Origin of the sequence: Sphingomonas sp. Leaf407 (assembly GCF_001425385.1) — a bacterium.
In the GTDB taxonomy this organism is placed as follows: domain Bacteria; phylum Pseudomonadota; class Alphaproteobacteria; order Sphingomonadales; family Sphingomonadaceae; genus Sphingomonas.
On sequence record NZ_LMQO01000003.1, the window covers coordinates 110,449 to 337,655 of the forward strand.

Sequence of the window (227,207 nt, forward strand, 5' to 3'; positions counted from 1 at the left end):
GACAGATAGGTCGCGGCCTCGACCAGCCCGGTGCCGCCCAGCACCTGATCCTCCTTCAGATGCTGGGGCAGGATGGCGTATTTGATCGGGCCGAAGAAGGTCGAATGGATGCCGAGCAGCACGACCGCGCTCAGCATCATCACCACCCCGACCGTCGGATGGCCGCCGCGCGCGACGAGCATGCCCGCCGCGCCGTACAGCATGATGCCGATCTCCACCGTCTTGACGATGCGGATGATCTTCGCCTTGTCGTGATTGTCGGCGAGCTGTCCCGACAGCGCCGACAGGAGTACGAACGGCAGGATGGCAAGGCCGGTGGCCAGCGCGTTGAAATTCTGTTCGCTCGCCGGATCACCGAACAACTGGTAGGTCGCGAACAGCACCATGGCGTGCTTGTAGAGATTGTCGTTGAACGCGCCCAGAAACTGGGTGGCGAACAACGGCAGGAAACGGCGCTGCGTCAGCAGGCCCAGCGCATTGTTCATTCTGACTTCCTGGCCCGGAACGGGAGATCGCGCAGGCGGTGTAGCCGAGCGTGGGCCGCCGCTTCAATCGCCGATTATCGTGAGCCTTGCCCTTGGCGGGATTCCAAACAGGCTCTACAGCGTGGACCAGTGCTGACGCTTCCCAACATCCTGACGCTGTCGCGTATCTTTGCGGTGCCGCTGCTGGTCGCGCTGCTGTGGTGGCCGACGTGGCAGGCGGGCTATGCCATCGCCTTCGCGCTGTATTGCCTGATGGGTATCACCGATTATTTCGACGGCTATCTGGCGCGCGCGCAAGGGACGGTGTCGAAGCTCGGCGTGTTCCTCGATCCGATCGCCGACAAGATCATGGTCGCCGCCGTCATCCTGATGCTGGTCGGCACGCGCCACGATGTGGCGATCATCACCGGCATCCACCTGATCGCCGCGCTCGTCATCCTGCTGCGCGAAATCGCGGTGTCGGGGTTGCGCGAGTTCCTGGCCGGCATTCAGGTGTCGTTGCCGGTGTCGAAGCTCGCCAAGTGGAAGACGACACTGCAACTGGTGGCGTTGGGCGCGCTGATCCTTGCCGGGGCGGTGCCGCAGCATGGCTTCGTCCATGTCACCGGGCTGATCTGCCTGTGGGGCGCGGCGGCGCTGACCGCGATCACCGGCTGGGATTATCTGCGGGTCGGCCTGAAGCATATGGACAGTTGATGGCGATCGACGTGCTGTATTTCGCATGGGTCCGCGAATCGATCGGGACCGGGGCGGAACGGGTTGAGGTGCCGGATACGGTGACGAGCGTCGCCGGCCTGATCGACTGGCTTGCCGTCCGAAGCGAGGGCCACGCCACCGCCTTCGTCGACCGCGACCGGTTGCGCGCGGCGGTGGATCAAGTGTTCGTTAGCCTCGACACCCCGATCGCCGGTGCGCGCGAGGTCGCGATCTTTCCGCCGGTGACGGGCGGATGATCCGGGTGGTGGTGCAGGACGCACCAATCGACATCGCCGCCGAACATGCCGCCGCCGAAGCGCCGGACGTGGGTGCGGTCGCGACCTTCACCGGGCTGGTGCGCGGCGACGACGGCGTCACCGAACTGGCGCTGGAACATTATCCCGGCGCGACCGAGCGCGCGCTGGAAAACCTGTGTCATGAAGCGGTCGACCGCTGGAGCCTTGCCGGGGCGACGATCGTCCACCGCGTCGGGCCGATGGTGCCGGGCGACCGGGTGGTGTTCGTGGCGACGACCGCGCGGCATCGCGGGGCGGCGCTGGACGCCTGCGCGTTCCTGATCGACCGGCTCAAGACCGGGGTACCGTTCTGGAAGCGCGAACGGCGTGGCGGCGATGCGCGCTGGGTGGAGGCTCGCGCCGGCGATGATGCGGCGGCGGCGCGCTGGAACTGAAACGGGGCCGGCACAAGGCCGACCCCGTCGTGTACGCCAAAGCGTGAGATCTTAGCCGAGCTTGGGGGCCAGCACGCCGTTCACGACATGAACGACACCGTTCGACTGGTTGACGTCATATTGCGTGACATAGCTCTTGCCGCCGTTGACGTCGGTCAGCACCAGCGCGCCGTTTTCCAGCGTGGCCTTCAACGGCTGACCTTCGACCGTGGTCAGCGTGGCGGTGCCGCCGCCGGCTTCGATCTGCGACTTGAGCGCCGCCGAGTCGAGCTTGCCCGCGATGACGTGATAGGTCAGCAGCTTGATCAGCGATGGCTTCTGCTCGGGCTTGAGCAGCGTGTCGAGCGTGCCGGGAGCGAGGCGGCCGAACGCCTCGTCGGTCGGGGCGAACACGGTGAAGGGACCCGGACCCGACAGCGTCGCGGCCAGACCGGCGGCCTGCACCGCCTTTACCAGCGTGGTGAGGTTGCTCGCCTTCGACGCATTGGCGACGATCGTTGCGGTGGGCAGCATCGGCGCGCCGCCGACGATGACCGGTGCGGCATTGGCGGTGACGCCGGCGTCGACCTGCGCGCCGGTCTGGACCGTGCCGAGCGGCGTGCGGACCGTGGCGGTGGTGCCGGTGCGGGCACCCGTGGTCGCGGTGGTGCCGGGCTGGGCCGGCTGCGGCGTGGTCGTCTGGGCATGGGCGACGCCGGCCAGCGACAGGGCGAGGGCGGCAGTGGAAATCGAAGCGCGAATCATGGGAATCTCCCGTGGCTGCGTGGAAATGGACGCGGTGCGCCGATGGCACCGACGCGGGAAATACGGTTGGCTTGGCCGAACGGTTCCCTCGCGGTCCTGATCCAGATCAGCCGCGCGCGGCGGCGAGCACCTCGGCAAGCAGGCGAAAGTCGCGTTCGCGCGGCGAGGCGCGCCGCCATACCAGCGCGATCCGGCGCGAGGCATGGTTCGATTCGATCGGCCGCGCCGTCACCCCGGTATTGTCGAGGATACCGGCATCGATCGCCATTTGCGGCAACATGGTAGTGCCAAGCCCGTTGTCGATCATCTGCACGATGGTGTGGAGCGACGTGCCCATCATCATCGCCTGTCCCCGCGTTTCGGGGTGTTCGCAGGCGCGCAGCGCATGGTCCTTCAGGCAATGGCCGTCCTCGAGCAGCAGCAGCCGTTCGGGGTCAATATCCTCGGCGACCAGCGACCCGGCGGGCAGCGCCGGTTCCCCCTGCGGCACGGCCAGCAGCAGCCGGTCGTCGAACAGCGGGGCCACCTCCACCTCGCCGCAGCCATAGGGGAGGGCGAGCAGCACGCAATCGGTGCGGCCGTGGTGCAGCCCTTCGCACGCCGCCGCGCTCGGCTCCTCGCGCAGATAAAGTTTGAGATCGGGATAATCGGCGCGCAGGCGCGGCAGCAGGCGGGGCAGCAGGAACGGCGCGATCGTCGGGATCACGCTCATCCGCAGGTCGCCCGACAGCGGCCGGCCGGCGGCGCGCGCCATATCGGTCAGCTCCTCGGCCTCGCGCAGCACCTTGCGCGCCTTGTCAACGATGCTTTCGCCCAGCGGTGTGAAGCGCACGACGCGACGGGTGCGTTCGACCAGCGTGATGCCGATCAGCGTTTCCAGTTCGCGGATGCCCGCCGACAGCGTCGACTGGGTCACGAACGATGCCTCGGCGGCGCGTCCGAAATGGCCCGCATCGCGTAGCGCGACCAGATATTGAAGCTGTTTGAGCGTCGGCAGGTAGACGGACATGCCAGCCTATTTATCGGCTGCGTCGATCAATCCCAAGGGCAATTTCGATTGGAACGGTCCATGGCGGACCCTATATCGCATTGCAGCAATTCATTGTGCCGCAACGCACCACAACAAAAAGGCCACCCGATGCTGACCGTAGGCGATACGCTTCCCGACTTCACCGTTCCCGTCCAGCAGGGCACCGACGCGCTGCCCGCCGGCGAGACGCTCCGCCACGATGCGTTTCCCGGCAAGTGGAAGGTGCTGTTCTACTGGCCGAAGGACTTCACCTTCGTCTGCCCGACCGAGATCGTCGGCTATAGCGAGCTGAAGGACGATTTCGCCGATCGCGACGCCGTGCTGATCGGCGCGTCGACCGACACCGCGCACGTCCACCTCGCGTGGCGCAAGTCGGACCCCGACCTCGCGGCCGCCGACTTCCCGTGGATCGCCGACAATGGCGCGGTGCTGGCGAGCAAGCTCGGCATTCTCGACAAGAACGAGCATGTCGCGTTCCGCGCGACCTTCATCATCGATCCCGACAACGTCATCCAGGCGGTACAGGTCAACGGGCTGAATGTCGGCCGCAATCCGCAGGAGACGCTGCGCGTGCTCGACGCGCTCCAGACCGACGAACTGTGCCCGTGCAACTGGAACAAGGGCGACGACGTCCTCCAGGTCGCGGCCTGATTTTCGGCGGGGCGGGCCGAGGTCCGCCCCACTCTTCGACACCCCAGCGCAGACCCGGCCCTTGCGCCCGGTCGGCTGGGGTGTTGCGTATCTGACGGAGATTACTTCCATGTCGCTCAAGGAATTTGCGGGCAAGTTGCCCGACTTCGCCAAGGACATCCGCCTGAACGTCGGGTCACTGCTGAACGAGACGGTGCTCGATCCGCAGAAGAAGTTCGGGACGATGCTCGCCTGCGCCCATGCCACCGGCTACAAGCCGCTGGTGGATGCGGCCGAGGCGGAAGTCGCGGACAAGCTGTCGCCCGAGGCCGCCAATGCGGCGCGCGCGGCGGCGGCGGTGATGGCGATGAACAACGTCTATTACCGCTTCGTCCACCTCGCGACGAACAAGGAATATAGCAATCTTCCCGCCAAGTTGCGGATGAACGTCATCGCCGCGCCGGGGATCGAAAAGGTCGATTTCGAGCTGTTCAGCCTCGCGGTATCGGCGATCAACGGCTGCGGCATGTGCATCGACGCGCATGAGGATGTCCTGAAGAAGCACGGCGTGAAGGCCGAGGTCATTCAGGGCGCGGTACGGATCGGCGCGGTGTTGCAGGCGGTGGCGTCGGTCCACGCTGCGGTGGCGTAAGATCGGTTCACGCGGAGGCGCGGAGGGGTTGCGGCTAATGATCGTTCCGCACGCTCCTCAAAAAACGTCACCCCAGCGCAGGCTGGGGTCTTTCGCGGCTCTTGAATCGCGTTAGGCCATAGAGACCCCAGCCTGCGCTGGGGTGACGTTTGTTTGGACCAGTTCCTCTTACGCCAGCGCCTTGTACACGCTGTAGGCACTGGTGATCGTCAACACGATGCCGACGAGGATCAGCAGCGTGCGTGCCGGCACGCGCTTGGCGATGATCGCGCCGAACGGGGCCGCGAGGATGCCGCCGATCAGCAGGCCGCTGACCGCCGTGGTGAACGCGGCGACGCCGAGGTGGATCAGGAAGGTCAGCGATACCGACAGCGTCAGGAAGAATTCGACGGTGTTGACCGTGCCGATGGTGGTGCGCGGGGTCGATCCCTGCACCAGCAGGTTGGAGGTGACGACCGGCCCCCAGCCGCCGCCGCCCGCCGCGTCGAGGAACCCGCCGATCAGCCCCAGCGGGGCGATGACCTTGGGTTCCTTCGGGGTGGGCGGATGGCGCAGGCCGCGCCACAGCAGATACACGCCGATCAGCGCGAGATAGGTCATCACGAACGGCCGCGTCACCGATGCGTCGATCGTCGAGAGCAGATACGCCCCGGTCACGCCGCCGGCGATGCCAGGCAGGACCAGCCGCCAGAACAGCTTCCAGTTGACGTTCCGGTGTAGCGCGTGGCTGATCCCCGACACGCCGGTCGTGAAACATTCCACCAGATGGACGCTGGCCGAGGCGGTGGCGGGCGGCACGCCCAGCACGCTGATGAGCAGGGTCGAGGAAATCACGCCAAACGCCATGCCGAGCGCTCCATCGACGATCTGGGCGGCGAAACCGGCGGCGATGAATTCCGCAAGGCGCGCCCAGTCCAGGTTTTCGAGCATCCGGTGTCCTTCAATGTCGGCGTATGCGCGGCCCGTGATGACGGCAAATGGCAATTCCGACAAGATAGCTGGGGTTTGTTACGCCTACAGCATGGCTTGGCGACGGGCGGCAGCGCTCCTACATGACCCTGACGTGAGAAGGGGACTGCCCATGACGGCGCGGCTGTTGCGCTATCTCGATTCGATCAAGGCGCGCGATCCCGCGCCCCGGTCGCGGCTCGAGATTATGACCTATCCCGGCGTCTGGGCGCTCGTGTATCACAAGATCGCCCACCGGTTGTTCAAGCGGCGGTGGTATTTCGCGGCGCGCGCCGTCAACCACTGGTCGCGCTTCCTGACCGCGATCGACATCCATCCCGGCGCCACGATCGGGCGGCATTTCTTCATCGATCACGGCTTCGTCGTGATCGGCGAGACGGCGGAGATCGGCGACGACGTCACCATCTATCAGAATGTGACGCTCGGCGGGACCAGCCCCGACAACGGCGTCGCGGGCAAGCGCCATCCGACGATCAGCGACGGCGCGATCATCGGGTCGGGCGCGCAGGTGCTGGGACCGATCGTGATCGGGCCGCGCGCGCGCGTCGGCGCCAATGCGGTGGTGACGAAGGACGTGCCCGAGGCGACGACCGTCGTCGGCATCCCGGCACGTCCGACCGTGGTCGAGGGCGGGCAGGCCGGCAATCCGCGCTTCGTGCCCTATGGCACGCCGTGCCGCGAGATGTTCGATCCGCAGACCCAGCGGGTCGAACTGCTGCGCTGCGAACTCGAATCGCTGCGCAAGCGGCTCGACGAGGTACTCGCCGAACAACAGGACCGCCGCGACCGCGCCTGATGGGGACGATCACCCCCTTTCCCGCGCAGCGTGCGCCGGGTCAGGTCGGCTTCGAACGTGCCGAACTGACCCGCATCCTCGACCTGTATGGCCGGATGGTCGCTGCGGGACACTGGCGCGACTATGCGATCGATCTGGGCAAGGACGCGGCGGTGTTCAGCGCGTTCCGCCGGGCGACCGAACGCCCCGAGTTCCGCATTGAGAAGCGACCCGGCCTGCGTAACAAGCAGGGCATGTGGGCCCTCGTCGGCGAAGCGGGCGCGGTGGTGAAGCGCGGCCATGAGCTGGGACCGGTGCTGGCCCCGGTCGAGCGGCGGCTGATGAAACTGGTCGACGAATAAAAAACGGCCCCGGTCGCCCGGGGCCGTGAGTGGGGCTTCAAGAAACCGGAACGCTATGCCATCGCCACCGGCGGCAGGCGGTTGCCGAGGTCGCCGAGCAGCGACACCACGCCGCGCCGCATCGGCTGCCAGAACACCGAGAGCGTCAGCAGCGCCGATCCGATGACGAAGGCGGTGAACGCCGCCGACAATTCGACCGCGCCGGCCTGCTGGAACAGCGCGTAGAGCGCGTAGAGGACATAGGCGAGGCTGGAGACGAGCAGCGCGCGGCGATCGACCGCCAGCGCGACCACGCCGAACACCACGTAGAGCGCGATCACCACCACCGCCATCGGCAGGGTGACGGTCGGCCCGAACACGCCCAGCAACTGGAACAGCGAATGGGCGATCAGCGGTGCGGCGACGAGGTGCAGCCAGAAGGCGACGTCGCTGCGGCGGGTGCGGCGTTCGCGGTCGCTCATGTCCCAGCGCATCGCGGTCACGAACACGCCGATGCCGCCGATCAGCGTGACTGGATAGAAATTCTCGGCAAGCTGCGGAAAGGCCACGACGGCGAGCGCCGCGACGACCGCGACCAGCGCCGCTGCCCCCGCCGCGACGGTGATCGGCACCATGAAGCGTTTCCAGTGCGCCCATGCCGCGCCCGATGCGACCAGCGCGATGCCGGCGAAGATCGCCGCCGTCGCGCGCGGCGAGAGATTCTGCGGATCGGCTTCGATGACGATGCCGAACAGCGTGCCCGCGACCCCGCCGACGAAGGCGAGCAGCAGCAGGATGCTGGGCAGCGCCATCCGCCGCCGCGCGGTGAAATATTCGGCGAGGAACCACGCCGCCCCCGCAACGCCCAGCCCCCCGAGCGGTGTCAGGATCGAGCCGCCGATCCATGCCAGCGACACCAGCAGCAGCGCAAGCGCGACCGAGACGAAGATGTCGTTGAACCCGGTCAGCAGCCGGAAATGCTCTTCGTCCACCACCGGCGCGCGGCGCGCGGTGGCGACATGATCGCGCAACGCATCGGCCGCGGTCCGTGACAGCGCGCCCGCCTCCACCGCCGCATTCAGGTCACTCTCGCTGTACATGCCATTACCTCCCTGTATTGGGCGAGTATGACACTGGTGTATTGGTTGCGCAATACAGATTGGGTGCAGTTCGCAAGGAGATTTGGTTCAGCCGAGCTGCCGCAAAATGCTGAGCGCCTGTTCCGCGCCCGATCCGGGGACGATCTCGCCGTGCCGGTCGGTGATCGCCGCCCAATGCGCGGCGACGCCCTCGGCCGACAGCGTGTCGCCGCTCAGGCGGATACCGGGGGTAAGCGTGATATAGGCCGACTGGAACACCCCCGCGCCGGCACCCACCATCGCTCCGGCGGGAGCGTTTTCGGACACGAGAAAGACGGCGGCGGGAACCACGCTTTCCGGGGTCAGCGCAGCGAAGGCCTGCTCGGGCAGAATATCCTGCGTCATCCGCGTGCCGGCGGTGGGGGCGAGGGTGTTGACGCGAATGTCGTATTTCGCCCCCTCCAGATGCAGCGTCCTGGCGAGGCCGACGATGCCGAGTTTCGCCGCGCCATAATTCGCCTGCCCGAAATTGCCGAACAGGCCGCTGGACGAAGCGGTCATCAGGATACGGCCATAGCCTTGCGCGCGCATCGCGCCCCACACCGCGCGGGTGGCATTGGCGGTGCCGGTCAGGTGGACCGCGACGACCGCATCGAAATCGGCGGGGGTCATGTTGGCGAAGCTGCGGTCGCGCAGGATGCCGGCGTTGTTGATGAGGATGTCGATCCGCCCGAACCGGTCGAGCGCCAGCGCGGCCAGCGCCTCCATCGCGCCGATGTCGGTCACGCTGCCGTGATCGGCGAGCGCGGTGCCGCCGGCGGCCGCGATCTCGGCGACCACCGCGTCCGCCGCACCCGATCCACCGGCGCCGTCGCGTGCGCCGCCCGGATCGTTGACGATCACCCGCGCCCCCCGCCGTGCCAGTTCGAGCGCATAGGCGCGGCCGAGCCCACCGCCCGCTCCGGTGACGATGGCGACACGATCGGTGAACTGCATGGGGAGCACTCCGGTTGTTTTCCGCAACCTATCACTCTGCCCCCCCAACGAAAAGCGCCCCGCCGGTCGGGGCGGGGCGCTCTTGCATCGGCGAATGCCGCAGATGGGCTTACTTGCCGCCGGGGTTCCGGCAGCTATCGCGCACGGTGCGCGAACAGACCGGATAGCTGTCCTTGGGCGCCGGGGCGGGGGTCGCCATCGGCGGGGCGAACTGCACGTTGCCCGGTGCGGCCATCGGCTGGCCCGGCATCGGCTGGGCCATCGGCGTGCCCGGTGCCATGCCATCCGCCGGTGCAGGCGGCGGCGGCGGCGGCGTGATGCCATCGGCCGGCGGGGGCGGGGCCATCGGCGCGCCGGGCTGCATCGCCGGGTCCGGCGTTCCCGGCTGCATCGTGCTGTCGGGCGTGGTCGGGGGGGGCGGCGTGGTCTGGGCGAGGGCGGCGCTGCCGAGCAGCATGGCGGCCATGAAAGCGACGGTCTTCATCGGAAAAACTCCTTAGCGACTAGCTTCGTTGAGGCTGCGGTCCAAACGAGCAAAGTCGAAAAGGTTTCCCCTCAAGTTTTCATCCCGCCGCGTCGAGGGCATATCCCGCCGAACGCACGGTACGGATAATATCCGGCCGGTCGCCGACATTGATCGCTTTGCGTAACCGGCGAATATGTACGTCGACGGTACGCGACTCGATGTCGGAATCATGGCCCCACACCGCATCGAGCAGTCGTTCGCGCGAGAAAACCCAGCCGGGATGTTCGAGGAAGTGTTTGAGAAGGCGGAATTCCGTTGGCCCGAGCGGCACGACCTCACCGCCGCGACGGACGCGGTGGCCGACGGTGTCCATCTCGATGTCGGAATAGCTTAGCGCCTCGCCCGCCAGCGCCGGGCGAACGCGGCGCAGCACCGCGTTGACGCGCGCGACCAGCTCGCGCGGGGAAAACGGTTTGGTGACATAATCGTCGGCACCGGTTTCCAGACCACGGACCCGGTCCTCCTCCTCGCCGCGTGCCGTCAGCATGATGATCGGCACGTTCTGCGTCTCGGCCTGGCGGCGAAGCTGGCGGCACACCTCGATCCCCGACAGTCCTTCGACCATCCAGTCGAGCAGGACGATGTCGGGCGTCGCCTCGCGCGCGAGCAGCAGCGCTTCCTCGCCTTCGTGGGTGCGGACGACCTCGAAATCCTCGCGCTGGAAATGGAAGGCGATGAGTTCGGCCAGCGCCGCATCGTCTTCCAGCAGCAACATCCGTGCCTTGCCCATGATTATCCTGCTACCCCGAGGGTTTCGCGTTCCGCCAGCGTTTGACCGGTGGCGGCGAAATAGACCATTTCGGCGACGTTGGTCGCATGGTCGCCGATGCGTTCCAGATTCTTGGCGACGAAGAGCAGGTGCGCGACCTGGCTGATGGTCTTGGGATTTTCGACCATGTACGTCACCAGCACCCGGAAAATGCTGTTGTAATAATCGTCCAGCGCATTGTCGCGCTTGCAGATCTCGACCGCCGCCTGCGCGTCGCGCGCCGAAAAGGCGTTGAGCACGTCATGGACCATGTCGGCGGCGAGCTGCGCCATCGCCGGCAGGATCGACAGCGGTTCGATGCGTGGATCATGGGTGTCGCCATGGATCGAGGCAACGCGCTTGGCGATGTTCTTGGCATAGTCGCCGATGCGTTCGATCACCGCCGCGATCTTGAGCGCGGCCACCACCTCGCGCAGATCGTCGGCCATCGGCGCGCGCAGCGCGATGACGCGGACGACCAGCTTCTCGACCTCCGCCTCGATCGCGTCGATCGCCTTGTCCTTGGCGCGGACTTCCCTGGCGAGCGCGGGATCGTTGCGGGCGAGCGCCAGCATCGCGTCGCTGATCGCCTGTTCGGCCAGCCCGCCCATCTGCGAAATCAGCGCGCGCAGATGGCCGATGTCGCGGTCGAATGCCTTGACCGTGTGTTCGTGGCCTGTCGCCATATCGTTCCCCTCAACCATAACGCCCCGTGATATAGTCTTTTGTGCGCTCCTGGCGGGGGTTGGTAAAGATGTCGGACGTACGGCCGTATTCGACCAGCGTACCGAGATGGAAGAAGGCGGTCCGCTGCGACACGCGCGCCGCCTGCTGCATGTTGTGGGTAACGATCGCGATGGCGTAGCGGCCGCGCAGTTCGTGGATCAGCTCTTCGATCTTGGCGGTGGCGATCGGATCGAGCGCGCTGCATGGCTCGTCCATCAGGATCACTTCGGGATCGACCGCGATGGCGCGGGCGATGCACAGCCGCTGCTGCTGCCCGCCCGATAATGCGGTGCCGCTGTCGGTCAGCCGGTCCTTCACCTCGTTCCACAGCCCGGCGCGGGTCAGCGAGCGTTCGACGATGCCGTCCATCTCTGACTTGGGGCCAGCGAGGCCATGGATGCGCGGGCCATAGGCGACGTTTTCGTAGATCGATTTGGGGAAGGGGTTCGGCTTCTGGAACACCATGCCGACACGGGCGCGAAGCTGCACCACATCCATCGCCGGCGAGTAAATATCCTCGCCGTCCAGCCGGATGTCGCCGGTGACGCGGGCCGAGGCGACGGTGTCGTTCATCCGGTTCATCGTGCGCAGAAAGGTCGACTTGCCGCAGCCCGACGGACCGATGAAGGCGGTGACATGCTCCATGGCGATGTCGATCGACACGTCCTTGATCGCCTGTTTCTGGCCATAAAAGACGTCGACGCCGCGCGCCGACAGTTTCGGGACGACGTTGGAAAGATGGGTGTCGGTCATTACCAGCGGGTCTCGAAGCGATTGCGGAGATAGATGGCGAGCGCGTTCATCGCGAGGAGGAACGCGAGCAGCACGAGGATCGCGGCGCTGGTCTTCTCAACGAAACCACGGCTGACCTGATCGGACCACAGGAAAATTTGCACCGGCAGCACGGTCGCTGGATCCGCGAAGCCCTGCGGCGCCTGCGAAATGAAGGCGCGCATGCCGATCATCAGCAGCGGCGCGGTTTCGCCAAGCGCGCGCGCCATGCCGATGATCGTGCCGGTCAGGATGCCGGGCAGGGCCAGCGGCAGGACATGGTGGAACACCACCTGCACCTTCGACGCGCCGATGCCGAGCGCGGCGTCGCGGATCGACGGCGGCACCGCCTTGATCGCGTTGCGCCCGGCGATGACGATGACCGGCATAATCATCAACGCCAGCGTGAGCCCGCCGACGATCGGTGCCGAGCGCGGCAGATTGAGCGTACCGAGGAACACCGCGAGGCCGAGCAGGCCGAAGATGATCGAGGGCACCGCCGCCAGATTGTTGATCGATACCTCGATCAGATCGGTCCAGCGGTTCCGGGGCGCATATTCCTCAAGGTACAGTGCCGACAGCGTGCCGACCGGAAAGGCGATGAGCAGTGTGATAAGCATCGTCATCAGCGAGCCCTTGAGCGCGCCCCAGATGCCCACGGCCGTGGGATCGGTCGAATCGGCCGACCGGAAGAAATCGGTGTTGAAGCCGGTCGAGATCGCCTGTTCGCGTTCCAGCCGGGCGACCATCGCTTCGGCCTGCGGCGTGCCGTCGGCCTTCGCGGCTTCCTCTATATCAGGGGCGGCGGGGACGGCGATCGTCACCTTGCGCGACAGGATCGACGGATCGGCCTTGATCGCGTCGCGTACGGTCAGCCACGCGCTGTCGGAGATGACGCGGGTTTCCTCGCCGAAGGTCGCCGCCGCCGCGCTGTCGACGGCGTTCTCGACGCCGGCCCCGGCCAGCGCGAGATCGGCACCGCGCCCCTTTAATTGTGCCGGCTGAACCTCGATCCCCGCCGCCGGGAAATCGATCGGCAGTTGGACGAGCGTGCGCTGGAAGCCGCCCAAGCCACTCATCAACATGGTGACGAGCAGAAAGGCGAGGAATCCGCCCGACAGGACGACGGCGGCGAGGCCGAAGAAGCGGAAGCGGCGTTCGGCGGCATAGCGACGGCGGATGCGCTTCTGCATCACGCCGGTCTTCCAGTCGGTCGGCACGCGCTCTGGCGCGGCGTCGCGTTCGACGGCGGGGCTGCCGGCGACGAGGCTGGGGCTATTCATAGGCTTCCCGATACCGTTTGACGACGCGCAGCGCGACGACGTTCAGGAGGAAGGTGATCGCGAACAGCGTCAGGCCGAGCGCGAAGGCGGCGAGCGTCTTGGGACTGTCGAACTCCGCCTCGCCGGTCAGCAGGTCGACGATCTGCTTGGTGACGGTCGTCGTGCTTTCGAACGGGTTGAGCGTGATCGACGCCGCGCCCGAAGCGGCCATGACGACGATCATCGTCTCGCCGATCGCACGGCTGACCGCGAGCAGCACGCCCGCGACCACGCCCGGCAGCGCGGCGGGGAGCAGCACCTTCCCGATCGTCTCGCTGGTGGTCGCACCCATCGCGAGGCTGCCGTCGCGCATCGATTGCGGCACGGCGGCGATCGAATCATCGGCCATCGACGAGACGAACGGGATAATCATGACGCCCATGACCAGCCCGGCGGCGAGCGCGCTTTCCGAACTGGCGAACGGCATGCCGAGCATCACCGCCACGTCGCGGATCGCCGGGCCGACGGTCAGCGCCGCGAAATAGCCATAGACGACGGTCGGCACGCCCGCGAGGATCTCGAGGATCGGCTTCATCCACTTGCGCACCGCCGGTTTGGCATATTGCGTCAGGTAGATCGCGCTCATCAGCCCGAACGGGATGGCGACGATCATCGCGATCACCGCGCCGATGAAGAACGTGCCCCAGAACAGCGGCACCGCGCCCAATGTCGCGCCCGGATCGGACGCACGGATGACTTGCGGGCTCCAATGGGTGCCGAGCAGGAAGTCGGTGACGGGCACGATGCGGAAGAAGCGCACGCTTTCGACCACCAGTGACAGGAAGATGCCGAGCGTCGTCAGGATCGCGATCAGCGAGGCGACGAGCAGCGCCAGCATGACTGCACGCTCCACCTTGGTCCGCGCGCGGAAATCGGGGCGGATGCGGGTGAAGGCATAGGCCCCGCCGGCAAAGGCGAGCAGCAGCGCCAGCGCAGTGCCGATCCAGTCGTAGCGTGCCTGTGCCGCGCCATAGGCGGGGGCAAGGACTTCGGCCTGCGGATTGAACGCGCCATAGGCATCGCCGCTGGCCAGCGCGCGCGCTTCGGCGAGGATCGCCGCGCGTTCGAAGCCCGGACCGGGCAGGCCGGCGGCGGCGGGCGTCGCCAGCACGCTTTCGCGTACCAGCGCGGGCGATGTCAGGCTCCATGCGGCGAGGAAGACCAGCGCGGGCGCGGCGATCCAGATCGCCATGTGCCAGCCATGCTGGCCGGGCAGCGAATTGGGCCGCTGTGCCGCCGTCACCGGCTTGGCGAAGCGCGCGGCGCGGGCACGCGCGACCATCCAGCCGATGCCGCCGAACCCCAGGACGAGCAGGATCAGCGCGAAACCGTGCATCAGTGCAACCCCGCCGGATCGAGCGCGGTCTGGCTGGCGATCTCCGCCGCTGACTCGGCGCGGACCGCTTGCGGCGCGGCGATCATGCCCCTGCGCGTCAGCGGACCACCCGGGTTCCACGACCGGGCATAGGCGGCGAGGAAGTCGGTCATGCCGGGCACCGGTTTGATATGCGCCTTCTTCACATAGATGAACAGCGGCCGCGCGCCGGGATAGCTGCCGTCGGCGATGCTGTCGTAGGTCGGCGTGATGCCCTCGATCGGCACGCCGTGCAGCCGGCTCTTGTTTTCTTCCAGATAGGAATAGCCGAAGATGCCGACGGCGTTGGGATTGGTCGACAGGTTCTGCACGATCAGATTGTCGTTCTCGCCCTTGTCGACATAGGCCGCGTCGTCGCGGATGCGGGTGCAGATGTCGGCATAGCGATCCTTGTCGCTGTCTTTCAGCGCCTTGACCTGCGGCATCGCCGCCTCGCACGCCGGCACCATCACAAGTTCGACCAGCGCGTCGCGCGTGCCGCTGGTGGCCGGCGGGCCGAACACCTGGATGGGAATCGCGGGCAGCGTCGGATTCACGTCGCGCCACAGCCGGGCGATGTTGGGCTTGCCGAGCGGATTGGCCGACAGTGCCAGATAGACGTCACGCTTGGTCAGGCGCAGTTTCGGCCCGGCGTTGGATTCGGCCAGTGCCACACCGTCGACGCCGACCTGAACCTCCATGATGTCCTTCACGCCGTTTTTCAGGCAGGTTTCATATTCCGACTTCTTCAACCGGCGCGAGGCGTTGAGGATGTCGGGATGCTGTGGCCCCACCCCGGCGCAGAACAGGCTGGCCCCGGCGCCGGTGCCGGTGGATTCGATCACCGGCGCGCGCAGATTGGGGTTGGCGTTGACCAGTCCTTCGGCAACGGCGGTGGTGAAGGGATAGACGGTCGAAGAGCCGACGACCTTGATATGGTCGCGCGACGTTTGCGGCTCGCACGCGGCGAGCGCCAGCGCGAGCGCTACCATGGGCGCGATCCGGCGGTACATGCGACCTCGACTGTTGTGGGATACGCTCATTCGCATCGCTCGTGCGCCCTGTGTTACCGCGGGGTTACGGCTTGATGACAGTGGCGAGCGGCAGGCGGATGGTGACGGTGGTGCCGTCGCCGACCACGCTGCCAATATCCAGCCGCCCACGATGCCGCTCGACGATATGCTTGACGATGGCAAGGCCGAGCCCGGTGCCGCCCAGCGCCCGGCTTCGCCCTGAATCGACGCGATAAAAGCGTTCGGTCAGGCGGGGGAGGTGCTCGATCGCGACGCCCTCGCCATGATCGCGCACCACCAGCTCGGCCATCGTCGCACCTTCGCTGACGCGGATTTCGACCGGTGTGCCGGCACGGCCATATTTCATCGCGTTGCCGATGATGTTGTGCAGCAACTGCGACAATTGCGCGCGGTCGCCGATCACCGCGATTCCCGCCGCCGCGTCGCGCACTACGTCGCGACCGCGCGCCGGGTTGGTCGACGCCAGTTCTTCGCAGACCCGCTCCAGCATCGCCGAGAAGTCGACCGCCTGATCGGGCGGGCGGTATTTGTCGGCCTCGATCCGGCTCAGGGAGATCAGATCGTCGATCAGCCGCTGCATCCGCCGCGCTTCGTCGTTCATGACCTTGAGGAAGCGTTCGCGCACGCCCGGGTCCTCGCCCGCCTCGTCGCGCAGCGTTTCGATGAAGCCGAGCAGCGAGGCAAGCGGGGTGCGCAGTTCGTGGGAGGCGTTGGCGACGAAATCGACGCGCATCCGTTCGGTCGCGCGGTTGCCGGTGCGGTCGACGAGGTGGACGAGGCGGCGGCCCTCGCCGATCGGGCGCAGGCGCATCTCCCAGCTCTGGTCGCGCGCGCCGAGACCGACGAGGCTGACCGGTTCGGCATCGTCGCGCTCGCCGAACAGCCGTTCGGCGGCGGCGGGGTGGCGGATGGCGAGACGGACGTCGCCACCGACGATATGCGCCCCGAGCAGCGCGCGCGCGGCGGGGTTGGCGGCGACCACCGCGCCGCCGGCGACGATCAGGATCGGTTCGTCGACCGCATCGATCACGTCCTGCGTCGCGGTGGCGGCGTGGCCGCGCGAGGCGTCGGGCTGATCGGGGGTGGTGGTATCGTGCGCCTGCGACGCGGCGACCAGCACCGCGACGATCCCGCCGACCAGCATCACCGCGCTGGCATTCACGCCGGCCCCGAGCAGGAACCCCAGGGTGGCGACCGCAATCGTGATGCCGATCGCAAGCGGCAGGCGGGGGGCAAATCCATCCATTCACGTTCGATTAGGCGGAAGTTCCGGTTCGCGCCAGCCTTTGTCGGGCGGGGTGCCCCGTTGCCGGACGGGCGGGACATGGATTTGCGATTGCATGGGGACGGCGCTTCGGGGCACATGCTGGGCCATGGCCGACGATCCGCTTTCCCCGCCCGACAACAAGCCGGCGGGCACGGTCGCCCGCCGGACGCTGCTGATCGGGGCGGCGAGCGCCTCGGCGGTCGTGTCGATCCGGCCGGCGCTGGCGCAGACGCAGGTATCGGTGATGAACTGCGAGATCCCGGTGCCCGACAAGGCGCGCGCGGGCCGCTACATCGCCGCCGACGGATCGGTCGTGGCGCCCGGCACGCCCGGCGCGGTGCCGCCCGCCAACCGCCCGTTCACCGGCGAGGAAGTGCGCCGCGCCGGTCAGGGCATGAACCTGCCGGGTGCCGATGGCGAGCGCACGCGCGCCTACACCAACTATATCCGCCGCCTGCAATCGGGGACGAGCGGCTTCACCTGCTTCGCATCGATCCAGATGCCGCGCGGCTGACCGCGGTGCCGCGCTACCGCGCCCCGGCGGCGGACGCGCTGCGCATCGTGCCGCTCGACGATCTGAGCGCCGTCTATCACCGCGCATCGGGGCAGACGCATGTCGTCGCCCCGCCGGTGCCCGAGATGCTGGCGCTGCTCGCCGGACGGGCGATGACCGCAGGCGAGGTGCTGGCCGCGCTGGCGGTGGCCTACGACCTGCCCGATGGCGACGAGGCGGCGGTGGTCGCGCGGCTGGACGAACTGGTCGGAACCGGGCTGGTCGAACGGGTATGAGGCATGTCGCGCAGCTCCGCATCGGGCCGGTAGGCTTCCGCATCGGCAGCGACTGGCGGTTGCCGATCGATCAGGTGCGGGACCTGTACCGCGACTATCCCGCGCCCGAGGGCGGCATCGCCGATTTCACCGTGCGATTGTTCGCGGCGCGGCCGTGGCGGCGGGTGCTGCGCCCCTCGGTGATGATCGGCGGCGATTTCACCATTCCCGACGCCGCGCCGCTGCCGCTCGCGCAGGGGTTGCTGGCGGCGGAAATGGGGATGAATTTGCAGATGGCGCTGGGGCAGCGGCGCTATCTGTTGCTCCATGCCTCGGCGGTCGAGCGCGATGGCCGGGCGTTGCTGATGACCGGGGTGTCGGGGGCGGGCAAGTCGACGCTGGCGGCGCTGCTGATGACGCGCGATTGGCGGTTGATGGGCGACGAGTTCGTGCTGCTTGATCCCCTGAGCGGGCTGGTCCATGGCTTTCCCCGGCTGGTCAGTTTGAAGAACGCCGGCATCGACGTGCTAGAACGCGCCGCATCGGCTGCGCGGTTCGGACCGTTGCTGGCGGGCACGCCCAAGGGGGACATCCGCCATCTGGTGCCCGATGCGCCCGCGCTGGCGGCGATGGACGTGCCGGCCGTTCCCGCATTGTTGCTGTTCCCGACCTTCGGGGGGGCGAGCGAGGTGCGGCTGGTCGAGCCGGCCGAGACGTTCGTGCGGCTGACCCATGCCTCGACCAACTATGTCCAACTGGGCGAGCGCGGGTTCGACGCGCTGACCGCGCTGGTGCGCGGCGTTCCGGCACGCGCGATCGACTATCCCGATACCGACACCGCGATCAGGATGGTCGAGACATTGTGGACGGCGCTGGCATGAGTGGCGCGCTCGTCGCCCGCGTGCTGCGCGATCCGGCAAGCGCGCTGACGCTCGATCCTCTGGGGTGGAACGCGCTGATCGCGGCGGCGCGGGCCGAACAGTTGATCGGTAGTGTCGCGGTGCGGCTCGATGGCTTGCCGCTGCCGCCCGCCGCCGAACGGGTAATGGCGGATGCTCGCGCCTCCGCCGAGGTCGGACGGAGCGCGGCGCTGTGGGAGGCGGAGGCGGCGCGGCGGGTGCTCGCGCCGCTCGATCTGCCGATCGTGTTGCTCAAGGGCACGGCGTTCGTCGCCGCCGGGCTGGACGCCGGGCGGGGACGGTCGATCGGCGATCTTGACATATTGGTGCCGCGCGACGGGCTGGACCGGGTCGAGCGCGCGCTGCTGGCCGGGGGGTGGGAATGGGTCAAGCCCGATCCCTATGACGACGCCTATTACCGGCGGTGGATGCACGAACTGCCGCCGCTGGTCCATGCCGCGCGCGACAAGATGATCGACGTGCATCACACGATCCTGCCGCCGACCGCCCGGCCGACGCCCGATGCCGCCGCGCTGATCGCCGATGCGGTGCCGCTGGACAACGGGCTGTTCGTGCTGTCGCGCGAGGACATGGTGGTCCATGCCGCCGCGCACCTGCTGGCCGATGGCGATTTGCAGGGAGGCTTGCGCAACCTGTGGGACATCGACCGGCTGGTGCGCGAGTTTTCGGAGGGCGACGGGACGTTCGTGGCGCGATTGGGTTCGCGGGCGGCGCATCACGGCCTGTCGGCGGCGGTCGAACGGGCGATCCGGTTGGCGAAGCGCATCTACGCGACGCCGGTGGCCGGGTTCGATCCAAGGCCGTCCGACGCGCTGTTCGCCCGGCGGCTGCTGGCGCGCGACGGGTGGGGGCGGTTGCGGCACAAGGAAACCGAGTTCGGCTTCTATGTCCGCTCGCACTGGATGCGGATGCCACCGGCGATGCTCGTGCGCCATTTGTGGACCAAATGGCGACGGCGGTAATCCTACGTCATTCCGGCGAAGGCCGGAATCCATTGTGTCGGGTGCTGTCGATCCAGCCGAGCGGTCACCCCATCCATGGATTCCGGCCTTCGCCGGAATGACGGGAGAAGTTTACCGCCACATCCCCCTTGTGTCGTACACTTGCTTGCCGGCGCGGGCTTGCACCGGGACCGTTTTGAACACGCTATGGTCGACCAGCACGACGAGGATGTCGTTGGCGAGGCCCGTCTCCAGCGGCACCAGTCGTCCGGCGCCCAGCGCGCGGGGCAGGGTGTCGACGAACGGTTCGACCAGATCGATCCGGTCGCCATACGCCGCGATCAGCCCCTGCGCGACCTTCACCGCCGGGCTTTCGCGCAGGTCGTCGATGTCGGCCTTGAACGCGAGGCCGAGCAGCGTCGCGCGCGCGCTGGGCGCGGCATCGAGCATTGCCGAGGCGCGGGCGATCACATGATCGACCTTGCCGTCGTTCACCTCGCGCGCGGTGCGGATCAGCGGGGTTTCGTCGGGCGCGGCATCGACGATGAACCATGGGTCGACCGCGATGCAATGCCCGCCGACGCCGGGGCCGGGCTTCAGGATGTTGACGCGCGGGTGGCGGTTGGCGAGGTCGATCACGTCCCAGACGTTCAGTTCCATCCGGTCGCACACGATCGACAGTTCGTTGGCGAAGGCGATGGCGACATCGCGGCTGGTGTTTTCGACCAGCTTGACCATTTCGGCGGTGCGCGCGGTAGTGACGGTACACGCCCCCTCGACGAAGCGGCGGTAGAAATCGCAGGCGGCTTCGGCACAGGCCGGGGTGATCCCGCCGATCGAGCGTTCGTTCGACACCAGTTCGAGGATGATGCGGCCGGGCAGCACCCGTTCGGGGCAATAGGCGACATAGACATCGGGCGTTTCGGACAGGCCGGGCAGCGACAGGTCGGGGCGCAGGTCGGCGAGCAGGTCGCGGATCTGTTCGGTGGTGCCGACCGGCGAGGTCGATTCGAGGATCACGGTGTTGCCCGGACGCAGCACCGGCGCGATCGCGCGGGTGGCGTTCAGGACATAGGACAGGTCGGGCGCGTGGCCCGGCCCGAACGGCGTCGGCACGGCGATGACGAACACATCGGCGGGCGCGGGGGCGATGGCGGTCGCGAGGCGGCCGAGCAGCACCACGTCGCGCACCAGCGTGTCGAGATCGGCTTCCTCGATATGGATATGCCCGCGCGCCACCGTGTCGACGACATGCTGGCTGACGTCGATCCCGATCACCCGCGCGCCCGACCGGGCGACGACGGCGGCGGTCGGCAGGCCGATATAGCCCAGCCCCACGACGCAGACGTCGTAGGTGTCGGCGGCGGTGATGCGTTGTTCAAGCACAGAGGGTCTCCACGATGCGGGTCGACGCATGGCCGTCTCCGAAAGGATTGTGCGCGCGCGCCATCGCGGCATAGGCGGCGGGATCGTCGAGCAACGCGCCGACCTCCGCGACGATCCGGTCCTCGTCGGCGCCGATCAGCTTGGCGGTGCCGGCGATCACGCCTTCGGGGCGCTCGGTCGTCTCGCGCATCACCAGTACCGGCTTGCCGAGGCCCGGTGCCTCTTCCTGCACCCCGCCCGAATCGGTCAGGACGAGGTGGCACAGGTCGAGCAGGCGGACGAAATGCGGATAATCCTGCGGGCCGATCATCGCGACGCGCGGGTTTTGCCCGAGGATCGCATTCATCACGCCCGTCACCTGCGGATTGGGGTGGACCGGAAAGACGACACCGACATCCTCGCGCGCGGCGATGCGGGCGATGGCGCGGGCGATTGAGGCCATGCCCGGCCCGAAATTCTCACGGCGATGCGTCGTCACCAGCACCACGCGCTTGCCCGCGAAACGGGTGGCGAGATCGTCCAGTCCTTGCGTGCGCGCCGGATCGGCGGTCAGCCGGTCGCGCGCCATGTGCAGCGCGTCGATCACGGTGTTGCCGGTGACGTGGATGCGGTCGGCCGGCACGTTTTCGGCGCGCAATGCGTCAGCGGCGGTCTGCGTTGGCGCGAAGTGCAGGTCGGCGATCGATCCGACGATCTTGCGATTCACTTCCTCGGGCCATGGCTGGTAGATGTCGTGGCTGCGCAGGCCCGCCTCGACATGGGCGACCGGAATCTTGCGGTAATAGGCGGCGAGCGCGGCGACCATCGCGGTCGCGGTGTCGCCCTGCACGATCACCCGGTCGAACCGCCCGGCGTCGAACACCGGCCCCAACGTGTCGAGCAGCCGCGCGGTCAGCGTGTCGAGCGACTGGCCCGGAGTCATGATGTCCAGGTCGGTGTCGGGCACGATCCCGGCGAAGTCGAGCACCTGATCGAGCATCGCGCGGTGCTGCGCGGTCACGATCACCTGTACCGCGAAACGCGGGTCGGCGCGCATCGCGTGGATCAGCGGGAACAGCTTGATCGCTTCGGGCCGGGTGCCGAAGACGATCGCGACGCGGGATACGGGGTCGGGCATCGGGATCCTGGGGCTGGCCGGTTACACCTGCCGGCCTAGCCCCGAGGACTTAACAATTGATGGGCAAGGCAGCGACGGCGCGATCAGCCGTGATAGCGCGCCGCGACCTTGTCACGCGAGGCATTGGGGGCGATCCTCGCCTCGGCGGCCTCGAGCGCGTCCCAGTCGGCGATGTCGGGCAGCGAAGGGATGCACACCGCCTCGCCCAGTTCCAGCCCGCGCAACGACGCGACGACCAGATCGTCGGCCTCCATCACCCGTTCGGCCGGGAAATCGTCGACGCTGTGCCCGGCGACCGCATGGAAATCGGTGGCGGTGACGCCGGGGATCAGCAACTGGACGCGGATGCCGCTGTCCTTCGCCTCCACCTGCATCACCCGGGTGTAATAGGCGACATAGGCCTTGGTTGCGCCATAGCCGGCATAGGTCGGCAGCTTGGTGAACAGCGTGCCCGACCCGACGTTGATGATCGTGCCCTGACCGGCCCGCTTCATGCCCGCCATCGCCGCATCGGCCAACCGGCTGAACGCGACGACGTTCAGAAGCAGCATGTCGGTCATGTCCTCGCGGTCGCCCTCACCCACCTTGCCGAACGCGGCGAAGCCGGCGTTGTTGACGAACAGCCCGACGGGTTCGCCGCCCTGCAACCGTTCCTCGACCAGATCGAGGTCGTCGGGATCGGCCAGATCGGCGACCATCACCTCGATGTCGATCGAATGTTCGGCCGACAGTTCCTCGGCGATCGCGCGCAGCCGGTCCTCGCGACGCGCGACGAGGATCAGGTCGTGGCCGGTGCGCGCCAGATGATGCGCGAAGCTGAGGCCGATGCCGGACGATGCGCCGGTGATGAGGGCGGCAGGACGGGTCATGGTCGTTCCTTTGTTACGGCGTGGCGGCGGAGCGATCGGCGGTAGCGGCCGGTTCCCACGACCGCAGCCGTTCGAGCGTCGGGAGCAGATCCTCATAGCGGTCGATCACCGCGTCGGCGCGCAATTCCTCGACCGGCTGCATCAGGAAGCCGAACGACACCGCGATGCCGGGCACCCCGGCGTTACGCGCCGCATCGATATCGAAATGCGAATCGCCGACGAAGGCGGCCCGCCCGCCGCCCAGCCGTTCGATCATCGCATCGATCGGCGCTCGATTGGGCTTGGCCATGCCCGGCCCCAGCGTGTCGCCGCCGAGGATGCAGCCGAACCGGTCGGCGATGCCGAGTTCGCCGAGCAGCTTTTTCGCCAGTCGTTCCAGTTTGTTGGTGACGATCGCGACCTTCACGCCCTGCGCCGCGAGCGCGTCGAGCGCTGCCATCGCGCCGGGGAACGGGCGCGAATGCCGCGAAATGTTGTTTTCGTAATAGTCGAGCAACAGTCGGTAGCCCCGATCGAGCGCGGCGTCGTCATGGCCGCCGGTCGCCGCCATGCCCTGCGCCAGCATGTGGCGCGCGCCGCCGCCGATCATCGGGATCACCGCCTCGCGCGACAGCGGCGCTCGCCCGGCATCGGCCAGCGCATGGTTCACCGAATCGGTCAGGTCGCCGCTGGTATCGACGAACGTCCCGTCGAGATCGAAGCCGACAATATCGAATGAAATCTTGGTCATGTTGTCTGCTTTGCCGCTCGCGATATGGAATTGGCAAGGTTGCTGTGTCAGATGCTCGGCCATGGAACCGAACACCGTCGCCGCCATCGTCCTTGCTGCGGGCCAGGGCACGCGTATGAAGTCCGATCTGCACAAGGTGCTGCACCCCATCGCCGGGCGGCCGATGCTGCTGCATCTGCTGGACAGCGTCGCCGGCCTGTCGCCCGCGCACACCGCCGTCGTCGTCGGCGCGCGGCGCGAGCAGGTGGCGGCGGCGGTCGCGCCGCTGGGCGCGACGATCGTCGCGCAGGAGGAGCAACTGGGCACCGGTCATGCGGTGTTGCAGGCCGCGCCGGCGCTGGCGGGCTTCGAAGGCGACGTGATCGTCCTGTATGGCGACGTGCCGCTGGTCAGCGCCGAGACGATGCGGCGGATGCTCGACCGGCTGCACGGGGACGATGCGCCGGCGGTGGTCGTGCTTGGTTTCCGCCCGGCCGACCCCGGTGCCTATGGCCGGGTGATCGCCGACGATGCCGGGCGGATCGCACGGATGGTCGAATATAAGGACGCATCCGAAGCGGAACGCGCGGTGACGTTGTGCAATTCGGGGCTGATGGCGGTGCGCGCCGCCGATCTGTTCGGCCTGCTGGCACGGGTCGGCAACGACAATGCGGCGGGCGAATATTATCTGCCCGACATCGTCATGCTGGCGGCGGCCGACGGGCGCGGATCGGCGGTGATCGAAACCGGCGCTGTCGAGGTGGCGGGGGTCAACAGCCGCGCCGAACTCGCCGCGCTGGAGAGCGAGTGGCAGCGTGCCCGCCGCGCGCGGGCGATGGCGGAGGGCGCAACGCTGATCGCCCCCGACACCGTGTGGTTCGCGCACGACACGGTCATCGGGCGCGACGTGACGATCGAGCCGAACGTCGTGTTCGGTCCCGGCGTGACGATCGCCGACCATGTCATGATCCATGCGTTCAGCCATCTGGAGGGCGCGACCGTCGCCGCCCACGCCGATGTCGGCCCCTATGCGCGGCTGCGCCCCGGCGCGGTGCTGAAGGAAAAGAGCCGCGTCGGCAATTTCGTCGAGGTGAAGAACGCGGTGCTGGGGGAGGGGGCCAAGGCCAACCACCTGACCTATCTCGGCGATGCCAGCGTCGGCGCGGGGAGCAACATCGGCGCGGGGACGATCACCTGCAACTATGACGGCTTCTTCAAATACCGCACCGAGATCGGCAAGGGCGCGTTCATCGGATCGAACAGCGCGCTCGTCGCCCCGGTCACCATCGGCGCGGGGGCGATCGTCGCCGCCGGATCGGTCGTGACCCGCGACGTCGAGGCCGATGCACTCACGCTCGTCCGTGCCGAGCGCACCGATCGCCCCGGCTGGGCGGCGCGCTTCCGAGCCCAGCGCAAGGCGGCCAAGGCCGCCAAGACCGCGAAATAATCACCGACAGTCCCGGAGAATCACATGTGTGGCATCGTAGGAATCATCGGGACCGAAGCGGTGGCCGACCGGCTGCTCGACGGGCTCAAGCGGCTCGAATATCGCGGTTATGACTCGGCGGGCATCGCGACGATCGATGGCAGCGCGATCGAGCGGCGGCGCGCGTCGGGCAAGCTGAAGAACCTCGCGACCGAACTGGCGGCGCATCCGTTGCCGGGCGACGTCGGCATCGCACATACCCGCTGGGCGACGCATGGCGGTCCGACCACCAACAACGCCCATCCGCATGCCACCGATGAAGTCGCGGTGGTCCACAACGGCATCATCGAGAATTTCAAGCCGCTGCGCGAGGAACTGCAGGCGCGCGGCCGGGTGTTCACCAGCGAAACCGATACCGAGGTCGTCGCGCATCTGGTGAGCGAGCAGGTCGAGGCGGGCCTTGCTCCCTCCGATGCGGTGAAGGCGGTGTTGCCGCGCCTGCACGGCGCGTTCGCGCTCGCGATCCTGTTCCGCCAGCATCCCGACCTGCTGATCGGCGCGCGGCTGGGATCGCCGCTGGTCGTCGGCTATGGCGAGGGCGAGGTGTATCTCGGCTCCGACGCGCTGGCGCTGGCGCCGCTGACGCAGCGGATCGCGTATCTGGAGGAAGGCGACTGGGTCGTCTGCACCCGCGACGGCGCGCAGGTATACGACCGCGACAATGTGGCGGTCGAGCGGCCGGTCACGCTGTCGGGCGTCACCGGCGCGCTGATCGACAAGGGCAACCATCGCCATTTCATGCAGAAGGAGATCTACGAGCAGCCGATCGTCGTCGCGCAGACGCTGCGCGCCTATCTTCACCGGCTGGAGGGCAAGGTCACGCTGCCGATCCCCGATTTCGACCTGTCGGGCATCAAGCGCGTCACGATCGTCGCCTGCGGCACCAGCTTCTATGCCGGGATGGTCGCCAAATACTGGTTCGAGCAGTTCGCGCGGGTTCCCGTCGACCTCGATGTCGCCAGCGAGTTCCGCTATCGCACGCCGGTGATGGAGGATGGCGGGCTGATGATCGTCATCAGCCAGTCGGGCGAGACCGCCGATACGCTGGCGGCGCTGCGCCATGCCCGCGCCGAGGGGCAGGTGATCGCCGCCGTCGTCAACGTGCCGACCAGCACGATGGCGCGCGAGGCCGACCTGTTGCTGCCGACCCATGCCGGCCCCGAGATCGGCGTGGCGTCGACCAAGGCGTTCACCTGCCAGTTGGCGGTGCTGGCGGCGCTGGCGGCCAATCTGGCAAAGGCCAAGGGGCGGTTGAGCGAGGCGGAGGAGCGCGCGCTGGTGCGGCATCTGGCCGAGGCGCCGGCGGCGATCAACGGCGCGCTGGCGTATGACGAATCGATCGAGGCGATGGCGGGTGTTATCGCAGCGGCGCGCGACGTGCTGTATCTCGGGCGCGGCACCGATTATCCGCTGGCGCTGGAAGGCGCGCTCAAGCTCAAGGAAATCAGCTATATCCATGCCGAGGGCTATGCGGCGGGCGAGATGAAGCACGGGCCGATCGCGCTGATCGACGAGCATGTGCCGGTGATCGTCATCGCGCCGTCGGGGCCGCTGTTCGACAAGACCGTCAGCAACATGCAGGAAGTGCAGGCGCGCGGCGGCAAGGTGGTACTGATCTCCGACTATGACGGCATTCAGGCAGCCGGCGACAATTGCATCGCGACGATCACCATGCCCAAGGTCCACCCGCTGATCGCGCCGATCGTCTATGCGGTGCCGGTGCAGTTGCTCGCCTATCACGTCGCGGTCGCCAAGGGCACCGACGTCGACCAGCCGCGCAACCTCGCCAAGTCGGTGACGGTCGAATAGCGGGCGTCCTCTTCCCTGCGGCGCGGGGAGGATGGTTCGCGTACCCAAGCGCGTATCTTTTCGTTGCCGGCGGACCCCGCGCCGCCGCCCCCGGTTGTCGCCGCCATGACAGTCAGGGGAAATGCGATGAAACTCCGTATCCTGGGCGCGGCGGTGGCCGCGTTGTGCGCCACCGCCGCGTCCGCGCAGCAAGCGCCGAAACCCATTCCGGGGCTGAAGGCGCAGCCCGAGCCCTATGCGACGAAATCGGTGGTCAACCATCCGGTCACGATCGGCTGGCCCGAGGGGCGCAAGCCCGCCGCACCCGCCGGGTGGCAGGTGGTGAAGTTCGCCGGCGGCCTCGACTATCCGCGCCAGGCGTTGCTGCTGCCCAATGGCGACGTGCTGGTGTCGGAGGCAAGGACGCTGCCCAAGCTCGACGCCGACCCCGAAGTCGCGCGCGGGCAGGCGCTGTCGAAGACGACCGGGTTCAGCGCCAACCGCATCACCCTGTTGCGCGACGCCGACCGCGACGGCGTCGCCGAACAGCGGTTCGTGCTGCGCGACGGGCTGAACCAGCCGTTCGGGATGCAATATGCCAATGGCAAGCTGTACGTCGCCAACACCGATGGCGTGGTCGTGTTCCCCTATACGCCGGGTGACACGCGGATCACCGCCGCGCCGCGTACCCTCGTGACGCTGCCGGCGGGCGGATACAACAACCACTGGACGCGCAACCTGCTGCTCAGCCCCGATGCGCGCACGCTGTACATTTCGGTCGGGTCGGCGTCGAACGTCGGCGAACATGGCATGGACGAGGAAAAGCGCCGCGCCGCGATCCTCGCGATCGACCTGCCCAGCGGGCGCGAGCGGCTCTATGCCTCGGGCCTGCGCAATCCGGTGGGGATGGACTTCGTCCCCGGCACCGCGACGCTGTGGACGGCGGTGAACGAGCGCGACGAAATCGGCGACGACATCAGCCCCGACTATCTGGTCGGCGTGCGCGAGGGTGGCTTCTACGGCTGGCCCTACAGCTATTACGGCAAGCAGGACCCGCGCCACGCCAACGAGAAGCGCGAACTGCTCGCCACCACCTTGCTGCCCGACGTCGCGGTCGGGCCGCATGCCGCCGCGCTTGGCATCGCCTTCGCCAAGCAGGGGGCACCAACCGCCTATGTCGCGCGGCATGGATCGTGGAACCGCGCCGACTTCAGCGGCTATGACGTGCTGAGCGTTCCGTTCGCCAATGGTCGCCCGGCCGGCGATCCGCAGCCGTTCCTGACCGGCTTCATCGCCGACAAGGCCAAGGGCACGGTCCACGGCCGCCCGGTCAGCGTGCAGACCCGCGCCGATGGGGCGATCTTCGTGGTCGACGACGCGGGCGATACCATCTGGCTGGTCCGACGGACCGGCTGAGCTACTTCGCCGGGCGCAGCGTCGCCACGACCGGGAAATGGTCGGAGGCGTAGCGCCCGGCGCGGTTGTGGGTCACGACCCGCGCCGATAGCGGCGTGAAGTCGCGCACGAAGATATAGTCGATCCGCCGGTCCGCCGTGCCGGTGAAGCCGTGAAAGGTGCGCTCGGGTCCGTCACGGGTCGCCGCCCCGGTCCATGCGTCGCGCAGACTGGCGGCGAAGGCGGCATAAGCGGCGCTGTCGGGCGTCGCGTTCATGTCACCGGTGACGATCACGGGCAGTGTGCCGGCGATCGCCGGGATACGCGACAGCAGCAACTCGGCCGACCTGCGCCGCGCGTCGTCGTCGGTATCGCGGTGCGCGAAATGGGTGTCGAACAGCACGAAGCGGCGGGGTTTGCTTCCAAGTGTCTCGAACATGCCCCAGTTGACCATGCGCGGCAGGTCGACGCCCCAGCTACTGCTGCCGACCCGATCGGGCGTGTCCGATAGCCAGAAGTCGCCGCTTCGGACCAGCCGCAGCCGGTCGCTGCGGTAGAAGATGCCCATATGCTCGTCGGCATGCGCGCCGCGCCGGTCGCGTCCGAACCAGCGGAAGCGGGGCAGCGCGGCGACGATCGCATCGCCTTGCCGCTGATAGAGTTCCTGTGTGCCGATGAGGTCGGGATCCTGCGCGCGGATCATGTCGATCGCGATCGGCGCGCGCGTTTCCCACCGGTCGGGGCCGTCGTCGGGACTGGGATAGCGGATGTTGAAACTCATCACCGTCAGGTCGCGCGCATCGGCGGCGGGGGCGATCAGCGCGAGTGCCGGCAACAGGCACAGGGTCAGGCGGGTGAACACGAAGGAAGGCTCCGGGACAGGGGTCAGTCGCAGGTGATCCAGTCGACACCGGCGGCGGCGGTGGCATAGGCCGGATCGATCGGCCGGTCGGTGACGATCCGGTCGATGTCGGCGAAGGTGGCGACCGCGACCACGCTGGTCCGGTCGAATTTCGACGCATCGAGCGCCATGGTGACGAAGCGCGACTGGGCGATCATCTGTCGGCACAGCGCGCCTTCGCCGACGTGATAGTCGGTGAAGCCGCTGACGACATCGACCGATTCGGTCGACACGATCGCGGCGGCGGGCCGGAACTGCGCCAGATAGGCGCGCGCCGTTTCGTCGAAGAACGCGCGGTAGCGATCGTCCAGCTCGCCCGCCGCCAGATACAGCCGGTTGCCGCTGCGCCCGCCCAGCTCCGCCGCCACGTCGAGCGCGTTGGTGACGATGGTCAGGTCGCGCTTGCCCTTCAGTGCCTGCGCGACGTGGAACGCGGTCGAGCTGGCATCGAGATAGAGCGAATCGCCATCGGCCACCCCGCGCGCGATGGCGGCGGCGATGCGTTGCTTGGCGGCGGCATTGCGGTGGAGCCGCGCCTCGAACGGGCCTTCCTCGACCGACTTCGCCAGCCGGGCACCGCCATGGATGCGCTCGATCAGCCCGTCGCTCTCCAGCAGCCGCAGTTCGCGCCGGACCGTCTCGTCGGACACCGCCAGCACCTGCGCCAGCCCGTGGATGCCCATCGCATCGCCCTGCGCGAGCAGGTCGAGGATTTCCTGGCGGCGGTCGCGGCGCTTCATCATCGGTGTCCAGCATATCGCCTACATGGTCGAGCGCAACCGCCATGCGGCAATATCATCAATATATCATCGGCAATCCCTGCCATTCCCACAAATACCGATGGTATTTCTGTATACCAACGCCGTTTCGTCACAAAAACTACGCAAACGAGCGTTAGGCGCGCCATCCAACGGGGAACAGCCCCGGCATCCCAGACATAGTCCCGAGGGGGGAAATCCATGACGTCGTTCCAACCGTCGCCGGTACGCCGGCAGCGCGCCCATGCGCTTGTCCTGTCGACCGGCGTCGCCATCGCCGCGCTGACGCTGCCGGCCGTCGCCTTCGCGCAGGAGGCGTCGCCCGCCACCGCCGAGGCGAGCGCGCAGACCGCCAGCGAATCGCTGACCGACGACATCGTCGTCAACGGCCGTCGCCAGCGTAGCGCGCTGAACGAGGAACAGGCCGCGATCGGCACGATCGACATCGTGACCACCGGCGACGTCGCGATCCATTCGCAGACCGGCATCGCCGACCTCGCCAAGCAGATGCCCGGCATCTCGGTCAGCCGCGATCAGGGCCGCAACCAGAGCGCGACCGGCGAAGCCCAGTTCGTCACCATTCGCGGGTTCGACACCGGCTACAACGCCTATACCCTCGACGGCTTACGCCTGCCGCAGACGGCGGGCAGCAGCCGTGCGATCTCGCTCAACCTCTTCTCGCCGTTCGCGATCGGCGGGATCGCCGCCGACAAGACCCCAGGTGCCGCCAAGGATGCCGACAGCATCGCCGGCATCATCGACCTGCGCACCCCGACCGCGTTCGACTTCGCGCAGAGCTTCACCCGCGCCCGCGTGCTGGGCCAGGTTGCCGGCCTCGCGCTCGACCGCGAGCAGGAAGCGTTTGGTGGCGCGATCGGCATCGACGCCGCGCGGCGGTTCGGCACCGACGACCAGTTCGGTGTGTATCTGGCGGGCTATTTCGAGGAGCGCGGCAACGCCGCCGAATCGACGGCGGTGCAGAGCGATTACCAGACGACCAATTTCGATGTCGGCACCGCACGCGACAATCCCAACGCATTGTCGGCCAATGGCGTGCAGTGGAACTTCTACAATAACAAGATCAAGCGCTATGGCGCGACCGGATCGCTCGATTTCCGGAGCGAGGCGATCGAACTGTACGGCCGCGTGAATTATGCGACCTATCTGAACACCAATACGATGAACCAGACCGGCCTGCGCAACGAGACGACCAGCGGCCAGTCGAGCGGCAACCCGTTGCGGACGCTGCGCAACGGCAGCACGACCCGTGCCTATAACGCGGCGGGGATCTACAACCCGCAGGGTATCAATCCGGCCAGCTATTTCCGCACCGAGGATGTCGAGCAGGAACTGTTCTCGGCACAGGTCGGCGCGAAGACGCATTGGGACGGTTTCTTCGCGAACCTCGAAGGGGCCTATGCCGACGGGCGTTTCGATCAGCCGACCCGGATCGAGGCGGCGTTCCGCGGCATCGCGTACAACGGCGCGACCGGGAATACCGGTGCCGCGACCGAAGGCGTCAACGTCGACCTGTCGAACCGCAAGTCGCCGCGCCCGGTGCTGTCGAACGGCGCGATCGCCTATGTCTCCTCGCTCGACCGGCCGACGCAGCTCTATGTCCAGAGCGGCTATGACTATCTGAACGAGGTGAAGAAGACCGCCAAGGCCAGCATCGGCTGGGACGGCGACGGCTTCCTCGGCCATGTCGAGGTCGGCGGGCTGTACGAGGATTCGGACCGCAAGGGCCGCAACCTCGCGCCGGACAATACCCGCTATCGCTTCCTGACACCGTTGCAGTCGGGCACGGTGCAGGGACCGTCGATCAACCAGTATCTGGGGTACGTCCTGAAGGACTTCCTCGATTATTATCCCGCGCGGCCGCTGAAAGTGCTGTCGCGCGCGCAGCTCGACGCGCAGGTGCGCGACTATGTGCCGCTGATCCCGGTGTCGGCCACGACGATCAACCAGGGGCTGCTCGACGGCAACGAGAAGCGCAAGGCGCTCTATGCCACGGCCACGCTGAAACTCGGCGCGCTCGAAGTGATGCCGGGCGTGCGCTATGAGGACAATGGCTTCCGGGCGACCTATTATCTGAACGACGCCGACGGCGCGCGCTTCATCTCGGCCGGTCGTGATTACGACCATGTCGATCCCAGCGTGCTGGCGGCGTGGAAGCCGAACGACCGTATCGTGGTGCGCGGTGCCGCGCGGTCGAGCTATGCGCGGCCATCGTTCGACCTGATCGCCGGTCCGACGCGGATCACCCGCGATCCGGGCCGCAACAACGCGATCATCGCGATCAGCCAGCCCAATCCCGACCTGAAGCCGGTATCGGCATGGAGCTATGACGTCGGCGTCGAGTATTACGGCGGCGTCGGCCGTTATTTCCAGCTCGCCGGCTACTATAAGGATCTGTCGAACTTCGTCGTGAACACCGCGACGCGCACGGCGGGCGAAACGATCGACGGCATCACCTATACCCGCCCGATCAACGGCGGTGGCGGCAAGGCCAAAGGCGTGGAGGCATCGGGCCGCTTCACCGTCGGCGACATGGTCGGATCGGCCTTTCTCGGTAATTTCGGCGTGGGCGGCAACGTCACCTATCAGCAGACCGAGGCGTCCTATGTCATCCCGCTGAACGGCGTGCGCACCACGCGCACCAGCGCGCTGCCGCAGGCACCCGACCTGATCTACAATGCCGAGGTGTTCTATGCCGGCGGCGCGTTCCGCACCAACCTGTGGTACAATTACACCGGGAAGATCCTGGCGGCGGTGCAGGACAGCCAGCCCGACATCTATGTCCAGCCGGTGGGCGAGCTGAACTTCGGCGCGGCGTATGAAGTCACCGACAATCTGGAAATCGGCGTGTCGGCGCGTAACCTGCTCGACCAGCACAGCTATTGGGCGACCGTCGGCAAGAGCGAGCGCTATATCTCGAACGATCGCAACGGCGGCTATCTCAAGACCGGCCGGGTATTCCAGTTCAGCCTGACGATGAAGATGTAAGCCTGTGCGTCCTCCCGGCTCGCGCCGGGAGGACGCAACGAGAAGGAAGTTTCTTGATGCCGTTCCGCTCCGCCGTCGTACTCGGCGCCATGTTGGCGATTGCCCCATCGCCGGTCGCCGCCAAGGGCAGCACGATCGAGCGGGTCGTGCTGCTGATGCGGCACGGCGTCCGCGCGCCGATCGACGGCGAGGCACCCGCCGACACCCGCGTTGACGGTCGCTGGCCCGGCTGGCCAGTGGCGGCGGAGCATCTGACGCCGCATGGCGCGGCGGCGATCCGCCAGATCGGTCGCCATGACCGGCGCTGGCTGACGACGACCGGCTGCCCTGCGCCCGGCGACGTGCGCATCTGGACCAATACCGCCGAGCGGACGATCGCCACCGGCCGCGCCTATGCCGATGGCCTTGCCCCCGGTTGCGCGCTGCCGGTCGGGCATCTGACCGCGCCGCAGGTCGATCCGTTGTTCGAACCGTTGCGTGCCGGGGCCACCGCGTTCGATGCGGGGCAGGCGGTGGCGGCGATCACCGCCTATACCGGCGGGGTGAACGCGCTGACCGCGCGCCATGCCGGCGCGATCTGCGACCTCGACCGCGTGCTCGGCTGCGGTAGCCCCGCCGGATGCAGCACGCCCGGCCCGGCGACGCTCAAGCCCAGCGCGAACGGGCGGGGAATCGAGTTCACCGGCCCGATCCGCGCGACCTCGGGCACGGCGCAGGTGATCCTGCTGCAATATGCCGAGGGCATGCCGATCCGCGACGTCGGCTTCGGTCGCGCCGATGCCGCGACGATCCGCCGGATCGGCGCGCTCCACGCCGCGCTATTCGACGTGTTCACCCGCAGCCCGTATATGGCGGCGCATCAGGCCGGGCCGATCGGCGCGCATATGCTGGCGACGCTCGGGGCGTCTGATGGACCCAAGCTGGAGGCGCTGATCGGCCACGACACCAACGTCACCGCGCTGGGTGCGGCGCTTGGCGTCGATCTCGATGCGCCGGGGTTTGCGCGCAACGACGTGGCCCCGGGCGGGGCATTGGTGTTCACCCGCCGCCGCGACGCGCGCGGCAGCTTCGTGACATTGTCGTACCGGGTGCAGCCACTCAACATGATCCGCTCGGGCGGAGCAGTCGTCGTCGACCGGCCGTTGCCGATCCCCGGCTGCGCGAAGCGTTGTTCGGTCGAACGGTTCGACTCGCTGCTGCGCGCGAAGCTCGCCCCGGTGATCGCGCGGTGATAGCATCGGTGGCATGCCCTGCTATGCCCTCGCTGATGCCGCCCCCGATCTCGCCGCCGATGCGTGGGTCGCGCCGTCGGCCGATCTGATCGGCGCGGTCCGGCTGGGCGCGCAGGCCAGCGTGTGGTTCGGCGCGACGATCCGTGCCGACAATGGCCCGATCGTGGTCGGCGCGCGCAGCAACATCCAAGACGGCGCGGTGCTGCACGGCGACCCCGGCGCGCCGCTGACGGTAGGCGAGGATTGCACCATCGGCCACCGCGCGATCCTGCATGGCTGCACCATCGGCGACCGCGTGCTGATCGGCATGGGCGCGACGATCCTGAACCATGCGGTGATCGCCGACGATTGCGTGGTGGGGGCCGGCGCGCTGGTAACGGAGGGCAAGAGCTTTCCGCCCGGCAGCCTGATCGTAGGCAGCCCGGCGCGGGCGGTACGGACGCTGACCGACGAACAGCTTGCCGGGTTGAGGCTGTCGGCGGCGGTTTATGTGGCTAAGGCAAAACACTATCGCGACGTACTGAAAACCAACTGCTGAACATCAGGGAAGCGGAATCCACGGTATGAACAAAACGTACCGACTTATGCGGTAGCGGTCCAAACCAAGCTATCGCAGGGTCGAGCGCTGGCCGGTTGTCGACAGGACCGTATTGCCGCCCGCACAAATTATTCGTGGAGCAAAGTGGCTTGATGTATATCCCTCTCCTGAAATTCCGGGGGGAACAGATGCAAGCCGACCTACGCGATACCTATGGCAGACGCATACCCGCGCTTGATTCGATCCGGGGGATAGCGGCGTTGGCCGTCTGCATGCATCATATCGCCTATCTTTGGGCCGATATAGGACAAGTGCAGGGAGCTCAACTGAAGGCGCTTCGTGCATTCATCATGTGGGGGCACCCCGCAGTACTGGTATTTTTTGCGTTGAGCGGTTTTGTTCTGTTCGTATCGCATCGGCCCGATCAGCCGAAACCCTATGGTCGTTACTTGGTTGGCCGGATCTTTCGGATATATCCGGCGTACATTGCCGTCTATCTGGCGGTCTTAGCGTTGACGCTTCTTGTTTCGATGGATGCGGCTCAATGGACGGCATCATGGGCCAAGCAAGTTCCACCGCGTGCCGATCTATCAGCACCATCCATTTTTCGGACCGTTTCGTTGATATTCGCGGTCGAAGGCGACACGCGCTTTAATGTGGTGTCGTGGAGCCTGGTTCATGAGATGCGGTTCTCTCTTGTATTTCCGCTAATGGCGTTGCTGTTGTGCCGTTTCCCACGAAGTTTTGTTGGGCTGTCCGCAGTCATGTATGCAATATCGCTCGCGATATTGCCCGCGCTTGGGTTGAAGCCGGACTATCTGATCGCCGGGTATCTGGGTGCGGATATATTCATAACGCTGCATTATCTGCCCTGTTTCGGCGCTGGGATGTTGGCGGCCCTATTCGTGATGCGCAACCGTACGATCCGGGTGCCGACCACCGCAGTGGTCCTGCTACTGATCCTGTCGATGGCGGTACCGCGGTACGTTCATGATGACCTCGCGCTGGCAATCTGGGGCTCACTGATTATCATCGCCAGTATCGCGAACGCCCGTTTCGCGGCTGTGCTCGACGGGAAAATCTTGCAGTATCTCGGCCGGATTTCATACAGCTTGTATCTGGTTCATCTGCCGGTCGCGTGGTTGACCTTCTTTCTGCTCGACGATCGACTGCCATTGGCTGTCATCGCTATGGTCAGCCTTCTTGCTAGCGCGATCTTTGCGACGGTACTGGAACGCTGCGTGGAACGGACCGGGGTGCAGGTCGGAAAAGTCCTGCTGAAGCGACAGAACCCGCCGCGCGAGCGGGTGCAGGCGTAGGAATGGCGGGGGCATCACCGACGAGCCGCATAGGTTTGACGCTGTGACGCCCGGATCAAAAGTTGCGGCGGGGTATGGCGCCGTTTGAGCAAGCGACCTTGGAATTGTCCCGTCATAGCGGGCAGACCAAGACCATCAGCGTGGACCGGCCACCTAAAGCGTAACCCCCGACTTCCAGATGCCGATCGCGCGTTCGTCGTTCGTCTCGTTGCGCGCGGGTTCGCCCGAGGCGACCGCGACGATCCGGGCGATCAGCGCGTCGGCCGCCGCGTCCTGCCCGTCGTCGAGCACGGTGGCGGCGTCGAAATCGATCCAGCCCGACTTGCGCGTCGCCAGATCATGGTTGGTCGCGATCTTCATCGTCGGCACCGGCGAGCCGAGCGGCGTGCCGCGTCCGGTCGAGAACAGCGTGATCGTCGCCCCCGCCGCCGCCAGCGCGGTGGTCGACACCGCGTCGTTGCCCGGTGCATCGACCACCGACAGCCCTGAGCGGCGCACCGCCTCACCATAATCGAGCACGTCGCTCACCGGGGCGACGCCGCCTTTCTGCACCGCGCCCAACGACTTTTCCTCCAGCGTGGTGATGCCGCCCGCGATGTTGCCGGGGCTCGGGTTTTCCGACACCGGTTCGCCATGATCGAGGAAATAGCGTTTGAAGCGGTTCGTCACCTCGACCAGCCGGTCGAACACGCCCTCGTCGGTGCAGCGCGCCATCAGCAACCGCTCCGCGCCGAAGATTTCGGGGATTTCGGTCATCAGGACGGTGCCGCCGGCGGCGGCTACCCGGTCGGTCATCCGCCCGATCAGCGGGTTGGCGGTCAGGCCGCTCATCGAATCCGACCCACCGCACTTCACCCCCAGCCGCAGCGCCGACAGCGGCACCGGCTGGCGCTCGCACGCCGCCGCCTCGACCAGCGTATCGACCGCCGCCAGCCCATCGGCGAATTCGTCGCCGCTTGCCTGCGCGCGGACATGGGCGACCTTGGCGCGTACCGTGTCGGGCATCCGCGCCAGCATCGCGTCGAGCTGGTTCGATTCGCAGCCCAGCCCCAGCAGCAACACGCCCCCGGCATTGGGGTTGGCCGCCAGTGCCGCGAGGATCGCGCCGGTACGGTTGAGATCGTCACCCAGTTGCGAACAGCCGAACGGGTGGTTGAACGCATGGACGCCATCGATCCGCCCGGCATGGCGCGGCCCCGCCGCCTGCGCGATCCGCTCGCCCAGCCGGCCGACGCAGCCGACCGTCGGCAGTATCCAGATTTCGTTGCGGGTGGCGACGCTGCCATCGGCGCGGACATAGCCCATGAACTCCGGCTCGGCGCGCGCCGGCACCGCTTCGGCCGCGACCGGTTCGTAGCGATAGGCGTCCTCGCCGCTGAGCGCGGTGCGGACGTTATGGACATGGACATGTTCGCCGACCGCGATCGGTTGGCGGGCAAGGCCGATCGGCGCGCGATAGCGGCGCACCGGTGCTCCTTGCGCCACGGCGCGCACCGCGATCTTGTGCCCGGCGGGGATCGCGTCGCGGGCGGTCACGATAATATCGTCGACCGCCACCGCATTGCCCGCCTCGACCGAAGCGAGCAGGACGGCGACGTCGTCATCGCCATCGACCCGGACCGATCGGACGGGGGCAGGGCGGGAATCGGCGGTGGACAGGATTTCGAGCATGAGGCTGAAATAGTCTGTTGCCACCGTTGGCACAATGCCGCATCGGGCATCGGCAAAAGGAGAGTGTGATGCCTGCCCTGCTGCTCGACCCCGATCGCCTGTTCCCCGCCGATCCGACGACGCGGGGCCTCGCACGCGAACTCTACGCCGAAATCCGCGACCTGCCGATCGTCAGCCCGCACGGTCATACCGACCCGTCGTGGTTCGCGACCGACCGGCCGTGGCGCGATGCGACCGAGTTGCTGCTGTCGCCCGACCATTATATCTTCCGCATGCTCTACAGCCAGGGCGTTGCGCTGGACGACGTCGCGGTTCCGCGTCGCGACGGCAGCATCACCGCCGATCCGCGCGCGGCGTGGCGCGTGTTCGCCGCGCACCAGCATCTGTTCCGTGGCACGCCGTCGCGGTTGTGGCTCGACCATGTGTTCGGCGAGGTGTTCGGCTTTGACGAAGCGCTGACCACCGCCAATGCCGACACTTATTTCGACCGGATCGGCGACCTGCTCGCCAGCGACGCCTATCGCCCGCGCGCGTTGTTCGACCGGTTCGGCATCGAACTGATCGCGACGACCGAAGGCGCGGACGACCCGCTGCTCCACCACCGCGCCATTCGGGAAAGCGGCTGGGGCGGGCGTGTCGTCACCGCCTATCGCCCCGATGCGGTGATCGATTGCGAGCATGAGGCATTCCGCCCCGCGCTGCTCAAATTCGCCGATCTTACGGGCGAGGACGTCCACGACTGGCAGGGCTATCTGGCCGCGCATCGCAAGCGCCGGCAGGACTTCATCGCCGCCGGCGCGACCTCGACCGATCATGGCCATCCGACGGCACGTACCGCCAACCTGTCGACGACGCAGGCCGAGGCCTTGTTCGCCAAGGTGATCGGCGGCACCGCCAATGCCGCCGATGCCGAGCTGTTCCGCGCGCAGATGCTGACCGAAATGGCGCGCATGTCGATCGACGACGGGCTGGTGATGCAGATCCACCCCGGATCGTTCCGCAACCACAATCGCGGACTGTTCGACGCCTATGGCCGCGACAAGGGTGCCGACATCCCGACGCGGACCGATTATGTCGCGGCGTTGAAGCCGATGCTCGACGTGGTCGGCACCAGCACCGAACTGACGATCATCCTCTTCACCCTCGACGAAACGACCTATGCCCGCGAACTGGCCCCGCTGGCGGGCCATTATCCGTGTCTGCGGCTGGGGCCGGCATGGTGGTTCCACGACAGCCCGGAGGGCATGCGCCGTTTCCGCGAGATGACGACCGAGACGGCCGGTTTCTACAACACCGTCGGTTTCAACGACGATACGCGCGCCTTCCTGTCGATCCCGGCGCGGCACGACGTCGCCCGCCGCGTCGATTGCGCGTTCCTTGCCCGGCTGGTCGCCGAACACCGGCTGGCGCTCGACGAGGCGCATGCGGTCGCGCACGACCTGACCTATGCCCTCGTCAAACAGGCGTACAAGCTGTGAAACTGTCGAACGCCACGCTGGCGCAGGCCGCGCCGATGGTCGCGCGGCCGGACTATGACCGGACCGCATTGACGCCCGGCATCGTCCACATCGGTCCCGGCGCATTCCACCGCGCGCATCAGGCGGCCTATGTCGATGCGATCCTCAAGGCTGATCCGCGCTGGGCGATCAGCGCGGTCGCGCTGAACTCGACCAGTGTCGCCGAAGCGCTCGGGCCGCAGGACGGGCTCTACACGCTGGCGCTGCTCGACAGCGACATGCGGTTCCGCGTCATCGGATCGATCACCGAACTGCTGACCGCGCACCGCCGCGACGCGCTGCTCTCGCGGCTTGCCGCGCCGACGACGCGGCTGGTTACGACGACCGTGACCGAAAAGGGCTATCACCTGACCGGCGACGGCGCGCTCGACCTCGACGCGCCGGCGATCGTCCGCGAACTCGATGGGGCGGAGCCGTCGACGCTGTCGGGCTGGCTCGTTGCCGGCCTGGCGGCACGGCGGGCGAGCGGCGGGGGCGCGATCACGCTGCTGTCATGCGACAATCTGGCGGACAACGGTCATCGCTTCCGCCGGTCGGTGCGCGATCTCGCCGCCGCGCGCGATCCCGATCTGGCGATGTGGATCGACGACAACGTCCGCTTCCCCTGCGCGATGGTCGATTCGATCACCCCTGCGACCGACGATGCCCTGCGCGACACCGTCCGCGCCGCGACGGGCCTCGACGATGCGTGGCCGATCCAGCGCGAGGCGTTCGCGCAATGGGTGATCGAGGATGATTTCGCCGGCGACCGGCCGCCGTTCGACCTGGCCGGCGTCCAGTTCACCCGCGACGTGCGCGGTTTCGAGAATGCGAAGCTGCGGCTGCTGAACGGGGCGCATTCGACGCTCGCCTATGTCGGATTGCTGCTCGGCCTCGGCACGGTGCGCGACGCGATGCGCGACGCGGCGCTGGCCGGGTTCGTCGAGCGGCTGATGCGCGAGGATATTGCGCCATCGATCGTGCCGCCCGCCGAAATGGACCTGTCGGCCTATATCGCGGCGGTGCTCGGGCGGTTCGCCAATCCTGCGATCGCGCACCAACTGGCGCAGATCGCATGGGATGGATCGCAGAAGCTGCCCTATCGCCTGCTCGACACGGTGCGCGACGCCCGTGCCGCCGGGCGTGCCGTCACGCGGCTGGCGGTGCCGATCGCGGCGTGGTTCCGTTTCCTCGAATTGCGCAAGGCCAGCGGCGAGACGCTGGTCGATCCGCGCGCCGACGCGCTGCTCGCACGCGCCGGTGACGTCGATGCGTTGCTGGCGATGCGCGACATCTTCGGCGATCTGGGCGACGATACGGCGTTCGCCGATGCGGTACGGCAGGCGTATGCCGCGCTGGCACCGGGCGGGGACGTGCGCGGCGCGTTGATCTGATCGGAAACGAGCCGGGGCGGAGCGCCCCGGCTCGTCAATCCGTCAACATTATTCGACTGCATCGAAACGTCGCCCTAGCGACGGCTGGGATGACGTCTGTTCCAATGCGGATGGATCAGCCGTCAGAAGCTGCTCCAGTCGTCCTCGTCGGCCTTGATCGCCGTGTTGCCGCGCACCGGCCGGGCCACGCGCTTTGGCGGCGGCGGCGGCGCCATCGGCCGTGTCGCCCGCAGCGGGACGACCTGCGCGACGGGGGCTGTCGGGGCAGGGGCGTCGTCGACCACGAAGCGGCCGACCTGCGCGTCGAGCGTCGCGGTTTCGTCACCCAGCGCGCCGACCGCCGCGTTGATCTCCTCGATCATCGCCGCGTTCGACTGGGTCACGCTGTCCATCTCGCCGATCGCGGTGTTGATCTGCTGGATGGTCGCCGCCTGTTCCGACGCGCTGCCGGCGATGGCGGTGACGAAGGTCGCGATCTGGTTGATGTCGGTGGCGATGCCGCGCAGCGATTCGTCGGTCTGCCGGGCGAGGTCGACGCCGTTGCGCACCCGTCCGACCGTGGCGGTGATCCGCTGGTTGATGTCGCGCGCCGCATCGGCCGACCGTTCGGCCAGCGCGCGCACTTCGGACGCGACGACCGCGAAGCCCTTGCCGGCGTCGCCAGCGCGGGCCGCCTCGACCCCGGCGTTCAGCGCCAGCAGGTTGGTCTGGAACGACAGCCCGTCGATCAGCGAGATGATCTCCGCGATCTCGTTCGACGACCGTTCGATGTCGCCGATCGCGGCGACGGTGCGCCGGACGATCTCCTCGCTTTCCTTCACATCCTCGCGCGCCTTGCCGGCCACGTCCTGCGCGCTGCGGGCCTGCACCGCATTCTCGCGCACCGTGTCCGACATCTCGTTGATCGCGGCGGATGTTTCCTCAAGGCTCGCGGCCTGTTGCTCGGCACGGCGGGCGAGGTCGTCGGTCGCCGCCTGCATCTCGGCAGTGTTCTCGACGATGCCGCTGGTGCCGTCGCGCACGCTGGCGATCGCCTGGCCGAGCTGTGCGACCGATGCGTTGAAGTCGCGCTCCAGCGTGGCATAGGCCGGCGGGAAGCCGTGCAACCGCGCGCGCAGGTCGAAGGCGGAAAGGCGGGCGAGTGCCGCGCCGACCCGGTCGACGACCAGTTGCTGTTCGGCGTCGGCCTGCGCCTTGGCGACGGCGGCGTCGCGGAATACCAGCACCGCGCGCGACATCGCGCCGATCTCGTCGCCGCGCGTGGCATCGGCCACCGCGACGCCGTGATCGCCGGTGGCCAGTGCCTCCATCTCGTCGGTCAGTCGCACGATCGGCCGGGCGAGCGAGCGGGCCAGCAGGATCGACAGCACGATCGTCGCCGCGACCAGCGCGATGCCGCCGACCAGCAGCGTGAGCATGCCGGTGTGCATCGCCTCGGTACGGGCCAGGCGGACCTGCTGCATCGTCGCGCCCTGCGCATCGCGTACCGCGTGCAGCGGCGGGGTGACGGTATCCACCCAGAAGCGCACCGCCCATTCGTTGCGGCCGAGCAGCAGGCGCCGCCCCGCTTCGCGGTCGGTGCGGGCGAGCGCGATCACCGGATCGATCAACTGCCGCCGCCATTCGTCCATCCGCTGCCGGGTTTCGACGATGTCGCGCTGTGCCGTGGCGTCCCCCGCCAGCAACTGGCCGAGCGCGTCGGCGGCCTTGCGCTCGCGGTCGACCGCCTCGCGGTAATCAGCGATATTCTGCGGATCGCCGGCGATGATGAAGCCGCGCATCTGGCTGTTCTGCGCGAGCATCGCGGCTTCCATCGCCTGCGCCTCGCTATGGATGTCCTGTGCGCGGACGCTGTCGGCGCTGGTCGTCCCGATCCGGTCGAGCGCCCACCACAGGATGCCGATCATCAAAAGGACGCTGAGCGTCAGGACGCCGAACGCGCCGGCGATGCGCTTGCCGATGGGTAACGATTGCATTTGGATGGTGGCCCCCGGTGTAAAAACCCCTCGATTCTTCCCCGGCGTAGCGCGTCAATCTTCACAGCGGGTTAAACGGTCAGCCGCCGACACCGTCCATCCGCCGCAACAATCGCTGCCGCATCTCGTCCAGCGTCACCGCGTTCACCGCCGCCGGCGCGTCCGGCCCGGCGCGCAGCAGGTCGGCGATCGCCAACTGCATCTGCGTCACCCGGTCGACTTCCTGCAGGCTGGTCAGGTGGCGACGCAGCGTCACCTCGTCGCTGGCAAGATCATAGGCGAGGTCGGCCAGCCGCTGCGAGGCGAGCAGCAGTTCGTCGGCCATGGCCAGCGCCAGCGTGTCCCGCTCGCAGCGGGGGGCGGGGGGCGTTATCGCGAGCATAGTTTGAGCACCGCCTGCGCCAGCGCATCGCGCGCCACCGGTTGCGACACCATGCCGCGCGCGAGGACATGGCCGCCGCCCGCCGCCGGCGCGATGGTGTAGCCGCCCGCCGCCGTCATCGCCTTCACCCCGCCGCCACCGTCCTCGCTGCCGTCGATCAGCAGCGTGCCGACCACGTCGGTGCCAGCCGCCTTGGCGGCGGAGGCGAACAGCAGCGAGATCGACGGCCGCTCGCCCGCCACCGGATCGCGCGTGAGCAGTCTGACGCGCCCGTTCGGCCACGCATCGACGATCAGGTGATGATCGCCCGGCGGCGCGAAATAGAGCGTGCCCTGCTCGATCGCCATGCCATCGGCGGCGACCGTCACCCTGGGCGCGATCTGCTGTCCCAGCTTGGCGACCATGCTGTCGAGCAGGCCGGGCGCCAGATGCTGGACGATCAGCACCGGCGGGCAGTTCGCCGGAAAGGCGGTGAACATCTCGAACATCGCGGCGGTGCTCGACGCATCGCCGCCGACCACGACCAGCCGGCCGCTCCAGTCGATCGGCGCGACCTTCGTCACCGCGGCGGCCGGACGGACGGCCTTGAGCTCCATGTTGCGCGCCTGTTTGATCCGCTTGCCGAGCCGCGCGATGATCGCGTCCAGTTCGGCCGGCGCGGCGACGCGCGGCTTGGGAAAACAGTCGATCGCCCCCAGCCGCAGCGCCTCGATCGATTCGGACGCGCCGTCGGTGGTGCGGGTCGAGAACATGATGACCGGCATCGGCCGCCGCTCCATCACTTCGGCCAGATAGTCGATCCCGCTCATTCCCGGCATCTCGACGTCCAGCGTCATGACGTGGGGGCGTAAGCTCTCCATCATCTCGCGTGCCTCCGCTGCGCCGTCGGCCAGTCCGACGACCTCCACTCCGGCGATCCTCTCCAGCGCCCCGGCGATCAGGGCGCGCATGGTCAGTGAATCATCGACCACGATTACTTTGGTTGTTACGGGCACAGGCCGAACCTTCGGCGAAAGAGGAATGACGGGCTCAGGCGGCGTCCGCCATTGCCACCGGCTCGACCAGCCGGTCGAGTGCGAGCACCAGGATCATGCGGTCGTCGATCGTCGCCAGCCCTTCGAGGAAGCGCGACGCTTCGGTATCGCCCATGTCGGGAAGCGGTTGCATCGCTTCGGGCGCGACGGTGACGATGTCGTTCACCGCATCGACGATCACCCCCTGCAACTGCTGGCCGATGCGGACCACGATGATGACGTGGCGTGCGGTCGGATCGGTCGTGCCCCATCCCAGCCGGCAACGCAGGTCGAGTACCGGCAGCACCACCCCGCGCAGGTTCACCACGCCGCGCACATGCGCCGGCACGTTGGGCAGCGGCGTCGCCGGCGACCATGCGCGGATTTCGCGGATCGCCATGATGTCGACGCCGAGAATCTGCTCGCCGAGCTGGAAGGTGATGAGTTGACGGGACATGGCGGACCTCGCGGGGTTGGATCAGTGCAGCACGCGGCGGATCGCCGCGGCCAGCTTGTCGGGGTTGAACGGCTTGACGATCCATCCGGTCGCGCCGGCGGCACGCGCGCGCGCCTTCTTGTCGTCGGAGCTTTCGGTGGTCAGCACCAGGATGGGCAGGCTGCTGCGGCCCTGCCCACGCACCTCGGCGATCAGGCCGAAGCCGTCCATCCGCGGCATGTTGATGTCGGTGATGAGCAGATCGGGTTCGACCCCGCCCAGCGTTTCGAGCGCATGGACGCCATCCTCCGCCTCGATCACGCGATAGCCGAGATCGGTCAGCGCGATACGTAGCAGCATGCGCATACTGGGGGAATCATCAACGGTCATAATGGTCTTGTTCATTGTGCAACTCCCTGAATAGACATGGATCAGTTAAAAAATTCGACATCGCCGCCCAATGCCGCGATCGGTACGGCCGCGCGCACGGGACGCAGCGGCGCCATCACGTCGATCACCGACCGGCACCGGGCGAGGCCGAGCGCGGCGCGGAACTCGACCCGGCGGGCACAGGCGCCGCCGACGTCCTCGCCGACCAGCGGGATATTCTCGGCCCGCAGGAATTCGCGGGCGAAGGTGACGTTGGCCGCGCCGAAATCGCGAAATCCCTGCCGCATCATCGCCCCGCCGAAGATCCGCGCCTTCAGCCGGTGCCGCGCCGCGCCGACCGCCAGCATCGCGTTGATGAGCACCTCCATCGCATAGACGCCGTAGCGCTGCATCGACGCGGTGTCGGTCGCGCTGCCGTCAGCCAGCAGATAATGGTTGATGCCGCCGACCTGCGCGACCGGATCGTAGAAACATGCCGCCACGCAACTGCCGAGCACGGTCGTCAGCACCACGTCGGGCGCGCGGCTCACCTGCGTCTCGCCCTGCGCGACGGTGATGCGGCGGAACGGGAAATCGGGCGTGTTCATGCGGCGCATGCCGCCAGCAGGCGCGGACCGATGCGGCGCAGGGGAAGTTGTTCAACCACGGCACCGATCCGGTGCGCGACCGCCGGCATGCCATAGACGATACTGGTCGCCGCATCCTGTCCGATCGTCATCGCCCCCGCCATTCGCATCGTTCTCAACCCTTCGGCGCCATCGCCGCCCATCCCGGTCAGGATGGCTCCTGCCGCATCCGCGCCGGCGTGACGCGCGATCGAATGAAACAACCGGTCGACCGAGGGGCGGTGCCCGTTGGTCTTGTCCGCTTCGATCAGGCGACAGTGTCGCCGCTCGCCGTTGCCGCCGATCTCCAGATGCCGTTCGCCGCCCGGCGCCACATGGACCGTACCGACCGACAGGACCGCGCCGGCGCGCGCTTCGGCGACGGTCGGCGCGCACATCCGGTTCAGCCGCGCGGCGAAACTGGTGGTGAAGCTGGCGGGCATGTGCTGGACGATGACGGTCGGCGGGCAATTGGCCGGAAAACTTGATAGCAGTTCGATCAGCGCCTCGACGCCGCCGGTGGATGCGCCGATCGCGATCATCGCACCGCCACGCGGCGTATAGCCCTTGGTCGCGGTGCCGGGTGCGGCGGCACCGCGCGCCTGCGGCCGGGTGGCGGCGGCGGCGCGGACCAGTTCGGCCAGATCGACGCTGCCCGCCTGTCGCGTCTGCAACCCTGCCTTGTCGAAACAGTCGAATGCGCCCAGTTCCAGTGCGGCCAGCGTGGTATCGGCGCGTTCCGAGGTCAGCGATGACACCATCACCACCGGCATCGGCCGCAGCCGCATCAGCCGTTCGAGGAAATCGAGCCCGTTCATTCCCGGCATCTCGATGTCGAGCGTCACGACATCGGGGTCGAGCGCCTTGATCTGCGCGCGCGCCTCGTCGGCGCTGGCGGCGGTGCCGATCACCTCGATCGACGGATCGGCGGCGAGCCGCTGGCGGATCAGCGCCTGCATCGTGCGCGAATCGTCGATCACGAGGGTACGGACGGTCATGCCGCGACCTTCAGATAGGCGGTGCGCCCGACCAGTTCGAACCGGCGCGCGACCGGCCCGATCAGCCGTTCGGAATGGCCGATGTACAGCATGCCGCCGACCTCGAGATGATCGGCCAGCCGGCTGAGCAGCCGTTCCTTGGTCGGTTCGTCGAAATAGATCATGACGTTGCGGCACAGGATCGCGTCGAACCGCCGCCTGAGCGGCCAGTCGCCGAGCAGGTTGAGCGATTTGAACGCGATGGCGTCGCGCAGCAGCGGATCGACCGTCAGCATGTCGCCGCGCCCCTGCGTCCAGACGCTGCGCAGCGTCGCGGGCACATTGGCCAGCGCGTCGCGCGGATAGCTGCCGGCGCGGGCGGTCGCCAGCACGCTCGGCGATATGTCGGTGGCGAGCATGCGGAAGTCGCGGCGCAACAGGTGCGTGGCACCCGCCCGGTCCTCGCCCAGCGCGGCCATCAGCCAGCTATAGGGTTCCTCGCCAGAGGAGCAGGCCGACGACCACAGCCGGACCGGATCGCCGGCGGTCAGCCGCGCCGCCAGCGTCGGCCACAGCCGCTGTGCGAAATCCTCGAAATGATGCGGTTCGCGAAAAAAGCTGGTGTGGTTGGTCGTCAGCGCGTCGAGCGCGCGGGCGCGCTCGGCGGGATCGCGGCCGATCAGCGCGATATAGTCGCCGACGTTGGTCAGCCCGCAGGCACGCACGCGCGGCGCCAGTCGGCCATAGACGAGCTGCGCCTTGCCCTCGGGCAGCAGGATGCCGACCTCGGCATGGGCGATCGCGGCGATCGCCTCGTGATCGGCCTTGCAGAAGCCGAACTCGCGGGTGCGTGGCGCAGGCTGGGCGGCAGGGGCGTTCATGCGGCACGGGCCAGCGGCGCGCGGATGCCGGCGCGGCTGTGCGCGGTCAGCGCATCGACGTCGAGGATCAGCGCGACCCGCCCGTCGCCGAGGATCGTCGCCCCCGAAACGCCGTCGATCGCCCGGTAATTCGCCTCGAGGCTTTTGACGACCACCTGCCGCTGGTCCTGGATCGAATCGACCAGCAGCGCCGCCTGTCCCTGATCCCCCTCGACCACGATCAGCACCGCCTGTGTCGCGTCGCGCTCTGCCCCGCCGATGTCCAGATGCCGCGCGACCGGCAGCACCGGCACATAGGCGCCGCGCACGTCGAGCAGCGCGGCGTCGGGACCGAACCGGTTGAGCATCGCCTCGGTCGGGCGCAGGCTCTCGACGATCGCGCCCAGCGGGATGACGAAGGTCTGGCTGCCGACCGTCACGATCATCCCGTCGAGTACCGCCAGCGTCAGCGGCAGGCTGAGCGAGAAGCTGGAGCCATGGCCCTCGCGCGACTGGATGCCGATCCGCCCGCCCAGCGCTTGGATGTTGCGGCGGACCACGTCCATTCCCACGCCGCGCCCGGAGATGTTGGACACGGCGGCGGCGGTCGAAAAGCCCGGTGCGAAGATCAGATTGTCGATCTCGTCGTCGCTCAGTGCGGCGTCGGGCAGGACGATGCCGCGCTCGATCGCCTTGGCCAGCACCGCTCGCCGGTCGATGCCGCGTCCATCGTCGGTGACGGTGATGACGATCCGCCCCGAATGATGCGCGGCCGACAGCCGCACCAGCCCCTCGGCCGGCTTGCCGGCGGCGGTGCGCACGTCGGGCGTCTCCAGCCCATGGTCGACGGCATTGCGGATGAGGTGGGTCAGCGGCTCGCCGATGCGTTCGACCACGGTCTTGTCGACCTCGGTCATCTCGCCCTCGACCTCCAGCCGGACGCGCTTGCCCGTTTCGCCCTCCAGCTCGCGGATGATGCGCGGCACGCGGCTGAACACCGTCTTCATCGGCTGCGCGCGGATCGCCATCGTCGATTCCTGCAACTCGCGCGTCAGATGTTCGAGGTCGCTCAGTTCCGATATGTCGCCCAGACGGTGTTCGGTCAGGCGCTGCGCCAGCATCGCCTGGGTAATCACCAGTTCGCCGACCAGATTGACCAGCCGGTCGAGCCGGTCGAGGTCGACGCGGATCGTCTGACCGCCGGTCGCCACCGCCTTGGCCAGTGGTTCGTCGCTGACGACCGGCGGTGCGACCGCTTCCACGATGATGTCGGGTTCGGGGGTGGGCAGGGGTTCCGGATCGGCCAGCATCGCCAGCAGATCGTCGATGTCGGGATCGGCCGCCGCCACCGCCACCGCCGCCACCGCATCGGCGCGCGCCAGCGTCACCTCGCAGGCATCGACGAAATCGAACACCGCGCGGATGTCGTCCTCGTCCAGCGTGCCGGGCAACGCCACCTGCCAGCCGAGATACGGCGTCGCGGGATCGAGTTCAGCCAGTGCCGGCAGCGCCGACCGGTCGCAGGACAGGATCGTGCCGCCGAGCAGCGCCAGTTCGCGCAGCAGCAGCAGCGGTTCGGACCCATGGTCGAACGCGCCGGGCGTCGGCCGGCAGGTGAGCGACCAGTCCGCCACGACCGGTTCGGCCGGGGCCACATCGTCCAGCATCGCCATCAGATCGTCGAACCCGTCGTCGAACGCGGGCGCCGTCGGGGCTGGAGCCGGAGCCGGCGCATCGCCCTTCGCCGCCGCCGTCAGCCGCGCGAGCATCGCCGCGTCGTCGGGCAGGCGGCCGCCGTCGCGGGCCACCGCCACATGATCGGCAAGCACATCGAACGCGCGCATCGTCAGGTCGAGCAGGTCCGGCCCCAGCGACAGCGTGCCGTTGCGGATCAGGTCGAGCAGCGTTTCATATTCATGGGTATAGGCTTGCAGCCGCTCATGGCCGAACGCCCCTGCGCCTCCCTTGATCGAATGGACGCAGCGGAACACGGCGTTGATCGTTTCGGGATCGCGGTCCCCCTCGCGCAGCAGGGCGAAGTTCGCCTCCATGCCGGCGAGTCCTTCGTCGCATTCCTGAAAGAAAATCTGCTGGATGGCGTCGAGATCCACGGGCGCGCTCCGTTCAGGCGGCGAGAAGAGGGGAAAGACCGGCGAGCGCGGTCATGTCGGCCAGCGCGGGGCTGGGGGCGTCGATCGCGAACGCCACGCCGGCGGCCCGCGCCGCCGTTTCCGCCGCGATCAGCACCTGCAGACACGCCTGCCCGATCCGTTCGACCCCCGATCCGTCGAGCAGCAGCGGTTCGCCCGCCGACAGGCGCTCCACGAGCAGGTCGCGCAGCGCCGGGGCGGCGGCGGTATCGAGCACGGCGGACAGGGGAAGGGGGGTCATGCGATGCTCCCGGATCGAGGCGATCAGAATTCGGACCAGTCGTCACCGGCCACGGCGGCGCTGCCGATGCTGGTGGCGACGCTGCGGCGACGCGCGGTGCGGGCGATCTCGCGTCCCGCCTGCGCGGCGCGGGCCTGTAGCCGGTGGACGGCGGGCGCTTCCGGCGCGAGCGGTGCCCGATCGTCGAGTTTGAAGCGCGCTACCTGCACGGCCAGCGCATGGGCTTCTTCGGCAAGGCTGCGGGCGGCGGCGGTCGCTTCCTCGACCATCGCCGCATTCTGCTGCGTCACGCTGTCCATCGCGCCGACGGCGATGTTGACCTGTTGCAGCCCGTTCGCCTGATGCTCGGCGGCGGTGGCGATGGTCGCCACCAGCGTGCTGATCTCGCCGATGCGGCCGATGATCCGTTGCAGCGCGTCGCCGGTTTCGCTGACCAGCGCGACTCCAGTCGCCACCTGATCCGACGAGGCGGTGATGCGCGCCTTCACGTCCTTGGCGGCGTCGGCCGATCGCTGCGCCAGCGCCCGCACTTCGGACGCGACGACTGCGAAACCGCGACCGGCATCGCCGGCGCGTGCCGCCTCGACCCCGGCGTTCAGCGCCAGCAGATTGGTCTGGAACGCGATGCCGTCGATCACGCTGATGATCGCGCCGATCTCGGACGAGGCACGCTCGATTCCCTGCATCGCCGCCACCGCCCGGCGCACGACGTCGCCCGACTGTTCGGCTTCGCTGCGGGTGTCGCGGACGACGCTGTTGGTGCGCACGGCTCCGGCGGCGGTTTCGCGCACCGTCGAGGTGATTTCCTCCATCGCGGCGGCGGTCTGTTCCAGGTTCGCGGCCTGTTGCTCGGTGCGCTGCGACAGGTCGTCGGAGGCTTGGCGGACGTCGTCGGCACCGTTGTTGATGCCATAGCTGGCGGAACTGACCGCACGCAGCATGTCGGCGATCGATTCCATCGCCGCGTTGAAATCGATGCGGAGCCGGTCATAATCATTCGCGAATGGATCGATCACGCGGTGGGTGACATCGCCTGCCGCCAGCCGCGACAAGCCGTTGCCCAGCGCGGTGACGACCTGCTGCTGCGCGACGTTGGCGGCCCGAACCGCTTCGCCATGCGCCCGGAACACATCCATCGCTTGGGTCATCCGCCCGACGCAGTCGGTGTGGTCGGTGAACAGCACCGGCGAATCGAGGTCGCCCGCGGCCATCCCCTCCATGCGGACCACGGTGGTGACATAGGGATCGCAGACCAGCCGCTTGGCGGTCAGCATCACGACGGCGACCGCCGTCAGCGCGGCCAGCGCGATCCCGATCAGCACGCCCGGCGGATCGTCGCGCGACATCGCGATCCACGTCGTCCCGACCGGCACGGCGGCCAGCCCGACCATGACGACCAGCATCAGGTCGAACTTGCGACGGATCGGTGCCGTCGCCCGAAACCAGTGAAGCATCCTTCCATTCCCCCGCATCGGTCGCGCCGTGTTGCGCGTTGATGCTGATTAGGACGGCGCGGGATAAATACCGGTTAACGCAAACCGGATGGTATACCCGCCAAAGGTATGAACCAGTGGATCGGTGCGGAGCGGACCAATCGGCGTCCGGTCGGCGGAATCAGATGCTATCGCGCAGGCAGCACCGGCCTGGTTTCGCGCAGGCCGATCAGCACCGGCGCGACCGCCAGCGCCACCACTGCGATCATGATGCCCGGGACCATCGGCCATCCGGTCCGCTCCAGCAGCAATTGCGACACGAGCGGGGCCAGACCGCCGAACAGTGCGGTCGCGGCGGTCGCACCTAGCGCGAGGCCGCTGAGGCGACCTTCGCCGGGGAATTGTTCGGCGGTCGCCACCGCGCCGACCGCGCTCATCGCCCCGCCCAGTGCCGCGAGCACCAGCGCGCCGCCGAGCGCCAGCACCGGCCCGCCGCTCGCCATCACCGCGAACATCGTGGCGGGCAGCAGCGCGGCGGCGGCGCAGATGCCCAGCAGCACCGGCTTGCGCCCGATCCGGTCGGACAGGACGCCGACGAACGGCGTCACCGCGATCACCATCACCGCCGCGGCGGTCGACAGCCACAGCGCCGCGCCTTCGCCCATCGCGCCGACGCTGGTCAGAAAGGCGGGAACATAGACGATGCCGACATAATAGGTGATCGACCCCAGCGCCGAGATCGCGAAGCCGCGCAGGATGGCGGGGCGGTGGTGCGTCAGCACCTGTCGCAGCGGCGCATCGGGAATGGTACCGGCCGCGCGTTGCTGTTCGAACTCGGGTGATTCCTGCAACGTCGACCGGGCGAGCGCGACCGCGCCGGCCAGCCCCGCGCCGAGGAAGAACGGGATGCGCCAGCCCCATGCCGCCAGCGCCTCGGCACTCATCAGGCTGACCGTCGCCGCCGACACGCCGACCGCGAGCAGACCGCCGACCTCGCTCGCCGCCGAGGCGGACGAGGTGACGAGTCCGCGCCGGTCGGGGGCGGCCCCCTCGAACAGATAGGCGACGACCCCGGTATATTCGCCACCGACCGAGAAGGCCATGACACAGCGCAGCGCCAGCAACAGCCATCCCGCCGCCGGGCCGATCGTCTCGCGGGTGGGGAGCAGCGCGATGCCGAGCATCGCCACCGTCATCAGCGCCATCGACGCCAGCATCATCGCGCGGCGGCCGTGCCGGTCGCCGATCCGCCCGAACACGATCGCACCCAGCGGCCGCATCAGATAGGCGACGGCGAACCCGCCCAGCGTCAGCGCGAGCGACGCGGTGCCCCCGCCATAGAAAACGCGCGACAGCACCGTCGCGAGGTAGAGGTACAGCGTGAAATCATACCATTCGACCACGGTCGAAAAGGCGGCGATCGCCATCGAACGGCGCGGGATGCCATGGGTGGTCGACCGGCGGGACATGGCGGCTTCTCCAATGCGCCCGTGCCCCATGCGGCGATCATCCCTTCGATGCAAGTCGCGCCGGCCGGCGGACAATTCGTAAAATTGTAATCGTAATTGCGCCGGTTTGTCATCCTGTCCTCCTACCCGCCGCCGCCTGACGTCGCGCGGTTCGCGCGAGGGGGAGATTTCCGACCATGAAGACCATGTCCCGCGCGCTTGGCGCGACCTTGCCGTTCACGCTCGCCGCGCTGGCGGTGGCCGTACCGGCGCATGCGCAACAGGCGACCGAGGCCGCCACCGCCGATCAGGAGGGCGACGATATTGTCGTCACCGGCTCCTACGCCCGCAGCCTCGCCACCGCGACGCAGACCAAGCGGCAGGCGGCGTATGGCGTCGATTCGATCGCCTCGACCGACATCGGCAAATTCCCCGCGCAGAATGTCGCCGAGGCGCTGCAACTCGTCAGCGGCGTCGCGATCACCCGTCCGCGCGGCGAAGGGCTGTATGTCAGCGTGCGGGGGCTGGGGCCGCAGTTTCAGAACACGTTGTTGAACGGCCGGTCGGTCGCGCTGAACGACCTGATCGAGAATGGCGGCGCGCAGGGCCGCTCGTTCCGCTTCGAGATGCTGCCCGCCGAGTTCGTCGCGCGGATCGATGTGGTCAAGACACCGACCGCCGACATGACCGAAGGCGCGCTGGGTGGCAACATTGACGTCGCGACCTTCCGCCCGCTCGACATCGGCAACAAGACCACGCTGAACCTGCGCGGCACCTATACCGGGCAGACGCACCGCGTCCGCCCCAATGCCACGGTGCTGCACAGCGCGACCACCGCCGACGGCAGTTTCGGCGTGCTGGCGGGCGTGCAATACTGGGGCAAGGAAGTGCGCAACGACCGCTTCCTGAACTTCGGCTGGAACCTCAACCGGTTCAGTGGCGTGCTGGGCAACGGCTTCTACACGCCGACCCGCACCCGCCCGACGATCGAAACCGAGAAGCGCGACCGCGTGTCGGGGATCGTCTCCGCGCAGTGGCGGCCGGGCGCCGACCTCGAGACCACGCTCGACGTGATCGCGACGCGGCTGGACGTCGCCTATGACGAATATGGCATCGACATCTATCCCGACGACACCAGTGTCGCCGGCCATCGTCCGGTGCTGGTCGCCGGATCGCAGAAGATCGAGGGCAATACCGTCGCCGCCGCGACGATCAACGACGTGCGCTTCATGGCGTCGCGCGAATACAGCCTCAACCGCCACGACCTGCTGACCATCGGGTTGAAGCAGGCGTGGACCCCGGATCGCTGGCATGTGTCGGCCACCGCCAACTGGTCGGCGGCGCACAGCTTCCACCCCAGCTTCCGCGAGGGCACGGTGCGCAGCCGCGCGATGTTCTTCGCGCCGTTCAGCTACGACGCCTCGAGCGGGTACAAGGTGCTGCCGACGATCACCACGACGCGCAGCCTGACCGATCCGACCAATTTCGTCGTGCAGACGTTCAACATCGCGCCCAAGGACAGCAAGGACTGGGACGCCTATACCCGTATCGACGTCGCCCGCGACTTCGACGGGTTCGTCACCAAGCTGGCGGCGGGCGGCGAATATCACTGGCGCAAGCGCGACTATTTCCGCCGCGACTTCAACATCAACACGCTGACCGGCCAGCCGGTATCGGCGCTCGGCAACGGCGCGCTGCTGCCGCTGCCCTATGACGATTTCCTGAAGGACGTCGACGGCGACACGCCGCGTAACTGGCTGGTGCCCGACACCGGCACGTTCTTCGACCGGCTGTTCACCCCGGCCATCGCCGCCGCGCCGCTGACGGCGGGCGACCTGCGATCGTCGTTCGTGACGCGCGAGAAGATCACGGCGGGCTATATCCGCGCCGACTATGGCTTCCCGATCGGCGACGTCGCCGTCACCGGCAATATCGGCGCGCGCTATGTCCATACCGATCAGGTCGCGAACGGCACGCTGACGCTGGGGTCCACGCCGCGCGCGGTCAGCTTCCCCAGGACGTTCGACAACATCCTGCCGAGCGCCAACCTGCGCGCGGAAATCACGCCCACGCTGGTCGGCCGTCTGGCCGCCAGCCGGGTGCTGACCCGCCCCAACGTCACCGACAGCGCGCCGCGCATCACCGTGTCGACCGACGCCCCGACCGCCAGCGGCGGCAACCCCGAACTGAAGCCGTTCCTCGCGACGCAGTTCGACGGATCGCTCGAATGGTATTTCGCCCCCACCGGCGCGCTGACCGGCGCGGTGTTCTACAAGGCGATGGACGATTACATCACCGCGCAGAACGTCAACATCGACATTCCCGGCCGCGGCACCGTGCTGCTCAGCACACAGGTCAACGGCGGCGATGCCAAGGTGTACGGCTTGGAAGCGGCCTATAATCAGGTCTTCACCTTCCTTCCCGCGCCGTTCGACGGGCTGGGCGTGCAGGCGTCCTATACCCACACCTCGGTCAAGGCGAACTATACGGCGGGCGCGCGCGCGATCGTCGACCAGTTGATCGGCCTGTCGAAGAACAGCTTCAACCTCGTCGGCTTCTACGACAAGGGGCCGGTGTCGACCCGGCTGTCCTATGTCTGGCGCGACGCCTATCTGGCGGGCACCGGCAGCACGACGCAGGCACCCAATTATGTCGCGCCGTTCGGGTCGCTCGACGGCAACTTCTCGTACCGGCTGACGCCGCGTATCTTGGCGAGCATCGAGGCGATCAACATCGCCGGCGCGCGCGTGTACAGCTATCAGGACAGCAAGCTGCGGTTCGGCGAGATCAACTATTACGGGCGCACATTGCTGTTCGGCGTGCGGGCGGAGTTCTGATGCGCAAACTTCTGTTTCCGGTGTTGATGGGGGCGGCCGTCGCGGCCGCGCCCGCACCCCGTCCCACGATGGCCGATGTGCAGGTCGTCGGGTCGCACAACAGCTTCAAGGCGCGCATTCCGGCGTCGGTGCTGCGGACGATCCGCGCGCGCGACGCACGGATGGCCGATGCGCTCGATTATTATCATCCCTCGCTCACCGCGCAGCTCGACCGGGGCGTGCGGCAGTTGGAGATCGACATCTTCGCCGATCCGAAGGGTGGCCGCTATGCCGATCCCAAGGGTGAGGTGATCGCCCGCGCCGCCGGCGAGACGACCGGCTTCGACCGCGTGGCGATGCTGCGGCCGGGGTACAAGGTGTTCCACATCCCCGACGTCGATTACCTGAGCACCTGCCCGACGCTGGCCGGGTGTCTGGGCGAAGTGGCGGCATGGTCGCGCCGTCATCCGCGCCACCTGCCGATCATGCTGACGATCAACGCCGCCGACACGCCGTCGACCCGGCCGGAAATCGCCGCGCCGCTGCCGCTCGACGATGCGGCGCTGCTGGATGCGCTCGACGGCGAGATTCGCGCGGCGCTGGGCACGCGGTTGCTCACGCCCGACATGGTGCGCGGGGATGCGGCAACCTTGGCCGAAGCGGTGCGAACGCGCGGCTGGCCCTCGCTGGAGGCGGCACGCGGCAAGATTTACGTGCTGTTCGACGTCCGCACCGCGGTGTCCGACGTCTATCGTGCGGGTCATCGCTCGCTGAATGGCCGGGCGATGTTCGGCTGGTATCCGGCGGGTGATGCGGAAAGCGCGGTGCAGATCGTGCAGGACCCGCTGGTCGACGGCGCGCGCATCCGCGACTGGGTAAGGGCCGGGGTGATCGTGCGCACGCGGACCGATGCGAACACCGTGGAAGCGCGGGCGAACGATCATGCCAAGGCGAATGCGGCGGCGGCGAGCGGCGCGCAGGCGATCAGCACCGACTATTATCCCGGCGCACCCGATCCGCTGGGGCTGCGCTTCACCGTGACATTGCCCGGCGGCGCGATGGCGCGGTGCAATACGGTACGGGTCAGCGGGTGCCGCGCCAGGGACATCCGCGAGTAATCAGCATCCGCCGTACCCGTAAACCGGGTACGGCGGCCCTCGCTCATATCTTGACGCGCGCGCCGACCAGCAGCGTACGGCCGAAGTGATTGTTCTCGTAATTGCGGCGCGCATCGACGTCGACGAAGCGGCGACGATAGGCGTCGGTCAGGTTGGTGCCCTCGACCGACAGTTCGAGGAAATCGGTCAGCTTGTAGCGGATCGACGCATCGACGTTGGCGATCGAATCATAGCCCTCGAAGATGTTGCCGGTGCCCGACCCGGCATCGACATAGGGGCCGCGATAGGCGACCGAGGAGCGTGCGCTGAAGCGGGCGTCCTCGTAATAGAGCGTCGCGTTGAACTGGCGCTTCGACACATTGTAGAGCGTTTCAGTGCGCGTGACGGTGGGCAGCGTGCCGCCGGGCACCGTCGCCGGACCTTGCTGCGTATAGTCCGCCTCCGATCGCACGAACGTCGCGTTCACGATGCCGCCGAAGTTACGCAGCACGCCGGGCAGGAAGCGGAACGGCGCCTGAAGCGCGATCTCGATTCCTTCGAGCGATGCGCCGGCACCGTTGCCGGTCGTCGCGATCGTCCAGATGTCCTGCGCCTGCAACGCCGGGTTGAGCGCGGCAGGCGAGGAGGAGACGAGGACGTTCGGCGACAGGCCGGTTTCGGTAAAGGTGCCGCTGCGGCTGATCGCTACGGGGAAGCTGGCGATGTCCTTGCGGAACAGCGCAACCGAAAAGGCCGATTGCGGGGCGAAATACCATTCGGCCGCCAGATCGTAATTGGTCGCACGGAACGGTTCGAGGAACGGATTGCCGCTGGTCACGCGGAAGTTGAAGCCATCGGCCGATCCGCCCGGCGTCAGATTGCCGAGCGACGGGCGGGTAATGACCTTGGCGATCGCGCCGCGCAGGATGATGTCGGGCGTGGGATACAGCGCGACGTTCATCGAGGGCAGCCAGTCCTCGTAATCGCGCTTCACGGTGACGGCTACGCCGCTGTTGATGCCATAGGACGACTGGTCGGTGCGGACGTAGCGGATGCCGCCGTTCGCGGCATAGTCGAGGCCGAGGATCGTGCCCTTGGCATCGAACTGGAGATAGCCGCCCTTCGTTTCCTCGGTCACGCCGCGATTGTTGCCGACGTCGAGCGCCAGCGGGCGGTTGTAGAGCCCGGTGAACGCGGTCGCGGCATCGAGGTTGGGGATCAGCCACTGGGTCGTGGTGCCCGACGGTGCGTTCGATCCCTTGAGCGTAAACAGTTCCGACAGCGCGTTCGTCGCCTGAAAGCCATAGATGGTGCCCGGACCGAAGGCGGTGGTCGCCGAACAGGTGATCGTGCCGAGCACAAGATCGCGCCCGCCGTTGCCGCACACCGCCGTGTCGCGGGTGAAGGCGGTGATGTCATAGTCGTAGCGCCGCCACATGCCGCCGGCCTTGACCTGAAACCCCTCGGCCACGTCCCATTCGGTGCGCAGTTGCGCGGTCTTGAACTGGTTGACCACGTCGGACGGGCGATCGCGGATTTCGGCGAGCTGGAAATTGGCGGGATCGGTGACGCTGGTGCCGAAGGTCAGCACCGGGGCGTCCTTGTCGCTATAGTCGTAGCGATAGCCCTGCGCGTCGCGATCATCGAACACCAGCGTCGTTTCCACCGGCACACTGGCATCCGATTTCGAATAGCCGCCGAGCAGGGTGAAGCGGACCTTGTCCGACAGGTCCTGATCCCAGGTGCCGCCGATCTGGTAGAATTCGGTCTGCGACTGGCGGAAATAATGTTCGGTGCGGACCCACGCATCGTTCAGCGTGGCCGACACCATGTTGTTGCTGTCGTCATAGGTCGGGCCGACGACGTCGATCTGCCGCTCGTTCGAGCGCAGCAGCACCTCGCCCCATTTCTCGCGGCGATCGGCGCGGAAGCGCGAATACAGGCCGTCGATCGACACCTTGGTCGCATCGCCCGGCGACCATTGCACGCTGCCGGTGAGGCCCAGCCGCTCGCGGCTATGCGTCACCTCGCCATAGCGCGGGATGCGCGGGTGGAACGACAGCGCGGCCCGGTCGCACGCCGCGCCCGCGATATAGGTGCCGCCGCGATTGGGCGCGGTCCAGCAGCGGGTGCCGTCGACCGAATCGAACCGCGCCTGTGCCCAGCGGACGGTATTGTTACCGATCTCCTTGGTGACGGTATCCTGATAGGCGGCGGATACCGACACGCCGAAGGTGCCGTCGGGCGACTTCCACCCGATCAGCCCGGCGAAGCGCGGCCCGACCGTTTCGGACAGGTCGTTATAGTTGGCGACCGCCGATGCGGCGACGGTGAAGCCTGCCTTGCCGGCCAGCGGGTTGCCGGTGTTGAGATCGACGACCGCGCCCAGCGACCCTTCGTCGAGATCGGCCGAGGCAGTCTTGTGGACGACGATCGAACTGAACAGCTCGGATGCGAAGACGTTGAAATCGAACGACCGGTCGCGGTTGGCCGAGGCCCCGTCGCTCGACGTGGTGACGGTTTCGAGGCCGTTGACGCGGACGCGGGTGAACTGCGCCCCCAGACCCCGCACGGTGATCGCGCGGCCCTCGCCGCCGTCGCGCTGGATGGCGATGCCAGGGATGCGTTGCAGCGATTCGGCGAGATTCTGGTCGGGAAACTTGGCAATATCCTCGGCGACGATCGCGTCGACCGCGCCGACCGACTGGCGCTTCACGTTCAGCGCGGCGTTCAGCGACGCGCGAAAGCCGGTGACGATGATGTCTTCCTCGACATTGTCGCCTTCGGCGGGCTGGCTGGCACCCGGCTGTTCCGGCGCGTCCTGCGCCTGGGCGATGCCGGTAAAGGCGGTCAGTGCGGTCGCGGCGAGCAGCACCGCGAGCGTGCGTCGATGGTCGTGATAGCGCATGGTCAATCCTCTCCCTGCTGCGATGACACCGGGCGCATCGATGTGCCCGCAATATCGATCACCCTGCCGACGGGCACAGGCCATACCGCCTGTTTTGCCCGTGGGACGGTCCGCGACGGCCGTTGCCGCCGCAGATTGCCGGTTTTGCCTTTTTGGCTTGAGAAACCGGTGTCAAAGCGACATTGTGCGCTGACGACGAAGCTGTCAAGAACCGCTCGGAGAGGAATGAAGATGAACGGATTTGCCCGTCTGGTCCTGTGCGGCCTGTTGTCCGCCGCCATGGCCGCGCCGGTCGCAGTGGCGCAGGGGACGGCCGCGACGCCGGCCGACACCGCCTTTCCGGGGGCGCAGGGGTGGGCGGCGGTGACGCCCGGCGGCCGTGGCGGTCGCATCCTGCGCGTGACGACGTTGGCGGCCGATGGTCCCGGATCGTTCAAGGCCGCGCTGGAGGCGAAGGGACCACGCATCGTGGTGTTCGAGGTCGGCGGCGTGATCGATCTCGCCCGCACGACGATCACCATCAAGGAACCGTTCCTGACCATCGCCGGGCAGACCGCGCCATCGCCCGGCATCACGCTGATCCGCGGCGGCATCGACATTCGCGCGCACGACGTGATCGTCCGCCACCTCCGGGTCCGCCCCGGCCTCGACGGACAGGCCAAGCGCTCGGGCTGGGAGGTCGATGCGATGAACACCGTCGCCGCGACCAACGTCATCGTCGACCATTGCACCATGACATGGGCGCTCGACGAGAATCTCTCCGCCTCCGGTCCGCGCTTCGAAGGGGCGACGCCCGACGAGTGGCGCCGGAACACCAGCCACAACATCACCTTCAGCTACAATCTGCTGGCCGAGGGTCTGGCCGATGCCAGCCATCCCAAGGGCGAGCATAGCAAGGGGTCGCTGATCCACGACAATGCCAGCGGCATCCTGATCTGGCGCAACGTTTATGCCCATAATGTCGAGCGCAGCCCGCTGCTGAAGGGTGGCGTGCAGGCGGCGGTGGTCAACAACCTGATCTACGATCCTGCCAAGCGCGCGGTGCATTACAACCTGATGGCGCTCGAATGGGCGGGCCATGCCTATCAGGAGGGACAGTTGTCGGCGGTCGGCAACGTGATGCGCGGCGGCCCGTCGACCGACGAGCGGCTGCCGTTCCTGATGCTCGGCGGCGACGGCGACCTGCGTTACCACGGGCGCGACAATGTCGCGGTCGACCGGCATGGTGAACCGTTGCCGATGTTCGGGCGCTACGGCGTCACCCGCGCGAAGCTGATCGAGGTGAAGACCCCGCCGGTCTGGCCGACCGGCCTGCCGGTGCTGCCGTCGCAAGAGGTCGAGACGCATGTGCTGGCGAATGCCGGCGCGCGGCCGTGGGACCGGGATGCCGACGACATCCGCGTGCTGTTCTTCGTCGCCGAGGGGCGCGGCAAGGTGATCGACGACGAGCGCGAAGTGAGCGAATATCCCCATCCGGTGCAGACGTCCGCGCCGTTCGTCGACGCCGAATGGGATTTGACCACGATGGAACCGAAATCGGGCCGCTATCCGGGGCAGAAGGGAGCGGTGCAGGAATCGCTGTCGGCACGGGACCGGGCGATGCGCCAATGATCGCGCGGCCGATCGCGCGGCTGGTCGTCGCCGGCGCGCTGCTGTTCGGGGCGGTGCCGGCCGCCGCCGCCCCGCGCGTGCTGATCTTCCACCGCGCGACCGGCTTCGTCCACGACTCGATCCCGCAGGGCGTCGCGGCGGTTGAGGCGATGGCACGCGCGCAGGGGCTGGAACCGGTGGCGAGCGACGATCCGGCGGTGTTCGATACGCCGCTCACCGATGTCGCGGCGGTCGTATTGGTGTCGACCACCACCGACTCCAAACGACCCGAAAGCGAATGGTTCACCGGCACGCGGCGGACCGTGCTGCAACGCTATGTCGAGGACGGCGGCGGGGTGGTCGCGATCCATGCCGCTGCCGATTCGCATTATGGCTGGCCATGGTATGCCCGGCTGATCGGCGGTCGCTTCGCGCGGCATCCCCAGGGCACGCCCGAAGCGGCGGTGTCTCGCACCGCGCACCGCCACGCCGCGACCGCGACGCTGCCCAAGGCGTTCCGCATCGCCGACGAATGGTATTGGTTCGACGACCTGTCGCCCGATCTCGACCATCTGCTGACACTCGACCCGCAATCGATCGGTTCGAGCGAGGTGAATCCCAAACCGCTCGCGTGGGCGCACCGCGTCGGCAAGGGGCGGGTGTTCTATACCGGCCTTGGCCATCGCCGCGAAAGCTGGAGCGACGCGCGCGTGCTGGCGCATGTCGCGGGCGGTCTCGGCTGGGCCACGGGCCGCGCTAAGGCGCCGGCGATGGTGGTGATCGACGACGAGGGCACGCGCGTGCGTCAGCCGGTGCCGCACGGCAACATCGGCATGAGCACCGCATGGCGCATCACCGACAAAGTGCCCGGCCGCACCATGGAGTTCCGCCGCCGCAAGCTCGACCGGGGCGCGGCGATCGGCCTGCACCCCATCGCGCATGACGAGGTCTATCATGTCGTCTCGGGCGAGGGCGACGTGACCAGCGACGGCGTGACCCGGCGGGTGGGCGCGGGGACGACGGTGTATCTTTACGACGGCGCGGTCGTGGGCATCGCCCAGCGCGGCACCAAGCCGCTGGCGCTGATCGTCAGTTATCCGCTGGCGGAGGCGGTGGAGTAGGGCGGCGGCCGGATCTATTATTCCGCTACATCCGGTGCAGCGTTTGATCGAACATGCCGTCTTCCTTTGTCACCCCGGACTCGTTCCGGGGTGACGATGCTACCTGAGACTCACCCGTCGCCGATGGCTTCACCGCAAAGCACGAGCGCCGGGATTTGAAGGTCGCGATCCCGTCCGCCGGGAAAATCCGATACGCTGTACGGCGATCCGCCCTCGCGGATCAGCACATTGCAGATACCGCGCTGCCGAAGATCGCGGATCATCCGGACGGCATGGCCCAGGGTCGGGTCCGGCGCGAGGCTGACATAGGCGAGTCGGGGCAGGCCGGGGAATGGGCGTTCGGCATCCGGCCGTGGGTCCATGTCCCACCGGCCATCGACCAGCCGAGCCGCCGGCCGGCGGCTCGGTACGACCATGGCCAGCGAATCCAGCTCGATGTGGGTGGCCGGAGGCCCAGCCGGAGCCTGCCGGTGGAGCAGCCACAGTGCGTCGAAGGCCATGAGGACAGCGACACCCAGAATCAGGACGGACCGTAGACGCTGCATGCGATATTCTACCGCCTCACGTCCCCGGCTGAACATAGGGAAACTGCGCGAACAGTTCCCGTTCCCAACGGCGCGGATCGTCCACCACCCGGCTGACCCGGTCGAAGACCATCGTCGCGCGGCGGGGCAGGGTATGGCGCGGCCAGTCCACGCCGGGATTACCACTCCGCGCCAATGCGACGAACGCCGCCATCATCCGCGCCGATACCGCGCGCGCATCCGCGCCGGTGCCGCTGACCGATCCGGGGGCGTCGAGCGTGCCGAACACCAGCGGAATATCGTCGGTATGCGCCGCGCCGCCGGCGGGGCGCAGCGGCGAGGAATAATCGAGCTGATACACCCATGCCGGCACCCCGGCGGTGGCGCGCGCCTCCGCCTCGATCACCTGTCCCGGCCAGCTTCGCCCGGCGGTGCTGGCGGCATAGAGCAGGTCGGCGGGCGTCATCGCCGGGAAATGCTGGCGATATTGCGCGACCAGCCATTCGGGATGCACGTCGATGCGCAGTTGCGGTGCCAGCCGGGCGGCGATGTTGCTCCAGTCGATCCCGCGCAGCACCGGACCGTCGGGCGCGACGAACGCGCGGGTTTCCTCGCGCGTGTTGCCGAGGATCAGCGGGATATTCCTGCCGAGCGGATGCGCATCGGGCCAGAACGGGTGCCGCGTCAGCGACCGCATGTCGATCACCGGCCCCATATACACCCCGCCGCCAAGGATCGGGTCCTCTGCCGCCAGCGCATCGACCAGCCGTTCGACCGGCAGCGTCGCCGCTTGCGCCGGGGTCGCCTTCAGCCGGGCGAGGAACGCTTCGGCGCGACGGGTGGCGTTGATCGGGCCGGACCCCGTCACCTGCTGGCCGCTCATCGTCGCGGCGGCGTGGAACAGTCCTTTGGCGGCGGGCATCGCCATCAGCGTCGCGATCTTGGCCCCGCCGCCTGACTGGCCGAACACCATCACCCGCGCCGGATCGCCGCCGAAGCCCGCGATATTCTCGCGCACCCATCGCAGCGCCAGCACCAGATCGAGCTGGCCGACGTTGCCGCTGTCGGCAAAGCGCGGGTCCAGCCGGGCGAGATAGAGGTAGCCGAGCGCGTTCAGCCGGTGGTTGACCGTCACCACCACGACGTCGCCCGCCGCTGCCAGCCGGTCGCCGAACACCATCGGCTCGACGACCGTCCCGCCCGAATAGGCGCCGCCGTGGAAGTACACCATCACCGGCCGCCGCGCGCCCGGCCGCGCTTCAGGGGTCCAGACGTTCAGGAACAGGCAGTCCTCCGCCCGGTCGGGTCCTGTTCCGCGCTGCGGGCAGGTGGGGCCGAACGCGATCGCGCGCTGCACGTCATGCGACGCGATCGGCGCGCGGGGCGGCTGGAAGCGATAGGTGCCGGGGTCGACGCCGTAGCGGATGCCGCGAAAGACCGAGACGCTCCCTTCCCGCAGCCCCTGCCAGCGACCGCCGGGACCCCATGCTATCGGATCGGTCGCCCCTCGCGCCGCACCGGGCATGGCGGCCAGCACCGCGCCGCCCGCCAATATCGTGCGCCTGTCGATCTGCATCGTGCCTCTCCCGTCCGCCGCTGTACGCCGGTTGAGGGAAAGGTAATCGGTGTCATCGAACCGGGCAAGTCATGCGGCGGGCGGCGCGACCGAGGCGCGGCGGATCAGCGTCGAGACGAACATCGCTTCTTCCGAAGGCTCGCCGATCTCCTCGCCATCCTCGATCAGCTTGAGCGCCGCCGCCCGCGCCATCGTCGCGATCGGCCAGCGTACCGTCGTCAGTGGCGGCCATAGATGCGACGCGATCGAGGTATCGTCGAACCCGATGATCGACAAATCCTGCGGCACGTCCAGCCCGCGTTGCCGCGCGACATGCAGCGCGCCCGCCGCCATCTCGTCGTTCGACGAGAAGATCGCGGTCGGGCGCGGTGACAGATCGAGCAGGCGTTCGGCGGCGCGCATCCCCGATTCGAACGTATAGTCGCCCTGCGCGATCCACGTCCGCTGCATGCCGATCCCGGCGGCCTCCATCGCTTCCTCATAGCCCTGCTGCCGCTCGAACGCCGAGCGGAAGCCATGCGGCCCGGCGATCATGCAGATGCGGCGATGCCCGGCGGCGAACAGATGGTCGATCGCGCCACGCACCGCCTCGCGGTCGTTCGACGATACCATATGGGCGTGCTCGTCGAACGAGGCCGATCCCATGCGGACATAACGACAGCCGATCTGCGTACACAGCGCCGCCAGCGCGTCATTCTCGGAGATCGGCGGGAGCAGCATCACCCCGTAGGGGCGCTGGCGTTCGAGGAAGTGGCGGATCTCGTCGGCCATGTCGGGCGCGCCGCGATCGACCGGGTGGACCAGCAATTCGAACTCGGTATCGCGCAGCACCTCCAGCAACCCCTGCTGCACGTTCAGCACCATCTGCGCGTTGGGATTGTCGTGGATCAGCGCGATCAGGAAATTGCGGCGCAGCGCCAGCGCGCGCGCCTGCGGATTGGGGATATAGCCCAGTTCGGCGATCACGGCTTCCACCCGCTCGCGCGTCTCGCCGCCCAGCAACGGCGACCGGTTGATGACGCGGCTGACCGTCTTCTTGGATACGCCGGCGAGTCGGGCGACGTCGTTGATCGTGGGCTGGCCGCTGCGTTTCATCGGCAATCGATAGCGCGGGGTGGCGCGCACGCCAACGTCCCCGTCGCGCAATTCGCTCGCTTGTCAGTGACACCGGTTTCCGATACGCCGGTGGCAATCAAAGGAGAGGGGCCGTGTATGGAGAACCGTGACCGGATTGCGCAGGCATTCGTCGCCGCGCGGCGTGATGCGCGCGGACTTGCGCAGTATCCGGGCGATCGTCCGACGACGCTGGGCGACGCCTATGGCGTGCAGGACCGGGCGATCGCGCTCGACGGGCGGACGGTGGTCGGGTGGAAGGTCGGCAAGATCAACGCGCCACTCGATACGCAACTGGGGGCCAACCGGCTGGCCGGACCGATCTTTGCCGATCAGTTGTTCCTGGACGCCACGCCCGTCCTGCCGGTGATCGCCGACGGGTTCGCGGCGGCCGAGGCGGAATATTGCATCCGCATCGCCCGCAGCCCCGCGCCCGGTGCGACCGGCCTGTCGCACGACGCGGTGCTGGAGTTGATCGACGCGGTCCATGTCGGGATCGAGATCGCCAGTTCGCCCTATCCCGGCATCAACGCCGATGGCCCGCTGGTGACGATCAGCGATTACGGCAACAACCACGGCCTGCTGGTCGGTGCGGAGATTCCCGGCTGGCGCGACGGCGATTTCATCGACTGGCCGGTCGTGTCGCGGATCGACGGCGCGGTGATCGGTAAAGCGAGCGCGCGCACGATGCTCGACGGACCGATCGGCGCGGTGTCGTTTCTGATCGACTGCCTCGCCTCTCGTGGTCTAACGCTGGCAGCGGGGCAATGGGTATCGTCCGGCGCCGTCACCGGGGTTCATCCGGTGGCGCCCGGACAGCGCTTCGATGCCGAATTCGGAAGTCTGCGGGTGAGCTGCGCGATCGACGCCGCCAGGCCCGCGCAGGGGATGCAGGGAGAGCTAAGTCATGCAAGCGGGGCAGAATGACGGTATCGACCGCGCGGTAGCGCGCGCCGGCCGCTATCGCTGGGGCATCGTCGGCCTGTTGTTCATGGCGACGTGCATCAACTACGTCGACCGGCAGATGATCGGGGTGCTCAAGCCCACCTTGTCGAAAGACCTGCGCTGGACCGAAACCGACTTCGCCAACGTCATCTTCTTTTTCCAGTTCGCCTATGCGATCGGCTATATCGGCTTTGGCCGCATCGTCGACGTGATCGGGGCGCGCATGGGCTATGCCGTCGCCTTCGTGATCTGGCAGATCGCGCATATGGCGCACGGCGGCGCGTACAGCGTTACCCAGTTCGCCATGGCGCGCTTCGGGCTGGGTCTTGGCGAATCGGGCAATTTCCCGGCGGGGATCAAGGCCGTCACCGAATGGTTTCCGGCCAAGGAACGCGCCTTCGCGATCGGGGTCTTCAACGCCGGGGCGAACGTCGGCGCGATCATCACGCCGATGGCGGTGCCGCTGCTGACCGTCGCCTATGGCTGGCGGATGGCGTTCGTCGTTACTGGTGTCGTCAGCCTCGTCTGGCTGGCGCTGTGGCTGATCTTCTATCGCTCCCCGCGCGATCACAAGAAGCTGTCGAGCGGCGAGCTGGCGTGGATCGAGCAGGACCCGGCCGACCCGGTCAAGCCGATCGCGTGGAAGCGGCTGGTCACGAAGCGCGAGACCTGGGCCTATGCGCTCGGCAAATTCTGCATCGACCCGATCTGGTGGTTTTTCCTGTTCTGGCTGCCGGGCTATCTCGGCGACCGCTACGACCTCGACCTGCTGAGCTTCGGGCCGCCGCTGGTCGCGATCTATCTGCTATCTGACCTTGGCAGCGTCGCTGGCGGCTGGCTGTCGTCGCGGCTGATCGCGCGCGGGCGCACCGTCAACTTCGCGCGCAAGACGACGATGCTGGTCTGCGCCTTCGCGGTCCTGCCGGTGCTCTTCGCCCAGTCGATCGACAATCTGTGGGTCGCCGTCCTCGTCATCGGCATCGCCACCGCCGCGCATCAGGCGTTCTCGGCCAATCTCTATACGCTCCCCTCCGACCTGTTCCCGCGCGCGGCGGTCGGATCGGTCGTCGGGATTGGCGGAACGGTCGGCGCGATCGGCGGCATGATGATGGCGAAATATGCGGGCTACGTTCTCGACGGCATCGGTAGCTATGCGCCGCTGTTCTTCGTCGCGGGATCTGCCTATTTCGTCGCGCTGCTGGCGGTGCATCTGCTGTCGCCGCGCCTCGCCCGGGTCGACGCCCCCTGACCGGTCGGCGGGGGAGTGGCTACTCCCCCGCCAGTCGCAGCAACACCGCCCATTCGGCGTCGCCGACTGGCGAGACCGACAGGCGGGATTGCCGCAGCATCGCCATGCCCGCCAAAGCATCGTCCGCCTTCATCTTTTTCAGTTCGACCGGGCGGGGCAGGGGGCGGAGCGGTTCGATCCGCACCGATACCCAGCCGTCTCCGCCATCCGGCCGTGAGCCACGCGCGATCCGCGCCACGCCGACCGCCGCCTTGTCCTTGCCCGAATGATAATAGAGCGCCTCGTCGCCGACCTGCATGGCGCGCAGATGACCGGCGGCGGCATGGTTGCGCACCCCGTCCCATTCGGTGCCGCCGTCGCGCACCAGATCGTCCCAGCCATAGCTGTCCGGTTCCGATTTCAGCAGCCAATACGCCATCGCCCGTCCTCTCGCGTTCGATAAACCGCCCGTGAATGACCGGTTCCGCGACCGTTCAGTCGCCGCGTGGCAGACATACCGTCATCGGCGCGGAGGCGTCGACCCGGTGCGGTTGCCGAAACCCGCCGGGAGATGACAGGAGAACGGGCATGATGACCTTGCTGACAAAGGCCGGTCTGGGCGCGGTACTGGCCGCGACGACGCTGACCGCCGCCGCCCCCGCCGACGCGCAATGGCGTCGCGGCTATTATCGCGACCGCGACAATACCGGCACCGCCGTGGTGGCGGGAATCGCCGGCCTCGCCATCGGCGCCGCGCTGGCATCGGGCGGACCGCGCGATCGCTATGCGCGCGACCGCTATTACCGCGATCGCGGCTATGCGTATAACTACGACGACCGTTATTATCGCCAGCGTGGCTATTATCCGAACGACGGCTATTACGCCTCGCGCTACCGCGATTATCAGCGTTGCTGGGTCGAGCGGCGCTACGATCCCTATTACGACCAGAACGTTCGCGTCCGCGTCTGCAACTGACCGGATCTGGCGGGGCGGGGGAGGCATCCCCCGCCCTTTGCGCTTGGCGCGCGCACGGTTTTACGGCATGGGCCGCGCCCATGACTGATACGCCCCCAGATCGCCTCTCGATCAATCCGCGCAGCCCCCACTTCGACCAGCCGGTGCTGGAGCGCGGCATCGGCATCCGCTTCAAGGGCGCCGAACGCAACGACGTCGAGGAATATTCGATCTCCGAAGGTTGGATCCGCGTCGCGCTGGGCAAGAAGATGGACCGTAAGGGCCAGCCGCTGACGATCAAGCTGACCGGTCCGGTGGAGGCTTATTTCCAGACGGCGGCGGCGGATGCGGCGGATGATGCCGGACAGGCCGAGGCGAACACCGATGAAACGAAAGCCGCCGACGGCGAGTAAGTCCCACACTCCCCTCCCTGACAAGGGAGGGGCCGGGGGTGGGTAGGGTCGTGGGAGCCGCAGCGTTTCCTCGCCGACCGACCCACCCCCGACCCCTCCCTTGTCAGGGAGGGGAGTTGTCCCCGTCACGCTCCATCCGCGCGCCGACGTGGCGTTCCCCCCGCGCAGCGGCCAGCGCGACCTGTCGGTGGCGCTCGGCCTTGCCCGCCAGCGTCGCCGCATCATGGGTGCCGGCACAGGCGGGGCACTCCACCCCTTCGCGGTATAGCGGCGAGGCGCGGTCGGCGTCGCTGACCGGCCTGCGGCATCCGCGACACAGCGCGTGCGTGCCGGGCGTCAGTCCGTGGCCGACCGAAACCCGTTCGTCGAACACGAAGCATTCGCCCTGCCACGCGCTGTCCTCCGCCGGCACCGCTTCGAGATATTTCAGGATGCCGCCGTCGAGGTGATAGACCGCCTCGACGCCTTCGCCTTTGAGGAACGCGGTCGATTTCTCGCAGCGGATGCCGCCGGTGCAGAACATCGCCACACGCTGCTTGCCCGCCAACAGTTCGGCGCGGTTGGCGCGAAACCAGTCTGGAAAGTCGCGAAAGCTGTCGGTCCCCGGATCGACCGCCCCGGCAAAGGTGCCGACTTTCACCTCGTACGCATTGCGGGTATCGATCACGACCGTCTGCGGATCGGCAATCAGCGCGTTCCAGTCGGCCGGCGCGACATAGGTGCCGACGATTCGCTTTGGATCGGTGCCCGGCACGCCCATCGTCACGATCTCGCGCTTGAGCCGTACCTTCAGCCGGTGGAACGGCATCGTCGCGGCATGACTGAACTTGGGCGCAAGATCCTCGCACCCCGGCACCGCACGGATCGCGGCGAGCGCGGCATCGATCCCCGCCGCCGATCCCGCGATCGTGCCGTTCAGCCCCTCGCCCGCGACCAGCAACGTGCCGCGCACACCATGGGCCGCCAGAACGGCCTCCAGCGTAGCGCGCACGGCTTCGGGATCGGCAACGGGAACGAAGCGGTACAGCGCCGCGACGACGATCTCGGTCATCAGTGGACGAAGCGCGCCACCACGTCGCGGTACGAGCGGCTGACCTTCACCTGCGATCCCGATTCGAGGATCAGGAAACATTCGCCGTTGGTATGCGGCTTCACCTGCTTGACGAGGTCGAGGTTGACGATCGTCGAGCGATGCACCCGCTGGAACCGGCGCGGGTCGAGCCGCTTTTCGAGGTCCTTCATCGTCTCGCGCAGCACCAGCGAATTGTCGCCGGTGTTGATGACCATGTAATCGCCCGCCGCCTCGATCATCTCGATCGTATCGACATCGACGCGGAAGATCTGTCCGCGATCCTTGATGTTGATGAGCTTCTCGAACCGGTTGGCGCCGACCGCGTCGTCGCCGCCGCCATCGGCGGCTTCCATCTCGGCCGCCGTATCGGGGGCGACCTCGGCCAGCACTTCCTTCAGCTTTTCGACCTCGGCCTGGCCGCGCTTTTCGGACAGGCGCTGGCGCACCCGGTCGAGCGTGTCGGCTAGGCGCGATTCCTCGACCGGCTTCATCAGATAATCGACCGCATCGGCCTGAAACGCGCGGATCGCATGGTCGCTGTACGCGGTGACGAACACCACCAGCGGCGGTTCGACCTCCATCAGCCCCTGCACGACCGAGAAGCCGTCGAAGCCGGGCATCTGGATGTCGAGGAAGACGAGGTCGGGCTTGTGGGTCTTGATCGATCGGATCGCTTCGCGTCCGTTGGTGCATTTGTCGATGATCTCGACATCGTCATGCGCTTGCAGCCGCAGTTCCAGTCCCTGGATCGCCAGGGACTCGTCGTCGACAAGGATGGTACGGATGGTCATGCGGCCTCTTTGGTAACGTCTTGCGTCTGGAACGGCAGTTCGATCTCGACCACGAAGCCGCCACCCGCGCCGGAGCGGGTGTCGAACCGGTGATCGGGACCATAGGCCTGTGCCAGCCGGTCCCGGATGTTCTGCAACCCGACACCGGTCGACAGCGTCGGCCGCTTCGGGCCGTCGATCAAGCCGGGGCCGGTGTCCGATACGGCAATCTGCACCCGGTTACCGGCGAGCCGAGCGGTAAGCGTGATGTCGGCCCCCTCGATCTGCGGCGTGACCGCATATTTGATCGCATTCTCGACCAGCGGTTGCAGCAGCAGCGAGGGCAGCCGCGCGTGCGCGACGCGCGCGTCGACATCGAAACTGGTGCGCAGGCGCTCCTCAAACCGCATCTTTTCAATATCGAGATAGAGTTTGAGCGTTTCAACCTCCTGCTCCAGCGTCACATGCGCGGTCGGCTCGTTGGCGAGCGTGTAGCGCAGGAACGAGGCGAGGCGGCTGAGCATCACGTTCGCCTTCTCGGTCTGTTTGAGGAGGACGAGCGTCGAGATGGAGTTCAGCGTGTTGAACAGGAAATGCGGGTTGAGCTGATAGCGCAGCATCGCGAGCTGCGCCGAGGATGCCTGCATCTCCAGCATCTGCATCTCGTCGACCTGCTGTTCGACCACGAGATAGAAGTTGATGCCGAAATACAGCGCCGACCAGCCCGCCAGCACGGTGAAGTTCAGGAACAGCGTGCCCAGCACCAGCGAGAAGCTGACGTCGGGCGATACGTTGCGGATGAAGGTGAAGACGAAGGCGTCGATCAGCGAATAGGCGAAGGTCGCCGCCGACAGGGTACACATCGTCAGGAAGATCGCCGGCAGGCGCGGCATCGACCGGTAATAGCCGTACAGCACGCTCATCAACAGCGTCAGGCAATAGCCGACGATCACCTCGACGATGTTGCCCAGCACGCTCTTGAGCGACGCCGCGCTCGCCACCGTCGAAACCGATCGCAGGATCAGATAGCCGGTCCACCCGGCCGCCTGCAGCAGCCAGAAGGCGCGGTTCTTCTGCTCGAAGAAGGGTCGCGAGAAAATGGCGGGCTTTAGCGTCATGCGCTCCGTCACATCGTTCTGCCCCTGTCCGCTTCTAGGCTGCGGGGGGCGGGTTGCAAAGCGGGTGTGTAGCGGAAACCCGCCCCAAACGAAAACCGCCGCCCCGTTTCCGGGACGGCGGTTTCGCGGATGGCCGGGTTCTGTAGGGCTTAGAACCCGAACTTGACCGAGCCGATGACGGTACGCGGATAGCCGACCGAGAAGTTCGGGTTGCCCGAACGCGCGTCGACCTGCGTGCTGATGTTGCCGAAATAGCGCTCGTCGAACAGGTTACGGACGTTCAGCGACAGGCTAGTGCGCTTCAAGCCATAATCCTCGAGGCTGAAACGCGCGTCGAGATCGACCAGCGTATAGGCACCGACGACCACGTCGTTCAGGTCGGTCGCGAACCGCTCGTCGACCCACTTGCCCTGCACGCCGAGGTTGACCGGGCCATAGTTGAACTCGGCACGACCACCGAACTGCCACTCAGGGGTTTCCGTGACCTTCTTGCCGCGGGTCGCGACGACCTGCGTGCCGGTGGTGCGGACGTTCGAGAGCAGCTCGGTATGGGTGTACGACGCGATCGCCGTCAGCCCGACCCACTGCGCCGGACGCACGGTGACGGTGCCGTCGAAGCCATAGCTTTCCACCGCGCCGATGTTGCGGTCGAACGAGATGCCCTGTTCGAAGTCGAACGAGGTCACGATGCGGTTCTTGTAGCCGATGTACCAGCCCGTGACCTGCGACTGCACCATGCGGCTGTTGTAGCGCAGGCCGAGATCGAACGAGTCGGTCTTTTCCGGCTGCACGTCGATGAACGGCGCGCGGTACAGGTTGTCAGTGCGCGGTGCCGACAGCCCCTTGGCGTAGCTGCCGAACATGCTGAGGTTGGTGTCGACGAAGTTGTAGGTGAAGCCGACGTTGGGCAGCAGCGCGTCGTAGGTATATTCCTGCGCATAGGGCGCATACAGCGGCTGGGGATTGCCCGTGCTGGTGAAGGCGGCACCCGGCTGCACGATCACATAGGGCTGCGTGCCCGTCACCGTGGGGTTGGGAATCGGCTGCGACGAGCAATAGGCGAAACCGTCGCGTGCCTGGACCGGGCAGTAGGTCTGGAGATCGCGCTTGAAGAACGGCACGCGCAGACCGGCCTGGATGGTAAAGCTCCGGTCGAAGAAGCGGCCGATATATTCGCCCGAGATCTGGTTCAGCAACGCCACCGACTTGCGATCGCGCTGGGTGATGACGAAGCCGTCGGCGGCCAGCACCGGGCGGCCGTTGCGGCCCGCGAACGGGTTTTCCGGCATGCCGTTCGAATAGAGATAGCCCCATTCGCCGGTCTGACGATGCTGCGCATTGTCATAGGTATAGGCAACGCGGACGCGCTGGTCGTCGCTGAAGTCGTAGCGCAGCGAGGCGATGCCGGTGTAGCGGTTGGTGTTGGTGATGTTCGGCGTGAAGAAGCGCACCGTATCGCGGAAATCGCCGTCGCCGTTATAGTCGACGCCCTGCGAAGCGGTCAGGCTGCCCTTGGCGCGCGCATCGCTCTCGCTCAGCGTCGTGCTGCCACCGCCATGGGCGAGGACATACTGGTACGACCCGTCGAGCGTCAGCGTCAGCCGGTCGGTCAGCGAAAAGCGCGAATTGGCGCGCACGTTGCCGGTGTTCGACGGGTTGATGCGGACGCCGTAATAGTTCGAGCAGTTGGCCGCCGCCTGTGCCGTGCCGTTCACCGGCGTCGGGGTCGAGCAGAGCGCGTCATTCTCGATGCCGTTGACGACCGCGAACTGGCTGTTCGTGAAGTCGAGCCGGATCGGGTTTTCGGGCGATGCCGCGGCGTTCGCCGCAACGACGCCGGCGGGCAGCGCGTTGCGGATGTCGCTCAGCGTCGGGTTGCGAAACTGGTTGTTGCGGTTCTCGTTATAGTGGCCCGAGATGCGGATGAAGTCGCCGTTGTCGCCCAGCGGCTGGTAGATGCCGGCGTTGAACTGCTGCTTGCGGATTTCACCGGTGCCACGGAACTTGTCGTTCGACGCCTTCGATGCCGACAGGAACGCGCGGGTGCCCGACGCGGTCAGGTTGCCGGTTTCGATCAGCCCGAACACGCGGTGGAAATCGAAATCGCCGTACGAGGCGACCAGCGTCGCCGACAGCGTTTCCGACGGAATCAGCGTGCGATAGTTGATCGTGCCGCCCGACGACGATGCGGTCGGGCTGTCGACGTCGGTCGCGCCGAGGTTGACGTTGATCTCGTCGACCAGCTCGGGGTCGAGCTGCTGGTTCGAATAGATCGCATAGTTGCCCGAATCGTTCAGCGGGAAGCCGTCGAACGTCAGCGAGACGCGGTTGCCGTCGAAGCCGCGGATGCGGATGTTGCCGCCCGACGAGCCGAACGGATCGCTCTGGGTGAAGTTGACGCCGGGAACGATGTTCAGCGCGTCAAGCACCGTGTTGCCGGGGGTCTGCTTGGCGAGGAATTCCTGATCCAGCACGACGCGCGCCTTGGGACCGTCGGGAATCTTGATGCCGTCGACGCCGTTGTCGGCGCGCGAACCGGTGACGACGATGTCTTCCGATTCGAAATCGGTCGAACCGGTCGACTGCGCAAAGGCCGAGACAGGCAGGAGGAGCGCGGCAAAGGCCACGCCGGCAAAGAGCTTGGTGTTCATAAGTCCCCTTTGAATCGCAATATTTTTGGCGCGACTCGTCAGTTGGTTCGGGCGGTGCGCTTCACCGTCCCAGCGCCAATGAACGTCGCATATTTCTATTTTCTGACAATCGAAAGGGGGTGGCCAAGTCTCTGTTGGTGCGTTGCAAAAACATCACGTTGCATTCGATACGATCGCGTTCCACGCCGCCTCGTCGATCACGCGGATGCCCAGTTCCTCGGCCTTCGCGCGCTTGGATCCGGCATCGGCGCCGACCACCACCAGATCGGTCTTTTTCGATACCGATCCGGCCACCCGCGCGCCCAGCGCATCGGCTTGCGCCTTGGCCTCGTCGCGGCTGAGCGTTTCGAGCTTGCCGGTGAACACCACCGTCTTGCCGGTCAGTTCCGAGGCGACGGTCGTGTGTTCGACCGGGGCGGGGCGGACTTCGCCCAGCAGATCGTCGACGACCGCGCGGTTATGCTCCTCGGCGAAGAAGGCGAGCAGCGCGTCGGCGACTTCGGGGCCGATGCCCTGCGTCTCGACCGCCGCGACCAGTGCCCGGCCGCGCCGCAGCACGAACTTGCGGTCGTTCTCGCCGATCGCCGGAACCGTTTCGGCGCGCACCGCCAGCGCGCGGTCGATCATCTCGCGGAACGCCTCGATCGTGCCGTAGCGCCGGGCGAGGTCGCGCGCGGTGATCTCGCCGACATGGCGGATGCCGAGCGCGAACAGGAACCGGTCGAGCGCGATCGTCCGCCGCGCCTCGATCGCGTCGAGCAGCTTGCCGACGACGAGGTCGGACATGCGCTCGCGCTGGACCAGCTCGGCGCGTTTTCCGTGCAGCCGGAAAATATCGGCGGGCGAGGAAATCAGCCCGTCGCGAAAGAATTCCTCGACCCGCACCAGCCCCAGCCCGGCGATGTCGAACGCATGGCGCGACACGAAATGGATCAGCCGTTCGACCCGCTGCGCCGGGCAGATGAGCCCACCGGTACAACGCACCACCACCTCGCCCTCACCACGTTCGGCGAGCGACCCGCACACCGGACATTCGGCGGGAAAGACGAAGGCGTCGCGCGGCTCGCCGGCGGTCAGATTCTCGACCACCTGCGGGATGACGTCGCCGGCACGCTGTACCACCACCCGGTCGCCGACGCGCACGCCCAGCCGCTCGATCTCGTCGGCGTTGTGCAGCGTGGCGTTGGTGACGACGACCCCGCCGACCGTCACCGGCTCCAGCCGGGCGACCGGGGTGAGCGCGCCGGTGCGCCCGACCTGAATATCGATCGCCCTGAGCGTCGTCTGCGCGCGCTCCGCCGGGAATTTATGCGCGATCGCCCAGCGCGGCGCGCGGCCGACGAAGCCCAGCCGCTCCTGCCAGTCGAGCCGGTCGAGCTTGTAGACCACCCCGTCGATGTCGAACGGCAGGTCGGCGCGGCGCCCTTCGATCGCGCGATAGACGTCGAGCGCCTCCGCCGTGCCTTCGCACCGCTCGAACGCCTCGGCGATGGGGAAGCCCCAGTCGCGCAAGGCCGCGACGACCCCGGCCTGAGTCTCGGCGGGCAGCGCGCTCGCCTCGCCCCAGCCATGCGCGAGGAATTTGAGCGGGCGGGCGGCGGTGACGGCGGCGTCCTTCTGGCGCAGCGATCCGGCGGCGGCGTTGCGCGGATTGGCGAACTGGCGCGCCTTGGCCGGATCGGGCGCGTCCGCCAGCAGGCGGGCGTTCAGTCCGGCGAAATCGGCCTTGGCCATATACACCTCGCCGCGCACCTCGAACACGTCGGGCGCGCCTTCGGGCAAGGTCTGCGGAATGTCGGCGATCGTCGCGACATTGGCGGTGACGTCCTCGCCGACCGATCCGTCGCCGCGCGTCAGCGCGCGCACCAGCCGCCGCCCTTCATAGCGCAGCGAGCACGACAGTCCGTCGATCTTCGGCTCGGCGGTCAGCGCCACGGCGACATCGTCGGCCAGCCGCAGGAAACGGCGGACCCCGGCGATGAACTCGGCGACGTCGTCGTTGGCAAAGGCGTTGTTGAGGCTCAGCATCGGCCGGGCATGCGCGACCTTCGCCAGATGCCCCGACGGCGCGGCACCGACCCGGCGCGACGGGGAATCGGCGAGCATGAGGTGCGGAAAGGCCGCCTCGATCGCGCGGTTGCGGCGGACCAGCGCGTCATACTCGGCATCGTCCAGTTCGGGCGCGTCCTCGCCGTGATACAGCGCGTCGGCACGGGCGATCCGCGCGGCGAGATCGGTCAGCTCGGCGGCGGCGTCCGCCTCGGTCTTGGGCAACTCGGTCATGCGCCGTGGCTAACCCCGGTAACGGTTTGCGATCAACCCCGGCGGCGGTTCATCATCCGCCGGTCGATCACGATCGGCTGGTCGAAATGCAGCCCGGCGCGGCCGTCCTGCGCCCAGCGCAGCGTCGCCGCCACCCATTGGCCATCGACGATCTCGATCCGCAGGCGATCGCCGACGAGATCGTCGTCGAACACGATCGAATCGATCAGCGCGCCGGTCGAACTCAGGTCGCGGATGCGGGCGATGCGGCGTTCGCCCGCGATCTCGATCGTGGCGCTGCGCAACATGCGGGTGCGCGGCGCGCGATTGGATTTCAGGCCGCTGCTCTCGGCGACGCCGCCGGCGCGCAGTTGCGTGATCGCCGCCTCGGCTTCCAGCGGCTGACCATAGACGAAGCCCTGCACGCTGTCGCAGCCGAGGTCGCGCACGGCGGCGATCTCGTCGTGGAATTCCACGCCCTTGGCGGTCGTCTCGATCGCCAGTGCATCGGCCAGCGTCGTGATCGCGCGCACCACCGCCGCGTTGCGCCCGGCCACGTCGCCCACGCCGCGCACGAAGCTGCGATCGATCTTGATCCGGTCGAACGGCAGGCGGCGCAGGCAGCCGAGCGACGCCGGCCCCGCCCCGAAATCATGGAGCGCGATCCGCACCCCGACCGTCTTGAGCGCGGCGAAGATCGTCGCCGAGGCGTTGAGATCGCGCAACACGCTCGCCTCCGCCACGTCCAGTTCCAGCCGGTCGGGCGGCAGGCCGGCGCGGGCCAGCGCGTTGGTGACGATCGCTGGCAAGGCCGGATTGGCGAACTGCGTCGCTGCCAGGTTCACCGCCAGATGTGTCTCGCCGCCCCAGCGCGCCGCGTCGCGACACGCGGTGCGCAACACCCATTCGCCGATCGGCTCGATCAGCCCCGATTCCTCGGCGACGCTGAGGAAGTCGGCGGGCAGCATCCGCCCGCGCTGCGGATGGTCCCAGCGCAGCAGCGCCTCATAGCCGGTGATCGCGCCATCGGCGGTCGCCACGACCGGCTGATAGACCAGCCGCATCTGGTCGAGCGCCAGCGCCTGGCGCAATTCGGTTTCGAGTTGCTGGCGCGACCGTGCCCCGTCGAGCAGCGCGTCGTGGAAGAAGCGGTGGACGCCGCGTCCTGCGCCCTTGGCGGCATAGAGCGCAAGGTCGGCATGCGACACGAGGGTGTCGGGGCCGTCGCCATGCTCGGGCGAAACCGCGATGCCGATCGAACAGCCGATCGACACGCACGCCTCGCCGATGAAAAAGGGTTGCGACAGCGCGGCGATGATTCCCTGCGCCAGCGTCGCCATCGCCGCCCGGTCGCCCATGCGCGGCAGCACTACCTGAAACTCGTCGCCGCCCAGCCGTCCGACGAGGCCGGCCTCGCTGACTGCCTTGGTCAGCCGGGCCGCGACCTGTTTGAGCAGTGCGTCGCCGACCGGATGGCCCAGCGTATCGTTCACCGCCTTGAACCGGTCGAGGTCGAGCAGGAACAGCGCGGTCCCGTCATACCCCCCTTGCGCCAGCGTCTGTTCGAGCGACATCCGCATCCGCTGGCGGTTGGCCAGCCCGGTCAGGCTGTCGAACAGCGCGAGGCGGGTGATGGCCGCATCGGACTGGCGGATCGATCCGGTATCGCTGCCGGTGCCGACGAAGCCCTCGAACCGGCCATAGGGATCGGTGGCGGGGCTGCCCGACACCGTCCAGTGCCAGTCGCCGCTGCCCTTGATCGCCGGGGTGACGGCATAGTCGGCGAAGGCGGTGCGCGCGCTCAAGTGAAAGGCGATGGTGCGTTCGGCGTCGCCGCCGCGCTCGGCGCCACCGGCGATGCGCAACAGGTCGATCAGCGGCATCCCCACCGGATCGAGGCCATGGTCGGCGAACACCGTGGCGATCTTGCCGCTGAGATAGGTCAGGCGGCCGATGCGGTCGGTCTGCCAGAACCATGTCGGGCCATGGTTCTCCGCCTCGCGCAGCAGCAGCAGCGCGCGGCCGGCATCGTCGCGGGCGGGATCGTCCGATCCCTGTACCCACGATCGCAACGCCGCCTTCAGTCCGCCGTGGTGCAACGTCCGTCCCCTTGATCCGACAGGAAGCGATAGCGCGCAGAGGTGAACGAAGTCTTTGCAAGGCAGGCGTCGCACCCTGTAGGACGGCAGACAAGAGTCCGTCTGGAAACTCGCGGAAGGGCGAGTTTCTTGTGCGGTGCCGGCCCGCTCCCCCACCCGGCCACCCATCGAGGATACCGTGTGGGTGGCCGGGTGGGGGAGCGGGCTTTCGGACAGACGCCAAACCGCTTGCCATGGACCCGCCGATGACCGTCACCATAACCGAAGCCGACCTGATCGAGAGCGTTGCCGACGCGCTCCAGTTCATCAGCTATTATCACCCGATGGATTACATCCGCGCGCTGGGCGACGCCTATGCCGCCGAGACGAGCCCGGCCGCCAAGGACGCGATCGCGCAGATCCTGACCAACAGCCGGATGTGCGCCGAGGGGCATCGCCCGATCTGTCAGGATACCGGCATCGTCACCGTGTTCGTGAAGTGGGGGCAGGACTGCCGCCTCGCCTCCGACCGGTCGTTGCAGGAGGTCGTCGACGAAGGCGTGCGCCGCGCCTACCTGCACCCGGAGAACAAGCTGCGCGCCTCGATCCTCGCCGATCCAGCGTTCACTAGGCGGAATACCAAGGACAACACGCCGTCGGTACTCCATGTCGAGATGGTGCCGGGCACGAAGGTGCATGTCGACGTCGCGGCCAAGGGCGGCGGCAGCGAGAACAAGTCAAAGTTCAAGATGATGAACCCCAGCGATTCGATCGTCGACTGGGTGCTGGAGATGCTGCCGCAGATGGGGGCCGGCTGGTGTCCGCCCGGCATGCTCGGCATCGGCATCGGCGGCACCGCCGAAAAGGCGATGCTGCTCGCCAAGGAATCGCTGATGGGCCAGATCGATATGGCGCAGTTGAAGGCGCGCGGCCCGCAGAACGACATCGAGGCGCTGCGCATCGAGCTGATGGACAAGGTCAACGCGCTCGGCATCGGCGCGCAGGGGCTGGGCGGGCTGTCGACCGTATTGGACGTCAAGATCCTCGACTGGCCGACGCATGCCGCCTCCAAGCCGGTGGCGATGATCCCCAACTGCGCCGCCACCCGCCACGCGCATTTCACGCTCGACGGATCGGGTCCGGCGTATCTTGAGACGCCGAAACTGTCCGACTGGCCCGACGTCAACTGGACGCCGGACAAGGCGGCGATCCGGGTCGACCTCGACACGCTGACCCCCGAAGTCGTCGCGACGTGGAAGCATGGCGACCGGTTGTTGCTGAACGGCAAGATGCTGACCGGCCGCGACGCCGCGCACAAGCGGATCGCCGACATGCTGGCCAAGGGCGAGGAACTGCCGGTCGATTTCCGCGGGCGCGTCATTTATTATGTCGGCCCGGTCGATCCGGTCGGCGAGGAAGTCGTCGGGCCGGCCGGTCCGACCACCGCCACCCGCATGGACAAGTTCACCCGGATGATGCTGGGTCAAGGCCTGCTGGCGATGGTCGGCAAGGCCGAACGCGGCGTCGATGCGACCAAGGCGATTGCGGAGGCCAAGTCGGCCTATCTGATGGCGGTCGGCGGTGCGGCCTATCTGGTGTCGCGCGCGATCAAGGGATCGCAGGTCGTCGGCTTCGCCGATCTGGGCATGGAAGCGATCTACGAGTTCGAGGTCGAGGATTTCCCGGTGACGGTCGCGGTCGACAGCGAAGGCCAGAACGTCCACCACCTCGCGCCCCTGGTCTGGCGCGAGAAGATCAAGCGCGAACGGCTGCTCGAAGGAGCGTGAGGCTGGAGGCGGGGCGGATGACGTCGCCCTGCCACCCCCTCAACGTCACCCCGGACTTGTTCCGGGGTCCACCGGGCCGCAGACGACGCGATCAAATCCTGACCGGCATCGCCCGCCGATAGATGGACCCCGGAACAAGTCCGGGGTGACGACGATGGACAATACCTCCTGACGACGCCTCTTGTGTTGCCGATATACCACACCATATCGCGGCCAACATCACAGGGGAACGCCCATGAACCTCGAAAAATTCACCGACCGCGCGAAAGGCTTCCTGCAAGCCGCGCAGACCGTGGCGATCCGCAACAGCCATCAGCGCATCGCCCCCGAACATCTGTTGAAGGCGCTGCTCGACGACGAGCAGGGCATGGCATCGGGGCTGATCGCCGCCGCCGGTGGCGACGCGCGGCGCGCCAATGCCGATGCCGACGCCGCACTCGCCCGGATTCCGGCGGTGTCGGGATCGGGCGCGCAATCCTCGCCCGGTCTCGACAACGACCTTGTCCGCCTGCTCGATCAGGCCGAGCAGATCGCGGCGAAGGCGGGTGACAGCTTCGTCAGCGTCGAACGGCTGCTGCTCGCGCTGACGCTCTCGCAAGGGCCGGCGGGCAAGGCGCTGACCGCCGCCGGTGTCACGCCGCAGGGCCTGAACGCCGCGATCGACAAGCTGCGTGGTGGCCGCACTGCCGACACGGCGGGTGCCGAGGACCGCTACGACGCGCTTAAAAAATTCGCTCGCGATCTGACGCAGGCGGCGCGCGATGGCAAGCTCGACCCCGTCATCGGCCGCGACGAGGAAATCCGCCGCACGATCCAGATCCTCGCCCGCCGCACCAAGAACAACCCGGTCCTGATCGGCGAACCCGGTGTCGGCAAGACCGCGATCGCCGAAGGGCTCGCGCTGCGCATCGCCAATGGCGACGTGCCCGAAGGACTGAAGGACCGCGCGCTGATGTCGCTCGACATGGGCTCGCTGATCGCGGGTGCCAAATATCGCGGCGAGTTCGAGGAACGGCTGAAAGGCGTGCTCGACGAGGTGAAGGGCGCCGAGGGCCAGATCATCCTGTTCATCGACGAGATGCACACGCTGATCGGCGCGGGCAAATCCGAAGGCGCGATGGATGCCGGCAATCTGTTGAAGCCGGCGCTCGCGCGCGGCGAACTCCACTGCATCGGCGCGACCACGCTCGACGAATATCGCAAGCATGTCGAAAAGGACCCCGCGCTCCAGCGGCGGTTCCAGCCGGTGTTCGTCGGCGAACCGACCGTCGAGGATACCATCTCGATCCTGCGCGGATTGAAGGAGAAGTACGAACTCCATCACGGCGTCCGCATCACCGACGGCGCTTTGGTCTCGGCGGCGACGCTCGGCAACCGCTACATCACCGACCGCTTCCTGCCCGACAAGGCGATCGATCTGATGGACGAGGCCGCCAGCCGCATCCGCATGGAGGTGGAGAGCAAGCCCGAGGAGATCGAGAGCCTCGACCGCCGCATCCTGCGCATGAAGATCGAGCGCGAGGCGCTGCGCCGCGAGAGCGACGCCGCCAGCCTCGACCGGCTCGACACGCTGGAGGAGGAACTCGCCAATGCCGAGGAGCAACTGGCAGGCCTCACTACCCGCTGGCAGGCCGAGCGCGACAAGATCGCGTCCGAAGCGAAGCTGAAGGAACAGCTCGACGCCGCGCGCATGGCATTGGAACAGGCGCAGCGCTCGGGCGATCTGGCGAAGATGTCGGAGCTGACCTACGGCACCATCCCGACGCTGGAGAAGCAACTGACCGAGGCCGCCGGCGCATCGGCTGGCGCGATGCTGCGCGAGGAAGTGACCGCCGACGATATCGCCGCCGTCGTCAGCCGCTGGACCGGCGTGCCCGTCGACCGGATGCTCGAGGGCGAGCGTGAGAAGCTGCTCGCCATGGAGGATGCACTCGGCAAACGGGTGATCGGTCAGGCCGAAGCGGTCCGCGCGGTCGCCACCGCCGTCCGCCGCTCGCGCGCCGGATTGCAGGACCCCAACCGGCCGCTCGGCTCGTTCCTGTTCCTGGGGCCGACCGGCGTCGGCAAGACCGAACTGACCAAGGCGCTGGCCGAATTCCTGTTCGATGATCCGAGCGCCATGGTCCGCATCGACATGAGCGAGTTCATGGAGAAGCACGCCGTCGCCCGGCTAATCGGTGCGCCGCCGGGCTATGTCGGCTATGAGGAAGGCGGCGTGCTGACCGAAGCCGTCCGTCGCCGGCCCTATCAGGTCGTGCTGTTCGATGAGGTCGAGAAGGCGCACGGCGACGTGTTCAACGTGCTGTTGCAGGTGCTCGACGACGGGCGGCTGACCGACGGGCAGGGGCGCACGGTCGATTTCTCGAACACGATCATCATCCTCACCTCGAACCTCGGCAGCCAGTATCTGACCAACCTCGGCGACGGGCAGGGGGTCGAAAGCGTCGAGCCGCAGGTGATGGAGGTGGTGCGGTCGCACTTCCGCCCGGAATTCCTCAACCGGCTGGACGAGATCATCCTGTTCCACCGCCTGGCAGCCGACCACATGGCGCCGATCGTCGACATCCAAGTCGCTCGCGTCCGTCGCCTGCTTGCCGATCGCAAGGTGAAGATCGACCTTACCGAGCCGGCGCGCGCGTGGCTGGGGCGGGTCGGCTATGATCCGGTGTACGGCGCCCGGCCATTGAAGCGCGCGGTGCAGCGCTATTTGCAGGACCCGCTCGCCGACCTGATCCTGCGCGGGTCGGTCAAGGACGGGTCGACGGTGTATGTCGATGAGGGCGACGGCGCGCTGACGTTGTCGGTGGTCTGATCCCGCACCGCCCGCATCCCGTCAAAAAGAAGGGGGCGCTTCCGATGTGGAAGCGCCCCCGTTTTTTGGCCCGAAGACCGGTTCGTTACAGGTTGAACTTCACGCCGGCGCGGTAGGCGCGACCGATGATCCCGTTGCCGCCCTGCACCGCATTGTACAGGTGCGCGCCATAGGTGACGGGGTCGAGCGGCGGCATGTCGTCGAGGATGTTCAGCACGTTGACGTAGAAGTTGAACTTGTCGTTCACCTTGAACGTCGCGGTGCCATCGACCGTGATGTACGGCGCGATGTGGCATTCGACATAGCCCGGGTTCTGGCCGCAGTCGCCCGCGGTATCGCCCTGGTCCTCGGCCGACAGGTCATAGCCGCCGAACAGGTTGGCGACGCCCGTCACCGAGAAGGTGTCGGTGTCGATCGTGTTCTGCCACGACGCGCGCCAGCGCGGCGTGCCGTTGCCGGCGGTCAGGTTGAAGTTGCCGAGCGTGCCGGCATAACGCTGGCGAGTGCCGTCGGCGAAGGTCGTCGACAGGTCGAGGATGTAGCTGGCGGTCGCTGCGGTGGTGAAGCGCACGCCATCGGCGAGATTGAACCGGCCCGTGACCGCCGCGTCGATCCCTTCCGAGCGGATCGTGTCCGAATTGACGAGCTGCGACTGCACGAAGGCGATACGCGGCAGCGCGGTCGGGAAGTTGGGATCGGGTGCGTCGGCGATGACGTTGAACCCGGTCGGGATCGCCTGACCCGCATAATAGGCGGCGATTGCCGGGGTGTTGTCGGCCGAGGTGATCGCCCCGGTCTTCTTGATGTTATAGTAGTCGACCGTGATCGTGATCGCCCGGATCGGTTCGAGGATGATGCCGCCGGTGAAGCTGCGCGACTTTTCGGGTTCGAGGTCGGGCGAGGCCAGCGTCGTCTGACCCAGCGAATAGGTGGTCAGATAGGTCGGGCACGACGTCGGCGTGGTGGCGCAGGCCGCGCCATACTGGGCACGGAAGCTGGCCGGCAGCGTGTTCGGCTGGATCGTGACATAGCCGGTCGTCGGCAGCGCGTTGGCTTCCGCGAACGACGGGATGCGGAACCCGCGCGAATAGGTGCCGCGGATCGCCAACTGCGGGATCGGGGTGAACTTCGCACCGATCTTCGGCGAGAAGGCGTCCTGCCCGCTGCTGTACTTGTCGTAGCGACCCGACAGATTGACGTCGAGCTGTTCGAAGATCGGCGCGTTCAGCTCGGCGAAGGCCGAATAGACCGTCCGGTTGCCCTCGGTGCCAAAGGCGTTCAGGCGGAAATAGCGCTGCGTCGGGCCGTTGGTGTCGGGGTTGGCGCTGGGGGCCTCGATCGCTTCGTAGCGGATCGCGACGCCGACGCCGAGCTGGAGCGGACCGCCGGGCAACTGGAACAGTTCGCGACCGATCGTGGCTTCGGCCTGGTACAAATCCGACGAGGAGTCGGTGATGTTGTCGGGCGCGATGAAGTCGCGCACCGCCTGACTGTTCTGCGACGGGTTGACGAAGTTGTACGACCCCGTGGCGATCGAGCTGAGCAGGTTCGCGATATAGACATAGCCGCTCGACGAGCGACGCAGGTCGGTGTGCATCGCGGTTGCGTTGACCGAGTAGTTCCAGTCGTCGCTGAACGTGCCGTTGATGCCGAGCGCGGCACGATACACGCGGCTGCGCGTCTCGTTATATTCCTGGATGTCGGGCAGACGACCGCCGATGCGGGCAAGCTGACCAACGCCGGCGAACGGGTTGTTCGGGTTCAGGCGACGGTCGGCGGCGGTGGCGCAGTTGACGCCCGTCGCGCAGACGAAGACCGGCAGGACCAGCGCGGCCGATCCGGCGGCAAAGGCACCACCACCGGCGGCGGTCGAATATTGCGGGAAGAGAATGCCGGCCGGCGCGTTGCCGCGAATGGTGGCGGGCAGCCCGGTGTAGTTCACCGTGCTCTGCTGGAAGTTCACCATCGCATAGGCTTCGGCGTTGTCGCCGACCTGGAAGGTGCCACGCGCCGAACCGCCGAAGCGTTCGATGTTCGGGGTGATGTTGCCGAATTCCTGCGTCACGTCCTGCGAGCAGACCGTGGTCGGCGCGTTTAGGTTGCTGCTGCCGAGCAGTTCGGCGGCGGTCAGGTTATAGGCCGAGCCGCGATCGCAGGCGAGGGTCGGGTTCAGCTTCTGGAACCGGCCGAGCGTGGTCGTGTTCGACGGATCGACCGGCTGGACATAGAAGTTGCTGGTGTTGAGCGAGAAGCCGCCGTTGCGGAAACCACCCGCCGCGTTCAGCCCGTTCAGCACGTTGTTCGGGCCGCACAGCCCGTCGTTGCAGACGCCGCGCAGATCGTCGGTGTTGTAGGGATAGCCGCGCTCGCGGTTCATCACGCCTTCCGAGCGGAAGTAGAAGCCGCTGATATAGGCGTTGTAGCCATTCTCGGACAGGTCGCCGGTGCCGGCGGTCAGGCTCAGGCGATAGTTGGCGGCATCGCCGCGCTCGGAAATACCGGCTTCGGCACGGCCACCGACGCCCTTGTATTCGCGCTTGGTGATGATGTTGACCACGCCGGCGATCGCGTCGGCGCCGTAGCTCGACGATGCACCATCGCGCAGCACCTCGACCCGCTCGACGATGTCGTCGGGGATGGTGTTCAGATCGACGAAGTTGCGCGTGCCGTCATCCGACAGCGGATAGTAGGCGGCGCGCAGGCCATCGAACAGCACCAGCGTCGAGCTGGTCGACAGACCGCGCAGCGACACCGCCGACGCGCCCGCGCCGAACGCGCCGTTGGCGGTGAACGAGTTGGTCAGCGCCGGGCCGTTGTTCGACGTAAGCTGCTGGATCGCGTCCTGCGTGGTCGTGATGCCGCGCTGTTCGAACGATTCGGCGGTCAGCACCGTGACCGGCGACGGGGTTTCGCGTGCGGTGGTGCGCAGGATCGATCCGGTGACGACGATTTCCTGGTCCTGCGCCTCGGCAGGCGCTGGGGCCTGGAGTGCGGTCGGATCATTGGTCGGCGTCGTCGTCTGGGCAGCCGCGGGCAACGCCAGCAGGCCGATGGCGAGCGCCGATCCGGCGGCGCCGGTGCGCAGGCTTGCGCGCAGCATGGTAGAAATCATCGGTCGATGAACCCCTTCACTGGTCCGTATCGGACGGTATCGTTGGCAGACGGCCTCCCTAGGCACGTCATCAACGGCAGCGGTATCGAGCGCGTTCCGGGTTCAGTAAATACGTATAACGTTATTGAGTCGCTTTTGATAACGTGTGTAACCAAACAGCAACAGAAGGTTACAACGCGGTATCGTCTTGTTGAAGCACGAAAAAAAGGGGGCGCTTCCGCAATGGAAGCGCCCCCCGGCATGATCGCTGCGATCGGATCAGAAGCGGAAGCGGGCACCCGCGGTGTAACGCCGTCCGAACAGGTCGAAGTCGGCCGAGGTTTCGAGGCCGGTCGGCGTGCCATACGGCGTGCCCGGCAGATACTGCGGCTTGGTGTTGAACAGATTGTCGACGTTGAAGAAGAAGGTGAACTTGTCGCCGACGTCCTGGCTGATCTGGATGTTGTGCAGCCAGTAATCCTTGACGTCGTTGAGCGCGAGCACATCGGGATTGTTGCTGATGAAAGCGTTGCGGATGAACGGACCGCCGCTCAGGAACGTCGTCTGCCAGCTAAAGCCGGTGCCGTTGGTGGTATAGGTCGCGCGGGCGTTCAGCTTGTGGGTCGAGAAGCCGTTGCCGAACGTGCCGGCGAACTCTTCCTCGGGTGTCGCCGGGTCGGTCTGCGTCTTGTAGTCGAGCAGATAGGTATAGTTGGCGACGAGGCTCAACTGGTCCTCGGCGCTCAGGCCGAGGCGATGGGCGAAGCGCATGCCGATGTCGATGCCGCGCACCTTGAAGCCGGCGATGTTGATGAGCTGCGCGTTGACCGTCTGGAGATAGCCGGTCTGGCCGAAGCGGAGCACATTGTCGCAATAGACCGCGTCGCTGGTCTGCAGGCACTTTTCGACCGTATCCGACCGGTCGAGCGTCGAGATTGCGTTCTCCACCTGGATGTCGAAATAATCGGCGGTGAACTGGAACCCGCGCAGGAACGACGGGGTGTAGGTGAAGCCGCCGGTGATCGTCTTGGCGGTTTCTTCCTGCAGGTTGCGGTTGCCGCCGACGAAGCCGTTGATGCCTTGGGTATCGGCCAGCGTGTAGGCGAAGGTGCCGTTCGGGTTGGCCGCAAAGAACGCTGCGATCGCCGGGATCGTCCGGCACGCCGCATCGGTGCCGCCGGCCGAGGTGCGGGTGATGCCGTCGCATGGGTCGGTGACGCCGGCAAAGGTTTCCGACGGCGCGCTGAACAGTTCGGAGTTGTTCGGCGCGCGGTTGGCGACCGCGTAGCGACCGCGCAGACGGAAGCCGTCGAACGGTTCCCATTCGGCACCGGCGTTCCAGCTCAGCACGCCGCCGATCGTCGAATAGTCGGAGTAACGCACCGCGCCGTTGAGTCCAAGATACTGGAACAGGCCCCGGTCGGATAGCAGCGGTACGTTCACTTCGCCGAAGACTTCGCGAACGTCCTGCGATCCGCTGAGATCGGGGATCTGGTTGCCCGAATTGCCGCCGGTGTTGGTCAGCGTGTCGAGGTCGTCGAACACCGATTCATAACGATATTCGACCCCGACGGCGAGGCCGACGCCGCCCGCGCCCAGATCGAACAGCGATGACGAGGAAAGGCTCGCGCTAACGACATGCTGTTCGTTGGTGATGTCCTCCGACTTGGGAACGACGGCCTGGACATAGGCGGCCGCGCGCGGATCGGCGGTGCCGCGACCGAACAGGTTGATCGGGATACAGCCGTTGGCGCGCGCCTCGGCATCGCGGCAGACGATGTCGGTGCCGACGACGTTGCCGGTGCCGACGCGGATCGAATCGAGCGACTGGCGATAGCGCGCGGTATCGATGTCCTGGCTGGCGTTGAAGTCGTTCAGATGGCCATAGACATAGCTGACGTCGTAGTTCCACGTCGAGCTAAGGTCGCCGCGGAAGCCAGCGACCGCGCGCCAGGTATTGCGCTCGGCGCGGTTGCTGCGATCGAACACGTCGTTCTGGCGACGGCGGAAGCCCAGCGAGGTGACGTTGTTGGTCAGATCGGCATCCGAATTGGCGGCGGCGATCGCCTGCGCGACCGAGGTCGGGATGAAGGCGTTGGTGATCGGAATGCCGCCCGAGGCATAGACATCGGTGTTGGCCAGCGCGAACGGCTCGATCGAGGCGTTCGAGCTGGTCCGGGCGTAGGTTATCTCGGTATACGCCTGTATATTGTCGGTGATCTCGTAATTGAAGATACCGCTGGCGAGATAGCGCTCGAGCGGCACCGCGATCCGGCGCAGGCCGTTGCGGTTGAAGCCGAACTGGCCCGACTGATAGCCGTTCAGCAGCGCCAGCGACCCGTCGGGGCGATAGGAGAAATTGTTGAGCGCACCCGGCAGGACGCGGACCGGCCCACCCGCCGCGTTCAGCAACTGGAACTGGCCCTGCGGCGCGAACGAGCTGTACGAACCCGGTCCGCAGACGAGGTTGGCGCAATCCTGCGACGAGATCGCGCGGTCGGCCGACTTCAGGCCGTTGTCGCGGTCGTAGGAAAAGTTGAGCAGGGCGTTGCCGCGATCGTCGGCACCCCATTTGGTGCCACCGGTAACGCTGACGAAATAGCGGCCGTTGTCGCCCTGTTCGGTGATGCCGCCCTGTGCGCGGACCTGAAGTCCCTCGAAGCTGTCGCGCAGGATGAAGTTGACGACGCCCGCGATCGCGTCCGACCCGTATACCGCCGACGAACCGCCGGTGACGTTGTCGATGCGGTCGAGGAAGTCGACCGGGATGTTGTTGAGATCGACCGCGGTATCGCCGCCGAACCCGCCGACGAAGCGGCGACCGTTGACCAGCACCAGCGTGCGGTTCGATCCCAGCGCGCGCAGGTTGACGGTCGACACGCCGGTGCCCGACGTCAGGAAGTTGGTGTTGGTGCGGGTCGAACCGATCGCGACCTGCGGCAGTTCGTTCAGGATGTCCGACACGTTCGGCGCGGCGCGCTGGAGGAGCTGCGCACGGTCGACGGTGGTCACGGGAACCGGCGAATCGATTTCCGGGCGGGCGATGCGCGATCCGGTGACGACGATGGTTTCGTCGGTTCCGGTCGTTCCGTCCGCCGCCGGCTGTGTTTCCGCAGCGGTTTCGGTCGTCTGCGCGAATGCCGGAGCGGTGCCCAGACCGGCCAGAACGATCGCCGAAAAGGCGGTGCCGTTGCGTAGCGAAGCACGCAGCATCGAAGACATCATCATTAGCGCCCCTTTATACCGACCCTGATCGGGCCTGTCCGTCACGCCGGGTTCGTCGGAACCGGCCTGCGGGCAAGAGTATCGAGCGCAATTCACCGCAGTGTAAACAGTGGAGGCGTAATGCTTCGGGAAAGTGACGGTTTTTCGTTTCGGGTGTAACGGTAATGCAACAGTAAAACTGGCGGTCCATTAAAGCAATACGTATGTAATCTTCAACTACCTCAAAAACTTGCTGCCCAGGACCGGCAATATCACAGAAAACTCGCCCGCAGCCCGTCGATTACGAACTGCGCGGCCAGCGCCGCCAGCAGCACGCCGAGCAGCCGGGTGATGACCGCCTCGATCCGCGCGCCGAGCAATTGCATGATCGGCCCCGCCGCCAAGAGCGCCGCCAGCGTCAGCGCAAGGATTGCCCCCAGCGCGCCCAGCACCACGCCGCGCGCGGCCCAGTCGCCGACCTGGCTCATCAGCAGCATCACCGATGCGATCGATCCCGGCCCGGCGATCATCGGCATCGCCATCGGAAAGATCGACACGTCCTCCACTTCGGGGGTGTCGATGATTTCGCGCGCACGGTCCTCGCGGCGCTGGGTGCGGCGCTCGAACACCATGTCGAGCGCGATCAGGAACAGCATGATGCCGCCGGCGATGCGGAAGCTGTCGAGGCTGATGCCGAGCGCCTTGAGCAACGCCTGCCCGAACAGCGCGAACACCAGCAGGATCAGCGTGGCGATGGCGGTCGCGCGGATCGCCATTGCGCGGCGCTGCACGACCGACGCGCCCTTGGTCAGCCCGGCATAGATCGGCGCGCAGCCCGGCGGATCGATCACCACGAAGAAGGTGACGAGCGACGAGACGAACAGCTCGATCACAGCGTGGCGTCGTCGAACGGCAGCCCCGCGCGGCGGTGCGCCGCGACCAGCGTGTTGCGCAACAGGCAGGCGATCGTCATCGGTCCGACGCCGCCGGGCACCGGGGTGATCGCGCCCGCGACGCTGAGCGCGCCGGCATAGTCGACATCGCCGACCAGCCCGTCGGCGGTGCGGTTGATGCCGACGTCGATCACGGTCGCACCGGGTTTCAACCATTCGCCCTTCACGAAATTCGCCCGGCCGACCGCCGCGACGACGATGTCGGCGCGCCCGACATGGCCCATCAGGTCCTTCGTGCGCGAATGGGCGAGAGTGACGGTGCAGCTCTCGGCGGTCAGCAGCGCGGCCATCGGCTTGCCGACGATGGTCGACCGGCCGATCACCACCGCATCCTTGCCCGACAGGTCGCCCAGCACGTCCCGGAGCAGCAGCAGGCAGCCATAGGGGGTGCAGGGGACCATGCCGGGCAGGCCCGTCGCCAGCCGCCCGGCGTTGACCGGATGGAACCCGTCGACATCCTTGTCGGGATCGATCGTCAGCAGCACCGCATCGGTGTCGAGGTGGGCGGGCAGCGGCAGTTGCACGAGGATGCCGTCGACCGCCGGATCGGCGTTCAGCGCCTCGACCAGCGCGATCAGTTCATCCTGCGACACATCGGCGGACAGGCGATGTTCGAACCCGGCCATGCCCGCCGCGTGCGTCGCCTTGCCCTTCGAGCGGACATAGACCGCCGAGGCGGCATCCTCCCCCACCAGCACCACCGCGAGGCCCGCCGGTCGCCCGGCGCGCGCGGCGAATGCGGCGGCATGGGTCGCCACCTTCTCGCGAAGGGTGGCGGCGAAGGCTTTTCCGTCGATGATCCGGGCTGTCATGCCCGTTCCATAAAGGCTGGCGTCCGCCTTCGCCACCCCTGACGGGCAATGCCGCCTACGCCGCCACCCGTTCCTCGGTCAGCGCGTCGAGGAAGCGCTTGCGCCACCAGATCACGTCCTCCTCGACGACGTTGTCGACCATCTTCTGCCACCGCTCGATCCGCTCGGCGCGCGGCATGCGCAGCGCCTTGTCGATCGCGTCGGCCATGTCCTCGGCGCTGTACGGGTTCACCATGATCGCGCCGCACGCCAGTTGCTGCGCCGCGCCGGCGAAGCGCGACAGCACCAGCACGCCCGGATCGCGCGGGTCCTGCGCCGCGACATATTCCTTGGCGACGAGGTTCATCCCGTCGCGAAGCGGGGTGACGAGGCCGATCCGCGCCGCGCGATAGATGCCGGCCAGCACCTCGCGCGGATAGCCCTTGTTGACGTAGCGGATCGGCACCCAGTCGGTATCGGCATAGGCACCGTTGATCCGCCCCGACATCTGTTCGAGGCTGTTGCGGATGTCGCGATACGTCTGCACCGCGGTGCGCGACGGCGGTGCGATCTGAAGCAGATAGACCAGCGCGCGCCGGTCGGGATGGTTCTGGAGAAACCGTTCATAGCCCGCGAAGCGTTCGGGCAGCCCCTTGCTGTAATCCAGCCGGTCGACCCCGACGATCAGGCTGCGCCCGACCGCGCTTTCCAACTGGTTGAGCTGGGCCGCCTTCGCGACCGGACCGTTCGCCCCGGCCATGAAGTCCTTCGCCTCGATCCCGATCGGGCAACTGATCGCGCAGATCGTGCGCCCGCCGACCGTCACCTGATTGCCGTCGATCGATCCGCCCATCTCCTCGCGGACATAGTTGAAGAAGCTGTCGAGCCATTCCTCGTTCTGGAACCCCACCACGTCATAGGCGAACAGCGCCTCGACCATGCGGCGGTGATCGGGCAGCGCGGTCAGCAACCGGCGCGGCGGCCACGGGATGTGGAGGAAGAAGCCGATGCGGTTGGCCACGCCCTGCTGACGCAAAACCCAGCCGAGCGGGATCATGTGATAGTCATGGACCCACACCAGATCGTCGGGCTGGATATGCGGGCCGATGCGCTCGCCGAACACCCGGTTGACCCGTTCGTACCCGCCCTGGAAATCGCGCTCGAACTCGGTCAGGTCGAGCCGGTAGTGGAACAGCGGCCACAGCGTCCGGTTGGCATAGCCGTCGTAATATTCCTCCACATCCTGTTCGGACAAATCCATGACGGCGGACGTGACGCCGCCATAGGTCTGGAAGCGCAGGTCGCGGTTGTCGCTCGTCTCGCCCGACCAGCCGAACCAGATGCCCTCTTCCTCCGCCAGCGCGGCATTGAGCGCGACCGCCAGTCCGCCCTGCGCACCGCCGCCAGTGCCCGGCTGCGGCGCCTGCACCCGGTTGGAAATGACGATCAACCGGCTCATCGGACCATGTTCCATGACTTGCTCAACAGGACGGCCGAATTGATGAGGCCGACCAGCGAGTAGGTTTGAGGATAATTTCCCCATAATTCGCCGGTTTCGGGGTCGATGTCTTCCGACAGCAATCCCGCCGGGGTGCGCCGGTCGAGCATCTCTTCCAGCAGTTCGCGCGCATCGTCGTCGCGCCCGGTGGCGTGCAGCGCCTCGATCAGCCAGAAGGTGCAGACGTTGAACGCGGTTTCGGGCAGGCCGAAATCATCCTCGGTCGCATAGCGCAGCATGTGGCTGCCGCGCCGCAGCCCCTGTTCGACCGCCTCCAGCGTGCCGAGGAAGCGCGGATCGCCGGGTTCGAGGAAGCGCAGGTCGAGCAACTGGATGATGCTGGCGTCGAGGTCGTCGCCGCCGAACGTCGCCGACATGCGGTTCGTCTCGGGCCGCCATGCCTCGCGTTCGATCTTGGTGCGCATCGCGGTCGCCCGGTCGCGCCAGAACACCTCGCGCTCGTCCAACCCCAGCGTCCCCGCGACATTAGCCAGTCGGTCGCACGCGGCCCAGCACATCGCCGCGCTGTACGTATGGACATGGCTCTTGGTGCGCAACTCCCACAGCCCCGCGTCGGGCTTGTCGTACGCTTGCCACGCCCGTTCGCCGATCGGCTCCAGCGCCTCGAAATCGGCCTGTTTGCCGACGCGGAACAGCCGCTGGTCGAAGAAACCCTGTGCGTTCGACAGGATGATCTGGCCGTAGGCGTCGTGCTGAACCTGCTCATACGCCTGGTTGCCGACGCGCACCGGCCCCATGCCGCGATAGCCGTCGAGCCCTTCGGCCTCGCGCTCGACCAGTGTCGCCTCGCCGCCCACGCCGTACAGCGGCTGAATCTGCCCGTCGGCGGCATTGTCGACGATGTTGCGGAGGTATTCGAGATACCCCTCCAGCACGTCGAGCGCGCCCAGCCGGTTGAGCGCCTGCACCGTGTAATAGGCGTCGCGGATCCAGCAGTAGCGATAGTCCCAGTTGCGCTGTGACCCGGCATGTTCGGGGATCGAGGTGGTCAGCGCGGCGACGATCGCCCCGGTTTCCTCATGCTGGCACAGTTTCAGCGTGATGGCGCTGCGGATCACCGCCTGCTGCCATTCGACCGGGGTGGCGAGGCCGCGCACCCAATGCCGCCATTCGTCGATGGTGTTCTTGAGCATCCGCTCGACCGACGACGGCAACTCGTCCGAAAAACTCTCGTCCGGCCCGAGGAAGAAGTGCAGCGTGCGCTCGACGCGGAATAGCCGCTCGTCCTCGATCCAGCCGACCGGCGCGCTGGTCGACAGGCGGATCGCCTCATCGTCGAGCAGGTAGCGGATGTGGTTCGACCCGCGCGTGCGCGGCGCGGGCGCGCTGCCCCAGTCGATCGACGGGCGCAGCCGCACGCGGATGCGTGGGCTACCTTTCAGCGGACGGACGATCCGGCAGAACGCGACCGGCCGGTACATCCGGTCGTGCCGCTTGAAGCGCGGGCAGAAGTCGACGACCTCGATCGCATTGCCCGCCGCATCCTCATGCGTCGTCACCAGCACGGGCGTGTTGCGGATATAGCATTGCCGCGTCTCGACCACGCCGTCGAGGTCGATCTCCCAGAAGCCATAGGCGCCGTCCGACGCCCGCCGCCGGTCGTCGAGCAGCGACGAGAACGCCGGATCGCCGTCGACGCGCGGCAGGCAGCCCCACACGAACCGCCCGTTGCGGTCGACCAGTGCCGATACCTGGCAATTGCCGATCGGCCAGAGGTCCATCGTCGCGGTCATAGGGTGTTCTCCAGCCACTCAAGAAAGGCATCGACCGAGTCGACGCGGTAGCGCGCGGCGGTGTCGCGCATCGGCCCGATCAGGATGCCCGCGCCGCCGTGATGCGCCGCCACCACCATGCCGGGTTCGTCGGTCAGGTCGTCGCCGACGAACACCGGCGCATGGCCGGCGAACGGTGCGCCCTCGCACAAGGTCGCGATGGCGCTGCCCTTGTCATGCCCGTCGAGGCGCAGTTCGATCATCATCTTGCCCGGCTGCACCGTCAGCCCGTCGCGCGCGGCAAATGCCTCGACCAGCGCATGCGCTTCCTGTTCGCGCTCGGGTGCCGCGCGATAATGGATCGCGACGCCCAGCGTCTTGACCTCGATCACGATGCGCGGATCGTCACCCATCGCCCCGGCGAAGGCGCGTTCGGCGGCAGTCAGGCTCGTCGGGCGCTCGGGCACGGTCGTCTGCCCGCCCGCCGGGCGGATTTCGGCGCCATGGCTGCCCGCCACCGCGAAGTCGTGGATCGTCTCGCCCAGAAAGCCGTCGATCTGGGCGATCGACCGGCCGCTGACGATCGCGACCCGCCCTTCCAGCCGCGCCGCCGCGCGCCGCAACAACGCGCGGAGCGTATCGCCGACGACGATCGCCTCCGGCCGATCGACCAGTTCGACCAGCGTGCCGTCGAAATCGAGGAACAGGCCGGCATCGTCGAGCAGGCCGGGGGGCGGGGGAGGGAGGTCGAAATGCGCCATTGCCCCCTGAACGCGGTTCACGCTGAAATCGTTTCGCATATGCGAAGTATTTTGGCACTACGCATCGTTCGCGGGGGAATGGCGTTGAGCGGCACATGAAACGGATCGCGCGGATCATCGGCTGGGGACTGGTGTGGGTCACAGCGATCCTCTGCCTCGCGGCGGTGATCGTTCCGCGCTTCCTCGACCGGCTCTATTATCGCGGCGCGACCAGCGACCATTTCGACGGCGCACGCTTCTTCAACCCCGATGTCGACGATACCACCCATCCGTCGGGGCCGGGCGGACGCGGCGGCTTCCTGTGGCGACAGGCGACCGGCAGCGACGGGCGGCCGCCATGGCCGGCATCGGTTCCGGTCACGCCCGCCAGTCCCGCCGAACTGCTGCCACCCACGACGCTGCCGGCCCGCGATCCGGCGCGCACGCCGATGCGCGTCACGTGGATCGGCCATGCCAGCGCGCTGGTGCAGACGCCGCGCCTCAACATCCTGACCGATCCGGTGTGGAGCGAACGCGCCGGTCCGTTCGGTTTCGGCCCGAAACGGGTGGCGGCCCCGGGCATCGCGCTCGCCGACCTGCCGAAGATCGACCTGATCCTCCTCAGCCACAATCACTACGACCACCTCGACCTGTCGACGCTGACCGCGCTGTGGCGACGCGACCGGCCGACGATCGTCACCAGCCTCGGCAACGACGCGATCCTGCGCAGCGCCGGGATCGACGTGATCGCGCTCGACTGGCGACAGGCGGCGCGCCTCGGCGGGGCGACCGTGCATGTCGTGCGCAACCATCATTGGGGCAGCCGCTGGTTCGCCGACCGCAACCGCGCGCTGTGGTCGGCGTTCACCGTCGACCTGCCCGGCGGCAACCTGTTCTTCGCGGGCGACACCGGCCTCGGCGACGGCGGCTGGGTGGAGGAAGCGCGGGCGCTGGGGCCGTTCCGCCTCGCCCTCATCCCGATTGGCGCATTCCGGTTCCAGCCGGGCCAAATGGCGAGCGGCGCGCATATCGGGCCGGTCGATGCCCTGCGCGTCTTCAACCGGCTCGGCGCGTGGCGCGGCATGGCGATCCACTGGGGCACGTTCCGCCTGTCCTACGAAGGCTGGGCGACGCCGCCGCGCCTGCTCACCGCCGCGAAAGCCTGTGGCGGCGAAGGCGAGCCGGGCAGCCTCGGCGCCAGCTTCGGCGCGGTCCCGATCGGCCGGCCGGTCGACATCCCGCCGATCGCCTTCGTACCCGCCCCGCCACAGGTCGTCGCGCCGCCAGCGGTCGATTGGCGCGCGGTGCCCGCCTGCATGGACACCCCGGCGGTCCGCGCGCTGCGCTGAGCGCGGGTTTCTCCCCGCCGAACCAAACGTCATCCCGGCGAAGGCTGGGATCTCCCGGTGATAGCGCGTGGCAGGAGCCGCCGGGGCGGATCGACGTCTAACGAAACGCTGTCGCAACCTGCTCCCCTCCCTGACAAGAGTTTCGGGTCGGTCATGCCCCCGGCATGACCTGAACAGTGCGGGGCACTGTTCACCCGGAACTGGGTTGGGGGTGGGTTGGTTGGTTGTGGGGCGCTTCCGTTTCATCGCGGGCCGACCCACCCCCGCCCCCTCCCTTGTCAGGGAGGGGAGGTGCAACGCCCTCCGCCGGGGCGACGGGACCATGAGTACGTCGCAACCCCCAACGACGGTTGCGCGCCCCGGCAAAGCGCGGCAGAGCAATGCGCACCACGGGCACCGACGAGCGGAGGGGTGATGTGATGGCCGACCTGCCGATCCAGCGCCTCGGGCCGACGCTGCCGCCCGTCACTGGCACCGCGCCGCGCACCACCGATGCCGCGCCGACCCCGACACCCGCCGCGGCGCCCCCCATCGCCACCACTTCCCCGGCGGTGCAGACCATGCTCGGCGCGATCGCGCAGGCGGTCGCCGACCTCCCGCCCGGCACCGCGCTCGCCGTCTTCCTCGCCGCCGTCGAGCGGGTTACGGCCGAGGTCGAGGCGCGCGTCGCCCAGAATGCCGCGAAGCGCGGCGACCTGCAGCCCGATCCCGCTCGCCTCGCCACCGGCATGGCGCAGGTCAGCGAGCGCGACCTCGCCGCCGCCGCCGCGCTGATCGCCGGGCGGCTGGTGCCCGACCCGAGTGATCCGCTGGCCCCCGTCACCGCCGACGACACCCTTGCCCTCCCACCGGAACCGATGATGCGCGACCGCCTTTTCCTGCTCGATCCGACCTTCGCCGATCCGGCGCTCCCCGGCCGCAGCTTCTATTGCCGCGACTGCGTGACGATCGACGGCCTGCTCGCGTTGTTCCCGCAGGCCGCCGCCGGGCTGGACGTGATCCGCGTGCCATATCCCCGCCCGCGCGCCGCCGTGGTGCAGGCGGCGGGCATCGCCAACCAGAATCTGCCGCTGCTGGTGTTTGCGCAAGGCGCCGACCCGACGCTGGCCGACGGCCGCCACGGCGAAAGCTGGTTCGCCGCCGATCTCAAGACGATCCTGCGCGCTCTCCACCACCGCCACGGCTTCCCCGAAGCGCATCCCTGACCCGGCGCCGGGATAGCGCCCGCTTCGATAGCGCGCGATCGGCCTCTGGCGGTTGATCCATCCCGTTTGAGCCAGGCGTCATCCCAGCGAAGGCTGGGATCTCCCCGTGGTAGCGCGCAGCAGGAGCCGCTTGAGGCCCCAGCCTTCGCTGGGGCGACGCTTCTGGTCAGATGGATAAAAGTACCTAATCCTCCGCCGGCCCCGAGGGCGGCGGGGCCGACAGTTTGCGCAACGCCGCCGTCCGCTCGCGCTCGACCGCCGCCCGGTCGGACAACAGCCGCTTGCGCACCGCCAGATAATGCGTCGCCGCCTGTGCGTCCGCCTCGCTCCACTCGCGCTGCGGCAATTCGCGGCGCGCTTCTTCCAGCGCGGCGGCGCTTGGCACCGGGGTCGCGTTCGGCAGCCCGGAATGGCCCTGCGAGGCAATGTCGTACCAATGCGCCGCCGCGCGCGAGAAGCCGGGCAGCACGTCGGCCACCCGCTCGAACCGCTCGACCTCGGCCGCCTGCCGCAGCAGTTCCGCCTCGACCGGCAGCAGCGCGCGTTCGGCCATCACCTGCCGCAGCAGTCCGGCATCGCGATCGAACCGGTTCCACGCGGCATGATTGAACCCGTGCTGGCTGCGCTGAAGCCGCAGCGCGCGCAGCACCTCGCGCCGGTCGGGCCGCTGCCACAGATACCCCAGCCCCTGGATCGCGAACCACCCCCACGCCACCAGCGCGAAGGCGGCCAGCGCGAGCAGCAGGATGCGCCAGCCCGGCAACCCCGCCGCCGCCGCCGCCCATCCCTCGACCAGTGCGGTCAGCAACGCCGGGATCAACCCGACCCGTGGGTCCCGATACCATCCATCGCGCAAACCGCCTGCTCCTGTCCGTCGTTGAACCGCCCCGGTTATCCTGCCTGATTCCGGTAGCATAGCCGTACCCACCCGCTTTTAACGTCGCCAAGCATGAAGGGTGCTGGCATAGCGGGGCGGATGGACGATAGCGCTCAAATATCAATAACCTGTGATAGCGCCATCTGCGTTCCGCTGCGCGATGAACGGCGCAACATCGCCGGGCTGATCCGCGCGATCGCCCGGCAGGACCGGGCGATGCTGGCGCGGACGATGCTGTTGCTCTGTCTCGACGGCGATTGTCCCGCGACCCGCGCCGCCGCCGCGACCGCGCTCGCCGACGTGCCGTGGCTCGCCGCGCGGATCGTCGCCATTTCCCGCCTGTCGTCGCCCGACGCCGGCCGCGCGCGCGGCGCGGCGATGGACGCCGCGCTGCCGTTGCTCACCCCGGACGGCGTATTGCTGACCACCGATGCCGATACGCGGCCCGACGCCGACTGGCTCGCCACGTCGCTGGCCGCGCTACGCTCCTCCGATCTGGTATGCGGGCGCATCCGCCGCCGCGACGCCGCGCGCGACGCATGGCGGCGGCCGATCGAAACCTATCTCGACCAACTGACGGCGGCACGCGCCCGGATCGATCCGATCGCGCACGATCCCGACCCGCACTGGAACGAAGGCGGTGCCAGCATCGCGTTGACCACCGCCGCCTATCGCGCCGTCGGCGGCATGCCGATGCTGGCCAGCGGCGAGGATCGCGCGCTGGTCGATGCCGTTCGCCGCAGGGGCTTGCGGGTCCGCCACGACCCCGCCGTCCGCGTCGCCACCTCCAGCCGCGCAACCGGCCGCGCGACCGGCGGCCTTGCCGATGCGATCCGCGCCGGGCGGGCAGGGGCCGACGCCGGCCTCGTCGAACACCCCGCCGCCGTCCTCGCCCGCTTCGCCCGCGAAGGCGCGATCCGTCGCGCCTGGACCGCGCGCCGGCCGCTCCCCGCGTACGGGATCGACGAGGCGGCGCTGGCCTCCGCCGCCTGTGCCGAAGCGCTGTTCCATCATGCCGGCGGCGAGCGCGGCGGCCCCACGCCGATCGCGCTCGCGCTCGACTGGTTGCAAGCCCCGCGCCCGGCGGTGGCGGCATGACCCCGCTTGCCGCGATCCGCGCGATCGATCCCGCGCTGCCGCCGCGCGAGTGGATGGCCGCCGCCTTCGCCATCGCGCGCAGCGTCGGCCTCGACGACGCGACCTGCGCCAGCCCGGGCGAGGCCCGCGCACTGATGCGGCGGATGGCGGCGGCGGGCCGCGCCGATGTCGCCTTCGGCCGCATCCTCGACGGCCATGTCAACGCGGTGCAACTGGTGCGCCGCTACGCCCCGGCCTTCGCGATCGACGCGCTGCTGGCGAACGGCGCGATCCTCGGCGTGTGGAACTCCGACCTGCCCGGCGACGGCCTGCGCCATGAGGGTGGGGCCTTCGCCGGGGCCAAGAATTTCGCCTCGGGCGCGGGGTTCGTCACCCATCCGATCGTCACCACCGACGCCAACGATCCCGCCGGTACGCGGATGTGGCTGCTCGACATGGCCGCAGCCGACCCGGAGATCGACCGCGACTGGTGGCACCCGATCGGCATGGTCCGCTCCGAAACGCATATCGTCCATCTGGGCGGCGTGCCGCTTGCCACCGCACACGCCATCGGGGGCCCAGGCGACTATCAGCGCCAGCCCGATTTCAGCGCCGGCGCATTGCGCTTCGTCGCGGTGCAGGCGGGCGCGGTCCATGCGCTGTTCGATCACGTCCGCGATCACCTGAACGCCGGCAACCGCGCCGCGCATCCGCAGCAGGCGCACCGCCTCGCCCGGCTGTTTGTGCTGGCGGACGCCGGCTATGCGCTGATCGACGGCGTCGCCGCGCACTGGACCGGCGACGACGACGTCCTGCTCGCCCGCGTCGCGGCCGCGCGCGGCGCGCTCGAGGATATTGCGACCGAGGCGATGGCGCTCGCCCAGAGCGCGGTCGGGGTGCAGGGCATGTTGCGCACCCATCCGCTCGCCCGCACGCTGACCGACCTCACTGTCTATCTCCGCCAGCCCAATCCCGACGGCGCGCGCTCCCAAGCCGGCGCGGCGGCGGCGGCGGGCCGGATCGAGCCGGGCGCATGATCCTGCCGCTTGCCAGCGTCCGCCGCGCGCTGATCGTCGCACCGCATCCCGATGACGAGACTATCGGCTGCGCCGGGTTGATCCTGCGCCTTCGCCGACAGGGCGCGCGGGTCGACATCGTGATCGTCACCGATGGCGGCGCCTCGCACCGGGGCAGCGCGGCGTTCCCGCGCGCCCGGCTGGTCGCCACCCGCGCCGCCGAGGCCCGCCGCGCGGCAATGCTGCTCGGCATCCCCGCCGCCCGCCTCCACCTGCTGGCGCTGCCCGACGGCGGTCTCGACACGCTGGCGCGCCCGGCGCGTATCCGCCTTGTCCGGGCACTGGCGCGGTTCCGCGCCGATCTGGTGGCGACGCCGCTGCCCGACGATGCCCATCCCGACCACCGCGACACCGCTGCCGCCTGCCACCGCCGGAACGGCTGGACGCGGCGGATCGGCTATGGCGTCTGGCCGGGGCGGGGCAGGGGCCGCGCGACCCACCGCCTGCCGCTCGGACCCGATCGTCCGCGTAAAGCCACCGCGCTTGCCGCGCATGCGACGCAACTGGGGCGGATCACCGACGATCCCGCCGGCTTCACCATCGACGCCGCCACCCGCCGCCGCTTCCTGCGCCCGCAGGAATTCTACCGGCTGCTCCCATGAGCCGCGCGATCACCCTCGCCGGGTTCGAGGCGACGTTTCGCGGCAACCCCGATCCATGGGCGACCTTCACCGCGCGCGATGAAGCGCTGAAACGCCGCGCGATCCTCCACGCGCTGGGGCCGGGGCGACACGGCCGCCTGCTCGAACTCGCCTGTGGCAACGGATCGAACAGCGTGGCGCTTGCGCGCCACGCGCTCCGCCTCGACGCGACCGACGGCGCGCCCACCGCCGTCGCCCTGACCGCGCGGGCGCTCGGGGACCACCCCCGCGCCACCGCGATCCGGCTGGTGCTGCCCGGCCGGTTCCCGCATCGCCGCTACGACGCGATCGTCGTGGCCGAGGTCCTCTATTACCTCACCCCACGCGACCTGACCGCGCTCGCCCGCCAGATCGCGGCGACGCTGCGCCCCGGCGGCCGGCTGGTCCTCGCCCACCACCACATCCGTTTCCGCGACGTGGCGCAGCATCCGGCGACGGTCCACGCCCGCTTGCTCGCCGCGCTTGGCCGCAAGGCCTGTATCGACGTCGGCTATCGCACCGCGTGCTGGCGGGTCACCGGCTACGCCGTCGCTTGAAGAAAGTGTGATCGCGCAGAGGCGCGGAGGCGCAGAGATGTTCCGTGCGGGCCAGCCCACTCTCTGCATAAAAACCGTCATCCCAGCGAAGGCTGGGATTTCTCGTGGACAAGGCGGGACAGGAGCCGCTGGAAGGCACCAGCCTCCGCTGGGGCGACGGTTCGGGGCAGATGGGCCACCCCCGAACGCAACCCCTCCGCGCCTCCGCGCCTCCGCGCCTTCGCGCCTTCGCGCCTTCGCGCGAACCAATCCGACCTAACCTCACCCACCCAGCAACGCCCGCCAACCTCACCGATCGAACTTGTCGACCTTCCGCTTCCCGAACAGTAGCTTGCGCTCCAGATGCCCGCGCAACGCCCCGTAATATGCCTCCAAAAACGCCAGATCGGCCCGATCGTCGCCCCGCCCGAGCTTGCGCCGGATCGCGCTCGCCACCTGATACAGGTCGTCGCGGTCGCCCCGCCGCAATACTTCCTCCAGCCGCTGCAACTCGAACGCACCATAGGCGTCGAGATCGGCCGCGCTGAACGGCGCGATCCGCGCGCGCTCGCTGGCGTGCGCCGTCTCGATCAGCAGGTCCTCGCCCAGTTTGCGCACCTCGCGCTCGACCACCCAAGTGCCCGCGATCAGGTCGCCGGCGCGCATCCGGTCGCGGTTGAACAGCGGGAACAACAGGAAGATCGCCGCCCAGCCGAACCCCAGCACGGCGGTCCATTTGTCGGCCATCCCCTCGGCATTGGCAAAGGCGAGGAAGGTCAGCGGCAGGAACACCTCGATCTCGCGCAGCAGGTCGCGCGCCAGCACCGCCGCCCCGGTCAGCCGCGCGCCGTCGCGCGACACCACGCGCAGCTTCATCATCCGCTTGCCCGGCGTCGCCGCGCGCCGCCCCGCCTCGAAGCCCACGAAATAGAAATTGCGCAGGCAGAAATAGCCGAGCAGCCAGATGATCTGATAGGCCGAGGTCGCACCATGCGCCCCGCCGCCGATCGCCGCCCAGAAGATCAGCAGCGACGCGCCGATCAGCAGCACCAGCATGATGAGCGTGTCGATAACGAACGCTCCCGCGCGCGCGCCGCCCGATCCCAGCCGGATGGTCAGCGGCACCCCCTCGGGCGTTACCAGTTGCCGCACCAGCGTGCGCGGCGGGCGGGGCGCGCGCTTACGCTTGCCCACGCCGGCCGCCGAAGGTGAAATACAGCGTCCACAGCATCAGCATCGCCGCGCCGATCGCGAGGCGCGCGGTATCGTCGCGCACCAGTTGCCGGGCAAATCCTTCGAGCAGCCCGGCGATCAGCAGCATCAGGATGACGCCGATCATCACGATCGCCGCGCGCCGCCCGGCCTGTGCCGCCGCCGCCATCCGCGACGCTTCGCCCGGAAAGGCGACCGCGCGCCCGATATGGATGCCCGCCGCACTCGCCAGCGCGATCGCGGCGAGTTCGGTCGTGCCATGGATCATCAGCCACGCGAACAGACCCCAGCCGAGGCCATGCGGCACGAACGCGGCGAACAGCGCGCCGCCGGTCGCGCCATTCTGCACCAGCAGGATCATCGTCGGGATGCCGAACGCGAAGCCGAGCGCGAAGCCGAGGATCGCGACCTGCGAATTATGCGTGAACAAGGTGGTGGCGAACAGTTCCAGCCCGCCGCCCTTCGGCTCGCCATACAGCGATTCGCGCAATGTCGCGGCACTCGCGCCCATGTCGCGGCCCTGCGCCAGTTCGCCCGGGATCATCGCGCTGAACCACGCTGGGTCGCTGCGCACCAGATGATAGCCGGCAACGGCGCTGAGCAACAGCAACGCGGTGGCCAGCAACACTTCCCACCGGATCGCCCGCACCGCGCGCGGCCAGTCGCGCGCGAAGAAGTCGACCACCTGTCGCCCCCATGGCTCGCGCGCGCCGTAGAGGATGAAATAGGCTCGCGTCGACAATGCCTCCAGATACGCGACCAGCGATGCGTCGAGCGAGGTCGAGCGCGCCACCGACAGCGCCGAGAGCGTCGCGCGGTACAGCCGGGGCAGGTCGATCAGGTCGGCGTCGGACAATCGGCGCGGCGACTGTTTCTCGACCCGGTCGAGCAGTTCCTCCAGCCGGGCCCAGTCGCCCTCGCGCTCGGCGCGGAAATGGCGCGCGGCGAACATCACGCTCATTTGCCGCGCTCCCGGTGCGATACATATCGTTCGACCAGCGACAGCGCCATCGCGTCCGCCACCGTCTCGATCACCTCGACCCCCATTCGCCTGAGCCGCTCGATCACGATCGCCCGGTCACGCAACAGCATGTGCGCGACGTTCGCGCGCACCAGATCGTCGGCCTTGTCCGGCACCGCATCGCGCATCGCCTCCAGTTCGGTATCGCGTAGCAGCACGAACAACAGCCGGTGGCGTTTCAGCATCCGCGCGGCGGCGGCCAGCATCAGTTCGGCGCTGGTCGGGTCGGTGAATTCGGTGAACAGCACGATCAGCGCGCGCCGGTCGAGCTTGGTGTCGAGCGTGACGAGGCCGAGCGTGTAATTGCTCTCCTCGGTGCCATACTCGATGTCCGCCGCCGCGCGGTGCAGCGCGGCGAAGCCGCGCGCGCCGGTCACGCTGCCGCTGTCGACCTGCGGCCGCGCCCCGAACGAGAACAGCCGCACCCGGTCGCCCGATTTCAGCGCGACGAACGCCGCCAGCAACGCCGCCGACACCGCGCGGTCGACGCGCGGTAGGTCGCCCACCGGATCGCTCATCGACCGTCCGGCATCGATCGCGAACACGATCATATTATCGCGCTCGGTATGGAATTCGCGCGCCAGCAGCGATGCGTGGCGCGCCGACGCCTTCCAGTCGATCGCGCGGCGTTCCATGCCCGGCTGGAACTCGGTCAGCACCTGGAAATCCTGCCCGTCGCCATGGTCGCGGCGGATGCGCTGGCCGCTGGTCACGCTGTTCAGGAACTGGCGCATTCCCTGATCGCGCACCGGGCGAATGTCGGGCAGGATCACGCTCGACGCTTGCGCCTTGTCGCTGGTCTGCCGCCACGCGAGCCCCATCGGCCCGGCCCGCCTGCGCCACACCCGCGTCAGCATCGCCCGCCCGCGCCGCACCGCGCGATAGGTGCCCGGTGCGATCCGTTCGAGCGGCCCGTCGATCGCGGCGGCATGACCGTCGTCGTGCAGCCGCACCTCCTCGCCCACGTTCAGCGTCGCGGGCATCGCCACCCCGCCCTTGTCGGGCGCGCGCGCCAGCAGCGCATCGGCGACGATCAGCAGCAGCAGCGCGCCGATCCACACCGGCGCGACGATCCACGCCGCCGGCTTCAGGACGCCCAGCGCCAGCCCGACCGGCGCGGCGAGCGCGGTCAACTGGATGGCGCGGGGCGTCGGCAGGATCACCGCGGTGCATCCACCGACGCGATCAGGCTGGCGACGACATCGTCGACCAGCCGGCCGTCGATCTCGGCGCTGGGCGACAGGATCAGCCGGTGGCGCAGCAGGGCAGGGGCCAGCGCCTTCACATCGTCGGGCAGCACGTAATCGCGCCCGTCGAGCGCCGCCGCCGCGCGCGATGCCGCCGCCAGCGCCGCCGCGGCGCGCGGCGACGCGCCCGACGACAGGTCGCCATGGTCGCGCGTCGCCCGCACCAGCCGCACGATATAATCGATCACGTCGTCGACCAGCCGCACCCCGCCCACCGTGTCGATCGTGGCGGCAATGGCGTGGGCGTCGGCGACCTGCTCGACCCCCGAATCCTGCGGGGCGGGGGTGCCGGTGCGCGTGCCGTACTGCGCCACGATCGCGCGTTCGGCCTCGGCGGTCGGCCAGCCGATCGTGATCTTGAACAGGAACCGGTCGAGCTGCGCCTCGGGCAGCGGATACACGCCCTGCTGCTCGATCGGGTTCTGCGTCGCGACGACGGTGAAGCGGTCGGACAGATGCTCGGTCCGCCCGTCGATCGTGATCCGCCGCTCCTGCATCGCCTCCAGCAGCGCCGCCTGCGTCTTGGGCGGGGTGCGGTTGATCTCGTCGGCCAGCAGCAGTTCGCAGAACACGGGTCCGCGCGTCAGCGCGAATTGCGACGTCTGGAAATTGAACAGGTTCGATCCGATGATGTCGCCCGGCATCAGGTCGGGCGTGAACTGGATACGCCCGAAATCGAGCCCCAGCGTCCGCGCGAAACTCTGCGCCAGCAGCGTCTTGGCGGTGCCCGGCGGCCCCTCCAGCAATACATGTCCGGCGGAAAACAGCGCGATGGTCAACAGCCGCACCGCCGCTGCCTGGCCCACCACCGCCCGGGCGATCTGTTCCTCGATTGCGCGCCCCAGCGCGCGTACGTCGTCCAGCGTCATGCGCCTGCTTCCTTTTTCCATGCGTGGAGCGCGCGTGCCGCCGCCAGCGCTTCCGGTTCGGTTCGGGCGGCACGCAGCCGCCGGTCGATGTCGCCATAGCCGGGATGCACCCGTTCCAGTGTCGCGACATCGCTGGCCCCCAGCGCCAGCGAACGCGCGATCGTCTCGATCATTAGGTCGGCATAGCGCGGCCCGGCGTAGCGGGTGCGCCCCGCCAATCGCGTCAGCGACACGATATTGTCGACCAGCGCGCGCTTGCCCGGCGGCACCGCGCGCCCGTCACGCGCGGGTGGGCCGAAACGTCGCGCGGTCGCGATGCCGGCAAGGATCGCCGCGACGATCAACGCCAGCGTCACGCCCAGGAACGGCGGCAGGAACAGCAGTTTCACCAGATTGCGATTGCCCGCCGCATAATGCAGCGTCCGGTCGAACCGCGCCCGCCCGCCATGTTCGGGATCGATCGCGCGCAGCATCGCCAGCGCGGCGCGCGCGTTGCGCACGTCGGCCAGCGCGCGGTTGTTGACGGTATCGGCATCGGCCAGCACGAAGGTGTCGCTGCTGCCGATCTGCCCCAGCACCGCCGCGCCGTCGCGCGCGCCGATCAGCGGCGTGATGGTCTCGCCCTTCACCGCGTCGACCAGCCGGTCGGGCATCGCGAACGGGCGCAGTCCGGCATAGGCCGTATCGGCCATCGGCCCGGTGTCGCCCACTTCCTCGCCATGCCCCTCGACGCTGGCCGGGATGAGCGGGAGCGTGCGGAAACTGCCGACTGGCCCGGTCCGCTCGACCCGCCCGCCGCCCAGCGGGATTTTTGCGACGTCCCATTTAGGCAGGATCAGCAAGGTCGGATAGCGATCGGGCGTGCCCTCTGCTTCCTCGTTGGCCATGTCGGCCAATTCGATGCGGTGGTCGATGATCGCCTTGACCGCCTGCGGACCGGTCGTCCCGGTCGGCGTCAGGATCAGGATGCCGGGCGTGCCGATCGGATCGCCGTCGTCGGCCGCCGCCGGCTGTACCGCATCGACCAGCCGCTGGAACGCATGATAGCCCGCGCCATCCTTGCGATCGGCGGCGGGCGCGTCGCCCACCACCCGCGATACTTCGTCGCCGAACCCCGACAACAGGATCGCCGACAGCATCAGCAACGCGCCCCCGATCACGAGGATCAGCACCGTCCGCGTCGAGAAGGGCGACGGCTGGCTCATGCCCGCCGCCCCAGCGCAAAGCCGGCATAGTCCTCGCGCGCCCGCCGCCAGTCGGCCTCGCCCAGTTCGGCCCCGCCGAACAGGCTGCGCTCGACCGCCGCGACGATCCCGGCGAACACGCCGCGCGCATGGGCCGGCAGCGCGTCAGCCCGCGCGATGTCGCGGCTGGTGTCGGCCACGCGCACCACGTCGCCGCGCCACGCGACGATGTCGTCGATGCTGCGGAACAGCAGCAAATGGACCGCCTCGCCATAGCGTCCCGCCGCCGCCAGCACGTCGGCGTCCTCCAGCAACGCGCGCGCGCTGCCCTCGTCCGGGGTCCAGCCCGGTTCCTCGACCGTGTCCTTGCGCCCGAACCATGCGGCGAACCAGTCGCGCACCCCCGGCACCAACGCCACGACCAGCGCGATCACGATCAGCGCCAGCACGCCGTACAGCAGCACGCGCCACCCGCCGCCGACCCATTCGACGAACCGCCCGATGCCGCGCAGCACCGCCTCCAGCCAGGCGGGCGCCGGCTCGCGCGGCGGCACGACTTTCTCGGGCAGGTCGAACTGGATCGAGCGATCGGCGCGGATCGATTTCCACGCGGCGGCCACGCGCTCGCCGTCGATCGGCGGTGGTGCCGCGCTCGCTTGCGCCGTCTGCTCCACCACCCGACCCCGCGTCACGCCCGTCCCCCGGCACGCCCGTCGTGGCGTCGCGCCGGTTGGAGCAAATCGGCGATTTACATGCAACGCTTTTCGTTTCACCCTTTACGAAACGCCGGGGGGCTGGCGGGTACAGGGGGTTTTCGACGGCAATGATCGCATTCGGCTTCCTCGTCCTGCTGATGCCGTTGCTGGCAGGTACGGTGATCCTGTTCGCGGCATGGCGCGAGGGGCGGCGCTCGCCCTTTGCCTTCGGCATCGGTCGTGTGCTGTCGAACAGCTTCACCGCGATCGGCGGCGCGCCATTCGCCTTCCTCGCGGTCGCGGTGTTTCTCACCGCGATCCCCGGCGCGTTCGTCACCTCGCAGATCACGACGATGACGACCATGGCCGGCCAGTCGCCACAGGCGATCGAGGCGATGGCCGGGCAGTGGACCAGCACCTACGGCGGCATCGGCCTCGTCCGGCTGCTGCTGTGGCCGCTGGGGAAGGTGTGGCTGACGCTGCTCGCGCTCGACACGCTGGCCGGCCGCAACCCCGACGTTCGCGCCGCCGGCGGCCGGGCGCTGCGCCTGTGGCCGTTCGCCATCGCCTTGATGATCCTTATGTGGATCGGCATCTTCCTCGGCTTCCTGCTGCTGGTCGTGCCCGGCATCGTGCTGTTCCTAAACTGGTTCGTCACGCTGCCCGTCCTCGCCGTCGAACGCCGCGGCATCCTTGCCAGCTTCGGGAGATCGACCGATCTACTGCGCGGCATGCGCTGGCGGCTGGCGGCGCTGCTGTTGCTGGTACTGGTGCTGTGGTTCGGCGCGGCGATGGTCGGCGGGGTGTTGCAGGTCGCGGTGGCGGGAACGAACCCGTGGCTGGTGATCGCCGCCGGCGTCGTCGGCAACACGCTATGGGGCATGATCCTCCCCGCCGGCATCGCGGCGGTCTATCACGAGGCGCGCGTCGCCAAGGAAGGCTCGGCGGGTGAGGACCTTGCCGACGTCTTTGCATGAGAATTGAATCAAAGGGGACCTATGTGATCCGAACACTGACGATGCTGGCGCTGGCGGCGGGGCTCGCCGCCTGCGCCGATGCGACCGGGCACGACGCGCGCTCGGCCGGAGCCGACGCGCCGGGCAAGGGGCCGGGCGCGGGCAAGGGCTATGACCACGATCCGTATCCCTCGACCTATCGCCCCTATGGCGGGCAGCCGACGCTCGTCACCAACGTCACCATCCTCGATGGCGAAGGCGGGCGGATCAACGGCGGATCGGTCCTCTTCCGCGACGGCAAGATCGTCGAGGTCGGCCAGTCGATCGCCCCGGCCGCCGGCGTGACCGTGATCGACGGGCATGGCAAATGGGTGACGCCCGGCATCATCGACGTCCACAGCCATCTCGGCGACTATCCCAGCCCCGGCGTCGACGCGCACAGCGACGGCAACGAAATGACCGGCCCCGTCACCGCCGAGGTGTGGGCCGAACACAGCGTCTGGCCGCAGGACCCCGGCTTCGCCCGCGCGCTGACCAACGGCGGCGTGACGACGCTCCAGATCCTCCCCGGCTCGGCGAACCTGATGGGCGGCCGCTCGGTCACGCTCAAGAACGTCTATGGCCGCACGATGCAGGCGATGAAGTTTCCGGGCGCGCCCTATGGCCTGAAAATGGCGTGCGGCGAAAATCCGAAGCGCGTCTATGGGTCGAAGGGGCGGATGCCCTCGACCCGGATGGGCAATATCGCGGTCGACCGCGCGACATGGCTGCGCGCGAAGGACTATGACCGCAAATGGGACAAGTACGAAAAGGACGGCGGCGACGAAGCCCCGACCCGCGACATCGCGATGGACACGCTGCGCGGCGTCCTCGACGGTGAGATCCTCGTTCACAACCATTGCTACCGCGCCGATGAAATGGCGATCGTCATGGATATGGCGCAGGAGATGGGCTACAAGGTCACGGCCTTCCACCACGCCGTCGAAAGCTACAAGATCGCCGATCTGCTGAAGGCGCGCGGCGTCTGCTCGGCGGTGTGGGCCGACTGGTACGGCTTCAAGATGGAAAGCTACGACGCGGTCGGCGAGAACCTTGCGATCCTCGACCGGCAGGGCGCCTGCGCGATGATCCATTCCGACGACGCGAACGGTATCCAGCGGCTCAATCAGGAAGTGGCCAAGGTCATCGCCTCCGCCCGCCGGGCCGGCATCGCCGTGACGCCCGAACATGCGTGGACATGGCTCGGCATCAATCCGGCACGCGCGCTCGGCATCGACCGCGTGACGGGTTCGCTCAAGGCCGGCAAGATGGCCGATGTCGTGCTGTGGAACGGCGATCCGTTCAGCGTCTACACCCGCCCCGAAAAGGTCTGGGTCGACGGCGCGCTGCTCTACGACGCCACCAACCCGCGGCTGCGCCCGGTATCCGATTTCGAACTCGGCCAGCCCGGCGAAGGGGACGTGAAGTGAAGCGCCTGATCCTCGCCGCCGCCGCGCTCCTCGGCTCCACCGCCGCCCCGGCACTCGCGCAGGACGTAGTCGTCACCAACGCGAAGCTGGTGATCGGCGACGGCTCGCCGACGATCGAGAACGGCACGGTCGTCGTGCGCGGCGGCCGCGTCGTCGCCGCCGGGCGGATCGTTCCCCCCGCCGGCGCGCGCATCATCGATGCCGGCGGGCGGTTCGTGACCCCGGGCATCGTCGCCGGCTTCACCCGTCTCGGGCTGATCGAGGTCGACGGCGTGTCGGCGACCAACGACGCCTCGGCATCGGGCAGCGTGTTCAACGCCGGGCTCGACGTCACCGCCGGCCTCAACCCGCGCGCCACGCCGATCGCGATCAACCGCGCCGAAGGGCTGACCCGCGCGATCGTCGCGCCCGACAACGGCCAGTCGATCTTCGCCGGGCAGGGCGCGGTCATCGACCTCGGCAGCGACATGGACGCCGTCACCCGCCCGCGCGCCTTCCAGTTCATGGAATGGGGCGAGGCCGGCGCACGCGCGGCGGGCGGCAGCCGCCCGGCGGCGATGGCGATGTTCCGCAACGCGCTGTTCGAGGCGCAGGCCTATGGCCGCAACCCGGCCAGCTTCGCCGATCGCGGCAAGGAAGCGCTACTTACTCGCGCCGATGCACAGGCGTTGCAGGGCGTGCTGTCGGGGCAGGTGCCGCTGCTGATCCATGTCGAACGCGCCTCCGACATCCTGGGCGTGCTGGCGTTGAAGCGTGAATTTTCGACGCTGCGCCCGGTGCTGGTCGGCGCGACCGAAGCATGGACCGTCGCCCGCGACATCGCCGCTTCTGGCGTGCCGGTGATCGCCAGCCCGCTGGCCGACCTACCCGCCAGCTTCGAAGAACTGGCCGCGACCCAGTCGAACATCGGTCGGCTGAAGGCGGCGGGCGTGACGGTCGCGATCGGCACGATCGGCGACGATGAGGCGCGGCAGGCACGGCTGGTCAAGCAATATGCCGGCAATCTGGTCGCGCTGTCGAAGATTCCCGGCGCGTCGGGCCTCGACTGGGCATCCGCCTTCGCTACCATCAGCTCGCTACCCGCCAAGGCGATCGGCATGGGCGGCGAGATCGGCTCGCTGGAGGCCGGCCGGCGCGGCGACGTGGTGATCTGGGACGGCGATCCGCTCGAAATCGGCTCGATGCCGACCCAGGTGTTCATCGACGGCGTCGAACAGCCATTGGTCAACCGTCAGACGCGGTTGCGCGACCGCTATCTGGTGCCGACCGAACAGGGTCTGCCCAAGGCGTATCAGCGGTAAGCCCGGTCGACTTTCAACGGTGCTGCTCCCCTCCCTGAGAAGGGAGGGGTTGGGGGTGGGTAGGCCGGTTGTGGCACGCATCGGTTTCCTTATCGGCCGACCTAACCCCCGGCCCCTCCCTTTCAGGAAGGGGAGGTGTCGCGAGCCGCTGTCGGGCTGAAGCTCGATCGGTCCTCGTTTCGGATCAGACCGACGGGAACCGGACGCCGGGTCGGCGATTGTCGTGGTCGACGATCAACTGGGGAGATGATGATGCGTGGTTTCGTGATGACGATCGCCGGATCGCTGCTGCTGGCCGCCTGTGGCCCCAGCGCGCAGGAACAGGCCGCCGCCAACGCCGCGACGCAGGCCAGCCAGCAACAGGCGCAGGAAGCGGCCGCCAAGGTCGCTGCGCTCGCCCCCGGCCAGCGCGACGGCGTGTTCATCCGTGCGATCCGCGACGCCGGCCTGCCATGTCAGGGCGTCACCGGATCGCAACCTGGCGACAAGCCGGGAAGCTGGGTCGCGACCTGCCAGGAAGGATCGCGTCACATCATCACCTTCGGCGCGAACGGCATGGCCAATGTGACGAGCTTCACCCCGCAGCCCGCCCCGCAGCGGTAACATCCGCGTCGTTCCCGCCCGCGCGGGAACGACGCCATGCCCCTATCGCGGCTCGAACACCGACCATCCGGTGCGCTGCACCAGCCGTTCGAGCGCCAGCGTCCCCAGTTGTGAATTGCCGCGCTCGTTCAGCCCCGGCGACCACACCGCGATCGACGCCAGCCCCGGCGCGATCGCGAGAATGCCGCCGCCCACGCCACTCTTGCCCGGCAGGCCCACCCGAAACGCGAACTCGCCCGATCCGTCATAATGGCCGCAGGTCAGCATCAGCGCATTGATCCGCCGCGCGCGCTGCGCCGACACCACCTGCCGCCCGGTCGACGGATTGACCCCGCCCGCCATCAGATAGCGCCCGGCCAGCGCCAGTTGCCGGCAACTCATCGCCAGCGCGCATTGGTGGAAATACACCCCCAGCGTCACCGGCGGATCATGGTCGAGATTGCCGAAGCTGCGCATGTAGCTCGCCAGCGCCAGATTGCGAAAGCCCGTATCCTGTTCGGCGCGGGCGACGCCCTCGTCGATGAAGATGCCGTCCTCGCCCGCCACCGCCCGCACGAAGCGCAGCAACTCGCCCAGCGCCTCGCGCGGCTGATACCGGCCGAGCAATATGTCGGCGACGACGATCGCGCCGGCATTGATGAACGGATTGCGCGGGATGCCGTGTTCGCTCTCGAGTTGCACGATCGAGTTGAACGCGCTCCCCGACGGCTCGCGCCCGACCCGCTTCCACAACTGGTCCCCCACCGCACCCAGCGCCAGCGTGAGCGCGAACACCTTCGACACCGACTGGATCGAGAAGCTCTCCTCGGCATCGCCCGCCAGATGGCACGTCCCGTCGGCCGCGATCACCGCCATCCCGAAGCGCTTCGGATCGACGGCGGCCAGCGGCGGAATATAATCGGCCGGCGTGCCCCGGTCGGGCGCGTCGGCCATCTCGGCGGCAATATCGGCCACGATGGCGGAGAGATTCATCAGGACATGATAGCCGATCCGGCAGCGAGTCGGCACGCACAGCACCAGATTTGGCACATTCGGTCGTCTCGACAGTAAGAAAGCTCGAAAACGGAGTAAAAAACATGAATTACATCAAGTAAATGTTCGAACAGTCAAATATATATTCCATGATTTGTTAATTTATGACCATAATGGCGCAGCCCGTTGTCCGATAGGGGTGGGTAACGTGGCATGCCTGTATCGAACAACGCCGGGGGGCTTTATGTCGAAGGAATCGGACGTCCGAGAATGTTTGGTCTTGGCAATCGCGGAGGTGAACAAGCAGGACGTAACCTACGCTGAGTTGAACACGCTGACGCCTGCCGACCTAGGCGTGAAGAACGGTATGGCATGGCTGCAAACGCTCAATGCTACCGCCAAATTATTGCGATCGAGAAGATATACGGTGACGCCGCCGACGCGACAGGACGCGTCGACACTGCTCGACAATGAACTGTCTGAATCGCAGCAGTATATGGGCAGATTGGTCACTCGCCCGCTTGTGGCAAAGCTGCATTTCCCGTCGGTATTGGCCGGTGCCGGCATGGTCACGGTATTTGCTGCGACCTATGTCCTATATCGGGCGAAGCGGAGCGACGAGGAATGAGCCGCCGCCTTTCCGCAGGTTTCATTGTCTCGCTGTTTGCCGCTGCTTCGGCGCAGGCACAGGATTTCGGCAAGACCTTGTGCGCGCAGGCTGGCAACGCTGGACGCATTGACGTCAAGGCCGTCCGGGACAAGGCATTGGAAGGCGTGCCGCTGAGCCTGCTGGACGCCAATAACGACGATACCATTTCGCCCGAAGAAAAGATCGCGGCGCTTACCGAAAAGACTTTCTGCGACATTCGAAAGTGTTCCGTCGCCGAGGGAAAAGCCGTTTTGCAAGCACGGAACCGAATCTCCGATGTCTGGGGTGCGCATTTCGAACGACGCGACACGTTCACCGGGCTCGACTGTGGCCCACCCGCTGCTTCGCTCGCGACGCCGCTTGCGGCGAAGGAAACCGTCGGCGACCAACTGCGTACTCCGCCGCTGCTAATGGGCAAGGATATCGACAGCCTGTCGGTACAACGCGGCGCCGACCGTGACCGCAGTGCGTTGCAGAAGGTGGCACCGGCCGAGATCGGTGTGGAAGTCGACCGGGTGAAGAATACCCGCACTGTTGCGATAGATGCGGTACTCGGGTGGCGCGCGGTCGACACCGAGTCGATCACCCTCATCCCGTTCGTGCAATATGTCCGATCTAACGTGCGCGATCGCGAGGCCGGAACCGACGACCGCAGTGGAAAATTGGGGCTGGGCATCGTCGGCAATGGATTCATCGGCAACGAGCAGTTCGCGTTTGCGCCGCGATACGCCAGGGACCTGGTCGACCGTTCCGAACTGTTGAGCGTGCGGATGACCTGGCGTCCCGGGTTTTTGTACAAGTTGGACACGTTTCAACGGGCGCTGCCCTTTGCATGTAGCGAACGGGGCAAGGGCGGAAATTGCCGCCCCGGCACCGGGTTGGGGCTGTGGACCGATTTCCAGCTCGTCAGTGCATTCGGCACGGTGTTGCGCGAGGGCGCCGACCCGCTGTTGACGCGGGGACGAGAATTCGTGCGCGTCGGCCCGTCGGCCAGCGCGCATCTGTTCGGAAATGAGGGGTTGTTCCGCGATCTGTCGCTGAACGTCTTTTACAAGCACCTGTTTCGGTTGAGCGGGGACGGCACGGCGATCGAGGATGTTCGGGTCGACGTGAACTATTGGATCGCAGGATCGCCGAACGTTTCGCTCGTCTACGGTTATGAACGCAGCCGCGACGAGGAAACGCTGAAACGAACCGATCTGTGGCGGCTGGGGCTCGGCGTCCGGTTCTGACCGGCCGCCTCACACCAACCCCTTCAACCGGTACAACGCCTCCATCGCTTCCCTCGGCGACATCGCATCCACGTCCATCCCGCCCAGCGCCGCGCGCAAGCCATCGACCGGCGCTTCCTCCACCACCGCCATCGCCGCGAACAGCGGCAGGTCGTCGAGGCCAGCCGCGATCCCGCCGGTCTTCGCCTTGCCCGCTTCCAGCTTCGCCAGCACTGCCTTGGCGCGCTGCAACGTGGCGGGCGGCAGCCCCGCCAGCCGCGCCACCGCGATGCCGTAGCTGCGGTCCGCCGGCCCCTCGGCCAGTTCGTGAAGCAGCACCAGATCGCCCTTCCACTCGCGGGCGCGGACATGGTGGAGCGACAGCGCCTCGCACCGTTCGGCCAGCCGGGTCAGCTCGTGATAATGCGTCGCGAACAGGCAGCGACAGCGATTGTCCTCATGGATTGCCTCGACCACTGCCCACGCGATGGCGAGACCGTCGTAGGTCGAGGTCCCGCGCCCCACTTCGTCCAAGATCACGAACGACCGGGGCGTCGCCTGCGCCAGAATCGCCGCTGTCTCGACCATCTCGACCATGAAGGTGGAGCGTCCCCGCGCGAGGTTGTCCGACGCGCCGACCCGGCTGAACAGCCGGTCGACGAGGCCCAGCGTCGCGCTGGTCGCCGGCACGAAACCGCCCGCCTGCGCCAGCACCACGATCAGTGCGTTCTGCCGCAGGAAGGTCGACTTGCCGCCCATGTTCGGCCCCGTCACCAGCCACAGCCGCGACGCGGGCGACAGGCGGCAGTCGTTGGCGACGAACCGCCCGCCGGCCTTCGCCACCGCGCTCTCCACCACCGGATGCCGCCCGCCGGCGATCTCCAAACAGGGGTGGTCGACCAGCACCGGCCGCGCCCAGCCGCCCTCGGCCGCGCGTTCGGCCAGCGCGGTCGTCACGTCGATCCGCGCCAGCGCGTCGGCGGTCGCGGCGATGCCCTCGCGGTTCGCCAGCGCGGCCTCGGTAAACGCCTCCAGATGCGCCGCCTCCGCCGCCAGCGCGTGCGCGCCCGCCTGCGTCACTTTCAGCGCCGCTTCGTGCAGGTCGGGCGCGTTGAAGCGCACGACCCCGGCCAGCGTCTGGCGATGGGTGAAGCCACTGTCCGCCGGCATCAGCTTCTCTGCCGCGCGCGCCGGCACCTCGACATGATAGCCGAGCACGCCATTGTGGCGGATCTTCAGCGCAGTGATCCCGGTCGACGCCCGATACTGCGCCTCTAGCGCGGCGATCGCCCGGCGTCCGCCCGCCCCGGTATCGCGCAGCGCGTCGAGCGCGTCGTCGTATCCTTCCGCGACATAGCCGCCCGCCGCCGCATCGATCGGCGGGGTCGGGACCAGCCCGCGCTGCAACAGGTCGATCAATTCGCCATGCCCGCGCAACCGCGGCCCCAGCGCCGCGATCAGCGGCGGCAGCTCGCCGATCGCATCCAGCCGCTGGCCCAGCGTCCATGCCGCCGCCAGCCCGTCGCGCAACTGCCCCAGATCGCGCGGGGAGCCCCGCCCGGCGGCGATCCGTCCCAGCGCCCGCCCGATGTCGGGCAGCGCGCGCAAGGCGGTGCGCAGTTCGTCGCGCAGTCCCGGCGCATCATGCGCCCAGCCGACCGCCGCATGGCGCGCCTCGATCCCCGCCCGGTCCATCAGCGGCGCGGCGATGTCGGCGGCGAGCAACCGCGCACCTGCCCCCGTCACCGTCCGGTCGACCTCGGCCAGCAGGCTCCCGCCGCGCGTTCCCGCCGCCGTGCGGGTCAGCTCGAGGCTCTCGCGCGTCGCCGCGTCGATCGTCATGCACGCGCCGTCGGCGGCGCACACCGGCGGGCGCAGGAACGGCAACTGCCCGCGCGCGGCATGGTCGAGATAGGCGATGAGGCCTCCCGCCGCCGCCAGCGCCGCGCGGCTGAACTGGCCGAACCCGTCGAGGGTCGCGACGCCGTGCAGCGCCTTCAACCGCGCCTCGCCGCCTGCGCTGTCGAACGCGCCCTTGCCGCGCAGCAGCGTAGCGACCTCGGCAAAGGCCGAGGTATCGGCGGCGACGACCTCGACCGGCTGCAACCGGGCGAGTGATGCGGTGAGACCCGTCGCGTCGGTTTCGATCACCTCGAACCGGCCGGTCGACACGTCGGCGGCGGCGATCGCCACGCCGCCCGCCGCCTCGCCGATGGCGACGCACCAGTTGGCGGCCCGCGCGTCGAGCAGCGCTTCCTCGGTCAGCGTGCCCGCCGTCACCACGCGCACGATCGCGCGATTGACCAGCGCCTTCGATCCGCGTGCTTTCCGCGCCGCTTCGGGGCTTTCGGTCTGTTCGGCGATGGCGACGCGGTGCCCCGCCTTGATAAGCCGCGCCAGATACCCCTCGGCGCTGTGGACCGGCACGCCGCACATCGGGATCTTCGCGCCTTCATGCTCGCCCCGCGCGGTCAGCGCGATGTCGAGGGCTGCGGCGGCGACCTTCGCGTCGTCATGGAACAGCTCGAAGAAATCGCCCATGCGATAGAACAGCAGACAGTCCTCGACCTCCGCCTTCAACGCCAGATATTGCGCCATCATCGGGGTGGGGGCAGGGGCCTCGCCCGCCGCAGCCTGTCTCGCCATCGCACAGGCCCTACCGGTCGAGCGGGCGCCACGCAATCGCACGCCCCGATTCGTGCGATGCGGGTGGGGCGAAGGTCATACCGGCGGGTGGATCATCCTCCCCCGGCCCCACCCGCTTCGTCACCCCGGACCTGTTCCGGGGTCCACCGCCCCGCAAACGCCGTCCCCGGGGGCGCCCGACACCCTTCCTCCCACGGAAGGCTATCGCCCCCTGGCATGAATGTCACCGAAAACAACGTCTTGCACGGAGCGCTGTCCTACATGACGCACCCGGTCTACCCATGGGTTCCCTTCGACCCGGAGACGCCCCCGATGCCGCCTGCACGACGCCCGCTAGTGTAAACTTTGTAAACTTTGGCCTCACCCCGCCGACACGGGAATCCCCGGCAGCGCTTTCGACGTGCGGACCGTCGGCGACGTCTTGACGCTCGCGACATTGGGCGCGGTGATGAGCTGCGTCGTCAGCATCGACTGGAAGCTTTCCAGATCGGCGGCGACGATCTTCAGGATGAAGTCGATCTCGCCGTTCAGCATATGGCATTCGCGCACCTCGGGGATGGTCGCGACATGCGCCTCGAACGCCGCAAGGTCGCTCCCCGCCTGGCTTTTCAGGCTGACGAGCGCGAAGACGGTGATGGTGAACCCCAGCAACCGGGGGTCGAGCGCCGCGTGATAGCCGCGGATCGCGCCGGCCTCTTCCAGCGCGCGGACCCGGCGCAGGCACGGCGGCGCGGTCAGCCCGACGCGCTCGGCCAGCTCGACGTTGGTCATCCGCCCGTCTTCCTGCAACAGGGCGAGGATCTGCCGGTCGATACGATCGAATGCCATTGGTCGCGATTCCATGGATGGGAAAAGATAGAAAGCCCTGCCTACCGCATTATAAAATTACGTGAAAGCGCAATTGTCCCACATTGCGACGTGCCGATTTGGCATGTTCCGGTCGGGCGGAGAGGGCGCTAAGCAGTTGGTACGCCCATGATTCGGCGCAAGGCTGGTGACGAGTAGATGGTACACTTCGACGACAGCCTGGAAACGGTACTGGCCTCCGACCTGTCGGGGGAGGGGGCACGCGCCTCGGCATGGCGGCAACTGGTCGACCTGATCGGTCGCGGCCGGGCAAGCCCCAATCCCCGCGCGATCGCCATGCTCGAGCGTATCCGCGACAGCGTGCCGCGCACGATCCGCATGGCCAGTGCGCGCGATATCGAACATGCTGGCCCGCCGGCATCGCTGGTCGCGCTGCTGGCCACCGACACGATCGAGGTGGCGTTGCCGGTGCTGCGCAGCGCCGAGCTGTCGGTCGCCGACTGGACCACGCTGATCCCGACGCTCGGCCCCGCCGCGCGCGGCGTGCTGCGCAACCGTCGCGACCTGCCCGTTGCCGTCCGCCTCGCGATCGACAGTTTCGGACCCGTCGACCTCGTGCTGGGCGATGACCGCGCCGACGCCGAACCGGTGGTCGAACCGCAGCCTGTGGCCGCGCCGGAACCCACCGCCGACCCGCAGCCCGTGATCGAGCCGCAACCCGTGGCCAAAGCGGAACCGGTGGCACCACCGAAGCCTCCGGTCGAACCGCAACCGTTGATCGACGCGACGGACCCGATCGCCGGACCCGACCTCGCCGGCCCGTTCAGCATCGTCGACGTCATGGCCCGGATCGTGGCGTTCGAGCGCATTCAGGACGCCGTACCCGCCCCCCGCGCGCCGCTGCCCCGGCACGACCAGTTCCGCTTCGAAACCGACGCCACCGGCATGCTGCGCTTCGTCGACGGCGTCAGCCGCGCCGCCGTGGTCGGCCTGTCGCTCGCGCTGGAGGGCGGCCCGACCATCGCCGGTTTCGACGGCGTGGCCGCCGGGGCGCTGCGCCGCCGCACCCCCTTTCGCGACGCCCGCCTGAGGGTGCTGGGCGACAGCGACGCCGGCGGCGAATGGCGCGTCTCGGGCGTGCCGGTATTCGATCCCGCATCGGGCCGCTTCACCGGTTATCGCGGCACCGCCCGCCGCCCGCGCGGCGACGAACGCGCCGAACGTGCCGCCCCGCCTGCCACCGGCGTCGCCCAGTTGCGCCAGTTGGTCCACGAACTGCGTACCCCGGCAGGCGCGATCGCCGGCTTCGCCGAGATGATCGAGGCGCAGTTGCTGGGGCCGGTGTCGCCGGTCTACCGCGCCCGCGCGGCGGCGATCCTCGACCATTCGCGCGAACTGGTGGCGGTGATCGACGACCTCGATCTCGCCGCCCGCATCGACGGCGACGCGCTCGACCTGCGCGCCGATCGCGTCGCGCTGGGGCCGTTGTTCCAGACGATCGTCGCCGACCTGACGACATTGTGCGAGCTGCGCGGCGCGGTGCTGGAGATCGAGCCGACCGACGTCACCGTGTCGGGCGATCGCCGCGCGATCGAACGGCTGCTCGCCCGGCTGCTCGCCACGTTGGTATCGGCCAGCGCCGCCGGCGAAGCGCTCTACGTGCGGATGGGGATGGAGGGCGACGGCAATGTCGCGATCGTGTTCGATCGTCCGGCGGCATTCGCCGCATGGCCCGGCGATAGCGTGTTCGACGTCGACGACAGCGAGGAGGACGCCTCGCTGCTCGGCACCGGCTTCGCGCTGCGCCTCGCCCGCAACCTCGCCAACGAACTGGGTGGTGCGCTGCTGTTCGGCAGCGCCACACTGACGCTGCGCCTGCCTGCAGTTCAGGGCATGGAGGCCGGGCAGGTCGGTCGGCGGTGACGCCGCCGTTCCGGCCGCACGTCGACGGCCCGCCGGTCGACTGGCCGGACACCTTCGGCACTCGCTTCACCCTGTTCGTCGATACCGAAGAGGAATTCGACTGGAACGCTCCGCTGCGCCGCGACGGCTGGGGGGTGAGCGCGATGGCGGCGCTGCCCGCCGCCCACGCCCGCTTCGCGACACGCGGCGTGGCGGTCGGCTATCTCGTCGACTATCCGGTCGTCACCGAACCACTCGCGATCGATGCGATCCACGCCATCCTCGCCACCGGCCACGCGACGCTCGGCGCGCAGCTTCACCCATGGGTCAACCCGCCCTTCGCCGAAACGCTGACCCCGGCGGACAGCTTCGCCGGCAACCTGCCGCGTGAGGTGGAGGCCGCCAAGCTCGACCGCCTGACCCATGCGATCCGGACGATCAGCGGCACCCCGCCGCTGGTCTATCGCGCCGGCCGCTACGGCATCGGCCCGGCGACCCTCGCGCTGCTGGCCGAACGCGGCTACCGCATCGATAGCTCGATGCGCTCGCGCTATTGCTATGCTGCCGAGGGCGGTCCCGATTTTTCGGCGATCGGCAACACCGCCTTTCGTACCGGTCCCGGCGGTGCGCTGCTCGAACTGCCGCTGACGAGCGTTTTTACCGGTCACCTGCGCCGGCGCGGCCAGCGCCTGTATCACACCGCCGGCCATGTCCCGCGCGGTCGCGGCCTGCTCGCGCGGACCGGCCTGCTCCACCGCGTCGCGCTGACTCCCGAGGACATGCCGCTCGACCACGCCTGCGAAGCGATCCGCATCGCCACCGGCGAGGGCGTCCGCCTGCTGAACCTGTCCTATCATTCGCCCAGCGTGGTGCCGGGCCACACCCCTTATGTGCGCGACGCCACCGATCTCGCGGCGTTCTGGCGGTGGTGGGACGGCGTGCTCGACCTGCTCGACCGGCGCGGCATCCGTTCTGCCTCGACGGCGGACGTGCTGGCGGCGGCGGGGTAAGTTGGTCGGGGAGACAGGATTCGAACCTGCGACATCCTGCTCCCAAAGCAGGCGCGCTACCAGACTGCGCCACTCCCCGACGCCTAAGTGTCGTGCCCTAGTCGCAAAGACGGCGGGGCACAAGCGCTGGTGGGCCCGGCAGGACTCGAACCCGCAACCTAGCCGTTATGAGCGGCCAGCTCTAACCATTGAGCTACAGGCCCCCAGCGTGGCCGTCCGATAGCCTTGGCACGGGCGAACAGGCAAGCGTCTTTGCTACAGCCCGGCCACGATCCGCCGGGCAAGTCCCGGCCCTTCGTACACCAGCGCACTGTAGAGCTGGATGAGGCTCGCCCCCGCGTCGAGCCGCGCGCGCGCTTCGGCGGCCGACCCGATCCCCCCCGCCGAGATGACCGGGATGGCGCCGCCGGTAATGGCGATCGCCTCGGCCAGCTTGGCGCGGGCGAGCGGAGCGAGCGGCGCGCCGGAAAGGCCACCGGTTTCCCCCGCCTTGGCCGATCGCAGCGTCGGCGGACGCGAGATGGTGGTGTTCGACACGATCAGCACATCGATCCCGCCGTCGATCGCGGCCCGCGCGGCGACTTCCAGCCCGGCGCGGTCGAGATCGGGCGCGATCTTCAGGAACAGCGGCACGCGCTTGCCCCCCACATGCCGCGCGGCGTCGCTGGCGGCGATGAGGTTGCCCAGTTCGGGCTGCGATTGCAGGTCGCGCAGCCCCGGGGTGTTGGGGCTGGAGATGTTGATCGTCACATAATCGGCGAGCGGCGCGGCCTTCGCGACGGCGGTGGCATAGTCGGCGATCCGGTCGGTCGAATCCTTGTTCGCACCGACGTTGATGCCGATGACGCCGGGGCGGGGGGTGAGTGCCGCGACCCGTGCCAGCGCCGCGTCGATCCCGCCGTTGTTGAAGCCCAGCCGGTTCACGACGCCGCGATCTTCGGGCAGGCGGAAGATGCGCGGTTTGGGATTGCCCGGCTGCGGCTTTGGCGTGAGCGTGCCGACCTCGACGAAACCGAAGCCGAGCCCCAGGAACCCGCGGATCGCCCGCGCATCCTTGTCGACGCCCGCCGCGAGGCCGACCGGGTTGGGGAAGCGGATGCCCGCGACCGTCACCGCCTGCGCACTATTAGTGGTGGGGGCGAGCGGCGTACCGGCCTTCCCCCACGCCTCCAGCATGGCGATGGTCAGCGCATGCGCGCGTTCGGCGTCGAGGGTGAAGAGGAGGGGGTGATACCATGCCATGCGCGGTGCTCTATCGTCCGGCGGGGCCGGAAGGAAGATTCGGTTTCGTGGGATGGGGCGAAGAAGATTTGGTTCGCGCAGAGGCGCGGAGGCGCAGAGAGGGAAGAAGAAGGCTGGTTTGCACGCGAAGGCGCGAAGACACGAAGGGGTTACAATCATGGCATCGTCTCGCGTCAGCGAGACCTTCCTGCCGGGGATTGCTGGCAGGTTGAAGGCCGTTGGCACGGCAGAGCCCCTCCACGAGCGAAACCCCTCTGCGCCTCCGCGCCTCCGCGCGAACCAAATTCTTCTTCGCGTCTCCGCGCCTTCGCGTGAATCAAACCTTCTTCCTGAACGACAATCGATCACAGCGATCGACACAAACGCGGTTGACCTCACGCCCTCGCACGACCACATGCCAATCCGACCGGAATGATCCGATTAAGGAAGCGATGCGTCTCTCCAGCCTTGCCGACTATGCCGTCGTCCTGCTCGCCGCCACCGCGCGGCGGGGCGGAGATGCGCGTGCGACGGCGACCGTGCTGGCGGAGGAAACCGGACTGCCGCTGCCGACCGTGCAGAAGCTGGTCAGCCGCCTGTCCGCCGCCGGGCTGATCGAGACGGGGCGCGGCACCGGCGGCGGCTTCCGCCTCGCGCGTGCGCCGGCCACGATCGACCTGGCGCAGATCATCGAGGCGATCGAGGGGCCGATCGCGCTCACCACCTGCGTCGATGCCGCGCGTCACGATTGCGCGGTGGAGACGAACTGCATGATCCGCCCCCATGCCGGCACGGTCAACGCCGTGGTCCGGGGGGCGCTTGCGGGCGTGACGCTCGCCCAACTCGCGAACACCGGGGCGATGCCCCAAGAGGTAGTGTGATGGCCACGAAGAATGCCGAGGCGCTCGCCGCCGCGAACAAGAAGTACGAGTGGGGTTTCTCCTCGGACATCGAACAGGACTTCGCGCCCAAGGGGCTGAGCGAAGACACCGTCCGCTATATCAGCGCCAAGAAGAACGAGCCCGAATGGATGCTCGACTGGCGGCTGAAGGCGTATCGCCTGTGGCTGACGATGGAGGCGCCCGACTGGTCGAAGCTGAACATCGATCCGATCGACTATCAGGACGCCTATTATTACGCCGAGCCCAAGGCGAAGCCGAAGCTCGGTTCGCTCGACGAGGTCGATCCCGAGATTCTGCGTGTCTACGAGAAGCTCGGTATCCCGATCGAGGAGCAGAAGGTGCTCGCCGGGGTCGAGGGCGCGGTGCCGCAGCGCCGTGTCGCGGTCGACGCGGTGTTCGACAGCGTGTCGGTGGCGACGACCTTCCGCAAGGAACTCGAAGCGGCCGGCGTCATTTTCCGTTCGATCAGCGAAGCGATCCGCGAATATCCCGACCTCGTCCGCAAGTGGCTGGGCAAGGTCGTGCCGCAGCGCGACAATTTCTTTGCGACGCTGAACAGTGCGGTCTTTTCGGACGGGACGTTCGTCTACATCCCGGAGGGCGTGCGCTGCCCGATGGAGCTGTCGACCTATTTCCGCATCAATGCCGAGAATACCGGCCAGTTCGAACGCACGCTGATCGTCGCCGACAAGGGTAGCTATGTCAGCTACCTCGAAGGCTGCACCGCGCCGATGCGCGACGAGAACCAGTTGCATGCGGCGGTGGTCGAGCTGGTCGCGCTGGACGATGCCGAGATCAAGTACAGCACCGTCCAGAACTGGTATCCCGGCGATGAGAACGGCAAGGGCGGCATCTACAACTTCGTGACCAAGCGCGCCTTGTGTCAGGGGAAGAACAGCAAGGTGTCGTGGACGCAGGTCGAAACCGGATCGGCGATCACGTGGAAATATCCGTCGTGCGTGCTGGCCGGGGAAAACAGCGTCGGCGAATTCTACTCGGTCGCCGTCACCAACAACATGCAGCAGGCCGATACCGGCACCAAGATGATCCATCTCGGCAAGGGATCGCGCTCGACGATCGTGTCGAAGGGCATTTCGGCGGGGCGCAGCGACAATACCTATCGCGGGCTGGTGCGCGTCGCGCCGTCGGCGGAGGGCGTGCGCAACTTCACCCAGTGCGACAGCCTGTTGCTCGGCGACCAGTGCGGCGCGCATACCGTGCCCTATATCGAGGTGCGCAACCCCTCGGCGCAGATCGAGCATGAGGCGACGACCAGCAAGATTTCCGAGGACCAGATGTTCTACGCGCGGCAGCGCGGGCTCGACCAGGAGGCGGCAGTCGCGCTGATCGTCAATGGCTTCGCCCGCGAAGTGCTGCAGCAACTGCCGATGGAATTCGCGGTCGAGGCGCAGAAGCTGCTCGGCATCAGCCTCGAAGGGTCGGTGGGGTGATCGTGCTGGCGCTGGCGCTACAGGCGGTGGCACCGACCGCGCCCTATGCCGATTGCCTGTCGGCGCGGATCAATGCGGACCCCCGTATGGAGAAGCCGCCGGCCGAAGCCGCCGCGCGCGTCGCGATCTTCGACGACGCGGCCAAGGCGTGCGCGCCGGTACGGGCGAAGGTGGCGAAGGCGCATGCGGTCATGCTCGAGCGGATCGATGCGTCGATGAGAGCGGTGCTGGTCAACCCGCAGGCGGCGGAAGCGGAGTTCGGGACTGAGCCGGTTGCGGGCGAGACGCCGTGAACCGAGGTGGCAAGTCCTATGCCTAAATGGTTCGCGCTGGTAGCGATGGTGGTGTTGGCGGGGTTCACCTTTCTTGAAGGTAGGGCCGTGATGCGGTCGGTCAAAAGTGGTGTGCTGCACCGGTGGTTTGGACCGCACCCGGCGTTTGTGAAGCGGGTGCCGAAAGCAGGTTCGCCTACGCTGTAGTTCGGTGTCTTTATTCGTGCCGCAGGAGCGGTGATTTTTGGACTTTCCGCCGCTTTATGTGGCGCGTTTTTCTTGGGACTAGGCTAAATGCTGAAGATCGACAATCTCCACGCCGAAATCGACGGCAAGGAAATCCTCAAGGGTCTCTCGCTGAGCGTGAACGCGGGTGAGGTCCATGCGATCATGGGGCCGAACGGTGCCGGCAAGTCGACGCTCGGCTATGTGCTGGGCGGTCGTCCCGGCTACGACGTGACGCAAGGCAGCGTGACGTTCGGCGGCGAGGACCTGCTGGAGATGGAGGCCGATGCCCGTGCCGCCGCCGGTCTGTTCCTCGGCTTCCAGTATCCGGTCGAAATCCCCGGCGTGTCGAACGTCCAGTTCCTGCGCGAGAGCCTGAACAGCCAGCGCCGCGCCCGCGACGAAAAGCCGCTGTCGGGGGCGGAGTTCCTGAAACTCGCCCGTGCGCAGGCCGATGGTCTGGGCATGGACATGGATATGATGAAGCGCCCGGTGAACGTCGGTTTCTCGGGCGGCGAGAAGAAGCGCAACGAGATGGTGCAGATGGGCATCCTCGACCCCCGCCTCGCGATCCTCGACGAAACCGATAGCGGCCTCGACATCGATGCGCTGCGGATCGTCGGCGACGGCATCAACCGCATCATGCGCCGCCCGGACAAGGGCGTGATCCTCATCACCCATTACCAGCGGCTGCTCGACTATGTGCAGCCCGATTTCGTCCATGTGCTGGCCGACGGCCGCATCGTGCGGTCGGGGGATAAGGAACTGGCGCACGAACTGGAGCGCGAAGGCTATGGCGCGGTAGCGGCATGATGGCGACGCTCCCGACCAATGCGCAGGAGGCATGGCGCTGGGCCGACCTGACCGCGCTGACCACCGCCGCCGCCAGCGAGCGGGGGCAGGGGATCGCGGCCGATGGCTATTGGCTCGACGTGCCCGGCCCGCGCATCGTGTTCGTCGATGGCGTCTATGCGCCTGACCGGAGCACGCCCGGCCATGTCGTGCTGTCATCGCTGACGCTCGATACCGCGCATCCGCTGGGAGTGCAGGCGAGCGGCGCGGCGGGCTGGTCGATCGACCTGTCGGCGCGCGAGATCGTCGATCCGGTGCAGATCGTCCATATCGCGACCGGGGCCGAGAACCATCTTCCCGCCCGGCTGACGCTGGACGAGGATGCCGTCGCGCAGGTGATCGAAACCTATATCGGCATTGGATGGACCAACCGGCTGACGCAGATCGACCTCGAACGCGGTGCGCGACTGATGCGCAGCGTGCGGCTGCTCCAGAACGGCGGGTTCGTGTCGATCCGTGACGAAGCAGTGGTGGGCGATGCGGCGAGCCTCGTTAGTCATTTCCTCGGTGCCGGTGGCATGGGCAGCCGGATCGATGCGGTGCTGACGCTGGATGGCGATGCGGCCTTCGTCGATTACGGCGGCGCGTTGCTCACCCGCGACCAGCAGCGGCAGGAATGCGCGGTCGCGGTGCGCCATGCCGCGCTCAATGGATCAAGCCGCCAGACATGGCGCGCAGTCGCCGCCGATCGCAGCCAGGCAAGCCTCGCCGCCCGGGTCGAGGTGGCGCGCGGCGCGCAGAAGACCGATGGCGAACAGTCGCTGCGCGGGTTGCTGCTGCAACGCACCGCGACCGTGAACCTGAAACCCGAACTCGAAATCTTTGCCGATGACGTGAAGTGCGCGCACGGCGCGACGGTCGGCGAACTCGATGCCAAGGCGCTGTTCTATCTGCGCAGCCGCGGCGTCAGTGAGCCACGGGCCAAGGCGCTGCTGACCACCGCGTTCGTCGCCGATGCGATCGATCGGATCGGCAACGAGGTGGTGCGCGAGGCGTTCGCGGCGGATGCCGATGCGTGGCTGGAGGCGGCGCTTTGATCCGCTCTGTCCGTCATTCCCGCGAAGGCGGGAATCCATTGCCGCAATGGCCGGTGATGGAGTCGCTATGGCAGCGTCTATGGATTCCCGCCTTCGCGGGAATGACGGAAGGGTATTGATGGCCGGTACCACCCCCCTCGATCGGGTCAGCGACTTCCCCGCCATTCCCGCCGGCTGGGCGTATCTCGACACCGCCGCGACCGCGCAGAAGCCGCAAGACGTGATCGATGCGATCACGCGCGGCTATGACACCACCTATGCCACGGTGCATCGCGGGGTGTATCAGCGCTCGGCCGACATGACGCTCGCCTATGAAGCCGCGCGTCGCCGCGTCGCCGGCTTTATTGGTGCCACCGCGCCCGAGGAGTGCGTGTTCGTGCGCGGCGCGACCGAGGGGATCAACCTCGTCGCGCAAGGCTGGGCCGCGCGGCACCTGAAGGCCGGCGACCGCATCCTGCTGTCGATGCTCGAGCATCACAGCAACATCGTGCCGTGGCAGTTGGTCGCGGAACAGGTGGGCGCGGCGATCGACGTCGTGCCGCTGACCGACGATGGCCGGATCGATCTCGACGCAATGGCGACGATGATCCGGCCCGAACACAAGCTGGTCGCGCTGGCGCATGTCTCGAACGTGCTGGGATCGGTGCTCGACGGTCGGCGGGCAGCGGAGATCGCCCATTCGGTCGGCGCGAAGCTGCTGCTCGACGGATGTCAGGCGGTGCCGCGCATCGCCGTCGACGTCGCCGCGCTCGACTGCGATTTCTACGTGTTCTCCGGCCACAAGCTGTACGGCCCGACCGGGATCGGCGTGTTGTGGGGCCGAGCCGACCTGCTGGGCGCGATGCACCCGGTGCAGGGCGGGGGGGCGATGATCGACCGCGTGACCTTTGCCCGCACCACCTATGCCCCGCCGCCCGCACGGTTCGAGGCGGGGACGCCGCATATCGTCGGCGCGCTGGGGCTGCATGCCGCGATCGACTATGTCATGGGCATAGGGCTGGAGGCGATCCACGCGCATGAAACCGCACTGGTGCGCGCGACCCGTGACGCGCTGGGGCAGCGCAACGCCATCCGTCTGCTCGGTCCCGACGATTCTGCCGGAATCGTCAGTTTCGTGGTGGAGGGGGTGCATCCGCACGACGTCGGCACCATCTTGGACGAGGAACGGGTGGCGATCCGCGCCGGCCATCATTGCGCGCAGCCGCTGATGGAGCAGTTGCAGGTTCCCGCCACCGCCCGCGCCAGCTTTGGCGTGTATAACGGCATGGCCGATGTCGAGGCGCTGGTCCGCGGACTGGACAGGGTAAGCAGGATTTTCGGATGAACGACGAACGCAGCTTCAAGGTCGAGGAAGTCGATGCCGTCACCCCGCCGCCGCGCGCGCGGGTGGAGGACGCAGAGCCGCGTCGCCGCGACTATCTCGGCGATTTTCTGGCGCAGAAGCCCGAACCGGTCGGGGGCGGCGAGCCGGGCGGCGACGTGTACGAGGCGGTCATCACCTCGCTCAAGGAAATCTACGACCCCGAAATCCCGGTCAACATCTATGATCTCGGGCTGATCTACGGCGTCGACGTGGGCGACAACGGCCATGTCGCGGTGACGATGACGCTGACGACGCCGAATTGTCCGGTGGCGGAATCGATGCCGGCCGAGGTCGAGTTGCGCGTCGGCGCGGTGCCGGGCGTCGCAACGGCGGACGTGAACCTCGTCTGGGATCCGCCATGGGACCCGCAGAAGATGTCGGACGATGCGAAGCTCGAACTGGGAATGTTGTGATGGCCACCCGCGTCCGCCCCGCCGCGATCCTGCTGACCCCCAATGCCGAGCGCCGCGTCGCCGATCTGATGGCGAAAGCCCCGGAAGCAGCGATCGGCGTGAAGCTGTCGACGCCGCGTCGCGGCTGTTCGGGGCTCGCCTATTCGGTCGATTACGTCACCGCCGCCAGTCCGATGGACGAGCGGATCGAAACGTCCGGCGGCAGCTTCTTCGTCGATAGCGGATCGATCCTGTATCTGATCGGTTCGACGATGGACTGGATCGAGGACGATTTCACCGCCGGGTTCGTCTTCACCAATCCCAATGCCAAAGGTGCGTGCGGGTGCGGCGAAAGCTTCACGGTCTGATCGTTCACCCGCGGGGGATGGGCGTGAAGCGATTGTTGGGACTCTTGGCGCTGTGGCCGATGGCGGCGGCGGCGCAGACCGACGATCCAGCCGAGATCGTCGTGACCGGTCGCGGCTTGGCCGACGCGCCGGGTGATGCTGCCTATGACATTGTCACGCTCGATCGCGACCGGATTCTCGACTCCACCAGCGGCCGGCTGGAGGATGTGCTGCGCGACGTGGCCGGCTTGCAGCAGTTCCGCCGATCCGATTCGCGCACCGCCAATCCGACATCGCAAGGGATTACCCTGCGCGGCCTCGGTGGTAATGCGTCGAGCCGCGCGTTGCTGCTGCTCGACGGCGTGCCGCAGGCCGATCCGTTCGGTGGCTGGGTCGCGTTTCCCGCCTATGCGACCGACCGGCTGGGACGGGTGCGGATCACGCGCGGCGGCGGCAGCGGTGTCGTCGGACCAGGGGCGCTGGCCGGCACGATCGAACTCGACAGCGCGCGGCCGGACGATCTGTCGCCACTGACGGCGATGCTGGCCGGCGGCAGCCGTGCGTCGGTCGATACGCGGGCGGGCACGGCGCTGGTTCGCGGCAGTGGCTTCGCGACGTTCTCGGGCGCCTATGCGCGTGGCGACGGCTTCGTGCCGGTCGTCGCGGAGGATCGCGGCCCGGCCGATCGGCCGGCACCGTTCGAACAGGCCAGCGCCGCCGCCCGCGCGGTGATCGAGATCGCGCCCGCGACCGAGTTTCAGGCCAATATCTCCGGCTTCACCGACCGGCGCGACCGTGGCCTCGACTTCACTGACAACCGCAGCGAGGGGGCCGACGCCAGCGTGCGGCTGGTCGGTCGTGGTCGCATCCCATGGTCGGCGCTCGCCTATCTTCAGACCCGCGCCTTCGCCAGTCGCTTCGCCAGTGTCGGTGCCGGCCGGGCGACCACCGCGCTGACGCTCGACCAGTATAACGTCCCCGCCATCGGCCGGGGCGGGCGGGTCGAAGTGGCACCGACGTTCGGTCCGGTCACGGCGCGGATCGGCGGCGACCTGCGTATCGTCGAGGGCGAGACGCAGGAACTCTACACCTATGTCGCGGGCAGCCCGACGCGGCGGCGGGTCGCGGGCGGTCGCAACGCGACGGCTGGTGCCTTTGCCGATGTCAGCGTCGTGCTGGGGCAGGTGACGCTCAGCGCCGGCGGCAGGATCGATCGCTGGCGGATTGCCGATGGCCGTCTCACCGAACGGCCGCTCGCTGGCGGTACGCTGACCGATCAGCGCTTCGCCGATCGCAGCGGATGGCAGCCGACCGGTCGTGCGGGGGTCGCGTGGCTTGCCGACGACGCGGTGACGGTACGCGTGGCGGGCTATCGCGGGTGGCGGTTGCCGACGCTCAACGAACTCTATCGCCCGTTTCGCGTCGGTGCGGATGCGACGGCGGCCAATGCCATGCTCGCGCCGGAGACGATGTGGGGCGGGGAGGTCGGCATCGATCTGCGCCCGGCCGATCGGGTACGGATCGCCGCGACGGCATTCGCCAACGACCTGCGCGACGGCATCGCCAACGTCAGCGTCGCCAACGGTCCCGGCACCTTTCCCGGCGTCGGCTTCGTCTCGGCGGCGGGGGTGTACCGGCAACGGGCGAACCTCGACCATGTGCGGGTGCGTGGCGTCGAACTCGATGGCGAGGCACGCTTCGGCGCGTTCGAGGCAAGACTGTCCTATGCGTATAGCGACGCGGTCGTCCGCGACGCCGGTCTGCTCGACGGACTGCGCCCGGCGCAGACCCCGGCGCATAGCGCGACCGCTAGTTTCGGCTGGCGGCGGAGTGACTGGGCGCTGGTCGCGACCGGCCGCTATGTCGGCCCGCAGTTCGAGGATGACGCCAACTCGCGGCGGCTGAACGATGCGACGACGCTCGATCTGGTCGCGCGGGCGCCGCTGACCAGGCGGGTCCGGCTGGAAGCGCGTGCGGAGAATCTCACCGATACCCGGATCGAGGCGGCGATTGGCGGCGACGGCGTGGTCGAACGGGCCAGTCCGCGCACCTTCTGGCTGGCGCTGCGCTTCGAAGGATAGGCGGAACCTTGTTGGACGCTGACGGGTCCGGGTCCTTCGGCCGATTATCAGCGAGCGGGAACGGAAGCTGAAACCTGAGCGACGTCGGCGATAATTAGGCCGATGTCGCTCCGGTCAAGCCAGTCAGCCGATTTGCGAACGCATGCTGCCGCGCGGTTCGACGATCGTCGGCACCGGGCCGGTCGCGGGGCGCAGTCCTTCGCGCTCGCTTGCCGGTACGGCGGCGGTGGGATCGGGACGGAACGCTTCTGGCGCACGACCGGTCGACCCGGGGCGGGGCTGGTCCAGCGCGAGATCGGGGGCGGTATGTTCGGCATTGCCCGGACGCCGTCGGGCGAGCAGGACGCCAAAAAGGCCGACGGCGACACCGGTCGCGGCGAGCGCCAAGGTGCGGATTGTTGAAATGCCGGCCGTTGGCGGCGTTTTCACTTTATGGTTGGTATGCTTGGCCATCATCGTTCCTTTTGCGTCATCCCGATAACGGGCGGAACGAGCGAAGGGTTCAATTGGCCGTGGCAGGATCGGTCCGCTTGGCGGTTGCGGCTTCGCGGATCAGGCGCTGTTCGGTCGTGCGTTCGGCACGGTCGGCCATCGCGGTCCACGCCTGTTCGGCGCGCAGGCAGCGATCGCGCACATTGTCGAGCGTCGCGGCATCGGCATTCGCCCGCTCGACGGCGGCACGGGTGCGATAGGCTTCTGGGCTGTCTGCCAAGGGTTGGGTCTTTCGGCTGGATGCGGGCGCGCCGGAAGGCGCGCCCGGTACACGGATCAGTCAGCGGCAGTCAGGTTGACTGCGCTCATCTTGCCGCGACGGTCTTCTTCCAGTTCGTAGCCGACGCGCTGGTTCTGGTTCAGCGTAATCATGCCGGCGCGCTCAACGGCCGAGATGTGAACGAAGGCATCGTTGCCGCCATTGTCCGGCGCAATGAAGCCATAGCCCTTGTCGGTGTTGAAGAATTTGACGGTACCAAGAATGGCCATGAAGATTTTCCTTCCAAGCGTTCCGGGCGGCGGAACAGCCCGCGCCCGTTGCCAGAGGCAGCAGGGAAAGAAGGACCATGCCGCAAAGCAGGAAACCGTCGATTTGCGACTGTAGCGGCCTCTAGATGGTAACTGGACGAACGAATACAAGGGGCCGAAGCGGCAGAACCGCTCCGGCCCCTCGATCATGGTAGGTACTTAGGTCAGCGGCAGCGGACGTTGTTGCGGTCGATCGCCTTGCCACCTGCCGCACCGGCAACGCCGCCGATGATCGCGCCGAGCAGGCCCGACCCGCCGGGGGCGATCGCGGTGCCGAGCGCGCCGCCCGCCAGACCACCGATAATCAGGCCGGTGGTGCCATCGTTGCGGCGGCAATAATAGCGGCCGTCCTGCCCGACATAGACCCGCTCGTTCGACGACAGGCGGCGCTCGTTATAGCGGCGGTCGTCGCGATAATAGCGCGCAGCATCATAGCCGTTGTAGGCGGGATCGGGGCGGTCCCAATCGTACCGGCTGTAGCCACCGGCGTCAGCATAGCGGGGACCGCCCATGCCATAGTCCGAGCAACCGGAAACCAGCGTCGCGGCAGCGACGATGCCGAGGGTGAGCGCGCGCATGAGACGATCCTTCACTTGATGCAGATGAAGTCGAAATGTCGCGCGCCGCCAGAGGTTCCTTCGGTGTCGCTATCGGTCGCTCACTCCGCCGCCTGCGCCTTGGCCGGGGTCAGCAGCGGTTTCAGATAGCGTCCGGTAAAGCTGCCCTCGACCGCGGCAACCTTTTCCGGGGTGCCTTCGGCGACGACGCGACCGCCCTTCACCCCGCCTTCGGGGCCCATGTCCAATATCCAGTCGGCGGTCTTGATGACGTCCAGATTATGTTCGATCACCACCACGGTATTGCCCTGTTCCACCAGTTGGTGGAGCACTTCGAGCAGCTTGCGCACATCCTCGAAATGCAGCCCCGTCGTCGGTTCGTCGAGGATGTAGAGTGTGTTGCCGGTCGCGCGTCGCGCCAGTTCCTTGGCCAGCTTCACCCGCTGCGCCTCGCCGCCCGACAGTGTCGTCGCCTGTTGGCCGACCTTGACGTAGCCGAGGCCTACTTCTGCGAGCATCGCCATCTTGTCGCGGATCGGCGGCACCGCCTTGAAGAACTCGACTGCGTCCTCGACGGTCATGTCGAGCACGTCGGCGATGCTGTGCCCCTTGAACTTCACCTCCAGCGTCTCGCGATTGTAGCGCGCGCCGTGGCAGACATCGCATTCGACATAGACGTCGGGCAGGAAGTGCATCTCGATCTTGAGCACGCCGTCGCCCTGGCATGCCTCGCACCGGCCGCCCTTCACGTTGAAGCTGAACCGGCCGGGCTTATAGCCGCGCGCCTGCGCTTCGGGCAGCCCGGCGAACCAGTCGCGGATCTGGGTGAACGCACCGGTATAGGTCGCCGGGTTCGACCGCGGGGTGCGGCCGATCGGCGACTGGTCGATGTCGATCACCTTGTCGAGATATTGGAGCCCGGTGATCTTGTCATGCTTGCCCTGCACGATCCGCGCGCCGTTCAGCGTGCGCGCGGCGGCGGCATAGAGCGTGTCGATGGTGAAGCTCGACTTGCCCGATCCCGACACGCCGGTGATGCAGGTGAAGGTGCCGAGCGGCAGCGACGCGGTGACGCCGGTCAGGTTGTTGGCGGTGGCATTATGCACCGTCAGCTTCTTGCCATTGCCCTTGCGACGCTTCTCCGGCAGCGGCACCGATCGCGTACCGTTGAGGTAATCGGCGGTGATCGATCCCTTGGCCTTGAGCAATTGTTTCAGTGTGCCCTTGGCGACGACTTCGCCGCCATGGACGCCGGCACCTGGCCCCATGTCGATCACGTAATCGGCAGTGCGGATCGCATCCTCGTCATGCTCGACCACCAGCACGGTGTTGCCGAGGTCGCGCAGCCGCCGCAGCGTGGCGAGCAGCATGTCATTGTCGCGCTGGTGCAGGCCGATCGACGGCTCGTCGAGGACGTAGAGTACGCCCGACAACCCGCTGCCGATCTGGCTGGCGAGGCGGATGCGCTGGCTTTCGCCGCCCGACAGCGTGCCGCTGGTGCGGTCGAGGTTCAGGTAATCGAGCCCGACATTGTTGAGGAAGCCCAGCCGCTCGACGATTTCCTTAAGGATCGACTGGGCGATCGCTTTTTGCTGATCGTTGAAATGCTCGGGCAGCGCCTCGAAGAAGCGCAGCGCGTCGACCACCGACAGATGGGTGGCATAGGCGATGTCCTGCATCGCCACCTTCACCGCCAGCGCCTCGGGCTTCAACCGCGCGCCGTGGCAGGTCTCGCACGGCTGCGACGCCTGATATTTCGACAGTTCCTCGCGCATCCACGCGCTTTCGGTCGACAGCATCCGCCGGTTGAGGTTGCCCAGCACCCCCTCGAACGGCTTCTTGACGTCATAGGACTTCTTGCCGTCGATGAAGGTCAGCGTCACCGGCTTGCCGGCGGTGCCGTGCAGGATCACCCGCTGCGCCTCTTCGGGCAATTCCTTCCACGGCGTGTCGAGCGAGAAGGCGAACGCCTTCGCCAGCGATCCCAGCACCTGCATGTAATAGGGCGAGGGCGGGTTGGACTTCGCCCATGGCACCACCGCACCCTTCTTGATGCTCAGCTCGTGATTGGGGACGATCAGGTCCTCGTCGAACTCCAGCCGTTCGCCAAGGCCATCGCACGCCGGGCACGCGCCTTGCGGCGCGTTGAAGCTGAACAGGCGCGGTTCGATCTCGCTGATCGTGAACCCGCTGACCGGACAGGCGAATTTTTCCGAGAACACGATGCGGTTGTCGGGGATGCCGGCACCTTTCAGCTTGCCGGTCTGCGGTGCGGCCTCGGTCGCACGATCGCCTTGTTCGCTGGGGATCGGCGGATTGCCCGACTGCGCTTGCGCGACCGTGGTGTCGACCAGATCGACATAGGCCAGCCCATCCGCCAGCTTCAGCGCCGTCTCGAAACTTTCGGCGAGGCGCGTCGCCGCTTCCGGGTTCACCACCAGCCGGTCGACGACGATCTCGATGTCATGCTTGAACTTCTTGTCGAGCACCGGCGCATCCTCGATCAGATGCACTTCGCCGTTCACCCGCACGCGCTGGAACCCGGCCTTCTGCCACTCCGCCAGCTCTTTGCGATACTCGCCCTTGCGCCCGCGCACGACCGGGGCCAGCAGCAGCAGCCGCGTGCCCTCGGTCAGCGCCAGTACCCGGTCGACCATCTGGCTGACGGTCTGCGCGCTGATCGGCAGGCCGGTGGCGGGGGAATAGGGCACGCCGACCCGCGCCCAGAGCAGGCGCATATAGTCGTAGATTTCGGTGACGGTCGCGACGGTCGAGCGCGGGTTGCGGCTCGTCGTCTTCTGCTCGATCGAGATGGCGGGGGAGAGGCCCTCGATATGCTCGACATTGGGCTTCTGCATCAGTTCGAGGAACTGGCGCGCATAGGCCGACAGCGATTCGACATAGCGCCGCTGCCCCTCGGCATAGATGGTGTCGAACGCGAGGCTCGACTTGCCCGACCCGGACAGCCCGGTGATGACCGTCAGCGTGTCGCGCGGGATGTCGATGTCGACGCCCTTGAGGTTGTGCTCCCGCGCACCGCGGACGGAGATATGGGTCAGGCTCATGCGGTCCGTTCTATCTTCGTTCTTGTGGATTGGCCAGACCGGGACATGGGGTTCGCGCCGTCTGGTTTCGAGGGGGCAAGTTTGCCGCGCCAGTCGAGCGAGCGGCGGTTGAGGTCGGCCATGTCCCGGGTTCCGGCGATCGCCGCCTCGCCCAGCGCGACCGCCCGTTCGAGGATGGCGACGTCGGCATGGGCATAGGCGGGGCGCCCCGCAACGTGATCGTACCACCGCCCGCCACAGGCGTTGTCGAGCAGGATACGCTGGAAACAATGATCGGCGCGGACCGGCCAGCCGCGCGACCGAGCGAGTGCGGGCAGGGTCCGGCGGGTCAGTTCCATCCAGCGGGCTTCGAGCGCGGGTCGATCGTTCACGCCGGCAGATCGACGGTAATCCGCCGCCAGCGAGCCTCGACCATGCTGTAGACCCCGAATGCGATGAAGCCGAGTCCGGTCGCGGCGAGAAGCCATTGGCCGCCCGACTGGCGCTGCAACGTCGCAAGGGCATGGGCCATGCCACCCACCTTGCTGGCATTGGCCGCCCATGCTGCCGTGGCGAAAAACACGGCGATCAGCGCGAAGACCAGCGCCCGCGCGCCGTAGCCGATCCGCCCGATCGTGCAGACATGCGCCGGGATCGGTGCGCCCGCCGAAAGGTCACGAACGAAACCGCCGTCCCATGCCTTCTTCGCCTGTTGTGCCGCCGCCGCGATCAAGCCGCAGGCGACCAGCGCCACCAGTCCGCGGCCAAGCGGCTGGTCGAGCAGCCATGCGGTCCAGTCCTGCGTGCTTTCCTCGCCGCCCACCCGGCCACCGGCGTTGATAGTGTGCATCGCCAGTCGCGCGGCGGTCCATGCGAGGATGACATGGGCGATCCCGCTGATCGCATGGCCGGCACGCCGGAAGGCGCCTTTCAGCGACTTTGCCCGCGCCTCGGGGTCGGTCAGCGCCTCGGTCAGCCGCCACAGCGCATAGCCGGCCAGCCCCGCCGCCATCAGCCCCAGCAGCACTTCCCCGAACGGCTCGTCGGCAAGGCTGGCGATCGCGCCCTGATTGTCGCCGACCTTGCCGCCGCGCAACGCGGCATCGATCGCGAACCACCCGACGATCCAGTAGACGATGCCACGCGCCGCAAAGCCGAGACGGGCGAGAAGGGTAGCACCGGTACGGGTGGTCATCACGGGCAAGGCTTTCGGACAGGGCGTTCGGATCGTTTCGCTGCGCCAACCAATCGATATGGAGCGAAGTTCCGGTGCGTTACGCTTGCCCGACCGGCGCGGACGATGCTGCTTGCGAACGGCGGCGGCATGCGGAATGGTCATGGTCCGGCAGGGAGGAACAGAGCGGATGATGCGGTGGACGATGGCGGCGATGCTTCTGACGGGACAGGCCCCCGCCACCGCACCGCTTGCTCCGGTTTCCGGTTGGAACGTGGAATATGCCGACGACCTTTGCGTCGTCAGCCGGACCTATGGCGATGTAGCAACGCCAATCACCATCGGATTCAAGCCGACGCCGTTCGGCGATACCATCCAGTCGGTGGTGCTCGGTCCACGCTCGCGGCTCGGTCCACAGGGCGAGATCGACGTCACGCTATCGACCCCGTCCGGGACCGTCGACGAACCGGGGAAGGGGACGCGCGTCCACCTGCCCGACGGCAAGCGCGCTGCGATCACCTATTATATTTCCAGACAATCGCTGGAACGGCTGGTCGACAGCCCTGTCGTGACGATCCGTGCCGGACGCAGCGCGCCGCTGACGGTGGCATTGTCGTTGCGGCAACCGGTCCTGGCCGCATTGAGACGCTGCGAAGCCGATCTGTTGCAACATTGGGGATATGATGCCGCCAGGATTGCCGCGGTAGCAACCCGTGCCGGTCCGGCACCGGGCGACAATCCCAAACGCAACTGGATCACGCCCGACGATTATCCGACCGCCGCCTTCATCGCGCGCAAGCAGGGGCGGGTGCTGATCGGCTGGACGATCTCGCCGCAAGGGCGGGTAGCGGATTGCAGGATATTGCGATCCTCGGGGGTGGCGGATCTGGATACGGCCGCCTGCGACGCCGTGACCAAGCGCGGGCGCTACAGTCCGGCACTGGATGCCACGGGCAAGCCGGTCGAATCCTATTCGACGCGCTACGTGACCTGGCAGTTGCCGGGCTAAGGCCGCGCTCACCTGCCGAACGGCAGCAGCGCCTCGTACACCTCCAGCGGCGGCTTGTCCGCCAGCCGCATCCCCTGTCGCAACAGGAAGGCGTGCCGCACGATCTCGCCCTGCTGTTCGATGCCATAGGCGTCGAACGGCTTGGCCGGTACGATGGTGTAGCGATAGCTGCACAACGGATGCCGCATCAGCGGCAGCCAGTAGCGGCCACGATGCTGCGTCTGATGGATGTGCATCATCTCGTGCAGGAACAGCGCGGCAAGGTCGCGCCCGGCCGATGCGAAATCGTCGCGATAGAGCGTGCCCTGCGGATGGAAATGGATGCAGCCGGTCGGCGCCATCGCGACCTGTTTTGGTTGGAAGAACGCCCATTTGGCGTTCGCAACGCGCGCCTGGTCATAGGCGATCGTATCGCCGAACATCGTGCGGGCGAGATCGACTTCGGCCGGAGTGAGCGGGCGCTTCATTCGGGAGCCGGATCGCCCGCACCGATCACCCGGGCGGTAACGGTGACGTCCCCTTGCCGGTCGAACCGGAAGGTCAGCGGGATCGTGCCTCCCGCGCGCGGATCGCCGGTCAGATCGAACAACATCGCATGCGCGCCGCCGGGTTTGAGAGCGGCCGTCCGGTCGCGTGGCAGCGGCAGGCGTTGCAACGGCCGCATTCCGGCCATGCCGCCATGACCGTTCATGCTCTCGTGCAATTCGACGCGGCCCGCCGCCGGGGTGGTGATGCCGATCAACGCATCGTCGGACGATCCGGGGAAGAGGATGGCATAGGCCGCCGCCGGCCGTCCCGGCACGGCGGGCAGGCGCACCCAGGCGTCATCGACTGTCGTCGGCGGCTGACATCCCGCCAGCATCGCTGCCATCATCAGCCCCGGCCACCGTGTCTTCACGCCCACGCTCCCACTTCGATACGGTTCCCTATGCCCGGCATAATCTTGCGGCAAGGCGAACCCTGCCTATATCCGCCGACGTAACGACCCGTGAGCGCCTCCCCAGGCGGCGGGTTTCAGGCATTCTTTCAACCCGGGGGCCAATGAGGGACCATGGCTAAAGTTATCGGCATCGATCTGGGCACGACCAACAGCTGCGTCGCGGTGATGGAGGGCGGAAGCCCCAAGGTCATCGAAAATGCGGAAGGCGCGCGTACTACGCCGTCGATCGTCGCCTTCGCGAAGGACGGCGAGCGGCTGATCGGCCAGCCCGCCAAGCGTCAGGCGGTGACGAACGGCGACAACACGATCTTCGCGGTGAAGCGCCTGATCGGCCGCCGCTTCGACGATCCCGTCACCAAGAAGGACACCGAGCTGGTTCCCTACGCGATCGCCCGTGGTCCGAACGGCGATGCGTGGGTGAAGGCGGGTGGCGAGGAATATTCGCCGTCGCAGATCAGCGCGTTCATCCTGCAGAAGATGAAGGAAACGGCCGAATCGTATCTCGGCGAAACCGTGACGCAGGCGGTCATCACCGTGCCGGCGTACTTCAACGATGCCCAGCGTCAGGCGACCAAGGACGCCGGCAAGATCGCCGGCCTCGAAGTGCTGCGCATCATCAACGAGCCGACGGCGGCAGCGCTTGCCTACGGTCTCGACAAGGACAACAACAAGACCATCGCGGTCTATGACCTTGGCGGCGGTACGTTCGACATCTCGGTTCTCGAGATCGGCGACGGCGTGTTCGAGGTGAAGTCGACCAACGGCGACACCTTCCTCGGCGGTGAGGATTTCGATGCCAAGATCGTCCAGTTCCTCGCCGATGAGTTCAGGAAGGTCGAAGGCATCGATCTGACCAAGGACAAGCTGGCACTCCAGCGGCTGAAGGAAGCCGCCGAAAAGGCCAAGATCGAGCTGTCCTCGACGCAGACGACCGACGTCAACCTGCCGTTCATCACGGCGGATGCGACCGGTCCGAAGCACCTCGTCAAGTCGATCACCCGCGCTGATCTGGAACGGCTGGTCGAGGATCTGGTCAAGCGGACGCTGGAGCCGTGCAAGAAGGCGCTGGCCGATGCCGGCGTGCAGGCGAGCGCGATCGACGAGGTCGTGCTGGTCGGCGGCATGACGCGCATGCCGCGCGTCCGCGAAGTCGTGAAGCAGTTCTTCGGCAAGGAGCCGCATACCGGTGTGAACCCCGACGAGGTCGTGGCGATCGGTGCCGCGATTCAGGCCGGCGTGCTGCAGGGTGACGTGAAGGATGTGCTGCTGCTCGACGTGACCCCGCTGTCGCTGGGCATCGAGACGCTGGGCGGCATCATGACGCGGATGATCGATCGCAACACGACCATCCCGACCAAGAAGAGCCAGGTCTATTCGACCGCCGACGACAATCAGCAGGCGGTGACGATCCGCGTGTTCCAGGGCGAGCGCGAAATGGCCGCCGACAACAAGATGCTCGGCCAGTTCGATCTGGTCGGCATTCCGTCGGCCCCGCGCGGCGTGCCGCAGATCGAGGTCACGTTCGACATCGACGCCAACGGCATCGTCAACGTGTCGGCCAAGGACAAGGGCACCGGCAAGGAACAGCAGATCCGCATCCAGGCCTCGGGCGGCCTGTCGGACGGCGACATCGACCAGATGGTGCGCGATGCCGAGCAGTTCGCTGAAGAGGACAAGAAGCGGCGTGCGTCGGCCGAGGCCAAGAACAACGCCGAATCGCTGATCCACACGACCGAGCGCCAGTTGGCCGACAATGGCGACAAGGTCGACGCTTCGCTCAAGTCCGAGATCGAGGCGGCGATCGCCGAGACGAAGTCGGCGGTGGAGAGCGGCGACAGCGAGCGCATGACCGAGAAGAGCCAGGCCCTGGCGCAGGTCGCGATGAAGCTGGGTCAGGCGATCTACGAAAAGCAGCAGCAGGCCGAAAGCGCGCCCGCTGCCGATGCCACCGCGGACAAGGCCGACGACGTGGTCGACGCCGAGTTTTCGGAAGTGGACGACAGCCAGAAGGCGTAACCAACGCCCCTCCCTCTCCCCCTTGGGGAGAGGGCCGGGGAGAGGGGGCATCGGGCGGGTCGTTTCGGACAACCCCCTCTCCCAACCCTCTCCCCTGAAGGGGAGAGGGCTTTTTAATGACCACCGAAGTCGATTTCTACGAACTGCTCGAATGCGAGCGCACCGCGGATGCAGGCACGATCAAATCGTCCTATCGCAAGCTCGCGATCCGGTATCATCCCGACAAGAACGCCGGCTGCAAGGACAGCGAGGCCAAGTTCAAGGCGATCAACGAGGCCTATGACTGCCTGAAGGATCCGCAGAAGCGCGCGGCCTATGATCGCTACGGCCATGCCGCCTTCCGGCAGGGGGCGGGCGGCCCCGGCGGCGGCGGCGCGCAGGACTTCAACGGCTTTTCCGATATTTTCGAAAGCGTGTTCGGCGAATTCATGGGCGGCGGGCGGCAGGGCCGTGCCGGCCCCCGGCGCGGCGCCGACCTGCGCTACGACATGGAAGTGTCGCTCGAGGAAGCCTATCACGGCCATCAGACGCAGATCACCGTCGATGTCTCGACCGCGTGCAGCCCGTGCGGTGGCAGCGGCGCGACGCCGGGCACCAAGGCGCGGACGTGCCAGACCTGCGCCGGTCACGGCAAGGTGCGGGCGCAACAGGGGTTCTTCGTCGTCGAACGCGCCTGCCCGATGTGCCACGGCGCGGGGCAGGTAATCGCCGATCCATGCCCGGTCTGCAACGGCGAGGGCCGGGTCGAACAGACCAAGACGTTGCAGGTCAACGTGCCCCCCGGCGTCGACGAGGGCACGCGCATCCGGCTGACGGGTGAGGGTGAGGCGGGTGCGCGCGGTGCGCCGTCGGGCGACCTCTACATCTTTCTCCACGTCAAACGGCATGCGCTGTTCGAGCGTGAGGGCACGGCGCTCCATGCCCGCGCGCCGATCAGCTTCACGACGGCGGCGCTGGGCGGGACGATCGATATTCCGGGGCTGGACGGCGCGACCCACAGTATCCGCATTCCTCCTGGCATCCAGTCGGGCAAGGAACTGCGCCAGCGCGGTGCGGGCATGCCGGTGCTGCAGGGACGCGGCCATGGCGACATGGTGATCCATATCGAGGTCGAGACGCCGACCCGGTTGTCGGCGCGGCAGAAGGAACTGCTCGAAGCCTTCCGCGAAACCGAAACCGGTGAGGAATGCCCCGAGTCGAGCGGCTTCTTCGGCCGATTGAAGACCGCCCTCGGTGGCTGAGTGGCGTCGGGCGACGGTGGCGGATGCGTCCGCCGTCGCCTGCCTCGCCCGCGCCGAACTGGGCGAGTATGGCGAGGCGGCGGAACTATACGCCGAGCGGATCGCGCTGGCCCCGGAGGGATGCCATGTGCTGATCGCCGACGATACGGTCGTCGGCCATTGCATCAGCCATGCGTGGCGGCGGTTCGCGCCGCCGGCGATGCACTCGATGCTAGGCAGCGTTCCAACGAACGCCGACTGCTGGTATCTCCACGACGTCGTCGTCGCGGGCGAGGGGCGGGGACAGCGTGCCGTCGAGCGGTTGCTGCCACTGCTCATAGAGGCAGCACGCGCGAAGGGCATCGAAACGCTTGCACTGATCGCCGTCGGCGGGGCCGACGGATACTGGTCACGGCTCGGTTTTCGTCCCGTGGCCGGCGGCGCGGAGGGGTTCGGACCCGACGCCGTCTATATGGAACGTCCCGCCTAGCGACCGATCCGTTGCAGCGGAAGCGTCGCCCCAGCGAAGGCTGGGGCCTCAAGCGGCTCCTGTCTCGCGCTATCCGCGAGAGATCCCAGCCTTCGCTGGGATGACGCATGCTTCATGGTGGCTGGACTGGCCTTCAATCCGCTCGCCATCCCGGCTTGGGCCGGGACGACGGCCGTTACCTCTCAAACGCAGCGCGGATCGCGCTCTGCCGGGCCGCTGCCCCGGGTCGCCCACTCGCCGCCCGGCGTCTTGTATTTCTCGCCCGGCTTGGTCTGGGCGACCAGGTTGCAGCCCGAAACGAACGCGAACTGCTCGACGGTCGCACCGGCCTGCGCACCGCGGGTATAGGCCGCCTTGCGCTGGATATTGATGTTGGCGACCAGCGCGCGCAGATCGGCCGATCCGCCACCGACGACACCCAGATAGCCATCGGGCTGTTCGCCGACCTGCCCGGCCGCGCGCGCCGCCTGGTAGGCCGGATCGCGCTGCGCCCATGCGGTGCCCGCGATTCCGCCGATCGCCACCAGCGCCGCTGCGGCAAGGCCGAATTTAACAAATGCGTGCATGGTCAGAATATCCCTGGATTGTCCTGGATCAGCGTCTTCGCCTCACCATCGAGACGATACACCACTTCCTGCGTGATGTTGATGTTGAGATTGATGACGATCGGTTTGTCGGGCGCGGAAACGTTCACGCACCCACCGGCGGCCAGCGCCGCCGCTCCAATCGTCAGGAATCGCATCCTCGTCACCGTTTCGCTCATGGCACAGTCTCGCTTTCGGATGGCTGAATGGTGGTATCGAGCGGGGCGGGGGGCAAGCCCTGTTCCTGCCGCCGCTGTTCGGCTTGGAGTGCCGGCAGATTGCGCTCGATCAGCCGTTTGGGATCGTAATAATTCTGCACCGAATCGATCAGTTGGCGGAAGGGCGCCTTGATCCGCACGTTGAACACGAACGGCAGCCGCGCGAGGCGGCGGATCAGAAAATTGCTGTAGGTGCCCTGACCCTGGCTGACGCCCGAGAAGCGGATCGCCGTCACCATCTCACCCGCCAGTGGCCCGTCCATCTCGATCGTCAGCCCGCGATAGTTCATCGACTTCAAAGCCTGGAACGCCAGATTGCCCCAGAAGCCGACATCCTCCTTGGTCACGTCGCCGACGTAGGACAGGTTGCCCGACCCACGCGATTGCAGCTTGCCGCCCTCGATCCGTCCGCCGTTGGCATCGAAGATCATCGGCAGCACGCCGTCGAACGTGCCCGATGCGTTGATGTTGTCGAACTGGAACTGTTGCAGGAACAGTCCGGCGTTCACGCCGGTCACGCGGAAGGTGAGCCGGCGCTGCTGGTCCTCCGCGAAATCGAGAATCGTCGGCTCCAGCACCATCTCACCGCCGCCGATCGGCCAGCGCCCGCCCTCGATCTGGACACGCTGCCCTTCGATCAGGCGATAGCGGACGACGCCATCGGTGACGGCGATGCCCGGGTTGACCTCGGCAAGCGTGACGACCTGTCCCGGCGCACTGACAAGGCCGAGCAGGTCGGTGAAGCGGATTTCGCCCGACAGGCCGCTGACCGGACCGAAGGCGGCGGCAAGATCGGTGCCGGCGGTGCGGAAAGTGCCGGTGCTGGTGACGCCTTGCGGCGACCATGCGATGTCGCCGCGTCCCGACACGCTGCCCTTCACATCGGCGACGACGCCGAAGGTCAGCCGGGTCAGTTCGTTCGGCTGGAACGAATCGCCGAAGGTGATGCCGGGCACGTCGAGCACGGCTCTGCCGCGACCGCTGGCGAGATCATGGGTGATCGCCACGTCGGTGACTTTCACGCCCTTCGCCGGGTGTTTCAGCGTGCCGCCCGCGCGGATCGCATTGCCGTTCAGCGTCAGGGTGAAGTCGTCGCTGCGCAGCGGCTCGAACCGGGGGGCGGCATCGGCATCGCGCACGCCGACCGTGCCGTTCAGCGTCAAGATGCCTTGGCGCAATGCCCAGTCGCCCGCCGCCTCGCGGATCAGCAGCGGGACGTTGCCGATCTGGCCTTCCCCCCCGGTGAACCCGCCGGTGACGCTGCCATTCGCGATCCGTCCGGTCAGGCTGGCGATATCAAGGACGCTCATCCGGTCGGGGCCGCCGAGCCGGGTCCGCACGCCGCTCAGCGCGAAGCCGAGGTTGCCCATGCCGAACCGCGCGTCGGTCGCACTCAGCGTCAGCGGCGATCCGCCGAGCATCCCGTTGAGCGTCAGCGGACCGGCCGTCACGCCGCCGCCGATCCGGCCGTTCGCCAGCCGCAGCATCGCCCCGTCGATCGCGCAGAGCCGGGTACGAACCGGCGCAAGACGCAACGCCGATACCCGCAACCGATCGAACGCAACCGGGGTGCAACCGGGATTGACGCTGACCGACGTCGCCCCGTTCCAGCGCGCGTCGATCGGCAGGCGCAGATTATCGATTCGCCCGTCGGCAAGCGGCCCCGACAGCGTCGCTTCGGTTTCAATCCGGGTGCCGCCGTCGGGGGCAACGCGGAAGCGGACTGGCGTGAGCGCCAGTCGGGCGTCGCCGGCGGCGTAGGGCCGGACGATTGCCGTGCCGCTCACCGCCGCGCCCGGCGCGGACTGGCGCAGGCGGACCCGCGCATCGGGCAGGCCGCCGCCGGCCATCGCGACCATGCCGTTCAGCGTCACGCCCTTGCCCGATACCCACTGCACCGGCCCGTCGGTTAGCGAGAGACGCGCTCCGCTGGCGCTGCGTACGGCGGCACTGTCGATCCGGGCCACCAGAGGGCGCGCCGCCAGCCGCGCGGTCACATCGAACCGGGTCGCGGCCCGTGCGGCGGCAGCGGCGGCGGCGCGCGCGAGCGGATCGAGCGGCGAACCGGCGGCGACCCGCCCCGCCGAAGCGATGCTGGCGATCGTCGCGCGCGGCAGCGTCACGCCAGCGGCCGACACCCGTCCCTCGAACGCCGGCGCTCCTTCCAGCGCGTAGCGGCCATCGATGCCGAGCCCCGCACCGCTCGCCTGCGGCAAGGCGAACGCACCCGAGGTAAGGTCGATCGTCCCGCGCGTCGCGCCGGCCCGTCCGTCGAAAGCGATGGTGCCGGCGATGTCGGCGACGCGCGTCGTAGGGGCAGTCACGCGCGCGGCGCGGATGCCGGCCTTGCCCCGCCAGCGATCGAACGCTTCGCCGAGCGACAGGTCGAGATCGGCGACCGGCGCCACCACCGCGACCTCGCCACAGGCGGCCCGTTGCGCCCGGACCGGTCCGGTCACCGACGGTCGCCCGCCCACGATGCGCACTGACAGCGCGCTCGCCAGTCGTTCGATCTTGCAGCCGTTGAGCGCCAACGCTTCGGACACCGCCGCCAGTCGCCCGGTGAAGCCATCGCGCAACCGGCCCTTGCCCGCGACCTTCAGGCCGACGATGCCATAGGGCGTGGTCAGCCGGATGCGGCCATCGTTCACCGCGACGGCGAAGTCCGGCAGTGCGAACGGCTTGCCCGAGGGCGGCGGCAAAAGCTTGTCGATCTCCCCGAACGATACCGTGCCGTCGGGGCTCAACGTAGCGCGCAACCGCGCCTGACCGACGCGGGCACCGGTCACGCGCGCGCCGTTCAGCCCGATATTGGTGTCGACATCGACCCAGTCGGCGACCAGATCGGGGCGGCTTGGGTTCCCGATCACCACGTCGACCAGCCGTTGCCGCCCGAAGCCGATCTCCGCGACCCGGTAGCGCGCGCTGACGCCGCGCCGTTCGAGTTCGCGGCGGACGAGATTGTCGGCGATCGGCTTGCGCTGCGTCCACAGGAGCGCCGCGATCGACAGGACGATCAGGCACACGACCAGCAGCACGCGCACGAAGCGCCGCCGCATCCGGCCGCGTGGGCGGGCGTCGGTCGTCACCGCGTCGCTGTCGCCACCGCTCAGACCATCCACTCCGCTGCCACGCCCCGTCTCGTTGCCGCTCCACCGCGTCAGGTCAAGCGCGGCAAGCCCCGAGCGGTTCCGCCAGCGCAACGAAAAGTCGCTGTCGCTGACCTCTCGCACAGGGCCGGCCGATCCGCTACCGGTGGTCGGCGATGAGCACGCCAGACACCGACGGCACCGGCCACCGCGCGCGCCTGCGCGAGCGTTTGGTGACTCACGGTGGCGAGGGTCTGCTCGATCACGAACTGATCGAATATCTGTTGATGCTCGTCATCCCACGCCGCGATACCAAACCGCTCGCCAAGCTGCTGCTCCACGAATTCGGCGGGATCGGCGGATTGTTGGCGGCGGATCCGCTGGCGCTGGGCAAGGTCGCCGGCATGGGCGAGCATTCGGTCGCCGCGATCCGCATCGTCCAGTGCGTGGCGACGCGGATGTTGCAGGCACAGGTCATCGCCCGGCCCGTGCTGTCGAGCTGGCAGGCGCTGCTCGATTATCTCCACGCCGATATGGCGCACCACGCGATCGAACGGATTCGCGTGCTGCACCTGAACAGCCGCAACATGTTGATCCGCGACGAACTGGTGGCCGAAGGCACGATCGACGAAGCCCCGATCTATACCCGCGAAGTGATCCGCCGCGCGCTCGACCTCGGCTCGGCGGCGCTGATCCTCGTCCACAATCACCCGAGCGGCGATCACAGCCCCAGCCGCGCCGACATCGACCTGACCCGCACGATCGCGGCGGCGGGCAAGCCGCTGGGCATCACCGTCCACGATCATCTCATCATCAGCGCCAAGGGCCACACCAGCCTGCGCTCGCAAGGAATGATATGAAGACCGAAAAGCAGAAGATGATCGCCGGCGAGCTGTATGACGCCAGCGACGCCGAACTGGTCGGCGATGTCGCCGCTGCGGGGGCATGGATGGACCGCTACAACGCCTCGCTGTCGTGGAGCCCCGACGATCGCCTGCCGCTGCTGCGCGAACGGCTGGCGCGGGTGGGGGCGGGGGTCAACATCCGCCCGCCGTTCCATATCGACTATGGCTACAACATCACCGTCGGGGACGCGGTGTTCGTCAACTTCGGCTGCGTGATCCTCGACGTGTGCGCGGTCACGATCGGCGACCGGACGCAGATCGGGCCGGGCGTGCAGATCCTCGCGGCCGATCACCCGCGCGATCCGGCGGTGCGCGCGCAGATGGTCGAATTCGGTCGGCCGGTGACGATCGGCGCGAACGTATGGATTGGCGGCGGCGCGATCCTGTTGCCGGGCATCACGGTCGGCGACGACGCGCTGATCGGTGCCGGCGCGGTCGTGACCCGTGACGTGCCGGCGGGCGCTACCGTCGTCGGCAATCCGGCGCGGGTGCGATAAAAAACCGCCGGGATTTCTCCCGGCGGTCAAGTGCTGCATCAAAGGGGGCGTGCCGGAAATCAGGCGCTCTGGCTCAGGAAGCTCGTCAGTTCGGCCTTCGACACCGCCTTCGACTTGTCCTTGTCGGCCTGCGCGAACGCCTGTTTCACCCATGCCTTCACGTCGGGCTTGTCGGCCGAGGTGGCGGGATCGCTCGCCGAGCGGAGCGCGACCATCCATTCGCCGAACTGGGATTCGGTCAACTGGCCCTTCCCGTCCTTGTCGTATTTCGGGAATTCGGCCTCGACGATCTGCGCGATCTGCTCGCCCGACGCGGGCTGGCCGGCTTCGGCGGTCGTCTGCACGGTCTGCGTCGCGGGATCGGGCTGCGTTGCCGGAGCGGCCTGTTCCGGGGCGGCGGCAGTCGTCGCATCGCCCGGCGCCGTCGTCGGCGCGGCGGGTGCAGTCGTCTGGGCGGGGACGGCGGTTTGCGCAAATGCACTGCCCGAAATCAGTAGGGCACTGGCGAAAAGAACTGGCTTCATCATCGAATTACTCCTTTACGGATTGGTTCGGGTATTCAACGCCGCGTTCCATGTTGTCTGGAACGACTTGGCGGTGACGGAACCCATCTATGTCGTTTCGGTTTCGATGAAACCCCCGTCTGTCATATTTCTGTCGCACGACAGGCTCGATTCACCCGCGACATGTTGCTAGGGCGCGGCCAACCGTTCGACGCTCCAGAACTTCAGAAAGGGTCCGCCCATGATTCCGCGCTACTCCCGCCCCGAAATGTCCGCGCTGTGGCAACCGCAGGCCCGGTTCCGCATCTGGTTCGAGATCGAGGCGCATGCGACCGACGCGCTCGCCGATCTGGGCGTGGTGCCGCGCGAGGCGGCCGACAAGATCTGGGCGATGAACGACGCCGATTTCGATGTGGAGCGGATCGACGAGATCGAGGCGGAGACGAAGCACGACGTCATCGCCTTCCTGACCCATGTCTCCGAACGCACCGGGCCGGAAGCGCGCTTCCTGCATCAGGGGATGACCAGCTCCGACGTGCTCGACACCTGTCTTGCGGTGCAGCTCGCCCGCGCGTCGGACATATTGCTCGCCGATCTCGACCGGCTGCTCGAGGTGATCGAGCGCCGTGCCCGCGAACACAAGCTGACCCCGACGATCGGCCGCAGCCACGGCATCCATGCCGAACCCGTCACCTTCGGCCTCAAGCTGGCGCAGGCCTATGCCGAGTTCGATCGCTGCCGCACGCGGTTGAGCAACGCCCGCGCCGAAGTGGCGACCTGCGCGATTTCGGGCGCGGTCGGCACCTTCGCCAACATTGATCCGGCGGTCGAGGCGCATGTCGCCGACAAGATGGGTCTGACGATCGAGCCGGTATCGACGCAGGTCATCCCGCGCGACCGCCACGCGATGTACTTCGCGACGCTGGGCGTCATCGCCGGGTCGATCGAGCGGCTAGCGACCGAAATCCGCCACTTGCAGCGCACCGAGGTGCTGGAGGCCGAGGAATATTTCTCGCCCGGCCAGAAGGGCTCGTCGGCGATGCCGCACAAGCGCAACCCGGTGCTGACCGAAAACCTGACCGGCCTCGCCCGCATGGTGCGCGGCTATGTAACGCCGGCGCTGGAGAATGTCGCGCTGTGGCACGAGCGCGACATCTCGCACTCGTCGGTCGAGCGCTACATCGGGCCGGACGCGACGATCACGCTCGACTTCGCACTCGCGCGGCTGGCCGGGGTGATCGACAAGCTGGTCGTCTATCCGGCGCGGATGGAGAAGAACCTCAACAAGATGGGCGGCCTCGTCCATTCGCAGCGCGTGCTGCTGGCGCTGACCCAGGCCGGGGTCAGCCGCGAGGATTCGTACCGCTGGGTCCAGCGCAACGCGATGAAGGTGTGGGAATCGGACGGCGAACTGTCGCTGCTCGAACTGCTCAAGGCCGATGTGGACGTCGCCGCCGCGCTGCCGGCGGAGGAGATCGAGGCGCGTTTCGACCTTGGTTATCACTACAAGCACGTCGACACGATCTTCGCCCGGGTGTTCGGCGAGGCGTGATATGCGGAGGGGGAGCGGCAGGCGTTCTCCCCTCCATTCATCGTGCTGAAAGGTTCTCGCGCGAACGCTGTGGTTGACTCGAAACCGTCACCTTCCTAAAGCGCGGCTGCCTTGGCGGGCTCGCCATCCGGCGTATTTCCGGCCCGGCCGAAAGGTCTTGGGGAGGGATGATGGCGGAGAACGAGCCCGGACTGGACCCCTTGCCCGAAGATGCCCGGATCACGTCGCTCGACGAGCGGCTGAAACGGGCGAAGACGGACGAGGCGATCCGTACCGGACAGGCACGCGACGACGCCGGCGAGCGGAACTACCGCCTCGGCAATCGCGTGCTGGCCGAACTGATCGGGGGAATGGTCGGGGGGGCGGTGATCGGGGGAACGCTCGATTATCTGCTCGGCACCTCGCCTTGGCTCCTGCTCGTGCTGCTCTCGCTAGGGATCGTCAGCGCGTTCAGGAACATCATCAGGATTTCGAACCGGCGCCCGGACTGAACGTTTCGGGCGCCTTGGCATATCGGGGCGAAGCGACGTGGCGCAGGCAGGCAAGATCGATCCGATGCACCAGTTCGAGGTGCAGACGATCTTCAACATTCCGCTGGGCGACCATGTCCTGCCGTTCACCAATTCGGCGCTGTGGATGATCGTGGCCGCCGCCGCGCTGTTCGTGTTCATGATCGGCGGCATGAAGCAGCAGGCGATTCCGGGCCGCTGGCAGATGGCGGTCGAGGGCTTCACCGGCTTCATCGACAAGCTGCTGGCGGCGAACATCGGGCATGAGGGGCGCAAGTACCTGCCCTATGTCTTCTCGCTGTTCATGTTCATCCTGTTCGCGAACGTCGTCGGCCTGTTGCCCTTCGGGCTGATCGGGCTGCACCCGTTCACCGTCACCAGCCACTTCACCGTCACCGGCGTGCTGGCGATCGCCAGCTTCTCGATCGTGCTGGTCGTGGGTCTGTTCAAGCACGGCCTGCGCTTCTTCAGCCTGTTTGCGCCGAAGGGCACGCCGATCCCGGTGCTGATCCTCGTCGCGCCGATCGAGTTCGTGTCGTTCATGGTCCGCCCGTTCAGCCTCGCGCTGCGGTTGTTCGTCGCCATGACCGCCGGGCACATCCTGCTGAAAGTGCTGGCCGGGTTCATCATCAATTCCACCGCGACGGGCGTCGGCGTCGGGCTGCTGGTCAGCCTGCCGAGCTTTGCGCTGATGGTCGGCGTCTCGGCGCTCGAAATGCTGGTCGCCGGCGTGCAGGCCTATGTCTTCGCGCTGCTGACCTCGCTCTACATCAACGATGCCGTGCATCTGCACGACCATCACTGATCCCATCCAACCAACTGATTTACCTCAAGGAGTTTTCGACATGGAAGCAGACTCGATCAAGCTGCTCGGCGCCGGCCTCGCTGCCATCGGTGCGGGCCTCGCCGCACTCGGCGTGGGCAACGTGTTCGCCGCGTTCCTCCAGGGCGCGCTGCGCAACCCGTCGGCCGCCGCTGGCCAGCAGGGCAACATGTTCATCGGCTTCGCCGCCGCCGAGCTTCTCGGCCTGCTGGCGTTCGTCGTCGCCGTGCTGCTGATCTTCGTCGCATAAACCTACGTGACACCACCGGTGCGGGGATAGGCCCGCACCGGTCCGCCGGTGCCGTTCAAGGGGCCGGTTTCGGACCGGGCATCTGCCCGGCCGACCAATTGATACGGGACGTTTCATGCCGCAAATCGAGCAGCTTGCCGCGACGTGGGGGTCGCAGGTCTTCTGGCTGGTGCTGACCTTCGGCATCGTCTTCCTGGTCGTGGGCCTGGGCATGGTGCCCAAGGTGCAGGGCACGGTCGACCAGCGCGACAAGGGCATCGCCGCCGATCTCGCCGCCGCCGACGCGGCGCGGGCACAGGCCGATGCCACCGAGGCGGCATGGCGCACCCGCGAAAACGCCAGCCGCGAGGCAGCGCAAAAGCTGTTGGCTGATGCCCGCGCGCGTGGCGCTGCCGCGACTGCCGAACGGCTGGCCGTGGCCAATGCCGAGGTGCAGGCTCGCGTGACCCAGGCCGAGGCCGACATCGCCGCACAGAAGACCTCGGCGCTCGCCGAGATCGAGGGCGTGGCCGTCGGTGCCGCGCAGGCGATCGCCGAGCGCGTGGCCGGCGTGCAGGTCAGCGAACAGGACGCGCAGCGCGCGGTGAAGGCGGTGCTCCATGGCTAATCCACATATCGGTGGCGGGGCCGCCGAAGAAAACCTGTCGCAGGTGGTCCATAACGAGGGCCTGCCCAAGACCGGCAGCGACGCAGTCGAGAGCGCGCATGGCGGCGTGACGGGCGTGCCCCATCAGGAGCCGACCGCGCTGTTCCTCGACGCGACTGGATGGGTCAGCGCGGCGATGCTGCTGTTCCTGCTCGTGCTGGTGGTGAAGGGCGTTCCCGCCGTGATCGGCCGGCTGCTCGACGGACAGATCGCCGCGATCCGCACCCGGCTGGACGAGGCGCGCGTGCTGCGTGCCGAGGCCGAGGCGCTGCGCGACGAATATGCCGCGAAGATCGCCGGGATCGAGGCACAGGCCGCCGAGATGGTCGCGCATGCCGAGGCCGAGGCGCAGGGCCTGTTGGCGAAGGCCGAGGCCGACGCCGCCGACCTGACGCAGCGTCGCGCCAAGATGGCGACCGACAAGATCGCCGCCGCCGAGCGCGCCGCCATCGCCGAGGTCCGCGCGACCGCCGCCGATGCCGCCGCCAAGGCCGCGACGACGCTGATCGCCGAGCGGATGGCCGGTGGCGCCGACCGCGCGCTGGTCGACCGGACGATTGCCGGTCTGGGTGGTGCCCGGCTGAACTGATCCTGTTGCTGTTTGCGTGAAAGCGCCGCCCAGCCGACCGGCCGGGCGGCGCTTTTCCGTTTTTGCCACGGTCTCTTTCGGGTTTCCGGCCGTGCCCTTTCCTTGTCCGAGCCCGCAAATGGAGAACCGATATGGCATGGGCCATCTTGGGCGTTGCGGTCGTGTGCGAGATCATCTGGGCACTCAGCCTGAAATGGGCGGCGGGGCAGGCGACGCTGGCGGCGTCGGCAGTGCCGATCACCTTGTCGTTCGTGAACATGGGACTGCTCGCGCTGGCGATGCGCGGCATTCCGGCGGGGACCGCCTATGCAGTGTGGACGGGCCTCGGGGCGGTCGGAGTCATCATCGGCGGCGTGGTGTTGTTCGGCGAGCGGATTGCGCCGGCGCAGGCGGGGTTCATGGTGCTGATCGTGATCGGCGTGGTGGGCACGAAACTGTTCGCGCAGGGGTGAGGTAAACTTTCCAAACGAAGGTTACGCAGAGCAGCCCTTCGCAGGGTGCTGGTCGGACGATTTCAAGCAACGAACAGAGTATAGGGCGGGCGCGGTCTGTAGGGCAGCGCCCGCTTTTCTGCGTTCCGTCGCAGGGACCTCGACCGGCGCGGGGATGCGGCGTGGCGTTGGGCCGGCGAAGGTTACACCTGCGCGTCGTGGCAGGCGTTCCGGCCGATTGACCGGGGCGCGTTGGACAGGTCATGCTGCGGTTTCACCCAAGGGGGAGCGGGGCGGATGCGGTGGCGGGCGGTAGTGCTAGGCGCGGTGCTGACATTGGCGGCGTGCGGCGGCGGGCGGGAGATGCAGCAGCAGCGCTCCGATGCGATGATGGAGTATGACGTGCAGGAGCCGCCCGCCGGAGCGCCAGACGCGCCGCCGGCGTCGGGATCGCAGGTCGCGTACAGCTATACCGTCCGCTATGCGTTCGACCGGCCCGGCGTCGCTGCGGTGCAGGGGCAACAACTGGCGCTGTGCCGCAAGCTCGGCCCCACACGCTGCCTGGTCGTCAGCTCGACGCTCAATGATCCGGGGTCGGACGAGCATATCGTCACCGACGAGGCGGTGCTGCTGATCGATGCGCGTCAGGCGGAGGCGATGATGCGCCGCTTCGACGCGATCGCCCAAGCCGGCGGCGCACGCCGGGCGCTGCGATCGGTCGAGGCCGAGGATGTGACGCGGCAGATGATCGATGCCGAGGCGGCGGTCCGCGCCAAGCAGGCGCTGGCCGAACGGCTGCTGACGATCATCCGGTCGGGCAACGGCAAGGTCGGCGAACTGGTCGAGGCGGAGCAGGCCTACGCCAAGACCAACGAGGAACTGGAGGCGGCGAAGGCGACCCGCGCGACGCTGGCGCAGCGCGTCGCGATGTCGCGGCTGGCGATCAGCTATGCGTTCAACGACCTGCCCGGCGGATCGTCGCCGGTCGCGGCGAGCATCGCCACGGCGGGCGATACGCTGTCGAGCAGCGTCGCGGCGCTGGTGACGTTTCTGGTCGCCGCATTGCCATGGGTGGTGGTGGGCGTGCCGCTGTTGTGGGGCCTGCGCCGCATCGCGCGACGCCACGGGTGGCGGTTGCCATGGTGGCGGCGAAACGATGCGGTGGTGCCGGAGCGGGAGTAACGGTGTGATCGCGCACCGGGTCGCACCGTCTCCGATGGCGTTGCTCCGCGCGGGAGTGGACGGGGTTCGCTCCCGGGTCGTCGCACGCCGGGTGCGGGACGACGGGGTTGGCAACGACATCGCTGATGCCCGATCCGGCCGAGGACTGTGCCCGATGAGCGTTGCCGGGGGGGTCGTGGCCGGTATGACGATCGCCTGAGGGGAACATGATGTCGGGGATCAGACGTGAGGGGTTGGGGGCGTACGGTCTTGCGATGCTTTCGGGCGCGTTGCTCGCCATGAGCTATGCGATGAATCCCATATGGTGGGCGGCGTGGTTGGCACCGGCCCCGGTAATCGTCGCGACGTTGCGCGCGCCCGTCGCCGATCGACGCCGGCTTACCCTGCTGGCCGGCCTGATCGGTGGAACCAGCAGTTTCTCCTATCACCTGATGGTCGGCGGCTGGTTCTCCGCGATGCTGATCCTGGCCCTTGTCGCCGTGGCATGGTCGAGCACTATTCGTCTGGGCGTGACCTTTGCGGAGCGGCGGCAGCTTCTTCCCGCCGTGCTTGCCGTGCCGATCGGCTGGGCCGCGATCGATATGCTTCTGATCCATGTGTCGCCGCACGGCAGCGCCGGCAGCATCGCCTATAGCCAGATGAACGCGCTGCCGGTCCTTCAAGTCGCGAGCCTTGGCGGCATGCCGGCGATCACCTTCGTCGTTCTTCTCGCCGGCAGCTCGCTCGGGATACTGTGGGCAACGAGGGGGCGGATCGATCGGCGTGGCCTGCCGATGGTCCTTGTGGTTGCCGTGACGGTGATCGGGGCGACGCTGTCGTTCGGGTTCATGCGGCTGTCCGGGACGGCACCGGCACCCGGACTGTCGGTCGCGCTGATCGCGACGGACGGCATCCGATCCCAGCCTCGCGACTGGGATGTCTTTCGCGACACCTATGGTCGGGCGATAGCGCGCGTGATCGCCCCGGGCATGATCGTGCTGCTCCCCGAAGGCGTCGTCCGGCTTCCGGCCGTCGTTGCCGAGCGGGGCGCGCGCTCGCTTGCCGCCTATGCCGCACGGAAAAATGCGACGATTGTCGTCGGCGTCATCGTGGACGAGGCGAAGCGGATCACCAATCGCGCGCTGATCGCCCGGCCGGACGGCTCCTATCGCTGGTATGTGAAACAGCATCTGGTGCCCGGCGTCGAGGCAGGCATCACGCCCGGGCGCGCCGCCATCGTTCTGAACGGGACGGGCGTGGCGATCTGCAAGGACATGCATTTTCCGACGCTCGAACGCGACTATGCCGGTAAGGATGCCCGGGTGATGCTGGTGCCCGCGAACGACTTCGCGGTGGACGATTGGTTGACCGCTCGCATGACGGTCCTGCGCGGCGTCGAGGGCGGGGCCTCGATCGCCCGCGCGGCGCGGCATGGCATCAGCGTCGTGAGCGATCGTTACGGCCGCGTGATCGCCGAGCGTCGCAGCAATGCCGCGATGGGCATTTTGCGTGCCCGAATACCTGTCGATCCCGGTGATGCCACCATCTACGCCATGGTCGGAGACGTGTTTGGTTGGGGATGCGTGCTGGCCTGGATATTGCTGCTGGTCCTGCGTTCGGGCGGATTTTCGCGGGGCTTCGCGAGGGGCGGGTTCTAAAACGTCTCGACATCGCTTGCGCTTCCCGATCCCGACCGGGACGGTCGCGGCGTTTGGCGGAGGTTTCCGGCCATCCGCTCACCCGACGCGGACACGGGCGGTTCCGTAGGCCGCGCGGATGCGATAGCGTGGCGTGCTGTCGGCGGAGATGCCGGCAGGGGAGATGTGTATGATGAAGTTCGTGTTGCTTGCCGCTGCGTTGCTCGCCGTTCCGGCCATGGGGTCGGCACAGGCACCGGCCGCCGCGCCCGCCGCCGCCAGCCTGACCATCGACAGCACGATCGAGAGTATCGCTGCCAACCCGCAGGGCAAGGCGATCCTCGACGCGCAGTTCCCCGGCATGATGGCGCATGAATCCTATCCGATGTTCAAGGGGATGAGCCTGAAGCAGGTCCAGCCCTATTCGGGGGGCAGGATCACCGACGAGCAGGTCGCGAAGGTCGCCGCCGAGCTGGCGAAGCTGAAATAGGATGGTGCGCGTCGGCCTGATCGGGTTCGGCCTTGCCGGCGCGTCGTTCCATGCGCCGCTGATCGCGGGCGTGGAGGGCATGGAACTGGCGGCGATCGCGACATCGCGGCCGACCGATCGCTTTCCGGGTGCCGTGCGTCATGCCGACCACCAAGCGCTGATCGACGACGACAGCCTTGATCTGGTCGTCGTGGCGACGCCCAACGACAGTCATGCGCCGCTGGCGCAGGCAGCATTGGCGGCGGGGCGGCATGTCGTGGTCGACAAGCCGCTGGCGGTCGACGCGTGCGACGCGGTCGAGCTGGTGCAACTGGCGCGCGGGGCGGAGCGGCTGCTCAGCGTGTTCCACAACCGGCGGTGGGACAGCGATTTCCTGACGATCGAGGCACTGTTGCGCGATGGCGTGCTGGGCGAGGTGATGCTGGCCGAGTTCCACTGGGATCGGTTCCGTCCGGCGATCAAGCCGGGCTGGCGCGAGGGCGAGGGACCGGGCGGCGGGCTGCTCAACGATCTTGGCCCGCATATGATCGATCAGGCGATTCGCCTGTTCGGCATGCCCGATGCGGTGGCGGGCGATGTCGCCGTGCAGCGGGACGCGGCGGCGACCGACGATTATTTCGCGCTGACGCTGCGTTATGGCCGGCGGCGGGTGACGATCGGATCGGCGTCGCTGGTCGCCGCGCCGCGCCCGCGCTTCGCGCTGCACGGAACGAAGGGCAGCTTCGTCAAACATGGCATCGATCCGCAGGAAGCGGTGCTGCGCGCCGGCGGCAGCCCGGCCGATCCGGGCTATGGCATCGAGGATGAGCGCGACTGGGGCGTGCTGAGCGACGGCGCGGGCGCGACGCGGCGGGTGCGATCGGCGGTGGGCGACTGGCGCGGCTATTATGCGGCGATGCGCGACGCGGTGCTGGGGCACGGGCCGGTGCCGGTCGATCCGGTCGATGCGGTGCGCGGGCTGCGGATCATCGCGGCGGCACGCGGGGAATAGCGGGCGTATCGTTTCGCCATCCCGGCTTCCGTCGGAATGACGGGCATTTGCCGGCACTGGCGCGATCCGACGTGCCGACTCGGCCGACCGGCACGGTCCTTATCGGCTATTAACATCTGGCGCGTATCGTCCATGGTCGACGATGTTCGACATGCCCGACCTGTCCACGCTGCGTCAGTGCAGCTTCCTTGCCAGCGCGGCCTATGCGGTCGTGTTCCTGGTCGCGGCCGGAGGGCGGCGGGCGCCGTGGATGCGGTGGTGGGCGTTGTCGAGCGCCAGCTACTGCGTCGTGCTGCTCGGCTACGCATCGCTGGGCGAACCGATGCCGGTGTGGGCGGCGGCACCGCTCAACGGGCTGCTGTCGCTGTCGACGGCCTTCATCCTGGCGGGGGTGCGCTCGCTCGACCGGCGGGCACCGTTCGCGCGATGGATGTGGGCGGTGGTCGCGGCGACCGCGATCGTGCCGGCGGCGGCGATCGTGCTGCCGGGCGAGGGGGCGATGCTGGCCGGGCGGCTGCTGCTGGCGCTGGGGCTGGCGGTCGGCATGCTGGCGTTCGGATGGCCGCTGGCGTTCAGCCATGCGAGCGACGGGAGCCGGGCGATGCGGCAGACCGCGGGGATGGCGTTGCTGTGCTATATTCCCTGCTATGCGCTGGGCGCGGTCGGCGAGGTCGTGAGCGCGCGGGCGGTGCCGTATCTGGCGCTGGTGCCGATGCTGGCGGATCAGGTGCTGCTGAGCATCGCCAACCTGTCGCTGCTGGCGATTCCGGGCATGCGATCGGAACGGCAGTTGCAGGAGATCGCGCTGTGCGACCCGCTGACCGGGGTATGGAACCGCGCGGCGCTGGCGGCGAACGAGGCGGTGTTGCGGGTGCCGGGGCGGGTCGTGCTGCTGATCGACATCGATCATTTCAAGGCGATCAACGACCATCATGGGCACGGCGTGGGCGACGGCGTGCTGGTGGCGATCGCGCGGGCGTTGCAGCGCGAGGCGGCGCATGATTTCGTTTGCCGGCTGGGCGGTGACGAGTTTCTGGTGGTGGCGACGGCGGACGATGCCGAAGCGGTGGCGGAGCGGTTGCGCGAACGCGCCGGCCGGCCGGTCGCCGACCTACCGCCGTGGAGCGTCAGCGTGGGACTGGCGCGGATCGAGCCGGGCGATGTGACGCTGGCCGATGCGATGCAGCGCGCCGACCGGGCGATGTACCGGGCGAAGGATGCGGGGCGGGGGCGGATCGCGGCCTGACGCTTCGTTGGGTTCACGCGGAGGCGCGGAGACGCGAAGGCGCGGAGGAAGAAGCAGAAGTGATTTTCGCGCAGAGGCGCAGAGGCGCAGAGAGGATGCGCACGCAACGATGGCAGCGACCCGGCGAAGCCTCTCCCTCGCTGCGGCCTACGATGGAGAGCCGCCATTGCGGCAAGCGCACCCCCTCCGCGCCTCTGCGCGAGAATCCCTTCTTCCTAAACTTTCCCCGCGTCTCCGCGCCTTCGCGTGAACCCAAAGGCCACACACGCCCGCCCCGCTGGCGTTCGCGGCGTGCGCTCCCTAAATCGGCGGGGATGTCGGAAACGCCCAATGCCCCCAGTCGCTTCAACGAAGACAAGGCCAGCTTTACCGTGCGCGGGTCGGATACGCCCGACCTCGACGCCGGGGTCGCGGCGATCCGCAACGTGCTGGCGACGTTGCCGGTGCGTCCCGGCGTATACCGGATGCAGGATGCGCGCGGCGAGGTACTGTATATCGGCAAGGCACGCGCGCTCAGGAACCGCGTGGCGAATTATACGCAGGTGGCGCGGCTGACCAAGCGGTTGCAGCGGATGGTGGCGCAGACGCGGTCGATGACGATCGTGACGACCAACAACGAGGCCGAGGCGCTGTTGCTCGAAGCGCAACTCATCAAACGCTATCGCCCGCCGTACAACGTGCTGCTGCGCGACGACAAAAGCTTCCCGTTCATCCTGCTGCGCGCCGATCATGAATTTCCGCGCATCAGCAAGCATCGCGGCGCGCGGCGGGCGAAGGGCGATTATTACGGGCCGTTCGCCAGCGCCGGATCGGTGACGCAGACGCTGAACGCGCTGCAAAAGCTGTTTCTACTGCGGTCCTGCACCGACGGCTTCTTCAAGACGCGCGACCGGCCGTGCCTGCTGTACCAGATCAAGCGGTGTTCGGCGCCGTGTGTCGGGCGGATCGATCAGGCGGCCTATGCCGAGCTGATGTCCGACGCGAAAGATTTCCTCGCGGGCAAGTCGACGAAGGTGCAGGCGAAGCTGGGCGCGCAGATGCAGGCGGCGGCCGAGAACATGGATTTCGAACTGGCGGCGGTGCTGCGCGACCGGTTGAAGGCGCTGACCTTCATCCAGGGGAGCCAGGCGATCAACGCCGAGGGGGTCGGCGACGCCGATGTGTTCGCGATGGCGGCGCACGAGGGGGTGATCGGCATCCAGGCATTCTTCATTCGCGGTGGACAGAACTGGGGGCACCGCAGCTTCTTTCCGGCGCATACCAACGACGTGCCCGAGGACGAGGTATTCGGTGCGTTCCTGATGCAATTCTATGAAGAGGTGCCGCCGCCGCGCAACGTGTTCGTCGACCGCGAACTGGCGGAGGCCGAGGTGCTGGCCGAGGCGATGGCCGAGCGCGCGGGGTTCAAGGTCGCGCTGTCGGTGCCGCAGCGGGGCACGCGGCGCCGGCTGCTCGATCAGGCGAAGCGCAATGCGCAGGAAGCGTTGGAGCGGCGCAACGCCGAGTCGACGACGCAGGCGAAGCTGCTGCGCGAGGTTGCCGAGCTGTTCGAGCTGGAAGGACCGCCGAACCGGATCGAGGTGTATGACAACAGCCATATCCAGGGGACCAACGCGCTGGGCGCGATGGTGGTCGCCGGGCCGGAGGGGTTCCGCAAGGGCCAGTATCGCAAGTTCAACATCAAGGAGGCGCAGACCAACGACGACTTCGCGATGATGAAGGAGGTGCTGACCCGCCGTTTCGCTCGCGCGCAGGAGGAGAACCCCGACCGCGAGGTCGATCGCGACGGCGGCGGCTGGCCCGATCTGGTGCTGATCGATGGCGGGCGCGGGCAGTTGAACGCGGCGAAGGCGGTGCTGGAGGATCTCGGCATCGAGGACGTGTGCATGGTCGGCGTGGCGAAGGGGCCGCATCACGGGCGCGACGGGCGCGAGGTATTTCACCTGATGGACGGGCGCGAACTGATGCTGCCGGTCAATTCACCGGTGCTGTTCTATCTCCAGCGGCTGCGCGACGAAGTCCACCGCTTCGTGATCGGCGCGCATCGCGACAAACGGTCGAAGGCGATCGGCGCCAGCCCGCTCGACGACGTGCCCGGCATCGGCCCGGCGCGCAAGAAGGCGTTGCTGATGCACTTCGGCACCGCGCGGGCGGTGCGCAACGCGAGTCTGGCCGATCTGCAAAAGGCGCCGGGGGTCAGCACGGCGATGGCGCAGGGGGTGTATGATTTCTTCCATTCGCGATAGGATCGCGGACGGGTGCCAAGGAGACTGGCGATGGGTGCGGAAGGCAGGATCGATCCGGCGATGATCGCCGATGCGCAAGCGCTGGGCGTCGATGTGATCGCGGCGTGCGAGGCAGGGCTGGCCCACGCGATCCGGCAGGCGCGTGAGGCGGAATGGCTTAAGGAAAACCAAGCGGCGATCGCGGAGTGGAATGGCTGGGTCGACCATAACGAACTGCCGCTGGCGAAGTACCGGATGTTCTAATGGGGCGGTTCGATGTCTGACGCTCGCGTGACGGGCAGGATTTGCTGCTCGACTGTCAGTCGGACCTGCTGTCGCACCTCGCCACGCGGTTCGTCGTTCCATTATTGCCGGTCAATGCGTTGAGCCCTCCGGTCCGGCGGCTAAATCCTGAATTCCGCGTCGAGGATGCAACGGTCGTGATGTACACCCAACTCGCCGCCGCCGTGCCCGTCCGCGAACTGGGGGATCGGGTGGCATCGCTTGCCGACGAGCAGGACCGGATTGTCGCGGCGATCGATTTCCTGCTCAGCGGTTTTTGACCGGGACTGCTTCCATCGGCCCGATCGAGCGGCGGATGAAGCGGCGGATGCCGCGCCAGCGGCGCACCTCGCTGCGGTCGCCGCGGTCGGCAGCCTGAAGGCGCTGGCCATCGGCGACCTGCGGTGCTTCGCGGCCGTATCGCGCGACGAGGAAGATCGCATCGATATGGTCGTGGTCTTCGATCATCGTTACTTCCAACATGTTAATCGGTTGAAAGGAAAACGGATCGAAAATGCGGTGCGTTCCGTACGAACGATGGGGATATATGGTTGAAAACACCGCAAACTGGCCGGTACGACGCGAAATTCACGCAAAACCGCGCGGCCATATGGTTAATTCGCGGAAGGTACGCAGCGTACCGTTTGGTCCCGGTTGCGGCACCGGGCTTACGCGATGTTTACCCCAACCGGGGTAGCGCGGTGCCATGGCCACTCCCGTCTTCCTGACCATCGATACCGAATTGATGTGGCGGCACCATGCCGCCGATCTGCCGGAAGCGACCGTCGTCGCCCGCTCGCTGGAGCCGGCGGGGGTCGGCGTGCGCTGGCAGTTGCAGCGGCTGGCGGCGCATGGGCTGAAGGCGTGTTTCTTCGTCGATCCGATGCCGGTGCGGTTGTACGGCCGCGCTGCGATCGCGCCGGTGGTCGAGGCGATCGTTGCGGCAGGCCAGGAGGTGCAACTGCACCTGCACCCCAATTGGGTCGGCGCGGCGGTGGGGGACCGGGGGCGGGCGCATGGCCGGTTCGAGTTGATCGACCTGTCACTCGACGAGCAACAGGCAATGCTGGGCGAGGCGCGCGAGTTGCTGGTCGCGTGCGGCGCGCCGCCGCCGGTGGCGTTTCGCGCGGGCAGCTACAGCGCCAACGACGCGACGATCGACGCGCTGGCCGCGCTCGGCTTCGCCTATGACAGCAGCCACAACGGGTCCGAGCATCCATGGCCGAGCGCGATCGGCCTTGGCCCCGACCAGATCGCGCCGGTCGCGCATCGCGGGCTGACCGAGGTGCCGGTGACGACGATTATGACGCCGGGCGGCGGGCGGCGGCATTTCCAGATATGCGCGCTGTCGACGGGCGAGATGCGCGCTGCGCTGACCCATGCGGCGGCCGAACATCATGCGGCGGTGACGATCGTCAGCCATGGCTTCGAACTGGCGAACCGCAGCGGCACCCGCGCCAACCGCATCCATGTCGCCCGGTTCGAGGCGCTGTGCCGGATGCTCGCCGCGCGCGCCGACGTGTTGCCGACGGTGCATTTCCGCGACCGGCCGGCCTTGCGGCTGGGGCAGGACGACCGGCCGCTGCCTGCCAGCGTGCTGCGTACCCGCTGGCGGCAGGCGGAGCAGCTCTGGTCGAACATGGTCGAGGAACGCGCGGCGTGAGCGGCGCGGTGGCATGGCCGATCAAGTTCCAGATCGGCGCGCGGACGCTGTTCGCGGTACGCCGCCGATTGGTGCGCGTGCCCCTCGAACTGGACGACGTACTGGGCGGGCGGGTGCCGGTGCTGCCGCCGCTACCGGACGGGGCGGCGGGATGGTCGGTCACGTCGCTGCCCGAAGCGCTGGTCGAGGCGGTGCGGCCGGGCGGCGGCATCACCTATCTGCGGCAGCGCTATACCCGCTATCATACCGATCTGAGCGGCACCCATGCCGGGTGGCTGGCGGGTCTGTCGGGCAATGCGCGGTCGGGGTTGAAGCGCAAGACCAAGAAGCTGGCCGAGGCCAATGGCGGCACGCTCGACGTGCGGACCTATCGCTCGGGCGACGAGATGGCGGTGTTCCACGCGCTGGCGCGCGGCGTGGCGGCGCGGACCTATCAGGAGAAGCTGCTCGGGGCCGGGCTGCCTGACGATCCGGCGTTCGTCGCGGCGATGCGGGCGAAGGCGGCGGCGGGCGAGGCGTTCGGCTGGCTGTTGTGCGTGAACGACGTGGCCATCGCCTATCTCTATTGCCCGATGACCGGGGGCGACGTGCGCTACGACTATGTCGGGCATGATCCGGCGTGGAACGACTGGTCGCCGGGCAGCGTGCTGCATGCCGAAGCGTTCGCTACGCTGTTCGCCGATCCGGCGGCGCGCCGGTTCGACTTCACCGAGGGGGAGGGGCAGCACAAACGCCAGTTTTCCAGCGCGGGGACGGCGTGCGTCGACCTGTTGCTGTTGCGGCCGGGATGGACCAACCGGGCGCTGGTGGCGGCGCTGCGCGGCTTCGACCAAATGGTGGAAAGTGCGAAAACTGCACGCGACTGGCCAGTCGTCGGTCGGTTGGTCGATCGGGTGCGGCGCGGATAATAGTTCGGGTAAAATACCCTTGTTGTCATCGGCTTGACTGGGGAGCCGAACCGCGAAACCATTTGGCTTCATGGCCGAAATCACGACCGCGATACCGCCGGAATTACGGTATCTCTGGTAGGATGATGCAAAAATACCAGGAAATTGCGCGCGCCCTGTTGGTTTGAACAGCCCTACAGGGAGAAACACGATGAATACCCCACGGCTGATGACGGTGCTGCTGACGATCGGTGGCATGGGCCTTGCCACGGCAGGCTGTGTCGACCCTTCCGCCAAGATCGCCGGTTCGCTGGAGGGCTATGGCTTTCAGCCCGACCAGTCGCAGTGCGTCGGCAACCGGCTTGAGGCCAACCTGTCGATCGGCCAGTTGCAGCAGCTCGGCCGCGCCGCGCGGGCGGCGCGCGAAGGCGACACGACGCCGGGCCGGCTGACGTCGGGCGATTTCATCCGCGTCGCGGGCCAGATCCGCGACCCGAAGGTCGCGCTGGAGGTCGGCAAGGCCGCCGCCGCATGCGGCATCATCACGAACCCGCCGCCCGCGCTCTGAGGATCGGGCCGGAACGACGCGAACGCGCGATTTCGGCCGTCCTCCGACCGTTCTGCGGCCGATGACCGGGGGCCGGCTGGCCCCCGAACCAGTTTACAGACAGGGATGATACCCCAATCATGAATGACGTCACCTATGCGGGCGGCACCGTCGTGTCGAACACCCGCGAATTCGGGAGCCAGTTGTGGCTCTATGTCGAGCAATGGGGGCCGCGGCTGCTGGCCGCGCTCGTCATCCTCGGCATCGGCTGGCTGATCGCGCGCGGCGTGAAATGGGGCGTGGCGAAGCTCGTCAACCGCACGCCGCTCGCCCGCCACGCCAATGATCCGTCGCTGACCGAACGCCATCCCGACAGCGTCGGCGCGCAGGTGGGCGATGCGGTGTATTGGGTCGTGTTGCTGATCGCGCTGTTCCTCGCCACCCAACCGCTGGGGCTGACCGGCGCGACCGGGCCGCTCGGCGACATGCTGCGCGGGTTCGGCCAGGCCGTGCCGCACATCATCGGCGCGGGGCTGATCTTCTTCCTTGGCTATGTGCTGGCGAAGGTCGCGCGCAAGGCGGTCGAGGCGGTCGTCACCGCCAGCCATGTCGAGCGTTTCTCGGCACGGATCGGTGGCGACATCCCGACCGACCCGTCGATGCTGTCGCGCACGATCGGTGCGATCGTGTTCGCGCTCATCATCATTCCGGTCGCGATCGCCGCGCTGGATACGCTGAATATCGCCGCGATCTCGCAACCCGCCACCGCGATGCTGCGCATCATCCTCGACGCGATCCCGCATGTCATCGCCGCCGGACTGATCCTCGCCGTCGCCTATGCGATCGGCAAGTTCGCCTCGCGCCTCGCCGCGCAGTTCCTCGCGACCACCGGGTTCGACCGGGCGGTGGGGTCGACCGGGCTGTGGCAGCAGACGACGCAGCGCAGCGACGCGGTGGCCCCCGCGCTCACCCCGTCGAAGGCGGTCGGCAACGGCGTGTTCGCCGCGATCCTGATCTTCGGGCTGATGGAGGCGTTCCGCCAGCTCAATTTCGCCTATGGCTCGCGGATCATGGCCGAGGTGCTGTCGCTGTTCGGGCAGGTCGTGTTCGGCGCGATCATCATCTTCGCCGCCGTCGTCATCGCCCGGTTGATCGCCCGCGCGATCGAGAGCAACGGCCAGGAAGGCGCGCGCGTCGCCGCCCCCGTCGTCCGCGTCGCGATCATCGTGCTCGGCACCGCGATCGGCCTGCGCTTCATGGGGCTGGCCGACGACATCATCAACCTGGCGTTCGGGCTAATCCTCGGCGCGGTCGCGGTGGCGTTCGCCGTCGCCTTCGGCCTTGGCGGGCGTGAGCCGGCGCGGCGCGCGGTGTCGCGGATGCTCGGCGAAAAGGGTGACGACAAGACGCCCGTGACGGAACCGACCGACACTCCCGAACGTCCGGCAACCGATTTCACCAACACGAACGAAGGAGATTATCGATGAACACGGATACCCTGACCGGATCGGCCAACGACCTTGGCGGCAAGCTGAAGGAAGGCGTCGGCCAGGCGCTGGGCGACAAGTCGCTGCAGAGCGAAGGCAAGGCCGACCAGCTCGACGGCAAGCTCCAGAAGGGCTTTGGCGATGCCAAGGATGCGGTCGAGCAGACGGTGCGTCCGGCGATCGACTACGCCCGCCAGTTCATCCGCGAGCGGCCGTTCACCGCCGCGACGCTGGGCGGCGTGCTGGGCATCGCGATCATCAATTCGCTGCGCGGCAAGTAAGCGAAGCGCGAACAGGGTCTGCTCGACGAGGGCGGACCCGATCATGGCCGGGAGCACGCATCGTCGTGCTTCCGGCTGTGTTCGTTGGGGCGATGTGGTACGACGGGATCGCCGATGCACCTGATCGCCACCGCCATCCTGATCTCCGCCCGCGCGCATGGCGAACATGGCGCGGTCGTCCGGGCGTTGACCGCCGATGCCGGGGTGCAGCCGGGCTATGTGCGCGGCGGGCGATCGCGGGCGATCCGCCCGATCCTGCAACCCGGCAATATCGTGCGCGGCACATGGCACGCGCGGACCGAGGTGCAGCTACCCGCGCTGACGCTGGAACTGGTCGAGAGCCGCGCGCCGTTGTTCGCCGAGCCGGTGGCGGCGGCCGCGATCGACTGGCTCTGCGCGCTGATCGCCGCCGCCTTGCCCGAAGGACAGCCCTATCCCCGGGTCCATGCCGCCGTCGACGGACTGCTCGCCGCGATCGTCGCGGCACCGGCGGCGCGCGACTGGATCGGCGCGCTGGTACGGACCGAATTGCTGGTCCTGTCCGAACTGGGCTTCGGCTTGTCGCTGGACGAATGCGTTGTCAGTGGCACGTCGGACGACCTGACTCATGTCAGCCCCAAAAGCGGCGGCGCGGTGGCTTGGTGCCAAGCGATCGGCCTCGAACACCGGTTGCTGCGCTTGCCGCGGTTTCTGGCGGAGGGTGGCCCGGCCGATTGGGACGCGGCGTTCGACGGTCTCGCGTTATCTGGGCATTTCCTGAAACGCGACCTGATGACCGGGCGGGCGGCGGTGGCGCTGGATGCGCGGCAGCGGCTGGTCGAGCGGTTGAAAAGGGCGGTGGCATAGGGCAAGCGCTCGGTCGAACGAGGCTTCGCGCAACTTAGCTGCGCAAAAGGGATGGAAGACCGATGGCGTTGATCGCAATACTGCCCGGTGACGGGATCGGACCGGAAGTGGTGGCGGCGGCGCGGCAGGTGCTTGAACGACTGGATCGTTTAGGTTTCGCGTTTCAGTTCGAGGAAGCGCCGGTCGGCGGCGCGGCGTATCGCGCGCACGGCCATCCGCTGCCGCCCGAAACGCTGGCGCTGGCGGAACGCGCCGACGCGGTGTTGTTCGGCGCGGTCGGCGATCCCGAATTCGACAATGTCGAGCGCGCGCATCGCCCCGAGCAGGCGATCCTCGGCTTGCGCAAGGCACTGGGGCTGTTTGCCAATTTGCGCCCCGCCAAGCTGTTCGCAGGGCTGGAGGACGCATCGGCGCTTCGGCCCGAGGTAGCGGCGGCGATCGACATGGTGATCGTGCGCGAACTGACCGGCGACGTGTATTTCGGGGCGAAGGGCCGGACCACTACCGACGCCGGGCTGCGCGAGGGTCACGACCTGATGCGCTATGACGAGCGCGAGATAGAACGCATCGCCCGCGTCGCGTTCGAGACGGCGCGGACCCGCAACCATAAGCTGTGTTCGGTCGACAAGGCGAACGTGCTCGAAACCTCGCAACTGTGGCGCGACGTGGTGATCGAGGTGTCGGCCGACTATCCCGATGTGGCGCTGACGCACATGTACGTCGACAATGCCGCGATGCAGTTGGTGCGCAACCCCGGCCAGTTCGACGTGATCGTCACTGGCAACCTGTTCGGCGACATCCTGTCGGATCAGGCGAGCATGTGCGCCGGATCGATCGGGATGCTGCCGTCGGCCGCGATCAATCAGGACAAGAAGGGGCTGTACGAACCGATCCACGGCTCCGCGCCCGACATCGCGGGACAGGGCAAGGCCAATCCGCTGGCGACGATCCTGTCGGCGGCGATGATGCTGCGCCACTCGCTGGGCATGGCCGAGGCCGCCGACCGGATCGAGGCGGCGGTGACGGCGGCGCTGGTCGCGGGGCATCGTACCCCCGATCTGGGTGGTAACGATACGACCCAGGACATGACCGACGCGGTGCTCGCCGCGCTGCGATGACGGGCGCGGCGCTCGACCTCGCCGTCGTCGTGCCGGTGTTCAACGAGCGCGGCAACGTGGCCCTGCTGGTCGCCGCGCTCGACCGGGCGCTGGCCGGGCGGAACTGGGAGGTCGTGTTCGTCGACGACGACAGTCCCGACGGCACCGCCGACGCGGCGCGCGCCATCGCCCGGAGCGATCCCCGCGTGCGCGTGCTCCAGCGGATCGGGCGGCGCGGGCTGTCGAGCGCGTGCATCGAGGGGATGTGCGCCACCGCCGCGCCGCTGGTGGCGGTGATCGACGGCGATCTGCAGCATGACGAGGCGTTGTTGCCGCGCATGGCCGATCTGCTGGCGGGCGATCCGGCGCTCGACCTGGTGGTGGGGTCGCGCTTCGTCGATGGCGGCGGGACCGGTGAATGGGACGCCGACCGCGTCGCCAAGTCGGCGCTCGCCACCCGGCTGTCGCGCCGGGTGCTGAAGGCCGACCTGTCGGACCCGATGAGCGGGTTCTTCATGATCCGTGCCGATGCGGTGCGCGCCATCGTGCCGCGGCTCTCGGCGATCGGGTTCAAGATCCTGCTCGACATCATGACCGCCGCGCCCAAACCGCTGCGCTTCGCCGAGCTGCCCTATGTGTTCCGCACACGGGCGGTGGGGGAGAGCAAGCTCGACCATGTTGTGGCGCTCGAATATCTGATCGCGCTGTACGACCGGTTGGCCGGGCGGGTGGTGCCGGTGCGCTTCGTGCTGTTCTCGATGATCGGGGCGATGGGGGCGGTCGTCCATCTGGCCGCGCTGGCGCTGCTGTTCGAGGTGCGCGCGGGGTTCATTGCGGCGACCGTGGTGGCGACGTTCGTGGCGATGACGTTCAATTTCTTTTTGAACAACCTGCTGACCTATCGCGACCGGCGGCTGCGGGGGACGCGGGCGTTGTTCGACGGGTGGGTGTCGTTCTGCGCGGTGTGTTCGGTGGGGGCGGTGGCGAACGTCGGGGTCGCGGCGTTCCTGTACGACGTGCGGGTCGGGGCATGGGCGCTGCCGGCACTGGCGGGAATCGCGGTGGGGGCGGTGTGGAATTTCGCGCTGTCGTCGCGGTTTACGTGGGGGCGGTATGGGCGGAAATAGTCGGGTTCACGCGGAGGCGCGGAGACGCGGAGGAAAAGGAAGAAGAGGTTGTTCGCGCAGAGGCGCAGAGGCGCGGAGGCGCAGAGGGGGTCCGGGCGTGACGACTGTTACCAATCCGGCGAAGCCTCTCGCTTGCTGAACCCTGAGAGGGAGAGCCGCTGTCGCGGCAAGCGCAACATTCCTCCGCGCCTCCGTGCCTCCGCGCGAACCAAAACCTTCTTCGTGCCTTCGCGCCTTCGCGTGAATCAAATCAACGCCAGTCGGGAAACCACATCCAGCGATTGAACGACTGCGGTCCGGCCAGCGCGGCGGCGCTGAGGATGGGATAGAAATAGACGAACAGCGCGATCGCCAGATAGCCGAACCATTCGTCGGCATGGCGCCAGCGGCCCTTGCCGTACGCATGGAACGCGGCGGCGAGCGCGAGGCACAGCCAGATGCCCGACAGATGGTAATAATAATAAAAGCCGAGCGACTTGGGGATCACCGCCCACACCGCGATCGACCCGATCCACAGCAGCGCGACGCCGGTCAGCGCGCTCGATCGCCGCTTCACCCCCGTCCACAGGCACAGCGCGACCGCCGCCAGCCCGCCCCACATGATCGCCGGATTGCCGAGCAGCAGCACCCCGCGCTGCACCCCGCCATCGGGTTCATAGAAATACCAGATCGGGCGCAGCAGCAGCGGCCAGCTCCACCAGCTCGACTGATAGGGGTGGGGGGCGAGGATTTGCGTTTGCCGCTGGTACATCTCCCACTGAAACGGCAGCAGCCGACCGAGCGTCAGCGGCTCCTGCGCGTAGAAGAAGGCGGGGGCGAAGGTCGCGAAATAGGTGGTGATGCTCAATCCGAACAGGATCGCCAGCGCCGGAAGCAGCCCAAGCCCCGGCCACCGGTCGCGCTCGCCGGTCTTGCCCCACACCAGCAGCAGCCCCGCGCCCGCGACATAGGGCACCGCCGCCCATTTCACCCCGACCGCCAGCCCGAACAATACCGCCGCCAGCGTGAGGCGGGGCAGGGGGCGGCCGCGCATCGACCACAGCAACGCGGCGATGGCGAGGGTGACGAACGCCCCGAGATACACCTCCAGCATCGCGGTGCGCGCCTGCACGAACAGGGTCTGGTTGAGCAGCGCCAGCCCCGCGCCGAACGCGGCGACATGGGCGCGGCGGAACAGCAGGTGGAGACAGGCGAAGACGCCCAGCACGGTCGCGGTCCCCGCGATCGTCCCCATGATCCGCCAACCCCATGGATTGTCGCCGAACAGCGCGATACCGCCCGCGATCATCGCCTTGGCGACCAGCGGATGTTCGGTGTTCGCGGGGAAGGCGAGTGCGAGCAGCGTGCGCGCGGCGGGGACGTAATGCACCTCGTCGAACGACAATGTGCCCGGCCGTCCCAGCCCCCACAGGAACAGCGCCTGCGCGGCGATTCCGATCAGCAGGGCGGTGGTCCACGGGCGGTCGCGCAGGCGGGAAAACATGGGGCGGGGGTGTAGCGCAACCGTCAGGAGGGGCAAGCAACGCTGTTTGCCATACATCCATAACGACGCCACATTTGCGCGGTAGCGGACCGGGCATGGCGCTTATCGACAGCTTCCTCGCCCGCACGGTCCGCCGGGGCCAACTCACCGTGACCCATGCCGATGGCCGCACCGTCACCTTCGGCGCGCCCGATCCGGCCTTTCGCGACGTGGCGATCCGTTTCGCCAGCCCCGGCGTCGCCGGGCGGATTGTCCGCCATCCTGCACTGGGCGCGGCGGAGGCGTTCATGGACGGCGACCTGCTGATCGAACGCGGCGACATCCGCGATCTGGTGGAGCTGCTGACCGGCAACACGCCATGGGGGCGGGGCAGGAACCTGAAGCCGTCGCTGCCGATCCGCTGGTTCGACGCGGTGCGCCACCGGATCGACCGGGTGAACATGGCACGACGGTCGAAGCGCAACGTCGCGCATCACTACGATCTGTCGGACCGGCTCTATGCGCTCTTTCTCGACGACGACCTTCAGTACAGTTGCGCCTATTTCACCGATGCCGACCATCCGCTCGAACAGGCGCAGGCCGACAAGAAGGCGCATATCGCCGCCAAGCTCGCGATCAGGCCGGGAATGCGCGTGCTCGACATCGGCTGCGGCTGGGGCGGGATGGCGCTGTATCTCCACGCCAGGACCGGGGCGGAGGTGCTGGGCGTCACCCTGTCCGAAGCGCAGATCAAGGTCGCGCGCAGGCGGGCCGAGGACGCCGGCGTCGCCGACAAGGTAAAGTTCGAGCTGATCGACTATCGTCACGTCGCCGGCCGGTTCGACCGGATCGTCTCGGTCGGCATGTTCGAGCATGTCGGGCCGCCGCACTATGGCGCGTTCTTCCGCAAATGCCGCGAGTTGCTGAGCGACGACGGGGTGATGCTGCTCCACACCATCGGGCGGATGGGGGTGCCGGGCGTCACGGATACCTTCACCACCAAATATATCTTCCCCGGCGGCTACAACCCGGCGCTGTCGGAGATCGTGCGCGGCTATGAGGGCACCAAGCTGATCGCGACCGATGTCGAGGTGCTGCGGGTCCATTACGCGCTGACGATCGACCACTGGTATGCGCGGACGGTGGCAGCGAAGGACCGAATCGTCGCACTGTACGACGAGCGGTTCTACCGGATGTGGACCTTCTATCTGGCGGGTGCGGCGGCGGCGTTCCGCCATGGCGGCATGGTCAATTATCAGGTGCAACTGGCCCGCAACCGCTGGGCGTTGCCGCTGACGCGCGACTATATGGTCGAGGAAGAGCGGCGGTTGCGGGGCGCGTAACGCTTGCGCCGCGCGAGGTTCGGCGTGAACATGCGCCATGCTGCGCGGCGTGGTCGAGTATCTTCGTTTCCTGTTCGGGATCGGCCTGCCGGCGGATAGCGACGGTTTCGGGCATAGCCTGTGGGACGATGTGCGCTTCGCCCAGCATTTCCGCCGGTGCCGGACGATCGCGGTAACATGGCGTCCCCCGAGCGCCGACGAAGCCACCGCGATCGAGGCCGATCCGGTCATGGGCCGGTTCGGCGACGATACGATCGGGGTGGCGAACGTCGGCGACGAAGTGTGGGTGGTGCGCGACCGCATGTGGTTCGGCTGGCCCGACCCGCCCGAATTCGTATTCTTCGCGTTGCAGGGAACGACGATCCGGGCGGCAAAGGGTTTCGACCACTGGCCAACGGCATGGACGCCGCCCGAACCGCTCAGCCGATCGTGATGCCGACGATGCGCCAGTCTTCCTGCTCCTGATCGAGCGTCACCGTCTCGACCGTCGGTTCGGGCTTGCCGGTGAAGCGGGTGCGGAATTTGACGACCTGATAGCCATAGGGCGGGGCGGGGAGATATTCCTCGCCGATCAGCTCGCGCGACTGCACGGTCCCGAGCGGCGTGCGGACCTTGTCCGACACTTTTGCCCAGACCTCGGCGGTGTTGAGCTTGCGGAAGGCAACGCCGAACAGGCGGTAGCTGTCGTCCCAGCGGCCGGCATCGACCAGCAGCAGGAAGCGTTTGGCCGCCTCGGGCGCGGGGATGGTGGGTAGCGTCGCGGGCGGCGGGGGCGGCGTTTGCGGCGTGGCGGGCAGCAGGGTCAGGGCCAGCAGGCCGAGCATCAGGGTCATGCAAAACGCTCCGATCAGGATGCGGGAGCGGCGTTGCGCCGTCCCGACGCCGACGATCGGCGCGGTATCGGGATCGACCGGTTGCGCGGCGCGGTCATCCCCGCTTTGTCTGTCCGCAGAATTTTGGGGGGCGGCGGGCACCTCCTCCTCCGCCGCAAGCAACAGCCGCGCCGCCTCGCGGCTGCTCGACACCGCCAGCTTGCGCCGTGCCTCGCGCAGCCGTTCGTTGATGGTATGGACCGACAGGTCGAGCGTCACCGCGATCGATTTCACGTCATGCCCGCGCACGATCAGGCGAAGCGTCTGCTTCTCCTTGTCGGTCAGCGTGTCGATACCGGCGGTCGCGGGGAGTGCCATAGGGCTGCGGCGCTACGATGCGGGGTGTGGGTCCGCCACCCCCAAAAAATTGTAGGGGTGCTGGTGGAGGTCAATCCTCGCCGAAGCGGTCCTCGACCAACTGGCAGAGCTGCCCGACCACCGCATCCGCGCCGTCGCCCGCCGCGCTGATCGTGATGTGGTCGCCCTTTGCGGCGCCCAGCATCATCAGGCCCATGATCGACGTGCCGGTGACGCGCGATCCGTCCTTTTCCACGCTGACCTCGATCGGTTGCGCGGCGGCCATCGTCACGAACTTGGCCGAGGCGCGGGCGTGCAGGCCGCGGCGATTGGTGATCTGCACGGTGCGGCTGACGGTCATGCCGCTGCCTCGCCCAGCACTTCGCTGGCGACCGAGATATATTTGCGCCCCGCCTCGCGCGCCGCTGCCACCGCCTCGACGACCTTCATCGCTTTCCGCGCGCCGCCCAGCCGGATCAGCATCGGCAGGTTGATGCCGGCGATCACCTCGATCCGGCCAGCCTCCATCAGCGAGATGGCGAGGTTCGACGGCGTGCCGCCGAACAGGTCGGTCAGCACGATCACCCCGCGCCCGGTATCGACCGCGGCGATCGCGGCGGCGATGTCGGCGCGGCGTTCCTCCATATCGTCCTCGGGGCCGATGCAGACCGTGGCGATCCGCTCCTGCGGGCCGACCACATGTTCCATCGCCGTGACGAACTCGTCGGCGAGGCGCCCGTGCGTCACCAATACCAGGCCGATCATGTTCGTCGTCGTTCCTATATCCGTCATGGCGCCTGCACCGCGCCGTCGAGTGAGTCCTGCGGCGCGGTGCCAAGGTCGCGGTGGTGTATGGTGGGCGAAAATCCGTGTTCGCGCAACCATGCCCCCATCCGTTCGGCGACATGGACCGAACGGTGCCGCCCGCCGGTGCAGCCGAACGCGACCGTCACATAGGATTTGCCCTCGGCGTGATAGCGCGGCAGCAGCGTCAGGAGCATGGTTTCGATCGACGCCATTGCCGCGTCATAGGCGGGATCGGCCATGACATAGGCGGCGACATCGGGGTCGCGCCCGGTGCCGGGTTTCAGGTCCGGGTCCCAGTGCGGATTGCGCAGGAAGCGCATGTCGAGCACGATGTCGGCGTCGCGCGGCACGCCGCGCGAAAAGCCGAACGACAGGACCGACAGCACCGGTTCGCCGCCGCCATCGGGGGTGAAGGTATCGCGGACCCAGTGCGCAAGGTCGCTGGCCGACAGGTCAGTGGTGTCGACCAGCCGGTTGGCGAAGCCGTGCAGCGGGCCGAGCAGCGTGCGTTCGCGGGCGATACCGTCGCGGGCGGGCCGGTCCTGCGCCAGCGGGTGCCGCCGCCGCGTCTCGTTGTAGCGCCGCTCCAGTTCGGGCGTGTCGCAGTCGACGAACAGGATGCTCAGGCCCATCGCCGGGCGGTCGGTGATCGCCTGCACGATCTGTCGCGCGTCGAACCCGCGCGTCTGGGGGCCGAGGCCCAGCGCCAGCGGCCGCCCGGTATCGCGTGTGCCGATCGCCAGCAGCCCTTCGAGCAGGCGCAGCGGCAGATTGTCGACCACTTCCCAGCCTAGGTCCTCCAGCGTGCGCAGGACGGTCGACTTGCCCGCCCCCGACATGCCGGTGACGAGCAGGATGGGGGCCGTGGTCATGCGATGATCCTTGCGAGCAACAGTTCGACCTTCAGCGGGGCGGATGCCTCGCGCAGCGCGAGGCGGGCATGGGCAATCGGAACGTCCCGCAGGACGATGGTGTCCGTATCGGGCAGGCGCGGCGGCGCGTAGTCGGCGTCGACCAGCAGGCGGACCGGCACGCTTGCCAGATGCGGCAGGGGGACGATGCCGACGCCGCGCACCTCGATCCGCCCGGCGATGCGCGCGGGCGGAGTCGCGACCAGCGTGTCGCCGTCGCGGCGCAAATGGGTATAGTCGTCACTGACCAGCACCGCGCCGCGATCGATCAGGCGCAGCGCGAGGTCCGATTTGCCGCTGCCCGACCGGCCGGTAATCAGCACGCCGGCCCCGCGCACCGCGACGCAGGTCGCGTGGAGCGGATCGGCATCGCTCATGCGGCGGGCAACTGCACGATGAAGCGTGCGCCCTCATGGGCGTCGGTGCGGGAATCGACGGCGATCATACCGCCATGCCCTTCGACGATGGTCCGCGCGATGGCAAGGCCGAGGCCGGAATGCTGCCCGAACGCCTCGCCGCCGGGCCGCACCGAATGGAAGCGGCGAAAGATCGCCTCGCGCTCGGCTTCGGGGACGCCGGGGCCTTCGTCCGCCACCTGCACCTCGACCAGATCGCCGTCGTCGCCGCCGGTGATGCGCACGGTGCCGCCGGGCGGCGAGAAGGAAATGGCGTTCTCGATCAGATTGGCGAACACCCGCTCCAGCCGCGCGCCCTCGCCCAGCACTACCAGCGGCTCGTCGCGGTCGAAGGCGAGGCGGACGCCGCGTTCGATGCCGCGATCGACGCGGTAGGCGACTAGCGCGGCGATCAGCGCGGCCAGATCGACCGGCTCGAACTGGGCGCGCGCCAGTTGCGCGTCGAGCCGAGAGGCGTCGGAAATATCGGTGATGAGCCGGTCGAGCCGCCGCACATCGTCCTGCACGATCGCCAGCAACTGCGCCTGCAACGCAGGATCGCGCACCGAGCCGAGGCCATCGACCGCCGAGCGCAGCGAGGCGAGCGGATTCTTCAACTCGTGCGTCACGTCGGCGGCGAACGCCTCGGTCGCGTCGATCCGGCTGCGCAGCGCGCCGCTCATGTCGGACAGGGCGCGGGCGAGCATGCCGATCTCGTCGCGGCGGCTGGGCAGGCGGGGGACGACGACCTCGCGGTCGCGGCCCAGCCGCACGCGGATCGCGGCGCGCGCCAGCATCCGCATCGGCCTGACGATGGTGCGCGCGAGGAACAGCGACAGCAGCACCGACAGCAGCACGGCGATGCCCAGCACGATGCCGAGGCGCACCCGTTCGGTCCGTACGATGCGGGTGATGTCGCGCGCGTTGACCGTCGACATCAGCACCCGGTCCTCGGGCAGCGGCGCGGCGGCGGTGATGACGGGCGTGCGATCGGGCGCGCGCCATACGCTCGCCGCCGTGCCGCCGGTGGTGCGGACGGTGACGACATCGGGCCAGCGCAGGCCCCGCCCGGGCGCGCGTTCGCGGTAGAGCGGATCGCGTTCGTTGCCGACGACGGTATCGATCACCGCGTCGAGCGCGCGCGCCGCATCCTGTTGCCAGCCGTCCTTGTCGGGATCGCGCAACTGGAAATTGCGCACGCCCAGTTGCCGGCTGTCGGCGACCAGCCGCCCGCGCCGGTCGTAGATGCGCAGCCGCATCCCTGCCGCGCGGGCGAAGAACACCATTTCGTCGGTCCGCTCGGCGGGCGGGAGCAACGCCAGCGCCTCGGCGATCAGCCGCACCTCGCGCTCGGCCTGCGCCACGCGGCCGTCGACGATCCGCGCGCGGTAGCCGTCGAGATAGAAGAAGCCGCCCGCCAGCAGTGCCAGCGCGAAGATGTTGACGAACAGGATGCGCGGGGTGAGCGACACCCGCCCCGACCAGCGCAGCGACAGCGCCCCTTCGTCGGTCGGGCCGGTATCGACCGGGTCAGCGATGGGCATGGGCAATCTCTCCCCTCCCTGGCAGGGAGGGGTCGGGGGTGGGTCGGTGCGGGGCAGGCGCAGCGTTCCCGCGCGGGCCGACCCACCCCAACCCCTCCCTGTCAGGGAGGGGCTTCGGCTCCCCTCTAATCGTCGGCGAAACGGTAGCCGGCGCCATAGAGCGTCTCGATCGCGTCGAATTCCTTGTCGACCTGGCGGAACTTGCGCCGCAGCCGCTTGATGTGGCTGTCGATCGTGCGGTCGTCGACATAGATGTCGTCGTGATAGGCGGCGTCCATCAACTGGTTGCGCGTCTTGACGATGCCGGGGCGGCTGGCGAGCGTTTCGAGGATCAGGAATTCGGTGACGGTCAGCGTCACATTGTCGCCGTGCCACGTCACCCGGTGGCGCGCCGGGTCCATCTGCAACCGGCCGCGCTCCAGCACCGGTTGCGCCGCCTCGCCGCCGCCCTCGCCGGTGCCGAGCGCCGATTCGGCGCGGCGCAGGATGGCGCGGATGCGCGCGATCAGCAGCCGCTGGCTGAACGGCTTGGCGATATAATCGTCCGCGCCCATCGCGAGGCCCAGCGCCTCGTCGAGTTCGTCGTCCTTGCTGGTCAGAAAGATCACCGGCAGCCGGCTCTTCTCGCGCAGTCGGCGCAGCAGTTCGAGGCCGTCCATCCGCGGCATCTTGATGTCGAGCACCGCAAGGTCGGGCGGGTTCTCGGCAAAGGCCTTCAGCGCGACTTCGCCATCCGAATAGACGCGGGTGACGAACCCTTCGGCCTGCAGCGCGATCGACACCGAGGTCAGGATGTTGCGGTCATCGTCGACCAGCGCGATCGTCGCGGTCATTGCCAAAGCTCCATGCCCATCGACGACGGTTACGGGAAAGCGGGGGCACGGCGCAACGACTATCCACCGCCGCCGCCCCGCCCAATCATCCGACAAATACTGCCAGCGTTCGACAAGACTAGCCGGGCGGTCCGAAAGCAACATATCGCCCGAAAACCGCGTTTAACGTGTTTGACGGCAAGTGTTCGCACGCATAAAGCAAGCATCATGATTCGATGGATGGACCGGGCGCACGATCGTTCCTGGCATCGCATCGGGCAGGGGAGTGCAGGCAGCATGGCGAACGTCACGCCGGATTTCGGACTGGACGCGATGGGGATCGAGACCGGGGCCGATGTCCACTGGAACCTCGTCACGCCGCAACTGGTCGAACAGGCGGTCGCGCGCGGCGAGGGGCGGCTGGCCAAGGACGGCCCGCTGGTCGTCACCACCGGCCGCCACACCGGCCGCAGCCCGCAGGACAAGTTCATGGTCCGCGATGCGAAGACCGAGGACACGATCTGGTGGGGCAAGACCAACCGGCCGATGGAGCCGGCGCACTTCGCCGCGCTGAAGGCCGATTTCCTCGACGAAGTCGCCAAGGAACCGACGCTGTTCGTGCAGGACCTGCACGGCGGGTCGCAGCCCGAGCACCGCGTCAAGGTGCGCGTCATCAACACGCTGGCGTGGCACAATCTGTTCATCCGCACGATGCTGGTGCGCCCTGATGTCGCCGATCTGGCGGACTTCGCGCCCGACTATACCATCATCGACCTGCCAAACTTCCGCGCCGATCCCCAACGTCATGGTTGCCGCAGCGAGACGGTGATCGCGGTCAGCCTGACCGACAAGCTGATCCTGATCGGCGGCACGCAATATGCCGGCGAGATGAAGAAGTCGGTCTTCGGCCTGCTCAACTATCTGCTGCCCGAAACGGGCACGATGCCGATGCACTGTTCGGCCAACATCGGCCGTGACGGCGATACGGCGGTGTTCTTCGGCCTGTCGGGCACCGGCAAGACGACGCTCAGCGCCGACGCCAACCGCACGCTGATCGGCGACGACGAGCATGGCTGGTCGGACACGGCGGTCTTCAATTTCGAGGGTGGCTGCTATGCCAAGATGATCCGCCTGTCGGCCGAGGCCGAGCCGGAAATCTTCGCCACCACCAAGCGCTTCGGCACCGTGCTCGAAAACGTCGTGATGGATGCCGAGACGCGGACGCTCGACCTCGACGATCCGGCGATCGCCGAAAATTCGCGCGCGGCTTATCCGATCGACTACATTCCCAATGCCTCGGCCGACAATATGGGGCCGACGCCGCGCAACGTGGTGATGCTGACCGCCGACGCCTTCGGCATCCTGCCGCCGATCGCGAAGCTGACGCCCGATCAGGCAATGTATCACTTCCTGTCGGGCTATACCTCGAAGGTCGCGGGCACCGAGATCGGCGTCACCGAGCCGGAACCGGTGTTCTCGACCTGCTTCGGCGCGCCGTTCATGCCGCGTCACCCCTCGGTCTACGGCAATCTGCTCAAGGAGCGGATCGCGAAGGGCAATGTCGATTGCTGGCTGGTCAACACCGGCTGGACCGGCGGGCAATATGGCACCGGCAAGCGCATGCCGATCAAGGTGACGCGCGCGCTGCTCAATGCAGCACTCGACGGGTCGCTGAACGACGCCGAGTTCCGCACCGATCCCAACTTCGGCTTCGAGGTGCCGGTGGCGGTGCCGGGGATCGACGCCACGATCCTCGACCCGCGTTCGACCTGGGCCGATGCGCAGGCATATGACCGGACGGCGGCCAAGCTGGTCGACTTGTTCGTGGAGAATTTCGCGCAGTTCGCCGATGCGGTCGACGCCGGCGTGCGCGACGCCGCGCCGAAGGTCCGCGAGCCGGCGTAAAGGGGTAGGAGAGGGAGCGCCCCCGCCACGTAGCGGGGGCGCCTTTCCTGTGGACCGCGTTCCGCGCCGCGACCGCGACGAAGGAGCCGCCATGGTCCGCACGACATCCGGCTTTGTAGGACCGATCGGCCTTCAGCCAGACGGCAGCTTTAGGAGGCTCCCCTCCCTGACAAGGGAGGGGCCGGGGGTGGGTCGGCCCGCGAGGAAACGTAAGCGCTCCACAACCGGCCAACCCACCCCCGACCCCTCCCTTCCAGGGAGGGAAGCAGATTGGGACAACGTCGGTTTCGACGGTGAATGAATCCGGACCCGATCGCGACCGGCGACGTTCTGATCGACATGGTTCCGCCAACACCCTCCCGCCACCTCGCCGAACTCAGGCTGCGCGTCGGCAAGCGCGGCCGGCTGCAAGCGCGGATCGAGATCGGCAACGGCGGCCTGCTCGCGATCGGTGCGCTGGTGTCGTCGATCCTGCTGTCGAGCGCGGTGATCGTCGTTGCGGCGAAACGAGTGCCCGATCGGACGTAACGCCGCATCCCGAGTGGCACATCGTGCGTTGCCGCCGCTGTGTTCTACGACAGTAACGCCTGGCCCCCGCCGCCCGACGGCTATGAACCGCCCCGGCCGCGACTGACCCGGCGACAGGAACGGACGATCCTCGCCACTATCGGCCTGTTTCTGCTCGTGATGTTCATCGGGCCACTCGCCGGATCGTCGGTGATCGCCGGTATCGCGGCGATCCTGCGCGGGTAGGTTGTTTGATCCGCTCACGCGGATGCGGGCCGGCGCCGCCACGAAAATTTACCCGCGCACGAAACTCCAGCGGTCGCCCTCGGCACCGGTGAAGCGATAGCCGTCGCTGTCGAACCCCTGCATCGCCGCGACATCGGTCGCGCGGTGTTCGCACATCCAGCGCGCCATCATCCCCCGCGCCTTCTTGGCATGGAAGCTGACGAAGCGCGGACCATCGGGGCCGGGCTCGCGGAAATCGACGTCGATCACGCGGATCCCGGCGGGGAGCCGGCCCGCCACCGCATGCCAATATTCCTGGCTGGCGAGGTTCAGCACCGTGTCCGTGCCCGCATCGGCGACATCGCCGGCCAGCAATGTCGCGATCCGGTCGCCCCACCACGCATACAGGTCTTTCGCCCGGCCCGGTGCCCAGCGCGTCCCCATCTCCAGCCGGTACGGCCGCATCGCGTCCAATGGGCGGAGCAGCCCGTACAGGCCGGAGAGGATGCGGACGTGATCGTTCGCGAAGTCGATCGCCGGCGTGTCGAGCGACTTGGCCTCGAACCCGGTATAGACGTCGCCGGCGAACGCCATCAGCGCCGGTCGCGCCGCCGCCTGCGGAAAATCGCGGAACCGCGCGGCGTTCAGCTCGGCCAGCTTGGGCGAGATCTTCATCAGCGTCGCCAGCTTGCCCGGCCCCAGCCGTGCCGCGCCGCGCGCGAGCGTGTCGGCTTCCGCCGCCAGTCGCGGCGTCGACGGGGTGCGCGGGGGCAGGGGCGAGGCATAGTCGAGCGTCTTGGCGGGGGAGAGGACAGCGATCATCGCCGCCGCTTAGCCGCCCGGGATCGCGGCCGTCAAAGCCCGATGGTGGAGCCGAAACGTTCAACGCGCGTTCACCGGGCGTCGGGTAGTTGGCGGCGTGTGCGCGCTTGTGCGGATACGCGCCAGCACCTAGATGGACGCCGCCTGCCGGGCGCGCGTCCGGCCACCAGTTTCGGGAGAGTTCACGGCATGACGTTCGTTTCCAAGGCTGCCCTCGCCGCCCTGTTCGGCCTGGGTGCAACCCTGGCGATCACGCCTTCCGCCGATGCCCAGCGCAAGAAGAAGGAAGAGGCGCCCGCCGCGCCGCAGATCCAGATCAGCGAGGCGTTCCGCACCGCAGCGCTCGCCGCCGACGCTGCGATCAAGGCGAAGGATTTCGCGACCGCCGACCAGCAGCTCGCCGCCGCGCAGGCTGCCGCGACCGCCGGCAATGTCGATGAAGCCTATTTCCTCGCCCAGTTGAAGGTTTCGGCCGCACAGGCGAAGAACGATCGCCCGGCGCTCGCCACCGCGATCGACCAGTTGCTCGCCAGTCCCAAGCTGGACGCCGGTGCGAAGGGCGAACTCTACTATAATCGCGGCATCCTTGCGCTCGACGCCAAGCAGAACGCCGTGGCGATCCAGAATTTCGAGCGCGCCCGCGCGGCGGGCTACAACAACCCCGATCTCGACCTGCGTCTGGCGCAGCTCAACATCCAGGGCGGCAACGTCGATCAGGGCCTCGCCTCGATCGACAAGGTCATCGCCGCGCGCAAGGCATCGGGCCAGCCGGTGCCGCCCAACTGGTATGACTATGCCATTTCGACGCTGTACAAGGCCAATCGTTCGGCCGAGGCGAGCCAGTGGGCGCGCCGCCAGCTCACCGAATATCCGACGCAGGCGAACTGGCGCAAGGTGCTGATCCTGTTCCGCGACCGCGCCGACAACAAGGGCGCGACGCTGGGCAATCAGGCGCGTGTCGACGTGCTGCGGCTGATGCGCGAGACGAAGTCGCTCGCCGACCAGAACGACTATCGCGAATATGTCCAGACGACGCAGGACATCGGCCTGCCCTATGAGACGGTCGCGGTGATCGACGAAGGTCGCGCGACCGGCAAGATTCCGGCGTCGGCGACGATCTTCACCGGCCTCAAGACCACCGCGCAGGGCCAGATTCGCACCGATGGTCCGATGACGGGCCTCGAAACCCGTGCCAAGTCGGCGGCGAACGGCCGCGCGGCGGCGGCAGCGGGCAACGTCTATCTGGCGAACAACAACAACGCCAAGGCGGTCGAGCTGTATCAGCTCGCACTGTCGAAGGGCGGCGTCGATGCCGACGAGGTCAACACCCGCATCGGCATCGCCCATGCCCGTGCCGGCCAGTCGGCCGAAGCCAAGGCGGCGTTCGCCAAGGTGACGAACGGCCCGCGCGGCGAGATCGCGAATTTCTGGACGCTGTATGTCGACCAGCCGCGCATCGTCGCCTCGACCCCGGTCGTCGGCAACAATTGATCGCACTCGCCCCGGCGGAGACATGCGGCCCGGGCTCCCCTCGCGGGGTCCGGGCCGTTCCGTTTATGTGCCGCGGCGGACGCGACATTCAGCCAATGCCACATCTTTTCGTCGTTCCCGCGCAGGCGGGAACCCATAGACGCAGCAGACGTGATTCGATCACCGGCGTCGGCGTGTATGGATCCCCGCCTGCGCGGGGATGACGCGGGGGGTGTAGGGCAAATTCCCCTGCCGAAGCCGAATGGCGATCCCGCCGGGAGCAAATCCCGCATGACGGGACAATAGCCTTGCCCCGCCCGGCGTCCCTTGCGTAAAGCCGCTCCCAAACGGGAGAAGCGCCAGTGTCCGAAACCACCGACCAGTTTTCCGAGCGCGAGGCGCTGCTGTTCCATTCGGAGGGGCGTCCCGGCAAGATCGAGATCATCGCGTCCAAGCCGATGGCGACGCAGCGCGACCTCGCGCTCGCCTATTCGCCCGGCGTCGCCGTGCCGGTGAAGGCGATCTACGACGATCCCGCCTGCGCCTATGACTATACCGCCAAGGGCAATCTGGTCGCCGTCATCTCCAACGGCACCGCGATCCTCGGCCTCGGCAACCTCGGCGCGCTGGCGTCGAAGCCGGTGATGGAGGGCAAGGCGGTCCTGTTCAAACGCTTCGCCGACGTCGATTCGATCGACATCGAGTTGAAGACCGAGGACGTCGACCGCTTCATCGACGCGGTCGAGCTGATGGAGCCGAGCTTCGGCGGCATCAACCTCGAAGACATCAAGTCGCCCGAATGCTTCATCATCGAACAGACGCTGCGCGAGCGCATGAACATCCCGGTGTTCCATGACGACCAGCACGGCACCGCGATCATCTGCGCGGCGGGACTCATCAACGCCTGCCTGCTGACCAACCGCAAGCTGTCCGAGGTCAAGGTCGTGGTCAACGGCGCGGGCGCCGCCGCCATCGCCTGTACCGAATTGATGAAGGCGATGGGCGTCGCCCACGCCAACGTCATCATGTGCGACCGCACCGGCGTGATCTATCAGGGCCGCGACGACGTGAACCAGTGGCAGTCGGCGCACGCCGCCGCCACCGATCGCCGCACGCTCACCGAAGCGCTGCACGGCGCCGACGTGTTCCTCGGCCTCTCTGCGGCGGGTGCGTTGAAGCCCGAGATGGTCAAGGACATGGCCCCCTCGCCGATCATCTTCGCGATGGCCAACCCGGAACCCGAAATCCGCCCCGAACTGGCCAAGGCCGCGCGCCCCGACGCGATCGTCGCCACCGGCCGATCGGATTATCCCAATCAGGTCAACAACGTCATCGGCTTCCCGTTCATCTTCCGTGGTGCGCTCGACGTGCGTGCGACCGGCATCAACGACGAGATGAAGATCGCCGCCGCCAACGCCATCGCCGAACTGGCGCGCCAGCGGGTCCCTGAGGAAGTGGCGCTCGCCTATGGCACGCAGCACAGCTTCGGCCCCGAATATATCATCCCGGCGCCGTTCGACCCGCGGCTGATGGAACTGGTCCCCTCGGCGGTCGCGCGGGCGGCGATGGATTCGGGCGTGGCGACGCGGCCGATCCTCGACATGGAAGCGTATCGCCAGGAACTGCGCGCGCGCCTCAACCCGACCACCTCGGTTCTCACCATGGCCTATGAAGGGGCCAAGGCGCACCCCAAGCGCGTGCTGTTCGCCGAAGGCGAAGAGGAAGTCGTGCTGCGCGCGGCGATCGCGTTCAAGGAAGGCGGCTATGGCATTCCGGTGCTGGTCGGTCGCGACGACGTGCATGACCGCCTGCGCGCGCTGGGCGTCGCCAACCCCGAGGAATATGAGGTCCACAACAGCCGCACCAGCGAGATGGTGCCGCAGATGGTCGACTTCCTTTACCAGCGGTTGCAGCGGCGCGGGTTCCTGCGCCGCGATGCCGAGCGGATGATTAACCAGGACCGCAACAGCTTCGGCGCGGTGCTGCTGCAACTGGGCGTCGCCGACGCGATGATTACCGGCATCACCCGCACCTATGCCCAGACGTTCCGCGACGTGCGCCGGGTGATCGATCCGGTCGGGGGCAAGGTGCCGTTCGGCATCCACCTGCTGGTCGGGCAGAGCCATACCGTGTTCATGGCCGACACCACGATCAACGAACGCCCCTCGGGCGAGGAACTGGCCGACATCGCCGAGCGCACCGCCGCCGTCGCAAGGCGGATGGGCCATGAACCGCGCGTCGCGTTCCTCAGCTACTCGACGTTCGGCAATCCCTCGGGCCAGTGGATCGACAATGTCCGCGACGGCGTCGCCGCGCTCGACAAGCGTCACGTCGGCTTCGAATATGAAGGCGAAATGGCCCCCGACGTCGCGCTCAACCCGCGCCAGCTCGCGAACTTCCCGTTCGCGCGGCTGTCGGGTCCGGCCAATGTGCTCATCATGCCGGGGCTGCAATCGGCCAACATCTCGGCCAAGCTGCTGCGCGAACTGGGCGGCGACAATGTGATCGGCCCGATGCTGATCGGCATGGAAAAGCCGGTGCAGATCGCGCCGATGACCTCGACCGCCAACGAACTGGTGACGCTTGCCGTGCTGGCGGCAGGCGGCATGGTGGGGTGAGAACCGCAACCGGCGATGCGTGTCCGCGTTTGATCCCCTGACAACGGAGGGTTCATGGCACGCACGCTGGTGATCGGGGCAGGGGGCGGTATCGGCGGTGCGCTGGTGGCCGCCCTTGCCGCATCCGGGGAGGCGGTGATCGCCGCGTCGCGCACACTACCGGACGGGCTGCCCGATGGCGTGGATCATGTCGTGCTCGACATCGCCGATCCCGCATCGATCGAAGCCGCCGCCGCCACGATCGACGCCCCACTCACCTGCGTCATCGTCGCCACCGGTACGTTGCAAACGCCGCATGGCGGTCCCGAACGCGCGCTGCGCGACCTCGATCCCGCGCTGCTCGCCGACTATTTCGCGATCAACACCATCGGCCCGGCACTGGCGCTGAAAGCCTTCGTGCCGCTGCTGGCGAAGCAGGAGCCGGCGATCATCGCCTGCCTGTCGGCGCGGGTCGGCAGCATCTCCGACAACCGGCTGGGCGGCTGGTACGGCTATCGCGCGTCGAAGGCCGCGCTCAACCAGATCGTGCGCACCGCCGCGATCGAACTGGCGCGCAGCCGGCCACAGGCGGTCTGCGTCGCGCTCCACCCCGGCACCGTCGACACTGGTCTGAGCCGCCCGTTCCAGAAAGGGGTGCCCGAGGACAAGCTGTTCACTCCGGCGTACAGCGCGCAGCGGCTGCTGGCGGTGTTGGACGCGCTGACCCCTGCGCAGAGCGGCCGGGTGTTCGCGTGGGACGGCAGCGAAGTGGCCCCCTGACTAGGCTGGCCGATCTTCGTCATTTTCGGCCAAAACACCCACCCCTTTCGTTACCCCGGACTTGTTCCGGGGTCCACGGCTCGGCAATCGATGCGCCTTGAGGCTTTATCGACAGCGTTTGCGGCCAGGTGGACCCCGGAACAAGTCCGAGGTGACGACGCACGAAGGATAACGATCGGCGCTACGCCGTCCCGGTGCTGGCATGCACCAGCCCGCCATCGACGGTGATCGTCTCGCCCACCACATAGTCGCCGGCGCGCGACGCGAGGTAGATCGCCGCCCCCGCCATGTCCTCGTCGTGCCCGATCCGCCCCGCCGGGATGGCCTTCGCCAGCGATTCGCCATGGTCGCGCGCCGCCTTGTTCATGTCGCTGGCGAACGCGCCGGGCGCGATCCCCGACACATGGATCGAATCACGCGCCAACCGCGCCGCCAGCCGCCGCGTCAGGTGGATCAGCGCCGCTTTCGACGCCTGATAGCTGTACGTCTCCCACGGATTGATCCGCTGCCCGTCGATCGAGGCGATGTTGATGACCTTCGCCGGACGCTGGGGAGTGGCGGCGGCCTTGAGCAGCGGGTGAAGCGCTTGGGTCAGGAAGAACGGCGATTTGACGTTCAGGTCCATGACCTTGTCCCACCCCGCCTCGGGAAACTCGTCGAACGCGGCACCCCATGCCGCCCCGGCGTTGTTGACGAGAATATCGAGCGCGTCGACTTGGTCCCCCAATCGTTCGGCCAGCGCGCGGCAGCCTGCGACGTCGCCCACGTCCTGCGGCAGCGCGGTCGCCCCGATCGCCTTCGCCGTCGCCCGGCACGCATCGGCATCGCGTGACGCGATGAACACCCGCGCCCCCTGCGCGACGAACCCCGCCGCGATCATCCGTCCGATCCCGCGCGTGCCACCCGTCACCAATGCGGTCCGGCCGTCGAGCCGGAACAGCGTCGCCATGTCCATCGTGCCGCTCCTTTTCGGCGAGGCTACTTCACGCGAACCGGGCGCGCCACCGGTGGGTGACGCGCCCGTTGCGCTGGGGGGGTTGGGTTCACGCGAAGGCACGAAGAAGGGTTGTTCACGCGGAGGCGCGGAGACGCGGAGGGGTTGCGGTCGTTGCCACGTACCGCCACATCAGCGGCCGTCATCCCCTTGGCAACGGACGCAAACGTCTCCCGGTCGCGGAACGGATGCCACCAATGGACTCTCTCTCTGCGCCTCCGCGCCTCTGCGCGAAAACATCCTTCTTCTCCGCGTCTCCGCGCCTCCGCGTGAACCAAAACCGGTCAGATGCGACCCAACCGATGGTACAAGTGAGCGAACTTGGTCGACTTCGGATCGTCGGCGATCGACTGGATATGGCTCGCCAGTGCTTCCTTGAGCAAACGGAAGTCCTCGGTCGAGAAAACGGCGCGGCTGCGGGTCGGTTCGGGCATCTTGTCTCTCCTTCGATGTAATGTTCAGGCGGCTTTATCGAACTGGGCCGTTTCAGTGGATTCCTTCAGCGCGGTGGTCGACGAACTGCCGCCGGCCAGCGTGGTCGCCACGAGGTCGAAATACCCTGTGCCCACCTCGCGCTGGTGGCGGGTCGCGGTATAGCCATTGGCCTCGGCGGCGAACTCCGCCTGTTGCAGTTCGCTGTACGCCGCCATGCCGCGATCGCGGTAGCCGCGTGCCAGCTCGAACATGCCGAAGTTGAGCTGGTGGAACCCGGCCAGCGTCACGAACTGGAACTTGTACCCCATCGCCCCGATCTCGCGCTGGAAGCGGGCGATGTCGTCGCGGTCGAGGTTCTTTTCCCAGTTGAACGACGGCGAACAGTTATAGGCGAGCAGCTTGTCCGGATATTCCTTGCGCACCGCCTCGGCGAAACGTCGCGCATCGGCGAGGTTCGGCTTGCTCGTCTCCCACCACAACAGGTCGGCATGCGGCGCGAAGGCAATGCCGCGCGCGATGCAATGGTCGACGCCGGTGCCCTCCTGCAACCGGAAGAAGCCCTCGGGGGTCCGCTCGCCGGTCAGATACGGGTGGTCGCGCTCGTCGATGTCCGACGTGATGAGCCGCGCGCTCTCCGCATCGGTCCGCGCGCAGATAACGGTAGGCACGCCCGCCACATCCGCCGCGAGGCGCGCCGCGTCGAGGTTGCGGATATGCGCCTGCGTCGGAATGAGGACCTTGCCGCCCAGATGCCCGCACTTCTTCTCCGATGCCAGTTGGTCCTCGTAATGCACCCCGGCGACGCCGGCGGCGATATAGGCCTTCATGATCTCGAAACAGTTGAGCGGCCCGCCGAACCCGGCCTCGGCATCGGCGACGATCGGCGCGTACCAGTCGCGGCCGGCACCCCCCTCCATATGCTCGATCTGGTCGGCGCGCCCGAGCGTCGCGTTGATCCGCTTGGCCAGTTCCGGCCCGGCGTTCGACGGATAGAGCGACTGGTCGGGATACATTTGCCCGGCGGTGTTGGCATCGGCCGCGACCTGCCACCCCGACAGATAGATCGCCTTGAGGCCCGCGCGCACCATCTGCATCGCCTGATTGCCCGACAGCGCGCCCAGCGCATGGACATAGTCCTCACTGTGCAGCAACTCCCACAACCGGTTCGCCCCACGGCGCGCCAGCGTATGCTCCACCATCACCGACCCGCGCAGCCGCGCGACGTCGGCCGGGGTGTAGGGCCGCTCGATCCCGTCGAAACGGCCGGGCGGGGCGGCGATGAGATCGGTGAAGTCCATGGTCGTTTCCTTTACAGTCTGTCGTGCCGTTGACAGGACAATGGCCTAGGAAACACGGTTTGCGCAGCCGGACAGCGCCAGAAATCGCGTCTGCCTGTTGTCGTCGATCCCTGTCCTGTTGTAGCGTTGTAAAGAAATGACAACTCCCCTCCCTGGCAAGGGAGGGGTGGGGGGTGGGTAGGCCCGCGAGGGAACGTAACGCCCGCCATTACCCGACCCACCCCCAACCCCTCCCTTGCCAGGGAGGGGAGAAAGAGCGCGCATGGACACCAAACTCTTCGCCGGTCACGCCGTCCGCCGCCTGCGCCGGGGCCATGCGCTGACCCAAGCGGCGATGGCGGCCGCGCTCGGCATCTCGCCCAGCTACCTCAACCTCATCGAGCGCAACCAGCGGCCGATCACCGCCGCGCTGCTCGTCGCGCTGTCCGAACGCTACGGCTTCGATGCCCGCACGCTGGCGGCGAGCGAGCCGGGCGGCGGCATCGAGCCGATGCGGCGGCGACTCGCCGATCCGCTGTTCGCCGACCTCGCGCTCGATCGCGGCGACATCGCCGAATGGCTGGCGAGCGCGCCGGGCGGCGCGGAGGCGTTCGCCCGCGCCTTCGACCGGCTGGGCGGCGGCGGGGCAGGAGTCGCCGTTGCCGACCCGGCGGTCGAGGCGCGCGCCGCGATCGAGCGCTGGCGCAACCATTTCCCCGATCTCGACGCCCAAGCCGAGGCGCTGGCCGACGAATTGCGCCAGAGCGGCGGCGATCCGGGCGCGGCGATGGCCGACCGGCTGCGCGTGCGTCACCACCTCTCGGTCCGGCTGCTGCCGGTCGAGACGATGCCCGGCCATCTCCACCGCACCGATCTCCACGCGCGCCAGTTGCAATTGTCCGAACGGCTCGACCCCGCCTCGCGCAGTTTCGCGATGGCGCGCACGCTCGGCCATCTCGAGGCGCGGGGCGAGGTGGAGGCGCTGGTGCGCGGGGCGGGGCTTGCCGATCGCACCGCCGAACAATGGCTGCGGCGGCACCTCCACGGCTATTTCGCCGCCGCCGTGATGATGCCCTACGCCCGCTTCCTGCGCGCGTGCGAGGCGACCGGGTACGATATCGCGCTGCTCGGCCGGCGTTTCGGCGCGGGGTTCGAGCATGTCGCGCACCGGCTGACCACGCTCCACCGCGTCGGCGCGCGCGGGCTGTCGTTCTGCATGCTCCGCCTCGACCGCGCCGGACAGGTGTCGAAACGCTTCGCCGGGGCCAGCCAGTCGCCGCTGGTCGAAGGCGCGCCTTGTCCGCTGCTCGGCGCGTTCGACGCCTTCGCGCGCGGCGGCGAGACGATCGTGCAATGCGTCGACCCGGAGGAGGGCGGCCGCTGGCTGACGCTCGCGCGCACCGTCACCCCGCCGGGCGCACTGGCCGGCGAGGTGCGCGCGCGGTTCGTGGTGATGCTGGGCATCGCCGCCGAACAGGCCGGCGCACTGGCGGCGGCACGCGGGCTGGACCTTGCCGCCCCCGGCGTGGCCGTAGGTCCCGGCTGCCGCGCCTGCACCCGCGCCGCCTGCCCACAACGCTCGGCCCCGCCGCTGGCCCGCGCGATGCGCATCGACGAACACGAGGGCGGGCTGACCCCGTTCGCCTTCGAGGGGGATTGAGCAGGATGACATGCGAATCATCCATGCCTGACATCGCGCGATGGCCGACCGCGACCGATGGATTCTGCACCTCAAGGACCTGCGCGCCGCCCATGGCGTGAGTATCCTCGACGCCGAACGGCTGGCACTCGCCGACCCGGCATGGCGACGCTGGGTCGAGCGGCAGATCGTCACCGACGAGCGATGTCGCCGCATGGGATTGAAACACATCCGGTACAATCGAGAAGCGTCACTGATCGGACGGGACGGCGATCGGTTGTTCGTCCGGTAAGGGCTGGCAGTTGACCGGTGTCGGCGATGGCGCAGAACGAGCGATCATCCCGGCGGCGGCACCCCGATCGGATCGCTTTCGAAATAGCGGATGACCGCGCCCTTCGCTGTCGGCTCCCGCCGGAACACCCGCGCCTTTGTCGCGTAAGCGACCGACAACTGCCCGGGCCTCGTCCAGACCACGCTGGTCCAGATCGCGTTTCCGGCAAAGCTGGACGCGGCGCCGCTGTCGGCGACGAAAACGTCCCGGGCGGCCGATTGCAATTCACCGGCCCGACCAACCTGTACGACCGTGGCGTAATCGGTGGTGGCACCGCAATCGCGCAACACGGTGGCGGCATATCGATCGCTACCGGTATCGCGCGCGATCTGAAGGACCTGCGACGAACAAAGCGGATCGATGTCGCAACCGGTCAGGCCTAGGATCGTCCGGCAGCAAAGGCCGATACGGTACATCGCTTCAAGCCGGCCGATTGCCCGGTCGAGCGCAATCCCGCCCGCGACCACGATGCAGCCCCTAAGGTCACATCTCCTTAAACCCTGCCATGGTAAACGCCTCGCGATGCGTATCCTTCATGTTCTCGACCATGGGTTGCCGCTGCACAGCGGCTATACGTTCCGCACCCGCGCGATCCTGACCGCGCAGATGGGGCGGGGGTGGGAGGTCGCCGCCGTCACCGGCCCGCGTCAGGGCGTGACGCAGACCCCGCGCGAAACGATCGACGGTATCGATTTCCACCGCACCGCGCCGATCGCCCCGTTGCCCTCGCCGCTCGGCGAAGTGCGTGAGATCCGTGCCTTCGCCCGGTCGATCGAACGGGTGGTGGAATTGGTGAAGCCCGACATCCTCCACGCCCATTCGCCGGTACTCGGCGCGCTGGCGGCGATGGGCGTGGCGAAGCGCCATCGCCTGCCGCTGGTCTATGAAATCCGCGCCTTTTGGGAAGACGCCTCGGTCGGCAACGGCACCGGGACCGAAGGCTCGCTGCGCTACCGCGCCACCCGCGCGCTCGAAACCCATACGGTGCGGAAAGTCGACGGCGTCGCGGTGATCTGCGAGGGATTGCGGCGCGACCTGATCGCGCGCGGCATCGCATCGGACAAGATCATGGTGTCCCCCAACGGCGTCGACCTGACGCTGTTCGGCACGCCGCCGCCGCCCGACACCGCGCTCGCCGCCGAACTGGGCCTTGCGGACAAGGAGGTGCTCGGCTTCATCGGCAGCTTCTACGATTACGAGGGGCTCGACACGCTGATCGCGGCGATGCCCGCGCTAGTCGCCGCCCGCCCGAACGTCGCCCTCTTGCTGGTCGGCGGCGGGCCGATGGAGGCGGACCTGCGCGCCCGCGCCGCCGCCTCGCCGGTGGCCGATGCGATCCGCTTCGTCGGCCGCGTGCCGCACGATCAGGTCGAGTGCTATTACGGCCTCGTCGACCTGCTGGTCTATCCGCGCAAGGCAATGCGGCTGACCGACCTCGTCACGCCGCTCAAACCCTTGGAAGCGATGGCGCAGCGCCGCCTCGTCGCCGCGTCCGACGTCGGCGGCCACCGCGAGCTGATTCGCGACGGCGACACCGGCACGCTGTTCCCACCCGACGATCCCGCGGCGCTCGCGACCCGCGTCGCCGCCCGCCTCGCCGACCGCCGCGACTGGGACGCGATGCGCGATCGCGGCCGCGCCTTCGTCGAGCGCGAGCGCGACTGGGCGAGCAATGTCGCGCGCTACGAACCCCTGTACCAGCGGCTGATCGCCGCCAACCGATCGGACGGGTGATGGCCACGACCCACGCGCCACGCCAACCGGGCCTGCCGCTCGCCCCCGCCGTCGCGGGGGTGGCCGGGCTGGCCGTCGTCGCGCTCGTCGCGCTCGTGCCCGCATGGCGGATCGAGGCGGCGGTGATGGCCAGCGGCCTGCCGGCGCTGCTCCCTGCCGCCGCCCCGCCGCTCGGCTGGACCGCGCGCGCCGGGCTGATGCTCGGCTTCGGCGGGCTGGTGACAGTGCTGCTGTGGCTGGGACTGATGCTGCTCGCGCCCGCTGCGGTCCTGCCGCTTCCGCGTCGCAAGCCCAAAGTAAAACCGCGCCGTGCCGAGGTCCCGCCCTCGGTCCGTCGCGCCGATGCCCATCCCGACGCGCCGCCGCGCCCGCCGGTCCGCGCCGACCGCGATCTCGGCGCGCCGTTCCTCGACACGCCGCTGGTGCCCGCCACCCCGGATGGCGAACGCACGATCCCGCGCGATCTCGACATGCCGCTGGCGATGTTCGATCCCGACGCGCTGCCCGCCGCCCCGGCCGCGCCGACGCCTACCGTCAAGCCGCTGTTCCGCCCCGATGCGGTGACGCTGCCCGAGGATCGTCAAACCGACCCGATTCCCCTCCCGGACAAGCGAGGGGCCGGGGATGAGTCGGCCGCTGAGGAAACGCTACCGCCAGCCCCGGAGCAACCCACCCCCGACCCCTCGCTTGTCGGGGAGGGGAGCAACAGCCGCCCCGAAGCAGGCACATCGAAACCCGATCCACAGTCCCGGCCGAAACCGACCGGCGAACCCTCGCTGTCGGCCCTCCTCGCCCGTCTCGACGAGGGGCTGTCGCGGCGCGATCCGCTGCCCGAACCCCCGGTACAGGTCGAACCGCCAGCCCCGATCGCCCCGCAGGCTGCGCCCACGCCGATCACCACCTCCGAACCGCCACTACCACCCGAACCACCCGTCACGCCCGAACCGCAGGCACCGCGCGTCCCCGCAGGGCTCGCCGCCACGCTCGGCCAGCTCCGCCGCATGGCCACCGGCGACAAGGAATAAGGGGCGTCCCGACCCCTAAACTCCGATTTGTCCGAACCGAAGCGTCGCCCCAGCGAAGGCTGGGGCCTCATGCGGCTCCTGCCGTGCGCCATCACCGGGAGATCCCAGCCTGCGCTGGGATGACGATTGTTTCAGGTTTAGGGCCGATCGACATTCAACATTGTCGGCCGATCTTCGTCATTTTCGGCCGAAACACCCACCCCTTTCGTCACCCCGGACTTGTTCCGGGGTCCACGGCTCGGCAGTCGGTGCGCCTTGAGGCTGTATCGACAGCGCTTGGGGCCAGGTGGACCCCGGAACAAGTCCGGGGTGACGACGCGCGAAGGAATGTCGATCGGCCCCAGTCCCCTTGTCATCCCGGAACAAATCTTCGACGAGGCAAGCCAGCGCTTCCGATCCCCCTACCGCTCCTCCACCGTCAGTACGTCGAGGTCGGCGACCCCCGCCACCACCCGCGCCACCGCGACATCGGCGACCAGATGCCCGCGCAGCGGCAGTTCCGCCTCGCCCAGCGTCGCCAGCCACGCCGCGAACCCGGCATCCCCGCTCGTCACCGTCAGCCGATGCTTCGCCCCGTTGAACGTGGCGCTCGCCCAGCGCGTCCAGTCCGACGCGGTAATGACGATGGTCACGCCCACCGCCTCCGCCGCGATCCGCAGTCGCCGCTCCAGCAGCGTCGCCGCATCGGGTCCCCGGCTCATCATGCCCCCTCCCGCTGGGCGATATAGGATTCGATCCGCGCGACCATCGCCGGTCGGGGGATGCGCCCCCGCCGCAGGTCGCCGATCAGCCGTGGATCGCCCACCGCGCAGCGTCCGAATTTCGTCTCCGCCATGCCCGTTCTCTCCAGATGCTGGCCGATCCTCGCCAGAATGATGTTCACCTGCGCCTCCCACCGCTGCATTGATTCGTTCTTGTTTTGTTCTTATAAATCCAACTTGTCTAGGATTTTTCCTATGTGTAGGATGTGGTGATGGACCCGGCCGACCCCCGCACCGCGATCGCCCATGCCGCGCAGGCACGCGGCGTCAGCCTGATGGAGCTGTCACGGCTGATTGGTCGCAACCCGGCCTATATCCAGCAGTTCGTCGAACGCGGCACCCCGCGCCGGCTAGCCGAGGCGGACCGGGCGATCCTCGCGCGCTATCTCGGCATCGCCGAAACGCTGCTCGGCGCGCCCCCCGCGCGCGAGTGGGTGGCGGTGCCCCGCATCGATGCGACCGCATCGGCCGGGCCGGGCGGACTGCTGGGCGACGATGTCGCCGATGGCATCCACCGGCTCGACGCCGATCTGCTGCGCGCGTTGCGCGTGCGCGCGGCCGATGCCTCGATGATCGCGGTGCGCGGCGACTCGATGGAACCGACGCTGGCCGATGGCGACATGATCCTCGTTGACCAGGGCGACCGGCGCGGCCAGTCGGGCCGGATTCATGTCGTCCGTCACGACGGGTTGCTGCTGGTCAAGCGGCTCGCCCGCGCGCCCGGCGGGGTGGAACTGGTCAGCGACAATTCCACCTATCCGCCGGTGGTGCTGGCCACGCCGCCGGACATCGTCGGTCGTGTCGTCTGGCTGTCACGCAGGCTGTGATACACCGGCAGGCGATGCGATCCCCGCCCGCTCGGATGATCACTGCATAACACCAATCTATTTCTGTTTTACAGAAACATTTTGCTGTCCTACATAATATTCATCGGCGGCGCGGGAGTCGCTGCCGATCGAGCGAAAGGGATAGTGATGAACATGAAACTGCTGGTGGCGACCGGCGCGGCGATGGTCGCGTCGGCGATGCCGGGCCATGCCCAGGACCGGCTGAACACCGCCTTTACCGGCGGCTATGCCGGGGCCGAGATCGGCGTGCAGGAGCATCATTTCGATCTCGAGATCACCGTGCCGCTGTTCAACGTGACCGAGACGAACACCTATCGCTCGCGCGGGGTGGCGGGCGGTGCCTTCGCCGGGTTCGACCTTGCCGTCGCGCCGCGCGTGCGGCTCGGGGCCGAAGCGGCGATTGGCACCGGCGGGACGCAGGCGACCGCACGGCTGCCCGGCGGCGTCTATGCCGAGGATCCGCAATGGAACTACCGCGTCGGCGGGCGTGCCGGCTATGTCATCGGCGACCATGCGCTGGTCTATGCCACGCTCGGCTATGGCGCGCAGCGGGTGCGCGTCACCGACGATTTCGCCGTCGAGGGTGCCTCGGACTGGAACCACAGCGTCACCTATGGCGGCGGCATCGAAGTTCGCGCGTCGCGCCGCATCGGCGTCCGCCTCGACTATCGCGAACTGGCGGGGGTCAACCGCACGCTGATGCTCGGGGTGCCGGTGCGTTTCTAGGACCGATCGGCGGTTGGCAGTTCCGGCCAACTCTTCGTCATTTTCGGCCGAAACGGCCGCCCTTTCGTCACCCCGGACTGGTTCCGGGGTGACGATGCGGCATGGATCGAAGTCTGGAAATCTGTTCGGAAACGCTACCCGCGCCGGTCGCGCCGCCAGATGACGATCGCGACCACGACGCCGACCGCGAAGCCGGCCAGCACGCCGATCGTCGCCTCGCCGGCCAGCGCGCCGCCGATCGCCCCGGCCATGGTGCCGATCGCGATCGGCAGACCGCCGGCGCGCGGAGTGTGGGAAGGATCGCTCATCGCGCGCCCTCCTGCCACAATCGCCGCGCCCATGCTACCATCCGGCGCAGCAACGCTGGTTTAGCCCCTTGGCGGCGGCTACCCCCACGGGCTAGGACGGCTGCCATGTCGAGTGTCCGGCTTGTGTTGCTGTTGAGCGCCGGATGGCTCGTGGTCGTCGCCGCGCCCGCGCGTGCGCAGGACGTGCCGCTCGCCCCCGATGCGCCTTTGGCCGACCTGCCCGACATCGGCGTCGCCTGGCCCGAGATCGCGCCCGAACCGGCCGATCCGCTGGCCGCGATCCGATCGGTCAACGCGGCGGGGGAGACGCGCTACAATTACCGCATCACCGGCATCGACGCGATCGACACCGACCTGTTCCGCCAGCGCTTCAACGAACTTTCCACGCTGCGTGCCAGCGAAGGCGAACCGGCCAACGCCGCGCAGATCGATCGCCGCGCGCGTGAGGATGCTCGCACCCTTGACGAACTGCTGCGCAACGAAGGCTATTTCGATGCGCGCATCGCCACCAGCGTCCGGCCCGAAGGCGACCGGCTGATCGTCTACCTCGAAGTCGAACCGGGCGAACGCTACCGCTTCGCGCAGGTCCGCACGCCCGGCATCGCAGCCGCCGGCACCAAGGCCGAAACCTTGCGCGAAGCCTTCCCGATCGCCCCGCAATCCCCGGTGCAGGGCGACACGGTGGTCGCCGCGCAGGAAAAGCTCACCCAGACCATCGGCCGCGAAGGCTTCCCCTTCGCCAAGGTCGGCGAACCCGAGATCACCGTCGACCATGCCACGCGCACCGCGACGATCGAGGTGCCGGTACAGCCCGGCGGCGAGCGCCGCTTCGGCCGGATCATCGCCCGCCCCAACCGCGTGTTCGACGGCGATCATGCGCAGGATATCGCCCGCTTCAAACCCGGCGAGACCTATGATTCGACGATGGTCGACGACCTGCGCCGCGCGATCGTCCAGACCAGCCTCGTCTCGCAGGTCCGTCTGACCCCGGTCGAGGGGCAGGTGCCCGGCACCGTCGACCTCGATCTCGCGATGGAGCCCGCGCCGCCGCGCACCATCGCCGCCGAACTGGGTTATGGCACGGGCGAAGGCGCGCGGGTCGAGGGGAGCTGGACCCACCGCAACCTGTTCCCCCCCGAAGGCGCGCTGACGTTGCGCGGCGTGCTGGGCACGCGCGAACAGGTCGCCGCCGTCACCTTCCGCCGAAACAATTTCCATGGCCGCGACCGGGTGCTGACCGGCCAGATCGCCGCCACCCATCTGGTGCGCGATGCGTTCGAGGCGAACACCGTCTCGCTCTCGGGCAGCCTCGAGCGGCAGACCAACATCTTCTTTCAAAAGACGTGGACGTGGTCGCTGGGTGCCGAACTGCTGGCGACCGACGAGCGCGACGTGATCGTCGCCACCGGCGATCCACGCCGGCGGACCTATTTCATCGGCGCGGTGCCGACCAGCCTCAACTACGACGGGTCCGACGACCTGCTCAACCCCACGCGCGGCTTCCGCCTCGGCGGCCGGTTCAGCCCCGAACTGTCGTTGCAGGGCGACGTGTTCGGCTACACCCGCGTGCAGGTCGACGGCAGCCTGTACCGATCGGTGAACGACCGCGTCGTGCTGGCCGGCCGCGCGCGGATCGGCTCGATCCTCGGCGCGCCGCGTGATGCGGTTGCCCCGTCGCGGCGCTTCTATGCCGGCGGCGGCGCATCGGTGCGCGGCTATGGCTTCCAGAGCATCGGCCCGCGCGATCCCAACAACGATCCGATCGGCGGGCGCAGCCTCGCTGAATTCTCGATCGAGGCGCGGGTGCGCGCGTTCGGCAATTTCGGCATCGTGCCGTTCCTCGACGCCGGCAATATCTATACCTCGCCGCTGCCCGGCCTGTCGGACCTGCGCTACGGCGCGGGGATCGGGGTGCGCTATTACAGCAATTTCGGCCCGATCCGCGTCGACGTCGGCACGCCGATCAACCCGCAGCGCGGCGATCCGCGCATCGCCGTCTATGTCTCGCTCGGACAGGCGTTTTGAGCGACGTCCCGGCCGCCAAGCCACGCATCGGTTGGGGCCGCCGGCTGCTGCAACTCGTGCTGGCGATCGTCGTCCTCGCCGCCGCGCTGCTGATCGCGATCGATACCGGCCCCGGCCACCGGCTGATCGCCAACCGCATCGCGACGCTCAAAACCGCCAACGGTATGCGCTACCGCATCGGCCGGATCGAAGGCTCGATCTACCGCAACCCTCGGCTGGTCGACGTCCGCATCTACGACCCGCAGGGCCTCGTGCTGCGCGCGCCGCTGGCGCAGCTCGACTGGCGGCCATGGGAATATTGGTCGAACCGCCTGTCGATCACCCGCCTGCACATCCCGCGCGCGATCCTCGCCAAATTGCCGCAACCGACGCCGACCGGCAGGCAGGGGCCGATCCTGCCGTCGTTCGACATCCGCATCGGCCGCCTCTCGGTCGACCGGCTGGAGCTTGCCCGCGCCGTCACCGGAACCCCACGCATCGGCCGGCTGATCGGGCAGGCCGATATTCGCTCGGGGCGGGCGCTGGTCGACCTCGCACTCGACATCGCGCGCAGCGACAGCCTGCGGCTGCGCCTCGACGCCGAACCCGATCGCGACCGCTTCGACGTCGAGCTGCGCGCGCGCGGCGTCGCCGACGGCCTGCTCGCCATTGCCAGCGGCATCCGCCGGCCACTGAACCTCACCGTAACCGGCGACGGCCGCTGGAGCGCGTGGGACGGCCGCCTCGCCGCCACCGCCGCCGGCCAGTCGATCGCCGACCTCGACCTTGCCGCCCGTGCCGGCCGCTATGCGCTGAACGGCACGCTCGCGCCTTCGATGTTGCTGCAAGGCAAGCTGCAACGCCTTACCGCCCCGCAAGTCCGCGTCGCCGGCAACGCCACCTTCGCCAACCGCCGGATCGACGGTCAGCTCGCGCTGCGCAGCCCCGCGCTCGCGCTCGAAGCCGACGGCATCGTCGATCTGGGCACCAGTGCGTTCCGCGACCTGCGCCTGCGCGCCCGCCTGCTGCGCCCCGCCGCGTTGTTCCCCAACATGACCGGCCGCGCCATCGAACTGCGCGCGATCCTCGACGGCGCGTTCGCCACCGCCAAGTTCGACTATCGCCTCCGCGCCGACCGGCTGGCGTTCGACCAGACCGGGTTCGAGGGCGTGGTCGCCGCCGGGCAGGGGCGCCTGAGCCGCGCGCCCGTCACCATCCCGCTCCGTCTCGCGGCGAAGCGCGTGACCGGCATCGGCGAGGTCGCCGGCGGCATCCTGCGCAACCTGTCAGTCGTCGGCAATCTCCGCGTCGACGCGCGCACCCTCGTCGGCAACGATCTGATCGTGCGGTCGAACAAGCTGAACGGCCGGATCATGCTTACGCTCGATCTCGCCACCGGCCGCTACGACATCGGCATCAGCGGCGCGCTCACCCGCTATCTCATCCCCGGCCTCGGCCTCGTCGATGTCCAGACCCGCCTCAGCGCCGTGCCGATCCCCGGCGGCGGAACCCGCATTATCGGGCGGGGCATGGCGCAGGTCCGCCGGCTCGACAACGCCTTCTTTCGCTCGCTCACGCAAGGGCTGCCGCGGGTCGAAACCGGGCTAGAACGCGGCCGCGACGGCACGCTATATCTGCGCGGGCTACGACTGACCTCGCCCGGCCTCACCCTCACCGGCAACGGCTATCGCCGCCGCGACGGCAGTTTCCACATCGAAGCGGTCGGGCGACAGGCGACCTATGGCCCGGTGCGCCTCATCCTCGACGGCGACATCTCGCGCCCGACGCTCGACCTGCGCTTCGCCAGCCCCAACGCGACGCTCGGCCTATCGGACGTGGTCGCCCACCTCGACCCCACGCCGCAGGGCTTCGCCTACCGCGCTACCGGTGGTTCGCGTCTCGGCCCGTTCACTGCGCAAGGGGCGATCCTGTTGCCGAGCGGCGGCACCGCGCGCATCGCGGTCGACGCGCTGGAGGTCAGCGGCACCCGCGCCACCGGCGGTGTCGATATTGTCGAGGACGGCTTTCTCGGCCGCCTGACCGTCGCCGGCGGTGGCCTATCGGGGACGATCGACTTCCGTCCGCAGGGCCAGGACCAGCGCATCGACCTCGCGCTCGACGCCGCGCGTGCCCGGCTCGGTACGCTTGGCGAGGTCCGGCGCGGCCGCCTCGAAGCAGCGATCGTGCTCGGCGACGCCACCAGCCTCGACGCCACCGTAACCGCACAGGGGTTCCGTCGCGGCAAATTGTCGATCGCGCGGATGGCGGGCAACCTGCGCCTCGTGAACGGAGTCGGCGAAGCGCGCGCTTCGATCGCCGGCTCGCGCGGCCGCGCCTTCGCGATCCAGAGCGTCATCGGCATCACCGAGGACGAATATCGCATCTCGGCGGAAGGCACGCTCGACCGCCGCCCGCTCAAACTCGAAACTCCCGCCGTCCTGCGTCGCGACGGCGCGGGCTGGCGGCTTGGCGACACCCGCTTCACCTTCGCCGGCGGCAGCGCCACGATCGCCGGCGCGCTCACCGGCACCCGCAGCGAGGTCAACCTCGACGTCGCACGCATGCCGCTCGCCGTGCTCGACATCGGCTATCCCGGCCTCGGCCTCGGCGGCACCGCCTCGGGGAAGATCGCCTATGCGCAGGATGATGAAACCCCGTCGGGCCGCGTCGACCTGACCATTCGCGGCCTGACCCGATCAGGGCTGGTCCTTTCCTCGACGCCGATCGACGTCGGCATCGCCGCCGTGCTCGACGCCAACCGCGCGGGCCTGCGCGCCGTCATGGCCAGCGGCGGCAAGACTATCGGCCGCGCGCAGGCCCGGCTGGCGCCGCTGGGGCAGGGCGACCTCGCCACCCGCATCGCCAATGCGCCGCTGTTCGCGCAGCTTCGCTACGGTGGCCCCGCCGATACGCTGTGGCGGCTGACCGGCATCGAACTGTTCGACCTGTCCGGCCCGGTCGCGGTCGGTGCCGACGTCACCGGCCGCCTCGCCGATCCGCGCATTCGCGGCGTGGTCCGCTCCAGCGGTGCGCGGATCGAAAGTTCGATTACCGGCACCGTGCTGACCGGCGTCGAGGCGCAGGGCCGCTTCGACGGATCGCAGTTGGTCATCGATCGCTTCGCCGCCAGCGACGGACGGCAGGGGCGCGTCACCGGCACCGGCAATTTCGAATTCGCGGCGGTGCGCGGCTTCGGCATCGACCTGTCGCTCAATGCCGATCGCGCGCGGCTCATCAACACCGATTCGATCGGCGCGACCGTCACCGGCCCGATCCGGGTGAAGAGCGACGGCGCGGGCGGGGTGATTTCGGGCCAAGTGCGGATGGACGGCAGCCGCTATCGCCTCGGCCGCGCCACCGCCACCGCGCCGCTGCCACGTCTCAACATCCGCGAGATCAACCGCCCCGACGGCGACGATGAAACCACCGCCGCCGCGACGCCATGGCGGCTCGACCTGCGCGCGCGTGCGCCCGGCGGGCTGATCGTCACCGGCCTCGGCCTCACCAGCGAATGGTCCGCCGACCTCGCCATCACCGGCGAGCCGACCAACCCGGTTATCAACGGCCGGGCCGACCTGATCCGCGGCAATTATGAATTCGCCGGCCGCGAGTTTCAGATCGATCGCGGCGCGCTGCGCTTCAACGGCGAAATCCCCGCCGATCCGGCGATCGACATCGTCGCCAACGCCGATACGCAGGGGCTGAACGCCACCATCCGCGTCGCCGGCACCGCGACCCGGCCGGAGATCAGCTTCCAGAGCGTGCCCGCGCTGCCCGAGGACGAACTGCTCTCGCGCCTGTTGTTCGGCACTTCGATCACCAACCTGTCCGCCCCTGAGGCGTTGCAACTGGCGGCGGCGGTGGCCGCGCTCCAGAACGGGGAAGGGGGCCTCAACCCGATCAACGCCGTCCGCCGCGCCGCCGGCCTCGACCGTCTGCGCATCCTCCCCGCCGATCCGCAGACGGGCCAAGGCACCTCGGTCGCCGCCGGCAAATATCTGACGCGGCGTTTCTATGCCGAGATCGTGACCGACGGGCAGGGCTACAGCGCCACCCGCATCGAGTTTCAGGTCACGCGCTGGCTCTCGCTCCTCTCCTCGATCTCGACGATCGGCCGCCAGAGCGTGAACGTGCGCGTGTCGCGCGATTATTAAGGCTCCCCTAGCCCCACACCCTCGCTCCAGCGAAGGCTGGAGCCTCGACCGGCGCCTGCCCCGCAGTCGCAATGGATCATCGCTGTCCTACATTCCCGGCCAGCCGCTACACCCACCCCGGAGCGCAACGAGCGCCACGCTCTTTGACATGATCGAGGACATCTACCGGCCAGCCATATGAACCTCGCCCCTGCGGCATGGTCTGTGACGTCTGCACGACGTAAACGTACACCTCGGACGTTCAGATAGGTTGATCCGCCAAGTAACTGAAAACGAACGGATAGTCTCCGCGGCGTCAATTCTCGCCACGACGTCGTTAGTGTAAACTTTGTAAACTTTACGCCGCCGCCCGCACCGGCACCGACGCATTGTACAGGCTGGCCCCGCGCTCGTCGCGCAGGTCGAACGACAGCAGGTCGCCCGCCACCTGCACCATGCCGAACCCGGCGGCGGCGCGGCAGAAGCGCGTACCCTCGACCGCCACGACCGGCCGCGCCTCCATGCCCCCGCCGCACTGGATCATGTCGATCCCGTCGCGCCGGATATGTTGCAGGTCGTGGTCGTGCCCCGCGATATAGGCCTGCACGCCATGCCGTTTCAGGATCGGCAGCACCCGCGCGATGATCTCCGGCTGGTCGCCATGCCCGCTGCCGCCCGACCGGATCGGATGATGTCCGGTCACGATCTTCCACTTGGCGCGCGAGCCGCTAAGCGTCGCGTCGAGCCATGCCAGTTGCGCGGCGGTATCCTGCGACCGGGTATTGCTGCCGATCACCCCGTCGTTGCTCCGATACCGCTCGACGAACGGTGAGGTATCGATCGCCAGCAACTCGACATCGGCGCGTGCCAGCGCCGGATCGGCCACCCGGTAATAGCGCGCCGGCATCCGCCACCGCTTGCTGGTCGCGGCATAGTCGATCTGCGCCTGCGGATTGCCGCGATAGTCGTGGTTGCCGAGCAGCGCATACCACGGCACCTGCAACGCCGGGTGGGTATAGACCCCCTCGAACACCGACTGCCACAACGGGTCGTCGACCGATTCCACCCCGTCGCTGTAGAAATTGTCGCCGATCGCCAGCACGAAATCGCTCCGCGCCGCCGCCGCCGCCCGCCCCATCGCCGCCGCGACATGATGCTGTTCCGGCGTGTCGCGCCCCCAGTCGCCGAGTACCGCGAAGCTGCACCCCTTGGCCGTCGCGCGCGCCTCGACCGGCGCTGCCAGTCCCGCCGCCCCGATGGCGAACCCGCCGAGCAGGGTACGGCGGTCGATACGGATGGTCATCGGGCAGGGGTCCTTTGCGGGAGCGAGGCCAGTCCCAAAGCCACGCGAATATGACGGGACCATTACGATTCCCCCCTCCCCTTCAGGGGAGGGGCCGGGGGAGGGGAAGTCCCAAGCACAACCCCAAAGAAAAGAGGCGCCGGGAGCCAACCCCCGACGCCTCCTGTCTCACACGACGTGGCGAAGCCACGTCGTCGGTCCTCGCGTGCGCGAGGCCGGCCGACAGCGCGGATGCGCCCGCTGGGCGCACCGGCGCGGTCGTGGCCGCGCCTTACGCGCTGTAGTACATGTCATATTCCACCGGGCTCGGCGTCATTTCCCACCGCGCCACTTCACCGTACTTGATCTCGACATAGGCCTCGATCTGGTCCTTCGAGAACACGTCGCCCTTCAGCAGGAAGTCGTGGTCGGCGGTCAGCGCCTCGAGCGCCTCGCGCAGCGACGCGCAGACGGTCGGCACGGCGGCGAGTTCGGCCGGCGGCAGGTCGTACAGGTTCTTGTCCATCGCTTCGCCCGGATGGATCTTGTTCTGGATGCCGTCCAGACCCGCCATCATCAGCGCCGCATAGGCGAGATAGGGGTTGGCCATCGCGTCGGGGAAGCGGATTTCCACGCGCTTCGCCTTCGGACCGGTGCCGTACGGGATGCGGCACGACGCCGAACGGTTGCGCGCCGAATAGGCGAGCAGCACCGGTGCCTCATAGCCCGGAACCAGCCGCTTGTAGCTGTTGGTCGACGGGTTGGTGAAGGCGTTCAGCGCCTTGGCATGCTTGATGACGCCGCCGATGAAATACAGGCACATGTCCGACAGGCCGGCATAGCCGTCGCCGGCGAACAGCGGGGTCTTGCCGTTCCAGATCGAGAAGTGGGTGTGCATCCCCGATCCGTTATCTTCCTTGATCGGCTTGGGCATGAACGTCGCGGTCTTGCCATAGGCATGCGCGACCTGATGCACGACGTACTTGTAGATCTGCATGCGATCGGCTGTCGTGGTCAGCGTGCCGAAGGTCAGGCCCAGCTCGTGCTGCGCGGCGGCCACCTCATGGTGGTGCTTGTCGCACGGCAGGCCCATTTCGATCATGGTCGACACCATCTCGCCGCGGATGTCGACGGCGCTGTCGACCGGGGCGACCGGGAAATAGCCGCCCTTGGCGCGTGGGCGGTGGCCCATGTTGCCGCTCTCATACTCGCGGCCCGAATTGCCCGGCAGTTCGATGTCGTCGATCTTGTAATAGCTCGACGAATAGGTGTTCTCGAACCGCACGTCGTCGAACATGAAGAATTCGGCTTCCGGCCCGACATATACGGTGTCGCCGATGCCGGTGGTCTTGAGATACGCCTCGGCGCGCTTCGCGGTCGAGCGCGGATCGCGGGCATACAACTCACCCGTCACCGGATCGACGATGTCGCAGAACACGACCAGCATCGGCGTTGCCGAGAAGGGGTCGGTATATACCGCTTCCAGATCGGGCATGAGCGTCATGTCCGACTCGTTGATCGCCTTCCAGCCCTCGATCGAGCTGCCGTCGAACATCAGGCCGTCGGTGAACTCGTCCTCGCCCAGCAGCGAGGCGACCATGGTCAGGTGCTGCCACTTGCCCTTGGGATCGGTGAAGCGAAGGTCGACCCACTCGATCTCCTCCTGCTGGATGCGCTTCAGGATGTCGCTGGCGGTAGTAGCCATGGAAACTGCCCTTTCTGAATGAAACCCCCGTCCCGGCGCAATCAATCGCCCCGGAACGCCCCGTAAATCGAAATAATGCTGCGCTGCGTCAGATCGCGTCGTCGTTGCGCTCGCCGGTGCGGATACGCAAGGCCGTCTCGACCGGAATGACGAAAATCTTGCCGTCGCCGATCCGGCCGGTCTGCGCGGCGGCGGCGATCGCCTCGACCACACGCTCGGCCAGACCATCCTCGACCACGACTTCCAGCTTCACTTTGGGCAGGAAGTCGACGACATACTCCGCGCCGCGATACAGTTCGGTATGGCCCTTCTGCCGGCCGAAGCCCTTGGCCTCGGTCACGGTGATGCCGCTCACGCCGACTTCGTGCAGCGCCTCCTTCACCTCATCCAGCTTGAACGGCTTGATGATGGCTTCGATCTTTTTCATGCGCTTTGCCGATCCCCCGGACGTCGGCCCGTAGGGGCCGTTTGCATCCTGTTAATCAAATACCGTGCCAACAGGCGATTCGCCCTGTGGACGACCATCGGGCATCCGCGTGTCGCTGTCGATATTGCCCGCCGAAGGGGCAGTGTGCCCGGTTTTTGGGCAATCTGCTGTTACAGATACGGCGGCTTGGTGAACCCTATCGGGCTGAGCGTGAAGATCTCGCAACCATCGTCGGTGATGCCGATCGAATGTTCGAACTGCGCCGACAGCGACCGGTCGCGCGTCACCGCCGTCCACCCGTCGTCGAGCAGCTTCACATCCGGCCGGCCGATGTTGATCATCGGTTCGATGGTGAAGAACATGCCGGGCTTCAGTTCGGGACCGGTCCCTGGCCGCCCGGCGTGGATCACTTCGGGCGCATCGTGGAACAGCCGGCCGAGGCCATGGCCGCAAAAGTCGCGCACCACGCCATAGCGGTGCGATTCGGCATGGCGCTGGATCGCGTGCGCCACATCACCCATGCGGTTGCCGGGCTTGGCCTGCTCGATGCCGATCATCAGGCATTCATAGGTCACGTCGACCAGCTTGCGCGCTTTGATTGGCACATTGCCGACCAGATACGTCCGGCTGCTGTCGCCATGCCATCCGTCGAGCAGCGGCGTGACGTCGATATTGGCAATGTCGCCGTCCTTCAGCGTCCGGTCGGACGGGATGCCGTGACACACGACGTGGTTGATCGAGATGCAGGTCGAATGGGCATAGCCGCGATAGCCGAGCGTGGCGGGCACCGCGCCGCCCTCGCGCATCAGGCGAAAGATGATCGCGTCCAGCTCGGCGGTGGTGACGCCGGGCACGACATGCGGCGTGATCGCGTCGAGGATATGCGCGGCGAGGCGTCCGGCGCGGCGCATCCCTTCGAACCCGGCGGCATCGTGCAGCTTGATCGCGCCGGTCCGCGCCAGCGGCGTGTCGGCAGTGACGGTCTGATAATCGGTCATGTCCAACCTATAGTGCGACACGACGCGCTATGCGAGGGCGCGACCACGCGCTATCCAGCCGATATGACGCACCGTATCTGGACTGCCGCCCTGCTCGTGATCGGTGACGAAATCCTGTCGGGCCGGACGCAGGACAAGAATATCGCGCAACTGGCGAGCTGGCTGAACGTGCAGGGCATCCGCCTCGCCGAAGTGCGCGTCGTCGCCGACCGCGAGGAAGCGATCGTCGAGGCGGTCAACATCCTGCGCGCGCGCAACGACTATCTGTTCACCACTGGCGGGATCGGTCCGACGCACGACGACATCACCGTCGATTCGATCGCGGCGGCGCTCGGCCGGCCGGTCGTTGTGCATCCCCAGGCGCGCGCGATCCTCGACGCCTATTACGCGACTCGCGGCGGCCTGACCGACGCGCGCCTCCGCATGGCGCGAGTGCCGGAAGGGGCCGACCTGATCGAGAACCGCATGTCGGGCGCGCCCGGCATCCGTGTCGAGAATATCTTCATCATGGCCGGGGTGCCCCATATCGCTGCGGCGATGCTCGACAGCCTCACCGGCACGCTGGAGGGAGGGCTGCCCGTCGTCTCCGGCACGATCGGCTGCTGGGTGGGCGAGAGCGAGGTGGCCGACACGCTGCGCGACGTCGAAAAGGCGCATGAGGGCGTGGCGATCGGCAGCTATCCGTTCTTTCGTGAAGGCCGGACCGGCGCGAATTTCGTGGTGCGGGCGACCGATCGGGCGGTGGTCGACCAGTGCCTCGCCGATCTGACCGAACGGCTGCGCGCCACGGGGCGGGACCCGGTCGAGGGGGGGATATGATCGCACCAACGCCTGTGCGAGCGCGGCCGCTGCGTATCCACGGCACGATCGCGCGCGACCTGGGCATCCGCATCGTCTCGGGCGCGGTGGCCCCGGGCGAACTGCTCGACGGCGAGGTCGCGGCCAGCGGCAGCCTCAACGTTTCGCGCACCGCCTATCGTGAGGCGCTGCGGATGCTCGCCGCCAAGGGGCTGGTCGAATCGCGACCCAAGACCGGTACGCGCGTGTCGCCGCGCGACCAGTGGCAATTGCTCGACCCCGACGTGCTGTCGTGGGTGTTCGATACCGAACCCGACGCGCGGCTGATCGGGAGCTTGTTCGAGTTGCGCAAGATCGTCGAGCCCGCCGCCGCGCAGTTCGCGGCGCTTCGCCGTGACAAGAATCACCTGTCGGTCATGCGGCAGGCGCTGGCCGACATGGCCGACCATACGCTGGCGACCGATGCCGGGCGCGACGCCGATCAGCGCTTCCATGCGGCGATGCTCGACGCCTCGGCCAATCCGTTCCTCGTCACGCTGACCAGCGGGGTCGGCGCGGCGGTGGCGTGGACGACGGTGTTCAAGCAGCGCAACAGTCCGCTGCGCCGCGATCCGCTGCCCGATCACATCCGCGTCTTCGAGGCGGTCGAGGCGGGCGACGGTGCCGCCGCCCATGCCGCGATGACCGATCTGGTCGACATGGCGTTTCAGGACACGCGCGTCACCCTGCCGGCATGACGGCGCTTGCCGGAACGCCCGGCCGCCGATAAGTCTGATTAATAAACCTTCAGGAGAGAGACGTTGGCAAACGCCCCGACCCGCATCGCGTTGGCCGGCATCGGCAAGATCGCGCGCGACCAGCATATCCCGCACATCGCGGCCAGCCCCGATTTCGAGCTGGTCGCCGCCGTCACCCGGCATGATCCGCCCGAGGGCGTGCCGGGATTCACCACCATCGCCGAGATGATGGCGGCGGTGCCGGGCGTGCAGGCGATTTCGATCTGCACCCCGCCGCGCGGCCGGCTGACGCTGATCGAGGAAGCGCTGGCCCACGGCCTCGACGTGATGGTCGAGAAGCCGCCGGCGGCGACGCTGAGCGAGGCGCAGGCGTTCGCCCGCGCGGCCGACGCGGCGGGCAAGGTACTGTTCGCGACATGGCATTCGCGCGAGGCGGCGGCGGTCGAACCCGCCCGCCAGTGGCTGGACCAACGCAAGATCACGCGGGTCGCGGTCAACTGGAAGGAGGATGTCCGGGTATGGCATCCGGGACAGGCGTGGATCTGGGAACCGGGGATCGGCGTGTTCGATCCGGGAATCAACGCGCTGTCGGTCATCACCCGCATCCTGCCGCGCCCTCTGCTGCTCGACACCGCCGAACTGCGCTTCCCGTCGAACCGCGATGCGCCGATCGCCGCCGATCTCGACTTCACCGATACGGCGGGCGTGCCGGTGCGGGTAGAATTCGACTTCGACCAGACCGGGCCGCAGACATGGGACATCGACGTCGAAACCGATAACGGGTCGCTAAAACTGTCGATGGGTGCGTCGAAAATGGCGGTCGATGGCGTAGAGGTCGATGTCGGCGACGAGCCGGAATATGCCCGGCTGTATCGCCGCTTCGCGCAATGCCTGGCCGCGCGCGAGAGTGACGTCGATCTGTCGCCGTTCGTCCATGTCAACGATGCCTTCCTGCTCGGGCGGCGGGTGACGGTGGGCGAGTTCAGCGAATAGGGTGGGTTCGCGCGGAGGCGGCGTGGAGGGGCTGCGGCTTCTCTGCGTCGTGCGCAGATGCCTGCGACGCCATCGCCACGACGATCGCATCCCGTGCCCGCGCCGCTACCGCCTTGCGCCCCATGCCCGCCGGATCGAACGGTTCGAGGAAATGGATCGTCAGCGGTACGTGACCCGGCCGTGCCAGTACCCGCGCCGCGTTCGCCGTGCCCGGTTCGTCACCGACCCATGCGATGTCGCGGCCGGCACCATAATCGAGATAGACCGGCTGTACTCGCAGGCTCGGCGGGGGCGGATCAATCGCGCCGAGCAGCGCCGCCTTGAACGGCAGCAGCGTCGTGCCGTCGCCGGTCGTTCCTTCGGGAAACACCGTGACCGGATGATCCGCTGCCAATGCCTGGCGCAGCGTATCGATCTGCCGCGCGACGCCCAGCCGGTCGCCACGATCGACGAACAGCGTGTGGTTGAGCGTGCAGAGCCACCCGACCAGCGGTGCGTCGCGCAACTCCCCCTTGGCGACGAAGGCGCTGCCGCTTGCCCCGGCGATGGCGAGGATGTCGATCCAGCTCTGGTGATTGGCGAGGTACAGCACGTCGCGCGGCACCGGCGTCCCGATCACCCGCACCCGCGCGCCGACGATCCGGGCGATCCGCCCGAGAAAGCGCGGCGGCCATGGCGAGCGGCACCGGACCAGCCGCCAGCCGCTGTGCAGCACCAGATAGCCGAGCAGCGCCGCGAGCATCCCGCCCGCGCGCCGCAGCAATCGAAGGCGCGCGGAGAGGGGCAAGCGCCTCAGCCCTTGCGGTCGAGGCTGACGCCGTAGAGTTCCATGCGGTGATCGACCAGCCGGAAGCCCAGTCGCTCGGCGATCTGCTTTTGCAGCAGTTCCAGTTCGGGATCGACGAATTCGATCACCCGGCCGCTCTCGACGTCGATTAGATGATCGTGATGCGCCTCGGGCGCGGGTTCGTAGCGCGCTCGGCCATCACCGAAGTCGTGCCGGTCGAGGATGCCGGCCTCTTCGAACAGCCGCACGGTGCGATACACCGTGGCGATCGAGATGCCCGGATCGATCGCCGACGAGCGTTCATAGACTTTTTCGACGTCGGGATGGTCTTCGGCTTCGGACAGGACGCGAGCGATCACCCGACGCTGTTCGGTGATGCGCAGCCCCTTTTGATGACAAAGCGCTTCGAGATCGATCTTGCGGGCCATGCGTTCCTGTGACTTCCCTGACGAATGCCCCCTTCTAACGCGCCGGTCGCGTCAGCGGAAGCCCCGCATCAGCGCGTGCGGCGCTGCGTTCCCAAGCCGATCTTCTTGGCGAGGTCGCGGCGCTGCTCGGCATAGTTGGGTGCGACCATCGGATAATCGGCGGGCAGGTTCCACTTGGCGCGATACTGGTCGGGGGTCAGGTCGTAATGCGTCATCAGATGCCGTTTGAGCATCTTGAGCTTCCGCCCATCCTCCAGACAGACGATATAGTCGGGCCTGATCGAGTTGCGCACCGGCACCGCCGGATCGGCACGGACCGGCGTTTCCTCGGGCGTGGTGCCAAGGCCGTGCAGCGCGTGATGGACGCTGCGGATCAATTGCGGGATGTCCGCGACCTCGACATTGTTGTTGCTGACATGGGCCGCGACGATGTCGGCGGTCAGGGCGATGAGCGTGTCGTCCCGCTCCGCTTGGAGTTCCATGGTCTTCCTTACCGTTACGCTGCGGCAAAACTGGCGCCGTGCGCACGCTATCGACGCGGATGCCGGGCCGCGCAATAATATTCGCTACTTTTTTGGAAGTTTCACGACGCAATCGGGCAGACATAGGTATGCGCGTCGAACCGCTCGCCTTGCGTCCCGGCATAATAACCGCGCCGCTCGCCCCGTTTCACGAAACCGGCCCGCAGATACAGGCGGGTGGCGGGATTGTTCGCGCGCATTTCGAGGCAGATCTGCGCCGCGCCACGGCGCGCCGCGCCGGCGACCGCTTCGCCCAGGAGCGTCGCGCCGATCCCGTGACCGCGCCGCTCGGGCAGCACCGCGATCAGCAGCAATTCGGCATCGCCCGCGATCGCCCGGCTGAGCGCGAAGCCGACCACGTCGTCGTCGAGACAGGCGAGCGTCAGCCAGACACCGGGCAGCGACATCATGCCAAGGCACTGGGCCGGGGTCCATGCCTCGCCATAGCGCGGGTCGAAGGCGCTGCGCATGACCCGGTCGACCGCTCCGATCATCGCCGGCGTGCCCACGATCAGCGTGACCGGGTCGCGCGTGTCGCTCACGCGGCCACGCTCGGCACCGCGTCGGGTGCGCGACCATAGAGCGGGGCGGGGGGCAGGGTGCGCAGCGCGTCGGGCAACAGGCCGACGTCGCCCGCATCGGGCAAGCGATCGTCATGGCCAAGCGTCGGGTCCGCCAGCCGCAGCCGGGCGACGCCTTGCCCGACGGCGCGCCGTCCGGCGAGCCATGCGACCGCGTCGGCGGGCTTGCGCGAGGCGATCGGCTCCAATGGCGTCAGGTCGGCGTCGAACGCTTGCTGGAACACCTCGCCATGCCCTCCGTCGAGCACCGCCACGATCACGTCGCCCGGTCGCCCGGCCAGCGCGGCGGCAGCCACGATCGCGAGCGACGAATAGCCCTGCACCGGGACGCCCCAGCCGATACCCAGCCCACGCGCCGCCGCGAGGCCAACGCGCACCCCGGTAAAGCTGCCCGGCCCGCAATCGACGAGGATGCGGTCGGCGCGACCACCGCCGGGCAGCGCGCCGATCATCGGCACCAGCCGTTCGGCATGACCGCGCCCGACCACCGCATGGTCGCGCGCGATCACCCGGTCGCTCTCCAGCAGGGCGACCGAGCAGGCGGCGGTCGCGGTTTCGATCACCAGGATGCGCACCGGCGAAGCGTCAGGCGATCCGGTTGAACTTAGCGAAGTCCGGCCGTGGCGAGCGCGGATGCAGCGTGTCCGTATCGCCATAGCCCAGCGTGGCGATGAAGTTGGCCGTCACCGACGGTGTCTCAGCGAAGAACGCCTTGTCGACCGCGCCGGCATCGAACCCCGACATCGGCCCGGTATCCAGCCCCAGCGCCCGCGCGGCGAGGATCAAATAGGCCCCCTGCAGCGACGAATTGCGAAAGGCGGAGGCGGCGCGCAGTTCAGCATTGCCGTCGAACCACGACTTCGCATCGGTGTGCGGGAACAGTTCGGGCAGATATTGATGGAACTCGCGGTCCATGCCGATGATCGCCGTGACCGGCGCGGCGCGGACCTTGTCCGGGTTGGCGCCGGTACAGCATGCTGCCAGCCGGTCTTTCGCGTCCTGCGACACGCACCACACGATCCGCGCCGGCAACTGGTTGGCGCTGGTCGGGCCCCATTTCATCAGGTCCCAGATGTCGTGGAGCACGGTTTCGTCGACCGACCGGTCGGTATAGTGGTTGAAGGTGCGGGCACCGCGGAACAGCGTATCAAGCGCCTGATCGTCGAGCTTGGCCATCAGACTGCACGAACCTCCGTTACTTCGGGAACATAATATTTGAGCAACTGCTCGATCCCGTTCTTCAGCGTCGCGCTGGACGAGGGGCAGCCGGCACAGGCGCCCTGCAATTGCAGATACACCTTGCCCTGATCGAACCCGCGATAGACGATGTCGCCGCCGTCGTTGGCAACGGCGGGGCGGACCCGCGTCTCGATCAGTTCCTTGATCTGCTCGACGATGTCGGCGTCGGCCGGATCGTCACCGAAGGTCGCGTCGTCGGCCGGTACGGAAAAGCCCGCCGCCGGGGCGGCATGGAACAACGGCATCCGCCCGCCGAAATGGTCGAGCATCAACGCCAGCACATCGGGCTTGAGATCGGACCATTCGCTACCCGGCGCCTTTGTCACCGACACGAAATCGCGTCCGAAGAACACGCCGACCACATCGCCGAGCGCAAATAGCTGCGTCGCGAGCGGCGACGCCTCGGCCTCCTCCGGCGAGGCGAAGTCGCGGGTGCCGCTGTCCATCACCGCCTGTCCCGGCAGGAACTTCAGGGTGGCAGGATTGGGCGTCGGTTCTGTTTCGATCAACATGGCCGCCATTTGGCGCGCGCGTCCGACCGGATCAAGGGCCGCCCGCCGGAAACGCAACGTTCGCGAAAGCGGCCAAGCCGTTGCAACGGCGTAACGGACTGTCTAGGCCCGGTGACGATGCTTGTAAGGAACGAACGCGCGATGATCGACAGGCACCTGGCAAAATTGCGCGCCCGCGACACGATCTCGGCGGAGGAAGAGGCGGTGATCCGCCAGTCGTTCGGCGAGGTGCGGGTCGTTCCGGCGGGCACCACCTGTATCCGCGCGGGCGAACGGTTGACGTTCAGCACGCTGCTGCTCGACGGCTTCATGTGCCGTTACAAGGACTTGCCGGGAGGCGAACGGCAGATCACCGAAGTGCATACCGCGGGCGATTTCCTCGACCTGCACAGTTTTTCGCTCAAGCAGCTCGACCATAATATCATGGCGCTGACCGCCAGCCGCGTGGTGCTGATGCCGCACACCGCATTGACGGCGATCACCGAACATCACCCGCATCTGGCGCGGGTCTACTGGTTCCTGACCGCGCTGGACGCCGCGATCCACCGCGAATGGGTGTTGTCACTCGGGCGGCGCACCGCGATCGAGCGGATCGCGCATCTGGTGTGCGAACTGCGCGTGCGGCTGGGGCTGGTCGATCAGGCCGACGACAGCGGGTTCGACCTGCCGCTCACGCAGACCGACTTGTCGGACTGCACCGGGCTGACGCCGGTCCATGTCAACCGGACGCTGCGCGACCTGCGCGAACGGGGATTGATGGAGTTCCGCAGCAAGCGGGTGACGATCCACGACATGGCCGGGCTGATCGCGCTGGCCGAGTTCGACGACAATTACCTCTATCTCCGCCGCGAGGCGCGATAAAGCTTAGCGGGGGCTGAACCGGAGCGGCGATCCGGCTTTATCTTTCAGGGTGTTCGTCGATACTGGTGGCGGCGTTGCATCGGCGCTACACCCCGGTCCATGGCATCCATCGTTCGTTTGGCCATGGGCGCGTGTTCCGCCCTGGCCCTGATCGCCGCGCCGCTTGTCGCGCAGACCGCTCCCCCGGCATCGTCGCCCGTTCCTGCCCGGCAGCTTCCACCGCTCGAACCGGTGGCGCAGGGGCCGGACACGCCCTGGCTGTTCAAGGGCAGCGACATTCCGCCCGACCGGTCGTGGACCTATGGCGTGCTGTCCAACGGCCTGAAATATGCCGTGCGCAAAAATGGCGTGCCGCCGGGGCAGATCGCGATCCGCGTCGCGATCGGCACGGGGTCGCTGATGGAAACCGACAATGAACGCGGCTTCGCTCATCTGATCGAGCATCTGTCGTTCCGGGGATCGGTGCATGTGCCCGATGGCGAATCGAAGCGGGTGTGGCAGCGCCTCGGCGTCACCTTCGGGTCGGACAGCAATGCGTCGACCAGCTTTACCCAGACGGTCTACAAGCTCGACCTGCCCGCCGCGACGCCCGCCGGGCTCGATGAGAGCATGAAGATCCTGTCGGGCATGATGACCGAGCCGACGCTGAGCCAGACGGCGCTCGACGCCGAACGGCCGGTGGTGCTGTCCGAACAGCGCGAACAGCCCGGCCCACAGGTGCGGATGGGCGATGCCACCCGCGCGCTGTTCTTCGCCGGGCAGCCGCTCGCCGACCGCTCGCCGATCGGCAACGTCGAGACGTTGCAGGCCGCGACCGCCGCCAGCGTGAAGGCGTTCCACGACCGCTGGTATCGACCCGACCGCGCGATCATCGTGATCGCGGGCGATGCCGATCCGGCGATCCTCGAAGCGGCGGTGAAGAAGCATTTCGCCGGCTGGACCGGCACCGGCCCGGCTCCGGCCGACCCGAAGTTCGGCGCACCGGTCGCCGGCAAGCCCGTCGCCGCCGTCACCGCCGAGCCGGCGGTGCCGCCGCTGGTCCAGATGGCGGTGCTGCGGCCGTGGACCGTGGGCGACGATACCATCCTGTTCAATCAGGATCGGATGATCGACCAGATCGGCCTGCGCATCCTGAACCGCCGGCTGGAGAGCCGGGCGCGGGCGGGGGCGAGCTATATTTCGGCCGGCGCCAACCTCGACGATGTGTCGCGGTCGGCGAACATCACGCAGGTGTCGATCCTGCCGGTCGGCGACGACTGGGCGGCGGCGCTGCGCGACGTGCGCCAGACGATCGCCGACGCGATGCGCACCGCCCCGACCCAGGCGGAGATCGACCGCGAAGTGGGCGAAATCCGCGCCGGCATGGAAAACGAGGTCCGCACCGCGCCGGTGACGGCGGGCGCGCTGCTCGCCGACAATCTGATCGCGGCGACCGACATCCGCGAGACGGTGGCCGGCCCGGAAACCTCGCTGCGCATCTTCGAAGGCGCAGTGACCAAGCGGTTCTTCACGCCCGCGCGCGTGCTGGCGGCGACGAAGAAGGTGTTCGCCGGCACTGCCACCCGCGCGCTGGTCAACACCCGCACCCCGGACCCGACCGCGCAGGCCAAGCTGACGACCGCGCTGTCGGCGAAGCTGACCGCCAGCGCCGCCAGCCGCACGCGACAGGCGGCGATCGGCTTCGACCGGCTGCCGACACTCGGCAAGCCCGGCACGATCACCCAGCGCAGCATGGCACTGGCCGATCCGCCGGTCGAACGGGTCGACTTCACCAACGGATCGTCGCTGCTGCTGTTTCCCAATGAATCGGAGACGGGCAAGGTCTATGTCCGCGTCCGCTTCGGCCGGGGGCTGAACGCGCTGCCCGCCGATCGCTCGACGCCCGCCTTCGCCGCCGATCTCGCGCTGGTGAGTTCGGGCATCCAGACGCCCAAGGGCGTGCTGGGGCAGGAGGAGCTCGACCGGATGACTGGCGGGCGGCAGATCGGGCTGTCGTTCGGAATCGACGAGGACGCCTTTACCCTGTCGGGCGTCACCACCGCCGCCGACCTGACCGACCAGCTCCGGCTGATCGCGGCCAAGCTGCAATCGCCCGCATGGGACCCCAGGCCGGTAGCGCGGGCGCGGGCGGTGATGCTGGCGGGCTATGACGGGCTGGGTTCTTCGCCCGACGGGGTGATGGCGCGTGACCTCGACGGGTTGCTCCACGCCGGCGACCCGCGCTGGGGCTCGCCCGACCGCAAGGCGATCGAGGCGCTGAACGCCGCGTCGTTCAAGGCGCTGTGGGCGCCGCTGCTCGCCTCCGGCCCGATCGAGGTGCAGGTGTTCGGCGACGTGACCCAGGCGGCGGCCGTCGATGCGGTCGCGGCGACGATCGGGGCGATGGCCCCGCGCAGCGCCGCCACCACCCCACCGCCGCCGGTCCGTTTCCCGGCGCACGTTGCGCAGCCGGTGACGCGCACGCACAGCGGCCAGCCCAATCAGGCGGCGGCAGCGATCGCGTGGCCGACCGGCGGCGGCAGTGCCGGCCTGACCGAAAGCCGCAAGCTGGAGGTGCTGGCGGCGGTGTTCCGCGACCGGCTGCTCGACCGGCTGCGCAGCCAGGCCGGGGTCAGCTATTCGCCCAACGTCGACAATGGCTGGCCGGTCGGCTTGGCCGGCGGCGGACGGATCATGGCGATCGGCATGGTCCCGCCCGATCGCACCGACTATTTCTTCACGCTGGTGCGCGAGATCGCGGCCGATCTGGTCAAGACCCCGGTGCCGGCCGACGAACTGGACCGCGCCAAGCTGCCGGTCGTGCAGTTGATCGCCCGCATGTCGAGCGGCAACATGTTCTGGATGAACCAGACGGCGGGCGGCACGCGCGATCCCGTGCGGCTGACGGCGATCCCCGGTCTGGCGGGCGATATACGGGGGACAACCCCGGCGGAGTTGCAGGCGCTGGCCGCGAAATATCTGGTGCCCGGCAAGGACTGGTCGATGGTCGTCGTGCCGGAGAAGAAGTGAGGGGATCCGTTCGAAAGCACCCGGAGACGCGCGCTATCCTGAAAGGAACGTCATCCCGGACTTGTTCCGGGGTCCACGGCTCGGCGATCGGTATGCCCTGAGTCTCGATTGACCGCGTTGGCGGCCAGGTGGACCCCGGAACAAGTCCGGAGTGACGATGCGCGGCGGAATGTCGATGCACTCTGGCACCGCTTGAAGCCACGGCCTTCGCCGGGGCGACGTTTCCATCCAGATCGATCGAACGCCGGCGCTGCACACAGCGGTTCAGGCGGTCGCCGCCACCCGCTTCGGCGTGGCGGTGGCGACTGCTACGGCCCATACCGCGAAGCCACCCAAGGCCAGTCCGGCACCGACCAGACCGGTCGAGGTCCAGCCATAGCCCGCCGCGATCGCCAGGCCGCCGGCCCAGGGGCCGATGGCGTTGGCGGTGTTGAACGCCGAGTGGTTGAGCGAGGCGGCGAGGCTCTGCCCGTCGTGGGCGATGTCCATCAACCGCGTCTGGAGCACGGTGCCGAGCGCGCCGCCGATGCCGATCAGGAACACGATGGCCAGCATCGACCATAGCTGCCCCGCCGCCAGCGGATAGAGCGCGAGCGTCGCCGCGCTCCACAGCAACAGGCCGCCGGCGGTCGGCATCAGCGCGCGATCGGCGAAGCGGGGCACGACGATGTTGCCGATCGTCATGCCGATGCCGAACACCGCCAGCACGACCGGGACCATCGCCGGTCCGCTGCCCGTCACCTCGATCAGCGTCGAGGCGAGATAGGTATAGACCGCGAACATGCCGCCGAAGCCGATCGCGCCGATGCCGAGCGTGAGCCACAGTTGCGACGAGCGCAGCACGCGCAACTGGCCAAGCGGACTGGCGGTCGGATCGCCCGAATCGCGCGGGGCGGCCCATGCGATCATCGCCATCGTCGCGGCGGCGAGCACCGCCACCACGCCGAACCCCCAGCGCCAGCCGAGCCATTGCCCCAGCGCATTGGCGAACGGCACGCCGACGATCGTCGCGGTCGTCAGGCCGAGCATCACCCGCCCGATCGCCTGCGTCCGCTTTTCGGGCGGCACCAGCGATGCCGCGACCAGCGCGGCGATCCCGAAATAGGCACCATGCGGCAACCCGCTGAAGAAGCGCGCCACCAGCATCGCATCATAGGTGGGGGCGAGCGCGCTGGCCGCATTGGCGATGCCGAAGCAGGCCATCAGCGCGATTAGCAGCGTCCGCCGCGCCATGCGCGCACCCAGCACCGCGAGCAACGGCGCGCCGACGACGACACCCAGCGCATAGGCGCTGATGACATGGCCGGCGGTGGGCTCGTCGATGCCGAGACCGGGCGCGAAGAAGGGCACGAGGCTCATCGTCGCGAATTCGGTCGTCCCGATCGCGAACCCGCCGAGCGCGAGCGCGAGGTGGACGAGGGCGGGGGATCGTTGGGCAGACATGCGACAGGCTCCATTTGCTGCATCGCAGCATTTCCATCGGGCCATATGGGAGACGTCGCGTCGCGATCAACCTTTCGTAGCAGGGCCGTCCGATCGCCACCGGTCGTCATCGAACCGACCCACGAATGCCCCGCGCGCGTCATCCGATCCGCCTAGCGGCCCGGAGCGGGAACAACATTACTATCGGGGAAAGCATGTCCATTTCATTCTGGTTCGCCAGCGTCGCGCCACTGGCGCTGATCGCGCAGCAGGCCGCCGCCCGCGACGTGCCGGTGGCCGCGCCCGACGTGGCGACGACCGAACCGGTCGCGGCGGACGGCGAGGGGGACGAGATCGTCGTGCTGGGCTTTGGCCAGACGCGGCAGGTGCAGACGATCACCGCCGCCGATCTGGAACGGCTGACCCCCGGCACGTCGCCGCTCAAGGCCGCCGCCAAGCTGCCGGGCGTCAATTTCCAGTCGGCCGATGCGTTCGGCGCCTATGAATGGTCGACGCGGATCAGCCTGCGCGGGTTCAACCAGAACCAGTTGGGCTTCACGTTCGACGGCGTACCGCTGGGCGACATGAGCTATGGCAACGTCAACGGCCTGCATGTCAGCCGCGCGGTGATCTCCGAAAATCTCGCGTCGACCACGGTGGCGCAGGGGGCGGGTGCGCTCGGCACCGCGTCGACCAGCAATCTGGGCGGCACGCTGGCGTTCGTCAGCCGTGCGCCGTCGGACGAGGCCGATCTGGTGGCGTCGGGCACCTATGGCAGCAACGACACCATCCGTGCCTTTGCGCGGATCGACAGCGGCGATCTGGGCGGCGGGCTGAAGGGCTATCTGTCCTACGGCTATCTGACGACCGACAAGTGGAAGGGCTTCGGCACGCAGCGCCAGCATCAGGCGAGCGCCAAGCTGGTGAAGGAGATCGACACGCGCGGCAGCATCACCGCTTTCGTCAACTTCTCCGACCGGCGCGAGAATGATTACCAGGACCTGAGCTACGACATCATCGCCCGGCGCGGGCTGCGTGCCGACAATATCAGCAACGACTATCCGCTCGCGGTGCAGATCGGCAAGGTCTACCAGAATCAGGTGGCGCGCAGCGGCTATGCCGCCGCCAACAACGGATCGACCGTCGGCTTCGTCGCGCCGTGGACCGGCGCGGGGTTCATCTTTCCGGCCGGGTTCGGCACGGTCGACGATGCCTATTACGACGCCGCCGGGCTTCGGCGCGACTGGCTCGGCGGGTTCACCGTCGATGCGAAGCTGACCAGCGCGCTGACGCTCACCTCGACCAGCTATTATCACCATAACAAGGGGCAGGGGTCGTGGATCACGCCCTATTCGCCGACCCCCGCCGGGGCGCTCGGCCCCGATGGCGTGGCCCTCACCGCATCGGCGAGTTCGACCGCCGGGCTGGCGTCGCCGCTCGGCTTTCGTACCACCGAATACGGCATCGACCGGGCGGGCAATCTGACCCGTGTCGTGCTGACGACCGGGCCGAACCGGTTCGAGGCCGGCGGCTGGGTGGAGAGCAACAGCTTCCAGCAGGCGCGGCGCTTCTACGGCATGAACGACGGCGCGACCGCGATCCGCAACGCTCGTGATTTCCAGCGCAATGCGTATCGCACGCAATGGGACGGGAAGTACGATACCGCGACCCTGCAATATCATGTCGCCGACACGCTCGATCTGGGCGACCTGACCTTGAGCGGCGGATGGAAGGGGATGCGCGTGCAGAACCGCGCCAACCTGCGCGTCGGCACGCTGGTCGCCGGTCGAATCGAGGCGCGCGACTGGTTCCTGCCGCAAGCCGCCGCGCTCTATCGCCTCGGCGGTGGGGCGGAAGTGTTCGCGAGCTATACCGAGAATATGCGCGCGTTCGTCTCCTCGGCGACGACGGGTCCGTTCGCGACGACGCAGAACGGGTTCGACGCGATCCGCTCGACGCTGAAGCCGGAACGGTCGACGACGGTCGAGGGCGGCGTGCGGTTGCGATCGGGCGGATTGCAGCTTTCGGCGGTCGGCTATCATGTTGATTTCGCCGACCGGCTGCTGGGCTTCGCCAATGGCGCGGGGATCATCGGCAACCCGCCGACGCTGAACAACGCCGGCAGCGTGCGCAGCTATGGCGCCGAACTGGCGGCGAGCTACCGCGTGATGCCGCCGCTGACGCTGTTCGCCAGTTATTCGTACAACAAGGCGACGTATCAGGACGACGTGCGCAACGCCGCCGGGGTCGTGTTGCAGCCGATCGCGGGCAAGGCCGTGGTCGACACGCCCGAACATATGGCCAAGGGTGAGATCGCCTATGACGACGACCGTTTCTTCGCGCGCGTCGGCGGCGACTATATGTCGAAGCGGTTCTTCACCTATCTGAACGACCGGTCGGTCGGTGCGCGGGTGCTGGTGGATGCCAGCATCGGCTATCGCCTGACCGGTGCCGGTGGCGTGCTGGAGGGGCTCGCGATCGAGGGGAGCGTGACCAACCTGACCGACAAGGCCTATGTCGCGACGGTCGGCAGCAACGGCTATACCGCGAGCGGCGACAACCAGACGCTGCTGGCGGGCGCGCCGCGCCAGTGGTTCGTGACGCTGCGTCGCGGGTTCTGATGCGGGGCGGGGGCGGCGTGGTGCCGCCCCCGGCCTAGCCGACGGGTGGCGCGACCGGCAGGTGTCGCGCCATTCGTGCTTTCAGCAATGCGACCAACTCCGGCTGCATGAAGTCGTAATCATCGGGGATTTCGAGGCAGACGATCCGCTTGCCGTTCAAACTGCGGCGGAAATGGCGCTGCACCTTGTTGCGGTGCGCGCGTTCCATCACGAAGATCGTGTCGGCCCAGTCGACCAGTTCGTCGGTCAGCGGGTTTTCCGCATCGTGGTTGGTTCCGGCGGACGAAACCTCGATTCCCTCGACATCGGCGAAGATCTGTTCGGCGGTGGGGCTGCGCAGTTTGTTCTGGCTGCACACGAACAGGAAGTTCCTCATCCGCGATACAGCGCGTCGAGCCGTTCACCATAGACGTCCTTCAGCACATGGCGGCGGATCTTCAGGCTGGGCGTCAGTTGCTGGTTCTCGATCGCGAAGGGTTCGTCGGCGATGATGAAGCGGCGGATGCGTTCCGTCACCGACAGGTCCTTGTTGACCCGCTCGACCGCCGCGCCCAGCGCCGCACGATAGTCGCTGTCCTCGCGCAGCCGGGCGAAGTCGCAGCGTGCGCCGCCCTTCGCGCAGAAGCGCTGGGTCCATTCGGCGTCGGGCACGATCACCGCGACCATATAGGGCCGCCGGTCGCCGACGATCATCGCCTGTGCGATCTCGTCCTGTAACGTCAGCATCCCCTCGACCTTTTGCGGGGCGACATTGTCGCCCTTGTCGTTGACGATGATGTCCTTCTTGCGATCGGTGATGCGGATGCGGCCCTTCGCGTCGATCTCGCCGATGTCGCCGGTGTGTAGCCAGCCGTCTTTCAGCACCCGCGCGGTTTCGGCGTCGTTGCGCCAGTAGCCGTGCATCACCAGTTCGCCGCGCACGAGGATTTCGCCGTCTTCGGCGATGCGCACTTCGGTTTCGGCGAGCGGCGGGCCGACGGTATCCATCCTGAGGCCGGCTCGCGGACGGTTGCACGAGATGACCGGCGCCGCCTCGGTCTGGCCATAGCCTTGCAGGAAAGTCAGGCCGAGCGACTGGAAGAACAGGCCGACTTCGGGGGTGAGCGGCGCGCCGCCCGATACCATCGCCTTCAGCCGCCCGCCGAACCGCTTGGCGATCTTGGGTTTCAGTAGCGTATCGACCAGTAGCTTGGCGGGATAGTCGGTCAGCGCCGGGCCGTTCTCGCGCCCGCCGATCGCGACCGCCCGGTCGAGCAGCCAGCCCGACAGCTTGCCCTGTTTCTGTACGCCCTTGGCGATGCGGGTGCGCAGCACTTCGAACAGGCGGGGGACGACGACCATGATCGTCGGGCGGACCTCCTCGATATTGCTCGCCAGCTTGTCGAGGCCTTCGCTGTAATAGATCTGCCCGCCCAGCCCGATCGGGAAATGTTGCCCGCCGGTATGTTCATAGGCGTGGCTGAGCGGCAGGAACGACAGGAAGACCTCGTCGCCCCAGCCGAAATCTTCCGAGATGACGGTGCAGCAGCCGTTGACGTTGTGCAGGATCGCGCCGTGGTGCTGCATCACGCCGCGCGGGCTCCCGCCGGTGCCCGAGGTGTAGATGATGCACGCCAGGTCGCCGCGCGCGAAATCGGCGCGGGCGGCGATTGTCACCGGATCGGCGGGATGGTCGGCGATCAGCGTGTGCCAGTCGTGGAATTCGAGGCTGCCGTGCTGCGCGTTGCGCATCGGCTCGATCATGATGATCTTTTCCGACGATTGCGAGGCGTTGAGCGCTGCCGGAAGCACGGTGCGCGCCAGCTTCTCGGTCGACACGATGATCGCGCAGGCGCCCGAATTCTCGATGATATGCGCATGGTCGCGCACGGTGTTGGTGACATAGGTCGGCACGGTCACGCAGCCCGCCGCCATGATCGCCAGATCGCTGATGCACCATTCAGGGCGGTTTTCGCTGACCAGCATCACCCGGTCGCCCCGGTTCAGCCCGATCGCCCGCAACGCATTGGCGAGCGCCGCAACCTGCCGCGCGGCATCGGCCCAACTGATGCTGTGCCACTTGCCCTGCTGCTTCGACCACAGGAACGGGGCGTCGCCGCGCTCGGCGGCGCGTGCGAAGAACATCGCGACCAGATTGGGGAAATGTTCCAGTTGCCGGGCCATCATATGTCCTTCTCCTGACCGCTGGTTTAGGCAGCGCTCGGGCACACGGCAATGTTCCTGTGGCGGTGGCGGGCCGGCTTGGCTAAGCCCTTGCTCCATGAGGATCATCGCCACCGCGCTCACCGCCGCCCTCGCGTTCTCGCTTGGCGGTTGTTTCGGAATCGGACGGCCGCGCACCGCCGCCGCCGATGCCCCCGTCGCCCGGCCCGCCGCCGCCGCTCCCGCCGCCACCGCTCCCGCCGCCACGCAGCAGAAGTTCGTCGTCGCCGCCAACCGGCAGGCGGCGGAAGCGGGGATGGCGGTGTTGCGCAAGGGCGGCAGCGCTATCGACGCGGCGATCGCGGTGCAGGCGATGCTGTCGCTGGTCGAGCCGCAAAGCTCAGGGATCGGCGGCGGCGCGTTCCTGACCTATTTCAACGCCAAGACCGGCAAGGTCGAAATCTTCGACGGGCGCGAAACCGCCCCGGCGGGCGCCGCGCCGACGATGTTCCTCGGGAGCGATGGCCAGCCGATGCCGTTCGCGCAAGCCGTGGTCAGCGGCCGCGCGACCGGGGTTCCGGGCGTGGTGCGAATGCTGGCGACCGCGCATGGCGATCACGGTACGCTGCGCTGGCGCGACCTGTTCGACGATGCCGAGCGCGCGGCGGGCAAGGGCTTCCTCGTCTCGCCGCGCCTTGGCCGGTTCCTTGCCGGCAAGTCGCCGCAGCTCGCGACCGACGACGTGAAGCGCTATTTCGGGACCAAGGGCGGCGGCTTCGTCACTGCCGGCACGCGGATCAAGAACCCGCGCTATGCCGACTTCCTCGAACGGCTCGCCAAACGGGGGCCGGACGCGCTCTATACCGGCAAGACGGCGGAGGCGATCGTCGCGGCGACGACGGGCGGCAGCCTGCCGGGCAGGATGACGCTGGCCGATCTGGCCGGGTATCGCGCGGTCAAGCGCGCGCCGCTGTGCGGCAACTGGCGGGTCTATATCGTCTGCACCCCGCCGCCGCCGTCGTCGGGGGTCGGCCTGCTCGAACTGCTCGCGATCCTCGGGCGGACCGACATCGACACGCGGGGGCCGAACGATCCGCAGGCATGGTATCTCTTCGCTGAGGCGAGCCGGCTGATGTATGCCGATCGCGACCGGTATGTCGGCGATCCGGCATTCGTCACCGTGCCGATCGCTGGGCTGCTCAGCCCCAGCTATATCGCCGATCGCGCGAAGCTGATCGGCCCGGTCGCCGGACCCGCCCCGGCGGCGGGCGTGCCGGCGGGCACGGTGACGGCGGGGTTGGACTCGACGCTGGAGCCGACCGGCACCTCGCATTTCATCGTCGGCGATGCGGCGGGCAATGTCGTATCGATGACCACCACGGTCGAAAGCTTCTTCGGCAACGGGCGGATGGTCGACGGCTTCTTCCTCAACAACCAGATGACCGATTTCGCCTTTGCCCCGCGCGATGCGCAGGGGCGGGCGGCGGCCAATGCGGTGGCACCGGGCAAGCGGCCGCGATCATCGATGACCCCGCTGGTGATGATCGACCGCGGCGGCAGATTCGCCGGCGCGCTGGGATCGGCCGGGGGCAATGCGATCCTCGCCTATGTCGGCAAGTCGCTGGTCGGCGCGGTCGAATGGAAGCTGCCGATGCAGCAGGCGCTGGCGTTGCCGAACCTCGTCGCCAAGGGGGACGGGTTTCAGGGCGAGGTGACGAAGTTCCCGCCCGCCGTGCTGTCGGCGCTGGCGGCGCGCGGCGTGCGGGTGCAGCCGGGGCAGGGCGAGGATTCGGGGCTGCACGGCGTCATCGTGCGCGATGGGCGGATCGACGGCGGCTATGATCCGCGACGTGAGGGTGTGGTGTTGGTGGAGTAGGTTTTCCCACCGTCGTCATTCCCGCGCAGGCGGGAATCCATAGCCGCTGACGGTTACGATTGATCGCGAACGTTGGCGCATATGGATCCCCGCCTGCGCGGGGATGGCGGTGGTAGCGCGGGAGGGGAATTTGAACCTCCGACCCCAGGATTATGATTCCCGTGCTCTGCGTCTACGACAAGATTTACCGCCCCGTCCCCAGCAACAGCGCGGTCAGCACCGGATCGCCGGTCCGGCGCGGGTCGGCGCGGATGGCGGCTTCTTCCCGGCCGATCGCGCGGAAGATCGCGGCGCCCGCCTGGTCCGCCGCGCTGCGGGCGATGGCGGTATAGTCGATCCCGGTCTGCGCGGTGACGATCGCCGAGAGGATTTCGGTCGCGTCGGATCGCAGGCCGTTCGAAAATTCGGGAAACATCGCCTCGATCACCGCGCCGCGCGTTTCGCGCGCCAGCAGGTCGGTGGCGGCGGTCGGCCCGCCGCGCAGCACCGCCAGCGCATCGCCCAGCGTCAGCCCGCGAATGGCGTCCAGAACCACCGGCGTCGCCCGGTCGGCGGCATCGACCGCCACTTCGTTCAGCGCCAGCGCGATCCGCGAGCGCACCGCATTGGTCCGCAGCACGGCGGCCAGCACATTGTTCTGCCCGCCGGTGTCGGGCAGCGTCAGCCGGGTCAGTTGATCGTCGTAGAATCCGCCGGGCCGGATCAACCGCGAAAAGGCGCGCTCGCTCGACAGGGTCAGGAGGCGGCGCACGCCTTCATCGATGCCATAGCTGCCCAGCGGCGTGGCGCAGCCGCCGAGCATCGCGACCGGCAGCAGCAGCGCGGCACCACCCAGGATATGCCGACGCGAAACAGGGGACTGGAGCATGCGGTCTCCTTCAGGGACAATCCAATGCGCTGCCAACGCAGCCACGCGCGTTCCGGTGCCGTCCCTGCCGTGAACCGATGTTGAACCGTGAACGCTTTTGCGGCCGTTTCGCGATGCCAGCCATTGCCGATTCCGCGCGCCCGCCCTAGCTACCGGGCCATGGCAGACCCCTATGCAACCCTGGGCGTGGCGCGTGACGCCAGCGAAGCGGATATTAAAAAGGCCTATCGCAAGCTGGCGAAGGAGCTGCATCCCGATCGCAACAAGGACAACAAGGCGGCGTCCGACCGTTTTTCCAAGGTGACGCAGGCCTATGACCTGCTGACCGACAAGGACAAGCGCGCGCGGTTCGACCGGGGCGAGATCGACGGCGAGGGCAATCCGGCGTCGCCGTTCGGCTATGGCGGTGGACCCGGCGGCGGGTTCCAGCCGGGGCCGGGCGGACGCGGCGGCTTCGACATGGGCGGTGCGGGCCAGGGC

General features: G+C 67.8%; 213 protein-coding genes, 2 tRNA genes and 1 pseudogene (2 of these 216 only partly in view). 107 read left to right on the forward strand and 109 right to left on the reverse strand.

What is annotated here, in order from left to right; genetic code table 11:
* Positions 1-485, reverse strand: partial view of an MFS transporter gene (locus ASG37_RS09915; protein WP_055759131.1) — the 5' end (the start) only. The gene continues 811 nt to the left of window position 1, outside the view; 485 of the gene's 1,296 nt are visible here — the first part of the coding sequence; the start codon lies at positions 483-485; its stop codon lies off the left edge, out of view.
* A gap of 129 nt (positions 486-614) precedes the next feature.
* Here ASG37_RS09915 and pgsA point away from each other — a divergent pair, with 129 nt between their 5' ends.
* Genes pgsA through ASG37_RS09930 form a run of 3 tightly spaced genes read left to right on the forward strand, consistent with a single transcriptional unit; the run spans position 615 to position 1,872 of the window.
* The gene (pgsA, locus tag ASG37_RS09920; RefSeq protein WP_055759134.1) at positions 615-1,181 is read left to right on the forward strand and encodes a CDP-diacylglycerol--glycerol-3-phosphate 3-phosphatidyltransferase; all 567 of its coding nucleotides are present in this window, start codon (positions 615-617) and stop codon (positions 1,179-1,181) included.
* Positions 1,181-1,438 (forward strand): molybdopterin converting factor subunit 1, encoded by a 258-nt coding sequence (gene moaD / locus ASG37_RS09925; protein ID WP_055759137.1) that lies wholly within the window; start codon positions 1,181-1,183, stop codon positions 1,436-1,438. Before pgsA ends, moaD begins: the two co-directional genes overlap by 1 nt.
* Complete coding sequence (locus tag ASG37_RS09930) at positions 1,435-1,872, forward strand: molybdenum cofactor biosynthesis protein MoaE (protein WP_055759140.1); 438 nt, start codon at positions 1,435-1,437, stop codon at positions 1,870-1,872. The genes moaD and ASG37_RS09930 overlap by 4 nt, the downstream gene beginning before the upstream one ends.
* Before the next feature lie 51 nt (positions 1,873-1,923).
* Here the strand turns inward: ASG37_RS09930 and ASG37_RS09935 are convergent, their stop codons facing one another.
* Both ASG37_RS09935 and ASG37_RS09940 read right to left on the reverse strand, forming a co-directional pair.
* Positions 1,924-2,616, reverse strand: a complete 693-nt coding sequence (locus ASG37_RS09935) for a fasciclin domain-containing protein (RefSeq protein WP_055759142.1) — start codon at positions 2,614-2,616, stop codon at positions 1,924-1,926.
* Between the two features lie 106 nt (positions 2,617-2,722).
* On the reverse strand, positions 2,723-3,625 hold the full coding sequence (locus tag ASG37_RS09940) for a hydrogen peroxide-inducible genes activator (RefSeq protein ID WP_055759146.1): 903 nt from the start codon (positions 3,623-3,625) through the stop codon (positions 2,723-2,725).
* A 129-nt stretch (positions 3,626-3,754) separates the two neighbouring features.
* On the opposite strand from ASG37_RS09940, the gene ASG37_RS09945 reads away from it, so the two are divergent.
* Together ASG37_RS09945 and ASG37_RS09950 are read left to right on the forward strand one after the other, a co-directional pair.
* Positions 3,755-4,297 (forward strand): peroxiredoxin, encoded by a 543-nt coding sequence (locus ASG37_RS09945; RefSeq protein ID WP_055759148.1) that lies wholly within the window; start codon positions 3,755-3,757, stop codon positions 4,295-4,297.
* Between the two features lie 109 nt (positions 4,298-4,406).
* Positions 4,407-4,928, forward strand: coding sequence for a carboxymuconolactone decarboxylase family protein (locus ASG37_RS09950; protein ID WP_055759151.1), 522 nt, complete (start codon positions 4,407-4,409; stop codon positions 4,926-4,928).
* A 168-nt stretch (positions 4,929-5,096) separates the two neighbouring features.
* Here the strand turns inward: ASG37_RS09950 and ASG37_RS09955 are convergent, their stop codons facing one another.
* The gene (locus ASG37_RS09955) at positions 5,097-5,858 is read right to left on the reverse strand and encodes a sulfite exporter TauE/SafE family protein (RefSeq protein WP_055759154.1); all 762 of its coding nucleotides are present in this window, start codon (positions 5,856-5,858) and stop codon (positions 5,097-5,099) included.
* A gap of 151 nt (positions 5,859-6,009) precedes the next feature.
* Between ASG37_RS09955 and epsC the strand changes: the two genes are divergently transcribed.
* Positions 6,010-6,693, forward strand: coding sequence for a serine O-acetyltransferase EpsC (epsC, locus tag ASG37_RS09960; protein ID WP_055759157.1), 684 nt, complete (start codon positions 6,010-6,012; stop codon positions 6,691-6,693).
* Positions 6,693-7,034: a DUF2794 domain-containing protein gene (locus ASG37_RS09965; RefSeq protein ID WP_055759160.1), complete on the forward strand. Its 342-nt coding sequence runs from the start codon at positions 6,693-6,695 to the stop codon at positions 7,032-7,034. Before epsC ends, ASG37_RS09965 begins: the two co-directional genes overlap by 1 nt.
* Positions 7,035-7,087: 53 nt before the next feature.
* On the opposite strand, the gene ASG37_RS09970 is transcribed toward ASG37_RS09965, so the two are convergent.
* From ASG37_RS09970 to ASG37_RS10015, 10 genes are all read right to left on the reverse strand, one after another.
* A complete protein-coding gene (locus tag ASG37_RS09970; RefSeq protein WP_055759163.1) occupies positions 7,088-8,113 on the reverse strand; it encodes a hypothetical protein in 1,026 nt (341 codons plus the stop codon).
* Positions 8,114-8,200: 87 nt separating this feature from the next.
* Positions 8,201-9,088 (reverse strand): SDR family NAD(P)-dependent oxidoreductase, encoded by an 888-nt coding sequence (locus ASG37_RS09975; protein ID WP_055759166.1) that lies wholly within the window; start codon positions 9,086-9,088, stop codon positions 8,201-8,203.
* A 109-nt stretch (positions 9,089-9,197) separates the two neighbouring features.
* Positions 9,198-9,572 (reverse strand): hypothetical protein, encoded by a 375-nt coding sequence (locus ASG37_RS09980; RefSeq protein WP_055759169.1) that lies wholly within the window; start codon positions 9,570-9,572, stop codon positions 9,198-9,200.
* 79 nt (positions 9,573-9,651) lie between these two features.
* Complete coding sequence (gene phoB / locus ASG37_RS09985) at positions 9,652-10,344, reverse strand: phosphate regulon transcriptional regulator PhoB (RefSeq protein ID WP_055759173.1); 693 nt, start codon at positions 10,342-10,344, stop codon at positions 9,652-9,654.
* 2 nt (positions 10,345-10,346) lie between these two features.
* Positions 10,347-11,048, reverse strand: a complete 702-nt coding sequence (phoU, locus tag ASG37_RS09990; RefSeq protein ID WP_055759177.1) for a phosphate signaling complex protein PhoU — start codon at positions 11,046-11,048, stop codon at positions 10,347-10,349.
* A 10-nt stretch (positions 11,049-11,058) separates the two neighbouring features.
* Positions 11,059-11,841 (reverse strand): phosphate ABC transporter ATP-binding protein PstB, encoded by a 783-nt coding sequence (pstB, locus tag ASG37_RS09995; protein ID WP_055759180.1) that lies wholly within the window; start codon positions 11,839-11,841, stop codon positions 11,059-11,061.
* Positions 11,841-13,052, reverse strand: a complete 1,212-nt coding sequence (pstA, locus tag ASG37_RS10000; RefSeq protein WP_082448288.1) for a phosphate ABC transporter permease PstA — start codon at positions 13,050-13,052, stop codon at positions 11,841-11,843. The genes pstB and pstA overlap by 1 nt, the downstream gene beginning before the upstream one ends.
* 82 nt (positions 13,053-13,134) lie before the next feature.
* Positions 13,135-14,517, reverse strand: coding sequence for a phosphate ABC transporter permease subunit PstC (gene pstC, locus ASG37_RS10005; RefSeq protein WP_055759186.1), 1,383 nt, complete (start codon positions 14,515-14,517; stop codon positions 13,135-13,137).
* Complete coding sequence (locus tag ASG37_RS10010; protein WP_156349109.1) at positions 14,517-15,548, reverse strand: substrate-binding domain-containing protein; 1,032 nt, start codon at positions 15,546-15,548, stop codon at positions 14,517-14,519. The genes pstC and ASG37_RS10010 overlap by 1 nt, the downstream gene beginning before the upstream one ends.
* 64 nt (positions 15,549-15,612) lie before the next feature.
* Entirely contained in the window at positions 15,613-16,815 is a 1,203-nt protein-coding gene (locus ASG37_RS10015; protein WP_055759193.1) for an ATP-binding protein, read from the reverse strand.
* 127 nt (positions 16,816-16,942) lie between these two features.
* On the opposite strand from ASG37_RS10015, the gene ASG37_RS10020 reads away from it, so the two are divergent.
* The 4 genes from ASG37_RS10020 to ASG37_RS10035 are packed head-to-tail and all read left to right on the forward strand — an operon-like array spanning position 16,943 to position 19,486.
* Complete coding sequence (locus ASG37_RS10020) at positions 16,943-17,350, forward strand: hypothetical protein (protein ID WP_055759196.1); 408 nt, start codon at positions 16,943-16,945, stop codon at positions 17,348-17,350.
* A gap of 5 nt (positions 17,351-17,355) precedes the next feature.
* Positions 17,356-17,625: an HPr-rel-A system PqqD family peptide chaperone gene (locus ASG37_RS10025; protein WP_235525175.1), complete on the forward strand. Its 270-nt coding sequence runs from the start codon at positions 17,356-17,358 to the stop codon at positions 17,623-17,625.
* Positions 17,622-18,485: an HprK-related kinase A gene (locus ASG37_RS10030; RefSeq protein WP_055759200.1), complete on the forward strand. Its 864-nt coding sequence runs from the start codon at positions 17,622-17,624 to the stop codon at positions 18,483-18,485. The genes ASG37_RS10025 and ASG37_RS10030 overlap by 4 nt, the downstream gene beginning before the upstream one ends.
* A complete protein-coding gene (locus ASG37_RS10035; protein ID WP_055759202.1) occupies positions 18,482-19,486 on the forward strand; it encodes a nucleotidyltransferase family protein in 1,005 nt (334 codons plus the stop codon). Before ASG37_RS10030 ends, ASG37_RS10035 begins: the two co-directional genes overlap by 4 nt.
* Positions 19,487-19,597: 111 nt before the next feature.
* On the opposite strand, the gene wecC is transcribed toward ASG37_RS10035, so the two are convergent.
* The 4 genes from wecC to ASG37_RS10055 form a co-directional block, all read right to left on the reverse strand.
* Positions 19,598-20,851, reverse strand: coding sequence for a UDP-N-acetyl-D-mannosamine dehydrogenase (gene wecC / locus ASG37_RS10040; protein ID WP_235525176.1), 1,254 nt, complete (start codon positions 20,849-20,851; stop codon positions 19,598-19,600).
* A complete protein-coding gene (wecB, locus tag ASG37_RS10045) occupies positions 20,844-21,968 on the reverse strand; it encodes a non-hydrolyzing UDP-N-acetylglucosamine 2-epimerase (RefSeq protein WP_055759205.1) in 1,125 nt (374 codons plus the stop codon). Before wecB ends, wecC begins: the two co-directional genes overlap by 8 nt.
* A gap of 83 nt (positions 21,969-22,051) precedes the next feature.
* On the reverse strand, positions 22,052-22,837 hold the full coding sequence (locus tag ASG37_RS10050) for an SDR family NAD(P)-dependent oxidoreductase (protein WP_055759209.1): 786 nt from the start codon (positions 22,835-22,837) through the stop codon (positions 22,052-22,054).
* Positions 22,838-22,850: 13 nt separating this feature from the next.
* Entirely contained in the window at positions 22,851-23,567 is a 717-nt protein-coding gene (locus tag ASG37_RS10055; RefSeq protein WP_055760454.1) for an HAD-IA family hydrolase, read from the reverse strand.
* A gap of 61 nt (positions 23,568-23,628) precedes the next feature.
* On the opposite strand from ASG37_RS10055, the gene glmU reads away from it, so the two are divergent.
* The 3 genes from glmU (at position 23,629) to ASG37_RS10070 (ending at position 28,236) form a co-directional block, all read left to right on the forward strand.
* Positions 23,629-24,993: a bifunctional UDP-N-acetylglucosamine diphosphorylase/glucosamine-1-phosphate N-acetyltransferase GlmU gene (glmU, locus tag ASG37_RS10060; protein ID WP_055759212.1), complete on the forward strand. Its 1,365-nt coding sequence runs from the start codon at positions 23,629-23,631 to the stop codon at positions 24,991-24,993.
* A gap of 24 nt (positions 24,994-25,017) precedes the next feature.
* Entirely contained in the window at positions 25,018-26,841 is a 1,824-nt protein-coding gene (glmS, locus tag ASG37_RS10065; RefSeq protein ID WP_055759215.1) for a glutamine--fructose-6-phosphate transaminase (isomerizing), read from the forward strand.
* Between the two features lie 126 nt (positions 26,842-26,967).
* On the forward strand, positions 26,968-28,236 hold the full coding sequence (locus tag ASG37_RS10070; protein ID WP_055759217.1) for a PQQ-dependent sugar dehydrogenase: 1,269 nt from the start codon (positions 26,968-26,970) through the stop codon (positions 28,234-28,236).
* Position 28,237: 1 nt separating this feature from the next.
* Here ASG37_RS10070 and ASG37_RS10075 read toward each other — a convergent pair whose 3' ends face one another.
* Positions 28,238-29,077 carry an endonuclease/exonuclease/phosphatase family protein gene (locus ASG37_RS10075; protein ID WP_055759220.1) on the reverse strand — a complete coding sequence of 280 codons (840 nt, stop codon included), beginning with the start codon at positions 29,075-29,077 and terminating at the stop codon, positions 28,238-28,240.
* 23 nt (positions 29,078-29,100) lie between these two features.
* Positions 29,101-29,859, reverse strand: coding sequence for a DeoR/GlpR family DNA-binding transcription regulator (locus ASG37_RS10080; RefSeq protein ID WP_055759222.1), 759 nt, complete (start codon positions 29,857-29,859; stop codon positions 29,101-29,103).
* A gap of 216 nt (positions 29,860-30,075) precedes the next feature.
* On the opposite strand from ASG37_RS10080, the gene ASG37_RS10085 reads away from it, so the two are divergent.
* The 4 genes from ASG37_RS10085 (at position 30,076) to ASG37_RS17345 (ending at position 35,969) form a co-directional block, all read left to right on the forward strand.
* A complete protein-coding gene (locus ASG37_RS10085) occupies positions 30,076-32,880 on the forward strand; it encodes a TonB-dependent receptor (RefSeq protein WP_055759226.1) in 2,805 nt (934 codons plus the stop codon).
* An 89-nt stretch (positions 32,881-32,969) separates the two neighbouring features.
* Positions 32,970-34,112: a histidine-type phosphatase gene (locus ASG37_RS10090; protein WP_162233460.1), complete on the forward strand. Its 1,143-nt coding sequence runs from the start codon at positions 32,970-32,972 to the stop codon at positions 34,110-34,112.
* A gap of 13 nt (positions 34,113-34,125) precedes the next feature.
* The gene (locus ASG37_RS10095) at positions 34,126-34,650 is read left to right on the forward strand and encodes a gamma carbonic anhydrase family protein (RefSeq protein ID WP_055759231.1); all 525 of its coding nucleotides are present in this window, start codon (positions 34,126-34,128) and stop codon (positions 34,648-34,650) included.
* A 152-nt stretch (positions 34,651-34,802) separates the two neighbouring features.
* Positions 34,803-35,969 (forward strand): acyltransferase family protein, encoded by a 1,167-nt coding sequence (locus ASG37_RS17345; RefSeq protein WP_082448225.1) that lies wholly within the window; start codon positions 34,803-34,805, stop codon positions 35,967-35,969.
* Between the two features lie 153 nt (positions 35,970-36,122).
* On the opposite strand, the gene ASG37_RS10105 is transcribed toward ASG37_RS17345, so the two are convergent.
* Entirely contained in the window at positions 36,123-37,640 is a 1,518-nt protein-coding gene (locus tag ASG37_RS10105; RefSeq protein WP_055759236.1) for a UxaA family hydrolase, read from the reverse strand.
* A gap of 68 nt (positions 37,641-37,708) precedes the next feature.
* On the opposite strand from ASG37_RS10105, the gene uxaC reads away from it, so the two are divergent.
* Positions 37,709-39,118 carry a glucuronate isomerase gene (uxaC, locus tag ASG37_RS10110; RefSeq protein WP_055759239.1) on the forward strand — a complete coding sequence of 470 codons (1,410 nt, stop codon included), beginning with the start codon at positions 37,709-37,711 and terminating at the stop codon, positions 39,116-39,118.
* Positions 39,115-40,530 carry a mannitol dehydrogenase family protein gene (locus ASG37_RS10115; protein ID WP_235525177.1) on the forward strand — a complete coding sequence of 472 codons (1,416 nt, stop codon included), beginning with the start codon at positions 39,115-39,117 and terminating at the stop codon, positions 40,528-40,530. The genes uxaC and ASG37_RS10115 overlap by 4 nt, the downstream gene beginning before the upstream one ends.
* Positions 40,531-40,652: 122 nt before the next feature.
* Here the strand turns inward: ASG37_RS10115 and ASG37_RS10120 are convergent, their stop codons facing one another.
* The 12 genes from ASG37_RS10120 to ASG37_RS10175 all read right to left on the reverse strand — a co-directional run bounded on the left by ASG37_RS10120 (position 40,653) and on the right by ASG37_RS10175 (position 52,462).
* On the reverse strand, positions 40,653-42,506 hold the full coding sequence (locus tag ASG37_RS10120) for a methyl-accepting chemotaxis protein (protein ID WP_055759242.1): 1,854 nt from the start codon (positions 42,504-42,506) through the stop codon (positions 40,653-40,655).
* Positions 42,507-42,585: 79 nt separating this feature from the next.
* Positions 42,586-42,831, reverse strand: a complete 246-nt coding sequence (locus tag ASG37_RS10125; protein WP_230769594.1) for a hypothetical protein — start codon at positions 42,829-42,831, stop codon at positions 42,586-42,588.
* 44 nt (positions 42,832-42,875) lie between these two features.
* Positions 42,876-43,883, reverse strand: a complete 1,008-nt coding sequence (locus tag ASG37_RS10130; RefSeq protein ID WP_268795738.1) for a chemotaxis protein CheB — start codon at positions 43,881-43,883, stop codon at positions 42,876-42,878.
* A 34-nt stretch (positions 43,884-43,917) separates the two neighbouring features.
* Positions 43,918-44,358, reverse strand: coding sequence for a chemotaxis protein CheW (locus ASG37_RS10135; protein WP_055759248.1), 441 nt, complete (start codon positions 44,356-44,358; stop codon positions 43,918-43,920).
* Positions 44,359-44,379: 21 nt separating this feature from the next.
* Positions 44,380-44,742 (reverse strand): response regulator, encoded by a 363-nt coding sequence (locus tag ASG37_RS10140; RefSeq protein WP_055759251.1) that lies wholly within the window; start codon positions 44,740-44,742, stop codon positions 44,380-44,382.
* 26 nt (positions 44,743-44,768) lie between these two features.
* Positions 44,769-45,323, reverse strand: coding sequence for a chemotaxis protein CheD (locus tag ASG37_RS10145; RefSeq protein WP_082448227.1), 555 nt, complete (start codon positions 45,321-45,323; stop codon positions 44,769-44,771).
* Positions 45,311-46,330: a protein-glutamate methylesterase/protein-glutamine glutaminase gene (locus ASG37_RS10150; protein WP_055759254.1), complete on the reverse strand. Its 1,020-nt coding sequence runs from the start codon at positions 46,328-46,330 to the stop codon at positions 45,311-45,313. Before ASG37_RS10150 ends, ASG37_RS10145 begins: the two co-directional genes overlap by 13 nt.
* A complete protein-coding gene (locus ASG37_RS10155; protein WP_055759256.1) occupies positions 46,327-47,190 on the reverse strand; it encodes a CheR family methyltransferase in 864 nt (287 codons plus the stop codon). The genes ASG37_RS10150 and ASG37_RS10155 overlap by 4 nt, the downstream gene beginning before the upstream one ends.
* Entirely contained in the window at positions 47,187-49,280 is a 2,094-nt protein-coding gene (locus ASG37_RS10160; RefSeq protein ID WP_055759260.1) for a chemotaxis protein CheA, read from the reverse strand. The genes ASG37_RS10155 and ASG37_RS10160 overlap by 4 nt, the downstream gene beginning before the upstream one ends.
* A 13-nt stretch (positions 49,281-49,293) precedes the next feature.
* On the reverse strand, positions 49,294-49,560 hold the full coding sequence (locus tag ASG37_RS10165) for an STAS domain-containing protein (protein ID WP_055759264.1): 267 nt from the start codon (positions 49,558-49,560) through the stop codon (positions 49,294-49,296).
* A gap of 23 nt (positions 49,561-49,583) precedes the next feature.
* Positions 49,584-51,014 carry a methyl-accepting chemotaxis protein gene (locus ASG37_RS10170; protein ID WP_055759267.1) on the reverse strand — a complete coding sequence of 477 codons (1,431 nt, stop codon included), beginning with the start codon at positions 51,012-51,014 and terminating at the stop codon, positions 49,584-49,586.
* 167 nt (positions 51,015-51,181) lie between these two features.
* Positions 51,182-52,462, reverse strand: coding sequence for an MFS transporter (locus tag ASG37_RS10175; protein ID WP_055759270.1), 1,281 nt, complete (start codon positions 52,460-52,462; stop codon positions 51,182-51,184).
* A gap of 176 nt (positions 52,463-52,638) precedes the next feature.
* On the opposite strand from ASG37_RS10175, the gene ASG37_RS10180 reads away from it, so the two are divergent.
* Together ASG37_RS10180 and ASG37_RS10185 are read left to right on the forward strand one after the other, a co-directional pair.
* Positions 52,639-55,278 carry a TonB-dependent receptor gene (locus ASG37_RS10180; RefSeq protein ID WP_082448229.1) on the forward strand — a complete coding sequence of 880 codons (2,640 nt, stop codon included), beginning with the start codon at positions 52,639-52,641 and terminating at the stop codon, positions 55,276-55,278.
* A complete protein-coding gene (locus tag ASG37_RS10185) occupies positions 55,278-56,375 on the forward strand; it encodes a Ca2+-dependent phosphoinositide-specific phospholipase C (RefSeq protein ID WP_055759273.1) in 1,098 nt (365 codons plus the stop codon). The genes ASG37_RS10180 and ASG37_RS10185 overlap by 1 nt, the downstream gene beginning before the upstream one ends.
* A gap of 43 nt (positions 56,376-56,418) precedes the next feature.
* Here the strand turns inward: ASG37_RS10185 and ASG37_RS10190 are convergent, their stop codons facing one another.
* Positions 56,419-59,262, reverse strand: a complete 2,844-nt coding sequence (locus ASG37_RS10190) for a TonB-dependent receptor (RefSeq protein ID WP_055759275.1) — start codon at positions 59,260-59,262, stop codon at positions 56,419-56,421.
* A gap of 225 nt (positions 59,263-59,487) precedes the next feature.
* On the opposite strand from ASG37_RS10190, the gene ASG37_RS10195 reads away from it, so the two are divergent.
* The 3 genes and pseudogenes from ASG37_RS10195 (at position 59,488) to ASG37_RS18060 (ending at position 61,973) form a co-directional block, all read left to right on the forward strand.
* Positions 59,488-60,873, forward strand: coding sequence for a pectate lyase (locus ASG37_RS10195; protein ID WP_156349112.1), 1,386 nt, complete (start codon positions 59,488-59,490; stop codon positions 60,871-60,873).
* Positions 60,870-61,586, forward strand: a pseudogene (locus ASG37_RS18055) (ThuA domain-containing protein); the annotation flags it as partial. The gene ASG37_RS10195 and the pseudogene ASG37_RS18055, both read left to right, overlap by 4 nt.
* Before the next feature lie 36 nt (positions 61,587-61,622).
* Positions 61,623-61,973, forward strand: coding sequence for a cupin domain-containing protein (locus ASG37_RS18060; protein ID WP_235525199.1), 351 nt, complete (start codon positions 61,623-61,625; stop codon positions 61,971-61,973).
* Positions 61,974-62,083: 110 nt separating this feature from the next.
* On the opposite strand, the gene ASG37_RS10205 is transcribed toward ASG37_RS18060, so the two are convergent.
* From ASG37_RS10205 to ASG37_RS10215, 3 genes are all read right to left on the reverse strand, one after another.
* Positions 62,084-62,473 (reverse strand): hypothetical protein, encoded by a 390-nt coding sequence (locus ASG37_RS10205; RefSeq protein ID WP_055759282.1) that lies wholly within the window; start codon positions 62,471-62,473, stop codon positions 62,084-62,086.
* Positions 62,474-62,534: 61 nt separating this feature from the next.
* Positions 62,535-64,073 (reverse strand): carboxylesterase/lipase family protein, encoded by a 1,539-nt coding sequence (locus tag ASG37_RS10210; protein ID WP_055759284.1) that lies wholly within the window; start codon positions 64,071-64,073, stop codon positions 62,535-62,537.
* A 69-nt stretch (positions 64,074-64,142) separates the two neighbouring features.
* On the reverse strand, positions 64,143-65,168 hold the full coding sequence (locus tag ASG37_RS10215; protein WP_055759287.1) for a LacI family DNA-binding transcriptional regulator: 1,026 nt from the start codon (positions 65,166-65,168) through the stop codon (positions 64,143-64,145).
* Between the two features lie 117 nt (positions 65,169-65,285).
* Between ASG37_RS10215 and ASG37_RS10220 the strand changes: the two genes are divergently transcribed.
* Positions 65,286-66,113, forward strand: coding sequence for a 2-keto-4-pentenoate hydratase (locus tag ASG37_RS10220; protein WP_055759290.1), 828 nt, complete (start codon positions 65,286-65,288; stop codon positions 66,111-66,113).
* Positions 66,094-67,380 carry an MFS transporter gene (locus ASG37_RS10225; RefSeq protein ID WP_055759294.1) on the forward strand — a complete coding sequence of 429 codons (1,287 nt, stop codon included), beginning with the start codon at positions 66,094-66,096 and terminating at the stop codon, positions 67,378-67,380. The genes ASG37_RS10220 and ASG37_RS10225 overlap by 20 nt, the downstream gene beginning before the upstream one ends.
* 19 nt (positions 67,381-67,399) lie before the next feature.
* Here the strand turns inward: ASG37_RS10225 and ASG37_RS10230 are convergent, their stop codons facing one another.
* Positions 67,400-67,798 carry an EVE domain-containing protein gene (locus ASG37_RS10230; protein WP_055759298.1) on the reverse strand — a complete coding sequence of 133 codons (399 nt, stop codon included), beginning with the start codon at positions 67,796-67,798 and terminating at the stop codon, positions 67,400-67,402.
* Positions 67,799-67,947: 149 nt separating this feature from the next.
* Between ASG37_RS10230 and ASG37_RS10235 the strand changes: the two genes are divergently transcribed.
* Positions 67,948-68,334 carry a hypothetical protein gene (locus ASG37_RS10235; RefSeq protein ID WP_055759302.1) on the forward strand — a complete coding sequence of 129 codons (387 nt, stop codon included), beginning with the start codon at positions 67,948-67,950 and terminating at the stop codon, positions 68,332-68,334.
* A gap of 80 nt (positions 68,335-68,414) precedes the next feature.
* A complete protein-coding gene (locus ASG37_RS10240; RefSeq protein WP_055759304.1) occupies positions 68,415-68,726 on the forward strand; it encodes a DUF3297 family protein in 312 nt (103 codons plus the stop codon).
* Between the two features lie 103 nt (positions 68,727-68,829).
* On the opposite strand, the gene ASG37_RS10245 is transcribed toward ASG37_RS10240, so the two are convergent.
* The 6 genes from ASG37_RS10245 to ASG37_RS10270 all read right to left on the reverse strand — a co-directional run bounded on the left by ASG37_RS10245 (position 68,830) and on the right by ASG37_RS10270 (position 78,698).
* Positions 68,830-69,777: a rhodanese-related sulfurtransferase gene (locus tag ASG37_RS10245; RefSeq protein ID WP_055759307.1), complete on the reverse strand. Its 948-nt coding sequence runs from the start codon at positions 69,775-69,777 to the stop codon at positions 68,830-68,832.
* A complete protein-coding gene (locus ASG37_RS10250) occupies positions 69,777-70,589 on the reverse strand; it encodes a LytR/AlgR family response regulator transcription factor (protein WP_055759312.1) in 813 nt (270 codons plus the stop codon). Before ASG37_RS10250 ends, ASG37_RS10245 begins: the two co-directional genes overlap by 1 nt.
* On the reverse strand, positions 70,586-71,686 hold the full coding sequence (locus tag ASG37_RS10255; protein WP_055759315.1) for a sensor histidine kinase: 1,101 nt from the start codon (positions 71,684-71,686) through the stop codon (positions 70,586-70,588). Before ASG37_RS10255 ends, ASG37_RS10250 begins: the two co-directional genes overlap by 4 nt.
* Before the next feature lie 149 nt (positions 71,687-71,835).
* The gene (locus ASG37_RS10260; RefSeq protein WP_055759319.1) at positions 71,836-74,337 is read right to left on the reverse strand and encodes a TonB-dependent receptor; all 2,502 of its coding nucleotides are present in this window, start codon (positions 74,335-74,337) and stop codon (positions 71,836-71,838) included.
* A 153-nt stretch (positions 74,338-74,490) separates the two neighbouring features.
* Positions 74,491-76,620, reverse strand: a complete 2,130-nt coding sequence (gene ligA, locus ASG37_RS10265; protein WP_055759324.1) for an NAD-dependent DNA ligase LigA — start codon at positions 76,618-76,620, stop codon at positions 74,491-74,493.
* Between the two features lie 32 nt (positions 76,621-76,652).
* Complete coding sequence (locus ASG37_RS10270) at positions 76,653-78,698, reverse strand: EAL domain-containing protein (protein ID WP_162233461.1); 2,046 nt, start codon at positions 78,696-78,698, stop codon at positions 76,653-76,655.
* A 245-nt stretch (positions 78,699-78,943) separates the two neighbouring features.
* Between ASG37_RS10270 and ASG37_RS10275 the strand changes: the two genes are divergently transcribed.
* Together ASG37_RS10275 and clpB are read left to right on the forward strand one after the other, a co-directional pair.
* Entirely contained in the window at positions 78,944-80,464 is a 1,521-nt protein-coding gene (locus ASG37_RS10275) for a fumarate hydratase (protein ID WP_055760479.1), read from the forward strand.
* A 235-nt stretch (positions 80,465-80,699) separates the two neighbouring features.
* Positions 80,700-83,276 (forward strand): ATP-dependent chaperone ClpB, encoded by a 2,577-nt coding sequence (gene clpB / locus ASG37_RS10280; RefSeq protein ID WP_055759327.1) that lies wholly within the window; start codon positions 80,700-80,702, stop codon positions 83,274-83,276.
* 85 nt (positions 83,277-83,361) lie between these two features.
* On the opposite strand, the gene ASG37_RS10285 is transcribed toward clpB, so the two are convergent.
* The 7 genes from ASG37_RS10285 to otsB all read right to left on the reverse strand — a co-directional run bounded on the left by ASG37_RS10285 (position 83,362) and on the right by otsB (position 95,328).
* Positions 83,362-86,388: a TonB-dependent receptor plug domain-containing protein gene (locus ASG37_RS10285; RefSeq protein WP_156349114.1), complete on the reverse strand. Its 3,027-nt coding sequence runs from the start codon at positions 86,386-86,388 to the stop codon at positions 83,362-83,364.
* Between the two features lie 258 nt (positions 86,389-86,646).
* Positions 86,647-89,595, reverse strand: coding sequence for a TonB-dependent receptor plug domain-containing protein (locus ASG37_RS10290; RefSeq protein WP_055759330.1), 2,949 nt, complete (start codon positions 89,593-89,595; stop codon positions 86,647-86,649).
* Between the two features lie 248 nt (positions 89,596-89,843).
* Positions 89,844-90,464 (reverse strand): MarC family protein, encoded by a 621-nt coding sequence (locus tag ASG37_RS10295; protein WP_055759332.1) that lies wholly within the window; start codon positions 90,462-90,464, stop codon positions 89,844-89,846.
* A complete protein-coding gene (gene folD / locus ASG37_RS10300) occupies positions 90,461-91,336 on the reverse strand; it encodes a bifunctional methylenetetrahydrofolate dehydrogenase/methenyltetrahydrofolate cyclohydrolase FolD (protein WP_055760485.1) in 876 nt (291 codons plus the stop codon). The genes ASG37_RS10295 and folD overlap by 4 nt, the downstream gene beginning before the upstream one ends.
* A gap of 55 nt (positions 91,337-91,391) precedes the next feature.
* Positions 91,392-92,774 (reverse strand): alpha,alpha-trehalose-phosphate synthase (UDP-forming), encoded by a 1,383-nt coding sequence (locus tag ASG37_RS10305; protein WP_055760487.1) that lies wholly within the window; start codon positions 92,772-92,774, stop codon positions 91,392-91,394.
* Entirely contained in the window at positions 92,771-94,567 is a 1,797-nt protein-coding gene (locus ASG37_RS10310) for a glycoside hydrolase family 15 protein (RefSeq protein ID WP_055759334.1), read from the reverse strand. Before ASG37_RS10310 ends, ASG37_RS10305 begins: the two co-directional genes overlap by 4 nt.
* Positions 94,564-95,328 (reverse strand): trehalose-phosphatase, encoded by a 765-nt coding sequence (gene otsB / locus ASG37_RS10315; protein WP_235525178.1) that lies wholly within the window; start codon positions 95,326-95,328, stop codon positions 94,564-94,566. The genes ASG37_RS10310 and otsB overlap by 4 nt, the downstream gene beginning before the upstream one ends.
* 74 nt (positions 95,329-95,402) lie before the next feature.
* Here otsB and ASG37_RS10320 point away from each other — a divergent pair, with 74 nt between their 5' ends.
* Both ASG37_RS10320 and ASG37_RS18065 read left to right on the forward strand, forming a co-directional pair.
* Positions 95,403-96,635, forward strand: coding sequence for an MBL fold metallo-hydrolase (locus ASG37_RS10320; protein WP_055759340.1), 1,233 nt, complete (start codon positions 95,403-95,405; stop codon positions 96,633-96,635).
* Positions 96,636-97,054: 419 nt separating this feature from the next.
* Positions 97,055-97,840, forward strand: a complete 786-nt coding sequence (locus tag ASG37_RS18065) for a DUF3088 domain-containing protein (RefSeq protein WP_235525179.1) — start codon at positions 97,055-97,057, stop codon at positions 97,838-97,840.
* Positions 97,841-98,024: 184 nt separating this feature from the next.
* Here the strand turns inward: ASG37_RS18065 and ASG37_RS10330 are convergent, their stop codons facing one another.
* Positions 98,025-98,660, reverse strand: a complete 636-nt coding sequence (locus ASG37_RS10330) for a hypothetical protein (RefSeq protein ID WP_055759343.1) — start codon at positions 98,658-98,660, stop codon at positions 98,025-98,027.
* Positions 98,661-98,816: 156 nt separating this feature from the next.
* Between ASG37_RS10330 and ASG37_RS10335 the strand changes: the two genes are divergently transcribed.
* Genes ASG37_RS10335 through ASG37_RS10350 form a run of 4 tightly spaced genes read left to right on the forward strand, consistent with a single transcriptional unit; the run spans position 98,817 to position 102,047 of the window.
* Positions 98,817-99,815, forward strand: a complete 999-nt coding sequence (locus tag ASG37_RS10335; protein ID WP_055759346.1) for a glycosyltransferase — start codon at positions 98,817-98,819, stop codon at positions 99,813-99,815.
* A complete protein-coding gene (locus ASG37_RS10340; protein ID WP_055759349.1) occupies positions 99,812-100,831 on the forward strand; it encodes a hypothetical protein in 1,020 nt (339 codons plus the stop codon). The genes ASG37_RS10335 and ASG37_RS10340 overlap by 4 nt, the downstream gene beginning before the upstream one ends.
* The gene (locus ASG37_RS10345; protein ID WP_055759352.1) at positions 100,828-101,472 is read left to right on the forward strand and encodes a PIG-L deacetylase family protein; all 645 of its coding nucleotides are present in this window, start codon (positions 100,828-100,830) and stop codon (positions 101,470-101,472) included. The genes ASG37_RS10340 and ASG37_RS10345 overlap by 4 nt, the downstream gene beginning before the upstream one ends.
* Positions 101,469-102,047, forward strand: a complete 579-nt coding sequence (locus tag ASG37_RS10350; RefSeq protein WP_055759355.1) for a class I SAM-dependent methyltransferase — start codon at positions 101,469-101,471, stop codon at positions 102,045-102,047. Before ASG37_RS10345 ends, ASG37_RS10350 begins: the two co-directional genes overlap by 4 nt.
* A gap of 288 nt (positions 102,048-102,335) precedes the next feature.
* Here ASG37_RS10350 and ASG37_RS10355 read toward each other — a convergent pair whose 3' ends face one another.
* The 6 genes from ASG37_RS10355 to ASG37_RS10380 are packed head-to-tail and all read right to left on the reverse strand — an operon-like array spanning position 102,336 to position 108,251.
* Entirely contained in the window at positions 102,336-103,220 is an 885-nt protein-coding gene (locus ASG37_RS10355) for an RDD family protein (RefSeq protein WP_055759358.1), read from the reverse strand.
* Entirely contained in the window at positions 103,207-104,199 is a 993-nt protein-coding gene (locus ASG37_RS10360) for a stage II sporulation protein M (protein WP_055759361.1), read from the reverse strand. The genes ASG37_RS10355 and ASG37_RS10360 overlap by 14 nt, the downstream gene beginning before the upstream one ends.
* Complete coding sequence (locus ASG37_RS10365; RefSeq protein WP_055759364.1) at positions 104,196-105,422, reverse strand: DUF58 domain-containing protein; 1,227 nt, start codon at positions 105,420-105,422, stop codon at positions 104,196-104,198. Before ASG37_RS10365 ends, ASG37_RS10360 begins: the two co-directional genes overlap by 4 nt.
* Complete coding sequence (locus ASG37_RS10370) at positions 105,419-106,375, reverse strand: AAA family ATPase (protein ID WP_055759367.1); 957 nt, start codon at positions 106,373-106,375, stop codon at positions 105,419-105,421. Before ASG37_RS10370 ends, ASG37_RS10365 begins: the two co-directional genes overlap by 4 nt.
* Positions 106,372-107,580 carry a hypothetical protein gene (locus ASG37_RS10375; RefSeq protein ID WP_055759369.1) on the reverse strand — a complete coding sequence of 403 codons (1,209 nt, stop codon included), beginning with the start codon at positions 107,578-107,580 and terminating at the stop codon, positions 106,372-106,374. The genes ASG37_RS10370 and ASG37_RS10375 overlap by 4 nt, the downstream gene beginning before the upstream one ends.
* A complete protein-coding gene (locus ASG37_RS10380) occupies positions 107,577-108,251 on the reverse strand; it encodes a hypothetical protein (protein WP_235525180.1) in 675 nt (224 codons plus the stop codon). Before ASG37_RS10380 ends, ASG37_RS10375 begins: the two co-directional genes overlap by 4 nt.
* 131 nt (positions 108,252-108,382) lie before the next feature.
* On the opposite strand from ASG37_RS10380, the gene ASG37_RS10385 reads away from it, so the two are divergent.
* The 4 genes from ASG37_RS10385 (at position 108,383) to ASG37_RS10400 (ending at position 112,583) form a co-directional block, all read left to right on the forward strand.
* Entirely contained in the window at positions 108,383-109,231 is an 849-nt protein-coding gene (locus ASG37_RS10385; RefSeq protein ID WP_055759374.1) for a hypothetical protein, read from the forward strand.
* A gap of 41 nt (positions 109,232-109,272) precedes the next feature.
* Positions 109,273-110,679, forward strand: coding sequence for an amidohydrolase (locus ASG37_RS10390; RefSeq protein WP_055759377.1), 1,407 nt, complete (start codon positions 109,273-109,275; stop codon positions 110,677-110,679).
* Positions 110,676-111,980, forward strand: a complete 1,305-nt coding sequence (locus ASG37_RS10395; protein ID WP_055759380.1) for an amidohydrolase family protein — start codon at positions 110,676-110,678, stop codon at positions 111,978-111,980. Before ASG37_RS10390 ends, ASG37_RS10395 begins: the two co-directional genes overlap by 4 nt.
* A gap of 252 nt (positions 111,981-112,232) precedes the next feature.
* A complete protein-coding gene (locus ASG37_RS10400; RefSeq protein ID WP_156349116.1) occupies positions 112,233-112,583 on the forward strand; it encodes a hypothetical protein in 351 nt (116 codons plus the stop codon).
* 42 nt (positions 112,584-112,625) lie between these two features.
* Here the strand turns inward: ASG37_RS10400 and ASG37_RS10405 are convergent, their stop codons facing one another.
* Positions 112,626-113,555 carry a glutaminase gene (locus tag ASG37_RS10405; protein ID WP_055760495.1) on the reverse strand — a complete coding sequence of 310 codons (930 nt, stop codon included), beginning with the start codon at positions 113,553-113,555 and terminating at the stop codon, positions 112,626-112,628.
* A gap of 295 nt (positions 113,556-113,850) precedes the next feature.
* Between ASG37_RS10405 and ASG37_RS10410 the strand changes: the two genes are divergently transcribed.
* Positions 113,851-114,183, forward strand: a complete 333-nt coding sequence (locus tag ASG37_RS10410; RefSeq protein WP_156460579.1) for a hypothetical protein — start codon at positions 113,851-113,853, stop codon at positions 114,181-114,183.
* Positions 114,180-115,436 (forward strand): hypothetical protein, encoded by a 1,257-nt coding sequence (locus ASG37_RS10415; RefSeq protein ID WP_055759389.1) that lies wholly within the window; start codon positions 114,180-114,182, stop codon positions 115,434-115,436. Before ASG37_RS10410 ends, ASG37_RS10415 begins: the two co-directional genes overlap by 4 nt.
* A gap of 9 nt (positions 115,437-115,445) precedes the next feature.
* Here the strand turns inward: ASG37_RS10415 and mutS are convergent, their stop codons facing one another.
* Together mutS and ASG37_RS10425 are read right to left on the reverse strand one after the other, a co-directional pair.
* Entirely contained in the window at positions 115,446-118,016 is a 2,571-nt protein-coding gene (mutS, locus tag ASG37_RS10420; protein WP_055760498.1) for a DNA mismatch repair protein MutS, read from the reverse strand.
* A gap of 405 nt (positions 118,017-118,421) precedes the next feature.
* Positions 118,422-118,889, reverse strand: a complete 468-nt coding sequence (locus tag ASG37_RS10425; RefSeq protein ID WP_055759392.1) for an Lrp/AsnC family transcriptional regulator — start codon at positions 118,887-118,889, stop codon at positions 118,422-118,424.
* Between the two features lie 177 nt (positions 118,890-119,066).
* On the opposite strand from ASG37_RS10425, the gene ASG37_RS10430 reads away from it, so the two are divergent.
* Together ASG37_RS10430 and ASG37_RS10435 are read left to right on the forward strand one after the other, a co-directional pair.
* Complete coding sequence (locus tag ASG37_RS10430) at positions 119,067-120,791, forward strand: histidine kinase dimerization/phospho-acceptor domain-containing protein (RefSeq protein ID WP_055759395.1); 1,725 nt, start codon at positions 119,067-119,069, stop codon at positions 120,789-120,791.
* Positions 120,788-121,780 (forward strand): hypothetical protein, encoded by a 993-nt coding sequence (locus ASG37_RS10435; RefSeq protein WP_055759397.1) that lies wholly within the window; start codon positions 120,788-120,790, stop codon positions 121,778-121,780. The genes ASG37_RS10430 and ASG37_RS10435 overlap by 4 nt, the downstream gene beginning before the upstream one ends.
* Positions 121,781-121,782: 2 nt before the next feature.
* Here the strand turns inward: ASG37_RS10435 and ASG37_RS10440 are convergent.
* The 3 genes from ASG37_RS10440 to ASG37_RS10450 all read right to left on the reverse strand — a co-directional run bounded on the left by ASG37_RS10440 (position 121,783) and on the right by ASG37_RS10450 (position 123,022).
* Positions 121,783-121,859, reverse strand: a tRNA-Pro gene (locus tag ASG37_RS10440).
* Positions 121,860-121,907: 48 nt separating this feature from the next.
* A tRNA-Ile gene (locus ASG37_RS10445) sits at positions 121,908-121,983 on the reverse strand.
* A gap of 52 nt (positions 121,984-122,035) precedes the next feature.
* The gene (locus tag ASG37_RS10450; RefSeq protein ID WP_055759401.1) at positions 122,036-123,022 is read right to left on the reverse strand and encodes a quinone-dependent dihydroorotate dehydrogenase; all 987 of its coding nucleotides are present in this window, start codon (positions 123,020-123,022) and stop codon (positions 122,036-122,038) included.
* A 431-nt stretch (positions 123,023-123,453) separates the two neighbouring features.
* On the opposite strand from ASG37_RS10450, the gene ASG37_RS10455 reads away from it, so the two are divergent.
* From ASG37_RS10455 to ASG37_RS10495, 9 genes are all read left to right on the forward strand, one after another.
* On the forward strand, positions 123,454-123,882 hold the full coding sequence (locus ASG37_RS10455; protein WP_055759403.1) for an RrF2 family transcriptional regulator: 429 nt from the start codon (positions 123,454-123,456) through the stop codon (positions 123,880-123,882).
* Complete coding sequence (gene sufB / locus ASG37_RS10460) at positions 123,882-125,354, forward strand: Fe-S cluster assembly protein SufB (RefSeq protein ID WP_055759407.1); 1,473 nt, start codon at positions 123,882-123,884, stop codon at positions 125,352-125,354. Before ASG37_RS10455 ends, sufB begins: the two co-directional genes overlap by 1 nt.
* Positions 125,351-125,647, forward strand: a complete 297-nt coding sequence (locus ASG37_RS10465; RefSeq protein WP_055759411.1) for a hypothetical protein — start codon at positions 125,351-125,353, stop codon at positions 125,645-125,647. The genes sufB and ASG37_RS10465 overlap by 4 nt, the downstream gene beginning before the upstream one ends.
* A 273-nt stretch (positions 125,648-125,920) precedes the next feature.
* The gene (sufC, locus tag ASG37_RS10470; RefSeq protein ID WP_055759414.1) at positions 125,921-126,664 is read left to right on the forward strand and encodes a Fe-S cluster assembly ATPase SufC; all 744 of its coding nucleotides are present in this window, start codon (positions 125,921-125,923) and stop codon (positions 126,662-126,664) included.
* Entirely contained in the window at positions 126,661-127,740 is a 1,080-nt protein-coding gene (locus tag ASG37_RS10475) for a SufB/SufD family protein (protein ID WP_055759417.1), read from the forward strand. Before sufC ends, ASG37_RS10475 begins: the two co-directional genes overlap by 4 nt.
* A gap of 118 nt (positions 127,741-127,858) precedes the next feature.
* Entirely contained in the window at positions 127,859-129,064 is a 1,206-nt protein-coding gene (locus tag ASG37_RS10480; protein ID WP_055759420.1) for a cysteine desulfurase, read from the forward strand.
* Positions 129,061-129,516: an SUF system Fe-S cluster assembly protein gene (locus ASG37_RS10485; protein ID WP_055759422.1), complete on the forward strand. Its 456-nt coding sequence runs from the start codon at positions 129,061-129,063 to the stop codon at positions 129,514-129,516. The genes ASG37_RS10480 and ASG37_RS10485 overlap by 4 nt, the downstream gene beginning before the upstream one ends.
* Positions 129,516-129,863 carry a HesB/IscA family protein gene (locus tag ASG37_RS10490; RefSeq protein WP_055759424.1) on the forward strand — a complete coding sequence of 116 codons (348 nt, stop codon included), beginning with the start codon at positions 129,516-129,518 and terminating at the stop codon, positions 129,861-129,863. Before ASG37_RS10485 ends, ASG37_RS10490 begins: the two co-directional genes overlap by 1 nt.
* A gap of 17 nt (positions 129,864-129,880) precedes the next feature.
* Positions 129,881-131,923: a TonB-dependent receptor gene (locus ASG37_RS10495; RefSeq protein WP_055759426.1), complete on the forward strand. Its 2,043-nt coding sequence runs from the start codon at positions 129,881-129,883 to the stop codon at positions 131,921-131,923.
* Positions 131,924-132,046: 123 nt separating this feature from the next.
* On the opposite strand, the gene ASG37_RS10500 is transcribed toward ASG37_RS10495, so the two are convergent.
* The 7 genes from ASG37_RS10500 to ASG37_RS10530 form a co-directional block, all read right to left on the reverse strand.
* Positions 132,047-132,376 carry a hypothetical protein gene (locus tag ASG37_RS10500; protein WP_156349118.1) on the reverse strand — a complete coding sequence of 110 codons (330 nt, stop codon included), beginning with the start codon at positions 132,374-132,376 and terminating at the stop codon, positions 132,047-132,049.
* Between the two features lie 49 nt (positions 132,377-132,425).
* A complete protein-coding gene (locus ASG37_RS10505; protein WP_055759434.1) occupies positions 132,426-132,635 on the reverse strand; it encodes a hypothetical protein in 210 nt (69 codons plus the stop codon).
* Between the two features lie 56 nt (positions 132,636-132,691).
* On the reverse strand, positions 132,692-132,904 hold the full coding sequence (locus tag ASG37_RS10510; RefSeq protein WP_055759437.1) for a cold-shock protein: 213 nt from the start codon (positions 132,902-132,904) through the stop codon (positions 132,692-132,694).
* Between the two features lie 203 nt (positions 132,905-133,107).
* A complete protein-coding gene (locus ASG37_RS10515) occupies positions 133,108-133,521 on the reverse strand; it encodes a hypothetical protein (protein WP_055759440.1) in 414 nt (137 codons plus the stop codon).
* A gap of 80 nt (positions 133,522-133,601) precedes the next feature.
* Positions 133,602-136,565 (reverse strand): excinuclease ABC subunit UvrA, encoded by a 2,964-nt coding sequence (gene uvrA / locus ASG37_RS10520; protein WP_055759443.1) that lies wholly within the window; start codon positions 136,563-136,565, stop codon positions 133,602-133,604.
* Positions 136,562-136,936 carry a GCN5-related N-acetyltransferase gene (locus ASG37_RS10525; RefSeq protein ID WP_200909734.1) on the reverse strand — a complete coding sequence of 125 codons (375 nt, stop codon included), beginning with the start codon at positions 136,934-136,936 and terminating at the stop codon, positions 136,562-136,564. The genes uvrA and ASG37_RS10525 overlap by 4 nt, the downstream gene beginning before the upstream one ends.
* The gene (locus tag ASG37_RS10530) at positions 136,933-137,739 is read right to left on the reverse strand and encodes a DUF1206 domain-containing protein (protein WP_055759445.1); all 807 of its coding nucleotides are present in this window, start codon (positions 137,737-137,739) and stop codon (positions 136,933-136,935) included. Before ASG37_RS10530 ends, ASG37_RS10525 begins: the two co-directional genes overlap by 4 nt.
* Before the next feature lie 169 nt (positions 137,740-137,908).
* On the opposite strand from ASG37_RS10530, the gene ASG37_RS10535 reads away from it, so the two are divergent.
* Positions 137,909-138,727 carry an energy transducer TonB gene (locus tag ASG37_RS10535; RefSeq protein WP_055759447.1) on the forward strand — a complete coding sequence of 273 codons (819 nt, stop codon included), beginning with the start codon at positions 137,909-137,911 and terminating at the stop codon, positions 138,725-138,727.
* A gap of 8 nt (positions 138,728-138,735) precedes the next feature.
* Here ASG37_RS10535 and ASG37_RS10540 read toward each other — a convergent pair whose 3' ends face one another.
* Both ASG37_RS10540 and ASG37_RS10545 read right to left on the reverse strand, forming a co-directional pair.
* On the reverse strand, positions 138,736-139,194 hold the full coding sequence (locus tag ASG37_RS10540; protein WP_055759450.1) for a hypothetical protein: 459 nt from the start codon (positions 139,192-139,194) through the stop codon (positions 138,736-138,738).
* Positions 139,191-139,625, reverse strand: a complete 435-nt coding sequence (locus tag ASG37_RS10545) for a copper chaperone PCu(A)C (protein ID WP_156349119.1) — start codon at positions 139,623-139,625, stop codon at positions 139,191-139,193. Before ASG37_RS10545 ends, ASG37_RS10540 begins: the two co-directional genes overlap by 4 nt.
* A 153-nt stretch (positions 139,626-139,778) precedes the next feature.
* Between ASG37_RS10545 and dnaK the strand changes: the two genes are divergently transcribed.
* From dnaK to ASG37_RS10560, 3 genes are all read left to right on the forward strand, one after another.
* A complete protein-coding gene (gene dnaK, locus ASG37_RS10550) occupies positions 139,779-141,683 on the forward strand; it encodes a molecular chaperone DnaK (protein ID WP_055759456.1) in 1,905 nt (634 codons plus the stop codon).
* 116 nt (positions 141,684-141,799) lie between these two features.
* The gene (gene dnaJ / locus ASG37_RS10555) at positions 141,800-142,924 is read left to right on the forward strand and encodes a molecular chaperone DnaJ (protein WP_055759458.1); all 1,125 of its coding nucleotides are present in this window, start codon (positions 141,800-141,802) and stop codon (positions 142,922-142,924) included.
* Positions 142,917-143,393: a GNAT family N-acetyltransferase gene (locus ASG37_RS10560; protein ID WP_055759461.1), complete on the forward strand. Its 477-nt coding sequence runs from the start codon at positions 142,917-142,919 to the stop codon at positions 143,391-143,393. Before dnaJ ends, ASG37_RS10560 begins: the two co-directional genes overlap by 8 nt.
* A 182-nt stretch (positions 143,394-143,575) precedes the next feature.
* Here ASG37_RS10560 and ASG37_RS10565 read toward each other — a convergent pair whose 3' ends face one another.
* From ASG37_RS10565 to ASG37_RS10575, 3 genes are read right to left on the reverse strand one after another with little or no spacing between them, the layout of a single operon-like run.
* A complete protein-coding gene (locus ASG37_RS10565) occupies positions 143,576-143,959 on the reverse strand; it encodes a YdbL family protein (protein WP_055759464.1) in 384 nt (127 codons plus the stop codon).
* Positions 143,960-143,961: 2 nt separating this feature from the next.
* The gene (locus ASG37_RS10570; RefSeq protein WP_055759467.1) at positions 143,962-144,156 is read right to left on the reverse strand and encodes a YnbE family lipoprotein; all 195 of its coding nucleotides are present in this window, start codon (positions 144,154-144,156) and stop codon (positions 143,962-143,964) included.
* Positions 144,153-147,428, reverse strand: a complete 3,276-nt coding sequence (locus ASG37_RS10575) for a YdbH domain-containing protein (protein ID WP_235525182.1) — start codon at positions 147,426-147,428, stop codon at positions 144,153-144,155. The genes ASG37_RS10570 and ASG37_RS10575 overlap by 4 nt, the downstream gene beginning before the upstream one ends.
* A gap of 32 nt (positions 147,429-147,460) precedes the next feature.
* On the opposite strand from ASG37_RS10575, the gene radC reads away from it, so the two are divergent.
* On the forward strand, positions 147,461-148,144 hold the full coding sequence (radC, locus tag ASG37_RS10580; protein ID WP_055759470.1) for a RadC family protein: 684 nt from the start codon (positions 147,461-147,463) through the stop codon (positions 148,142-148,144).
* Complete coding sequence (locus ASG37_RS10585) at positions 148,141-148,686, forward strand: sugar O-acetyltransferase (protein WP_055759473.1); 546 nt, start codon at positions 148,141-148,143, stop codon at positions 148,684-148,686. Before radC ends, ASG37_RS10585 begins: the two co-directional genes overlap by 4 nt.
* A 59-nt stretch (positions 148,687-148,745) precedes the next feature.
* Here the strand turns inward: ASG37_RS10585 and ASG37_RS10590 are convergent, their stop codons facing one another.
* A complete protein-coding gene (locus ASG37_RS10590; RefSeq protein ID WP_235525183.1) occupies positions 148,746-149,210 on the reverse strand; it encodes an EF-hand domain-containing protein in 465 nt (154 codons plus the stop codon).
* A 220-nt stretch (positions 149,211-149,430) separates the two neighbouring features.
* Here ASG37_RS10590 and purB point away from each other — a divergent pair, with 220 nt between their 5' ends.
* The 15 genes from purB (at position 149,431) to ASG37_RS10665 (ending at position 162,302) form a co-directional block, all read left to right on the forward strand.
* Positions 149,431-150,741: an adenylosuccinate lyase gene (gene purB / locus ASG37_RS10595; RefSeq protein WP_055759479.1), complete on the forward strand. Its 1,311-nt coding sequence runs from the start codon at positions 149,431-149,433 to the stop codon at positions 150,739-150,741.
* Positions 150,742-150,911: 170 nt separating this feature from the next.
* Complete coding sequence (locus tag ASG37_RS10600) at positions 150,912-151,232, forward strand: AtpZ/AtpI family protein (RefSeq protein ID WP_055760504.1); 321 nt, start codon at positions 150,912-150,914, stop codon at positions 151,230-151,232.
* A 37-nt stretch (positions 151,233-151,269) separates the two neighbouring features.
* On the forward strand, positions 151,270-152,055 hold the full coding sequence (locus ASG37_RS10605; RefSeq protein ID WP_055759482.1) for a F0F1 ATP synthase subunit A: 786 nt from the start codon (positions 151,270-151,272) through the stop codon (positions 152,053-152,055).
* A 40-nt stretch (positions 152,056-152,095) separates the two neighbouring features.
* Positions 152,096-152,323 (forward strand): F0F1 ATP synthase subunit C, encoded by a 228-nt coding sequence (locus ASG37_RS10610; RefSeq protein ID WP_055759484.1) that lies wholly within the window; start codon positions 152,096-152,098, stop codon positions 152,321-152,323.
* 115 nt (positions 152,324-152,438) lie between these two features.
* Entirely contained in the window at positions 152,439-152,930 is a 492-nt protein-coding gene (locus ASG37_RS10615; protein WP_055759487.1) for an ATPase, read from the forward strand.
* Positions 152,923-153,558 (forward strand): hypothetical protein, encoded by a 636-nt coding sequence (locus ASG37_RS10620; protein WP_055759490.1) that lies wholly within the window; start codon positions 152,923-152,925, stop codon positions 153,556-153,558. The genes ASG37_RS10615 and ASG37_RS10620 overlap by 8 nt, the downstream gene beginning before the upstream one ends.
* Before the next feature lie 131 nt (positions 153,559-153,689).
* On the forward strand, positions 153,690-154,010 hold the full coding sequence (locus ASG37_RS10625) for a DMT family transporter (RefSeq protein ID WP_055759493.1): 321 nt from the start codon (positions 153,690-153,692) through the stop codon (positions 154,008-154,010).
* A gap of 276 nt (positions 154,011-154,286) precedes the next feature.
* Positions 154,287-155,171 carry a DUF4349 domain-containing protein gene (locus tag ASG37_RS10630; protein ID WP_082448237.1) on the forward strand — a complete coding sequence of 295 codons (885 nt, stop codon included), beginning with the start codon at positions 154,287-154,289 and terminating at the stop codon, positions 155,169-155,171.
* A gap of 254 nt (positions 155,172-155,425) precedes the next feature.
* On the forward strand, positions 155,426-156,808 hold the full coding sequence (locus tag ASG37_RS10635; protein ID WP_055759499.1) for a nitrilase-related carbon-nitrogen hydrolase: 1,383 nt from the start codon (positions 155,426-155,428) through the stop codon (positions 156,806-156,808).
* Between the two features lie 169 nt (positions 156,809-156,977).
* Positions 156,978-157,277: a hypothetical protein gene (locus ASG37_RS10640; protein WP_235525184.1), complete on the forward strand. Its 300-nt coding sequence runs from the start codon at positions 156,978-156,980 to the stop codon at positions 157,275-157,277.
* Position 157,278: 1 nt separating this feature from the next.
* Positions 157,279-158,268 carry an oxidoreductase gene (locus tag ASG37_RS10645; protein ID WP_055759502.1) on the forward strand — a complete coding sequence of 330 codons (990 nt, stop codon included), beginning with the start codon at positions 157,279-157,281 and terminating at the stop codon, positions 158,266-158,268.
* A gap of 151 nt (positions 158,269-158,419) precedes the next feature.
* Entirely contained in the window at positions 158,420-159,514 is a 1,095-nt protein-coding gene (locus ASG37_RS10650) for a sensor domain-containing diguanylate cyclase (RefSeq protein WP_156349120.1), read from the forward strand.
* 314 nt (positions 159,515-159,828) lie between these two features.
* Positions 159,829-161,760, forward strand: coding sequence for an excinuclease ABC subunit UvrC (uvrC, locus tag ASG37_RS10655; RefSeq protein WP_055759508.1), 1,932 nt, complete (start codon positions 159,829-159,831; stop codon positions 161,758-161,760).
* Positions 161,761-161,790: 30 nt separating this feature from the next.
* On the forward strand, positions 161,791-162,003 hold the full coding sequence (locus ASG37_RS10660; protein ID WP_055759511.1) for a type II toxin-antitoxin system CcdA family antitoxin: 213 nt from the start codon (positions 161,791-161,793) through the stop codon (positions 162,001-162,003).
* A gap of 41 nt (positions 162,004-162,044) precedes the next feature.
* On the forward strand, positions 162,045-162,302 hold the full coding sequence (locus tag ASG37_RS10665; protein WP_235525185.1) for a CcdB family protein: 258 nt from the start codon (positions 162,045-162,047) through the stop codon (positions 162,300-162,302).
* On the opposite strand, the gene ASG37_RS10670 is transcribed toward ASG37_RS10665, so the two are convergent.
* A complete protein-coding gene (locus ASG37_RS10670) occupies positions 162,289-162,489 on the reverse strand; it encodes a hypothetical protein (RefSeq protein ID WP_055759514.1) in 201 nt (66 codons plus the stop codon). The two genes, ASG37_RS10665 and ASG37_RS10670, sit on opposite strands and share 14 nt — an antisense overlap.
* 238 nt (positions 162,490-162,727) lie before the next feature.
* On the opposite strand from ASG37_RS10670, the gene ASG37_RS17675 reads away from it, so the two are divergent.
* The 8 genes from ASG37_RS17675 to ASG37_RS10710 all read left to right on the forward strand — a co-directional run bounded on the left by ASG37_RS17675 (position 162,728) and on the right by ASG37_RS10710 (position 169,956).
* Positions 162,728-163,684 (forward strand): polysaccharide deacetylase family protein, encoded by a 957-nt coding sequence (locus ASG37_RS17675; RefSeq protein WP_055759517.1) that lies wholly within the window; start codon positions 162,728-162,730, stop codon positions 163,682-163,684.
* Positions 163,681-164,592, forward strand: coding sequence for a GNAT family N-acetyltransferase (locus tag ASG37_RS10680; RefSeq protein WP_162233463.1), 912 nt, complete (start codon positions 163,681-163,683; stop codon positions 164,590-164,592). The genes ASG37_RS17675 and ASG37_RS10680 overlap by 4 nt, the downstream gene beginning before the upstream one ends.
* A gap of 190 nt (positions 164,593-164,782) precedes the next feature.
* Entirely contained in the window at positions 164,783-165,139 is a 357-nt protein-coding gene (locus ASG37_RS10685; protein WP_230772581.1) for a hypothetical protein, read from the forward strand.
* A gap of 119 nt (positions 165,140-165,258) precedes the next feature.
* Positions 165,259-166,605 carry a mechanosensitive ion channel gene (locus ASG37_RS10690; protein ID WP_055759523.1) on the forward strand — a complete coding sequence of 449 codons (1,347 nt, stop codon included), beginning with the start codon at positions 165,259-165,261 and terminating at the stop codon, positions 166,603-166,605.
* Positions 166,602-166,886, forward strand: a complete 285-nt coding sequence (locus tag ASG37_RS10695) for a CsbD family protein (RefSeq protein WP_055759526.1) — start codon at positions 166,602-166,604, stop codon at positions 166,884-166,886. The genes ASG37_RS10690 and ASG37_RS10695 overlap by 4 nt, the downstream gene beginning before the upstream one ends.
* A 114-nt stretch (positions 166,887-167,000) precedes the next feature.
* Positions 167,001-167,732, forward strand: a complete 732-nt coding sequence (gene recO / locus ASG37_RS10700) for a DNA repair protein RecO (RefSeq protein WP_055759529.1) — start codon at positions 167,001-167,003, stop codon at positions 167,730-167,732.
* A 62-nt stretch (positions 167,733-167,794) separates the two neighbouring features.
* Positions 167,795-168,850, forward strand: a complete 1,056-nt coding sequence (gene leuB / locus ASG37_RS10705; RefSeq protein WP_055759532.1) for a 3-isopropylmalate dehydrogenase — start codon at positions 167,795-167,797, stop codon at positions 168,848-168,850.
* On the forward strand, positions 168,847-169,956 hold the full coding sequence (locus ASG37_RS10710) for a glycosyltransferase (RefSeq protein ID WP_055759533.1): 1,110 nt from the start codon (positions 168,847-168,849) through the stop codon (positions 169,954-169,956). The genes leuB and ASG37_RS10710 overlap by 4 nt, the downstream gene beginning before the upstream one ends.
* 250 nt (positions 169,957-170,206) lie before the next feature.
* Here the strand turns inward: ASG37_RS10710 and ASG37_RS10715 are convergent, their stop codons facing one another.
* A complete protein-coding gene (locus ASG37_RS10715; protein WP_055759538.1) occupies positions 170,207-171,439 on the reverse strand; it encodes a glycosyltransferase family 39 protein in 1,233 nt (410 codons plus the stop codon).
* A 95-nt stretch (positions 171,440-171,534) separates the two neighbouring features.
* Between ASG37_RS10715 and ASG37_RS10720 the strand changes: the two genes are divergently transcribed.
* Positions 171,535-172,761, forward strand: a complete 1,227-nt coding sequence (locus ASG37_RS10720) for an SAM-dependent methyltransferase (protein WP_055759541.1) — start codon at positions 171,535-171,537, stop codon at positions 172,759-172,761.
* A 37-nt stretch (positions 172,762-172,798) separates the two neighbouring features.
* A complete protein-coding gene (locus ASG37_RS10725) occupies positions 172,799-173,194 on the forward strand; it encodes a hypothetical protein (RefSeq protein WP_055759544.1) in 396 nt (131 codons plus the stop codon).
* On the opposite strand, the gene ASG37_RS10730 is transcribed toward ASG37_RS10725, so the two are convergent.
* The 7 genes from ASG37_RS10730 to ASG37_RS10760 all read right to left on the reverse strand — a co-directional run bounded on the left by ASG37_RS10730 (position 173,181) and on the right by ASG37_RS10760 (position 178,420).
* Positions 173,181-173,951 (reverse strand): helix-turn-helix domain-containing protein, encoded by a 771-nt coding sequence (locus tag ASG37_RS10730; protein WP_055759546.1) that lies wholly within the window; start codon positions 173,949-173,951, stop codon positions 173,181-173,183. The two genes, ASG37_RS10725 and ASG37_RS10730, sit on opposite strands and share 14 nt — an antisense overlap.
* A 70-nt stretch (positions 173,952-174,021) precedes the next feature.
* Complete coding sequence (locus ASG37_RS10735; RefSeq protein WP_055759548.1) at positions 174,022-174,291, reverse strand: HPr family phosphocarrier protein; 270 nt, start codon at positions 174,289-174,291, stop codon at positions 174,022-174,024.
* Positions 174,288-174,695: a PTS sugar transporter subunit IIA gene (locus ASG37_RS10740; protein ID WP_055759551.1), complete on the reverse strand. Its 408-nt coding sequence runs from the start codon at positions 174,693-174,695 to the stop codon at positions 174,288-174,290. Before ASG37_RS10740 ends, ASG37_RS10735 begins: the two co-directional genes overlap by 4 nt.
* 23 nt (positions 174,696-174,718) lie before the next feature.
* Entirely contained in the window at positions 174,719-175,609 is an 891-nt protein-coding gene (rapZ, locus tag ASG37_RS10745; protein WP_055759554.1) for an RNase adapter RapZ, read from the reverse strand.
* Positions 175,606-176,025, reverse strand: a complete 420-nt coding sequence (locus ASG37_RS10750; protein WP_055759558.1) for an HPr kinase/phosphorylase — start codon at positions 176,023-176,025, stop codon at positions 175,606-175,608. Before ASG37_RS10750 ends, rapZ begins: the two co-directional genes overlap by 4 nt.
* Positions 176,022-177,587, reverse strand: a complete 1,566-nt coding sequence (locus ASG37_RS10755; RefSeq protein ID WP_055759561.1) for a sensor histidine kinase — start codon at positions 177,585-177,587, stop codon at positions 176,022-176,024. Before ASG37_RS10755 ends, ASG37_RS10750 begins: the two co-directional genes overlap by 4 nt.
* Positions 177,588-177,712: 125 nt before the next feature.
* The gene (locus tag ASG37_RS10760; protein ID WP_055759563.1) at positions 177,713-178,420 is read right to left on the reverse strand and encodes a response regulator transcription factor; all 708 of its coding nucleotides are present in this window, start codon (positions 178,418-178,420) and stop codon (positions 177,713-177,715) included.
* 276 nt (positions 178,421-178,696) lie between these two features.
* On the opposite strand from ASG37_RS10760, the gene ASG37_RS10765 reads away from it, so the two are divergent.
* The 3 genes from ASG37_RS10765 (at position 178,697) to ASG37_RS10775 (ending at position 181,057) form a co-directional block, all read left to right on the forward strand.
* Positions 178,697-180,304 carry a phosphoenolpyruvate carboxykinase gene (locus tag ASG37_RS10765; protein ID WP_055759566.1) on the forward strand — a complete coding sequence of 536 codons (1,608 nt, stop codon included), beginning with the start codon at positions 178,697-178,699 and terminating at the stop codon, positions 180,302-180,304.
* 297 nt (positions 180,305-180,601) lie between these two features.
* Positions 180,602-180,832, forward strand: coding sequence for a hypothetical protein (locus ASG37_RS10770; protein ID WP_055759568.1), 231 nt, complete (start codon positions 180,602-180,604; stop codon positions 180,830-180,832).
* Between the two features lie 39 nt (positions 180,833-180,871).
* Positions 180,872-181,057 (forward strand): hypothetical protein, encoded by a 186-nt coding sequence (locus ASG37_RS10775; protein ID WP_055759570.1) that lies wholly within the window; start codon positions 180,872-180,874, stop codon positions 181,055-181,057.
* A gap of 48 nt (positions 181,058-181,105) precedes the next feature.
* Here the strand turns inward: ASG37_RS10775 and ASG37_RS10780 are convergent, their stop codons facing one another.
* On the reverse strand, positions 181,106-181,858 hold the full coding sequence (locus tag ASG37_RS10780; RefSeq protein WP_055759572.1) for a YaaA family protein: 753 nt from the start codon (positions 181,856-181,858) through the stop codon (positions 181,106-181,108).
* Between the two features lie 189 nt (positions 181,859-182,047).
* Here ASG37_RS10780 and ASG37_RS10785 point away from each other — a divergent pair, with 189 nt between their 5' ends.
* The 3 genes from ASG37_RS10785 (at position 182,048) to ASG37_RS10795 (ending at position 186,705) form a co-directional block, all read left to right on the forward strand.
* Entirely contained in the window at positions 182,048-183,349 is a 1,302-nt protein-coding gene (locus tag ASG37_RS10785) for a hypothetical protein (RefSeq protein ID WP_055759575.1), read from the forward strand.
* Positions 183,350-183,690: 341 nt separating this feature from the next.
* Positions 183,691-185,946 (forward strand): NADP-dependent malic enzyme, encoded by a 2,256-nt coding sequence (locus tag ASG37_RS10790; RefSeq protein ID WP_055759578.1) that lies wholly within the window; start codon positions 183,691-183,693, stop codon positions 185,944-185,946.
* Between the two features lie 54 nt (positions 185,947-186,000).
* Entirely contained in the window at positions 186,001-186,705 is a 705-nt protein-coding gene (locus ASG37_RS10795; protein ID WP_055759581.1) for an SDR family NAD(P)-dependent oxidoreductase, read from the forward strand.
* 181 nt (positions 186,706-186,886) lie between these two features.
* Here the strand turns inward: ASG37_RS10795 and ASG37_RS10800 are convergent, their stop codons facing one another.
* From ASG37_RS10800 to aceA, 3 genes are all read right to left on the reverse strand, one after another.
* Positions 186,887-187,660: an SDR family oxidoreductase gene (locus ASG37_RS10800; protein ID WP_055759584.1), complete on the reverse strand. Its 774-nt coding sequence runs from the start codon at positions 187,658-187,660 to the stop codon at positions 186,887-186,889.
* A gap of 323 nt (positions 187,661-187,983) precedes the next feature.
* Positions 187,984-188,133 (reverse strand): hypothetical protein, encoded by a 150-nt coding sequence (locus tag ASG37_RS17910; RefSeq protein WP_164490762.1) that lies wholly within the window; start codon positions 188,131-188,133, stop codon positions 187,984-187,986.
* Positions 188,134-188,157: 24 nt separating this feature from the next.
* Entirely contained in the window at positions 188,158-189,432 is a 1,275-nt protein-coding gene (gene aceA, locus ASG37_RS10805) for an isocitrate lyase (RefSeq protein ID WP_055759587.1), read from the reverse strand.
* A gap of 262 nt (positions 189,433-189,694) precedes the next feature.
* Here aceA and ASG37_RS10810 point away from each other — a divergent pair, with 262 nt between their 5' ends.
* The gene (locus tag ASG37_RS10810; RefSeq protein WP_055759589.1) at positions 189,695-191,071 is read left to right on the forward strand and encodes a helix-turn-helix domain-containing protein; all 1,377 of its coding nucleotides are present in this window, start codon (positions 189,695-189,697) and stop codon (positions 191,069-191,071) included.
* 40 nt (positions 191,072-191,111) lie between these two features.
* Positions 191,112-191,342: a hypothetical protein gene (locus ASG37_RS10815; RefSeq protein WP_055759591.1), complete on the forward strand. Its 231-nt coding sequence runs from the start codon at positions 191,112-191,114 to the stop codon at positions 191,340-191,342.
* Between the two features lie 44 nt (positions 191,343-191,386).
* Here the strand turns inward: ASG37_RS10815 and ASG37_RS10820 are convergent, their stop codons facing one another.
* Positions 191,387-191,797, reverse strand: coding sequence for a hypothetical protein (locus ASG37_RS10820; protein WP_156349122.1), 411 nt, complete (start codon positions 191,795-191,797; stop codon positions 191,387-191,389).
* 106 nt (positions 191,798-191,903) lie between these two features.
* Here ASG37_RS10820 and ASG37_RS10825 point away from each other — a divergent pair, with 106 nt between their 5' ends.
* Positions 191,904-193,115: a TIGR04063 family PEP-CTERM/XrtA system glycosyltransferase gene (locus ASG37_RS10825; RefSeq protein WP_055759596.1), complete on the forward strand. Its 1,212-nt coding sequence runs from the start codon at positions 191,904-191,906 to the stop codon at positions 193,113-193,115.
* Positions 193,115-194,140: a hypothetical protein gene (locus ASG37_RS10830; protein ID WP_055759599.1), complete on the forward strand. Its 1,026-nt coding sequence runs from the start codon at positions 193,115-193,117 to the stop codon at positions 194,138-194,140. Before ASG37_RS10825 ends, ASG37_RS10830 begins: the two co-directional genes overlap by 1 nt.
* A 401-nt stretch (positions 194,141-194,541) precedes the next feature.
* Here ASG37_RS10830 and ASG37_RS10835 read toward each other — a convergent pair whose 3' ends face one another.
* Positions 194,542-194,841, reverse strand: coding sequence for a hypothetical protein (locus ASG37_RS10835; RefSeq protein WP_055759602.1), 300 nt, complete (start codon positions 194,839-194,841; stop codon positions 194,542-194,544).
* Positions 194,841-195,044, reverse strand: coding sequence for a hypothetical protein (locus tag ASG37_RS10840; protein WP_055759605.1), 204 nt, complete (start codon positions 195,042-195,044; stop codon positions 194,841-194,843). The genes ASG37_RS10835 and ASG37_RS10840 overlap by 1 nt, the downstream gene beginning before the upstream one ends.
* 69 nt (positions 195,045-195,113) lie before the next feature.
* On the opposite strand from ASG37_RS10840, the gene ASG37_RS10845 reads away from it, so the two are divergent.
* On the forward strand, positions 195,114-195,728 hold the full coding sequence (locus ASG37_RS10845) for a helix-turn-helix transcriptional regulator (protein WP_055759608.1): 615 nt from the start codon (positions 195,114-195,116) through the stop codon (positions 195,726-195,728).
* Positions 195,729-195,875: 147 nt separating this feature from the next.
* Positions 195,876-196,475: an outer membrane protein gene (locus tag ASG37_RS10850; RefSeq protein ID WP_055759611.1), complete on the forward strand. Its 600-nt coding sequence runs from the start codon at positions 195,876-195,878 to the stop codon at positions 196,473-196,475.
* A gap of 134 nt (positions 196,476-196,609) precedes the next feature.
* On the opposite strand, the gene ASG37_RS17915 is transcribed toward ASG37_RS10850, so the two are convergent.
* A complete protein-coding gene (locus tag ASG37_RS17915) occupies positions 196,610-196,783 on the reverse strand; it encodes a hypothetical protein (RefSeq protein ID WP_200909735.1) in 174 nt (57 codons plus the stop codon).
* Positions 196,784-196,888: 105 nt separating this feature from the next.
* On the opposite strand from ASG37_RS17915, the gene ASG37_RS10855 reads away from it, so the two are divergent.
* On the forward strand, positions 196,889-198,808 hold the full coding sequence (locus ASG37_RS10855) for an autotransporter assembly complex protein TamA (RefSeq protein WP_055759613.1): 1,920 nt from the start codon (positions 196,889-196,891) through the stop codon (positions 198,806-198,808).
* Positions 198,805-202,941: a translocation/assembly module TamB domain-containing protein gene (locus tag ASG37_RS10860; RefSeq protein ID WP_200909739.1), complete on the forward strand. Its 4,137-nt coding sequence runs from the start codon at positions 198,805-198,807 to the stop codon at positions 202,939-202,941. Before ASG37_RS10855 ends, ASG37_RS10860 begins: the two co-directional genes overlap by 4 nt.
* A 337-nt stretch (positions 202,942-203,278) precedes the next feature.
* Here ASG37_RS10860 and ASG37_RS10865 read toward each other — a convergent pair whose 3' ends face one another.
* The 4 genes from ASG37_RS10865 to map form a co-directional block, all read right to left on the reverse strand.
* The gene (locus ASG37_RS10865) at positions 203,279-204,223 is read right to left on the reverse strand and encodes a metallophosphoesterase (RefSeq protein ID WP_055759617.1); all 945 of its coding nucleotides are present in this window, start codon (positions 204,221-204,223) and stop codon (positions 203,279-203,281) included.
* Between the two features lie 271 nt (positions 204,224-204,494).
* Entirely contained in the window at positions 204,495-205,907 is a 1,413-nt protein-coding gene (gene glnA / locus ASG37_RS10870; RefSeq protein WP_055759622.1) for a type I glutamate--ammonia ligase, read from the reverse strand.
* An 88-nt stretch (positions 205,908-205,995) separates the two neighbouring features.
* Positions 205,996-206,334 (reverse strand): P-II family nitrogen regulator, encoded by a 339-nt coding sequence (locus ASG37_RS10875; protein WP_055759592.1) that lies wholly within the window; start codon positions 206,332-206,334, stop codon positions 205,996-205,998.
* A 170-nt stretch (positions 206,335-206,504) separates the two neighbouring features.
* The gene (gene map / locus ASG37_RS10880) at positions 206,505-207,332 is read right to left on the reverse strand and encodes a type I methionyl aminopeptidase (RefSeq protein WP_055759625.1); all 828 of its coding nucleotides are present in this window, start codon (positions 207,330-207,332) and stop codon (positions 206,505-206,507) included.
* A gap of 63 nt (positions 207,333-207,395) precedes the next feature.
* Here map and ASG37_RS10885 point away from each other — a divergent pair, with 63 nt between their 5' ends.
* The 3 genes from ASG37_RS10885 (at position 207,396) to ASG37_RS10895 (ending at position 209,860) form a co-directional block, all read left to right on the forward strand.
* Positions 207,396-208,151, forward strand: a complete 756-nt coding sequence (locus ASG37_RS10885; RefSeq protein ID WP_055759628.1) for a competence/damage-inducible protein A — start codon at positions 207,396-207,398, stop codon at positions 208,149-208,151.
* The gene (locus tag ASG37_RS10890) at positions 208,148-208,867 is read left to right on the forward strand and encodes a FadR/GntR family transcriptional regulator (protein WP_055759630.1); all 720 of its coding nucleotides are present in this window, start codon (positions 208,148-208,150) and stop codon (positions 208,865-208,867) included. The genes ASG37_RS10885 and ASG37_RS10890 overlap by 4 nt, the downstream gene beginning before the upstream one ends.
* Before the next feature lie 63 nt (positions 208,868-208,930).
* A complete protein-coding gene (locus tag ASG37_RS10895; RefSeq protein ID WP_055759633.1) occupies positions 208,931-209,860 on the forward strand; it encodes a Gfo/Idh/MocA family protein in 930 nt (309 codons plus the stop codon).
* On the opposite strand, the gene ASG37_RS10900 is transcribed toward ASG37_RS10895, so the two are convergent.
* From ASG37_RS10900 to ASG37_RS10930, 7 genes are all read right to left on the reverse strand, one after another.
* Positions 209,850-210,602, reverse strand: a complete 753-nt coding sequence (locus tag ASG37_RS10900) for a lysophospholipid acyltransferase family protein (protein ID WP_082448303.1) — start codon at positions 210,600-210,602, stop codon at positions 209,850-209,852. The genes ASG37_RS10895 and ASG37_RS10900 overlap by 11 nt on opposite strands.
* Before the next feature lie 50 nt (positions 210,603-210,652).
* Complete coding sequence (locus tag ASG37_RS10905) at positions 210,653-211,075, reverse strand: Fur family transcriptional regulator (protein WP_055759636.1); 423 nt, start codon at positions 211,073-211,075, stop codon at positions 210,653-210,655.
* Positions 211,076-211,143: 68 nt separating this feature from the next.
* On the reverse strand, positions 211,144-211,557 hold the full coding sequence (locus ASG37_RS10910) for a MucR family transcriptional regulator (RefSeq protein WP_055759639.1): 414 nt from the start codon (positions 211,555-211,557) through the stop codon (positions 211,144-211,146).
* Between the two features lie 101 nt (positions 211,558-211,658).
* Positions 211,659-212,138, reverse strand: a complete 480-nt coding sequence (locus ASG37_RS10915; protein WP_235525187.1) for a GNAT family N-acetyltransferase — start codon at positions 212,136-212,138, stop codon at positions 211,659-211,661.
* Positions 212,135-212,752 carry a tRNA (adenosine(37)-N6)-threonylcarbamoyltransferase complex dimerization subunit type 1 TsaB gene (gene tsaB, locus ASG37_RS10920; protein ID WP_055759642.1) on the reverse strand — a complete coding sequence of 206 codons (618 nt, stop codon included), beginning with the start codon at positions 212,750-212,752 and terminating at the stop codon, positions 212,135-212,137. Before tsaB ends, ASG37_RS10915 begins: the two co-directional genes overlap by 4 nt.
* 10 nt (positions 212,753-212,762) lie before the next feature.
* Positions 212,763-213,353, reverse strand: coding sequence for a malonic semialdehyde reductase (locus tag ASG37_RS10925; RefSeq protein ID WP_414888108.1), 591 nt, complete (start codon positions 213,351-213,353; stop codon positions 212,763-212,765).
* A complete protein-coding gene (locus ASG37_RS10930; protein WP_055760518.1) occupies positions 213,353-213,928 on the reverse strand; it encodes a NifU family protein in 576 nt (191 codons plus the stop codon). The genes ASG37_RS10925 and ASG37_RS10930 overlap by 1 nt, the downstream gene beginning before the upstream one ends.
* A gap of 141 nt (positions 213,929-214,069) precedes the next feature.
* Here ASG37_RS10930 and ASG37_RS10935 point away from each other — a divergent pair, with 141 nt between their 5' ends.
* Positions 214,070-214,789 carry a Crp/Fnr family transcriptional regulator gene (locus ASG37_RS10935; protein ID WP_055759650.1) on the forward strand — a complete coding sequence of 240 codons (720 nt, stop codon included), beginning with the start codon at positions 214,070-214,072 and terminating at the stop codon, positions 214,787-214,789.
* Positions 214,790-214,888: 99 nt separating this feature from the next.
* Positions 214,889-217,798 (forward strand): M16 family metallopeptidase, encoded by a 2,910-nt coding sequence (locus tag ASG37_RS10940; protein WP_082448243.1) that lies wholly within the window; start codon positions 214,889-214,891, stop codon positions 217,796-217,798.
* A gap of 264 nt (positions 217,799-218,062) precedes the next feature.
* Here the strand turns inward: ASG37_RS10940 and ASG37_RS10945 are convergent, their stop codons facing one another.
* On the reverse strand, positions 218,063-219,241 hold the full coding sequence (locus ASG37_RS10945) for an MFS transporter (protein WP_055759656.1): 1,179 nt from the start codon (positions 219,239-219,241) through the stop codon (positions 218,063-218,065).
* A 194-nt stretch (positions 219,242-219,435) separates the two neighbouring features.
* Here ASG37_RS10945 and ASG37_RS10950 point away from each other — a divergent pair, with 194 nt between their 5' ends.
* Positions 219,436-221,841, forward strand: coding sequence for a TonB-dependent receptor (locus ASG37_RS10950; protein ID WP_055759659.1), 2,406 nt, complete (start codon positions 219,436-219,438; stop codon positions 221,839-221,841).
* 34 nt (positions 221,842-221,875) lie between these two features.
* Here ASG37_RS10950 and ASG37_RS10955 read toward each other — a convergent pair whose 3' ends face one another.
* Both ASG37_RS10955 and ASG37_RS10960 read right to left on the reverse strand, forming a co-directional pair.
* A complete protein-coding gene (locus ASG37_RS10955; RefSeq protein WP_055759662.1) occupies positions 221,876-222,217 on the reverse strand; it encodes a low molecular weight protein tyrosine phosphatase family protein in 342 nt (113 codons plus the stop codon).
* Positions 222,214-224,004, reverse strand: a complete 1,791-nt coding sequence (locus tag ASG37_RS10960; RefSeq protein WP_055760521.1) for an AMP-dependent synthetase/ligase — start codon at positions 224,002-224,004, stop codon at positions 222,214-222,216. The genes ASG37_RS10955 and ASG37_RS10960 overlap by 4 nt, the downstream gene beginning before the upstream one ends.
* Before the next feature lie 97 nt (positions 224,005-224,101).
* Here ASG37_RS10960 and ASG37_RS10965 point away from each other — a divergent pair, with 97 nt between their 5' ends.
* Complete coding sequence (locus tag ASG37_RS10965) at positions 224,102-225,859, forward strand: gamma-glutamyltransferase family protein (protein ID WP_055759665.1); 1,758 nt, start codon at positions 224,102-224,104, stop codon at positions 225,857-225,859.
* Between the two features lie 184 nt (positions 225,860-226,043).
* Here the strand turns inward: ASG37_RS10965 and ASG37_RS10970 are convergent, their stop codons facing one another.
* Positions 226,044-226,727, reverse strand: coding sequence for a DUF4197 domain-containing protein (locus tag ASG37_RS10970; protein ID WP_055759667.1), 684 nt, complete (start codon positions 226,725-226,727; stop codon positions 226,044-226,046).
* Between the two features lie 159 nt (positions 226,728-226,886).
* Here ASG37_RS10970 and ASG37_RS10975 point away from each other — a divergent pair, with 159 nt between their 5' ends.
* Positions 226,887-227,207, forward strand: partial view of a DnaJ C-terminal domain-containing protein gene (locus tag ASG37_RS10975; RefSeq protein ID WP_055759670.1) — the start only. 624 nt of this gene lie beyond the right edge of the window; 321 of the gene's 945 nt are visible here — the first part of the coding sequence; its start codon is at positions 226,887-226,889; its stop codon lies beyond the right edge, outside the window.

Excerpts from the sequence above, each read along its gene's own strand:
- ASG37_RS10935 (WP_055759650.1), top strand. The coding sequence starts at position 214,070 with ATGATCGACAGGCACCTGGCAAAATTGCGCGCCCGCGACACGATCTCG.
- ASG37_RS10360 (WP_055759361.1), bottom strand. The coding sequence starts at position 104,199 with ATGAGCGTGATGTTCGCCGCGCGCCATTTCCGCGCCGAGCGCGAGGGC.
- ASG37_RS10180 (WP_082448229.1), top strand. The coding sequence starts at position 52,639 with ATGAAGACCATGTCCCGCGCGCTTGGCGCGACCTTGCCGTTCACGCTC.
- ASG37_RS10135 (WP_055759248.1), bottom strand. The coding sequence starts at position 44,358 with ATGTCCCGTCAACTCATCACCTTCCAGCTCGGCGAGCAGATTCTCGGC.
- ASG37_RS10795 (WP_055759581.1), top strand. The coding sequence starts at position 186,001 with ATGGCACGCACGCTGGTGATCGGGGCAGGGGGCGGTATCGGCGGTGCG.
- ASG37_RS10740 (WP_055759551.1), bottom strand. The coding sequence starts at position 174,695 with ATGATCGGCCTGGTATTGGTGACGCACGGGCGCCTCGCCGACGAGTTC.
- uxaC (WP_055759239.1), top strand. The coding sequence starts at position 37,709 with ATGCCTGCCCTGCTGCTCGACCCCGATCGCCTGTTCCCCGCCGATCCG.
- ASG37_RS09970 (WP_055759163.1), bottom strand. The coding sequence starts at position 8,113 with ATGTACAGCGAGAGTGACCTGAATGCGGCGGTGGAGGCGGGCGCGCTG.
- ASG37_RS10570 (WP_055759467.1), bottom strand. The coding sequence starts at position 144,156 with ATGAGCGAAACGGTGACGAGGATGCGATTCCTGACGATTGGAGCGGCG.
- ASG37_RS09940 (WP_055759146.1), bottom strand. The coding sequence starts at position 3,625 with ATGTCCGTCTACCTGCCGACGCTCAAACAGCTTCAATATCTGGTCGCG.
- ASG37_RS10430 (WP_055759395.1), top strand. The coding sequence starts at position 119,067 with ATGGTACACTTCGACGACAGCCTGGAAACGGTACTGGCCTCCGACCTG.
- ASG37_RS10955 (WP_055759662.1), bottom strand. The coding sequence starts at position 222,217 with ATGAGGAACTTCCTGTTCGTGTGCAGCCAGAACAAACTGCGCAGCCCC.
- ASG37_RS10080 (WP_055759222.1), bottom strand. The coding sequence starts at position 29,859 with ATGATGAAGCGCCGCGACCGCCGCCAGGAAATCCTCGACCTGCTCGCG.
- phoU (WP_055759177.1), bottom strand. The coding sequence starts at position 11,048 with ATGGCGACAGGCCACGAACACACGGTCAAGGCATTCGACCGCGACATC.
- ASG37_RS10830 (WP_055759599.1), top strand. The coding sequence starts at position 193,115 with ATGGCCACGACCCACGCGCCACGCCAACCGGGCCTGCCGCTCGCCCCC.
- ASG37_RS10165 (WP_055759264.1), bottom strand. The coding sequence starts at position 49,560 with ATGACCCCCCTTCCCCTGTCCGCCGTGCTCGATACCGCCGCCGCCCCG.
- ASG37_RS10305 (WP_055760487.1), bottom strand. The coding sequence starts at position 92,774 with ATGAGCCGGTTGATCGTCATTTCCAACCGGGTGCAGGCGCCGCAGCCG.
- ASG37_RS09955 (WP_055759154.1), bottom strand. The coding sequence starts at position 5,858 with ATGCTCGAAAACCTGGACTGGGCGCGCCTTGCGGAATTCATCGCCGCC.
- ASG37_RS10540 (WP_055759450.1), bottom strand. The coding sequence starts at position 139,194 with ATGAAGCGCCCGCTCACTCCGGCCGAAGTCGATCTCGCCCGCACGATG.
- ASG37_RS10695 (WP_055759526.1), top strand. The coding sequence starts at position 166,602 with ATGAACACGGATACCCTGACCGGATCGGCCAACGACCTTGGCGGCAAG.
- clpB (WP_055759327.1), top strand. The coding sequence starts at position 80,700 with ATGAACCTCGAAAAATTCACCGACCGCGCGAAAGGCTTCCTGCAAGCC.
- ASG37_RS09980 (WP_055759169.1), bottom strand. The coding sequence starts at position 9,572 with ATGAAGACCGTCGCTTTCATGGCCGCCATGCTGCTCGGCAGCGCCGCC.
- epsC (WP_055759157.1), top strand. The coding sequence starts at position 6,010 with ATGACGGCGCGGCTGTTGCGCTATCTCGATTCGATCAAGGCGCGCGAT.
- ASG37_RS10020 (WP_055759196.1), top strand. The coding sequence starts at position 16,943 with ATGGCCGACGATCCGCTTTCCCCGCCCGACAACAAGCCGGCGGGCACG.
- ASG37_RS10620 (WP_055759490.1), top strand. The coding sequence starts at position 152,923 with ATGGCTAATCCACATATCGGTGGCGGGGCCGCCGAAGAAAACCTGTCG.
- ASG37_RS10640 (WP_235525184.1), top strand. The coding sequence starts at position 156,978 with ATGATGAAGTTCGTGTTGCTTGCCGCTGCGTTGCTCGCCGTTCCGGCC.
- ASG37_RS10965 (WP_055759665.1), top strand. The coding sequence starts at position 224,102 with ATGAGGATCATCGCCACCGCGCTCACCGCCGCCCTCGCGTTCTCGCTT.
- ASG37_RS10205 (WP_055759282.1), bottom strand. The coding sequence starts at position 62,473 with ATGGCCTTCGACGCACTGTGGCTGCTCCACCGGCAGGCTCCGGCTGGG.
- ASG37_RS10055 (WP_055760454.1), bottom strand. The coding sequence starts at position 23,567 with ATGACCAAGATTTCATTCGATATTGTCGGCTTCGATCTCGACGGGACG.
- ASG37_RS10945 (WP_055759656.1), bottom strand. The coding sequence starts at position 219,241 with ATGTCTGCCCAACGATCCCCCGCCCTCGTCCACCTCGCGCTCGCGCTC.
- ASG37_RS17915 (WP_200909735.1), bottom strand. The coding sequence starts at position 196,783 with ATGAGCGATCCTTCCCACACTCCGCGCGCCGGCGGTCTGCCGATCGCG.
- ASG37_RS10260 (WP_055759319.1), bottom strand. The coding sequence starts at position 74,337 with ATGAACACCAAGCTCTTTGCCGGCGTGGCCTTTGCCGCGCTCCTCCTG.
- ASG37_RS10735 (WP_055759548.1), bottom strand. The coding sequence starts at position 174,291 with ATGACCGTCAGCCGCACCGTGCAGATCACCAATCGCCGCGGCCTGCAC.
- ASG37_RS10170 (WP_055759267.1), bottom strand. The coding sequence starts at position 51,014 with ATGCTTCACTGGTTTCGGGCGACGGCACCGATCCGTCGCAAGTTCGAC.
- ASG37_RS10415 (WP_055759389.1), top strand. The coding sequence starts at position 114,180 with ATGAGCCGCCGCCTTTCCGCAGGTTTCATTGTCTCGCTGTTTGCCGCT.
- ASG37_RS10645 (WP_055759502.1), top strand. The coding sequence starts at position 157,279 with ATGGTGCGCGTCGGCCTGATCGGGTTCGGCCTTGCCGGCGCGTCGTTC.
- ASG37_RS10235 (WP_055759302.1), top strand. The coding sequence starts at position 67,948 with ATGATGACCTTGCTGACAAAGGCCGGTCTGGGCGCGGTACTGGCCGCG.
- ASG37_RS17675 (WP_055759517.1), top strand. The coding sequence starts at position 162,728 with ATGGCCACTCCCGTCTTCCTGACCATCGATACCGAATTGATGTGGCGG.
- ASG37_RS10670 (WP_055759514.1), bottom strand. The coding sequence starts at position 162,489 with ATGATCGAAGACCACGACCATATCGATGCGATCTTCCTCGTCGCGCGA.
- moaD (WP_055759137.1), top strand. The coding sequence starts at position 1,181 with ATGGCGATCGACGTGCTGTATTTCGCATGGGTCCGCGAATCGATCGGG.
- ASG37_RS10615 (WP_055759487.1), top strand. The coding sequence starts at position 152,439 with ATGCCGCAAATCGAGCAGCTTGCCGCGACGTGGGGGTCGCAGGTCTTC.
- ASG37_RS10225 (WP_055759294.1), top strand. The coding sequence starts at position 66,094 with ATGCAAGCGGGGCAGAATGACGGTATCGACCGCGCGGTAGCGCGCGCC.
- ASG37_RS10565 (WP_055759464.1), bottom strand. The coding sequence starts at position 143,959 with ATGCACGCATTTGTTAAATTCGGCCTTGCCGCAGCGGCGCTGGTGGCG.
- ASG37_RS10905 (WP_055759636.1), bottom strand. The coding sequence starts at position 211,075 with ATGGCCCGCAAGATCGATCTCGAAGCGCTTTGTCATCAAAAGGGGCTG.
- ASG37_RS10485 (WP_055759422.1), top strand. The coding sequence starts at position 129,061 with ATGAACGACGAACGCAGCTTCAAGGTCGAGGAAGTCGATGCCGTCACC.
- ASG37_RS10490 (WP_055759424.1), top strand. The coding sequence starts at position 129,516 with ATGGCCACCCGCGTCCGCCCCGCCGCGATCCTGCTGACCCCCAATGCC.
- ASG37_RS10600 (WP_055760504.1), top strand. The coding sequence starts at position 150,912 with ATGGCGGAGAACGAGCCCGGACTGGACCCCTTGCCCGAAGATGCCCGG.
- sufC (WP_055759414.1), top strand. The coding sequence starts at position 125,921 with ATGCTGAAGATCGACAATCTCCACGCCGAAATCGACGGCAAGGAAATC.
- ASG37_RS10480 (WP_055759420.1), top strand. The coding sequence starts at position 127,859 with ATGGCCGGTACCACCCCCCTCGATCGGGTCAGCGACTTCCCCGCCATT.
- ASG37_RS10820 (WP_156349122.1), bottom strand. The coding sequence starts at position 191,797 with ATGTACCGTATCGGCCTTTGCTGCCGGACGATCCTAGGCCTGACCGGT.
- ASG37_RS10090 (WP_162233460.1), top strand. The coding sequence starts at position 32,970 with ATGTTGGCGATTGCCCCATCGCCGGTCGCCGCCAAGGGCAGCACGATC.
- ASG37_RS10785 (WP_055759575.1), top strand. The coding sequence starts at position 182,048 with ATGACGTTCGTTTCCAAGGCTGCCCTCGCCGCCCTGTTCGGCCTGGGT.
- ASG37_RS10175 (WP_055759270.1), bottom strand. The coding sequence starts at position 52,462 with ATGTCCCGCCGGTCGACCACCCATGGCATCCCGCGCCGTTCGATGGCG.
- ASG37_RS10245 (WP_055759307.1), bottom strand. The coding sequence starts at position 69,777 with ATGACCGAGATCGTCGTCGCGGCGCTGTACCGCTTCGTTCCCGTTGCC.
- dnaK (WP_055759456.1), top strand. The coding sequence starts at position 139,779 with ATGGCTAAAGTTATCGGCATCGATCTGGGCACGACCAACAGCTGCGTC.
- ASG37_RS10450 (WP_055759401.1), bottom strand. The coding sequence starts at position 123,022 with ATGGCATGGTATCACCCCCTCCTCTTCACCCTCGACGCCGAACGCGCG.
- dnaJ (WP_055759458.1), top strand. The coding sequence starts at position 141,800 with ATGACCACCGAAGTCGATTTCTACGAACTGCTCGAATGCGAGCGCACC.
- ASG37_RS10850 (WP_055759611.1), top strand. The coding sequence starts at position 195,876 with ATGAACATGAAACTGCTGGTGGCGACCGGCGCGGCGATGGTCGCGTCG.
- ASG37_RS10780 (WP_055759572.1), bottom strand. The coding sequence starts at position 181,858 with ATGATCGCTGTCCTCTCCCCCGCCAAGACGCTCGACTATGCCTCGCCC.
- ASG37_RS10515 (WP_055759440.1), bottom strand. The coding sequence starts at position 133,521 with ATGCGCGCGCTCACCCTCGGCATCGTCGCTGCCGCGACGCTGGTTTCC.
- ASG37_RS10050 (WP_055759209.1), bottom strand. The coding sequence starts at position 22,837 with ATGACCCGTCCTGCCGCCCTCATCACCGGCGCATCGTCCGGCATCGGC.
- ASG37_RS10390 (WP_055759377.1), top strand. The coding sequence starts at position 109,273 with ATGCTGGCGCTGGCGGCGGGGCTCGCCGCCTGCGCCGATGCGACCGGG.
- uvrC (WP_055759508.1), top strand. The coding sequence starts at position 159,829 with ATGTCGGAAACGCCCAATGCCCCCAGTCGCTTCAACGAAGACAAGGCC.
- ASG37_RS10960 (WP_055760521.1), bottom strand. The coding sequence starts at position 224,004 with ATGGCCCGGCAACTGGAACATTTCCCCAATCTGGTCGCGATGTTCTTC.
- ASG37_RS10770 (WP_055759568.1), top strand. The coding sequence starts at position 180,602 with ATGAATCCGGACCCGATCGCGACCGGCGACGTTCTGATCGACATGGTT.
- ASG37_RS10890 (WP_055759630.1), top strand. The coding sequence starts at position 208,148 with ATGATCGCACCAACGCCTGTGCGAGCGCGGCCGCTGCGTATCCACGGC.
- ASG37_RS10865 (WP_055759617.1), bottom strand. The coding sequence starts at position 204,223 with ATGACCATCCGTATCGACCGCCGTACCCTGCTCGGCGGGTTCGCCATC.
- ASG37_RS10925 (WP_414888108.1), bottom strand. The coding sequence starts at position 213,353 with ATGGCCAAGCTCGACGATCAGGCGCTTGATACGCTGTTCCGCGGTGCC.
- ASG37_RS10940 (WP_082448243.1), top strand. The coding sequence starts at position 214,889 with ATGGCATCCATCGTTCGTTTGGCCATGGGCGCGTGTTCCGCCCTGGCC.
- mutS (WP_055760498.1), bottom strand. The coding sequence starts at position 118,016 with ATGATGGCGCAATATCTGGCGTTGAAGGCGGAGGTCGAGGACTGTCTG.
- ASG37_RS10760 (WP_055759563.1), bottom strand. The coding sequence starts at position 178,420 with ATGACCGCGACGATCGCGCTGGTCGACGATGACCGCAACATCCTGACC.
- ASG37_RS10730 (WP_055759546.1), bottom strand. The coding sequence starts at position 173,951 with ATGGCACTCCCCGCGACCGCCGGTATCGACACGCTGACCGACAAGGAG.
- ASG37_RS10230 (WP_055759298.1), bottom strand. The coding sequence starts at position 67,798 with ATGGCGTATTGGCTGCTGAAATCGGAACCGGACAGCTATGGCTGGGAC.
- recO (WP_055759529.1), top strand. The coding sequence starts at position 167,001 with ATGCACCTGATCGCCACCGCCATCCTGATCTCCGCCCGCGCGCATGGC.
- ASG37_RS10290 (WP_055759330.1), bottom strand. The coding sequence starts at position 89,595 with ATGATGATGTCTTCGATGCTGCGTGCTTCGCTACGCAACGGCACCGCC.
- ASG37_RS10530 (WP_055759445.1), bottom strand. The coding sequence starts at position 137,739 with ATGACCACCCGTACCGGTGCTACCCTTCTCGCCCGTCTCGGCTTTGCG.
- ASG37_RS10800 (WP_055759584.1), bottom strand. The coding sequence starts at position 187,660 with ATGGACATGGCGACGCTGTTCCGGCTCGACGGCCGGACCGCATTGGTG.
- ASG37_RS10835 (WP_055759602.1), bottom strand. The coding sequence starts at position 194,841 with ATGAGCCGGGGACCCGATGCGGCGACGCTGCTGGAGCGGCGACTGCGG.
- ASG37_RS10750 (WP_055759558.1), bottom strand. The coding sequence starts at position 176,025 with ATGAGCGATGCCGATCCGCTCCACGCGACCTGCGTCGCGGTGCGCGGG.
- ASG37_RS10095 (WP_055759231.1), top strand. The coding sequence starts at position 34,126 with ATGCCCTGCTATGCCCTCGCTGATGCCGCCCCCGATCTCGCCGCCGAT.
- ASG37_RS10030 (WP_055759200.1), top strand. The coding sequence starts at position 17,622 with ATGAGGCATGTCGCGCAGCTCCGCATCGGGCCGGTAGGCTTCCGCATC.
- ASG37_RS18065 (WP_235525179.1), top strand. The coding sequence starts at position 97,055 with ATGGCCGACCTGCCGATCCAGCGCCTCGGGCCGACGCTGCCGCCCGTC.
- ASG37_RS10910 (WP_055759639.1), bottom strand. The coding sequence starts at position 211,557 with ATGGAACTCCAAGCGGAGCGGGACGACACGCTCATCGCCCTGACCGCC.
- ASG37_RS10625 (WP_055759493.1), top strand. The coding sequence starts at position 153,690 with ATGGCATGGGCCATCTTGGGCGTTGCGGTCGTGTGCGAGATCATCTGG.
- ASG37_RS10510 (WP_055759437.1), bottom strand. The coding sequence starts at position 132,904 with ATGGCCATTCTTGGTACCGTCAAATTCTTCAACACCGACAAGGGCTAT.
- ASG37_RS10250 (WP_055759312.1), bottom strand. The coding sequence starts at position 70,589 with ATGACCATCCGTACCATCCTTGTCGACGACGAGTCCCTGGCGATCCAG.
- ASG37_RS09930 (WP_055759140.1), top strand. The coding sequence starts at position 1,435 with ATGATCCGGGTGGTGGTGCAGGACGCACCAATCGACATCGCCGCCGAA.
- ASG37_RS10685 (WP_230772581.1), top strand. The coding sequence starts at position 164,783 with ATGAATACCCCACGGCTGATGACGGTGCTGCTGACGATCGGTGGCATG.
- ASG37_RS10590 (WP_235525183.1), bottom strand. The coding sequence starts at position 149,210 with ATGAAGCCAGTTCTTTTCGCCAGTGCCCTACTGATTTCGGGCAGTGCA.
- ASG37_RS10765 (WP_055759566.1), top strand. The coding sequence starts at position 178,697 with ATGGCGAACGTCACGCCGGATTTCGGACTGGACGCGATGGGGATCGAG.
- ASG37_RS10455 (WP_055759403.1), top strand. The coding sequence starts at position 123,454 with ATGCGTCTCTCCAGCCTTGCCGACTATGCCGTCGTCCTGCTCGCCGCC.
- glmU (WP_055759212.1), top strand. The coding sequence starts at position 23,629 with ATGGAACCGAACACCGTCGCCGCCATCGTCCTTGCTGCGGGCCAGGGC.
- ASG37_RS10950 (WP_055759659.1), top strand. The coding sequence starts at position 219,436 with ATGTCCATTTCATTCTGGTTCGCCAGCGTCGCGCCACTGGCGCTGATC.
- ASG37_RS10650 (WP_156349120.1), top strand. The coding sequence starts at position 158,420 with ATGCCCGACCTGTCCACGCTGCGTCAGTGCAGCTTCCTTGCCAGCGCG.
- ASG37_RS10105 (WP_055759236.1), bottom strand. The coding sequence starts at position 37,640 with ATGCTCGAAATCCTGTCCACCGCCGATTCCCGCCCTGCCCCCGTCCGA.
- ASG37_RS10070 (WP_055759217.1), top strand. The coding sequence starts at position 26,968 with ATGAAACTCCGTATCCTGGGCGCGGCGGTGGCCGCGTTGTGCGCCACC.
- ASG37_RS10495 (WP_055759426.1), top strand. The coding sequence starts at position 129,881 with ATGGGCGTGAAGCGATTGTTGGGACTCTTGGCGCTGTGGCCGATGGCG.
- ASG37_RS10810 (WP_055759589.1), top strand. The coding sequence starts at position 189,695 with ATGGACACCAAACTCTTCGCCGGTCACGCCGTCCGCCGCCTGCGCCGG.
- pstA (WP_082448288.1), bottom strand. The coding sequence starts at position 13,052 with ATGCAGAAGCGCATCCGCCGTCGCTATGCCGCCGAACGCCGCTTCCGC.
- ASG37_RS10185 (WP_055759273.1), top strand. The coding sequence starts at position 55,278 with ATGCGCAAACTTCTGTTTCCGGTGTTGATGGGGGCGGCCGTCGCGGCC.
- ASG37_RS10710 (WP_055759533.1), top strand. The coding sequence starts at position 168,847 with ATGACGGGCGCGGCGCTCGACCTCGCCGTCGTCGTGCCGGTGTTCAAC.
- ASG37_RS10660 (WP_055759511.1), top strand. The coding sequence starts at position 161,791 with ATGGGTGCGGAAGGCAGGATCGATCCGGCGATGATCGCCGATGCGCAA.
- ASG37_RS10635 (WP_055759499.1), top strand. The coding sequence starts at position 155,426 with ATGCTTTCGGGCGCGTTGCTCGCCATGAGCTATGCGATGAATCCCATA.
- ASG37_RS09965 (WP_055759160.1), top strand. The coding sequence starts at position 6,693 with ATGGGGACGATCACCCCCTTTCCCGCGCAGCGTGCGCCGGGTCAGGTC.
- ASG37_RS09975 (WP_055759166.1), bottom strand. The coding sequence starts at position 9,088 with ATGCAGTTCACCGATCGTGTCGCCATCGTCACCGGAGCGGGCGGTGGG.
- ASG37_RS10720 (WP_055759541.1), top strand. The coding sequence starts at position 171,535 with ATGGCGCTTATCGACAGCTTCCTCGCCCGCACGGTCCGCCGGGGCCAA.
- ASG37_RS10475 (WP_055759417.1), top strand. The coding sequence starts at position 126,661 with ATGATGGCGACGCTCCCGACCAATGCGCAGGAGGCATGGCGCTGGGCC.
- ASG37_RS09935 (WP_055759142.1), bottom strand. The coding sequence starts at position 2,616 with ATGATTCGCGCTTCGATTTCCACTGCCGCCCTCGCCCTGTCGCTGGCC.
- ASG37_RS10825 (WP_055759596.1), top strand. The coding sequence starts at position 191,904 with ATGCGTATCCTTCATGTTCTCGACCATGGGTTGCCGCTGCACAGCGGC.
- aceA (WP_055759587.1), bottom strand. The coding sequence starts at position 189,432 with ATGGACTTCACCGATCTCATCGCCGCCCCGCCCGGCCGTTTCGACGGG.
- pstB (WP_055759180.1), bottom strand. The coding sequence starts at position 11,841 with ATGACCGACACCCATCTTTCCAACGTCGTCCCGAAACTGTCGGCGCGC.
- ASG37_RS10345 (WP_055759352.1), top strand. The coding sequence starts at position 100,828 with ATGATCCTGCCGCTTGCCAGCGTCCGCCGCGCGCTGATCGTCGCACCG.
- ASG37_RS10690 (WP_055759523.1), top strand. The coding sequence starts at position 165,259 with ATGAATGACGTCACCTATGCGGGCGGCACCGTCGTGTCGAACACCCGC.
- ASG37_RS10015 (WP_055759193.1), bottom strand. The coding sequence starts at position 16,815 with ATGGATGGATTTGCCCCCCGCCTGCCGCTTGCGATCGGCATCACGATT.
- wecB (WP_055759205.1), bottom strand. The coding sequence starts at position 21,968 with ATGCCCGACCCCGTATCCCGCGTCGCGATCGTCTTCGGCACCCGGCCC.
- ASG37_RS10310 (WP_055759334.1), bottom strand. The coding sequence starts at position 94,567 with ATGACCGCGACGATGGACCTCTGGCCGATCGGCAATTGCCAGGTATCG.
- ASG37_RS10755 (WP_055759561.1), bottom strand. The coding sequence starts at position 177,587 with ATGCCCATCGCTGACCCGGTCGATACCGGCCCGACCGACGAAGGGGCG.
- ASG37_RS10335 (WP_055759346.1), top strand. The coding sequence starts at position 98,817 with ATGGACGATAGCGCTCAAATATCAATAACCTGTGATAGCGCCATCTGC.
- ASG37_RS10875 (WP_055759592.1), bottom strand. The coding sequence starts at position 206,334 with ATGAAAAAGATCGAAGCCATCATCAAGCCGTTCAAGCTGGATGAGGTG.
- ASG37_RS10120 (WP_055759242.1), bottom strand. The coding sequence starts at position 42,506 with ATGCAATCGTTACCCATCGGCAAGCGCATCGCCGGCGCGTTCGGCGTC.
- ASG37_RS10535 (WP_055759447.1), top strand. The coding sequence starts at position 137,909 with ATGATGCGGTGGACGATGGCGGCGATGCTTCTGACGGGACAGGCCCCC.
- radC (WP_055759470.1), top strand. The coding sequence starts at position 147,461 with ATGAGCACGCCAGACACCGACGGCACCGGCCACCGCGCGCGCCTGCGC.
- ASG37_RS10145 (WP_082448227.1), bottom strand. The coding sequence starts at position 45,323 with ATGCGCCGCATGAACACGCCCGATTTCCCGTTCCGCCGCATCACCGTC.
- ASG37_RS10320 (WP_055759340.1), top strand. The coding sequence starts at position 95,403 with ATGAAACGGATCGCGCGGATCATCGGCTGGGGACTGGTGTGGGTCACA.
- ASG37_RS10150 (WP_055759254.1), bottom strand. The coding sequence starts at position 46,330 with ATGACCGTCCGTACCCTCGTGATCGACGATTCGCGCACGATGCAGGCG.
- ASG37_RS10010 (WP_156349109.1), bottom strand. The coding sequence starts at position 15,548 with ATGTACCGCCGGATCGCGCCCATGGTAGCGCTCGCGCTGGCGCTCGCC.
- phoB (WP_055759173.1), bottom strand. The coding sequence starts at position 10,344 with ATGGGCAAGGCACGGATGTTGCTGCTGGAAGACGATGCGGCGCTGGCC.
- ASG37_RS10930 (WP_055760518.1), bottom strand. The coding sequence starts at position 213,928 with ATGTTGATCGAAACAGAACCGACGCCCAATCCTGCCACCCTGAAGTTC.
- ASG37_RS10840 (WP_055759605.1), bottom strand. The coding sequence starts at position 195,044 with ATGCAGCGGTGGGAGGCGCAGGTGAACATCATTCTGGCGAGGATCGGC.
- ASG37_RS10255 (WP_055759315.1), bottom strand. The coding sequence starts at position 71,686 with ATGACGCTAAAGCCCGCCATTTTCTCGCGACCCTTCTTCGAGCAGAAG.
- ASG37_RS10845 (WP_055759608.1), top strand. The coding sequence starts at position 195,114 with ATGGACCCGGCCGACCCCCGCACCGCGATCGCCCATGCCGCGCAGGCA.
- leuB (WP_055759532.1), top strand. The coding sequence starts at position 167,795 with ATGGCGTTGATCGCAATACTGCCCGGTGACGGGATCGGACCGGAAGTG.
- ASG37_RS10285 (WP_156349114.1), bottom strand. The coding sequence starts at position 86,388 with ATGATTTCTACCATGCTGCGCGCAAGCCTGCGCACCGGCGCCGCCGGA.
- ASG37_RS10125 (WP_230769594.1), bottom strand. The coding sequence starts at position 42,831 with ATGGCCGACGAACTGCTGCTCGCCTCGCAGCGGCTGGCCGACCTCGCC.
- ASG37_RS18060 (WP_235525199.1), top strand. The coding sequence starts at position 61,623 with ATGGTGGTGATCGACGACGAGGGCACGCGCGTGCGTCAGCCGGTGCCG.
- ASG37_RS10900 (WP_082448303.1), bottom strand. The coding sequence starts at position 210,602 with ATGCTCGCGGCGCTGCTCGGCTATCTGGTGCTGCACAGCGGCTGGCGG.
- ASG37_RS17345 (WP_082448225.1), top strand. The coding sequence starts at position 34,803 with ATGTATATCCCTCTCCTGAAATTCCGGGGGGAACAGATGCAAGCCGAC.
- ligA (WP_055759324.1), bottom strand. The coding sequence starts at position 76,620 with ATGACCGAGTTGCCCAAGACCGAGGCGGACGCCGCCGCCGAGCTGACC.
- ASG37_RS10400 (WP_156349116.1), top strand. The coding sequence starts at position 112,233 with ATGCGTGGTTTCGTGATGACGATCGCCGGATCGCTGCTGCTGGCCGCC.
- ASG37_RS10815 (WP_055759591.1), top strand. The coding sequence starts at position 191,112 with ATGGCCGACCGCGACCGATGGATTCTGCACCTCAAGGACCTGCGCGCC.
- ASG37_RS10970 (WP_055759667.1), bottom strand. The coding sequence starts at position 226,727 with ATGCTCCAGTCCCCTGTTTCGCGTCGGCATATCCTGGGTGGTGCCGCG.
- ASG37_RS10725 (WP_055759544.1), top strand. The coding sequence starts at position 172,799 with ATGCTGCGCGGCGTGGTCGAGTATCTTCGTTTCCTGTTCGGGATCGGC.
- ASG37_RS17910 (WP_164490762.1), bottom strand. The coding sequence starts at position 188,133 with ATGCCCGAACCGACCCGCAGCCGCGCCGTTTTCTCGACCGAGGACTTC.
- ASG37_RS10085 (WP_055759226.1), top strand. The coding sequence starts at position 30,076 with ATGACGTCGTTCCAACCGTCGCCGGTACGCCGGCAGCGCGCCCATGCG.
- ASG37_RS10715 (WP_055759538.1), bottom strand. The coding sequence starts at position 171,439 with ATGTTTTCCCGCCTGCGCGACCGCCCGTGGACCACCGCCCTGCTGATC.
- pstC (WP_055759186.1), bottom strand. The coding sequence starts at position 14,517 with ATGCACGGTTTCGCGCTGATCCTGCTCGTCCTGGGGTTCGGCGGCATC.
- ASG37_RS10340 (WP_055759349.1), top strand. The coding sequence starts at position 99,812 with ATGACCCCGCTTGCCGCGATCCGCGCGATCGATCCCGCGCTGCCGCCG.
- purB (WP_055759479.1), top strand. The coding sequence starts at position 149,431 with ATGATTCCGCGCTACTCCCGCCCCGAAATGTCCGCGCTGTGGCAACCG.
- ASG37_RS10500 (WP_156349118.1), bottom strand. The coding sequence starts at position 132,376 with ATGGCCAAGCATACCAACCATAAAGTGAAAACGCCGCCAACGGCCGGC.
- uvrA (WP_055759443.1), bottom strand. The coding sequence starts at position 136,565 with ATGAGCCTGACCCATATCTCCGTCCGCGGTGCGCGGGAGCACAACCTC.
- ASG37_RS09950 (WP_055759151.1), top strand. The coding sequence starts at position 4,407 with ATGTCGCTCAAGGAATTTGCGGGCAAGTTGCCCGACTTCGCCAAGGAC.
- ASG37_RS10195 (WP_156349112.1), top strand. The coding sequence starts at position 59,488 with ATGAAGATGAACGGATTTGCCCGTCTGGTCCTGTGCGGCCTGTTGTCC.
- ASG37_RS10375 (WP_055759369.1), bottom strand. The coding sequence starts at position 107,580 with ATGAGCCAGCCGTCGCCCTTCTCGACGCGGACGGTGCTGATCCTCGTG.
- ASG37_RS10425 (WP_055759392.1), bottom strand. The coding sequence starts at position 118,889 with ATGGCATTCGATCGTATCGACCGGCAGATCCTCGCCCTGTTGCAGGAA.
- ASG37_RS10855 (WP_055759613.1), top strand. The coding sequence starts at position 196,889 with ATGTCGAGTGTCCGGCTTGTGTTGCTGTTGAGCGCCGGATGGCTCGTG.
- ASG37_RS10275 (WP_055760479.1), top strand. The coding sequence starts at position 78,944 with ATGACCGTCACCATAACCGAAGCCGACCTGATCGAGAGCGTTGCCGAC.
- ASG37_RS10385 (WP_055759374.1), top strand. The coding sequence starts at position 108,383 with ATGATCGCATTCGGCTTCCTCGTCCTGCTGATGCCGTTGCTGGCAGGT.
- sufB (WP_055759407.1), top strand. The coding sequence starts at position 123,882 with ATGGCCACGAAGAATGCCGAGGCGCTCGCCGCCGCGAACAAGAAGTAC.
- ASG37_RS10610 (WP_055759484.1), top strand. The coding sequence starts at position 152,096 with ATGGAAGCAGACTCGATCAAGCTGCTCGGCGCCGGCCTCGCTGCCATC.
- rapZ (WP_055759554.1), bottom strand. The coding sequence starts at position 175,609 with ATGACCACGGCCCCCATCCTGCTCGTCACCGGCATGTCGGGGGCGGGC.
- glnA (WP_055759622.1), bottom strand. The coding sequence starts at position 205,907 with ATGGCTACTACCGCCAGCGACATCCTGAAGCGCATCCAGCAGGAGGAG.
- ASG37_RS10370 (WP_055759367.1), bottom strand. The coding sequence starts at position 106,375 with ATGACGCTGGACGACGTACGCGCGCTGGGGCGCGCAATCGAGGAACAG.
- ASG37_RS10210 (WP_055759284.1), bottom strand. The coding sequence starts at position 64,073 with ATGCAGATCGACAGGCGCACGATATTGGCGGGCGGCGCGGTGCTGGCC.
- ASG37_RS10215 (WP_055759287.1), bottom strand. The coding sequence starts at position 65,168 with ATGAAACGCAGCGGCCAGCCCACGATCAACGACGTCGCCCGACTCGCC.
- map (WP_055759625.1), bottom strand. The coding sequence starts at position 207,332 with ATGACCGATTATCAGACCGTCACTGCCGACACGCCGCTGGCGCGGACC.
- ASG37_RS10630 (WP_082448237.1), top strand. The coding sequence starts at position 154,287 with ATGCGGTGGCGGGCGGTAGTGCTAGGCGCGGTGCTGACATTGGCGGCG.
- ASG37_RS10585 (WP_055759473.1), top strand. The coding sequence starts at position 148,141 with ATGAAGACCGAAAAGCAGAAGATGATCGCCGGCGAGCTGTATGACGCC.
- ASG37_RS10350 (WP_055759355.1), top strand. The coding sequence starts at position 101,469 with ATGAGCCGCGCGATCACCCTCGCCGGGTTCGAGGCGACGTTTCGCGGC.
- ASG37_RS10190 (WP_055759275.1), bottom strand. The coding sequence starts at position 59,262 with ATGCGCTATCACGACCATCGACGCACGCTCGCGGTGCTGCTCGCCGCG.
- ASG37_RS10035 (WP_055759202.1), top strand. The coding sequence starts at position 18,482 with ATGAGTGGCGCGCTCGTCGCCCGCGTGCTGCGCGATCCGGCAAGCGCG.
- ASG37_RS10405 (WP_055760495.1), bottom strand. The coding sequence starts at position 113,555 with ATGAATCTCTCCGCCATCGTGGCCGATATTGCCGCCGAGATGGCCGAC.
- ASG37_RS10240 (WP_055759304.1), top strand. The coding sequence starts at position 68,415 with ATGACTGATACGCCCCCAGATCGCCTCTCGATCAATCCGCGCAGCCCC.
- ASG37_RS10140 (WP_055759251.1), bottom strand. The coding sequence starts at position 44,742 with ATGAACAAGACCATTATGACCGTTGATGATTCCCCCAGTATGCGCATG.
- ASG37_RS09945 (WP_055759148.1), top strand. The coding sequence starts at position 3,755 with ATGCTGACCGTAGGCGATACGCTTCCCGACTTCACCGTTCCCGTCCAG.
- ASG37_RS10220 (WP_055759290.1), top strand. The coding sequence starts at position 65,286 with ATGGAGAACCGTGACCGGATTGCGCAGGCATTCGTCGCCGCGCGGCGT.
- glmS (WP_055759215.1), top strand. The coding sequence starts at position 25,018 with ATGTGTGGCATCGTAGGAATCATCGGGACCGAAGCGGTGGCCGACCGG.
- ASG37_RS10885 (WP_055759628.1), top strand. The coding sequence starts at position 207,396 with ATGACGCACCGTATCTGGACTGCCGCCCTGCTCGTGATCGGTGACGAA.
- folD (WP_055760485.1), bottom strand. The coding sequence starts at position 91,336 with ATGACAGCCCGGATCATCGACGGAAAAGCCTTCGCCGCCACCCTTCGC.
- ASG37_RS10155 (WP_055759256.1), bottom strand. The coding sequence starts at position 47,190 with ATGAACGCCCCTGCCGCCCAGCCTGCGCCACGCACCCGCGAGTTCGGC.